The organism is Nocardia sp. NPDC060249 (genome assembly GCF_042728755.1).
Classification (GTDB): domain Bacteria; phylum Actinomycetota; class Actinomycetes; order Mycobacteriales; family Mycobacteriaceae; genus Nocardia.
The window spans coordinates 250958-480660 of record NZ_JBHXAQ010000001.1; the positions used below are offsets into that span (position 1 = coordinate 250958).

196 protein-coding genes, 2 tRNA genes and 1 pseudogene (1 of these 199 cut by a window edge) are annotated in these 229703 nt (G+C 67.2%); 109 read left to right on the forward strand and 90 right to left on the reverse strand.

Translation table 11 applies throughout. The features are described from left to right. Nucleotides 1-566 (forward strand): annotated as a pseudogene (locus ACFWFP_RS01165) (hypothetical protein); the annotation flags it as partial. A 128-nt stretch (nt 567-694) separates the two neighbouring features. Then, complete coding sequence (locus ACFWFP_RS01170; RefSeq protein WP_379292515.1) at nt 695-1726, forward strand: CobW family GTP-binding protein; 1032 nt, start codon at nt 695-697, stop codon at nt 1724-1726. 11 nt (nt 1727-1737) lie between these two features. Here ACFWFP_RS01170 and ACFWFP_RS01175 read toward each other — a convergent pair whose 3' ends face one another. Genes ACFWFP_RS01175 through glp form a run of 3 tightly spaced genes read right to left on the reverse strand, consistent with a single transcriptional unit; the run spans nt 1738 to nt 4461 of the window. Continuing rightward, on the reverse strand, nt 1738-2169 hold the full coding sequence (locus ACFWFP_RS01175) for a molybdenum cofactor biosynthesis protein MoaE (RefSeq protein ID WP_378633142.1): 432 nt from the start codon (nt 2167-2169) through the stop codon (nt 1738-1740). Then, nucleotides 2162-3259 (reverse strand): bifunctional molybdenum cofactor biosynthesis protein MoaC/MoaB, encoded by a 1098-nt coding sequence (moaCB, locus tag ACFWFP_RS01180; RefSeq protein WP_379292516.1) that lies wholly within the window; start codon nt 3257-3259, stop codon nt 2162-2164. Before moaCB ends, ACFWFP_RS01175 begins: the two co-directional genes overlap by 8 nt. After that, nucleotides 3256-4461: a gephyrin-like molybdotransferase Glp gene (gene glp / locus ACFWFP_RS01185; protein WP_379292517.1), complete on the reverse strand. Its 1206-nt coding sequence runs from the start codon at nt 4459-4461 to the stop codon at nt 3256-3258. The genes moaCB and glp overlap by 4 nt, the downstream gene beginning before the upstream one ends. Before the next feature lie 142 nt (nt 4462-4603). Between glp and moaA the strand changes: the two genes are divergently transcribed. From moaA to ACFWFP_RS01200, 3 genes are read left to right on the forward strand one after another with little or no spacing between them, the layout of a single operon-like run. Beyond that, nucleotides 4604-5662 (forward strand): GTP 3',8-cyclase MoaA, encoded by a 1059-nt coding sequence (moaA, locus tag ACFWFP_RS01190; protein WP_379292518.1) that lies wholly within the window; start codon nt 4604-4606, stop codon nt 5660-5662. Further along, complete coding sequence (locus ACFWFP_RS01195; protein ID WP_056812377.1) at nt 5655-5897, forward strand: MoaD/ThiS family protein; 243 nt, start codon at nt 5655-5657, stop codon at nt 5895-5897. Before moaA ends, ACFWFP_RS01195 begins: the two co-directional genes overlap by 8 nt. A gap of 2 nt (nt 5898-5899) precedes the next feature. Further along, a complete protein-coding gene (locus tag ACFWFP_RS01200; RefSeq protein WP_379292519.1) occupies nt 5900-6262 on the forward strand; it encodes an iron chaperone in 363 nt (120 codons plus the stop codon). 27 nt (nt 6263-6289) lie between these two features. Here the strand turns inward: ACFWFP_RS01200 and nadE are convergent, their stop codons facing one another. Beyond that, a complete protein-coding gene (gene nadE / locus ACFWFP_RS01205) occupies nt 6290-7114 on the reverse strand; it encodes an ammonia-dependent NAD(+) synthetase (RefSeq protein WP_379292520.1) in 825 nt (274 codons plus the stop codon). A 6-nt stretch (nt 7115-7120) separates the two neighbouring features. Then, complete coding sequence (locus tag ACFWFP_RS01210) at nt 7121-7768, reverse strand: TetR/AcrR family transcriptional regulator (protein WP_379292521.1); 648 nt, start codon at nt 7766-7768, stop codon at nt 7121-7123. A 96-nt stretch (nt 7769-7864) separates the two neighbouring features. On the opposite strand from ACFWFP_RS01210, the gene ACFWFP_RS01215 reads away from it, so the two are divergent. From ACFWFP_RS01215 to ACFWFP_RS01235, 5 genes are all read left to right on the forward strand, one after another. Continuing rightward, the gene (locus ACFWFP_RS01215; protein WP_379292522.1) at nt 7865-8434 is read left to right on the forward strand and encodes an NAD(P)H-dependent oxidoreductase; all 570 of its coding nucleotides are present in this window, start codon (nt 7865-7867) and stop codon (nt 8432-8434) included. A 387-nt stretch (nt 8435-8821) separates the two neighbouring features. After that, entirely contained in the window at nt 8822-9055 is a 234-nt protein-coding gene (nrdH, locus tag ACFWFP_RS01220; RefSeq protein ID WP_358184484.1) for a glutaredoxin-like protein NrdH, read from the forward strand. 30 nt (nt 9056-9085) lie between these two features. Next, nucleotides 9086-9559 (forward strand): class Ib ribonucleoside-diphosphate reductase assembly flavoprotein NrdI, encoded by a 474-nt coding sequence (gene nrdI / locus ACFWFP_RS01225; RefSeq protein WP_379292523.1) that lies wholly within the window; start codon nt 9086-9088, stop codon nt 9557-9559. An 11-nt stretch (nt 9560-9570) separates the two neighbouring features. Then, a complete protein-coding gene (gene nrdE, locus ACFWFP_RS01230) occupies nt 9571-11700 on the forward strand; it encodes a class 1b ribonucleoside-diphosphate reductase subunit alpha (protein WP_378991634.1) in 2130 nt (709 codons plus the stop codon). Nucleotides 11701-11734: 34 nt separating this feature from the next. Then, nucleotides 11735-12517 (forward strand): NUMOD3 domain-containing DNA-binding protein, encoded by a 783-nt coding sequence (locus tag ACFWFP_RS01235; RefSeq protein ID WP_379292524.1) that lies wholly within the window; start codon nt 11735-11737, stop codon nt 12515-12517. A gap of 66 nt (nt 12518-12583) precedes the next feature. Here ACFWFP_RS01235 and ACFWFP_RS01240 read toward each other — a convergent pair whose 3' ends face one another. Together ACFWFP_RS01240 and ACFWFP_RS01245 are read right to left on the reverse strand one after the other, a co-directional pair. Further along, nucleotides 12584-13015 (reverse strand): RDD family protein, encoded by a 432-nt coding sequence (locus ACFWFP_RS01240; RefSeq protein ID WP_379292525.1) that lies wholly within the window; start codon nt 13013-13015, stop codon nt 12584-12586. A 71-nt stretch (nt 13016-13086) separates the two neighbouring features. Beyond that, complete coding sequence (locus ACFWFP_RS01245) at nt 13087-14571, reverse strand: cellulase family glycosylhydrolase (RefSeq protein ID WP_379292526.1); 1485 nt, start codon at nt 14569-14571, stop codon at nt 13087-13089. Nucleotides 14572-14789: 218 nt separating this feature from the next. Between ACFWFP_RS01245 and pnuC the strand changes: the two genes are divergently transcribed. The 3 genes from pnuC to ACFWFP_RS01260 all read left to right on the forward strand — a co-directional run bounded on the left by pnuC (nt 14790) and on the right by ACFWFP_RS01260 (nt 17135). After that, entirely contained in the window at nt 14790-15434 is a 645-nt protein-coding gene (gene pnuC, locus ACFWFP_RS01250; RefSeq protein ID WP_379292527.1) for a nicotinamide riboside transporter PnuC, read from the forward strand. Next, nucleotides 15431-16495 (forward strand): AAA family ATPase, encoded by a 1065-nt coding sequence (locus tag ACFWFP_RS01255; protein ID WP_379292528.1) that lies wholly within the window; start codon nt 15431-15433, stop codon nt 16493-16495. The genes pnuC and ACFWFP_RS01255 overlap by 4 nt, the downstream gene beginning before the upstream one ends. Nucleotides 16496-16646: 151 nt before the next feature. Further along, nucleotides 16647-17135: a DUF3558 family protein gene (locus ACFWFP_RS01260; RefSeq protein WP_379292529.1), complete on the forward strand. Its 489-nt coding sequence runs from the start codon at nt 16647-16649 to the stop codon at nt 17133-17135. A gap of 15 nt (nt 17136-17150) precedes the next feature. Here ACFWFP_RS01260 and ACFWFP_RS01265 read toward each other — a convergent pair whose 3' ends face one another. Continuing rightward, nucleotides 17151-18143, reverse strand: a complete 993-nt coding sequence (locus ACFWFP_RS01265; protein ID WP_379292530.1) for an LLM class F420-dependent oxidoreductase — start codon at nt 18141-18143, stop codon at nt 17151-17153. Nucleotides 18144-18328: 185 nt separating this feature from the next. Between ACFWFP_RS01265 and ACFWFP_RS01270 the strand changes: the two genes are divergently transcribed. Continuing rightward, nucleotides 18329-18856, forward strand: a complete 528-nt coding sequence (locus tag ACFWFP_RS01270) for a hypothetical protein (protein WP_379292531.1) — start codon at nt 18329-18331, stop codon at nt 18854-18856. Here the strand turns inward: ACFWFP_RS01270 and ACFWFP_RS01275 are convergent. Then, nucleotides 18835-19521, reverse strand: a complete 687-nt coding sequence (locus ACFWFP_RS01275; RefSeq protein WP_379293715.1) for a DUF899 family protein — start codon at nt 19519-19521, stop codon at nt 18835-18837. The genes ACFWFP_RS01270 and ACFWFP_RS01275 overlap by 22 nt on opposite strands. 80 nt (nt 19522-19601) lie before the next feature. Between ACFWFP_RS01275 and ACFWFP_RS01280 the strand changes: the two genes are divergently transcribed. Both ACFWFP_RS01280 and mgtE read left to right on the forward strand, forming a co-directional pair. After that, nucleotides 19602-20177 (forward strand): TetR/AcrR family transcriptional regulator, encoded by a 576-nt coding sequence (locus ACFWFP_RS01280; protein ID WP_379292532.1) that lies wholly within the window; start codon nt 19602-19604, stop codon nt 20175-20177. Nucleotides 20178-20534: 357 nt separating this feature from the next. Then, nucleotides 20535-21983 carry a magnesium transporter gene (gene mgtE, locus ACFWFP_RS01285; RefSeq protein WP_379292533.1) on the forward strand — a complete coding sequence of 483 codons (1449 nt, stop codon included), beginning with the start codon at nt 20535-20537 and terminating at the stop codon, nt 21981-21983. Here mgtE and ACFWFP_RS01290 read toward each other — a convergent pair. From ACFWFP_RS01290 to ACFWFP_RS01300, 3 genes are all read right to left on the reverse strand, one after another. Then, nucleotides 21980-22960, reverse strand: coding sequence for a peptidase (locus ACFWFP_RS01290; protein ID WP_379292534.1), 981 nt, complete (start codon nt 22958-22960; stop codon nt 21980-21982). The genes mgtE and ACFWFP_RS01290 overlap by 4 nt on opposite strands. A gap of 137 nt (nt 22961-23097) precedes the next feature. Then, nucleotides 23098-24042, reverse strand: coding sequence for a hypothetical protein (locus ACFWFP_RS01295; protein ID WP_379292535.1), 945 nt, complete (start codon nt 24040-24042; stop codon nt 23098-23100). Between the two features lie 19 nt (nt 24043-24061). Further along, nucleotides 24062-25048: a hypothetical protein gene (locus ACFWFP_RS01300; RefSeq protein WP_379292537.1), complete on the reverse strand. Its 987-nt coding sequence runs from the start codon at nt 25046-25048 to the stop codon at nt 24062-24064. Nucleotides 25049-25439: 391 nt separating this feature from the next. On the opposite strand from ACFWFP_RS01300, the gene nrdF reads away from it, so the two are divergent. Together nrdF and ACFWFP_RS01310 are read left to right on the forward strand one after the other, a co-directional pair. After that, on the forward strand, nt 25440-26402 hold the full coding sequence (nrdF, locus tag ACFWFP_RS01305; protein WP_358105034.1) for a class 1b ribonucleoside-diphosphate reductase subunit beta: 963 nt from the start codon (nt 25440-25442) through the stop codon (nt 26400-26402). Between the two features lie 204 nt (nt 26403-26606). Continuing rightward, nucleotides 26607-27302: an alpha/beta hydrolase gene (locus ACFWFP_RS01310; RefSeq protein ID WP_379292538.1), complete on the forward strand. Its 696-nt coding sequence runs from the start codon at nt 26607-26609 to the stop codon at nt 27300-27302. An 18-nt stretch (nt 27303-27320) separates the two neighbouring features. Here the strand turns inward: ACFWFP_RS01310 and ACFWFP_RS01315 are convergent, their stop codons facing one another. Next, nucleotides 27321-28283, reverse strand: a complete 963-nt coding sequence (locus ACFWFP_RS01315) for a helix-turn-helix transcriptional regulator (protein ID WP_379292539.1) — start codon at nt 28281-28283, stop codon at nt 27321-27323. 63 nt (nt 28284-28346) lie between these two features. Between ACFWFP_RS01315 and ACFWFP_RS01320 the strand changes: the two genes are divergently transcribed. Then, nucleotides 28347-29504 carry an epoxide hydrolase family protein gene (locus ACFWFP_RS01320; RefSeq protein WP_379292540.1) on the forward strand — a complete coding sequence of 386 codons (1158 nt, stop codon included), beginning with the start codon at nt 28347-28349 and terminating at the stop codon, nt 29502-29504. Nucleotide 29505: 1 nt separating this feature from the next. Here the strand turns inward: ACFWFP_RS01320 and ACFWFP_RS01325 are convergent, their stop codons facing one another. The 3 genes from ACFWFP_RS01325 to ACFWFP_RS01335 form a co-directional block, all read right to left on the reverse strand. Continuing rightward, entirely contained in the window at nt 29506-29910 is a 405-nt protein-coding gene (locus ACFWFP_RS01325) for a hypothetical protein (RefSeq protein ID WP_379292541.1), read from the reverse strand. A 133-nt stretch (nt 29911-30043) separates the two neighbouring features. After that, nucleotides 30044-31597 (reverse strand): AMP-binding protein, encoded by a 1554-nt coding sequence (locus tag ACFWFP_RS01330; protein WP_379292542.1) that lies wholly within the window; start codon nt 31595-31597, stop codon nt 30044-30046. Beyond that, on the reverse strand, nt 31591-32883 hold the full coding sequence (locus ACFWFP_RS01335) for a lipase family protein (protein WP_379292543.1): 1293 nt from the start codon (nt 32881-32883) through the stop codon (nt 31591-31593). The genes ACFWFP_RS01330 and ACFWFP_RS01335 overlap by 7 nt, the downstream gene beginning before the upstream one ends. A 95-nt stretch (nt 32884-32978) precedes the next feature. On the opposite strand from ACFWFP_RS01335, the gene ACFWFP_RS01340 reads away from it, so the two are divergent. Continuing rightward, nucleotides 32979-33656: a TetR/AcrR family transcriptional regulator gene (locus tag ACFWFP_RS01340; RefSeq protein WP_379292544.1), complete on the forward strand. Its 678-nt coding sequence runs from the start codon at nt 32979-32981 to the stop codon at nt 33654-33656. 52 nt (nt 33657-33708) lie between these two features. On the opposite strand, the gene ACFWFP_RS01345 is transcribed toward ACFWFP_RS01340, so the two are convergent. The 9 genes from ACFWFP_RS01345 to ACFWFP_RS01385 all read right to left on the reverse strand — a co-directional run bounded on the left by ACFWFP_RS01345 (nt 33709) and on the right by ACFWFP_RS01385 (nt 55222). Continuing rightward, nucleotides 33709-35400, reverse strand: coding sequence for a PQQ-binding-like beta-propeller repeat protein (locus ACFWFP_RS01345; protein WP_379292545.1), 1692 nt, complete (start codon nt 35398-35400; stop codon nt 33709-33711). An 82-nt stretch (nt 35401-35482) separates the two neighbouring features. Beyond that, entirely contained in the window at nt 35483-36391 is a 909-nt protein-coding gene (locus ACFWFP_RS01350; protein ID WP_379292546.1) for a dioxygenase, read from the reverse strand. Nucleotides 36392-36477: 86 nt separating this feature from the next. Continuing rightward, a complete protein-coding gene (locus ACFWFP_RS01355; protein WP_379292547.1) occupies nt 36478-37572 on the reverse strand; it encodes an ABC transporter substrate-binding protein in 1095 nt (364 codons plus the stop codon). Between the two features lie 48 nt (nt 37573-37620). Beyond that, on the reverse strand, nt 37621-38409 hold the full coding sequence (locus ACFWFP_RS01360; RefSeq protein ID WP_379292548.1) for an ABC transporter permease: 789 nt from the start codon (nt 38407-38409) through the stop codon (nt 37621-37623). Then, entirely contained in the window at nt 38409-39227 is an 819-nt protein-coding gene (locus tag ACFWFP_RS01365) for an ABC transporter permease (protein ID WP_379292549.1), read from the reverse strand. Before ACFWFP_RS01365 ends, ACFWFP_RS01360 begins: the two co-directional genes overlap by 1 nt. Continuing rightward, nucleotides 39224-40234, reverse strand: coding sequence for an ATP-binding cassette domain-containing protein (locus ACFWFP_RS01370; protein ID WP_379292550.1), 1011 nt, complete (start codon nt 40232-40234; stop codon nt 39224-39226). The genes ACFWFP_RS01365 and ACFWFP_RS01370 overlap by 4 nt, the downstream gene beginning before the upstream one ends. Continuing rightward, the gene (locus ACFWFP_RS01375) at nt 40231-53664 is read right to left on the reverse strand and encodes an amino acid adenylation domain-containing protein (protein WP_379292551.1); all 13434 of its coding nucleotides are present in this window, start codon (nt 53662-53664) and stop codon (nt 40231-40233) included. The genes ACFWFP_RS01370 and ACFWFP_RS01375 overlap by 4 nt, the downstream gene beginning before the upstream one ends. A 144-nt stretch (nt 53665-53808) precedes the next feature. Continuing rightward, entirely contained in the window at nt 53809-54231 is a 423-nt protein-coding gene (locus tag ACFWFP_RS01380) for a hypothetical protein (RefSeq protein WP_379292552.1), read from the reverse strand. A gap of 187 nt (nt 54232-54418) precedes the next feature. Then, on the reverse strand, nt 54419-55222 hold the full coding sequence (locus tag ACFWFP_RS01385; RefSeq protein WP_379292553.1) for a VOC family protein: 804 nt from the start codon (nt 55220-55222) through the stop codon (nt 54419-54421). 297 nt (nt 55223-55519) lie between these two features. Here ACFWFP_RS01385 and ctaD point away from each other — a divergent pair, with 297 nt between their 5' ends. From ctaD to ACFWFP_RS01435, 10 genes are all read left to right on the forward strand, one after another. Next, entirely contained in the window at nt 55520-57262 is a 1743-nt protein-coding gene (ctaD, locus tag ACFWFP_RS01390; protein WP_378991529.1) for a cytochrome c oxidase subunit I, read from the forward strand. Between the two features lie 81 nt (nt 57263-57343). Further along, entirely contained in the window at nt 57344-58573 is a 1230-nt protein-coding gene (gene serB / locus ACFWFP_RS01395; protein WP_379293716.1) for a phosphoserine phosphatase SerB, read from the forward strand. A 79-nt stretch (nt 58574-58652) separates the two neighbouring features. Further along, a complete protein-coding gene (locus ACFWFP_RS01400) occupies nt 58653-59075 on the forward strand; it encodes a hypothetical protein (protein WP_379292554.1) in 423 nt (140 codons plus the stop codon). A 116-nt stretch (nt 59076-59191) separates the two neighbouring features. After that, nucleotides 59192-59974, forward strand: coding sequence for a peptidyl-tRNA hydrolase (locus ACFWFP_RS01405; RefSeq protein WP_379292555.1), 783 nt, complete (start codon nt 59192-59194; stop codon nt 59972-59974). A 140-nt stretch (nt 59975-60114) separates the two neighbouring features. After that, nucleotides 60115-60273 carry a hypothetical protein gene (locus ACFWFP_RS01410; protein ID WP_379292556.1) on the forward strand — a complete coding sequence of 53 codons (159 nt, stop codon included), beginning with the start codon at nt 60115-60117 and terminating at the stop codon, nt 60271-60273. Between the two features lie 18 nt (nt 60274-60291). After that, on the forward strand, nt 60292-61128 hold the full coding sequence (locus ACFWFP_RS01415) for an ABC transporter ATP-binding protein (protein ID WP_379292557.1): 837 nt from the start codon (nt 60292-60294) through the stop codon (nt 61126-61128). Between the two features lie 211 nt (nt 61129-61339). Then, a complete protein-coding gene (locus ACFWFP_RS01420) occupies nt 61340-62146 on the forward strand; it encodes an NUDIX hydrolase (protein ID WP_379292558.1) in 807 nt (268 codons plus the stop codon). Between the two features lie 9 nt (nt 62147-62155). Next, on the forward strand, nt 62156-62932 hold the full coding sequence (locus ACFWFP_RS01425) for an enoyl-CoA hydratase-related protein (protein WP_379292559.1): 777 nt from the start codon (nt 62156-62158) through the stop codon (nt 62930-62932). 216 nt (nt 62933-63148) lie between these two features. Beyond that, nucleotides 63149-64126 carry a class I SAM-dependent methyltransferase gene (locus ACFWFP_RS01430; RefSeq protein WP_379292560.1) on the forward strand — a complete coding sequence of 326 codons (978 nt, stop codon included), beginning with the start codon at nt 63149-63151 and terminating at the stop codon, nt 64124-64126. Next, the gene (locus ACFWFP_RS01435; RefSeq protein WP_379292561.1) at nt 64127-65365 is read left to right on the forward strand and encodes a class I SAM-dependent methyltransferase; all 1239 of its coding nucleotides are present in this window, start codon (nt 64127-64129) and stop codon (nt 65363-65365) included. A gap of 29 nt (nt 65366-65394) precedes the next feature. On the opposite strand, the gene ACFWFP_RS01440 is transcribed toward ACFWFP_RS01435, so the two are convergent. Both ACFWFP_RS01440 and ACFWFP_RS01445 read right to left on the reverse strand, forming a co-directional pair. After that, on the reverse strand, nt 65395-65934 hold the full coding sequence (locus ACFWFP_RS01440; protein WP_379292562.1) for a DUF1697 domain-containing protein: 540 nt from the start codon (nt 65932-65934) through the stop codon (nt 65395-65397). Between the two features lie 101 nt (nt 65935-66035). Further along, on the reverse strand, nt 66036-66782 hold the full coding sequence (locus tag ACFWFP_RS01445) for an acyltransferase (RefSeq protein ID WP_379292563.1): 747 nt from the start codon (nt 66780-66782) through the stop codon (nt 66036-66038). Between the two features lie 121 nt (nt 66783-66903). Here ACFWFP_RS01445 and ACFWFP_RS01450 point away from each other — a divergent pair, with 121 nt between their 5' ends. Next, the gene (locus ACFWFP_RS01450; protein WP_379292564.1) at nt 66904-68196 is read left to right on the forward strand and encodes a PQQ-binding-like beta-propeller repeat protein; all 1293 of its coding nucleotides are present in this window, start codon (nt 66904-66906) and stop codon (nt 68194-68196) included. Between the two features lie 48 nt (nt 68197-68244). On the opposite strand, the gene ACFWFP_RS01455 is transcribed toward ACFWFP_RS01450, so the two are convergent. Beyond that, nucleotides 68245-69249 (reverse strand): polysaccharide deacetylase family protein, encoded by a 1005-nt coding sequence (locus ACFWFP_RS01455; protein WP_379292566.1) that lies wholly within the window; start codon nt 69247-69249, stop codon nt 68245-68247. Between the two features lie 154 nt (nt 69250-69403). On the opposite strand from ACFWFP_RS01455, the gene ACFWFP_RS01460 reads away from it, so the two are divergent. Further along, nucleotides 69404-70702 (forward strand): putative glycoside hydrolase, encoded by a 1299-nt coding sequence (locus tag ACFWFP_RS01460; RefSeq protein WP_379292567.1) that lies wholly within the window; start codon nt 69404-69406, stop codon nt 70700-70702. A gap of 52 nt (nt 70703-70754) precedes the next feature. On the opposite strand, the gene ACFWFP_RS01465 is transcribed toward ACFWFP_RS01460, so the two are convergent. The 5 genes from ACFWFP_RS01465 to ACFWFP_RS01485 all read right to left on the reverse strand — a co-directional run bounded on the left by ACFWFP_RS01465 (nt 70755) and on the right by ACFWFP_RS01485 (nt 75318). Beyond that, nucleotides 70755-71117, reverse strand: a complete 363-nt coding sequence (locus tag ACFWFP_RS01465) for an STAS/SEC14 domain-containing protein (RefSeq protein ID WP_379292568.1) — start codon at nt 71115-71117, stop codon at nt 70755-70757. Nucleotides 71118-71235: 118 nt separating this feature from the next. Then, nucleotides 71236-71727, reverse strand: coding sequence for a GNAT family N-acetyltransferase (locus tag ACFWFP_RS01470; RefSeq protein WP_379292569.1), 492 nt, complete (start codon nt 71725-71727; stop codon nt 71236-71238). Nucleotides 71728-71738: 11 nt separating this feature from the next. After that, a complete protein-coding gene (locus tag ACFWFP_RS01475; RefSeq protein ID WP_379292571.1) occupies nt 71739-72992 on the reverse strand; it encodes a glycosyltransferase family 4 protein in 1254 nt (417 codons plus the stop codon). Next, a complete protein-coding gene (locus ACFWFP_RS01480; protein ID WP_379292572.1) occupies nt 72989-74533 on the reverse strand; it encodes a 1,4-alpha-glucan branching protein domain-containing protein in 1545 nt (514 codons plus the stop codon). The genes ACFWFP_RS01475 and ACFWFP_RS01480 overlap by 4 nt, the downstream gene beginning before the upstream one ends. Continuing rightward, a complete protein-coding gene (locus ACFWFP_RS01485; RefSeq protein ID WP_379292573.1) occupies nt 74530-75318 on the reverse strand; it encodes a class I SAM-dependent methyltransferase in 789 nt (262 codons plus the stop codon). The genes ACFWFP_RS01480 and ACFWFP_RS01485 overlap by 4 nt, the downstream gene beginning before the upstream one ends. Nucleotides 75319-75505: 187 nt before the next feature. Here ACFWFP_RS01485 and ACFWFP_RS01490 point away from each other — a divergent pair, with 187 nt between their 5' ends. From ACFWFP_RS01490 to ACFWFP_RS01510, 5 genes are all read left to right on the forward strand, one after another. Further along, nucleotides 75506-76291, forward strand: coding sequence for an electron transfer flavoprotein subunit beta/FixA family protein (locus ACFWFP_RS01490; protein ID WP_067449214.1), 786 nt, complete (start codon nt 75506-75508; stop codon nt 76289-76291). 37 nt (nt 76292-76328) lie between these two features. Beyond that, entirely contained in the window at nt 76329-77285 is a 957-nt protein-coding gene (locus ACFWFP_RS01495) for an electron transfer flavoprotein subunit alpha/FixB family protein (RefSeq protein ID WP_379292574.1), read from the forward strand. A gap of 101 nt (nt 77286-77386) precedes the next feature. Further along, nucleotides 77387-78037: a Uma2 family endonuclease gene (locus ACFWFP_RS01500; protein ID WP_379292575.1), complete on the forward strand. Its 651-nt coding sequence runs from the start codon at nt 77387-77389 to the stop codon at nt 78035-78037. Between the two features lie 113 nt (nt 78038-78150). After that, nucleotides 78151-79704, forward strand: coding sequence for a serine/threonine-protein kinase (locus ACFWFP_RS01505; protein ID WP_379292576.1), 1554 nt, complete (start codon nt 78151-78153; stop codon nt 79702-79704). A 136-nt stretch (nt 79705-79840) separates the two neighbouring features. After that, entirely contained in the window at nt 79841-80827 is a 987-nt protein-coding gene (locus ACFWFP_RS01510; protein WP_379292578.1) for an aminoglycoside phosphotransferase family protein, read from the forward strand. Between the two features lie 20 nt (nt 80828-80847). On the opposite strand, the gene ACFWFP_RS01515 is transcribed toward ACFWFP_RS01510, so the two are convergent. Then, the gene (locus ACFWFP_RS01515; RefSeq protein WP_379292579.1) at nt 80848-81702 is read right to left on the reverse strand and encodes a LysR family transcriptional regulator; all 855 of its coding nucleotides are present in this window, start codon (nt 81700-81702) and stop codon (nt 80848-80850) included. A gap of 145 nt (nt 81703-81847) precedes the next feature. On the opposite strand from ACFWFP_RS01515, the gene ACFWFP_RS01520 reads away from it, so the two are divergent. The 4 genes from ACFWFP_RS01520 (at nt 81848) to ACFWFP_RS01535 (ending at nt 91765) form a co-directional block, all read left to right on the forward strand. After that, nucleotides 81848-83206 carry an NAD(P)/FAD-dependent oxidoreductase gene (locus ACFWFP_RS01520; protein ID WP_379292580.1) on the forward strand — a complete coding sequence of 453 codons (1359 nt, stop codon included), beginning with the start codon at nt 81848-81850 and terminating at the stop codon, nt 83204-83206. A 248-nt stretch (nt 83207-83454) separates the two neighbouring features. Continuing rightward, a complete protein-coding gene (locus ACFWFP_RS01525) occupies nt 83455-84273 on the forward strand; it encodes a GNAT family N-acetyltransferase (protein WP_379292581.1) in 819 nt (272 codons plus the stop codon). Between the two features lie 46 nt (nt 84274-84319). Then, complete coding sequence (locus tag ACFWFP_RS01530) at nt 84320-85234, forward strand: lysophospholipid acyltransferase family protein (RefSeq protein ID WP_379292582.1); 915 nt, start codon at nt 84320-84322, stop codon at nt 85232-85234. 378 nt (nt 85235-85612) lie between these two features. Then, nucleotides 85613-91765: an amino acid adenylation domain-containing protein gene (locus tag ACFWFP_RS01535; protein ID WP_379292583.1), complete on the forward strand. Its 6153-nt coding sequence runs from the start codon at nt 85613-85615 to the stop codon at nt 91763-91765. A gap of 54 nt (nt 91766-91819) precedes the next feature. Here the strand turns inward: ACFWFP_RS01535 and ACFWFP_RS01540 are convergent, their stop codons facing one another. From ACFWFP_RS01540 to ACFWFP_RS01550, 3 genes are all read right to left on the reverse strand, one after another. Continuing rightward, nucleotides 91820-92671 (reverse strand): 3-hydroxybutyryl-CoA dehydrogenase, encoded by an 852-nt coding sequence (locus tag ACFWFP_RS01540; RefSeq protein WP_379292584.1) that lies wholly within the window; start codon nt 92669-92671, stop codon nt 91820-91822. Between the two features lie 144 nt (nt 92672-92815). Beyond that, a complete protein-coding gene (locus ACFWFP_RS01545) occupies nt 92816-93460 on the reverse strand; it encodes a Rid family hydrolase (protein ID WP_379292585.1) in 645 nt (214 codons plus the stop codon). Nucleotides 93461-93489: 29 nt separating this feature from the next. Beyond that, on the reverse strand, nt 93490-95055 hold the full coding sequence (locus ACFWFP_RS01550) for a flavin monoamine oxidase family protein (protein WP_379293717.1): 1566 nt from the start codon (nt 95053-95055) through the stop codon (nt 93490-93492). Nucleotides 95056-95294: 239 nt separating this feature from the next. Here ACFWFP_RS01550 and ACFWFP_RS01555 point away from each other — a divergent pair, with 239 nt between their 5' ends. Next, nucleotides 95295-96788 (forward strand): APC family permease, encoded by a 1494-nt coding sequence (locus ACFWFP_RS01555; RefSeq protein WP_379292586.1) that lies wholly within the window; start codon nt 95295-95297, stop codon nt 96786-96788. Beyond that, nucleotides 96785-97525 (forward strand): IclR family transcriptional regulator, encoded by a 741-nt coding sequence (locus ACFWFP_RS01560; protein WP_379292587.1) that lies wholly within the window; start codon nt 96785-96787, stop codon nt 97523-97525. Before ACFWFP_RS01555 ends, ACFWFP_RS01560 begins: the two co-directional genes overlap by 4 nt. A gap of 59 nt (nt 97526-97584) precedes the next feature. Here ACFWFP_RS01560 and ACFWFP_RS01565 read toward each other — a convergent pair whose 3' ends face one another. From ACFWFP_RS01565 to ACFWFP_RS01580, 4 genes are all read right to left on the reverse strand, one after another. Beyond that, complete coding sequence (locus tag ACFWFP_RS01565; RefSeq protein ID WP_379292588.1) at nt 97585-99078, reverse strand: APC family permease; 1494 nt, start codon at nt 99076-99078, stop codon at nt 97585-97587. After that, nucleotides 99078-100157, reverse strand: coding sequence for a Glu/Leu/Phe/Val dehydrogenase dimerization domain-containing protein (locus ACFWFP_RS01570; RefSeq protein WP_379292589.1), 1080 nt, complete (start codon nt 100155-100157; stop codon nt 99078-99080). Before ACFWFP_RS01570 ends, ACFWFP_RS01565 begins: the two co-directional genes overlap by 1 nt. 267 nt (nt 100158-100424) lie before the next feature. Beyond that, on the reverse strand, nt 100425-103898 hold the full coding sequence (locus tag ACFWFP_RS01575; RefSeq protein ID WP_379292590.1) for an indolepyruvate ferredoxin oxidoreductase family protein: 3474 nt from the start codon (nt 103896-103898) through the stop codon (nt 100425-100427). Nucleotides 103899-104096: 198 nt separating this feature from the next. Next, the gene (locus ACFWFP_RS01580) at nt 104097-104582 is read right to left on the reverse strand and encodes an Lrp/AsnC family transcriptional regulator (RefSeq protein WP_379292591.1); all 486 of its coding nucleotides are present in this window, start codon (nt 104580-104582) and stop codon (nt 104097-104099) included. A gap of 269 nt (nt 104583-104851) precedes the next feature. Here ACFWFP_RS01580 and ACFWFP_RS01585 point away from each other — a divergent pair, with 269 nt between their 5' ends. Further along, the gene (locus ACFWFP_RS01585; RefSeq protein ID WP_379292592.1) at nt 104852-105337 is read left to right on the forward strand and encodes an ester cyclase; all 486 of its coding nucleotides are present in this window, start codon (nt 104852-104854) and stop codon (nt 105335-105337) included. A 112-nt stretch (nt 105338-105449) separates the two neighbouring features. On the opposite strand, the gene ACFWFP_RS01590 is transcribed toward ACFWFP_RS01585, so the two are convergent. Then, on the reverse strand, nt 105450-106067 hold the full coding sequence (locus ACFWFP_RS01590) for a hypothetical protein (RefSeq protein ID WP_379293718.1): 618 nt from the start codon (nt 106065-106067) through the stop codon (nt 105450-105452). 66 nt (nt 106068-106133) lie between these two features. On the opposite strand from ACFWFP_RS01590, the gene ACFWFP_RS01595 reads away from it, so the two are divergent. The 6 genes from ACFWFP_RS01595 (at nt 106134) to ACFWFP_RS01620 (ending at nt 109727) form a co-directional block, all read left to right on the forward strand. Then, on the forward strand, nt 106134-106769 hold the full coding sequence (locus ACFWFP_RS01595) for an AAA family ATPase (RefSeq protein WP_379292593.1): 636 nt from the start codon (nt 106134-106136) through the stop codon (nt 106767-106769). Nucleotides 106770-107080: 311 nt separating this feature from the next. Next, entirely contained in the window at nt 107081-107221 is a 141-nt protein-coding gene (locus ACFWFP_RS01600; RefSeq protein ID WP_379292594.1) for a hypothetical protein, read from the forward strand. A 537-nt stretch (nt 107222-107758) separates the two neighbouring features. Further along, nucleotides 107759-107953: a hypothetical protein gene (locus ACFWFP_RS01605; RefSeq protein ID WP_379292595.1), complete on the forward strand. Its 195-nt coding sequence runs from the start codon at nt 107759-107761 to the stop codon at nt 107951-107953. A gap of 189 nt (nt 107954-108142) precedes the next feature. Next, nucleotides 108143-108733, forward strand: a complete 591-nt coding sequence (locus ACFWFP_RS01610) for a DUF1877 family protein (protein WP_379292596.1) — start codon at nt 108143-108145, stop codon at nt 108731-108733. Nucleotides 108734-108973: 240 nt separating this feature from the next. Next, on the forward strand, nt 108974-109165 hold the full coding sequence (locus tag ACFWFP_RS01615) for a hypothetical protein (RefSeq protein ID WP_379292597.1): 192 nt from the start codon (nt 108974-108976) through the stop codon (nt 109163-109165). 160 nt (nt 109166-109325) lie between these two features. Continuing rightward, the gene (locus tag ACFWFP_RS01620) at nt 109326-109727 is read left to right on the forward strand and encodes a hypothetical protein (RefSeq protein ID WP_379292599.1); all 402 of its coding nucleotides are present in this window, start codon (nt 109326-109328) and stop codon (nt 109725-109727) included. A gap of 678 nt (nt 109728-110405) precedes the next feature. Here the strand turns inward: ACFWFP_RS01620 and ACFWFP_RS01625 are convergent. Beyond that, nucleotides 110406-110723 carry an IS30 family transposase gene (locus ACFWFP_RS01625; RefSeq protein WP_379292600.1) on the reverse strand — a complete coding sequence of 106 codons (318 nt, stop codon included), beginning with the start codon at nt 110721-110723 and terminating at the stop codon, nt 110406-110408. Next, complete coding sequence (locus tag ACFWFP_RS01630; RefSeq protein ID WP_379293719.1) at nt 110695-111624, reverse strand: IS30 family transposase; 930 nt, start codon at nt 111622-111624, stop codon at nt 110695-110697. The genes ACFWFP_RS01625 and ACFWFP_RS01630 overlap by 29 nt, the downstream gene beginning before the upstream one ends. Before the next feature lie 212 nt (nt 111625-111836). Here ACFWFP_RS01630 and ACFWFP_RS01635 point away from each other — a divergent pair, with 212 nt between their 5' ends. Then, nucleotides 111837-112136 (forward strand): hypothetical protein, encoded by a 300-nt coding sequence (locus tag ACFWFP_RS01635; RefSeq protein ID WP_379292601.1) that lies wholly within the window; start codon nt 111837-111839, stop codon nt 112134-112136. A gap of 39 nt (nt 112137-112175) precedes the next feature. Here the strand turns inward: ACFWFP_RS01635 and ACFWFP_RS01640 are convergent, their stop codons facing one another. The 5 genes from ACFWFP_RS01640 to ACFWFP_RS01660 all read right to left on the reverse strand — a co-directional run bounded on the left by ACFWFP_RS01640 (nt 112176) and on the right by ACFWFP_RS01660 (nt 117158). After that, nucleotides 112176-113324, reverse strand: coding sequence for a lipase family protein (locus ACFWFP_RS01640; RefSeq protein ID WP_379292602.1), 1149 nt, complete (start codon nt 113322-113324; stop codon nt 112176-112178). Beyond that, complete coding sequence (locus ACFWFP_RS01645) at nt 113321-113935, reverse strand: SRPBCC family protein (protein ID WP_379292603.1); 615 nt, start codon at nt 113933-113935, stop codon at nt 113321-113323. Before ACFWFP_RS01645 ends, ACFWFP_RS01640 begins: the two co-directional genes overlap by 4 nt. Beyond that, nucleotides 113832-114467 carry a peroxiredoxin gene (locus tag ACFWFP_RS01650; RefSeq protein ID WP_379292604.1) on the reverse strand — a complete coding sequence of 212 codons (636 nt, stop codon included), beginning with the start codon at nt 114465-114467 and terminating at the stop codon, nt 113832-113834. The genes ACFWFP_RS01645 and ACFWFP_RS01650 overlap by 104 nt, the downstream gene beginning before the upstream one ends. Beyond that, nucleotides 114464-115663 carry a polysaccharide pyruvyl transferase family protein gene (locus ACFWFP_RS01655; protein ID WP_379292605.1) on the reverse strand — a complete coding sequence of 400 codons (1200 nt, stop codon included), beginning with the start codon at nt 115661-115663 and terminating at the stop codon, nt 114464-114466. The genes ACFWFP_RS01650 and ACFWFP_RS01655 overlap by 4 nt, the downstream gene beginning before the upstream one ends. 727 nt (nt 115664-116390) lie before the next feature. Further along, nucleotides 116391-117158 carry an iron-containing redox enzyme family protein gene (locus ACFWFP_RS01660; protein ID WP_379292606.1) on the reverse strand — a complete coding sequence of 256 codons (768 nt, stop codon included), beginning with the start codon at nt 117156-117158 and terminating at the stop codon, nt 116391-116393. A gap of 1367 nt (nt 117159-118525) precedes the next feature. Between ACFWFP_RS01660 and ACFWFP_RS01665 the strand changes: the two genes are divergently transcribed. After that, the gene (locus ACFWFP_RS01665) at nt 118526-118879 is read left to right on the forward strand and encodes a hypothetical protein (RefSeq protein WP_379292607.1); all 354 of its coding nucleotides are present in this window, start codon (nt 118526-118528) and stop codon (nt 118877-118879) included. Between the two features lie 124 nt (nt 118880-119003). On the opposite strand, the gene ACFWFP_RS01670 is transcribed toward ACFWFP_RS01665, so the two are convergent. Beyond that, entirely contained in the window at nt 119004-119339 is a 336-nt protein-coding gene (locus ACFWFP_RS01670) for a hypothetical protein (protein WP_379292608.1), read from the reverse strand. A gap of 862 nt (nt 119340-120201) precedes the next feature. Between ACFWFP_RS01670 and ACFWFP_RS01675 the strand changes: the two genes are divergently transcribed. The 4 genes from ACFWFP_RS01675 to ligA all read left to right on the forward strand — a co-directional run bounded on the left by ACFWFP_RS01675 (nt 120202) and on the right by ligA (nt 126029). Then, complete coding sequence (locus ACFWFP_RS01675) at nt 120202-121425, forward strand: cysteine desulfurase family protein (protein WP_379292609.1); 1224 nt, start codon at nt 120202-120204, stop codon at nt 121423-121425. Beyond that, entirely contained in the window at nt 121422-122537 is a 1116-nt protein-coding gene (mnmA, locus tag ACFWFP_RS01680; RefSeq protein WP_379292610.1) for a tRNA 2-thiouridine(34) synthase MnmA, read from the forward strand. Before ACFWFP_RS01675 ends, mnmA begins: the two co-directional genes overlap by 4 nt. A 202-nt stretch (nt 122538-122739) precedes the next feature. Next, the gene (locus ACFWFP_RS01685; protein ID WP_379293720.1) at nt 122740-123798 is read left to right on the forward strand and encodes a methionine synthase; all 1059 of its coding nucleotides are present in this window, start codon (nt 122740-122742) and stop codon (nt 123796-123798) included. Nucleotides 123799-123887: 89 nt separating this feature from the next. Beyond that, entirely contained in the window at nt 123888-126029 is a 2142-nt protein-coding gene (gene ligA, locus ACFWFP_RS01690) for an NAD-dependent DNA ligase LigA (RefSeq protein ID WP_379292611.1), read from the forward strand. 15 nt (nt 126030-126044) lie between these two features. On the opposite strand, the gene ACFWFP_RS01695 is transcribed toward ligA, so the two are convergent. Continuing rightward, entirely contained in the window at nt 126045-126356 is a 312-nt protein-coding gene (locus ACFWFP_RS01695; protein WP_379292612.1) for a hypothetical protein, read from the reverse strand. Nucleotides 126357-126642: 286 nt separating this feature from the next. Here ACFWFP_RS01695 and ACFWFP_RS01700 point away from each other — a divergent pair, with 286 nt between their 5' ends. The 3 genes from ACFWFP_RS01700 to ACFWFP_RS01710 all read left to right on the forward strand — a co-directional run bounded on the left by ACFWFP_RS01700 (nt 126643) and on the right by ACFWFP_RS01710 (nt 128772). Beyond that, entirely contained in the window at nt 126643-127821 is a 1179-nt protein-coding gene (locus ACFWFP_RS01700) for an ATP/GTP-binding protein (RefSeq protein WP_379292613.1), read from the forward strand. Nucleotides 127822-127841: 20 nt separating this feature from the next. Continuing rightward, complete coding sequence (locus ACFWFP_RS01705) at nt 127842-128186, forward strand: hypothetical protein (RefSeq protein ID WP_379292614.1); 345 nt, start codon at nt 127842-127844, stop codon at nt 128184-128186. A 70-nt stretch (nt 128187-128256) separates the two neighbouring features. Then, on the forward strand, nt 128257-128772 hold the full coding sequence (locus ACFWFP_RS01710; protein WP_379292615.1) for a GNAT family N-acetyltransferase: 516 nt from the start codon (nt 128257-128259) through the stop codon (nt 128770-128772). A gap of 5 nt (nt 128773-128777) precedes the next feature. Here the strand turns inward: ACFWFP_RS01710 and ACFWFP_RS01715 are convergent, their stop codons facing one another. After that, nucleotides 128778-129428, reverse strand: a complete 651-nt coding sequence (locus tag ACFWFP_RS01715; RefSeq protein WP_379292616.1) for an amino acid-binding protein — start codon at nt 129426-129428, stop codon at nt 128778-128780. 212 nt (nt 129429-129640) lie between these two features. Between ACFWFP_RS01715 and gatC the strand changes: the two genes are divergently transcribed. Further along, nucleotides 129641-129937 (forward strand): Asp-tRNA(Asn)/Glu-tRNA(Gln) amidotransferase subunit GatC, encoded by a 297-nt coding sequence (gene gatC, locus ACFWFP_RS01720; RefSeq protein ID WP_101466314.1) that lies wholly within the window; start codon nt 129641-129643, stop codon nt 129935-129937. Beyond that, nucleotides 129934-131421, forward strand: a complete 1488-nt coding sequence (gene gatA / locus ACFWFP_RS01725; protein ID WP_379292618.1) for an Asp-tRNA(Asn)/Glu-tRNA(Gln) amidotransferase subunit GatA — start codon at nt 129934-129936, stop codon at nt 131419-131421. Before gatC ends, gatA begins: the two co-directional genes overlap by 4 nt. A gap of 82 nt (nt 131422-131503) precedes the next feature. Here gatA and ACFWFP_RS01730 read toward each other — a convergent pair whose 3' ends face one another. Next, nucleotides 131504-131935, reverse strand: a complete 432-nt coding sequence (locus ACFWFP_RS01730; RefSeq protein WP_379292619.1) for an SRPBCC family protein — start codon at nt 131933-131935, stop codon at nt 131504-131506. Nucleotides 131936-131987: 52 nt separating this feature from the next. Beyond that, nucleotides 131988-132749: a hypothetical protein gene (locus ACFWFP_RS01735; RefSeq protein ID WP_379292620.1), complete on the reverse strand. Its 762-nt coding sequence runs from the start codon at nt 132747-132749 to the stop codon at nt 131988-131990. Between the two features lie 167 nt (nt 132750-132916). Here ACFWFP_RS01735 and ACFWFP_RS01740 point away from each other — a divergent pair, with 167 nt between their 5' ends. Both ACFWFP_RS01740 and ACFWFP_RS01745 read left to right on the forward strand, forming a co-directional pair. Beyond that, nucleotides 132917-134080 (forward strand): sensor histidine kinase, encoded by a 1164-nt coding sequence (locus ACFWFP_RS01740; RefSeq protein ID WP_379292621.1) that lies wholly within the window; start codon nt 132917-132919, stop codon nt 134078-134080. A gap of 9 nt (nt 134081-134089) precedes the next feature. Then, the gene (locus ACFWFP_RS01745) at nt 134090-134755 is read left to right on the forward strand and encodes a response regulator transcription factor (protein WP_358105204.1); all 666 of its coding nucleotides are present in this window, start codon (nt 134090-134092) and stop codon (nt 134753-134755) included. A 10-nt stretch (nt 134756-134765) separates the two neighbouring features. On the opposite strand, the gene ACFWFP_RS01750 is transcribed toward ACFWFP_RS01745, so the two are convergent. After that, on the reverse strand, nt 134766-135662 hold the full coding sequence (locus ACFWFP_RS01750) for a hypothetical protein (protein ID WP_379292622.1): 897 nt from the start codon (nt 135660-135662) through the stop codon (nt 134766-134768). A 154-nt stretch (nt 135663-135816) separates the two neighbouring features. Here ACFWFP_RS01750 and ACFWFP_RS01755 point away from each other — a divergent pair, with 154 nt between their 5' ends. Beyond that, nucleotides 135817-138528 carry a protein kinase gene (locus ACFWFP_RS01755; RefSeq protein ID WP_379292623.1) on the forward strand — a complete coding sequence of 904 codons (2712 nt, stop codon included), beginning with the start codon at nt 135817-135819 and terminating at the stop codon, nt 138526-138528. 85 nt (nt 138529-138613) lie between these two features. Here the strand turns inward: ACFWFP_RS01755 and ACFWFP_RS01760 are convergent, their stop codons facing one another. The 3 genes from ACFWFP_RS01760 to ACFWFP_RS01770 are packed head-to-tail and all read right to left on the reverse strand — an operon-like array spanning nt 138614 to nt 142176. Then, a complete protein-coding gene (locus tag ACFWFP_RS01760; RefSeq protein ID WP_379292625.1) occupies nt 138614-141106 on the reverse strand; it encodes an FtsX-like permease family protein in 2493 nt (830 codons plus the stop codon). Next, the gene (locus tag ACFWFP_RS01765) at nt 141103-141825 is read right to left on the reverse strand and encodes an ABC transporter ATP-binding protein (RefSeq protein WP_378633366.1); all 723 of its coding nucleotides are present in this window, start codon (nt 141823-141825) and stop codon (nt 141103-141105) included. Before ACFWFP_RS01765 ends, ACFWFP_RS01760 begins: the two co-directional genes overlap by 4 nt. Nucleotides 141826-141852: 27 nt before the next feature. Then, nucleotides 141853-142176 (reverse strand): hypothetical protein, encoded by a 324-nt coding sequence (locus tag ACFWFP_RS01770; RefSeq protein ID WP_379221237.1) that lies wholly within the window; start codon nt 142174-142176, stop codon nt 141853-141855. 156 nt (nt 142177-142332) lie between these two features. On the opposite strand from ACFWFP_RS01770, the gene ACFWFP_RS01775 reads away from it, so the two are divergent. Genes ACFWFP_RS01775 through ACFWFP_RS01785 form a run of 3 tightly spaced genes read left to right on the forward strand, consistent with a single transcriptional unit; the run spans nt 142333 to nt 147351 of the window. Then, nucleotides 142333-143649 carry a sensor histidine kinase gene (locus ACFWFP_RS01775; protein ID WP_379292626.1) on the forward strand — a complete coding sequence of 439 codons (1317 nt, stop codon included), beginning with the start codon at nt 142333-142335 and terminating at the stop codon, nt 143647-143649. Next, on the forward strand, nt 143646-144335 hold the full coding sequence (locus ACFWFP_RS01780; protein ID WP_358063879.1) for a response regulator transcription factor: 690 nt from the start codon (nt 143646-143648) through the stop codon (nt 144333-144335). The genes ACFWFP_RS01775 and ACFWFP_RS01780 overlap by 4 nt, the downstream gene beginning before the upstream one ends. 43 nt (nt 144336-144378) lie before the next feature. After that, the gene (locus ACFWFP_RS01785; protein ID WP_379292627.1) at nt 144379-147351 is read left to right on the forward strand and encodes a protein kinase; all 2973 of its coding nucleotides are present in this window, start codon (nt 144379-144381) and stop codon (nt 147349-147351) included. 54 nt (nt 147352-147405) lie between these two features. Here ACFWFP_RS01785 and ACFWFP_RS01790 read toward each other — a convergent pair whose 3' ends face one another. Continuing rightward, nucleotides 147406-147906, reverse strand: a complete 501-nt coding sequence (locus tag ACFWFP_RS01790; RefSeq protein ID WP_379292628.1) for an NADPH-dependent FMN reductase — start codon at nt 147904-147906, stop codon at nt 147406-147408. A gap of 23 nt (nt 147907-147929) precedes the next feature. Next, entirely contained in the window at nt 147930-150251 is a 2322-nt protein-coding gene (locus tag ACFWFP_RS01795) for an FdhF/YdeP family oxidoreductase (protein ID WP_379292629.1), read from the reverse strand. Between the two features lie 156 nt (nt 150252-150407). Between ACFWFP_RS01795 and ACFWFP_RS01800 the strand changes: the two genes are divergently transcribed. The 6 genes from ACFWFP_RS01800 (at nt 150408) to gatB (ending at nt 156447) form a co-directional block, all read left to right on the forward strand. Further along, entirely contained in the window at nt 150408-150578 is a 171-nt protein-coding gene (locus ACFWFP_RS01800; RefSeq protein WP_379292630.1) for a hypothetical protein, read from the forward strand. A 12-nt stretch (nt 150579-150590) separates the two neighbouring features. Then, nucleotides 150591-151400, forward strand: coding sequence for a formate dehydrogenase accessory sulfurtransferase FdhD (gene fdhD, locus ACFWFP_RS01805; RefSeq protein WP_379292631.1), 810 nt, complete (start codon nt 150591-150593; stop codon nt 151398-151400). A gap of 108 nt (nt 151401-151508) precedes the next feature. Further along, a complete protein-coding gene (locus ACFWFP_RS01810; RefSeq protein ID WP_379292632.1) occupies nt 151509-152393 on the forward strand; it encodes a hypothetical protein in 885 nt (294 codons plus the stop codon). A gap of 28 nt (nt 152394-152421) precedes the next feature. Further along, entirely contained in the window at nt 152422-153456 is a 1035-nt protein-coding gene (locus tag ACFWFP_RS01815) for an ATP-dependent 6-phosphofructokinase (RefSeq protein WP_379292633.1), read from the forward strand. Nucleotides 153457-153516: 60 nt separating this feature from the next. Beyond that, entirely contained in the window at nt 153517-154896 is a 1380-nt protein-coding gene (locus tag ACFWFP_RS01820; RefSeq protein ID WP_379292634.1) for an alpha/beta hydrolase family protein, read from the forward strand. 45 nt (nt 154897-154941) lie between these two features. Further along, nucleotides 154942-156447 (forward strand): Asp-tRNA(Asn)/Glu-tRNA(Gln) amidotransferase subunit GatB, encoded by a 1506-nt coding sequence (gene gatB, locus ACFWFP_RS01825; protein ID WP_379292635.1) that lies wholly within the window; start codon nt 154942-154944, stop codon nt 156445-156447. A 107-nt stretch (nt 156448-156554) separates the two neighbouring features. Here the strand turns inward: gatB and ACFWFP_RS01830 are convergent, their stop codons facing one another. Further along, nucleotides 156555-157676, reverse strand: coding sequence for a PQQ-dependent sugar dehydrogenase (locus ACFWFP_RS01830; protein WP_379292636.1), 1122 nt, complete (start codon nt 157674-157676; stop codon nt 156555-156557). A gap of 179 nt (nt 157677-157855) precedes the next feature. Here ACFWFP_RS01830 and ACFWFP_RS01835 point away from each other — a divergent pair, with 179 nt between their 5' ends. Beyond that, entirely contained in the window at nt 157856-158695 is an 840-nt protein-coding gene (locus tag ACFWFP_RS01835) for a DoxX family protein (RefSeq protein ID WP_379292637.1), read from the forward strand. An 85-nt stretch (nt 158696-158780) separates the two neighbouring features. On the opposite strand, the gene ACFWFP_RS01840 is transcribed toward ACFWFP_RS01835, so the two are convergent. Beyond that, entirely contained in the window at nt 158781-159275 is a 495-nt protein-coding gene (locus tag ACFWFP_RS01840; protein WP_379292638.1) for a MarR family winged helix-turn-helix transcriptional regulator, read from the reverse strand. 86 nt (nt 159276-159361) lie between these two features. Here ACFWFP_RS01840 and ACFWFP_RS01845 point away from each other — a divergent pair, with 86 nt between their 5' ends. Next, complete coding sequence (locus ACFWFP_RS01845; RefSeq protein WP_379292640.1) at nt 159362-160981, forward strand: DHA2 family efflux MFS transporter permease subunit; 1620 nt, start codon at nt 159362-159364, stop codon at nt 160979-160981. 57 nt (nt 160982-161038) lie between these two features. On the opposite strand, the gene ilvD is transcribed toward ACFWFP_RS01845, so the two are convergent. Then, nucleotides 161039-162880 carry a dihydroxy-acid dehydratase gene (gene ilvD, locus ACFWFP_RS01850; protein WP_379292641.1) on the reverse strand — a complete coding sequence of 614 codons (1842 nt, stop codon included), beginning with the start codon at nt 162878-162880 and terminating at the stop codon, nt 161039-161041. Nucleotides 162881-163185: 305 nt separating this feature from the next. Then, the gene (locus tag ACFWFP_RS01855) at nt 163186-163965 is read right to left on the reverse strand and encodes a PH domain-containing protein (protein ID WP_379292642.1); all 780 of its coding nucleotides are present in this window, start codon (nt 163963-163965) and stop codon (nt 163186-163188) included. A 314-nt stretch (nt 163966-164279) separates the two neighbouring features. Between ACFWFP_RS01855 and ACFWFP_RS01860 the strand changes: the two genes are divergently transcribed. From ACFWFP_RS01860 to ACFWFP_RS01890, 7 genes are all read left to right on the forward strand, one after another. Beyond that, nucleotides 164280-166208: an acetolactate synthase large subunit gene (locus ACFWFP_RS01860; RefSeq protein ID WP_379292643.1), complete on the forward strand. Its 1929-nt coding sequence runs from the start codon at nt 164280-164282 to the stop codon at nt 166206-166208. Further along, nucleotides 166205-166708, forward strand: coding sequence for an acetolactate synthase small subunit (ilvN, locus tag ACFWFP_RS01865; protein ID WP_019048314.1), 504 nt, complete (start codon nt 166205-166207; stop codon nt 166706-166708). Before ACFWFP_RS01860 ends, ilvN begins: the two co-directional genes overlap by 4 nt. A gap of 74 nt (nt 166709-166782) precedes the next feature. Continuing rightward, on the forward strand, nt 166783-167784 hold the full coding sequence (gene ilvC, locus ACFWFP_RS01870; RefSeq protein WP_379293721.1) for a ketol-acid reductoisomerase: 1002 nt from the start codon (nt 166783-166785) through the stop codon (nt 167782-167784). A gap of 155 nt (nt 167785-167939) precedes the next feature. Continuing rightward, complete coding sequence (locus ACFWFP_RS01875) at nt 167940-169028, forward strand: DUF4185 domain-containing protein (RefSeq protein WP_379292644.1); 1089 nt, start codon at nt 167940-167942, stop codon at nt 169026-169028. Nucleotides 169029-169168: 140 nt separating this feature from the next. Continuing rightward, nucleotides 169169-170527 (forward strand): DUF2252 domain-containing protein, encoded by a 1359-nt coding sequence (locus tag ACFWFP_RS01880; RefSeq protein WP_379292645.1) that lies wholly within the window; start codon nt 169169-169171, stop codon nt 170525-170527. A 39-nt stretch (nt 170528-170566) separates the two neighbouring features. Continuing rightward, complete coding sequence (locus ACFWFP_RS01885) at nt 170567-171454, forward strand: AAA family ATPase (protein ID WP_379292646.1); 888 nt, start codon at nt 170567-170569, stop codon at nt 171452-171454. Continuing rightward, a complete protein-coding gene (locus ACFWFP_RS01890) occupies nt 171451-172839 on the forward strand; it encodes a VWA domain-containing protein (RefSeq protein ID WP_379292647.1) in 1389 nt (462 codons plus the stop codon). The genes ACFWFP_RS01885 and ACFWFP_RS01890 overlap by 4 nt, the downstream gene beginning before the upstream one ends. 137 nt (nt 172840-172976) lie before the next feature. Here ACFWFP_RS01890 and ACFWFP_RS01895 read toward each other — a convergent pair whose 3' ends face one another. Next, nucleotides 172977-173438 carry a nitroreductase family deazaflavin-dependent oxidoreductase gene (locus tag ACFWFP_RS01895; RefSeq protein ID WP_379292648.1) on the reverse strand — a complete coding sequence of 154 codons (462 nt, stop codon included), beginning with the start codon at nt 173436-173438 and terminating at the stop codon, nt 172977-172979. A 29-nt stretch (nt 173439-173467) separates the two neighbouring features. Further along, the gene (locus ACFWFP_RS01900) at nt 173468-173923 is read right to left on the reverse strand and encodes a carboxymuconolactone decarboxylase family protein (RefSeq protein ID WP_379292649.1); all 456 of its coding nucleotides are present in this window, start codon (nt 173921-173923) and stop codon (nt 173468-173470) included. A 176-nt stretch (nt 173924-174099) separates the two neighbouring features. Between ACFWFP_RS01900 and ACFWFP_RS01905 the strand changes: the two genes are divergently transcribed. Next, entirely contained in the window at nt 174100-176589 is a 2490-nt protein-coding gene (locus ACFWFP_RS01905) for a tetratricopeptide repeat protein (RefSeq protein ID WP_379292650.1), read from the forward strand. On the opposite strand, the gene ACFWFP_RS01910 is transcribed toward ACFWFP_RS01905, so the two are convergent. Further along, the gene (locus ACFWFP_RS01910; RefSeq protein WP_379292651.1) at nt 176549-177076 is read right to left on the reverse strand and encodes a DinB family protein; all 528 of its coding nucleotides are present in this window, start codon (nt 177074-177076) and stop codon (nt 176549-176551) included. The two genes, ACFWFP_RS01905 and ACFWFP_RS01910, sit on opposite strands and share 41 nt — an antisense overlap. An 89-nt stretch (nt 177077-177165) precedes the next feature. Between ACFWFP_RS01910 and ACFWFP_RS01915 the strand changes: the two genes are divergently transcribed. After that, a complete protein-coding gene (locus ACFWFP_RS01915; RefSeq protein ID WP_379292652.1) occupies nt 177166-178134 on the forward strand; it encodes a helix-turn-helix transcriptional regulator in 969 nt (322 codons plus the stop codon). A gap of 16 nt (nt 178135-178150) precedes the next feature. Here ACFWFP_RS01915 and ACFWFP_RS01920 read toward each other — a convergent pair whose 3' ends face one another. Continuing rightward, nucleotides 178151-179425: a hypothetical protein gene (locus ACFWFP_RS01920; RefSeq protein ID WP_379292653.1), complete on the reverse strand. Its 1275-nt coding sequence runs from the start codon at nt 179423-179425 to the stop codon at nt 178151-178153. Beyond that, nucleotides 179422-179637, reverse strand: coding sequence for a hypothetical protein (locus ACFWFP_RS01925; protein WP_379292654.1), 216 nt, complete (start codon nt 179635-179637; stop codon nt 179422-179424). Before ACFWFP_RS01925 ends, ACFWFP_RS01920 begins: the two co-directional genes overlap by 4 nt. Nucleotides 179638-180571: 934 nt before the next feature. Here ACFWFP_RS01925 and ACFWFP_RS01930 point away from each other — a divergent pair. The 6 genes from ACFWFP_RS01930 (at nt 180572) to drmB (ending at nt 194310) form a co-directional block, all read left to right on the forward strand. Next, nucleotides 180572-181600 (forward strand): DNA cytosine methyltransferase, encoded by a 1029-nt coding sequence (locus tag ACFWFP_RS01930; RefSeq protein WP_379292655.1) that lies wholly within the window; start codon nt 180572-180574, stop codon nt 181598-181600. 45 nt (nt 181601-181645) lie between these two features. Next, the gene (locus ACFWFP_RS01935; protein ID WP_379292656.1) at nt 181646-182752 is read left to right on the forward strand and encodes a DNA cytosine methyltransferase; all 1107 of its coding nucleotides are present in this window, start codon (nt 181646-181648) and stop codon (nt 182750-182752) included. Nucleotides 182753-182977: 225 nt separating this feature from the next. Then, entirely contained in the window at nt 182978-187687 is a 4710-nt protein-coding gene (locus ACFWFP_RS01940; protein WP_379292657.1) for a DEAD/DEAH box helicase, read from the forward strand. A 7-nt stretch (nt 187688-187694) separates the two neighbouring features. Beyond that, nucleotides 187695-189428, forward strand: coding sequence for a UvrD-helicase domain-containing protein (locus tag ACFWFP_RS01945; protein WP_379292658.1), 1734 nt, complete (start codon nt 187695-187697; stop codon nt 189426-189428). Continuing rightward, nucleotides 189428-192556 (forward strand): helicase-related protein, encoded by a 3129-nt coding sequence (locus ACFWFP_RS01950; RefSeq protein ID WP_379292659.1) that lies wholly within the window; start codon nt 189428-189430, stop codon nt 192554-192556. Before ACFWFP_RS01945 ends, ACFWFP_RS01950 begins: the two co-directional genes overlap by 1 nt. A gap of 2 nt (nt 192557-192558) precedes the next feature. Then, a complete protein-coding gene (gene drmB, locus ACFWFP_RS01955; protein ID WP_379292660.1) occupies nt 192559-194310 on the forward strand; it encodes a DrmB family protein in 1752 nt (583 codons plus the stop codon). Nucleotides 194311-194508: 198 nt separating this feature from the next. Here the strand turns inward: drmB and ACFWFP_RS01960 are convergent, their stop codons facing one another. Genes ACFWFP_RS01960 through ACFWFP_RS01990 form a run of 7 tightly spaced genes read right to left on the reverse strand, consistent with a single transcriptional unit; the run spans nt 194509 to nt 201332 of the window. Next, nucleotides 194509-195051, reverse strand: coding sequence for a DUF3558 family protein (locus tag ACFWFP_RS01960; RefSeq protein ID WP_379292661.1), 543 nt, complete (start codon nt 195049-195051; stop codon nt 194509-194511). Continuing rightward, on the reverse strand, nt 195048-197522 hold the full coding sequence (locus tag ACFWFP_RS01965) for a WXG100 family type VII secretion target (RefSeq protein WP_379292662.1): 2475 nt from the start codon (nt 197520-197522) through the stop codon (nt 195048-195050). Before ACFWFP_RS01965 ends, ACFWFP_RS01960 begins: the two co-directional genes overlap by 4 nt. After that, nucleotides 197519-197827, reverse strand: a complete 309-nt coding sequence (locus ACFWFP_RS01970; RefSeq protein WP_379221320.1) for a hypothetical protein — start codon at nt 197825-197827, stop codon at nt 197519-197521. Before ACFWFP_RS01970 ends, ACFWFP_RS01965 begins: the two co-directional genes overlap by 4 nt. Nucleotides 197828-197871: 44 nt before the next feature. Next, complete coding sequence (locus tag ACFWFP_RS01975) at nt 197872-198501, reverse strand: DUF3558 family protein (RefSeq protein ID WP_379292663.1); 630 nt, start codon at nt 198499-198501, stop codon at nt 197872-197874. Next, a complete protein-coding gene (locus ACFWFP_RS01980) occupies nt 198498-198896 on the reverse strand; it encodes a hypothetical protein (protein ID WP_379292664.1) in 399 nt (132 codons plus the stop codon). The genes ACFWFP_RS01975 and ACFWFP_RS01980 overlap by 4 nt, the downstream gene beginning before the upstream one ends. Nucleotides 198897-198909: 13 nt before the next feature. Then, a complete protein-coding gene (locus ACFWFP_RS01985) occupies nt 198910-199680 on the reverse strand; it encodes an ESX secretion-associated protein EspG (RefSeq protein WP_379292665.1) in 771 nt (256 codons plus the stop codon). Continuing rightward, complete coding sequence (locus ACFWFP_RS01990; protein WP_379292666.1) at nt 199677-201332, reverse strand: hypothetical protein; 1656 nt, start codon at nt 201330-201332, stop codon at nt 199677-199679. The genes ACFWFP_RS01985 and ACFWFP_RS01990 overlap by 4 nt, the downstream gene beginning before the upstream one ends. 286 nt (nt 201333-201618) lie before the next feature. On the opposite strand from ACFWFP_RS01990, the gene ACFWFP_RS01995 reads away from it, so the two are divergent. Beyond that, nucleotides 201619-202068 (forward strand): hypothetical protein, encoded by a 450-nt coding sequence (locus ACFWFP_RS01995; RefSeq protein ID WP_379221329.1) that lies wholly within the window; start codon nt 201619-201621, stop codon nt 202066-202068. Nucleotides 202069-202128: 60 nt separating this feature from the next. On the opposite strand, the gene ACFWFP_RS02000 is transcribed toward ACFWFP_RS01995, so the two are convergent. The 3 genes from ACFWFP_RS02000 to ACFWFP_RS02010 form a co-directional block, all read right to left on the reverse strand. Then, entirely contained in the window at nt 202129-202557 is a 429-nt protein-coding gene (locus ACFWFP_RS02000; RefSeq protein WP_379292667.1) for a hypothetical protein, read from the reverse strand. Nucleotides 202558-202604: 47 nt separating this feature from the next. Next, nucleotides 202605-203123, reverse strand: coding sequence for a hemerythrin domain-containing protein (locus ACFWFP_RS02005; protein WP_379292668.1), 519 nt, complete (start codon nt 203121-203123; stop codon nt 202605-202607). A 74-nt stretch (nt 203124-203197) separates the two neighbouring features. Continuing rightward, complete coding sequence (locus ACFWFP_RS02010) at nt 203198-203842, reverse strand: hypothetical protein (RefSeq protein WP_379292669.1); 645 nt, start codon at nt 203840-203842, stop codon at nt 203198-203200. Nucleotides 203843-203918: 76 nt separating this feature from the next. Here ACFWFP_RS02010 and ACFWFP_RS02015 point away from each other — a divergent pair, with 76 nt between their 5' ends. Beyond that, a complete protein-coding gene (locus tag ACFWFP_RS02015) occupies nt 203919-204362 on the forward strand; it encodes an NUDIX domain-containing protein (protein WP_379292670.1) in 444 nt (147 codons plus the stop codon). Here the strand turns inward: ACFWFP_RS02015 and ACFWFP_RS02020 are convergent. Further along, a complete protein-coding gene (locus ACFWFP_RS02020; protein WP_379292671.1) occupies nt 204352-205647 on the reverse strand; it encodes a hypothetical protein in 1296 nt (431 codons plus the stop codon). The two genes, ACFWFP_RS02015 and ACFWFP_RS02020, sit on opposite strands and share 11 nt — an antisense overlap. Nucleotides 205648-205817: 170 nt before the next feature. Between ACFWFP_RS02020 and ACFWFP_RS02025 the strand changes: the two genes are divergently transcribed. Beyond that, the gene (locus ACFWFP_RS02025; protein ID WP_379292672.1) at nt 205818-206021 is read left to right on the forward strand and encodes a cold-shock protein; all 204 of its coding nucleotides are present in this window, start codon (nt 205818-205820) and stop codon (nt 206019-206021) included. Here the strand turns inward: ACFWFP_RS02025 and ACFWFP_RS02030 are convergent, their stop codons facing one another. Beyond that, nucleotides 206022-206291 (reverse strand): hypothetical protein, encoded by a 270-nt coding sequence (locus tag ACFWFP_RS02030; RefSeq protein ID WP_379292673.1) that lies wholly within the window; start codon nt 206289-206291, stop codon nt 206022-206024. An 89-nt stretch (nt 206292-206380) separates the two neighbouring features. Further along, nucleotides 206381-207163, reverse strand: a complete 783-nt coding sequence (locus ACFWFP_RS02035; RefSeq protein WP_379292674.1) for an MHYT domain-containing protein — start codon at nt 207161-207163, stop codon at nt 206381-206383. A 416-nt stretch (nt 207164-207579) separates the two neighbouring features. On the opposite strand from ACFWFP_RS02035, the gene ACFWFP_RS02040 reads away from it, so the two are divergent. After that, a complete protein-coding gene (locus ACFWFP_RS02040; RefSeq protein ID WP_056812000.1) occupies nt 207580-207783 on the forward strand; it encodes a cold-shock protein in 204 nt (67 codons plus the stop codon). A 72-nt stretch (nt 207784-207855) separates the two neighbouring features. On the opposite strand, the gene ACFWFP_RS02045 is transcribed toward ACFWFP_RS02040, so the two are convergent. After that, on the reverse strand, nt 207856-208659 hold the full coding sequence (locus ACFWFP_RS02045) for a DNA polymerase beta superfamily protein (protein WP_379292675.1): 804 nt from the start codon (nt 208657-208659) through the stop codon (nt 207856-207858). 135 nt (nt 208660-208794) lie between these two features. On the opposite strand from ACFWFP_RS02045, the gene serA reads away from it, so the two are divergent. The 3 genes from serA to ACFWFP_RS02060 all read left to right on the forward strand — a co-directional run bounded on the left by serA (nt 208795) and on the right by ACFWFP_RS02060 (nt 212308). Next, entirely contained in the window at nt 208795-210393 is a 1599-nt protein-coding gene (gene serA, locus ACFWFP_RS02050; RefSeq protein ID WP_379292676.1) for a phosphoglycerate dehydrogenase, read from the forward strand. Between the two features lie 117 nt (nt 210394-210510). Next, on the forward strand, nt 210511-211518 hold the full coding sequence (locus ACFWFP_RS02055) for a 3-isopropylmalate dehydrogenase (RefSeq protein ID WP_379292677.1): 1008 nt from the start codon (nt 210511-210513) through the stop codon (nt 211516-211518). Nucleotides 211519-211747: 229 nt separating this feature from the next. Continuing rightward, complete coding sequence (locus tag ACFWFP_RS02060; protein WP_379293722.1) at nt 211748-212308, forward strand: Uma2 family endonuclease; 561 nt, start codon at nt 211748-211750, stop codon at nt 212306-212308. Between the two features lie 155 nt (nt 212309-212463). On the opposite strand, the gene ACFWFP_RS02065 is transcribed toward ACFWFP_RS02060, so the two are convergent. Beyond that, nucleotides 212464-213639: an MFS transporter gene (locus ACFWFP_RS02065; RefSeq protein WP_379293723.1), complete on the reverse strand. Its 1176-nt coding sequence runs from the start codon at nt 213637-213639 to the stop codon at nt 212464-212466. A gap of 303 nt (nt 213640-213942) precedes the next feature. On the opposite strand from ACFWFP_RS02065, the gene ACFWFP_RS02070 reads away from it, so the two are divergent. The 4 genes from ACFWFP_RS02070 (at nt 213943) to ACFWFP_RS02085 (ending at nt 216576) form a co-directional block, all read left to right on the forward strand. Next, complete coding sequence (locus tag ACFWFP_RS02070; RefSeq protein WP_379292678.1) at nt 213943-214716, forward strand: fumarylacetoacetate hydrolase family protein; 774 nt, start codon at nt 213943-213945, stop codon at nt 214714-214716. Between the two features lie 20 nt (nt 214717-214736). Beyond that, nucleotides 214737-216212, forward strand: a complete 1476-nt coding sequence (gene gltX / locus ACFWFP_RS02075) for a glutamate--tRNA ligase (RefSeq protein WP_379292679.1) — start codon at nt 214737-214739, stop codon at nt 216210-216212. 192 nt (nt 216213-216404) lie between these two features. Next, nucleotides 216405-216476: transfer RNA gene (locus ACFWFP_RS02080), tRNA-Gln, on the forward strand. 27 nt (nt 216477-216503) lie between these two features. Beyond that, a tRNA-Glu gene (locus ACFWFP_RS02085) sits at nt 216504-216576 on the forward strand. A 51-nt stretch (nt 216577-216627) separates the two neighbouring features. Here ACFWFP_RS02085 and ACFWFP_RS02090 read toward each other — a convergent pair. Continuing rightward, nucleotides 216628-217329: an IclR family transcriptional regulator gene (locus tag ACFWFP_RS02090; protein WP_378560645.1), complete on the reverse strand. Its 702-nt coding sequence runs from the start codon at nt 217327-217329 to the stop codon at nt 216628-216630. A gap of 63 nt (nt 217330-217392) precedes the next feature. Between ACFWFP_RS02090 and leuC the strand changes: the two genes are divergently transcribed. The 3 genes from leuC to ACFWFP_RS02105 all read left to right on the forward strand — a co-directional run bounded on the left by leuC (nt 217393) and on the right by ACFWFP_RS02105 (nt 220268). Further along, on the forward strand, nt 217393-218817 hold the full coding sequence (gene leuC / locus ACFWFP_RS02095; RefSeq protein ID WP_379292680.1) for a 3-isopropylmalate dehydratase large subunit: 1425 nt from the start codon (nt 217393-217395) through the stop codon (nt 218815-218817). Nucleotides 218818-218852: 35 nt separating this feature from the next. Continuing rightward, complete coding sequence (leuD, locus tag ACFWFP_RS02100) at nt 218853-219461, forward strand: 3-isopropylmalate dehydratase small subunit (protein WP_379292681.1); 609 nt, start codon at nt 218853-218855, stop codon at nt 219459-219461. Nucleotides 219462-219617: 156 nt separating this feature from the next. Next, the gene (locus ACFWFP_RS02105; protein WP_379292682.1) at nt 219618-220268 is read left to right on the forward strand and encodes an HU family DNA-binding protein; all 651 of its coding nucleotides are present in this window, start codon (nt 219618-219620) and stop codon (nt 220266-220268) included. Between the two features lie 130 nt (nt 220269-220398). Here the strand turns inward: ACFWFP_RS02105 and ACFWFP_RS02110 are convergent, their stop codons facing one another. From ACFWFP_RS02110 to cofC, 3 genes are all read right to left on the reverse strand, one after another. After that, nucleotides 220399-221346 carry an NUDIX domain-containing protein gene (locus ACFWFP_RS02110; protein WP_379292683.1) on the reverse strand — a complete coding sequence of 316 codons (948 nt, stop codon included), beginning with the start codon at nt 221344-221346 and terminating at the stop codon, nt 220399-220401. Continuing rightward, on the reverse strand, nt 221343-223511 hold the full coding sequence (locus ACFWFP_RS02115) for an RNA degradosome polyphosphate kinase (RefSeq protein ID WP_379292684.1): 2169 nt from the start codon (nt 223509-223511) through the stop codon (nt 221343-221345). The genes ACFWFP_RS02110 and ACFWFP_RS02115 overlap by 4 nt, the downstream gene beginning before the upstream one ends. A gap of 72 nt (nt 223512-223583) precedes the next feature. Beyond that, nucleotides 223584-224255 carry a 2-phospho-L-lactate guanylyltransferase gene (cofC, locus tag ACFWFP_RS02120; RefSeq protein ID WP_379292685.1) on the reverse strand — a complete coding sequence of 224 codons (672 nt, stop codon included), beginning with the start codon at nt 224253-224255 and terminating at the stop codon, nt 223584-223586. 31 nt (nt 224256-224286) lie between these two features. Between cofC and ACFWFP_RS02125 the strand changes: the two genes are divergently transcribed. Beyond that, entirely contained in the window at nt 224287-225282 is a 996-nt protein-coding gene (locus tag ACFWFP_RS02125) for an NAD(P)H-dependent glycerol-3-phosphate dehydrogenase (RefSeq protein WP_379292687.1), read from the forward strand. Between the two features lie 44 nt (nt 225283-225326). Next, nucleotides 225327-226418, forward strand: coding sequence for a D-alanine--D-alanine ligase family protein (locus ACFWFP_RS02130; protein ID WP_379292688.1), 1092 nt, complete (start codon nt 225327-225329; stop codon nt 226416-226418). 66 nt (nt 226419-226484) lie between these two features. On the opposite strand, the gene ACFWFP_RS02135 is transcribed toward ACFWFP_RS02130, so the two are convergent. After that, nucleotides 226485-227234 (reverse strand): DUF3515 domain-containing protein, encoded by a 750-nt coding sequence (locus tag ACFWFP_RS02135; protein WP_379292689.1) that lies wholly within the window; start codon nt 227232-227234, stop codon nt 226485-226487. Nucleotides 227235-227353: 119 nt separating this feature from the next. Between ACFWFP_RS02135 and ACFWFP_RS02140 the strand changes: the two genes are divergently transcribed. From ACFWFP_RS02140 to ACFWFP_RS02150, 3 genes are read left to right on the forward strand one after another with little or no spacing between them, the layout of a single operon-like run. Beyond that, nucleotides 227354-228358 carry a thiamine-phosphate kinase gene (locus ACFWFP_RS02140; RefSeq protein WP_379293724.1) on the forward strand — a complete coding sequence of 335 codons (1005 nt, stop codon included), beginning with the start codon at nt 227354-227356 and terminating at the stop codon, nt 228356-228358. Nucleotides 228359-228369: 11 nt separating this feature from the next. Continuing rightward, nucleotides 228370-229053 carry a uracil-DNA glycosylase gene (locus tag ACFWFP_RS02145; protein ID WP_379292690.1) on the forward strand — a complete coding sequence of 228 codons (684 nt, stop codon included), beginning with the start codon at nt 228370-228372 and terminating at the stop codon, nt 229051-229053. A 49-nt stretch (nt 229054-229102) separates the two neighbouring features. Continuing rightward, nucleotides 229103-229354: a hypothetical protein gene (locus ACFWFP_RS02150; RefSeq protein ID WP_379292691.1), complete on the forward strand. Its 252-nt coding sequence runs from the start codon at nt 229103-229105 to the stop codon at nt 229352-229354. Nucleotides 229355-229562: 208 nt separating this feature from the next. Here the strand turns inward: ACFWFP_RS02150 and ACFWFP_RS02155 are convergent, their stop codons facing one another. Beyond that, on the reverse strand, nt 229563-229703 hold the 3' end of the coding sequence (locus ACFWFP_RS02155) for an enoyl-CoA hydratase/isomerase family protein (RefSeq protein ID WP_379292692.1). 648 nt of this gene lie beyond the right edge of the window; 141 of the gene's 789 nt are visible here — the last part of the coding sequence; its start codon lies beyond the right edge, outside the window — the gene reads right to left on this strand; the stop codon is at nt 229563-229565.

Consider the following 229703-nt stretch of genomic DNA (forward strand, 5'->3'; position numbering starts at 1 on the left):
CCGCACCTGCCCAGGCTCCCGCACCTGCCCAGGCTCCCGCACCTGCCCAGGCTCCCGCACCTGCCCAGGCTCCCGCACCTGCCCAGGCTCCCGCACCTGCCCAGGCTCCCGCATCCGCCCAGGCTCCCGCACCCGACCGGGCACCGGCTGATTCGCCCGCGCCTCCCAGCGGCGCGAGCGATCAGACGGCACCGTCCGAGGATCCGGCTCCCGCCGACGCGCCAATTTCTGCGGCGCCGATCCCCGCACGGGTCCCGATCGCGAATCCGGTTCCGGTAGCCCCTGTCCGCACCGCGTCACCCGGCGCCCCGGCCCGCACCGCGTCACCCGAGGCTCCCGCCGCACCGTCCACCACCACCCCGAAGAACCGCGGCACCAGCCCCAAAACCCAGTCGACGCCCAATGAATCCGAGCTCGACCTGAGCACGCTCGGCGGCCCGATCACCACCGTCATGACCCTGCTCATGCCCTTGGCTCAAGCGCTCGGTATGGACGAATCGACCATCCCCGGCCAGCTGATCAATCTCGTGTACACCCTGGTAGGCATGGTTTTCGGCCCGTCCTGACACCAGTTCGCCGCACATCGAACCGCCCACCTCCGATCGCGGAGGTGGGCGGTGTGCCGGAGAGCGTCGGCCAGACGGTGTCCGGCGTCGTGGACCGGTCGACTTCGCCGCGGTGAGGTGGTGGCAGCATGGGTGCGGTGATTCCTGTCGTGATCGTTGCTGGGTTTCTCGGTTCGGGGAAGACGACCCTGCTCAACTACCTGCTGCGCAACAATCGGGGAACCCGGATCGGGGTGGTGGTCAACGATTTCGGGGCGGTGAACATCGACGCGATGCTGGTGGCCGGGCAGGTCGACGCGATGGTGTCGCTAGGCAACGGGTGTGTGTGCTGCGCGGTGGACGTGTCCGAACTCGACGATCTGTTCGCGCAGCTGGCGCAACCGCGCAGCGCGGTGGATGTGATCGTGGTGGAGGCCAGCGGCCTGGCCGAGCCGCGCAACCTGATCCGGATGGTGATCGCCAACCCCAACCCGCGCATCGCCTACGGCGGTCTGGTCGAGGTGGTCGATGCCGAGCAGTTCACCGCCACCAGCGCGCAACATCCTGAGCTGATGACGCATCTGCGGATGGCGGATCTGGTGCTGGTGAACAAGGCCGATCGGGTCGAGGCCGAGGCGCTGGCCGGTTTGCGCGCACAGCTGAGCGATTGGGTCGGGCAGGTGCCGGTCTACGCGACGACGCACGGCCGCATCGATCCCGGCCTGCTGTTCGACGATCGGGCGCCCGAGCAGCCGAAGGTCGCCGAGCAGCTGAGCTTCGACACACTGCTCGACGACCATGACCACGACGACCCCGGCCATCGCCATCTCCACGACGACTACGTCTCGGTCGCGTTCACGAGTGAGACCGCGTTGAATCCGCGTGCGCTGGTGGCCTTTCTGGAAGATCCGCCGTCAGGCCTGTTCCGCGCCAAGGGATGTGTCGCGTTCGCGGTGGCGGGGGAGCGACGCAAGTTCGAAGTCCACCTGGTCGGCAGGCATGTGGTCCTCACCCCCGGCAGCTGGGCGCGCGGGGAGCGACGCGTCTCGAACCTGGTGCTGATCGGCGCCGGACTGGACGCGGAGGCGGCATCGAAACGCTTGCACGACACCGTCTTCGACGGCGAGACGCTGTTGGACGATCAGGAGATGCTCGGCGTGTGGCGGTACGCCACGCCGTAGCGTGTGGCCACTCAGCCGCAGGCGTTGACCCACTCGGACAGCCCGTCGGCGAACAGCTGCCGCTTCCAGATCGGTACCTCGTGCTTGATCCGGTCGACCAGCTCGGCGCAGACCGTGAACGCCTCGGCCCGATGCGGCGCGGCCACCGCCACCACAATCGCCAGCCCGCCGATCGTGAGCGACCCGATGCGATGCGTCGCCGCGACCGGAAGTCCGCTCGCCTGCGCCACTTCCGCGCAGATCGCGTGCAGGAAGCGCTCGGCCTGGGGATGCGCGGAGTACTCCAGCGAGGTCACCGCCTGCCCGCCGTCGTGGTTGCGCACCTTGCCGGTGAACACCACCACCGCGCCGAATTCCGGTCCGTCGACGGCCTTTTCGACGGCGAGGGGATCGAGGTCCTGATCGCTGATGGTGGCCAGCCGAACCGCACCGAAGTCACTCATGGTTGCCGCCTCCGGCTACTTGCGCGAGCAGATGATCCAACAGCGGTTCCAGCACCGCCATCCCGTCCTTCACCCCGCCGGGTGAACCGGGCAGGTTCACGACAACGGTCTGACCGGCCAGCCCGGCCACGCCGCGACTCAGCGCGGCGAGGGGGAACTTCGCGGTCCCCCGCTGCCGAATCGCCTCGGCGACACCGGGCAGCTCGCGGTCGAGCACGGCGCGGGTGGCCTCGGGGGTCGCGTCGGTGGGGGAGGCGCCGGTGCCACCGGTGGTGACGACGAGCGCGGGCGCCGCGTCCAGTGCGTCGGCCAGTCCGGCGGCGATCTCGGCATCGGCGTAGACCAGCGGCCCACGCACCGAAAAGCCTTGCGCGGTGAGCCAATCGACGAGGACCGGCCCGGTGGTGTCGGTGCGGGTGCCCGCTGCGGTCCCGGTGGACGCGACAACCACGACGGCGGTCCGCGAAAGGGTGTGGGCGTCAGCCGATTCCGCCGCGGCGTCGACTGCTGCCGCCGCACCCTGCCGAGAGTCGGCCGTCGGCAGCGCGGACTCGACATCGGCACCCGCGTCCACCTGTGCCAACCGGTCGAGCGCCGAGGTGCCGGTGACGGATCGTCCCTCGGGTCGCACCCAGTGCCCGTGCTTTCCACCCTCTTTGGTGACCAGCCGAACCCCGTTCATGACGGCGGCGGGATCCACCGCCTTCACCATGTCGTGCAGGGTCAGCCCGGCCACGGCGACAGCGGTCAGGGCCTCCATCTCGACCCCGGTGGGCCCCTTGGTCTTCGCCGTCGCTTCGACCGTGATGGTGGTCTCGGTGAACCCGAACTCCACCTTCACCGAGGACAACGCCAGCTGATGACACAGCGGAATCAGCTCGGAAGTCTTTTTCGCACCGGCGATTCCGGCCAGCCGTGCCGTGGACAGCACATCGGCCTTCGGTAGCCCCTCGGCCCGTACCAGGGCGACCACTTCCGCGGTCGTCTGCAATTCGCCTGCGGCGACAGCGATCCGGGTGGTGTCGGCTTTCGCGCTGACATCGACCATGCGCGCGCGACCCTCGCGGTCGACGTGGGACAACTCGCTCATAGCGACAAGATTCGCACAGCGACACCGGCGGCCAGCGAGGTGACCTCGGCGGGAACATCGATCAGGACATCGGCCCAGGCCATCCCCGCGATGAGATGTGACCCGGGGCCCGAGATCACCTCGACCCCGTCCGCGGTCAGCAGGCCGCGCAGGTATTGGCGGCGACCGGCGGGGGAGCGAAGCGGTGTCAGCAGGATGGTGTGTTCGCTCTCGAGTTCCGGCAAACCGGCCAGCGCCCGCACGGCGGGGCGCGCGAACACGGCGTAGGACACCATCGTGCTCACCGGATTGCCCGGGAAACTGAGCACCGGAACCTCGTCGACCACCGTGTAGCCCTGCGGTCCGCCCGGTTGCACCGCGACCGAGCCGAAGGTCCCGCCGAGCGGACCCAGGACATCCTTGACGACCTCGAAGTCACCCTTGGACACGCCGCCGGAGGTGAAGACCAGGTCGGCGACGGCGGTCGCGGCGTGCAGCACCGCGGTGAACACCGCGGGGTCGTCGGTGCTGTGCGCGACCTCGACCACCTCGACACCGTCGGCCCGCAACGCGGCGGCCAGCGCGATGCCGTTGGAGTTGTAGATCTGGCCCGGTGCCAGCGCGGTGCCCGCGGGCTGGAGTTCGTCGCCGGTGGTGATGCAGACAGCGCGTAATCGGCTCAGCGCGGGCACTGTGGGCAGGCCGACCGCGGCCAGCGCGGCGATATGCCGGGGCGCGAGCACCGTGCCTGCCCGTGCGACGAGCTCGCCGGTGCGCACATCGGTTCCGGCTTCGCGCACGAATTCGCCCCGTCCACGGCCACGTTCGACCACGATGCGGCCCGCACCCGCCTGCACATCCTCGACCGGCACCACACAGTCGGCGCCGGGGGGCAGCGGCGCGCCGGTCATCACCTTCACCGCCGAGCCGGCGGGCAGCGCGTCGGTGCCCGGCTTACCGGCCGCCACCACGCCGGCCACCGGCAGCGTGACCGGCGTGACGGCCACATCGGCCGCGCGTACCGCGTAGCCGTCCATCGCCGAATTACGGAACACCGGCAGATCGATCGGCGACACCACATCGGCCGACAGCGTGCGGCCGAGCGCCTCGGGTACCGGCACCTGTTCATCCGGGCGGTCGGCGAGGCGGGCCAGCAGCGCGGCGACGGTGTCGCGGTACTCGTCGACGCTGCGTGCCGACGCGGTAGCGGGCCGGGGAGTCATGCTGCCAGCTTAATCGCCGGCGCCGGGGCCGGTCGGGGTCGCGTGGCTCACGGTGCTGGGCGGCCTGCGGTGAGCTGACGAGTTCGCGAAGAATCGGCCCGGCGCACGGAATGTGACGGGCCTTACGGGTCATACTGTAGAGATGACGCTGGTCGAGATGGGGATACCCGCCGTGCGATCGGAGCGGCCGTCCCTGGACGGCAGGCCCGAGACGCCGTTCCTCGTCGACCGCTTCGGCCGGATCGCCCGCGACCTGCGCGTGTCCATCACCGAGAAGTGTTCGCTGCGCTGCACCTATTGCATGCCCGAAGAGGGTCTGCCGCCGATCCCGCGCCAGGAACTGCTCACCGCCGACGAGATCGTGCGGCTGGTGTCGCTGGCGGTGCGCGAGCTGGGTGTGCGAGAAGTGCGGTTCACCGGCGGCGAACCGCTGATGCGCCGTGAACTGGAACAGATCATCGCGGGCTGTCACGCGGCGGTGCCCGGCACCCCGTTGGCTATGACGACGAACGGCGTCGGCCTCGAACATCGCATCCACAAGCTCGCCGCGGCCGGTCTGACCAGGGTCAATGTCTCCCTCGACACCGTCGACCGGGAAGATTTCACCCGCCTCACCCGCCGCGACCGGCTCGAGTCGGTCCTCAACGGCATCCGGGCCGCGCGCGACGCCGGCATGGCGCCGGTGAAGGTCAACGCCGTGCTGATGCGCCAGAACCTGGCGGGCGCGGCCGACCTGCTCGCGTGGTGCCTGGCCGAACAGTGCGAACTGCGCTTCATCGAGGAGATGCCCCTCGACGCCGACCACGAGTGGGCCCGCGATCACATGGTGACCGCCGCCGACCTCCTCGGCGTTCTCGGCGAGCGCTTCACCCTGACCCCCACCGTCCGCGCCGACCCCTCGGCCCCCGCCGAGAAGTGGCTGGTCGACGGCGGACCGGCGACCGTCGGCATCATCGCCACGGTCACCCGCAAGTTCTGCGACAGCTGCGACCGCACCCGGCTCACGGCCGACGGCATGCTGCGCTCGTGCCTGTTCAGCGACCAGGAGTTCGATGTGCGCACCGCGCTGCGGGCAGGCGCCGACGACGACGAGGTCGCCGAGCTGTGGCGCGGTGCGATGTGGCAGAAATGGGCCGGTCACGGTATCGACGCCGTCGGTTTCGTCCCCCCGGAACGCACGATGGGAGCCATCGGTGGTTGAGGTCCGCTATTTCGCCGCCATCGCCGACGCGGTCGGCAAGAACACCGAATCCCTCGACCTCCCCGACGGCGCCACCGTCGCCGACCTGCGCGCCACCCTCGCCGCCACCTACGGCTCCGACATCGACAGCCTCGTCGGCGTCTGCGCGTTCCTCATCGGTGACGAGCTCACCCGCGACCCGTCGGCCATGCTCCGCGACCGAGTCGACGTTCTCCCGCCGTTCGCGGGCGGCTAGGCATGGTCCAGAGCAAGGCCCCCGACGTGGCGACCTACCTCGCCGAACTCCCCGAAGGGCGCCGCGAGGCCCTCACCAGGCTGCGTGAGCTGTGCCTGACCGAACTCACCGGCTTCACCGAGGTGATGTCCTACGGCATGCCCACCTACGAACGCGACGGCACCGGCGAAGTCTCCTTCGCGAGCCAGAAGCAGTACATCTCCTTCTACCTACTGCGCTCCGACGTCCGGGCGGCCTTCGCCGACCGTCTCGCCGTCCAGGACATGGGCAAAGGATGTTTGCGCTTCCGCAAAGAACCGGACTACGAGCTGGTTCGGGACCTGCTGCGCGCCACCGCGTCCGGTGAAGACGCTGTGATCTGTTGAGCTGGTGGGGCGCGGGTAGCGAGCGCCCTAACGCCACCAGGTGTCGAGCGGGGTCACCGGGACGGTGCGCTTGTGGCGGGTGTTGGTGAAGATCGACTCCACGCGGGCGGCCACCTCGGGGGTGACGTCCTTGCCTTCGAGATAGTCGTCGATCTCGGCATAGCGCAGGCCGAGCGCGTCCTCGTCGGCGAGGGCGGGGCGGTCGTCTTCGAGGTCGGCGGTGGGGACCTTGGACCAGATGCTCGAGGGGGCGCCGAGTTCTTGCAGGAGGGCCGCGCCCTGGCGCTTGGTGAGACCGGTGAGGGGAGTCAGGTCGACACCGCCGTCGCCGAACTTGGTGAAGAACCCGGTGACCGCTTCGGCCGCGTGATCGGTGCCGACCACCAGCAGGCTTTCCTGGCCCGCGAGGGCGTACTGGGCGACCATCCGCTCGCGCGCCTTGATGTTGCCGCGCACGAAGTCGCGCAGGCGCTCGTGATCGAGCGCGCCCGCCACCTCGACGCCCACCGCGTCGGCGCTGGGCCGGATGTTCACCACGACGGTGCGGTCGGGGTCGATGAAGTTCAGCGCGGTCTGCGCGTCGTGCTCGTCGGCCTGCACGCCGTAGGGCAGCCGCACCGCCAGGAACTTCGCCTCGACACCGTCGGCGCGCAGCTCTTCGACGGCCAGCTGGCACAGCCGACCGGCCAGCGCACTGTCCTGCCCGCCACTGATCCCGAGGGCGAATCCCTTGGCCGGGGTGGTGGCCAGGTAGTCCTTCAGGAAGTCGACGCGCCGCCGGACCTCCTGCTTCGCCTCGATCTCGGGCAGCACACCCAATTCGGCAATGATCTGTTCACGCAGTGTCCCCATGCGGTCTCACTCTACTTGGGGGACAGGCGAAACGACCCGGCGAACGAGCCATTCCCAGTTGTCGCCGATCTGATCGCGGGTATAACCGAGCACCTCGACCTGGTGGATGACCAGCGCCGCCGACAGCGTGGACAGCAGCGTGTCGGCGATCAGCGAAACCTCGCCGTCGACGCCGATCGCGCGAAGTTGCAGCATGACGTGCGCCTTGTGCAGGGCGTAGGGCCCGCCACCGAATCGCCCGTCCTTCTCCGCGGCCTGGTGCAGATCGCCCTCGACCTCGATATCGAGCAGCCGGGTCCGCCCGAAGGCGATCAGCCGCTCGACCGGGCCTGCCTCGGGACCGAGCGGCGCGGGCCCGAACATGAACGCGGCCTGGAATTTCTGCTCGGAGTGATCCAGCAGGGCCAGCATCAGCCCGGTCCGGTTGCCGAACCGGCGAAAGACCGTGCCCTTGCCGACACCCGCGCGCTTGGCGAGCGCGTCCATCGTGAGGTTGTCGACGCCGTGCTCGCGCACCAACTGCTGGGCCGCGTCGAGCAGCAGCGCGCGATTGCGCGCGGCGTCGGCGCGTTCGACGGGTTCCGCACTGCCGGGCAGCGGCCGCCCGATGCCCAGCAGGGGCGGCTCGCCGGCCTGGGGTGTGTCATAGCTCACGCCGCTCACACATCCTCCGCGGGAAGTAATCGGACCGGGGTCCGGTTGATGTCGGATGAAACTTGGATCATTCCACTGAGTACACCAGGAGTCGCAATGAGCGAGACCCGCATCCTTACTCTCGTCGGAAGCCTGCGCGCGGGCTCCATCAATCGCCGCCTGGCCGAGGCCGCCGCGCAGACCGCGCCCGCCGACGTCGACATCACCATCTACGAGGGTCTCGGCGAGATTCCGTTCTACAACGAAGACCTGGACGTACCCGGTGAGGTGCCCGCGCAGGCCGAGGCGCTGCGTGCCGCCGTCGCCGCGGCCGATGCCGTCCTGCTGGTCACCCCCGAGTACAACGGCACCCTGCCCGCCGTGCTGAAGAACGCCATCGACTGGGCCTCGCGTCCGTACGGCGCCGGTGCGGTCAAGGGCAAGCCGGTCGCCGTGGTGAGCGCGTCGATCAGCCCGAACGCCGCGGCGTGGGCGCACGGCGACACCGTCAAGTCCGTTGGGGTGGCGGGTGGCGTCGTCGTCGAGTCGGCGCACGCGCAGTTCGCGACCATCGGCGAGCGTTTCGCGCAGACCCATCCGGCCGAGGATGCCGAGGCGCTGACCCAGCTCGGCGCGACCGTGCACGAGTTGGTCGCCGCGGTGAACGGCACCTTGATCTCGGCGTAAGCTGATCTCTCGGCAGGGCGTCGCCTCCATCGCGGAGGCGACGCCCTTTCGGTGTCCACGGGGTTTGCTGAAGACTCGCCGGTAGATGAAATCGTGATCTGAACCACTGTTTTCCCTGCTGGTCGGCGGCCCGTCCTGGGACTTACCGCGTGGGAATTACATCCGTGCGACTCGCAACACCTTGTGTTGTTCCCATCTGTCGGACACTAGGTGTAGTGTCTGTCGTACTGGAAGACGGTGTGGAGCCACCACTGATCGGGCCCAAGGGAAGGGGTTGCGAGCAGGGCTTTCTTCGTCGGATCCAGGAGTTTGCGCAGCATCACCCGTTCGTGCATTGCATACGGATCACAGGCTGTGGATCAGGCATAGGAGAGAGGGACTTCCATCATGACCATCACCGTGTACACCAAGCCCGCTTGCGTGCAGTGCAACGCCACCTACAAGGCTCTCGACAAGGTCGGCGTGGACTACGACGTCATCGACATCTCGGAGAACGACGAGGCGCGTGACTTCGTCATGGCGCTGGGCTACCTGCAGGCGCCGGTCGTCGTCGCGGGTGACGATCACTGGTCGGGCTTCCGTCCCGACCGCATCAAGTCGCTCGCCGTCGCGGCTGCGTAGTTCGCGCCGGTTCGCCGGTAAGGAGGCGCCATGCCCGAGCAGATGACTCCGGGCGGGCTGGTCTACTTCTCCAGCGCTTCGGAGAACACTCATCGTTTCGTCGAGAAGCTCGGTCTCCCGGCAACTCGACTTCCGCTACACACCACCGCTGAATCGCCGCGGATCGACGAACCCTACGTGCTGATCACCCCCACCTACGGTGGTGGTCGGCACGTCATGGGTGGAGAGCGTCCCGACAAGGACCTCGTTCCACGGCAAGTCGCCAAGTTCCTCAACGACCCGCACAACCGCGCGCTGCTGCGCGGGGTGATCGCGGCCGGCAACACGAACTTCGGCGATACCTATTGCGTTGCAGGAGACATCATCTCGCAAAAATGCGGGGTGCCGTATCTGTATCGCTTCGAACTCATGGGAACCGCTGAGGACGTCGCGCGCGTCCGAGAGGGATTGGGATTGTTTTGGCAACAGCAACCACAGCACCGGCAGGCAAGTCAGCACGCCTAGAGCAGTCGGCGGTGCGCGGCGAGGCGGGCGAGGTGCTCGACTACCACGCCCTCAACGCGATGCTGAACCTGTACGGCCCCAACGGCGAGATCCAGTTCGACAAGGATCGCGAGGCCGCGCACCAGTACTTCCTGCAGCACGTGAACCAGAACACCGTCTTCTTCCACAACCTGGACGAGAAGCTGGACTACCTGGTCAAGGAGAACTACTACGAGACCGAGGTGCTCGACCAGTACGGTCGACCCTTCGTCAAGCAGCTGTTCCAGCAGGCCTACGCCAAGAAGTTCCGGTTCCCGACCTTCCTCGGCGCGTTCAAGTACTACACCTCGTACACGCTCAAGACTTTCGACGGCAAGCGCTACCTGGAGCGTTTCGAGGATCGCGTCTGCATGGTCGCGCTGACGCTGGCCGCGGGCGACGAGGTCCTGGCGAGCAACCTCGTCGACGAGATCATCGACGGCCGGTTCCAGCCCGCCACCCCCACCTTCCTCAACTCCGGCAAGAAGCAGCGCGGCGAGCCCGTGTCCTGCTTCCTGCTGCGCATCGAGGACAACATGGAGTCCATCGGGCGCTCCATCAACTCCGCGCTGCAGCTGTCCAAGCGCGGCGGTGGTGTCGCGTTGCTGCTCAGCAACATCCGTGAGCACGGCGCCCCGATCAAGAAGATCGAGAACCAGAGCTCGGGTGTCATCCCGATCATGAAGCTGCTGGAGGACTCCTTCTCCTACGCGAACCAGCTGGGTGCGCGTCAGGGCGCGGGCGCGGTGTACCTGCACGCCCACCACCCCGACATCTACCGCTTCCTCGACACCAAGCGCGAGAACGCGGACGAGAAGATCCGCATCAAGACGCTGTCGCTGGGTGTGGTGATCCCCGACATCACCTTCGAGCTGGCGAAGAAGAACGAGGACATGTACCTGTTCTCGCCCTATGACGTCGAGCGCATCTACGGTGTGCCGTTCGCCGATGTGAACGTCACCGAGAAGTACTACGAGATGGTCGACGACAAGCGCATCCGCAAGTCGAAGATCAAGGCGCGCGAGTTCTTCCAGACGATCGCCGAGCTGCAGTTCGAGTCGGGCTACCCCTACATCATGTTCGAGGACACGGTGAACCGGGCCAACCCGATCAAGGGCAAGATCACCCACTCGAACCTGTGCTCGGAGATCCTGCAGGTCTCCACCCCCTCGGAATTCAACGACGATCTGTCCTATTCCAAGGTGGGCAAGGACATCTCGTGCAACCTGGGTTCGCTCAATATCGCCAAGGCGATGGATTCACCCGACTTCGGTCAGACGATCGAGACCTCGATCCGCGCGCTCACCGCGGTCTCGGACCAGACGCACATCTTCTCGGTGCCCTCGATCGAGCAGGGCAACAACGAGTCCCACGCCATCGGCCTCGGTCAGATGAACCTGCACGGATACCTGGCGCGTGAGCGGGTCCACTACGGCTCCGAGGAAGGTGTGGACTTCACCAACATCTACTTCTACACCGTTGTGTACCACGCGATTCGGGCCTCGAACCTGATCGCCAAGGAGCGCGGCTCCGCGTTCGGTGGGTTCGCCGACTCCAAGTACGCCAGCGGCGAGTACTTCGACAAGTACACCGATCAGGCGTGGGAACCGAAGACCGACAAGGTGGCTCAGATGTTCGCCGACGCCGGCGTGCGCATCCCCACCCAGGACGACTGGCGTCTGCTCAAGGCCTCGGTGCAGGAATACGGCATCTACAACCAGAACCTGCAGGCCGTGCCGCCGACCGGTTCGATCTCCTACATCAACCACTCGACCAGCTCGATCCACCCGGTGGCGTCGAAGATCGAGATCCGCAAGGAAGGCAAGATCGGCCGCGTCTACTACCCGGCCCCCTACCTGGACAACGACAATCTCGAGTACTTCGCTGACGCATATGAAATCGGCTACGAAAAAATCATCGACACCTACGCCGCGGCCACGCAGCACGTGGACCAGGGCTTGTCATTGACCCTGTTCTTCAAAGACACTGCAACCACCCGCGACATCAACAAAGCCCAGATCTACGCCTGGCGCAAGGGAATCAAGACGCTCTACTACATCCGACTGCGTCAAATGGCCTTGCAGGGGACTGAAATCGAGAATTGCGTCAGCTGTATGCTGTAATTCCCTGATAGTGAACTCGGCGCGGGAGGTTTGAATGGGGAAGCCGACTCATGGCGTGATCTATGGAATTCGTCTCCGCGCCGAGTTCGACTATCGATATATAGGGCTGACAACACAGTCTGAGCATGTGCGGCTCCGCCAGCACTTCAAAGAAGCCGGTGCAGGTCGAAAGACACCCTTCTATGACTGGCTGCGCAAACAGGATCGCGATGATGTAGTGGCGGATGTGCTGGACTGGGTGTATGGCCTCAAGAATCTTGGTCGTGCTGAGATCGACTGGATTGCCTACCTTCGAAAAGAAGGCCAGCCATTACTCAATTTGGCTGATGGTGGACTCGGGCCGATCGGTGTGATCTGGACTGCGGAAATGCGAGAGGCTGCGCGGATCCGGTCGACTGGCCGCCCGGGGATCAGCCGGTTCGGTGAGGAGAATCCTTTTCACGGGCGCACGCACTCGGCTCCACAGCGGGCGAAGTGGTCGGCTGAGCGTCTAGGCACGTACCAAGGGGAAGCCAATCCCAATTTTGGGAAGTTCGGTGCTGCGCACCCGCGGTTCGGCCACGCGATGCCCGAGGAATCGCGTCGGCGTCTTTCGGAGATGAGAATCGGTGCGGGAAATCCGAACTATGGGCGGACAGCCAGCGCCGAGACTCGGGCGAAGATGTCTGCCGCTCAAAAGGGGCGGCCGAAGCCGTCCAGTCGGCGCAATGCACACACGCGTCATCACACGAACAAGGGCGTTTTCAAGCAATCCTGTGCGCACTGTGTCGACGATCAGGTGAATCAGAATGCTGGTAAACCTGAAGTCGAAGGCTGAAGCCGATAGCGAGTGATGGACGTTGCCGATGAACTGCTGTGCACAGCTGATCCGGCCCCGCGCGCATCAGTCGAGCAGGTCGAAGCAGGACCAGCCGCCTCGGAACCACTGGACGGTCAGCTGCCAGGTGGTCGGGTAGGTGCCATCGGCGTAGCGCAGGCGGAGCCCGTAGGAGCATTTGCCGATCGTGGTTCCGGTGAGGCGTTGCACGATCGTGCGGTGCAGGAAGGACACGCCGAGCCAGACGAGGATGCCGTACAGGACGGCTGTCGGGCCGGGCGCGAGGTACCAGGCGGTGGCGCCGATCGCGGCGTGCAGCGCCATATCGATGAGGAACGCGGGGATCACGCCGGTCTCGTCGCCGCTGGAAGTGCGTCCGGTGAGTGGGAATTCGTCTGTCGAGCGCTCCCGCGTTTCGGATGTGACGAACATCGGCTCGGCGTCACGTTCGTATCCGCGCTCCCGCGTCGCGTGCCGGGACGGTGCTGCGTTGCTCATGGAGGTCAGCGTGGTCGACACCGCTTAACAAGCACCCGGCGCCGACCTTGCCGACCTGATCACCGCCGGTGTCAGCCCGCGGATCCCGATGACAGCCAGGGGAATCCCGAGGCCGACCCGGTGCCACCGCCGGAGGGAAGATCCGCTCCCGCCGAGCCAGGGCGGTGGATGCGAACGGTGACCGGGTCGGTGCCGTCGGCTTCCACGGTGACGATGCGCGCGCCGGGCGCCGAGGTGACCCGGCCGCCGGTGACTTTCACCTCGTAGCTGTCCGGATGGAACAGGTCAGAGACGTAGATCTCGGTCGGCGCCGAGGCTTGGCGAGGACGGTACCGGTAGGCGAAATCGCCTGTGCCGGAATCGAAGACCATGCCGTCGGGCACGCCCGCCGTGGCTTGTGGATAGGTGCGGACCAGTTCGCGGCCGAGCTCGCCGCGGAAGGGATCACCGTCGCGGGCGCTGTAATGCCAGTAGTGCCAGCCGACGAACCGTTCGTCGGCCCGAGTGGTGGTGTTGCGCAACACCGTCGGATCGCCGTCGCCGAATTCGGTGACCATGGTGGGGATATCGGTGCGGTCGGCGAACGAGTCGATGTTCGACCAGGTCCGGTCCTGCTGCGGCGGGCACAAGGCGCGCAGCTCCTCGGGCAGGCCGAGATAGATCGCGAGCTGGCTCGGAATGCAGTAGTCATGCGGGGAGAAGACGATATTCGGGCTGGTGATCGGTGGATTCTTGCCCAGGTGGCTCGGCATGGTCTCGTTCCAGGTGACATTCGGCTCCCAGAACACCGGCACCGTGGCATTGCGCGCCCGCACCGCATCGGTCAGCTGTTGCAGTGCCCGTTGATATTTCACGTCGAACTCGGGACAGCCGTCGGGATAGCAGGTGAGAAACGCCGAGCCGGGCCACGGTTCGTTGAGCAACTCGATCCCGAGCACGCTCGCGCGCCCGTTCATCCGCTCGGCGAGCGCGCCCAGCGCCACTCCCAGCTGGTTCAGCACCCCGTAGGTGTTGTTCCACACCTCGTCCCACCCGGCATTCATGCTCGGCATCAGGTAGTACAGCGGGAATCCGGGATTCGGCTCCCCGTCCACGGGCCGAGCGTGGATCGCCCATTCGGGAAACCCGTTGCCGTTCCAGATCTTCGACAATCCGTCCTGGTGATTGTCGAGCAACGTGTAGATGCCGTGCGCGGCAAGAGTATCCACGACATTCTCGACCCGGTCGAGATAGGCGGTATCGACAACACCCGCTGTCGGCATCAGCCCGTCGAACGACACCCCGAGCCGGACCGTGGTGAACCCGTGCCGGGCCAGTGTCGCCGCCGATTCGCCGGTGAGAGTGAATCCGTCACCGGGTTGCAGGTAGGGCGCGTCCTTGTCGACGGTGTTCACCCCGTGCAGCAGCACAGTGCGTCCGTACCCGTCGATCAACGCGGACCCCTGCGCTCGCAGCGGTGTCAGCGGTATCGCGGGATCGGCGGTCACCGGGGCGCTGCTCACGGCCAGCCCGGCGGCGAGTGCGAGCGCTGTCATCCAGCGCACCGGTCGCCTCATCGTCTTCATCATCTACGTCCTCGATCCCCAGGTGGACGCTCGTTCAACTGAACGAATGTCCAAGTCTGTTGGCGAGAGAACATAGCCGGACCGCCACGGTGTGGTCAAGGCCACAATCGCGAAAGAGTATGAATCGCTTCGTGTTCGATGCCGAAGGCGTCTTGCCAAGGGGTGTGTCCTCAATTATGGTCTCTATGACTAATAGTGAGGTGGGGGACATGAACGTGCTGGATCTGGTTGCCGCGCTGCAGCAGCCGTTGTTCACGCTGCTCGGGACGGCGGTGAGCTGGACCGAGGTACTCGGATTCGGCAGCGGGGCGCTGTGCGTGTGGTTGGTCGCTCGCCAGCACATCGCGAACTGGCCGATCGGCATCGCCAACAATGTGTTCTTCATTCTGCTGTTCACCCAGGCCGGGCTTTTCGCCGATGCGGGGTTGCAGCTGGTGTTCATCGCGCTGGCCGGGTACGGATGGTGGACCTGGGTGCACGGGTCCTCGCGCGTGGCGCCGCTGCCGGTGCGCCGGACCACGCGGGTCGAATGGATCGTGCTCGCGGCGGGCGGTGTACTCGGCACCGCCGCGATCACCGTGCTGCTCGATACCGCCACCGAGTCCACCGTGCCGCTCTGGGATGCGCTGACCACCGCGCTGTCGCTGATGGCGACCTATGGGCAGTGCCGGAAACGGCTGGAGTCGTGGTGGTTGTGGATAGCGGCCGACATCGTCTACATCCCGCTCTACGCCTACAAGGGCCTGTTCTTGACGGCGCTGTTGTATCTCGGATTCCTCGCGTTGTGTGTGCGCGGGTTGATCGCGTGGCGGCGCGATGTGGTCGCGGCGCCGCCGGTGGCGGTCGCGGCGTGACGCGGTACGGGCACGGGCTGGTGCTGGGCAAGTTCTATCCGCCGCACGCCGGTCATCACCATCTGGTGCGCACCGCCGCCGCCCGCTGTGATCGCTTGACCGTGCTGGTCTGCGCCTCGTCGGTGGAGTCGATCCCGCTCGCCGACCGGGTGGCCTGGATGCGCGAAACGCATGCGGATCCAGGGGTTCGCGTCGTCGGCGCTGTGGACGATGTGCCGATGGACATCACCGATCCTGCGGTGTGGGATGCCCACATGGCGGTGTTCCTCGCTGCTGTCCCCGACCCCGTTGACGCGGTGTTCACCTCGGAGGCCTATGGCGAGGAACTGGGCCGGCGCTTCGGCGCCGACTCGATCTGCGTCGACCCGCGGCGACGGCGTCACCCGATCTCGGCGACCGAGGTCCGCCGAGATCCTGTCGCGCACTGGGACTTCCTTTCTCCGCCGGTTCGCGCCGCGATGACCAAGCGGGTGGTGGTGCTCGGCGCGGAGTCGACCGGAACGACCACCATGGCGCAGGCGCTCGCCGCGCACTACGGCGCGCGATGCGTCCCCGAGTACGGCCGCGAATACAGCGAACAGAAGCTGGCCGCTCTCGGTCCGGGTGGGCACTGGTCCGACGTCGAGTTCATCTCGCCGGAATTCCCGCTGATCGCCGCGCGGCAGCAAGCCGCCGAGGATCGCGCGGCCCGCGAAACGGGGCCCGTCCTGGTCTGCGATACCGACGCCTTCGCCACGACCATCTGGCACGAGCGCTATCTCGGCTGTGCCCATCCAGGCATCGTCGCCGAGCGTCGCCAGCACCTGTGGTTGCTCACCGACCATGCCGGCGTCGCGTTCGACGACGACGGTCTGCGTGACGGCGAGCACCTGCGGCCGTGGATGACGGGGCGTTTTCGCGACGAACTCACCCGCACCGGACGCCGATTCACGATGCTGACCGGTCCGCACGAGCAACGCCTTGCCACTGCTGTCGCCGCTGTCGACGAGTTGGTGGCCGACGGCTGGGCCATCGCGGATCCGCTGCCGGAGCGCGCCACCGGGGAACGGTCGTACCCCTAGTCGGCCGGCCGGGCGCGTGGCGTGGGTGTTCGTCACAGTGGCGGTGCGAGGGAGGTGTTGACCTGCCCAAGTCTTGTCGAACGATCGCTCGGCGAGGTCGCGCGCCTTGTTAACGTGGCCGCGTTGTGCGATGCACGGTGAGAGGGAACGGATGAAGCGCGCGCTCATGGTGGTAGCGACCGGGGGATTGGCGTTGGCGACGCTTGCCGGATGTTCTAGCGAGGAGCCCCGGACCACGGACACGAAGGCCCTGTTCGAGCCGTGCACCGGAGTCACCGCCGACGCGTTGCAGAAGGCGGGCGTCGACCCTGCCACCAAGGTGGCGGCAGGTGCCGCGTCCGCCGGTTGGCAGACCTGCGAATGGACGGGTGCCGCCGCTCACCTCAAGGTTTTCTCGACCTCACGAACTCTCGCGGAGTTCGAAAAGGATTCGGGCGCAGCCTCTTTCACCGAATACACAGTCGCGGGCCGCACAGGCCGTCGTCTCGGCGACACCCCCGCCTCCTGTGACCTTCTCTTCTCCGCCGCCCAAGGTGTCATCCGCATGGTCGTCGTGAACAACCCCACCCAGCAGACCGCCGATGCCTGCACCACCCTGCGCCACATGGGCGATTCGATAGTTCCGGCTTTCCCTGCCTGAGCGATCGGCTGGCGATCATGCCAAGGCTGGGATCACCTCGCGTTCGAAGAGTTCGATGCCGGAGGTGTCGTAGGCCGCTTCGGGGAAGTTGACGATGGTGTAGGCCAGGCCGAGATCCTTGACCTTCGTGAGGCGTTCGACGATCTGTTCCGGGGTGCCGACGGCCGCGCTGGTCGCGAACTGTTCGTGCACACGGGCCTTCGCCTCATCGGCGCCGAGGAAGGGGGTGAAACGGTCGACGATGGTCGAGAGTCGTTCCTGCACTTCGGTTTCGGTGGTACCCACGATGGCGTTGAAGTTCGAGCTGCGGGTGATGGCGGAGAAGTCGGTGCCGACGTCTTCGCAGTGCCGGCGCAGGATGTCGGACTTGCGGGCGAACTCGTCGGGGTCACCGCTGAAGTTGGTGTAATCGGCGTATCGGGCGGCGATGCGCAGGGTCTTCTTCTCGCCGCCACCGGCGATCCAGATCGGAATCCCGTTCTCCTGCAACGGCCGTGGGTGCACGATGGCGTCGTCGACCTGGTAGTACTTGCCGTTCAAGGTCGCTCGGCCGGTCTTCCACGCCTCGCGGAAGATCTGCACGCCTTCGTCGAGGCGGCCGAGGCGCTCACCGGCGGACGGGAAGCCGTAACCGTAAGCGCGCCACTCGTGTTCGTACCAGCCGCCGCCGATGCCCATCTCCACCCGGCCACCCGAGATGAGATCGACGGTGGCGGCCACCTTGGCGAGGTAGGCGGGGTTGCGGTAGCTCATGGCTGTACACATCTGACCCAGCCGCACGCGCGAGGTGGTGGCCGCGAACGCCGCCATCAACGTCCACGCCTCGTGGGTGGCCTCGTCGGTGGGAACGGGGGTGGTGTGGAAGTGGTCGTAGACCCAGATCGATTCCCAGTCCGAGCCCGCGTCGAACCGCTGGGCCAGTTCGCGCATCACCGACCACTGGTCGGCCGGTTCGATACCGACCAGATCTAGCCGCCAGCCCTGGGGAACGAAGATGCCGAAGCGCACAGGTTTTCTCCTGGAGTGAATGGAACTCGAGCGGCGCGCCACACGCCGCGGCTGTCGAGATCCACTGTTCCACTTCTGCGCGCTCAGGCAACTATTGTGCGCGCACCGCGCTGAACCCTGGACCGGCCGTTATGCACCGAAAATCGGTTGGCACGCGGGGAAAACCCGGGCATGCTGGCAGACGTATGAACAATATTTCTCCACCCCGACTCGGCGTCGACTTCGGCCGAGTGATCCAGGGGGCCGCGCTCACACCGGGCGCCGCGGACACCGTATTCCTCTCGGGCGGCGTCGACGAAGCGATGAGCACCCCGCCCAGTCCTGACGCCTTCGCAGTGCTCAACCGGCTGGTGAGCGCCTTCGACGGCAACGCCTGGGTGATCTCCAAATGCGGTCCGCGCATCGAACAACGCACCAGGCAATGGCTCGACCATCACGCCTTCGCCGCCCGCACCGGAATTCCCCGAGAACACTTGCGCTTCTGCAGAACTCGCGCGGGCAAGGCGCCGCACTGCGCCGAACTCGGCATCACGCACATGATCGACGACCGGCTCGATGTGCACGCGATCCTGCGCGAGCTGGTGCCCCGGCTGTATCTGTTCGGCGCGCAGACCGGGCCGATCCCGCCGTGGCTGACCCACACGCCCGACTGGCGTGCGGTCGAGCGCGCGGTCGGCGCGGATCTCGCAGGTCATGCGCTCGGATCGCCGTAGGACACGGCGATGTCCTTGCTGCTCGGCCAGCCGCTGTAGGCCGGTGATTGCGGCCAGCCCTCGGGGCTGTCCTGCCAGTCCTCCTGGCGGCCGTAGGGGAGCGCGTCGATGAGGCCGAAGGTGTAGGCGAGTTGTTCGGTGCCACGGCCGTCGGTGTGCCAGCTGCGGTAGACGGTGTCGCCGTCGCGCAGGAAGGTGTTCACGGCGAAACCCGCGCCGGGGCCCGCGCCCATGTCGGCGCCGAACGGACTGTCAGCAGTGGAATACCAGGTCATCGCGTTGCCGACGCGCTTCTTGTAGGCGAGTGCCTCGTCCATCGGCCCCTGCGTCACGATGACGAATCGCGCGTCGTAGCCGTCGAGGAAGTCCAGCCGTGCGTACTGCGCGGTGAGGCCGGTGCAGCCGGCGCACTGCCAGGTGTTCCCCGGCGTCCACATGTGGTGATAGGTGATCAGCTGCGAGCGTCCGTCGAAGACCTCGGCGAGCGAAACATCGCTGCCGTCTTCAGCTTTCAGCGTGTAGTCGGGCAAACGGACGGCGGGCATGCGCCGGCGCTGGGCGGCGACGGCGTCGAGTTCGCGGGTCGCGGCCTTCTCCCGGATCCGGAGCTGATCGAGTTCGGCCTGCCAGGTGTCTTGATCGACGATGGTGGGCAGTGCGGTCATGGTGAGCCACCCTTCGATGTGTACGGCGTGCACATTTGATATGTTCACACCGTACACTTCGTCGAAAGCGGGTTCAAGAGTTGGCCTACCACCACGGTGACCTCGCGGCGGCCTTGGTCGAGGCCGGGCTGGAACTCACCAGATCCGGCGGCCCCGACGCGCTGACCATCCGCGAAGTCACCCGCCGGGTCGGCGTCACGCCGAACGCCGCCTACCGGCACTTTCCCGACCGGCGAGCCCTGCTGCGCGCGGTCTCGGCCGCGATCGAGTCCAGGATGGCCGAGGGGATGGCGCGCGGCTCGGCGTCGCCGCGCGCGAGCCTGCGCGCGGTCGGCCTCGGCTATATCGGCTTCGCGTTGGTCGAGCCCGGCTGGTTCGCGGTCGCGTTCTTCGGCGCCGGTGACACCTCGCCGGAGTCGGTCGTGGACTCACCCGCCTATCTCGCCCTCACCGACGCGCTCGACATGATGGTGCACATCGGCGATCTCGACCCCTCGGCGCGCCCTGGCGCGACCTGGAGTTGCTGGTCCACCGTGCACGGATTCGCGGAACTGGCGTTGCGCGGGCCGTTGCGGCACCTCGATCGCGCCGAGCTGTGGCCGCTCGCCGAACAGGCCGTCGACACTGTCATCGCGGGGCTGCCCTCAATGGTGTGATCGAGGTCACTGTGACCAGCGGTACGCGAGCTGAAGGTGAAACGATCGGCCCTCGCATGTAATCTCATCAGTGGAAGGGTGTGCCCGAGTGGGTACTCCAAGCGATCCGCGGAGCGATCACCCGCGGCGACTGCGAGGAGGTGGGGTTGCAATGCGCAACGAACCTCCCAGTCGAAGGCCGCGCGGCGTCGCCCCTTCGTCCTCGTACTGCCGATCCTGACCTGCTCGGTCCGGTCTGTGCGTGCAGGCCTCGGTGGTGGACGCCCCGCGGTGTGAGCCACCGTCACTCGTTCCACTTCTCGCGCATCCTGTAGCTGTGCCGCAGGCGTGCGCGCTGTCACGCCAGAGGACTCGATCATGTCGAACGTCGATCTCGTCACCACCCGTCATGTACCGACCGAAACCGTTGTGCCCGAGGTGGTTTCACCACGTCGCGCAGCCGTGGAAGACCACGCTGTCACCGAGGCGCTCGCGATCCTGTCCGAATCGGTGCGCGATATCGTCGAGACCCACCGGGTCTGTGGCGGCCTGGACTGGCTCGACAACCGTCCGCCGCACGTCATCGCCGACGCGCTCGCTCGGATGGACGCCGTGCAGGCCGGTGTCGTGTTCCGGCTGCTCGACAAGGAGCGCGCGCTCAGCGTGTTCGAGGAGCTCGAGCCGGTCGACCAGCAGCAGATCCTGCAGGGCCTGCGCGAGAAGAGCTTTCGCGATCTCGTCGAGGCGATGGACCCCGACGACCGCGCCCGCATGCTGCACGAAGCGCCCGCCAAGGTCGCCAAGAAGGTCCTCGCCGGGCTGAGCCCGCGCGAGCGCCGGATGACCGCCACGCTGCTCGGCTACCCCGAGGGCTCGGTCGGGCTGTACATGACGCCGGAAGTCGTTGCGCTGCCGGACAATCTGACTGTCGCGCAGGCGCTGGGTTGTGTGCGCGCGAAGGGCGCCAACGCCGAAACGGTCTACACGCTGCCCGTGGTCGACCGCGGCCGCCGCCTCACCGGCATCGTCGAACTGCGCGAGCTGGTGCTGCACTCGCCGGACGCGATGGTGTCCGAACTCGTCGTCACCGAGCCGCCGTTCGTGCGGGCCACCGACGCCGCGGAGAAGGCCGCCCGGCTGATGAGTTCCACCAACCTCATCAACCTGGTGGTCGTCGACAGCGAGGACCGGGTGATCGGGCTGCTCACCATCGACGACGCGATGGAGGTGCTCGAGGCCGCCGACAGCGAAGACGTCGCCAAGCAGGCCGGTTCGGCGCCGTGGGAGGGCCACTACATGGCCGCCAAGGTGTTCCAGCTGGCGCGCTACCGGGCGCTGTGGCTGACGCTGCTGCTGTTCGCGGCCACGCTCACCGTGAGTGTCACCGACATGTTCGCATCGACCCTCGAACAGGCCGCGAGCCTGGCGCTGTTCATTCCGCTGCTGATCGGCGCGGGCGGCAACGCGGGCGCGCAAGCGGCGACGGCGTGCGTGCGCGCGCTGGCGGTCGGCGAGGTGCGCGTCTCGGATCTGTTCAAGGTGATCTGGCGTGAATGCCGGGTCGGGCTGGTGCTCGGCACCATGCTGGCCACCGCGGGCTTGCTGATCGGCACGGTGTTCGTCGGGCCGAAGATCGCCATCGTCGTGGCCATCACCCTGGTGGTCATCTGTGGCTGGGCGGCGACCATCGGCGGCACGATGCCGTTGCTGGCCAAGAAGTTCCGGATCGACCCCGCGGTCGTGTCGGCGCCGATGGTGACCACCCTGGTCGACGCGACCGGGCTGATCATCTACTTCACCACCGCGAAGCTGGTGCTGGGAATCTAGCGCTGTGGGAAGAGCGTGAGTGCCTGTGCCATGACGTCCTTGGCGACGGCGTCGGTGGCGGCGACCACCTCGACCACCGGAACGCGCCTGCCGAACGCGGTGGATTCAGCGGGCAGTTCCGGGCCGACGGCCGCGGTGTAGATCGGGATCGAGCTGTCGTAGACCGAGACCGAGCGATGCACGGTGCGGCCGTCGATGTGGTCTTCGGTGCTGTTGGCGGCCAGGTAGGCGGGCACGCGGTACTCGTAGCTCACGGTGATCTTCTCGCCGCGATAACTGAACAGGCACTGGGTGAGGCGCTGCTCGTCGTCGCGGACGGCGCCCGCGAGTTTCGCGCGTACCGTGCACGGGTCGGCGCCGAGCAACACCGTGGGCGCGGTGTCGGGGGAGGTGCCCTGCTTCGGCGACTGGCGCCAGCGGTCGATCATGCCGGGCATCACGTCACCGGCCACGACGCACGGGTTCTTGCCGGGAGTGGACAGACCGAGGTAGATGGCGGCTCCGGACGGGAACCAGGCCGTCGCCCCGCAGGCCCGGGGTTCACCGGCATCGCGGTCGGGGACCGTGCGCACGCTGGCGTCGCCGACCTGCGTGGTGACGCCTCTGCCGCTGGAGCCGAGGCTGCTCAGCAGGGTGGCGTGCCAGGTGAGAGTGGAATCCTCGGTGCCCGCCCCGCCGCCGAGGATGGCCCGGCACGAATCCAGGCCGATGGTCACGCTCTTGACCTCGCCGATCTTCGCGAGCGTTTCGCGCGGTAGCACCGCGCAGACATCGACCTGGCGCGTCGCCTGGGCCACTTCGTCGCGCTGACGCTCGTCTTGGGGGGCCTTCGACCAGAACTCGGGCGGCTGGGCGGGAATCACCGGTGCGGGCGGCGGTGGCAACTCCCCGTAATCGGGTGGTGTGCCCGCGTCGTCACTCCCGCATCCGGCGCACACGAGCAACGCGGCAGCGGCCAGCGCCATCCTGCGATACATCGGTACCCCTGTCCTCGACAGATACGGGCCCGGACCCGCGCCCGACCATCGAGTCTGCCCGCGACGGCAACACTCGCGCAAACATCACGCCGGGTCGTTCTCAGAACGTTGTCGTCATCGCACCAGCGTCCGAGGTGTCAGCGCACCAGCGGCAGGGTTTCGCGCATGACCTTCTCCGCGATCGCCGAGTGGGCCGTGACCGAGACCGTCGGCACGCGCCGACCGAGCAGCGCGTCGGTCGGTCCCGGTGCGAGGCCGGGACCGACGACGGCCGACAGCGACGCCATGTCGGCCTGGGCCGTGTCGAATCGGTACACCTGGCGCGCGCCCACGGTGAAGGCCGGGGTGTCGTCGATGATCGAGCGTTCCTCGTTGTAGTCGAAGGTGACGATCGCGTCGTGCCCATCGACGCTCACCTTGCACGTGGTGACGCCCTGATCGGCCACCGGCACCCGCACGCCGAGCAACGGCGCGACCACGCACGGATCGGCTCCGGTGATCACCGCCCGATCCGAATCCGGCGAGGATCCCTGGACCGGCTCCTTACGCCACGCTGTCAACGCGATCCGCACCAGCGTCCTCGCCGACGCGCACGCATCCTGCGGCGCTCGCACGCTGAACGACAGGTCGGCCCCCGCCACGAACCGCGCCCACGTCTGACAAGCCCCGCGCACCTGCGGATCGTCCGACGCGGCGGGCTCGTCGTTGAACAGCACCCGCACGTCGCCCATCGACTCCTCGTCCACCGGACCGTCCATGCTCGGCTCACCCTCGAACATCACCCCGGTACTCCAGGTCGCGTCGATGCCGGTGAGATGACCCGGCACGGCGATACTGACCCGGCACTGGTTCGGATGCACGTTCTCGACATCGCGCACGGTGCCGAGGGTGCCCAATGCTGCGCGGGGGAGCAGGGCGCACACGTCGATCGCCCTGACCTTGCGCAGAACCGCGACCTTATCCTGATCGGAAACCGCTGCGGTGGACCAGAATCCACCCTCGGGCATGGAGTCCGGTGCGGGTTCGCTCCCGCAGGCGACCATCGTCAGCACTGCGGTGACGAGCAGGATGAGCCGTCGCACGAGGTTCTCCTTGTCCGGTTCAGGTGGCGGGGAAGAGCTCGGTGGTCGAGCGGAGGACGGATTCGAGGGCCGCTCGGTCCGTGCCGAAGACCCGGATGGTGGGGACGGCGGGGCCCATCAGCTCGGATCCGGGTCCGGGCAGGCTGGGGCCGACTATCGCTGTGTACGAGGCATATTCGCTCGTGTCGTCGCTGGGGCCGTACCCGGTGTGGCCGTTGGCGGTGAAGATCGGCTTACCGCTGTCCGCATAGCCCCGCGCCTCGTAGCTGTAGTCCACATCGATGGCCGCACCTCGGAAAGTGAACTGGCAGGACCAGATTCGCAGATCGAGGACGGTGACCGCGACGTCCAGCACGGCGGCGACTTCGCACGGGTCTTTGCCGTGCAGCGCGGTTCGAGGGGTGTCCGGGGAGGTGCCCTGTGCCGGTTCGGCGGCGAGTCCGCCCATCGCGCGGGCCAGTGCCGACTGGGCGGCCGGGCACGGCTCGGTACCCAATGGCGTTCGCACGTGTATCGGGAGCGTGGCCGTATTGGCGAAAGCCGCGGTGGCGAGACAACTTCGGTCGAGCTGGCCTTCGACCTGGGGGCCGTTGTCGAGATCGCGCAGCAGGCCGACGGTGATGCCGTCGACCTCCTCGCGCTGGGACTGCCCCCAGCCGTACCCGTTCGGCGCGACACCGATCGCCCAGCTGACCGAGGTGCCCTTGCCGCTCTCGGCGGAGTCGAACGTCGCTTCGCACTTGTTCGGGCCGTCGTTCTCGACCGCGAGCAAGGTGCCGATCTTCGCCAGGTCGGTTCGGGGGATGAGCGCACACGGGTCGATCGCGCGCAGGCGTCGCAGCAGGTCGAGGCGCTGCTCGTCGGAGGCCGGCGCCGTCTTCCAGTACGCGGGCATCGCCGAAGCTGCCTCGATCGGGGTGACCGGCCTGTGTGTGGGCAGGTCCTCCTGACAGGCGGTGAGTCCGACCATGACAGCGGCGGCCACCGCGCAACGACGCAACAGCATCGACAATCCCCCTCGCGCGGGACGATGCCCGCCTCCCTCCGGCTCGCGGTCGAGCCTTGTCGAATGCCCAGTGTGCCGGATCGGCGCCCCGTATCCGCACCGGGCCCGGGAGTGCTGGGCGGTGGCCGCGCTCACCGCACGAAGCGGGCGTCGGCACACATGTGGCGAATCACTGGCGATGCGATGGTGATCAGTTCGCGATCGTGCCGCACAATGGGGGCCGCGTGTGTGGTGTGGGTATTCGGCCGGTCGGGTCGAGTTCCGCACGCCGCAACACAAGCTGTAGTGCTCCCCGAGGTTGTCACCCACTACGAGTAGTGTTCTGGGTAAGGGCCTCGTGCACGGCGGCGGGTGCGGGTCATCAGGTCTGGCGGAAAGGTGTGGAGGCGGAATGAAGCTCATCGATCGGGCGTCGGCCATCAATTGGAATCGGGTGCCCGATGAGAAGGATGCCGAGGTCTGGGATCGGCTGACCGGCAACTTCTGGTTGCCCGAGAAGGTCCCGGTGTCCAACGACATCCCGTCCTGGAACACCCTCACGCCCGACGAGAAGCAGCTCACCATGCGGGTCTTCACCGGCCTGACGCTGCTCGACACCATCCAGGGCACCGTCGGCGCGGTCTCGCTGATCCCTGACGCGCTCACCCCGCACGAGCAGGCGGTGTACACCAACATCGCGTTCATGGAGTCGGTGCACGCCAAGAGCTACAGCTCCATCTTCTCCACCCTGTGCTCCACCAAGGAGATCGACGAGGCGTTCCGCTGGTCGGAGGAGAACCGCAACCTGCAGCGCAAGGCCGAGATCGTCCTGTCGTACTACAACGGCGACGACCCGCTCAAGCGCAAGGTGGCCTCCACGCTGCTGGAGAGCTTCCTGTTCTACTCCGGCTTCTACCTGCCGATGCACTGGTCCTCGCGGGCCAAGCTCACCAACACCGCCGACATGATCCGTTTGATCATTCGCGACGAGGCCGTGCACGGGTACTACATCGGCTACAAGTACCAGAAGGGCCTCGAGCTGGTCTCCCAGGCCGAGCGCGACGAGCTCAAGAACTACACCTTCGAGCTGCTCTTCGAGCTCTACGACAACGAGGTCGACTACACCCAGGATCTCTACGACGAGGTCGGCCTCACCGAGGACGTCAAGAAGTTCCTGCGCTACAACGCCAACAAAGCGCTGATGAACCTCGGCTACGAGGGCCTGTTCCCGAAGGACGAGTGCGAGGTGAACCCGGCGATCCTGTCGGCCCTGTCGCCCAACGCCGACGAGAACCACGACTTCTTCTCGGGTTCGGGGTCCAGCTACGTCATCGGTAAGGCGATCAACACCGAAGACGAGGACTGGGAGTTCTGAGCCCACCCGCACTCTGACGACGGCGCACCTGTTCGGGTGCGCCGTCGTCGTCTGTGGCGCGGCCTCCGCGGAATATCCCGGGTCTTCGGTCGTGGTATTCGCCTCATCGTCCCAATATCGTGAGTGGTGCTCGTCGCGTCATTCGGCTCCGCGGTTTCGGGCAGATCCGGCCGGCGAGAACCCGACCGAGAGAGAGGCCTCGCAATGGCTGCCAAGCCGACAATCGTTCTGGTCCATGGATTCTGGGGTGGCGCCGCGCACTGGGCGAAGGTGATCGTGGAATTGAACCGACGCGGTTATCCGGGGCAGTACGCGGTCGAGAACCCGCTCACCTCGCTGGCCGACGATGCCGAGCGCACCAGGAAAATGGTGGCCCAGATCGACGGCCCGGTCCTGTTGGTCGGTCACTCCTACGGTGGCGCGGTGATCACCGAAGTCGGCAATCTGCCCACTGTGGCGGGCCTGGTCTACGTCGCGGCCTTCGCGCCCGACGCGGGGGAGAGCCCCGGGGCGATCAGCGAGCAGTTGCCGCCCGCCGCGTTCGCGAACATCGCGCCCGACTCGGATGGATACCTGTGGATCGCGCAGGACAAATTCCACGAAAGCTTCTGTCAGGACCTCACTTCCGAGGAAGCGCTGGTGATGGCCGTGACGCAGAAGGCGCCGCTCGGCTCGACGTTCGGTGACGCCGTGACCGCGCCTGCCTGGAAAGTGAAGCCCACCTGGTACCAGGTGTCCACCGAGGACCGGATGATCCACCCCGACAACGAGCGCCGGATGGCCGCGCGGATGAACCCGCGCAAGACCATCGAACTCGCGGCGAGCCACGCCTCGCTGGCCTCGCAGCCGGGGGCGATCGTGGATCTGATCGACGCGGCCGCGCAGGACCTCGCGGGCTGACCCGGCTTCGTCGCCGCGCTACTGCGGCGCCGCGTGGATCGCGCGGGAGTAGCGGGCGGCGATCTGTTGTAGGTGCTCGGTCAGTTCGGGGCCGTGTTCGATATCGAAATCGGTGTCGAGGGCGCCGAGGAGGAAGGTCAGGCCGCGCGGATTGTCGGCGCCGATCTCGAGGCGGCAGGTGTCGGCGTCGATCGGTTCGACGGTGCCGTAGGTGGCGGCCGAGCGCGCTTGTTCGGAGTCGGCGGGGACATGTAGCCGGACGGTGGCGCGGTAGGGCCAGAGTTGGGCGACACCTTTCGCCACGTGTTGCGCCGCGTTGCCACCGGGGATCTCGCGCGGCGAAAACCGCGGGCCCACCGGAATTCTGGGCTGCATCCTGTCCACGCGGAAGGTGCGCCAGTCGTCACGGTCGAGATCCCAGGCGACGAGGTACCAGCGGGGGCCCCAGGTGACGAGTTCGTGCGGTTCGGTCTCGCGACGGGATTCGCGCTCGCCGCTGCGATAGTCGAATCGCAGGCGTTGGCGGTCGCGGCACGCGGCCGCGATGGCGGACAACACCGCCGGATCGACATCGACGCGAGCCCGGCCGGGAATCTGGACGTTCGAGACCTGCATGGCGTGCACCCGGTGCCGCAATCGCGCGGGCAGCACCTGCTCGAGTTTGACCAGCGCGCTGAGTGCGGTCTCGCCGATGCCGCTCACCCCGCTGATCGACGCCGTGCGCAGGGCGATCGCCATCGCGACGGCTTCCTCGTCGTCGAGCTGCAACGGCGGCAGCTGCGCGCCCGCCTCGAGGTGGTAGCCGCCGTCGATGCCCTTCACCGCGCGGACCGGGTAGTCCAGCGCGCGCAGCTTGTCGACATCGCGGCGTACCGTCCTCGTGCTCACACCCAGGCGCGCGGCGAGCTCGTCGCCGGACCACTCGCGCCGGGTTTGCAGGAGCGAGAGCAGCCGAAGCAGCCGCGCCGAAGTTTCTTTCACGAATTCGACTCTGCCAGTTCTATAGGACAGAAGGTGTCCGCTTGTGGTCATAACGTTGTTCTCATGAGCAACGAGATCACCCCGTTCCACATCGACATCCCGCAGTCCGACCTGGACTACCTGCGGGCCCGGCTGACCGACGCGCGCTGGCCCGCCGAGCAGCCCGGCGCCGAATGGAGCCGCGGGGTGCCGGTCGCGTACCTGCGCGAGCTGGCCGACTACTGGCGCACCTCCTACGACTGGCGCGCGGCCGAGGCGGAACTGAACAGGTTCGCGCAGTTCACCACCGAGATCGACGGCCAGCGCATCCACTTCCTGCACGTACGCTCGGCGAACCCCGATGCCACGCCGCTGATCCTGACCCACGGCTGGCCGGGCTCGGTCGTCGAATTCCTCGATGTGATCGGTCCGCTCACCGACCCCGCGGCCCACGGCGGCGACCCGGCCGACGCCTTCCATCTGGTGATCCCGTCGCTGCCAGGCTTCGGCTTCTCCGGCCCGGTCGCCGAGGAGGGCTGGGATCCGGCTCGGATCGGCAAGGCATGGGTAGAACTGATGAGCAGGCTCGGTTACGAGAGCTACGGCGCGCAGGGCGGTGACTGGGGTGCGTTCGTCACGCCCGAGGTGGGACGCGCGGGCGGCGACAAGGTGATCGGCGTGCACGTCAACGCCGCGACCTTCGGATACATCCCGTTCGGTCCTGTCTCCGACGAGGACAAGGCGACGATGACCGCGTCCGAGCTCGCCCGGCTCGATCGCCTCGCCCTGTTCAAGAGCGAGGGCGACGGCTACTTCCGGATCCAGGCATCGCGCCCGCAGACGGTGGCATACGGCCTGCACGATTCGCCGATCGGCCAGCTCGCGTGGATCGTGGAGAAGTTCAAGGAGTGGACGTTCCCAGCCGCCGGCCTGCCCGAGGACGCCGTGGATCGGGACCGGCTCCTGACCAATGTGATGCTCTACTGGCTCACCGGCACCGCGGGTTCATCGGCCGCGCTGTACTACGAGGCCACCCACGTCCGCTCCTGGGAGACCACGCCGCTGACCACGCCCGTCGGCGTCGCGGTTTTCGCCGAGGACATCGCGATCCGGCGCTACGCCGACGCGGACACCGACATCGTGCACTGGTCGGAGTTCGACCGGGGCGGCCACTTCGCGGCGATGGAAGTGCCGGACCTGCTGGTCGGCGACATCCGCGCGTTCTTCCGCGGACTGCGCTGAGTCAGCGGTCCCACGGCGGCCGCAGTGACGGATCGTCGAAGGCTACGGCCGCCTGCTGGTAGAGCTCACCGATCCGGTGTTTCACCCGCGTGCGGTCGGCCTCGGAGATATCGGCCGAGTCCAGGCGTGCAGCCGCGTTGGCTACCGCGTGGAACACCAGGGTCGGCTTGCCGTCGATGATGTCGGCGACCGGGAACTTGTAGTCGGCCTCGGTCGCCGGGTTGCCGCCGGACTCGCGGTACAGGTAGATGCTCGCCATCTTGAGCGGGTCACCGCCGGCCCATTTCAGCGCGTCGTGTTCGGCCTCGGAACCGTTCCACCGGTGATCGCGCGGCGCCCACGGCAGGTCGAGTTCGGCGGCGTTGTCGGATGCGGGTGGGACTCGATCATCGGAATGCTGAGCCATGGTTCCTCCTCGAGCGCTGGGTGGCCGAGCGACGTCATGGAGCACTGCCGGCCATGATAGCAATGGTGCGACTACCAGCGCTTTCCCGAGAGAACGGGCGGCGCCGACCCCTCGTCGGCGCCGCACTGCCGGTTCAGCCGAGCGCGGCCAGACCGCGGCGGTCGATCTTGCCGGTGGGCGTGCGGGGTAGTTCGTCGACGAACAGCACGTCACGGGGAGCCTTGAAACGGGCGAGGTGGGTTTTCACGTAGTCGCGCACCGTCGCGGCGTCCAGCGCGTCCGCGGGCACCACGAACGCGGCGAGCCGCTGACCGAATTCCGCATCGGGGACACCGATCACGGCCGCTTCGGTGATCGACGGGTGCCGGTAGAGCAGGTCCTCGATCTCGCCGGGGAAGACGTTCTCACCACCGGAGACGATCATGTCGTCATCACGTCCGTCGATGAAAAGCCTGCCACCGGAATCGAAGTGGCCGAGGTCGCCGGTGCTCATCAAACCGCCGCGGAGCTGCTTGGACCCGCCACCGGAGTAGCCGTCGAAGGCGATGGTGTTGCCCACGTAGACGGTGCCGACCGCGCCGGGCGTGGTGACCCGGGTGCCGTCGGCGTCGTAGAGCGCGACGGTGATCCCGGCCGGGGGCTTGCCCACGGTGCCCGGTGCGGCGATCCAGTCCCGCGGGGTGGCGATGGTGGCAGTCCCGGTCTCGGTGCAGCCGTAGAAGTTGTAGATCACCGGGCCGAAGGTGTCGATCGCCCTGGTGCCCAACGACGACGGTAACGCCGCCCCGGCGGTGAACACGATCCGCAGGGAACTGGTGTCGGTGGTGGACAACGACTTCGGGTCCAGATCGAGGATGCGGCGCAGCATGGTCGGCACCAGCACGACCATGTCGGCGCGGTGCTCGGCGATCTGGGCGAGCGCGCGGGCGGCGTCGAACCGGCCGTGCAGCACGATCGTCGACCCCAGATTCAGGGCGAGGATGAACTGGGACAGCGCGGTGCCGTGGAACAGCGGCGCGCACAGCAGTACCGTCTGCTCGCGCCGCAGGGGCACCCGATCCACGAATTGCGCGGCGGCCAAAGGGGATTCGATGCGTCGTGGTGCGCCTTTGGGTGTGCCTGTGGTCCCGCCGGTGAGCAGGACGAAACCGCCCTGTTGTACGGGAGTGCCGATCGGTGGGGCGTTTGAGCGAATCATGTTGTCCAGCAGGACTATCCGTTCGGGGAGATCTTGAGCGATCGCGGACAGGGTCGGGTCGAGCACGAGAGCGCTGACGCCCTCTCGCTTCAGCACGTCACGCAATTGCGCCGCACCGAATCCGGTGTTGAGCAGCACCAGTCGAGCGCCGAGTTTCGCGGCGGCGGCCATGGATTCGACGAGCCGCGCTCCGTCGGGACAGAGCACGCCGACCGTGTCGCCTGCGTCGAGGCCGTCGGCGTGCCAGGTGGCGGCGAGTGCGTCGGTGCGTTGATCGAGCTCGCGGTAACTGATCCGCTCACCGTCGCAGACCAGCGCGATACGGTCGGGTGCGCGTCGTGCCGAGGAACGGATCCCACCGGCGATCGGGCCGAACGCGCGCATGGTGCGCGCGGTGCGCAGGATCTGTGCCGGACGACGTGGATCGATGATCCCGGCCCGTGCCAGGGCGCGGATCTGGCGTAGCGAGGTCGTGGCGGCGCTCAACATACTCGCGGCCCCGGGTCGGCGCCCGCGGCGACCGCGAGCAACCAGGCGACTGTGCCCAGTTCGGGGACGATTTCGGCGCTGATGTGCTCCGAGAACGGCACCCGGATCATCCGCATGTTCGCGCCGCGGGCGCAGTAGCCCGCGGCGATCTCGTCGATCGCCAGTTCGGCGGGCAGCAGTTGGTCGGTGGTCGAATGCCACATCAGCAGCGGCATATCGGGGGTGTTCTCGGGTCGGCCGAAACTCGCGGCGGCCAGAGCGGGTCGCGCGGCGGCCAGTGCGGCCTCCGGGTCGGTCAGGTACTGCGCCATCGGGCGGAGCAGGGTGCTCGCCACGGCGGTGTAGAGACAGCGTTCCCGCAGGTCATCGGCCACCCGGCGGCCTTCCGGAGTCAGGTACTGCTGCAGTTGGTCGTCGAATTCGGGGTATTCGCGGGCCAGACCGAGCACGGCGAGCCAGCCGGTGAAGTTGGCTTGCGGCTGCTGCCCCGAGATCGCGAACGGCGCGATCGCGACCTTGTCGCCGGGGATCCCGCCCTGCGCGCTGCCCCTGATATCGAGCTCGGGAGCGTAGTGGCGGCGTTGCTCGGCGGCCGAAGCGGAAGCGTTGCCGCCTCCGGAATAGCCCCACAAACCGACCGGTGCGGTGTCGAGCCCGAGGCCGCCGCGCTGGGCCGCGCGGATGCCGTCGAGCACCATCCGGCCCTCGCTGGGCGACATGATCGTGTTCTCTTTGCCGTCGAAATCGGTGACCACCACGGCCGCGCCCGCCGCGAGGAACTGGCCCATGATGGCCACCTCCTTCTGGATGCCCGCGCGCAGGGTGTACGACGGATTGCACTGTTGGCCGAGGCTGTCGATCGCCTCCTGATACGAAATCAGCGGGCGCGCACCGGGGCCCAGCCACGGGATGCCCGGCATCAGCACGGTGGTGGCGGTGGCGATCGGGTTGTCGTGCACGTCGGAGCTGCGCAACAGGAGCTGGGTGGTGTGCACCGGAGCCGGGATGCCGAGCACGTGCGTCTGCACCACCCGGCTGCGGATCACGTCGCCGTTGGCGTAGCCCGCGAGATCGGCCGGATCGGCGTACCAAGGGTCGTCCTGCGGTGTGGGGATCGGCACGACCGCCGGATACACCCGCGCCTCGTTCGGCAGTGGCGGCAGGTCGAAATTTTGGGCGCCCGCCGGACCCGCTGCCGTCAGCGCCGTCAGCGCGAGTAGCGGCAGGGCTCGGGTGCCGAGCCGTCGGAGCCGGGGCGAGCGGCGGGTGGCCGTGCTGCGCTGCATGGCATCTCCTTCGATAGGTGATGCTGATTACAGCACGATGGCTTGTTGAGAACAAGAGTCCTTGTTTATATTCGGCGATCTGTAGGCTGAGCTGCGTGACGTCGACCGACAAGAGCCAAGTCCGCTCCCGGCGCATCCAGGGCCTGGACGCCGATCAGCGCCGCGCGCGCAGGCGCGAACAGATCCTGGCCGCCGCCTTCGACCTGATCGCCGCCGACGGTTACGTCAACACCGCGATCGAGCAGATCTGCCAGACCGCCTTCGTCGGCAACAAGGCCTTCTACGAGCTCTTCGACAGCAAAGAAGACTGCTATCTGGCGCTGCTGCAGCAGCAGAGCGAACGCGCGCAGGACAGGGTCGCCGCCGCGCTGGCGGAATCCTCCGGCGCCCGCGACGACGTGGTCGCCGCCGTCATCGGCGCCTTCGCTCATTCGATGGTCGACGACCCCCGCGTGGCGAAGGTGACTTTCGGTGAGGCCAGCGGCATTTCGGCGAAGGTCGAACAGCAGCGCCGCGTCAACCGCCGCTGGGCCGCCCAGTTCCTCGAAACCGTGTGGCGCGAATACGGATTCGTGCCCCCCGGGGGAATCGGCGTCGACCTGCACGCCCTCGCCGTCTCCGCGATCGGCGGCCTGTTCGAAACCGTCGCCGACTGGCTCCACACCGACGCGGGCGCTACCGGCGACATCGACGTCCTGATCACCGATCTCACGGCCTTCATCGAGATCGTGCACCTGGGATTGGCCGCCGCGGGAGCTCGCTCACCGAGCTGAGGTGGTTCTCGCCACCATGAGTGGCGCTGGAGTACCTGCTAGCGAGGCGGCATCAGGGTGCGAATCCGACGATTTGCGGGGTTGATCGGCTGTCGCCGCAGCGGAGGAGGACGACACCAGGGGCCTGGCTCGCACCGAGTAGCGAGCAGGAGCTGAGGGCGTCGTCCGGGGTGTTCTCGGTGAGGTCACTGCGTTTCCATGTGCGTAGGCCTTCAGTCGAAATGACCAGTTCATCCGTGAGCAACAGCGCGTCGAATTTGTAGGACCAATAGGAGGGAAGTCCCACGACCGGGCGTGACCCGGCGGGTGCGCGGGTCTCCGACATGGTGACGGCATCACGGTCGGAACGCGTGACAATCGTGCCGGTGGACGGGTCGGCGGCGATGACCTCGGCGGGTTCGGTGACCGCGGCGGTGCGCAAGTTGTCGGGGGACTCGAAACGCAGGTGACCCGCGGTCTTGTCGTGCCAGTCGATCGAGACGACATCATCGACCACCGACAGCTTCGGTGTGCGATCGGAATCAGGGTTGGGAATTTTCCGCTCGGCGACAGTCGCGCCGGTAGCAAGGTCGAAGGCGGAGATCAGGGTCTGCGTCGTGCCGACCGCCGACATTCGGTAAATCGCGTGCGAAGTGACCGCGATCTTCGAATCCCTGATCCGGCACACGTTTTGGCCGGGGTGCGCCCACATCAGGCGCCCGCTGCGGGCCTCATATCGCGCCAAGGTGCAGTCGGTAACCCTGACCAGGAACGGTGCGGGCTCGTCGCCATACGTTGTACCGGCCGTCGGCCCATGTTCTGGGCGGCCGCGGCTGAATTCCGAGTCGGTCCACAGTCTTTCGCCGGTCGATGCGTCGAACGCGATCCAGCCGAGATTCTCCCAGTAGGTGGCGACGACATTTTCGGCCGGAACGGACACCATGCTGTCAGGGCTGTGCTGGACGCCGCGAGAGGTGACCTTCGGACGAAGGTAATGCCAGCGTGGATTGCCGGTGGCGCCGTCGTAGGCGGTGATGCCTTCCTTCGACCCGACGAAGAATCCGTTCCCGCCGACGACAACGCGACGGGAATCTTTCAGGTTGATCCGGAACTTCTCGGACCCCAGGCGATTCGGGACCGGTGAAACGGCGGTGGCAGCGGCGGTGCGGTGGTCGATGACTCGGTCATCGTCGCCGACACATTGGGCGACACCCGCTGCGGCGGCGCAAGCGAGTACGCCGATCGCGGCCAGGACGGCACCGGATCGCGTGGTCAATGCCCGTCGACTCGGGGGCGCGAGGGTCGTACCGAGGGCCAGAACTGAGCCGGCAATGACCAGGTACCACGCGGCGACTGCCATCGGGAGTCGCGGATATGCCGCATAGTCATCGAATACCTGATCGACGGTGGACAGGATGTCGAGGTTCGCGCAGATAATGACTTCGACGGCCAGAACGACGGACATGATCAGAACGGGTGGGTTCCCGAAGCCCGCGGCCCTCAGCGTCACCGACCACCTCAGGGCGACTGCCAGGAGGAGCAGCGCCGCCGCGCCGAAGGCGATCGAGAACACGCCCAGTGTGTCCGAGAGTGTTTCTTCCGAATCGATGGTGCCTGCGAAGGGATTATCCGCCGCGAAGTACAGGCTGTAGATGGCGACCGTGACGCCACCTGAGAGAACGGCTGCCCCGAGGATCGCCGCAGCGGTAGCCGGACGCGAATAGTCCGGTAGCCGTGGCAGAGATGTAGTGGTGCTGCTGTTCATCGACCCTCCCCAGCGATGGCGCGACGGAGTCGCGTCCTGAGGATAGCGGGTTCACGGCCACCGGCCAGTACACGCTGGCCTTTCAGCGGGGGGCTTGGCCGCCGGGTGGTGGGCCGCCCGGTGCGCCGCTGCCCGCGGGGGGCGAGCCCGGGAAACCGTTGTCGGACTGGATGTTCTGGGATTTGGCTGCTACGCCGATGGTGAGTGCGACGGACATGCCGGTGGCGGGGGTGCCGGTGACGGTGGCCAGTTCGGCGTCCCAGCCGTCGCCGAAGACGCCGTCGGAGGCGAGGGTTACCCCGGACAGGTTGCGGGTGCTGTTCGCGTAGCCGGAGTCGGCGTCGAAGACCGTGGTGCACGCGTCTTGGGGGAGGGCGATCTGGGAGGTGAGGCGGGCGTTGTCGCCTGCGACCGCGGTGCTCAGGGAGTCGTAGACCTCGAAGTGGATGTGTGGCCAGCGACCGGCGTAGCAGGCGGGGAAGATCGAGGTGAACCGGACGGTGCCGGCGTCGTCGGCCACTTGTACGCCGCGCAGGTAGTTCTGTTCGGTGGCGCCCTCGGTGTAGAGGGAGTACCGGCCCTCACGGTCGCAATGCCAGACGTATACCGCCATTCCGGTGCCTGCCGCGTTCTTCACGAGGTCGCGCAGATTCAGCGTGAGCGTCATCGGAACACCCTGGGCGGTGCCGGAATACGAGCCGAAGCTGGTGGTGATATCGGAGCGCACCACGCCGGATTCGATCAGGACATTGGGTCCGTTGGAACCGTCACCCGGGTAGGGTCCCGCCGTCTCCTGCGGTGCCGCGACCGGAGTCTGCGCGGACGTGGAGGTGGTGGTGTCGGCCGAGCTCGTGCTCGTGCCGGAGCTGTCGGTCGAGGCCGCGCACCCCGCCGCCGCTGCCGCGACCCCGGCGACGCCGAGAAAGCTCAGCGCTCGCCGCCGCGACATCACTCGGAGATCGTGCCCCAGTCCCAGATCGTGCTCGTCCATGCCTGCTCCTTCGCTGCCTTGTTGCCGACCACGCTAGGCAGCAGGGCTGCGCTGGAACTGCGAACACGCTGGGAGCTTGCTGGGAGTCAATCGGTGACGTAGCCGTTGAGGCTGTTGCGCAGGTCGGTGAGGACCGCGCGGGCGGCGGTGAGACCTGTTGTGTGCCAGATCTTGTCGTCGACCGCGAAGACCCGCTTGTCGGTCGCGGCGCCCAATTCCTCGAACTGGTCGGAGCGCAGGACCTGTTTGCCGTGTTTCTCGCCGTCCGGGCCGTCGAACATCACGTAGATGACGTCGCCTTCGGCTTTGGTGGCCAGGTCGGCTTCGGTGATGTCGAAGGACGGTCCGCGCTGAGCGGTCGGGCGCTGGACGCCGACATCGGACAGGACCTGGGCGGCGAAGGTTTCGGTGCCCTGGACCTGGGTGGTGTCGGCGGTGAAGCGCAGCACCGAAGCCTGGGACTGGGTGGCGTTCAGTGCGGGGCCGAGGTCGTGGGCCTCGGTGAGGTAGTTCTGCAGTGCGGTGTCGGCGGCGTCGTTGCGGTTCATGCCCGCGGAATAGGCGGCGAAGTCGGACTGCCAGCTGCCGCCCGCGCCGATCAGCACGGTGGGGGCGATCTTGCTCAGCGCCTCGTACCCGCCCGCGGCCGGTGCGACGTCGCCGAGGATCAGATCGGGTTTCAGCTCGGCGATCCGAGCCGGATCGGGCTGACCGATCGGGCCGATGCTGGGTACCTTCACGACGCCGTAACCCAGGTACATCGGCTGCGAGCGGTCGCCGTCGAGGGTCACAGCCCCCGCGACCCGCTCCCACAGACCGACCGCGCAGGCCGCGTCGAGCGCCGAGGTGGTGAGCACGACGATGCGTTGCGGGTCGGCGGGAACCTGCGAGGTCCCGGCGGTGTGGGTGACCGTTCGGGTGCCGCCGGAGCCCGCGTCGGGCGCGCTCGGCAACGGGCACGCGGTCGCGGTGTCGCGATCGGCCCCGACCACGCCCGCACCGGCGATGTTCGTGGTGGTGCGGATGATCGTGCTCGCGTCATCGTGCTTGTTCGCACACCCCGCGGTGAACACGGCGGCGCTCAGCAACGCGGCGGCCACGACGAAGCCGCGCGAGCGGACGCGCCCGCCCTGCTCTGCGGTGCGACGGAATCGGGTGCGGTTTCGGACGCTCGCCAGCATGCGCACGAGGGTACTGCGTAGCCGACGGCGCGAGTGCCGCGGGCCGAGCTACCGGCGGCTCGCGCGCCGGAAGCCGATGGCGGCGGGCACAGCGAACACCAGGACCGCGGCGCCGGACCAGGCGAGGGTGAGCAGCAGGGGCACGGCGACCGGACCGTGATCGGCCAGTCCGCGCATCGCGTCGACGGCCACCGACATCGGCTGGTAGCGCACCACCGGCTGAATCCAGGTCGGGAAGGCGACGAGCGGCACGAAACCGGTGCTGAAGAACATCATCAGTGAGGCGAGGATCGTGATGCCCTCGACCAGCGAGGCCTTCGCGCTGTAGACGGCCACGGCGGTGACCATGGTGGCGAAGGCGAGCCCGAACACCACGGGGATCGCCAAGAACACCAGGGCGGCCAGCGGACCGTGGTGGAAGCGGAAGCCGAGCAGGTAGCCGACGATCAGCACCGTCAGGGTGCCCAGCAGGATCCGGCAGCCCTCGGCGAGGATGCGGGACATCAGGCCCGACGCACGATGTACGGGCAGCACCCAGAATCGGGCCAGCAGGCCCGCGTCGCGTTCCCGGCCGAGCAGCACGCCGCTCGCGACGGCGCCCGACAGCGCGCCGACGAGGGCGACCATCGGGACCGAGCCGTAGAGCGCGTCGTCGCCGGTGAACTTCTCGATCTGACCGCCCACCACGATGTTGAGCATCACCAGCAGCAGACACGGGATGAGCAGGGTCTCGAGCAGCGTGACCGGGTTGCGTGCCCATCGCACCAGCAGCCGCTCGGTCTGGATCAGCGTGTGCCGCAGCAGCGACGTCGCCGAGGTCTCCGATTGGTCTGTCATCAGGCCCTCCTGGCACTGAGCCGGATGGCCACCGGCGCGCAGATCGCCACCATGGCGGCGAGCCAGAGCAGCGACGGGGTCACCAGTGACCAGGTCACCGTTCCGGCGTTGCCGGTGGTGTCACCGGCCAGCGCGCGCAACACGATCGCGAACTGGGAGACCGGTTGATTGCGGACGAACCACTGGATCCACTCCGGGAACTGGCTCGCCGGTGCGAGACCGGTCGAGAGCATGCCGAAGATCAACGGGGGCAGCAGCAGCGCCTGCGAGGTGGCTTCGGGGCTCTTGGACAGCGTGCCGATCACATCCGCGCCGAGGGTGAACGCGAGTCCGATGAGGATCGAGAACGCCAAGTAGCCGAGGGTGTGCGCGGCGTCGAGCCGGAATCGGAATCCGATCACATAGCCCGCGGCGATCCCCGCGGCCAGCGCGATCAGCAGCCGGAACAGGTTGGCCGACATCCGCGCCGCGACCGGAACCAGCGGGCGCAGCGGCATCGCGCCGAAGCGGCGGTTGAGGCCGGCGACTGAATCGGAGGCCGAGCGGAACGCCGCCGAGATGGCGGTGAACGCGGCGGCCTGCAGGATCACCAGCGGCATCATGTACTGGGCGTAGCTGCTGAAACCGTTGCCGGAGAACGTCATCACGGTTTTCAGCGGGATGTAGAAGCTGGCCGTGAAGGCCGCGGGCGCGAGTACCGAGGCGAGGAACTCGCCGGTTTTGATCGAGGGCACGATCAGCCGGGTGCTCAGGACCCACCACTGCTGCACCGTCACCGGTGTCGCGCGCGCGGAGGTGTTCCACGTGGCGGCGGTCATGCCGTGGCCTTCGATTCGTCCTCGGACGAAGCCAGGTGACCGGTGAGTTGCAGGAACACATCGTCGAGCGAGGGCCTGCGCAGGGCGATGTCGACGAGTTCGACCGAGGCGTTGTCGAGTCGCCGCAGGGCCTCGGCGAGGGTCTTGGCACCCTCGGGCGCGGGGATGGTGATGCGGTCTGTTTCGGGGGTGATCGCGGCCAGGTTCTCCGCGGGCAGCAGCGAGCCGAGCGCGGTGACGATGGTGGGCAGCCCTTCCAGATCCAGCGGCACGATCTCGCAGTAGCTGCCGCCGGTGCGATGTTTCAACTCGTCCGCGGTGCCCGAGGCGATCACCACACCGTGGTCGATCACGATGATCTGGTCGCTGAGCGCGTCGGCCTCCTCCAGATACTGGGTGGTGAGCAGGGTGGTGATCCCCGCGGTCTTGAAGCTGCGCACCAGGTCCCAGACACCCTGCCTGCTGCGGGGATCCAGGCCGGTGGTCGGCTCGTCGAGGAACACGACGTCGGGCCGCACCACCAGTCCACACGCGATGTCGATGCGGCGCCGCATGCCGCCCGAGTAGGTGCCGACGCGCCGATTCGCGGCCGTCTCCAGGTCGAATTCGCCGAGCAGTTCCCTGGCCCTGGCCTGCGCCTGCGGTTTGCGCAGCCCCATCAGCCTGCCGAACATGACGAGGTTCTCGTAGCCGCTGAGCATGTCGTCGAGCGCGGCGTACTGCCCGGTCAGCATGATGCGCTTGCGCACCGCGGCGGGGTCGGCGACGACATCGTGTCCGGCGACCACCGCGCGCCCGCTGTCGGGCGTGACCAGGGTGGACAGGACGTTCACCATCGTCGTCTTGCCCGCGCCGTTGGGGCCGAGGATGCCGAGCACCTCACCGGGGGCGGCCTCGAAATCGACACCGCGTAGGGCGTGCACGTCGCCGAAGGACTTCTCGATCCCTTCGACCACGACCCCACCGGTGCGCGGGTTGCTCTGCACGAGAGTGTGTTCGACGCTCATATCCGGTCTCCTGCTTCCAAGTGGTCATCGAGCAGTGGCGAGATGATCGACAGTGCGTAGGGATTGGTCATGTCGTCGTGGGTCACGTCGACGTCGTGGTCGGTGATGCTGCCGGTGACGTAGGGCCGCCACCCGTCGGGTCCCATCCATTCGGCGGGGTCGACGGTGGCGCGGAAATAGACGACGTCGCCGTGGTAGACCGGCCGCTGATATCCGGTCCGGGTGCCCGCGGAGGCGTTGTAGGAGCCCGCCATGCGCTCGATGGTGGCCGCGTCGATGAGTTCGACCCCGCCGAGCCGGGCGGTGATGAGCTCGGCCGCTTGTTCGGCGGTCGATTCGGCGGGCACGTCGTCGATGCCGAAGATGGCGCCGAAGGTGTTGATGAAGGCGCCCGGCGAGAGACGCTCGATGGTGTCGCCGTCGATATCGGCGGTGTCGGTGTCCAGGAGTGCCACGACGCCCACCTGCTCGCCCGCCGCCCTCAGTTCCACCGCCATGGCCTGGGCGATGAGTCCGCCGAAGGACCAGCCGAGCAGGTGGTAGGGGCCGCTCGGCTGCACCGCGCGGATTTCGCGCACGTAGCGCCGGGCGAACTCCTCGATGGAGCGCGCGGAGGGTTCGCGGCCGCTGAGGTCGGGTGCCTGGAGCCCGTAGATCGGGCGGCCCGGCCGAAGCTGTTCGGCCAATCCCAGGTAGCTCCACGACATTCCGGAGGAGGAGTGGACGCAGAACAGCGCGGGTCGATCGCCGTCAGGTCGGATCGGCAGCAGCACGTCGAGACCGAGTCCGGTCGGTCCCGGTTCCACGACCGTGGCCGTGCGCGCTGTCATGGCGGCGGCTTCGTCGGCCGAAGCGGACTGGGCGGCCGGGGTTTCGGCGAACCGTGCTGCCGCGTCGAGTGCCTCGACCCAGAGGCTGGCGAGTTCGGCGACCTCCGCACGATCCAGTAGCTGTGCCGCGTAACCGAAGTCGGCCCGCAGCCGGTTGCCGACGACCACGGCGTTGATCTCGATCGTCGCCATGATCGGCACCTCCGGATGTTCGGCCGCCTCGAGCTCGCCGAGCGCGTCGGTGGGTAGCCAGCCGAGACCTTCGAGGCCGGGTGGGGTGTCGACCGAGGTGTGCCCGCCCAGGTAGTTCACGCAGATCTGGCCGGGCAGCCGCGTCGGAAGTTGTTCGGCTGCTTCGGTGTTCAGGTAGCGCAGCAGGCCGAAGCCGATGCCCTTGTCGGGGACCGCGAGCAGGTCGTGCTTGACCCGGCAGATGGCCGCCCCCATGGCCGGGCCGCCCGCCAGCGCGTCGTCGATGTCGATGCCGGCCAGATCGAGGCGCACTGGGTACAGGTTCGTGAACCAGCCGATGGTCCGCGACAGGTCGGCGCCGGGCACGACTTCTTCCTGTCTGCCATGGCCTTCCAAGCGCAGCAGCGCCGAGGGCTCGTCCACGCCTCTGCGCGCACGCCAGCGCACCAGCGCCACGGCCAGGGTGGCGAACAGCGCGTCGGTGACACTGCCCTGGAACAGCCGGGGCAGGGTGGTGAGCAGCGCTGTGGTGGTGTCTTCGTCGACCTCGATGTCGAGGCGCCGGACGGTCTGCCCCTGATCCGTGCCCGGATCGAGCTGACGGGTGCCGAGCAGTGGGTCGGGGCCGTGCACCACCGCTTGCCAGTACGGGAGTTCGGCGCGACGCCGCTCGGAACGGGCCTGCTCGGTCATGGCGTGCGACCAGCGCCGCATCGACGTGCCGATATCGGGGAGGGCCGGGGTGGCGCCCGCCGATACCTGGGCCCAGGCGGCGATCAAGTCCTGCACCAGGATTCGCCACGACACGCTGTCGATCGCGAGATGGTGCGCGACGATGATCAGGCGCCCGGGTCCGGTGTGCGCACCGGCGTCGCCGACCGGATCCAGCCACACGAACTGCAGCACGACCCCGTCCGCCGGATTCAGCCGGTTCATCGCGGAGTCGAGCTCGGTCTGGGCGTATTCGCGCAGCTCGATCGGGTCGATGGCGGCGTCGAAGGCCGTGCGGTGCACCAGTGCGCCGACGTCGATGGAACCGGGGTCGGCCACGCGCACCCGCCAGCCGTCCTCGGCGGCCCACAAGCGGGCTCGCAGCATGTCGTGCCGGTCGATCACGGCCGCGAGGGTGGCGACGAGTTGCGCGCGTTCGATGCCGACGGGCAGTTCCAGGACCGCGGTCTGGGCGAACCGGTCGAAATCGCCGCCGCGTTCCACCATGTAGCGCACGATCGGCGTCAGCGGCAGGTCACCGGTGCCGCCGCCGGGCAGTTCGGCGAGCGCTTCCACTGTCTCGGCGGCATCGACGGCCGCGCCCAGCGCCGCCACCGTGCGGTGTTCGAAGACCTGCAACGGCGTGCAGTGCACGCCGCGCAGCTTCGCCTGGCTGACGAGCTGGATGGCGAGGATGCTGTCGCCGCCGAGGGCGAAGAACGAGTCGTCGATGCCGACCTGTGCGCGGCCGAGCAGTTCGGCGTAGACCTCGGCGAGGACCAGTTCGGTCGGTGTCTCCGGTGCGCGGTACGGGGTGTCGTCGGTGGCGAACACCGGCTCCGGCAGGGCTTTTCGGTCGAGTTTGCCGACCGCGTTGATGGGGATCTCGTCCAGCACCACGAACGCGGCGGGCACCATGTACGCGGGGAGCGTGCCGGCGGCGAGAGCGCGGATGTGCGCGATGTCGAGGTCGGCGCCGGGCATGCGCACCAGGTAGGCGGCGAGGGCGGTGGAACCGGTGGGACCGGGAACGCCCAGCGTCACCGCGATATCGACGCCGTCGATGGCGCCGAGCACCGCGTCGATCTCGCCGAGCTCGATGCGCTGACCGCGCACCTTGACCTGGAAGTCGGTGCGGCCGAGGTATTCCAGGGTCAATGCGGCAGGTGAACCCGCGGGTCCGTCCGCTCGAGCGGAGCCGGCGGTGCGAGACCACCGCACCGAGTCGCCTGTGCGATAGAGGCATTCGCCGGGGCGACCGAAGGGGTTGGCGATGAAACGGGCTGCCGTCAAGCTCGGTCGCGCGTGGTAGCACCGGGCGAGGGCGGTGCCGGCCAGGTACAGCTCACCCGCGACGCCGACGGGTACCGGGCGCAGGCGGTCGTCGAGGACGAGTGCGGACGCACCGCGAACCGGAGCGCCGATGGTCACCGGTTCCGCGGCGGACAGCGGCTCGGAACCTGTTGCCCAGATGGTGTATTCGGTGGGGCCGTACAGGTTGACCATCGTCGGCCCGCCGGCACCGCCGCACCAGCGCGCGACGAGATCGGGGCCGACCGCCTCACCCGCGACCGCGAGCACCCGCAGGCTCGACACGGCGGCGGGGTCGATGGTGGCCAGTGCCGACGGCGTGATCACCATGTGGGTGACCTGCTCGGCGGCGATCAGTTCCGCGAGGGGACCGCCGCCGAAGACCTCCGGCGGGGCGATCACCGAGGCGCCGCCGCAACCGAAGGCCATGAGCGCCTCGAAGACCGACGCGTCGAAGCTCGGCGAGGCGACCTGCATCACCCGGGCGTGTTCGTCGAGAGTGAGGTCGGTGCGCTGGGAGTCGACCAGGTCGGCCAGGCCGCGATGCGTGACGGTGACACCTTTCGGGGTGCCGGTCGAGCCGGAGGTGTAGATCATCCACGCCGGGTTCTCGACCCTGATCGGAACCGGTAGTTCCCCGGGGGTGAGGTCCGCGTCGTCGGTGGCGTCCAGGCGGTTGGCGAAGCCGGGGTCGTCCAGGATCAACCAGTGGGTGGCGCCGGAGAGCTTCGGCCGGTGTTCGGCGAGGGTGATCCCGACCTGGGCGCCGGAATCGGTGAGCATGTGGTCGATGCGGTCCGGCGGGTGCTTCGGGTCGACCGGCAGGAACGCCGCGCCCACCTTCGCCGCCGCCCAGATGCCGATGTGGAGCTCGGCACACCGCGGGAGGCCGAGGGCTACCACGGATTCCGTGTGCGCTCCGGCCTCGATCAGCAGCCTGGCCAACTGATTCGACCGGGCGTTGAGGGCACCGTAGGTGATCGTCGCGGTGTTGGCGACCAGGGCTGGTCGGCCGGGGCAGGTTGACGCGGTGGCGGTGAGCAGCTCGGCCAAGGTGGTCGTGCCCGCGGTGGCGGGGCCGCGGACCGGGATGAGTTCCGCGCGTTCGGATTCGGCGAGCACATCGATATCGGCGAGGCGGATATCGATGTCGGTGAGGACGGCGGCGAGCACCTGCCGCCATCGGGTCGCGAACGAGGTGACCGTGGCGGCGTCGAACAGGTCCGTCGCGTAGGTGAGGACGCCGTCGATGCCTGCCGGGCCGGTCTCGTCGAAACGTTCGCGCAGGTCGAGGGTGAGGTCGAAGGCCGAGGAGCGGCGGTCGAAGTCCTCGACCTCGACCCGGAGCCCGGGCAGTTCGAGCACCGGTTCGACGAAGTTCTGGAGTGAGAGCGACATCTGGAACAGCGGGTGATGGGCGGTCGACCGGGTGAGGTCGAGCGCCGCGACGAGCTGCTCGAACGGGACGTCGGCGTTGCCGAAGGCGTCGAGGTCGGTGGCGCGCACGGTGGCGAGCAACTGCCGGAAGCCGGTGCCGGGGTCGACGGGCGTGCGCAGGGCCAGGGTGTTGACGAACATGCCGACGAGATCGTCCAGCGCGGCCTCGCCGCGGCCCGCGACCGGCGTGCCGATGACGACATCGCCGGTACCGGCGAGTCGGGCCAGGAGCATCGCGAGGGCGGCGTGGACGACCATGAAGACGCTGACATCGTTCGCGGTGGCGAAGTCGATCAGCGCGCGGTGGGTCTGTTCGTCGACGGCGAAGTCGACATCGTCGCTGCGCATCGTCTGCACCGCCGGGCGGGGGCGGTCGGCGGGAAGCTCGAGCGCGTCCGGTGCGCCGTCGAGCGTCTCACGCCAATACCGGATCTGCTGTGCTGCCACAGAATCCGAGTCGGTCGCGCTGCCGAGAAGCTCGCGATGCCACAGCGCGAAGTCCGCGTAGTGCACCGTGAGCGGGGGCCGGCCGGGGGCGCCGCCCGATGCCCGCGCCGAGTACGCGGCGACCAGATCCGCCGCCAACGGGGCCATCGATGCGCCGTCAGCGCTGATGTGGTGCACGACGAGGACGACTACATGCACCGGGACAGGGTCTTCGGATCGTGGGGCGCCCTCGGCGCGCGACGAAAGGCCGGCGATCGGCGCGAGGGGGGCACTGACCGGCGCCGCATAGTCGAACGGCGTTGTCCCGGGAGCCGGATGGGCGTTGTGGGCTCCGGTCGTGGCTGGGCGACGGTGGAGGCGGAACAGGCTGACACGCAGTGGCGCGTGACGGGTGAGATCGAAGCCGGTGCCTGCCAGCTCGTTGATCTGATCCCGCAGTGGCGCACCGTCTTCGGTATCGATCAGCGGCATCGACGGAACCGCGGTGTCGATGCCGACGATGACCTGACGCGGGCCCTCGGCATCGGCGGGGTAGCGGGTGCGCAGGCTTTCGTGGCGTTCGACCACGTCGGCGAGTGCGCGGCGCATGGCCTCCACATCGAGGGTGCCGGTGAGGCGAAGGGCGATCGCGATGTTGTAGGCCGACGAGTCGGGGTCGAGCTGATTGAGCACCCACATGCGCTGCTGGGCCGGGGACAGGGGGATGCGGTCCGGGCGCAGGCGCGGGGCCAGCGCGGGCCGGCCGGGACTGCCCTCGGCGGCGGGGACGACCCGCGCCGACAGTTGGGCGACGCTCGGCGCGTCGAACAGATCACGCAGCGCGATGGTGGAGCCGAGCGCCGAATTGACCCGGGCGACGACCTTCGTCGCGCTCAGCGAGTTGCCGCCGAGTTCGAAGAAGGACTGGTCGACGCTCACCCGTTCGCTGCCGAGTACCTCGGCGAACACCGCGGCGACGGCCTGTTCGATCGGTGTGCGCGGCGCGAGATAGGACTGCTGGGTGGCCGAGAAGTCCGGTATCGGCAAGGCTTTGCGATCCAGTTTGCCGACCGGAGTGAGCGGGATATCGTCCAGGACAACGACATAGGCGGGCACCATGTACCCCGGCAGTTCCGCCGCGACCTGCGCGCGTAGCCGTTCGGTGTCGAGTTCGACCTCCGGCACGGCAAGCACGTAGGACACGAGCACGGTGGCCCCCGCCGGTCCTTCGCGACCGATCGTCACCGCGTAGTCGACCTCGTCGTCGCGCGAGAGCACGGCGTCGATCTCGCCCAGTTCGATCCGCAGGCCGCGGATCTTGACCTGGAAGTCGCTGCGGCCCAGATATTCCAGGGTGAGCGCGGCGTTCTCGTCCGTGACCCAGCGCACCATGTCGCCGGTTCGGTACATCCGTTCCCCGGCCACGCCGAACGGGTTGGCGACGAACCGGCCCGCGGTCATCTCGAACCGGTTGAAGTAGCCGCGCGCCAGTGCGGGCCCGGCCAGATACAGCTCACCGGCGATGCCGACGGGAACCGGACGCAACCAGCTGTCCAGCACCACCAGTGCCGCACCGCGAATCGGCCCGCCGATGGTGACGGGCTCGCCGGGGAGCAGTTCGGCGGGGCCGGTCGCCCAGATGCTGAACTCGGTGGGGCCGTACAGATTCACCATCCGCCTGCCCGCGGCCCACTTCTCGATGAGCTCGGGGGTGGCCGCCTCACCGGCCACCGCCAGCACCCGCAGCTCGGTGAGATCGGTGGGCTCCATCGTCGCCAGCGCCGACGGGGTGATCACCGCATGGGTGACCCCCTCCGCGCGCAGCAGCGCCTGGAGTTCGCCGCCGCCGTAGACCTCCGGCGGCGAGACGACCAGGCGTCCCCCCGCGGCGTGCGCGGTCAGCATCTCGAAGACCGAGGCGTCGAAGCTGGGGGAGGCGACCTGCAGTGCGCTGGCGGTCGGGTCGAGCGCCAGGGTTTCGCGCTGGGCGGCGACGAGATTCGCGATGCCGCGATGACTGAGCAGGACCGCCTTCGGTTTGCCGGTGGAACCGGAGGTGTAGATCAGATAGGCCGTGTGGTCGATGTCGAGCGGGCCGCCGCGCTCGGCGTCGGTGATCGGCGCGTCCGAGACCAGCATGGCGCGGCGCATGGTGTTCAGATCGTCGAGCAACAGCCAGTCGATGGACCCGGGCAGGTCTTCGCCGACGGCGGTCACGGTGACGCCGATCGGGGCCTTCGAATCGGAGAGCATGTGCTCGATCCGCTCCACCGGATAGCTCGGATCCAGCGGGACGAAGGCCGCCCCCGTCTTGGCCAGCGCCCAGACGGCGACCACCGATTCCAGCGACCGGGTGAGTGCGAGCACGACGAAGGTCTCGGGGCCGATCCCGCGACGGAGCAGGACCCGGGCGAACCGGTTCGACCAGGCGTCGAGGTCGCCGTAACTCATCCGCAGCTCGCCCGCGCTGACCGCGATCGCGGCGGGATCGATGCGCGCGCCCGCGGTGAGAATGTCGGGCAGCGTGCGCATCGGCAAGGGCGGTGGCCCGTGAACCGGTGCCAGCGTGGCCAATTCGTCGTCACTGCAGTTGCGCAATTGCGAGACCGGGGTGTGCGGATTGTCGGCGAGTTGGGCGAGCACCCGGACGAAACGGTCCAGCAGCGTCTGTGCCGCAGCGGGTTCGAGCTGATCGGCCATGAACTTCACGGTGATGCGCAGGGCGTCGCCCGCGCCGGCCTCGCCACGCAGCGGAATCACCATGAGGTTCAACGGGTACGGCGTCGCGTCGGTGCCCTCGACATCGAGCACCCGCATGCCCGCGATGTCGAGCGCCTGCGACAGTGCCTCGCGATCGATCGGGTAGGACTCGAAAACGGTGAGGGTGTCGAACAATTCGGCCAGTCCGACCACGCGGTGGATGGCGGCGAGGCCGACGTGCTGGTGGTCCATGAGCCGTGCCTGCTCGGCCTGCACACGGGCCAGCAGGTCGCAGACCTGCTCCGACGGATCCAGCGTCACCCGCACCGGGACGGTGTTGATGAACAGCCCGACCATCTCCTCGACCCCGGGCAGTTCCGGCGGCCGACCGGACACCGTGGCGCCGAACACCACATCGGTGCGTCCGGTGAGCATCGCCAGCAGCAGCGACCAACCCGCCTGGACCAGCGTGTTCACCGTCGCGCCCGCTGCTCTGGCAGCGGCTTCGAGTGCCGCGACCGTGGCGCTGGACAGGTCGTGCGAGAGCATCGCGGTCTCGGTCGACTCGATGCCGGCGAGGGTGGGGACGGCACGGGTCGGGGTGTCGATTCCGGCCATGGCCTGTTTCCACGCGGAGAGCGAGGCCTCCGCGTCCTGGTCTCCGAGCCAGGACAGGAAGTCGCGGTAGGACTGGGCGGGCGGCAGTATCGACGCGTCGCCCGCGGTGACGTACAGGGTGAGCAGTTCCCGGACCAGCAGCGGTGTCGACCAACCGTCCAGCACCAGATGGTGATTGGTCATGACGAGCCGGAACGTTTCCTCGCCGGTCCTGATCAGGGTGAAGCGCAGCAAGGGGGGCCGGGTCAGGTCGAAGCGGGTCAGCGCGTCGAGCTCGATCACACGAGCGAGCTCGCGCGCTCGCTGGGCTTCGTCGGTGATCGTGGTGAGATCTACTTCTTCCCAGCGGATCTCGGCGGCGGACAGGACGAGTTGACGTGGCCCGTCGTCGGTCTCCACGAAGGCGACGCGCAGGTTCTCGTGCCGATCCACGAGCGCCTGTGCGGCACCGCGCAGCCGGGTGGCGTCGACCGTGCCCGCGAGGGTGAGCAGCGATTGGACCGTGTAACCGTCGGCGGTGTCGGAGTCGTAGAGCGCGTGGAAGAGCAGGCCGTACTGCAGCGGCGAGAGCGGCCAGATGTCGATGAGCGTCGGGTAGGCGTGCTCCCAGCGCTCGATCTGCGGCTGATCGACTGTGACGAGCGCGAAATCCGAGGGAGTGCGGCCACCCGCGTCGCCGGTTGCGGCGTGGGTGACCAGTGCCCGCAGGGCCTGCGACCACAGCTGCGCCAATCCGCGCACGTCGGCCTCGTCGAGCAGCCTGCTCGCATAGGCCCAGGTGACCTCCAGTCCGGCATCGGTCAGCACCGCGTTGATGTCGACGACCGCGGCCAGTGGGGCTCGGTCGTCGTTGGTCGCGGCGAAGCGTCGCGGCACCCAGGGATCGGCGCCGGTCACCGCCCTGCCGAGGTAGTTGAAGCTCAGCTGGGGTGTGGGCGCATCCGTCAGCTCCGCGGCGGCCTCGCGGTTCAGGTAGCGGAGCAGGCCGAAGCCGACCCCGCGATCGGGGACCGACCGCAACTGCTCCTTGGCCGCCTTGATCGCCGAGCCCGCTGCCGGGCCACCGGCGAACGCTTCGCCGAGGTCGATCCCGGTCAGGTCGAGCGCGACGGGGTACACACTGGTGAACCAGCCGACCGTGCGCGCGACATCGGCGCCGGGCAGCAGGGATTCGTCGCGGCCGTGGCCCTCCAGCGTCACCAGGGCGCCGGTCCGATCACGCCACCGGCACACGGCCATGGCGAGGGCGGCCAGCAGCACATCGTCAGCGCCGCAATGGAACTGCTCGGGCACGCCGTGCAAGACGGCCTGTGCGACATCCGAAGGCACCGTCGTCTGCCACTGCGCCATCGTGGCGACCACATCGAGGGCCGGGTCGAAGGCGCAAGGGGCCGACACGGTCTGCGCCACCGAAGTGGCCTTCGCGCTGTCAGCGGTCCGACGGTCGGCCCGGGCGAATGGTGGGTCGGGCGTGGCCAGGATTCTTTGCCAGATCGGCAGTTCGTCCAGACGTGTCGTGGCGTTCTCGGGCTGGCTGTGCGCCCAGCGGCGGAAGGAGGTCCCGATCGGGTCGAGTGCGCCGCCGAAGGCCGCGGTAGCCAAGTCCGGCAGCAGGATTCGCCACGAGACGCCGTCGGTGACCAGGTGGTGCAGGACCAGCCAGCACAGGGGGGCGGCGTCGGCGCGTTCGATGAACACGAAGCGGGCAACGGCGCCCGCGGTGGGATCGAGCAGGTCCGCGGCGTTCTGCAAGGCGCGCTCGACCGCGTCCTCGGTGTCGGCTCGGGCGACGTCGATCAGATCCCCGGCGTCGACCGAACCACGCTCGGCGACAATCCAGTCCCAGCCGTCGGCGGTCGGTCGCAGCGAGGAGCGGAGCAGATCGTGGTGCTCGAGCAGGACCTGGAGCGCCGCCGCGAGCCTCGGACGGTCGAAATCGTCGGGGAGCCCGATCAGGACGGCCTGCCCGTAGCGTCCCCAGGTGTCCGGATGCTCGACCATCGCGTGCACGATCGGGGTGAGTTCTACCGCACCGACCCCGCCACCGGGCAGCTCGTCCACCACGTGCGCCGCGGTGTCGTCGGCGACAGCGGCCAGCGCGGCGACCGTCTTGCGTTCGAAGACATCGCGGGCGCTGAACGAGATACCGGCGGCCTTCGCCCGCGAGACCAGCTGGATCGACACGATGCTGTCGCCACCGAGAGCGAAGAAACTGTCGTCGACACCGACCGTGTCGAGTCCGAGCACCTCGGCGAACAGGGTTGCCATAGCTTCCTCGCGCGGGGTGGACGGCGCCCGGCTCACGACCGAGCGGGCACCGAAATCCGGTGCGGGCAATGCCTTTCGGTCCACCTTGCCGAGCGGCGTCAGTGGTACCCGGTCGAGCACCATCACGACGGTGGGCACCATATACGCCGGAAGTGTCTCGCCCACAGCGGCTTTCACGGCTTCGGGATGGACATCGGCACCCGGCTCGGCCGTCACATAGGCGACGAGCGCGGTGGCGCCGGTCGGCGACTCGACACCGAGGGTGATCGCGAAGTCGATCCCGGGCAGCCGCTGCAACGCGGCATCGATCTCGCCGAGCTCGATCCGGTAGCCGCGCACCTTCACCTGGAAGTCGCTGCGTCCCTGGTATTCCAGGGTGAGGCGCGCCCCGTCGTCGGACCAGCGCACCAGATCGCCGGTGCGATACATCCGCTCGCCCGGTGCGTGCGGATTCGCCACGAACCGGCTCGCGGTCAAGCCGCCGCGCCGATGATAACCACGCGCGACGCCGGGGCCCGCGAGGTACAGCTCACCCACCGTGCCCGCGGGTACCGGGCGCAGCCACGGGTCGAGCACCAGGCCGGAGACACCACCGACCAGGCTGCCGATCGTCACCGGAGCGCCGGGCACCAGCGGTTCGCTCAGTGTGGTGGTGATGGTCGTTTCGGTGGGCCCGTACCCGTTGATCAGCGAGCGACCGGCCCACTTCGCCACCAGCTCCGGCGGGCACGCGTCACCACCGACCACGATCGTGCGCAAGTCGGGCAGCGTCGCCGGATCGAGCGAACCGACGACCGCCGGGGTGACATTGAGATGGGTGACCCGGTGCGTGCGCAGCACCCGCGCCATGTCCTCACCCGCGTACGCCGACGGCGGCACCACCGCCAGGGTCGCGCCTGCGGCCGCGGTCACCACGATCTCCTCGACGGAGATATCGAAACTCGGCGAGACCGCGTGGGCGACAACAGAGTCCGGCTCGACCCCGAACCCGGCTCCCGAACTCGCCGCGAGGTTCGCCAGGCCGCGATGCGAGACCAGCACGCCCTTGGGCAGACCGGTCGACCCGGAGGTGTAGATGATGTAGGCGACCTGATCCGGCGCGATCGCGGCAGTACGGTCGGCGTCGGTGATCGGCGCGGGGTCATGGGTGGCGAGGTCCGCGGCGGTGGTCGCGTCGTCCAGCGAGAGCCAATCGACATTGCCGGGCAGGGACTTTCGTACCTCGTCGATCGTCAAGCCGATGACCACCCCGCTGTCGTCGATCATGTGCTCGATGCGATCGTCGGGGTAGGTCGGATCGATCGGCACGAACGGCGCACCGGTCTTGGCCACCGCGATGGTGGCGAGCACGGAATCCGATGAGCGCGGAATCGACAGCGCCACAGCGTGTTCAGGCCCGGCACCGGCGGCGATCAGCACCCGGGCCAGGCGATTGGTGTAGTCGTCGACCTCGCGGTAGCTCAGGGTGTCGTCGACGCCCCAGCGCAGCGCCACCGCGTCCGGGTCGATCGCGGCGCCCGCGGCGAGGATCTCGGGCAGCGTGCGCGTCGCGACCCCGGCCGGACCACGCGCGGGCACCGAGGCCGCCCGCTCGGCATCCGAGAGAACCGGCACCGCCGAGAGCGGGGCGTCCGGTCCGGCGACGAGGAAACGATGCAGGAACAGCAGGAATCGCTCGTGATGGCCCGCCAGCTCGGCGTCGCTGTACAGGTTCGCGTTGCCCTGCAGATCGATATGGGTGCTCTCGCCGCCGACGCCCGGGTACAGGTTGACGAACAGGTCGTCGATCAGGCCGGAGGTGAGCACATGGAGCCGCCCGACGACCGGACCGAGCGCGATCTTGGTATCGACCATCATGAGATTCACGGCCGGACCGAACGACGCCGCCTCGTCCATCGCCCAGCCGAGATCGCGGACGATGTCCTCCTGGCGGTACCGCTGGCGGCGCAACGCACCGGTCAGCTCGCTCTGCACGGCGAGAATCGCCGCCCCGACGGTGGTGGTGGGATCGAGGCGCATGCGCAGCGGCACGACGTTGGCGAGCATGCCGCCCGAACGGCGCAGGGTCGCCGAGGTCCGCGCGGAGACCGGCAGGCTCAGCACCACTTCCGGCGCCCCGGTCATCGCGGCGAGATAGGCGCCGAACGCCGCGACCACCGTCGGTGCGACACCCGAATTCACCGACGCCGCCACCGAATCCAGCAGGGAACCGGTCTCCGCGGGCAGCGCGCCCGATACCCGGCTGGGGTGCGCGTCGACCTCGGCGTCGCGGCCGGCGAGCGTCACCGGATCCGCCAGCGCGGCCAAGTGCTCGCGCCAGTACTCGCGGTCGGTCGTGAAACGGTCGGAGGTGCGGTAGGCCAGATCGGCGTCGACGATCTTCTGCAACGGCTCGGCCTTGGTCCGCGGCGGCTCACGACCCTCGAAGGCGGCGTTGTAGAGCTCGCCGACGCGCTGCACCAGAGCCAGCGCGCCCATCCCGTCCAGCACGATGTGGTGCATGCGCGCGTACCAGAACCAGCGATCCTCACCGACGCGCAGCATGGCGATGCGGACTAATCGGTCGTGCATCACATCCAGTGGTGCGGTGTACTCGGCGCGCATCCACGCGTGCGCGGCCGCGTCCGGGTCGGGGCGGTCGCGCAGATCGAGTTCGGCGACGTCGTCGTCGAGGCTCAGATCGACGATCTGATGGGGGTGGCCGTCGATATCGACCAGCCGTAGATAGCCGGTACCGAATTCACGGCCGGTCCGCTGGACCGCGTCGATCAGCAGCGCGAGGTCGATCGCGCCGGACAGTTCGACGTACTGGGCGATGGAGATGGGGGTATCGCCCGCGATGTGCTGGGCGAACCAGATGCCGCGCTGGGCGGCCGACAAGGGGAAAGGGCCTTCGGGTGCGACGGCATCCGACGCATGCGAAGAAGACTGGATCATGAGCGAACCTGCATTCTCATGTCTGGATCTGGGCGTTCACCTCTGGTTCCCGACCGCCGGGTAGCCACCTGGTAGGTAGTACTCGCCGTTGCGTACTGCGCTCTATGTTCATTCTGGACCTGTATCGAGCGCATCGGAATGGGTTCAGGAGACTGCGCGCAGTTCCGTGGCCCCCAGCGGCGCGTCGGAGCTGACCAGATAGCGCTGCAGAGTCGAGCGATCGTCGAGCACCAGCCAGTCGATGCCGTCGGCGAGGTCGGCCCGGCCCGCCCGGGTGGTGATCCCGAATCCGGCGTCGGGGGCGGTGGACGCGCCCTCGGTCGGCGACACCGGAATCGCACCGATCTTGCGGACCGCGGCCTCGGCGACGACCGATTCGATCCGGGGGGCCACGGCGAGGGCGATCCGCTCGCCCGCGGAGGCGCCGCGGGTGAGCAGCAGCCGGGCCAGGCGGTTCGCCCAACGATCCAGGTCGGCGTCGGCGAGATGACCGGCGGCGATCGGTGCGCCGGAGCGGCTGCGCATCGGGATGACGTTGTCGGCGGGTGCGGTGACCAGGGTGCTCATCGTGTTCCCCTCGAAGGTTCGGCGGGTGTCTGTGGGTACACCTCTAATCTCGTCTTCGGGAGGGGGATCCGACAGCAACCCCAGCGTTGATGCGCCGACTCCCAGGGGGTGCGTATACCACCCCTGGGTGGGCGAATCCCGGCGGTGGCGGCCTCGTGCACGCGCCACCCACCGCCGTGGGTTCGCCTCAGCGGGCGTTTCCGCCGATGCTGAAATGCGCGCCGGTGGGGTCGATCAGGCCGGCGAGGCGGCCGTAGGGGGTGTTCATCGGTTCGAAGGCGATGGTGCCGCCGAGGGCCACCGCCTGTTCGGCGGACTTGTCGACGTCGTCGGCGCCGAAATAGACCGTCCACGAGCCGGGTACGCCCTCGGTGAGATGCCCGTTGGCGTCGAGGACGCCGCCGCCCATCGGGGGAACGGCGTGGATGGTGGTGTAGCGGAAGTCCGCGGTATCGGCGATCGTCAGGGTGTCGCGCCAGCCGAAGACGTCGCGGTAGAAGACCAGGGACTCGTCGTAGGCGCGGGTCATCAGCTCGAACCAGGACGGCACACCGACGTGGTCGGTCCAGGTCCCGTCGGCGACGAGGCCGACCGCGTCGAAACCGGCGAAGGTGTCGGCCTGCCAGACACCCACACCGATTCCGCCGACATCGGCGAGCACCGCCATCGCACCGAGATCGGCGATCGCCATCGGCTCGACGATCACCGCGCCGCCCGCGGTGCTCGCCGCGGCGGTCGTCGCCAGGGCATCGGGGGAGTCCAGGTAGACGGTCCAGCGGTCGGGGTAGGGGTCGCCGGGGTCGTCGTGGCGGCCCATCGCGCCCGCCACCGCCCGCCCGTCCTTGCGCAAGGTGGTGTAGCCGCCGAATTCCTCACCGCCGCGTTCGGCGGTCCAGCCGAACAGTTCGCCGTAGAAGGCGATCGCGCGGTCGAGATCGGTCGTGTAGAGGTCGACCCAGGTGGGATCACCGGGTTTCGGGCTGAACGACATGACTTCTCCTCGGCTGAAGGGGTAGCGCGTCAGCGACGCCGGCATGTTCGTGCGTCGGCATCGATCATGACGCGCCGACCGCCGAAAAGTCATCGCCGACAACCGTTGCACCCACGCGACCTGCGGAGGAAGATCGGGATCGCGAACTACGGCGCGCCGAATACGACACAGAGTAGGACCCGCGCGGAATGCTGCGGCAGCACGGTTTACGATTCACTCCAACGCATGTCTGCTGCTGTCCGTCATCGAGGCGCGGCCGGCTCTGCGAGTGACGTACAGGCATCTTCAGGAGGATCAGTGACTGCGGTAGAGCCCAGGCCAGTCCCTCAGTTGGAAGCGACTCGACCGTATCCGGCCCGGACCGGTCCGAAGGGCTCGTTCCTCTACAAGGCGGTCACCACCACCGACCCCAAGGTGCTCGGCACCATGTACTTGGTGACGGCGATCAGCTTCTTCCTGGTCGGCGGACTCATGGCGCTGCTGATGCGCGCCGAGTTGGCCCGTCCGGGTCTGCAGTTCCTCTCGCCCGAGCAGTTCAACCAGCTGTTCACCATGCACGGCACCATCATGCTGCTGTTCTACGCGACGGCGATCGTGTTCGGCTTCGCCAACATCATCCTGCCGCTGCAGATCGGCGCCCCCGACGTCGCCTTCCCGCGACTGAACGCGTTCAGCTACTGGCTGTACCTGTTCGGTGGCTCCATGGCGACCGCGGGCTTCGTGACCCCCGGTGGCGCCGCGGACTTCGGCTGGACGGCGTACGTGCCGCTCACCGACATCCTGCACTCGCCCGGCGTCGGCACCGACCTGTGGATCCTGGGCCTGGCCGTGTCCGGTCTCGGCACCATCCTCGGTGGCGTCAACATGCTCACCACCGTGGTCTGCCTGCGCGCACCCGGTATGACCATGTTCCGCATGCCGATCTTCACCTGGAACATCGCGGTCACCTCGGTCCTGGTGCTGCTCGCGTTCCCGCTGCTCACCGCGGCGCTGTTCGGTCTGGCCTACGACCGCCACCTGGGCGGCCACATCTACGACCCGGCCACCGGCGGCATCCTGCTCTACCAGCACCTGTTCTGGTTCTTCGGCCACCCCGAGGTCTACATCATCGCGCTGCCGTTCTTCGGCATCGTGTCCGAGATCTTCCCGGTGTTCAGCCGTAAACCGATCTTCGGTTACACCACGCTGGTCTACGCGACGCTCGGTATCGCGGCGCTGTCGATCGCGGTGTGGGCGCACCACATGTACGCCACCGGCGCCGTGCTGCTGCCGTACTTCTCCTTCATGACCTTCCTCATCGCGGTCCCGACCGGTGTGAAGTTCTTCAACTGGATCGGCACCATGTGGCGCGGTCAGCTGACGTTCGAGACACCGATGCTGTGGTCGATCGGCTTCCTGGTGACCTTCCTCTTCGGTGGTCTGTCGGGCGTCATCCTGGCCTCGCCGCCGCTGGACTTCCACGTCACCGACTCGTACTTCGTCGTGGCGCACTTCCACTACGTGCTCTTCGGCACCATCGTGTTCGCGACCTTCGCCGGTATCTACTTCTGGTTCCCGAAGATCACCGGCCGCATGATGGACGAGCGTCTGGGCAAGTGGCACTTCTGGACCACCTTCGTCGGCTTCCACACCACCTTCCTGGTGCAGCACTGGCTGGGCGCCGAGGGCATGCCGCGTCGCTACGCCGACTACCTGCCGTCCGACGGTTTCACCACGCTGAACACGATCTCCACGATCGGTGCGTTCATCCTGGGCTCGTCGATGCTGCCGTTCATCTGGAACGTCTTCAAGAGCTACCGCTACGGCGAGGTCGTCACGGTCGACGACCCGTGGGGCTACGGCAACTCCCTCGAGTGGGCCACCACCTGCCCGCCGCCGCGCCACAACTTCTACGAGCTGCCGCGCATCCGGTCCGAGCGCCCCGCGTTCGAGCTGCACTACCCGCACATGGTCGAGCGGATGAAGGCCGAAGCGCACGTGGGCTGGGGCTCGGGTAAGCACAGCACGCACGTGTCCGAAGGCGCGCTCGCGAAGAAGTAAGACACCACCGAACGACAGGGTGTGCACCTGCTGACAGACCAGCAGGTGCACACTCTTTTTGTGGGTATTCGAACGGAGCAGATCGACTTGGCTGACACCACAGTTCTCGTGACCGTCACCGGCCCCGACCGACCGGGCGTCACCTCGGTGCTGCTGGCGACGTTGTCCCGGCACCAGGTGAGCCTGCTGGACGTGGAGCAGGTGGTGATCAGGGGCCGACTCACCCTCGGGGTGCTGGTGTCGTGCCCCAACGACCCCGAGGCGTTGCAGGACGAACTCGAAGAGGCGATGAACACCGTCGGCATGCAGGTCGACGTGTCCGTGGACGCGCAGATCGGCAAGCCGCCGATGTCCACCCACGCGGTGGTGGTGCTCGGCGCCCCGGTCACCGCGAAGGCATTCAGCGCGATCTCGCGTGAACTCGCCACCGGTGGCGCCAATATCGACTCCATCCGTGGCATCGCCGACTACCCGGTGACCGGGATGGAACTGATGGTCACCGCGACCGACACCAGCGACGAAGGCGACGCGCGGCTGCGCACCGCACTGGCCGAGGTGGCCGTCGCCGAACAGGTCGACATCGCGGTGGAACGGGCCGGGCTGGCCCGCCGGGCCAAGCGCCTCATCGTGTTCGACGTGGACTCCACGCTGATCACCGGCGAGGTGATCGAGATGCTGGCCGCGCACGCCGGCGTCGAGGACCAGGTCCGCGAGGTCACCGAGGCCGCGATGCGCGGCGAGCTCGACTTCGCCGAATCGCTGCGGCAGCGCGTGGCCACCCTCGAAGGCCTCGACGAGTCGGTGATCGAGGAGGTTGCCGAGCGGATCGAACTCACCCCGGGCGCGCGCACCACGATTCGTACCCTGCGCAGGCTCGGCTTCCGTTGCGGTGTGGTCTCCGGTGGATTCCGGCAGGTGATCGAGCCGCTCGCACACGAGCTGGAACTCGATTTCGTGCAGGCCAACACCCTGGAGATCGTCGACGGCAAGCTCACCGGGCGCGTCGTCGGCGAAATCGTCGACCGGGCGTTCAAGGCGACCGCGCTACGCAAGTTCGCGGCCGAGGCGGGGGTGCCGATGGAGCAGACCGTCGCGGTCGGTGACGGCGCCAACGACATCGACATGCTCAACGCGGCCGGGCTCGGTGTGGCGTTCAACGCCAAGCCCGCGCTGCGCGAGGTGGCCGACACGGCGCTGTCGCACCCCTACCTGGACGCGGTGCTGTTCATTCTCGGCGTCACCCGCGACGAGGTGGAAGCGGCCGACGCGCGCGACGGCGGTGTGCGGCGGGTTCCGCTGCTCGGCCGGTAGCGTCACGCGGCATCGCGACCTCACCGACGTAGAGTGACGGCACAGGCACGTCGTCACCGCTCGTCACCGGGAGGTTGTTGTGCGCAGGTCTTTTCTCGTCCTGGTCGCCCTGGCGGGTCTCGGCGCAGTGACCGCCGGATGCGGCGACAAGACCGAAACCTATGACGTCACCCTCGAGCCGACCGCCGTTCCGCAGTCCGCGGCCGAGCCGCTGTTGATCGAACAGACCGCCAACGGCAGCACGGTCGTGGCCACGGTGGGTCAGCGCCTGCTGGTGCGCCTGCCGCAGAATCCCGCGTCGACCGGCGAGTGGGGCATGGTCAACGCCGAGAAGGGCATCCTGATGGCCGACGGTGGGCCGACCAGCGAGGGCAACGCCACGGTGTGGCCGTTCCGGGCGATCGAGCGTGGTGTCACCTCGCTGCAGTTCACGTACGGGCCGGCCAGCGAACCGTCTATCGGCCCGGAGCCGACCTTCATGGTGGATGTCCGGGTGAACTGAGCCGGGTCGGCGCGAGACCGCGTTCGCCGTCGGTGAGGCGGGAGAACCCGGGATGGCCACGCGCCGCACTATTAGGCTGGCGGGCGGACTGGTGTCGATCGAATGGGTGTTGTGGCATGGGTAGTGGGTTGGAAACCGAGGAGCAGGCCGCGGCCCCGGCCCGCGACGAGGCGGCCGAATTCGCCGCTCGGCACGCGGAATTGGCCCAGGGCTACGGCGGCGGCGGTGACCCCGGCGACCCGGCGATGGTGCAGGCGATGCAGATGGTGTTGCACATCCCCAAGGCTGACCCGCCCGCCCGCAGCGCACTGCTGGAAGCGGCCGCCGCCGCGGCGGTCGCGGTGTGCCTGGACCCGCGGTCGGGGCCGGGCGGGGAGTGGGAGCCGCGCTACCTCGCGTGGAAGCGGTCGCGGATCAGGAAGGTCGCCCGGCGGGCGCGCGGTGCGCAGTGGGTGGCAGCGGGAGACGTCGACGGGGTGACGGTCGAGGTCGACGGCGCGCAGGCCCGTGCGTTCGTCCCCGGCCCGGTCGGGGAGATCGATCCGCGTCTGCGCAAACTCCAGATCGGCGGCACCGATCTCGACCACGACGAGCCGGGCCCGGCGGATCCGGCATCGCCGGTGCTGTGGGTGAACGCGGCGCTGGAGATGTCGGTGGGCAAGGCGGCCGCGCAGGTCGGGCACGCGAGCATGCTGCTCGCGGGTGCGCTGCCGGTGGACGCGGCGGCCGCGTGGGCGGGCCGCGAGTTCCGCTGCGCGGTGCGCGACGCCGGCGCACAGCAGTGGGCGGGCTTGGTGGCCGAGGTGGCGGCGGGTCGTGCGGTCGCCGTGCGCGACGCCGGTTTCACCGAGGTGGCGCCCGGTTCGATGACGGTGATCGCGGTGCCGCCACGGGAGTGATCGCCTCGACACGCGCGTCCCGAATCCGGCAGTTGGATGGCGGTTTTCGCGACTCGCCGCGACAACGCGGTGTGGCGGCGGCGGCTCGCGGGTATACGTAACCGACAGCCGAGCACGTCGAGGTACAGGGAGGTTCCGCGATGATGACGACGATTGTGGTGATCCTGATCGTCTGGGTCGCGCTGTCGGTGCCGGTCTCCTTCGTCGCCGCGCGGATGTTGCGCGGCGATGGTCGCAGCACGGGTGACCCGTCGGCGACCAGGATCGACGAATCTCGCACGGGCCGGTCGCTGCGCTGAGAGCCCGCGTGGGCCAAGATGGAGCGCGTGTCGCAACCCGATCCCGATTTGCTCATCGACTTCTCCGACGTGACCATCCGTCGCTCGGGCCGAACCCTGGTCGGCCCGGTCTCCTGGCAAGTAGAGCTCGACGAACGCTGGGTGGTGCTCGGCCCGAACGGCGCGGGCAAGACCTCGCTGCTGAGAATGGCCGCCGCCGAACTCCATCCGACCTCCGGTAACGCGAATCTGCTGGGGGAGACGCTCGGTCGCGTCGACGTCACCGAATTGCGGCCACGGATCGGATTGTCCTCGGCGGCGGTGGCCAGCCGCATCCCGGTGGACGAGAGGGTCAGTGACCTGGTGGTCTCGGCCGGCTACGCGGTGCTCGGCCGCTGGCGTGAACGCTACGAGGACATCGATACCGAACGTGCCGTCGACATGCTGGAAACCCTCGGCGCCGAACACCTTTCCGACCGCACCTACGGCACCCTGTCCGAAGGTGAACGCAAGCGGGTGCTCATCGCGCGCGCCCTGATGACCGATCCGGAACTGCTGCTGCTCGACGAACCGGCCGCGGGCCTCGACCTGGGCGGGCGTGAGGAACTCGTCGAGCGTCTCGGCGATCTCGCCGCCGACCCCGACGCGCCCGCGATGGTGCTGGTGACCCATCACGTCGAGGAGATCCCGCCCGGCTTCACCCACGCGCTGCTCCTCAAGGAGGGTGAGGTGGTCGGCCAAGGTCTGCTGGGCGATGTCCTCACCGCCGCGAATCTGAGCAACGCCTTCAGCCAGTCCATCGCGCTCGACCGGGTCGACGGGCGATGGTTCGCGCGGCGGGCTCGTCGTTCGGGCGGGCATCGGCGCCGCAACTGAGCGCGGCCTCGTCGCACTGACCCGCGGGCACAGATTTCGCGTACCGGCGGCCGGGCCGACCCGGTGGGCGTCCGATCGCCGGGAATCCCGGCTCACGGTCGACCAAGCGGGCGTTAGGGTGCTGGAAGGGCCGCGCTCGAAGGAGGGCGGCCGGTCCGGTCGGCAGATCGGTGGTCGCCGGGCACGCGGTTCGGTGGTGGAGAGGAACGATATGAGTGAGTCCGGGGTCCTGGTGCGGGACGCGTCGACCGTGATGCTGGTGCGTGACGGCGAAGCGGGTATCGAGGTGTTCCTGCAGCGCCGGGTCAAGGGGATGGCGTTCGCGGCCGGGGTGACGGTGTTCCCCGGCGGTGGCGTCGACGCCGCCGACGGGACGGCCGATATCGCCTGGACAGGCCCCGAGCCCGCCTGGTGGGCCGAGCGTTTCGCCACCGACGAACAGACCGCGCAGGCGCTCGTCGCCGCTGCCGTGCGGGAAACGTTCGAGGAATGCGGCGTGCTGCTGGCCGGACCCACCGCCGATTCCGTCGTCGACGACTCGGCGCGCTATCGCGAGGCTCGCGGCAAGCTCGAGCGCCGCGAATTGTCGCTCGCCGATTTCCTCGCGGCCGAGGGCTTGGTGCTGCGCGCCGACCTGCTCCGTCCGTGGTCGAACTGGATCACGCCGGAGGCCGAACCCCGGCGCTACGACACCCGCTTCTTCGTCGCGGTGCTCCCGCAGGGCCAGATCGCCGACGGCGCCACCTCCGAGGCGTCCCACGTGGCCTGGCGGACGCCGCAGGACGCCCTGGCGAGCTGGCGGGCAGGCGAACACGTGCTGATGCCACCGACGTGGTCGCAGCTCGACGCACTGTGCGGATTCGCCGACACCGCCGCCGCGCTGGCCGCCGACCGTGTCGTGCGGCCGATCATGCCGAAGTACTCGCCGGGGGCGGGCGGCCGTCCGCTGTCGGACTTCCCCGACAACGAACGGTATTTCGACGAGCTGCCGCAATTGGGTGCGCTCGGCGGCCGGTAGGTTGCTCCCATGGCCGAATTCGTGACCCTCGAGCTGCCCGCCGAGCCGACCACCCGTGGCGTCGCGCTGTTGCGCATCGATCGTCCGCCGCTGAACCTCGTCGACGCCCAGCTGGCCCGTGAGGTGGCAGCCGCGGCGGCCACGGTGGCCGAGCACCCCGCGGTCGCCGCGCTGATCGTCTACGGCGACGAGCGGGTGTTCAGCGCCGGCGACGAGATGGCGGAGCTGGCCGAACTCGACGCCGGACAGGCCGCTGCCATGGCCGCCGATCTGCAGGCCGCGCTCGGCTGTCTCACCCGGGTGCCGCAGCCCACGGTCGCCGCGATCACCGGCTACTGCCTCGGCGCCGGCCTCGAACTGGCCCTCGGCGCCGACCACCGGATCGTCGGCGACAATGTGAAACTCGGTCTGCCGCAGATCAAAGCCGGCCTGATTCCCCTCTCGGGCATCCGCAGGCTCTCGCTGCTCATCGGCGCGAGCCGGGCCAAGGATCTCGTCTACACCGGTCGTTTCGTCGGCGCCGAGGAAGCCGAGAAGCTCGGCCTGGTCGACGAGGTCGTCGCGCCCGACGATGTCCTCACCGCGGCCCGCGCGTGGGCCGCCCAGTTCGTCACCGCCGCACCCCGCGCCCTCGCCGCGGCCAAGGCGGTTTTCGAGTCCGGACCGCACGGTCACGCCACCGCTGTCACCGAATGGTCGGCCCTGTTCGACACCCACGACGCCCGCACCGGCACCCGTACCTTCGCCGCGGAAGGACCGAACGCCGCGACCTTCACAGGTCGCTAGCAACACCGCCGGAACCTGGGTTAACTTCGTGCGGGCCGGTGTTGCGAGAACCCGGGTAACCTCCCAGCCATCCCGCGCTGGGGCGGTGCGAACCGGCTGTCCGGTCCGACGGCGGCTCGCGCTCGCGGGAGCCCGGCGGCCGGTCGTGGGTGCAGGAAAGAGCAGTCTCTTGTCCCAGCAGCGGCGTGCCCGGGCGCACATATTAGGCTGGCCTGCATGACGGTCCATCCCGACGACCCGGCGCCGAACCCCCACGCCACCGCGGCCCAGGTCGAAGCAGCGCGCAAAGACACCAAACTCGCCCAGGTCCTGTACCACGACTGGGAAGCGGAGACCTACGACGACAAGTGGTCGATCTCCTATGACGAACGCTGTATCGCGTATGCGCGCGGCCGGTTCGACCTCGCCGTGGGCCCCGCCCCGCTGCCGTACGAGCGTGCGCTCGAGCTGGGCTGTGGCACCGGATTCTTCCTGCTCAACCTGATGCAGGGTGGCGTCGCCAAGTCCGGTTCGGTCACCGACCTCTCGCCCGGCATGGTGAAGGTCGCGCTGCGCAACGCCGAGCACCTCGGCCTCGATGTCGACGGTCGCGTCGCCGATGCCGAGACCATCCCGTACGACGACGACACCTTCGATCTGGTCTGTGGCCACGCCGTGCTGCACCACATCCCCGACGTGGAACTGGCGCTCAAGGAGTGCCTGCGCGTGCTCAAGCCGGGCGGGCGCTTCGTGTTCGCCGGTGAGCCCACCACCATCGGCAACATTTACGCCCGTCGCCTCGGCCAGGCCACCTGGAAGGTGACCACCGAGATCACCAAGCTGCCGTTCCTGTCGGAGTGGCGCCGTCCGCAGACCGAGCTGGACGAGTCCTCCCGCGCCGCCGCGCTCGAGGCCGTCGTCGACCTGCACACCTTCGACCCGAGCGATCTCGAGAAGATGGCGAAGTCGGCCGGTGCCGTCGATGTGAAGGCCACCACCGAGGAACTCGCCGCCGCCCTGTGGGGCTGGCCGGTGCGCACCTTCGAAGCCGCCGTCCCCGACGAGAAGCTGACCATGCCGTACCGCCTGGCGCAGTACCGCGCGTGGCTGGGCCTGAGCTGGCTGGACGAGAACGTGCTGCGCAAGGTCGTGCCGCGCGAGTTCTTCTACAACGCGATGATCACCGGCGTGAAGCCGGGCGCGGCGCAGAAGTAGGTGGGCTATCGCTTCGGCCGCGACGATGTCGCCTATCTCGGCAGCGCGGCAGGCCGTGCCGCGCTCGCCGAGGTCGACCGGCTGGAGCTGACGACCGCGACGCACCTGCGCGATATCGAGCAGGTGCGTCGTTCACACGGTGCGCTCGCGCCCGCCCTGATCGAGACGGTGCGGCTGCGCCGTAAGGCCGTGGGGAAGCTGCCCGCGGCGGGGGAATGGTTGTTCACCGACGACGCGCTGCAACAGGCCACGCCCGCGCTCGTCGCCCGGCATCGGGCGACCCGCCTGGCCGGTCGCGCGGTGCACGACGTGACCTGTTCGATCGGCGCGGAACTGGCCGAGCTGGCGGCGGCCTGTCCGGCGGTGCTCGGTAGCGATCTCGACGATGTCCGTTTGGCCATGGCCGCCCACAATCTCGGGGTGGGGCCGGTGTCGGCGGTGGGTCGAGGCCCGGCGGCCGGTTCGGATACCGCCCCAGCGGCTGACAGCCGAAACATCGTGTTGGCCAGGGCCGACGCGCTCGTGCCGACCACGCGCGACACCGTGATCATCGCTGATCCGGCTCGTCGAGCCGACGGCCGCCGCACCTATGATCCCGCGAAACTCCAACCTCCCCTTCCGGATCTGCTCGCCGCCTACGCGGGCCGCGATATCGCCGTGAAGTCCGCTCCCGGCCTGGATTTCGACCGCCTCGGGTGGGACGGCGAGGTGGAGATCGTCTCCCTCGACGGCGCCGTCCGTGAAGCCTGCCTCTGGTCGCCCGGCCTCACCGAGCCCGGTGTCACCCGCCGCGCCACCGTCCTGAACTCCCACGGCGGCGCGACCACGCTCACCGACGCCGCCCCCGACGACATTCCCGACCGCGCCCCCGGCGAGTGGATCATCGACCCCGACGGCGCCGTCGTCCGCGCGGGCCTGGTCCGTCACCTCGCCGCGGAACACGGCCTCTGGCAACTGGACCCACAGATCGCCTACCTCACCGGCGACACGGTCCCCACCGGCATGCGCGGCTTTCGGATCGAAGGCCGATTCGAACTCCGTGAGAAGACCCTGCGCCAGGAGCTGTCCCGCCGGGACTGCGGCGCGCTGGAAATCCTCATCCGCGGCGTCGACATCGACCCCGACGCCCTCCGCAAGAAGCTCAAACAGCGGGGCTCGACGCCCTACACCCTGGTGATCACCCGCATCGGCCGCGCCGGCGTCGTCTTCCTCTGCCGAGCGGTCGCGCCCACCCGCTGACCGCTGGGCGCCCGCACGCGGTCACCGGTTCAGGCGTCCATCTTCTTCACCACGCGCTGCACCGTGAGCCAGGTGCGGGTGGTGATGTCCTTGCCGTAGGTCTTCTCCAGGCGGGCCATGAAGTCGGGGGTCTTGCCGGTGCTGTTGTCGATGACGGTGAGGAAGGCGCGGGCCTTGCGGTCGTAGCCGATGACCCGGGTGAGGGGGTCGTCGTCGAAGGCTGTGGTGTCGGCTTCGCGCATCGTCGCTTTGAAGAAGGTGACGGTGAGGTAGGAGCCGCGTTCGTGGGGGAGTCCTTCGAACGGATCGCGGTCGAGCAGCGCGCGCAGTTCGGGACGGCTCCGGATGATGGTGCCGCCGGGGATGCCGAGTTCGGCGTTGAGTGCCTGCTGGATGCGCTCTTCCAGGTCGGCGGGGTCGTCGGCGGTGCGGAATACGACGTTGCCGCTGGTGAGGACCGACGCGACCTTCTCGAAGCCGAGCCCCTCGAACACTCCGCGCAGCTTCTCGTTGCGCATGTTCGGGTTGGTCGGCATGATCCCCCGCAGCAGCGCCGCATAGCTCTCCACGCCGCTGACGGTACCGACCCGCACCGACAGAAACCATCGCATCCGGCGGCCGCGTCGGCCCGATTCGGCCGGTTCGCGTGAACCGGCCGAATCGCACAGGGTCAGGACTGAGCGGCGGCGTTCTTCTTCCGCTCGATGTCGGCCAGCGCGGCCATGTACGCCTCGCGCTCTTCGGCACTGGCGTCCCACGCCACCTTGCGGTTCTTCACGACCTTGGCGGGAGCGCCGACCGCGATGCTGTAGTCGGGGACATCCCCACGCACCACCGCGTGCGCGCCCAGCACACAACCGCGCCCGACCCGGGTGTCGCGCAGGACGGTCACCTTCGCCGCGATCCACGTGTCGGGACCGATGCGCACGGGACTCTTCACGATGCCCTGATCCTTGATGGGCATGTTGATGTCGTCCATGCGGTGGTCGAAGTCGCAGATGTAGCACCAGTCGGCGACCAGGGTCGACTCACCGATCTCGATGTCGAGGTAGGTGTTGACGACGTTGTCCTTGCCGAACACCACCTTGTCGCCGATGCGCAGCGAGCCCTCGTGGCAGCGCAGGGCGTTGCCGTCGCCGATGTGCACCCAGCGGCCGATCTCCATGCGCGCGAGTTCCGGGGTCGCGTGGATCTCCACATTGCGGCCGAGGAACACCATTCCGCGCAGCACGATATGCGGGTTGGCCAGGCGGAACTTGGCCAGCCGGTAGTACCGCACCAGGTACCAGGGGGTGTAGGCGCGGTTGGCGAGCACCCACCGCAGCGACTCCCTGGTCAGAAATCGGGCCTGCTGCGGATCGCGGCGGCGTGATCCACGCCAGCGCGCGCTCAGCGGCGCACCCCACATGCTCGTCACGAACTACTCTCCCGTCATGATCCACCGGGCCTGCCCCGGGGATTCGGTCCTCGGGTACACAGAGTACTTTCGCAGGGCACACTTACCGTGCCATACCCCGATTACCCAGGGAGATCAGCAGGTGCGAACTCGGACTCGCGTCGTTGCCTCGCTCGCTGCCGCCGGTGTGGTGGCGCTGGCCGGGTGCGGCACAGATGTGGACGACATCACGGTCGGCGCCGGAAAAGGCTGGCCCGCAACGCATCACGACGGCAGCAACGCGAGCAACAGCCCGGTGACGGGGGCGAACTCGATGTCGCTGAGCTGGTCTCGTCCGGTGGGCGGCCCGATCGCCCAGCCGTTGACGATCGGCGCCGACGGCCAGATGTTCGTCACCACGAGCACCGGCAACTGTGCGATCTTCTCCTTCCAGATGCTCACCGGCCGCAAACGCTTCTGCAACCCGCTCGGACCGTCGACGATCGAAGCGCCGACCGTGCTCGACGGGGTCAGCAATGTCTACGTCGGTGACGACGGCGCGGTGAATTCGTTCAACTACCTCGGTCAGCCGCGGTGGCGCACCCCGGTGGCCGGCGTGCCGGTGGCGATCCAGTTCACCGGCGACGGCAACGTGCTGACGGTGACGCAGTCCGGCCAGGTCGACGTGCTGAGCCGGCAGACCGGCGGTCGTGTGGTGCCGACCCTGCAGTTGCTCGGCGAACCCGATTTCCTGAAGTACCCCGGTCTCACCCGTCCCGCCTCCGGCGACGGGCTCGACGACTGCCGGTCGGGTGGTCCCCGCTGCGCCGTCGCCAACACCACCGCCGTCGATCCGTCGACCGGTCGCTTCTTCGTCACCGTGTGGGAGCCGGGCAAGCAGGCCGCCGCCCTGCGCGCGATGCGTTACGCCGACGGCGCCGTGACCCAGGAGTGGAGCGCCGAAGTCCTCACCGGCGGCAGCGCGACCAGCCCCGCCCTCTCCGCCGACGGCGACACCGTCTACATCGGCGACAACAGCAAGCGCCTCATCGCCCTGAACACCGCCGACGGCGCCACCCGCTGGATCCAGCCACTGCCGTGGGCGCCCCGGGGCGGCATCTCCGTGGCCGGAGACCTGATCATCCCGGCGGGCGACGACGGCTACCTGACCGCGCTGCGCGCCACCGACGACAAGGCCGAGATCGTCTGGGAACGCAAGGATCTCGCCCTGCGCGGCACTTCGGCGCAAACCGCGGGCGATATCGGCTACACCGTCGCTGCCATCGGCGCGGGCCTGAGCCTGATCACCTTCGACACCACCACCGGCAACACCGTCGACTCCGACCCCCTGCCGGCCGCGACCGGCACCACCACGGGCACCTCCATCGGTCCGGAAGGTGAAGTCGTCGTCGCCACGCGCCTCGGCGAGATCTTCGCCTTCACACCGGACGCCTGAGTACGCGCCGGCGTTTTCCGCCGCGCACGGCCGAGGGCCCGCACCGCATCAGTACGGGTTGGCTCGATCCAGCCAGCGCGCGTCGAGTTCCGTCGCGCGCTGCCGGGTGAAGGAGATGCGCGCCGGATCGCCGTCGGCGGTGTAGCGCTGGTCCGGGTTCGCGGCGAGCCAGTCCAGCCAGTAGCCCGAATCGAACGGGACCGTACCCCGGCCCGATCGGATGCGCGGCACCCCGCCGGGGTCGACCGCGGCGTAGGGGGCGGGGGCGGGGTTGGAGCCCACCAGCATCACGGCGTCGAAGCGGTACGGCGTGCCGTCCCAGCTGCCTGCCGTGGCCAGCGCGTGATCGCGAGGATGGATGCCGAGTGGTAGCGCCATGGTGCGCACGGCGACACCGGGCGCGGCCGTGGTCACCGCGCGCACGTTCTGCACCAGTTCGCGTTGCACACCATCGGCGTCCAGGCTCGCGAGGTTGGCGTGATCGGCTGTATGCGCCCCTATTTCGTGGCCGTTCGACACCAGCCACGGCAACGCGCGCGGGTCTGCGCCGAAGGGCTCGTTGTTCACGTAGAAGGTGGCCACCGGCCGGAAGTCGGGGTAGCGGGCGCCGAACTCGGCCAGAATGCCCGCGGCAGTGTCCGGGGCCACCGCGCCGGTGTCGGTGAAGGCGAGTTGGCTGCCGGTGGAATCGTCGAAGGTGAGAACCACCGGGTGGGTTCCGGCGGGCAGGTCGATGTCACCGGAGATGTATTGCGCGGCGGTCACCGGGCGATAGCCCTCGCGGTACAGCCGTTCCAATTCGTCCCGGAATTCCGCCGGGGTCTGGTCGTATTCGCCTGCCGGGTTCGCGGTGATCTGGTGATACATCAGGACCGGGACGAATCCCAGTTCGTTGGCGGCGATTTCGGCCGGATTCGGCGGTGCCGGTTTCGCTGTTGTCGCTGGCACGGCAGCTGGTCGACGCGCCGAAGCGGCGTCGTTGTCCACCGTGGCACAGGCCGCGAGGGCTGTCGCGAACGCGAGCAGCAACATTGTGTTCGAACCGCGCGTCATCAATGCGATATTACGCCGCGGCGACGGATTACAGTCGATCTATCGATACCGAGTACGTCATGTCGGAAATACGAAATAGTTGGCGTGTCAATGGTTTTGGAAGGCGGTGTTGACGTTGGGATTGCAGCTCCGATCGGCCGATCGACGGCGATGGATGGCCCCCGTTATCGGTATTGCCCTCGCGTCGTCGGTCGTCTCCCTGGTAGCCGGATTCGCGCTGAGCAGATCCGCTGAATCGTCGGTCGCCGACACCGTGGCGCCGACGCTGCGGATGACACCGACCGATCCGGTGAGTTCCTATCGCGCGCCGGTCGTGGTGCGCGGCACCGCCGTCGACGCGGCTCGTGTCTCCATCGGTCCCGATTCGGTGGTCCCCGCCGCGGACGGAACATTCGAACTCTCGGTGCGATGGGCCCCCGCCTTCGAAGTCGTCGCGACGGACGCTGACGGCAATCAGACCAGCAGCACCGCGGTCACGTCGAGCACGCTGCCGCGGATGCGCGCGGTGCACGTCACCGCCCTCGCCTGGTCGCACGAGGGGCTGCGCGAAGCTGTCCTCGATCTGGCCCGTGAGGGCCGTATCGACACCGTGCAGCTCGACATCAAAGATGAGGACGGCGTGATCGGCTACGCCTCCCAGGTGCCGCTCGCCGTCGAATCCGGTGCCGCCGAGGCCATCTACGATGCCCGGGCGGCCCTGCGGCAATTGCACGACATGGGCCTGCAGGTGGTCGGCCGCATCGTCGCCTTCCGCGATCCGGCGCTCGCGGGCTGGGCCTGGCACAACGGTCGGCCGGACTGGGTTGTCCAGAATCCTTCCGGACAACCCTATTCCAGCCACTACGGCCCGATCGCCTTCACCAATTTCGCCAACCCCGAGGTCCGTCGATACAACATCGCTCTCGCGGTGGAGGCGGCGGAACTCGGCTTCGACGGCATCATGTACGACTACGTCCGCCGCCCCGACGGCAGCCTGAACAGCATGCGTTTCGCGGGTCTCACCGACACCCCCGCCGCCGCGGTCGCGGGCTTCCTCGCCGAGAGTCGCTACCCCGTGCACGTCGCGGGCGCACACCTGAGCGCCGCGGTGTACGGCATCGCTTCCACCCGCCCGGACGAGATCGCCCAGGACATCCCGCTCATTGCCCGCAGCGTCGACTTCGTCGCGCCGATGATCTACCCGTCGCACTGGGGCCCCGGCGAATACGGCGTCGCCAACCCCAACGCGCAGCCCTACGACATCATCTTCCGCTCACTACAAGACTTCAAGGCGGCCACGGCGGGCACGGGTGCGAAAGTGGCCCCGTGGCTACAGGACTTCAGCCTCGGCGTGACCTACGGTGACGCCGAACTCCGCGCCCAGGTCGACGCCACCCGAGACGCGGGCATCGACAGCTTCTTCCTGTGGAACGCCGCCACCCGCTACCACGGCGGCGGCCTTTACCCGGCCTGATCCGGAGCGGGTTGCCGCCGGCCGGGCCCGCACCCGGCCGACGCCGCGGCGATCACTGCACCCAGGCGAGCGCATCACTCTCGTCGGCCAGCGCGAACACCCGCACCTGCGCCGGAATCAGAAACCCGAACAGATGCACAGCCTCGCCCAACATCCGATGATCGGTGACCAGCGCGATCCGCCCCCACGCATCCCGCGGCACCTTCACCAACTCCAGATCCTTCGCCATCGCCCCCAGCGAGTACCCGTCGAATTCCTCGCCCAGCACATACACCAGATTGACCGGCTCCTCCCGCTCGACAGCATCCCGGATCGCCGGATCCAGCACCGTCGCATAGTCGTCAGCGGTCACCGTCCCACTGGCTCGGAACCCGATGGTCGCCACGGGCAGATCAGCAATCGGCTGCAAAGGCATCGGCTCTCCTCGACTCGAAGACACAGACCCAGACCCCGCGACCCTAGACCCGCCCCACCACCCCCACCTCACCCATCACGGATGAACCGCCCAGAACCTCCTCTGAGCGGCCGCTGAACTACTCGGCCAACCGCTTCTCGAACCAATGGTCGGCGAGAGGGTCGTCGCCATATGGAGGGATCGGGCTGTAGCCGTGTTTCGCGTACAGGGCGCGGGCCTCCACGAGATCGTTGCGCGTGGTGAGCCGGATCCCGCGGGCGTGTACCTTGTGGGCGGCTGCTTCGGCCGAGCGAAGTAATGCGGCGGCTCCGCCCGCCCCGCGGGCATCGGCGTGGACGAACATGCGCGTCAGTTCCACCGTGTCCGCGTCGAGGCGGCGCACTCCGATACAGCCGACGGCTTCACCGCGTCGGCGAGCGATCAGCAGCAGCCCGGTGGGCGGGGCCAGATCGTCACTGTCGTGTCCGTCGGCAAGGTATCGGTCGATCTGGGTGTCATCGGTCGGACGCCGGTAATAGCGACTGATCATCTCGGCCAGGTAGAGCCGGAGGAGTGCGGCGGCCTCCGGCGTGCGCGGTTCGGCGGGCTCCACGGCCCATCGGACGCTCATCGGGATAAGCCTTACTTCGGATCGCGTTCCGGCAGTGGTCTTTCCACGATGTCCGGGCGGCCGAGGGAGGTGCGGACTCGGCGTTTGGCGGCGGTGTAGACCTGGGCGGTTTCGGCGGCTACTACGTCCCAGGCGAAGTCGGCGGTGAGGCGTTCGCGGGCGGTGTGGGCGCGGGCCTGGGCGGTGGACGGGTCGTCGAGGACGGCGCGGGTGGCGTCGACCAGGCCGTCGATGTCGGCGGGGGCGAAGGAGGCGCCGGTGACGCCGTCGATCACCGCTTCGCCCAAACCGCCTGCGGTGGAGGCGATCAGGGGGACGCCGGCGGCGGCGGCCTCGAGGGCGACGATGCCGAAGGGTTCGTAGCGGCTCGGCAGGACGATGGCGTCGGCGCCGTGTAGCCAGCCGAGGAGTTCGTCGTGGCCGAGGCTGCCGACGAAGTGGACGGCGCGGGCCACGCGGTGCACGCGGGCGCGTTCACGCAGCCACTCGAACTGGGTTCCGACACCGGCGACGGTGAGCGTGGTGCCGGGGTGGGCGCGGCGGATGCGGGGAAGGGCGGCGATCGCGTCCTGCACGCCCTTCTCGTACTCGAGGCGGCCGACATAGAGCAGGCGCGGCGGGCCGGAGCGTGGCGCGCGGGAACGGAAGGTCCACGAGCCGACGTCGATTCCGTTGCGGATCACCGTGATCGGCGCGAGTTCGGGTCCGTAGAGCCGCTCGACTTCGTCCTGCATGGAGGTCGAGCAGGTGATGAGCTGATCGGACTCGTTGGTCAGCCACCACTCCACCGAGTGGACCTGCTTGTTGACCCGGCCCGACACCCAGCCGCTGTGACGCCCGGCCTCGGTGGCGTGGATCGTCGAGACGAGCGGCACGTCGTAGTACTCGGCGAGCGCGATGGACGGATGCGCGACGAGCCAGTCGTGCGCGTGCACCACATCGGGCGTCCAGCCCTCACCGACGCCGGGCTTGCCGAGCGCCACTCCGGCACGCACCATCGCGTGCCCCATGGCCAGTGTCCAGGCGAGCATGTCCTCGCCGAAGTCGAAGCACGGCGGGTCCTCGGCCACCGCGACGACGAGCACGCCGTCGGCGATGTAGGAGTGGGTGGGGTGGGTGACCGAGTCGGTCCCCGTGGGCCTGCGGGCCAGGACGACGACCTCGTGACCGGCCGCGGCCAGCTCGACGGCCAGGTGATGCACATGCCGGCCGAGCCCACCGACCACGACCGGCGGGTACTCCCACGACACCATCAAAATCTTCATGCGGATCCTTCAGCGGCGGCCGACGGGACGGCGGTCGGCAACCGCCGCGCGTCCAGACCTGGGAAGAATCCGTCGGCCATCGCCCATCCTGCCGCGAGACGGGTCGCTTTGGCGAACTGACCGGCGCCGATCGCCTCGGCGAGCTCCCGGACGGCGTGCGCGTGTTCGTGGGCCCGATCGCGGGCGTACCCGGCGGCGGAGTCCTTGCTGACCATGAACGCCCAGTCGCTGGAGACGGTGAGAATCGCCTCGCGCAGCAACTGATCGGCGACCGGGTCGCGCAGGGATCCGTCGCGGCGCACCTTGTCGAGGGTGTCCAGAGCCAGGCGAACGATGTCGGCGTTGAGCTCGACGAGGTCGGCGACCTGGTCGCCCGCCCAGACCCGCCAGTCCTTGCCCGAACCCCACGAGGAGTCGTTGAGCTGCACGGGTTCGCCGACGAAGCCGTTCTCGCGGGCGTCGGCGAGGGTGCCCACGGTCACGCCCGCTTCGGGCAGTGCGCGCAGGACCTGCTCCAGCCACTGCGGCCCCTCGTGCCACCAGTGCCCGAACAGTTCGGTGTCGAACGCGGCCACCACGAGGGCGGGCCTGCCGATCCGCGCGGACTCCTCGATCAGCCGGGCGCGGACGGTCTCGACGAAGTCGGCGACGTCGCGGGTGACGGCCTCGGCCGCCAGTTCGGGATCGTAAGGGGCCTTGTCAGGACCGTCGACGGTCTTGCCGGTGACACGCGAGGGTTTGAGGCCGGTCGCGTGGTCGTAGTGGTGGAAGTCACGGTAGGCGCTCTGGCCGGGGTAACCCTGTTTCGGCGACCAGACCCGGTAGCTCACGGCCAGGTCGCGCCCGAAGGCGACGACCTCCGATTCGCGGACCGGCCTGCCGAGCGAGGTGTCGCCGCGCAGCGAGGGACCGTCGACCATGAAGTGGGTGATGCCCGCGGCGTCGTAGCCCCGTTCCATGCCGGGTGTGTAGCCGCATTCGGGTGCCCAGATGCCCGTCGGTGTGGTGCCCCAGCGCAGGCGCGCGTCGGCCAGGCCCTCGGTGAGCTGGAACTGGCGCAGGCGCGGATCGAGCAGCGGCTGGAACGGGTGGGCCAGGGGTCCGCCGAGCAGTTCGATCGCGTCGGCGTCGATCAGCGACCGCCAGACCGGCGAACCGCCGTGCTGCCAGTTCTGCTCGAAATCGGCCAGCGCCGTCGCGGCCAGCCGATGTTCGTGGCGGCCCAGCGCCACATTCCCCGACATCGACGCCTCGTCGGCGCGCAACTGCCAGTTGCCCAGCCAGTGATGCATGCCCGCGAGGCAGTGTGGATCATCGAGCTGCGCGGCGAGCACCGGCGTGATGCCGAGGCTCAGCAGATGCGAACGCCCTTCGGTGGCAAGATTTTTCAGCACCCGGACCAGCGGCAGATACGACGCGGCCCAGGACTGGTAGAGCCATTCCTCGCCGACCGGCCAGCGCCCGTGATGGGCGAGCCAGGGCAGGTGGGAGTGCAGGACCAGCGTGAACTGGCCCGGCACGGCGGAGCGGGAATCGGTCAACGTGGTGCCTTTTCGGCGATCGCGACCAGGTCGAGGCTGGCGTCGATATCGCCCGCGCGCAGGTCGAAATCGTCGATGGTGACGGCGGCGACGTCGGCGGTGAGGTCGGCGGGCCACGGCTCACCGGCCAGCGCGCGCTCGATCTGGGCGTCGATGAACGACCCACCGTGCTTGGCGTCGAGCGCTTTCAGGCTCGCGCCGTGGTGCACGCCCAGCATCTCGGAGACGGTGAACCCGGCGTCGACGAGCAGTTCGGTGAGCTCGGCGGCGTTGAGTTCGCGGGTGTGGAACGGGTTGAGGGGGGTGTCGCGACCGGGGGAGAAGGTGATCCGATTCGGGGTGCTGATCAGCAGCATGCCGCCGGGTCGCAGCACCCGCAGGCACTCGCGCAGGAACTGCCCCTGATCCCAGAGGTGTTCGATGACTTGGAAATTCACCACGACGTCGACGGATTCGTCGTCCAGCGGCAGCGCGGCGAGGTTGCCCTGGATCATCTGCACGCGCGGGTAGCGCGCGCGTACGTGCGCGACGGCACTCTCGTCGTAGTCCAGACCGGTGACGCGCTGCGCGACGCCGGCGATCATGTCGGCGCCGTAGCCCTCGCCCGAGCCCGCCTCGAGCACGATCTTGCCGGTGCAGCGGTCGAGCAGGCGGGCGTAGGCGATCTCGTGCCTGCGGAACCAGTAGTTCTCCTCGGCGATGCCGGGCACCGTCCGCTCGCCGGTCAACGGCAGTGGTTCATGTGTGGCGGCCACAGGTGCGGCAGGGATCACAGCCTCGCTCATTGGACCGAGGTTACTGGTACCGCCGGTTCACGCAGGAGTCAGGGACCTCTTGCGCGGGTAGGTTACCCACGAGTAACTTAGCGTAGGGTAGTGTTCCGATCTGAGCTAGATATCTCACACGGACGTACGGCTGAGCTCGTGCGGCCCCACCACACACGTGTCCCCAGAAGGAGGTCGACGAAGACCGATGCCGAACATCGTCGTACTCATCAAGCAGGTCCCCGACACCTGGTCCGAGCGCAAGCTGACCGATGGTGACTACACCCTCGACCGCGAGGCCGCCGACGCGGTGCTCGACGAGATCAACGAGCGCGCCGTCGAGGAAGCGCTGCTGATCAAGGAGGCGCAGGGCGGTGAGGTCACCGTGCTGGCCGCCGGTCCCGACCGCGCCAACGAGGCCATCCGCAAGGCGCTGTCCATGGGCGCCGACAAGGCCATCCACATCAACGACCCGGCGATCCACGGCTCCGACGCCGTGCAGACCGCCTACGTGCTGGCCGCCGCGCTCGGCCAGGTCGAGGGTGTCGAGCTGGTCATCGCCGGCAACGAGGCCACCGACGGCCGCGCCGGTGCCGTGCCCGCGATCATCGCGGAGTACATCGGCATCCCGCAGCTGACGCACCTGCGCAAGCTCACCGTCGACGGCGACAAGATCACCGGCGAGCGGGAGACCGACGAGGGTGTCTTCAAGCTGGAGGCGTCCCTGCCCGCGATCGTCTCGGTCACCGAGAAGATCAACGAGCCTCGCTTCCCCTCCTTCAAGGGCATCATGGCCGCGAAGAAGAAGGAAGTTCTGGTCTTCACCCTGGCCGATCTGGGTGTCGACCCGGAGACCGTCGGTGTCGCCAACGCGGGCACCCAGGTCACCGGTGCCACCCCGAAGCCGGCTCGCACCGCGGGCGAGAAGATCGCGGACGAGGGCGAGGGCGGCAACCAGATCGCGTCCTACCTCATCGGTCAGAAGATCATCTGATCCGGCGCCGTCCGAGACTTCTAAGGAGAAAGAACTAATGGCTGAAGTACTTGTGCTCATCGAGCACGCCGACGGTGCCGTGAAGAAGGTCAGCACCGAACTGCTCACCGCCGCCCGCGCGCTGGGCGAGCCCGCCGCCGTCGTGACCGGTCCCGCCGGTACCGCCGACAAGCTGGCCGCCGCGCTGGCCGCCGGTGGCGCCGAGAAGATCTATGTCGCCGAGTCCGACGACATCGAGGGCTTCCTGGTCACCCCGAAGGTCGACGTCCTGGCTGGCCTGGTCGACTCCGCCGCGCCCGCCGCCGTGCTGGTCGCTGCCTCCGCCGAGGGCAAGGAGGTGTCGGGCCGCCTTGCCGCGCGCATCGGCTCCGGTCTGCTCGTCGACGTCATCGGCGTCAACGCCGACGGTTCGGCCACGCACTCCATCTTCGGTGGCGCGTTCACCGTCGAGGCCAAGGCCACCGGCGACGTGCCGGTGATCTCGGTGCGCCCCGGCGCCATCGAGGCCGCTCCGCAGGCCGGCGCGGGCGAGCAGGTCGTCGTCGAGGTTCCGGCGCAGGAAGACGGCGTCGTGAAGGTCATCTCGCGTGACCCGATCGTCGGTGGCGACCGCCCCGATCTCGCCGAGGCGAGCATCGTTGTCTCCGGTGGCCGCGGTGTCGGTTCCGCCGAGAACTTCTCGGTTGTCGAGGCGCTGGCCGACTCGCTGGGTGCCGCTGTCGGCGCCTCGCGTGCCGCCGTCGACTCGGGCTACTACCCGGGCCAGTTCCAGGTGGGTCAGACCGGCAAGACTGTCTCCCCGCAGCTCTACATCGCACTCGGCATCTCCGGCGCCATCCAGCACCGCGCCGGCATGCAGACCTCGAAGACCATCGTCGCTGTCAACAAGGACGAGGAAGCACCCATCTTCGAGATCGCCGACTACGGCATCGTGGGCGACCTGTTCAACGTCTCCCCGCAGCTGACCGAGGCCGTGAAGTCCCACAAGGGCTGATCGCCACCGGTCGATCGACCTCGGCCCGCGAAACCCGTTCCTGCGCCAGCGCAGCCCGGTTTCGCGGGCCGTTGCCGTTTGCGGTGGACTAGCATGTGCGTATGTCCCAGCCCGATGTCGAGCGTGCTGACCTGCCGGAATACATGACTTGGGAGGAGTTGGAGCGGCTTCCCGAGGAACTCGCCGATCAGATCGAACTGTGGGAAGGGCGAGTTGTCTGGGTGCGCCGGGGGCCAGGTGAGCATCAGACCGCGATGCGTCGCCTGACAAATGAGATCGAACGATGCGCTCGTGATGAGATGTCGGCGCACCCGCAATGGTGTTGGCGGGCAAATCTCGAGACCAACGTCTTCTTCGGCAGTACCGGGAAGTCCGACTTCGTCACCCCGGACTTTGTCGTGCACCGTTGCCTTCCGGTCGGCGCCGACATTCGTGCCGCCGACACCGTTCTGGTCGGCGAAGTGCTGTCACCGTCGAACACCCCTTCCGAAATGGAGGCGAAGAAGGCCCGATACGCGGGTGCCGGAATCCCGTCGTATTGGGAAGTCGATCTGACGCCGGACCTGACCGGCATCGGAGCCCTCCGCGTCTACATCCTCGAGGTCGGTCACGCCGAACTCCCACCCGGCGTACGCCCGCTCCGCAACGCGAACTATCTCTTGGCAGGCCAATGGACCCCCGATTCCTGCGCGGGCATTTCCTTCCCGTACCCCTTCTCGCTCGAGATCCCGTGGACCGCACTGGCCTTCTGAGCGATCGGCTTCGGAACATCGAGCGGTGACTGTCCCCAAGTCCGCCACTGTCGCGAATGCGAAGGGCGCAGGTACTTCGGTGGAGCTCGCCGACGGCGGGTAGCGTGCGAGTTGTGCTGGAATCGGGGGCGGGCTTCGCTGGATATCGCTTGGAGCGGGTGCTCGGGCAAGGGGGGATGGGGACGGTCTATCTGGCCGAGCATCCTCGGTTGCCGCGCAGTGTCGCGCTGAAAGTACTGAATCGGGAGTTCTCGGCCGATCAGGAACTGCAGCGACGGTTCGAGCGGGAGGCCGATGTTGTCGCGCAGCTGGATCATCCGAGCATCGTGGGCGTGTACGACCGTGGCAGCGATGACGGGTATCTGTGGATCGCGATGCAGTTCATTCGCGGAACCGATGCCGCCACCTGGGATTCGCGTGCGCACGAGCCCGGGGTCACCGCGCGCCTGATCGGGGAGACGGCGTCGGCACTCGACTACGCCAACCGGCACGGGGTGCTGCATCGTGACGTCAAGCCGGGCAACATCCTGATCGCCGACTCCGAACACGGGCGCGAGATCCGCGCGGTCCTCACCGATTTCGGGATCGCCCGGGTGGCCACCGCCAACACCCAGCTCACCGCGACGGGCACCTTCACCGCCACCCTCGCCTACGCCTCGCCCGAGCAGCTCTCCGGCGAGATCGTCGACCACCGCAGCGACCAGTACTCGCTGGCCTGCACCCTGTTCGCGATGTACGCCGGCCACCCGCCCTACACCGCCACCAACCCCGGCCAGGTGGTCGCGGGTCATCTGTCGCATCCGGTGCCGCGACTCACCACGGTCAGAACCGATCTACCGCCCGCGGTGGACAGTGTCATCGCGCGTGCGATGGCCAAGCGACGTGACGAGAGATTCGGAAGCGCGAAGGAATTCACCGACGCGGTCCGCGATGTGCTCGAGGGCAGGCACGTTGCCGAGCCGACCGTGTTTCAGCAGTGGGCAGATCCTGGCCGGCAGCGGCCCGGATCTGGCGAACACGCGCAGCAACCGTGGGCTGATCCCGCGCGACAGTGGCATGGTTCCGGCGGGTATGCGCAGCAGCCATGGATTGATTCCGGGCAACGGGCGCACGGGTCCGGCGGGCATGTGCCGCAGCCGGTGTGGGGGCAGTCGGACTACGGTGCGTCGATGGTCGACCCGCGAATGCGGCCGGGCATGGTTGAGAATCCGTGGCACCAGGGCTCAGCGCGAGGTGACGAGCCGCCGAAAGGCACGGCGATGTTTGTCGGCTTCGCGTTGTTGCTCGTCAGTCTCACGGTCCTCGTGTTCTTGATCTGGGGTATCTCCGTAACGCTCGACAAAATGGGCGAGGGGAGGAACGCCGGCGACGATGCGCGTATCGCCATTCCGATTTTGAGTGCTGTCGTCCTCTACACCGGCACTGCGGGGATTCTGATGCTGCGCGCACGCACTGCCGGCCGTGTCATGTCGATGATTGCAGCGGTGCCCATCGCGATCTTCTCGCTCGTCGCGATTGTCGGGTCTGCGATGGACTCGTACTACGTCACGACCGCGATCGCAGGCGCGCTGTTCGTCCTCACAGCGGCTCTGGTCGCCTGCGCGGCGTCCCCGTCGACCGGTCGGTGGATTCGCTACCACAAGGCGTTGCGCACGAATCGCTGGTGATTGCTGTTGGGTGGTGTTGTGCCACTGTGATCAGTGGTCCTGATCCATTGGCGACAGTGATTCTGCATTGCTCGACGGCAAGGCAACTGGTGGTCGCGCAGCGCGATAACGGGGTGGTGGTCGGTAGGGTGGGTTGATGTCGTCGGGGTGTGTGCCGGTGGTGTTGCCACCGGAGGTGGAGGAGACGGTTCGCGCGGTGTTCGGTGCGGCCGGGGCGCGGTGGATCGAGGCATTGCCCGGGGTGGTGGCGGGGTTGGCCGCTCGGTGGGGGCTGACGGAGTTCTCCGCGCCGTTCGGCGGCGGAACGCACGCCTATGTGGCCGCCGCCCGGCGCGTGGGCGGGGCATGGGTGGTGTTGAAGGTGCCGATGGTCGACGGGGAGAACGTCGCCGAGGCCACCGCGCTACACAGCTATGACGGCGACGGTGCGGTGCGGCTGCTCGATTTCGACCCGGCCAGCGGTGCGTTGCTGCTCGAATGGGCCCGTCCTGGCACGGAATTGCTCACCCAGCCGGGGTTCCCGAGCCTGGAGGGTCGACCGGAGAACGCCGACAAGGTGGCCTTCGCCTGCGGGCTGTATCGCCGCCTGCGGCGACCGCCGGCCACGGTTGCCGCCGGTTTCCCGGAACTGCCCGTGGCCACCGACATCGTGACCGGTCTCCAGGAACGGCTGGCCGATCCGGAACCCGCACTGGCCGAACACCTCTCACCGCTGCTGCGGGAGCGGGCGGCGCGCCGGTGTGCCGAGTTGAGCGAGCCCGCCGGCGAACTGCTGATCGTCAACCGGGACACTCACCTGGGCAATATCGTTGCCGCCGAACGTGAACCGTGGCTCCTGATCGATCCGAAACCCTGCCTCGGCGAGGCCGCTTTCGACGCGGGCTTCCTGATCATGATCCAGGTGCAGACCACGCCGACCCCCGAGCACGCGCGCGCCGTCGTCGTCACGACCGCGCGCCATCTCGATGTCCCAATCGATCGCGCGGGTGCCTGGGCCTTCGTGCGTGCGATCGAGGAGATCGTCTGGTCGGTCGAGGACGGCGACGACGACACCCTGCCACTGCACCTCGCGGTCGCGACGGCGCTCGCGGGCGATCCGTGGCGATCCGGCGACCCGACCTGAGCGGCCGGGACGACCACGGCTCACGGTCGGTGCAGGGCATCGAGCAGGGTCTGCACGATCGGATTCTCGCGGGCGTCCTCGCGCAGGACCGCTGAGACCGGGATGCGGAGGCGGTGGTCGGTGAGGTCGAGGGTGAGCAGGCCCTTGGTGGGGCCCTCGTAGAGGATCGTCCAGGACTCGGGGCGGTTGAGCAGTTCCATCGTGGCGGTGTGATCGGGCGGGATCGGCGGGCCGAAGGTGGGGCCGGTCGGGAGGTCGGAGAAGGCGGAGCGGATCAGTGTGTGCAACAACACCTGCTCCTGCTCGGGCGGGAGCAGCAGGGGATAGGGGCTCAGATCGGCGAGGGTGACCGCGCCGCGTTCGGCCAGCGGATGATTGCTCGAGATGGCGATCACCAGGTCCTCGACCCACAGCTGTTCCACCGCGAGACCCGGCTGTTCGACGCTGCCGCGGATCAGCGCCAGATCGCAGTCGCCGTCGGCCACCGCCGTGATCCGCTGACGGAACGGTTTGATCACGTATTCGATCTCGGCGTCGGGGTGTGCGGCCCGCGCGGTGGCGATCGCGGACAGCGACGGCGCGGCGAAAGACATGTTCGCGGCGAGGCGGATGCGCGGTCCGGTGGTGCGCACGGCGGCGCGGATCGCCGATTCCAGGCTCAGCATCTGCTTGGCCAGTGGCAGCAGGCGCGAGGTCGCGTCGGTCGGGACGACGGCGCGGGTAGTGCGCTCGAACAGTTGCGCGCCGAGGTCACGTTCCAGTCTCGCGATCTGATGGCTGATCGCGGATTGGGAGATGAAGCAGCGGTTGGCCGCGCGGCTGAAACTGAGCTCCTCGCAGACGGCCACGAAGTAGGCCAACTGTCGAAGTTCCACCAGGTACCTCCCATTGATGAGTTATGCAGATAAGAGTCATCTCTATTATGCGCCCAGGCAGTGGAAACATCTTCGTTCCGCATCGCGTTTACTCATAGGAAAGGACTTATTACCGATCTGGAACGCGATCTTGGAGCGAGTGATCATGGAACACACAGATGTCGTCATCGTCGGCTCGGGCTTCGGAGGCCTGGCCGCAGCCAAGCAACTGGCCAAGTCACGAGTCGGTGTCGTGCTGATCTCGAGCACGCCCGAACACCTGTTCCAGCCGCTGCTGTATCAGGTGGCGACCGGCGTGCTCGCGCCCGAGGAGATCGCGCCGCCGATCAAGAACGTACTGCGCCGCCACCCCGAGATCGACGTCCGCCTCGGCAAGGTCACCGGCATCGACGCCGAGAACGCGGTCCTCACCTACGAGACCGCCGACGGTCCCCGCCAGATCGCCTACGCCTCGCTGATCGCCGCCACCGGAGCCAGCCAGAGCTACTTCGGTCGCGACGACTTCGCCGAGAAGACCTATTCGCTCAAGACCATCGACGACGCCCAGCGCCTGCGCGACCAGATCGCCCACGTCTTCGCCCTGGCCGAGGGCGCCGACGAGGTGACCAGGCACCGCCTGCTCAGCTTCGTGGTGGTCGGTGCGGGCGCGACCGGTGTCGAGGTGGCGGGCCAGATCAAGGAACTCGCGAAAAGGCACTTCCACCAGCAGGTTTCGGTGACCCTGGTCGAGGGCGCGGGCGAGGTGCTGCCGCCCTTCGGCGGCGGGCTCTCGGAATACGCGAAGCGCTCGCTCACCGACAGCGGCGTCGAGGTGCTGCTCGGCACCTTCGTCACCGACATCGACGAGGGCAAGGTGACAGTCAAGGACAAGGAGGGCATGGAGCGCCGGATCGCCGCCGAGACGGTGGTGTGGTCGGCGGGCGTGCAGGTCGGCGGCTTCGCGACCCTGCTCGCCGAGGCCACCGGCGCCGAGACCGACCGCGCGGGCCGCATCCTGATCAACCCCGACCTGACCGTCGGCGGTCACGCCGACATCTACGCCATCGGCGACATGACCTCGCTCAACGGCTACCCCGGCCAGTCGCCGGTCGCCATGCAGGAGGGCCGCCACGCCGCCGACATCATCCGTCGCAAGAAGGACGCGGGCACGCCCTTCGTCTACTGGGACAAGGGCAGCATGGCCGTGATCAGCCGGTTCAGCGCGGTGGTGAAGCTCAATGAGCGCGTGACGTTCAAGGGCACCATCGCCTGGGCGATGTGGTTGGCCGTGCACCTGATGTACCTGGTCGGCTTCCGCAACCGCTTCGCCGCGGTGGCGGGGTGGCTGGTCGCGTTCATCGGGACGGCGCGCCCCGGCTTCGACGAAGCAGAGCGCGCGGAGGCCGAGCGCGCGAAGGTCGAGCCGGCGAAGGCTGAACCGGCGAAGACCGAGCACGCGACGGTCGAGTCGGCGGACGCCGGCGTCACCGCCGCGGCGATCGCCAAGGAGCGGGTGCGCGTCTGACCCATCCCGCGACGGCCCGCCGAGGAATCGGCGGGCCGTTCGTCGTTGCGCAACGCTCGCAATACCCGATCGCGAAGCGGGTTCAGCGCCGAAATCGGTCGTGTTCGGCTAGAAACCCGCAGGTGGGCGAACGATGGGCAGCGGGTCGGTAAACGCCTGGTGTGACGCCCATCTCGTTCACCGAACGGGCATCGGCACGACACTGGAGCGTCGCTCCGATGCCAGCTCGAACTGGCTTCATCAGCAGTATGACAATTTCGTCCGTGTTGACCGCCCCGGCGCCGGACTCCGGGGTGGGGAAATCTCGGTACTCCTTGGTCGTCGCGTCCGACGCCGAGCACCGGGAAGCCGCACAGCGACTGCGCTACCAGGTGTTCGCCTCCGAACCCGGTTTCCAGATGCCCGAGAACGCCACCGGCCTCGACGCCGACAAGTTCGACCTGCACTGCGACCACCTGCTGGTTCGGGACGAGTTCTCCGAACAGTTCGTCGGCTGCTACCGGATGCTGCCGCCGGACAAGGTCGACGCGGCGGGCGGCTACTACACCGCCACCGAGTTCGATCTGACCCAGCTCGATCCCACGGGCCACCGGATCGTCGAGATGGGCCGGGCCTGTGTGGTGCCCGATCACCGCAACGGCTCGGTGCTCACCCTCATGTGGGCGGGCATCCTGCACTACATCCAGCTCACCGGCTACGACTGGGTGATGGGCTGTGTGTCGGTGCCGATGCAGGATTCGCCCACTGATCCGGCCGGGGTGAACGTGCGCGGCGTGCGCGATCAGCTGCTGGGCCGCCATGCCTGCGATCCCGAGCGCCGGGTGCACCCGTACAACCCGGTCGTCGTCGACGGACTCTCGCTCGATCAGATGACGCCGCCGAGCCGTCCCAAGATGCCGCCGCTGCTGCGCGGTTACCTGCGCCTGGGCGCCGAGATCTGCGGCGAACCCGCCCACGACCCCGATTTCGCCGTCGCCGACTTCGTCGCGCTGCTCGGCATGGAAACCATCAACACCCGGTATCTGGAGCGGCTGCAGAGCGCGGCCGCCAATTTCGACGGGAAGTAAAACCATGGTGTTCGACGCGCCGCCCGCAACGCACTCTCATTCGTGGATGCCGTCGAGCCCCTGTGGGTCCGGCTGCATCGAGCCGATCGACGAGGTCGGCACCGCCAGGATGTTCGCTCGCCTGGCCGGCATCGCCGGACTGGTGCTCAGTTTCCCGGTACTGACCATGGCCACCCCGAAGTCGCGGCGTGAGCAGGTGCAGCGCCGCTACGCCAGGGCGGCACTGGGTTGTCTCGGGATGCGGTTGCGCATCATCGACAACCGCTCGCCCGAACAGGGCGCCTCGGCGGAGGGCTTCGCCGACACGGGCACCGCGGTGATGATCGTGGCCGGGCACATCGGCTGGGCGGATGTGGTGACGCTGGCCGCGGTGCAGCCGGTCAGCTTCGTCGCCCGTGCCGACATGGTCGAATGGCCGCTGCTGGGCAAACTCGCCAAGCTCACTCGCGTCATCCCGATCGAGCGTGCGCGACTGCGCGAACTGCCCGGCGTGGTCGGGCAGGTGGCGGATCGGCTGTCCTCCGGTAACCGGATCGTGGTCTTCCCCGAGGGCACCACGTGGTGTGGGCGGGCCTACGGTTCGATGCGGCCCGCGATGTTCCAGGCCGCCGTCGACACCGCCACCCCGGTGCAGCCGGTGCGGCTGCGGTACCTGGACAGCGACGGAATGCCGTGCACCGTACCGGGTTTCGTCGGCACCGACACTTTCGCCGATTCGGCGAAGCGAGTGCTGCGCAGTAAGGGCATGATCGCCGAGATCGTGCTCGAGCCGCTCGAAAACCCCGGACCAGATCGGCGGGATCTGGCCCGGCGCTGCGAGGCGGCGGTGCGTGGCACCGACCGTTCCCGCCACGGCGTGGCCGACACCCAGTGGATCGAAGCGGGCAATACCCGCGTGCAGGACCCCTCGATGGGAGAGCAGGAGCAGGTTCGCCGACCGGCGAGGGCTACTGCCTGGTAACCGCTTCCGGCGGGAATCATCGACAACCGGAGGCCGCGTTCGCGGTCTCCGGTTTTGTCGTCCGTGCCGGAGGAATCGTCACGGATGTGCAGGTCGTCGACCGGGCGCCAAATCGCGGGAATGTGAAACGCTCCTGTCCGCTCGGAGATGTTTCGCCCTGCGTATGACCTGCGTATGAGCTGTGTAACAAACTGGCCAGTCGGCTATACCCATACGTGGGTACGTTGAAACGAACAAATTGCCACGGCGCCGAAATTGATGAGATATTTGCGGTACCGTCACGCAGGATTTTTCCGATACCCCGTGTAGCCGAGAGTCCAGGCGACGTTCGAGATGTGCGATCGCAAGGGTGATCCATGGTGAAGGGAAGCCTTTCCGGTGACTGAGCAAGCTTCTGGCGTACGCCGTCGCGCCGCGCGCCGCATCCGTCGCGCGCCCGTGACGTCGACGCTGCCGCGCCTCCTGCTGGCCGCAGTCGAGCGTGCCCCCGAGGCGCCCGCGCTGCGATTCGACGGACAGACCCTCACCTACACCGAACTGGACCAGTGGTCATCGCGCCTGGCCAGGGTGCTGATCGCTCGCGGCCTCGGCCCCGGTGACCGGTTCGTCCTCGCGCTGACCCGTTCGATCGAGTCCGTGGTCGCGGTCTGGGCCGCCGCCAAGTCCGGTGCCACCTTCGTGCCCGTCGACCCCCGCTACCCGGCCGAACGAGTCGCCCATATGCTCGCCGACTCCGGTGCCGCGTTCGGCCTGGCCAAGGCCGCGGACGCGGCCCGCCTCGACGCGGGGATCCAGTGGCTGTCACTGGATTCCGACGAGTTCGGCGTCGAATGCGCCGCGATGTCGGACGAACCCGTGAGCGCGAGTGAACGCGTCCGCAGGCTGTCCCCGGACGACCTCGCCTACATCATCTACACCTCCGGCTCGACCGGCGTGCCCAAGGGCGTCGCGGTCACCCACACCGGCCTGGCCGGCCTGTGCGCCGAACAGGTCCGCCGCTTCGGTATCACCGCCGGCTCGCGCACGCTGCACTTCGCCTCGCCCAGCTTCGACGCCAGCATGTTGGAGATGCTGCTGGCGATCGGCGCGAGCGCGACGATGATCATCGCGCCGCCCGATGTCTACGGTGGCGACGAACTGACCGAACTGCTGCGCGCCGAACGCGTGACCCATGCCTTCATCACGCCCGCGGCCCTGGCCGGGCTCGACCCGGCGGCGCTGCCGGAACTGGCCGCGCTCGCCGTGGGCGGCGAGGCCTATCCGCCCGAGTTGATCGCGCGGTGGGCGCCGGGGCGCGCGTTCTTCAATGTGTACGGCCCGACCGAGACCACCATCGTTTGCGCGATGAGCGATCGGCTGACCGCCGACGACGTGATCACCATGGGCGACACGATCCCCGGGATGACGGCGCTGGTGCTCGACGCCCGGCTGCGCCCGGTTCCGGATCGGGTACCCGGCGAGCTCTACCTCACGGGCGAAGGTCTGGCCCGCGGCTATCACGACCGCGCCGGGCTCACCGCGAGCCGATTCGTCGCCGACCCGCTCGGTCGCGGCAGGCTCTACCGCACCGGTGACCTGGTGCAGTGGGTTCCGGTGCCCGGCGGCGTCGGCCTGAAGTTCCTCGGGCGCACCGACGCCCAGGTGAAACTGCGTGGCTTCCGCATCGAACTCGGCGAGATCGACGCGCTGTTCGCCGCCGACGACACGGTGCGTTTCTCCGCCACGCTGATCCGGACGCTGCCCAGCGGGGAGAGCGCGCTCGTCTCCTATCTCGTCGCGGCCGCGGGTGCCACGATCGACACGGCGGCGCTCACCCGGCTGGCGGAGCGGCACCTGCCCCAGCACGCGGTGCCCGCCGCGATCGTGGTGCTCGACGAGGTGCCGTTGACGCCGGTCGGCAAGCTCGATCACCGGGCACTGCCCGCGCCGGAACTCACCGCCCGCGAGTTCGAGGAGCCGCGCGGCGGCACCGAACGCACGGTGGCCGCGGTCTTCGCCGAACTGCTCGGCGCCGACCCGATCGGGCGCGGCGACGACTTCTTCGCCCTCGGAGGCAATTCGCTGCTCGCCACCCAGCTGGCGGGCCGTCTCGGTGCCGCGGTCGGTATGCGAGTACCGGCCCGCACCGTGTTCGAACACGGCACGGTGGCCGAGCTGGCCGCCGCCCTCGACGCGCTGGTCGGTGCGGCGTCGGCCCGGGTACCGCTGACCCGGCGCGAACGCGGTGCGCACGTACCGCTGTCGCTCGCCCAGCAGCGCATGTGGTTCATGGCGCGACTGGATCCCGACTCCAGCGCCTACAACATCCCGGTCGCGCTGCGCCTGTCCGGTCCGCTCGACCCCGCCGCGCTCACCGCCGCACTCGACGATGTGCTCGAACGGCACGAGGTGCTGCGCACGGTGTACCCCGAGTACGAGGGCGCGGGTTTCCAGCAGGTGCTGCCCGTGGCGCAGGCCGGCCTCGACATGACGGTCGACCCGGTCACCGAAGCGGATCTGCCGGGCGAACTGGCCAGGCTGACGTCCGGCGGATTCGATGTGTGCCGCCGAGTTCCCGTGCGCGCGGCCATCTTCCGGCTTTCCGCGACCGACCACGTGCTGGCGGTGGTCGTGCACCACATCGCCACCGACGGCTTCTCGCTCGGCCCGCTGACTCGCGACCTGATGACCGCCTATGCCGCCCGCACCGCCGGCGCGGCGCCGGGCTGGGCGCCGTTGCCCGTGCAGTACGCGGACTACACGCTCTGGCAGCAGGAAATGCTCGGCGCGGCCGACGATTCCAGCTCGTTGCTGGCCGAGCAGCTCGGGTTCTGGCGTAGTGCGCTCGCCGGTGCCCCGGCCCTGCTCGAGCTGCCCACCGACCGGCCGCGCCCACCGGTCGCGGGGACCCGCGGTGCCGCACAGGACTTCGCGGTGCCCGCCGAGGTGCATGCCGCGCTGGAAACCCTGGCGCGCGAACACAATGCCTCGCTGTTCATGGTCGTGCGGGCCGCGCTGTCGGTGTTGCTGGCGCGGGTCGCCGGTTCCGAGGATGTCACTGTCGGCGCGCCGGTCGCGGGCCGTGGCGAGCCCGAGCTCGACGACCTCGTCGGCATGTTCGTCAACACCATCGTGTTGCGCACCCGCATCGACGCCGCCGAATCCTTCGCGGCCCTGCTCGATCGGGTTCGCGATATCGATCTGGCCGCCTTCGCCCACGCCGATGTGCCGTTCGAACGCCTTGTCGCCGAACTGGATCCGCCGCGCACCCAGGCGCACCACCCGCTGTATCAGGTGGCGCTGTCGTTCCAGAACTTCGGCGCCACGCGCCTGGAACTGCCCGAGTTGACGGTGTCGGCGGTAGATCTGGGCGAGGAAGCGGCACCGGTGGACCTGCAGCTCACCGTTGTTCCGCTCGAGGACAAGGACGGACCTGCCGGTCTGCGCTGCTCCTGGCGCTACGCCACCGATCTGTTCGACGCCTCGACCATGGCGACGCTCGGTGCCCGCCTGGCCGGGCTGCTGGCCGCGGCCGTCGCCGCGCCGTACCGGCCGGTCGGCGACCTGCCGGTGCTGACGGAAGCCGAGCTGACCGAGCCCTCCGGCGAGCTCCGCCTCGTCGCGGACTCGACGTTGCTCGACGAATTCCAGGCCCGCGCCCAGCATCGCCCGGACGCACCCGCGGTCACCTTCGACGGGGTCACGGTGACCTACGGCGAGCTGGCCGGCCGCGTCAACCGGCTGGCCCGGCTGCTCGTCGCCGACGGCGCCGGCCCCGGAAGCACGGTGGGCGTGGCCATTCGGCCGTCGATCGAACTCGTCGTCGCCATGTACGCGGTCTTCGCGGCCGGTGGCGCCTACGTGCCGCTCGATCCCGATTCGCCCGCCGAACGCCGCGCCGACATCCTCGCCGCCGCGCAGCCGGTCTGTCTGCTGACCACCACCGGCGACGCGATCGCGGCCGACGGATTGCCGGTCGTCGTGGTGGACCGGGTCGAGCTGTCGCACTTCTCCGACGCCTGGCTGACCGAGGCCGACCGCCTTCGCCCGCTGCACACCCTCGACCTGGCGTATGTGATCTTCACGTCCGGCTCGACGGGCAAGCCCAAGGGCGTCGGCGTGCCGCATTCGGCGATCGTCAACCAGGCCGCGTTCATGGTCGGCGAATACGGGGTGGGCGAGTCCGACACTGTCCTGCAGTCGATTCCGTTCACCTTCGACGCTTCGATGATCGGTTTCGCTGCCCCGTTGCGCGCCGGCGCGCACATGATCGTGGCCGCCACGCAGGGGCTCACCGATCCGGCCTACCTCGCCGAACTCATTGCCCGCCACCGTGTTACCGGTACGACCATCGTGCCCTCGGTCTTGCAGATGCTGCTGGATTCCGCGCCCACCGGCGCCCTGCGTTCGCTGCGCGCGGTGTGGGTCGGCGGTGAGGCACTGCCGAACGCCACCATCGAACGCTTCACCACCGTCACCGCGGGGCGTCTGCACAATCTGTACGGCCCCACCGAGGCCACCGTGTCGATCACCGGCGCCGATGTGACCGACGTGGGCGACGGCATCGTGCCGATCGGGTTGCCGCACTGGAACTCTCGCGCCTACGTGCTCGACGCGCGGCTGCGGCCGGTGCCGCTCGGCACGCCCGGCGAGCTGTACCTGGCCGGTGCGCAACTGGCCCGCGGCTACCTCGGCAGCCCCGGCAAGACGATGGAGCGATTCGTCGCCGACCCGTACGGTCCCGTCGGCGAGCGGATGTACCGCACCGGTGATCTGGTGCGCAGGCTTCCCTCGGGTGACCTGACCTACCTGGGCCGCACCGATGTTCAGCTCAAACTGCACGGTCTGCGCATCGAACCCGGTGAGATCGAGGCGGCGCTGCGCACGCATCCGGCGGTCGCGGGTGCCGCGGTCGCGGTGCATCGCGAACAGCTGGTCGGCTACGTGACACCCCTGGACGGTGCGGTCGACACCTCCGAGGTGTTGGCCACCATCCGAACCCTGTTGCCCCCGTACATGATTCCGCACCGGCTGCTGGTGCTCGACGAGTTTCCGCTCGGCGCCACCGGCAAGCTCGACCGCAAGGCGCTGCCCGCGCCCGCCGTGGAGATCCGCGAGTACCAGGCGCCGGCCACCGCCGACGAGCAGATCGTCGCCTCGGCGATCGCCGGAGCGCTCGACCTCGAGCGGGTCGGCCGCGACGACGACTTCTTCGTCCTCGGTGGCACCTCGCTCGCGGCGATCCGGGTGCGCGCCACCCTCGCCGAGCAACTGGGCATCGAGGTGCCGCTGCGCCTGCTGTTCAGCTATCCGCTGGTCAGTGACCTGGCGCTGGCGTTGCGCGACGAGTCGTCGGCCTCGGCCGCCGGTCCCGACCCGGCCGTCGACGCGATCCTCGACCCGTCGATCGACCTCACCGGCTGCGCGCCCCAACGGGCCGGCGCCCCGGCCACGCTGCTGCTCACCGGCGCCACCGGGTTCCTCGGCAGCTTCCTGCTGCGCGAACTCCTCGAACAGACCTCCGCGACCGTCCACTGCCTGGTCCGCGCCACCGACGACGCGAGCGCCGTGCATCGCGTCGTCTCCACCGCCGCGAAGTACCGCATCGACCTGACGCCCTACGTCGACCGAATCGTCGGCGTCCCCGGCGATCTCGCGCAGCCGAACCTCGGCATGGACCCCCTGCGCTTCGCCGAACTCGCCGCCAGAGCCGACGCGATCTATCACAACGGCGCGCTGGTGAACCACCTCGAACCGTATGCGCGGATGCGCGCGGCCAATGTCTGCGGCACCACCGAGGTGCTGCGCCTGGCCACCACCACCAGGGTCAAGCCGATCCACTATGTGTCGACCCTGTCGGTCCTGGCGGGGGTCGCGCAGGACAACGGGGTGCCCGCCGGTCTGCCCGGCTACGCGATGACCAAGTGGGTCGCCGAGCAGCTCGTGCACGCCGCGATCGAGCGTGGCGTTCCCATCGCCGTCTACCGTCCCGGCTTGATCACCGGCGACTCCCGCACGGGCGTCGCCCCCGCCGAGGACGCCTGGTGGACGATGTTGCGGTCCATGCTGGTGCTCGGGGTGGCGGTCGATGTGCGGGCGATCGCCATCGAGATGGCCCCGGTCGACCATGTCGCGGCGGGGATCGTCCGCCGGTCCCGCCAGGCGGCGGCCATCGGCAATATCTTCCGGGCCGCGGGCGCGCAGGTGCCGCTCCAGGTCGTCTACGAGGAAATCCGCAGCCGCGGTTACCGTTTCGACTTCATCGACCCGATGGAATTCGGTCTGCAGCTGTCCACTGCCGCCGAACGCCCGGACGCCGACCCCATCCTGGCTCGCGCTTCCGCGCTGAGTGGCAACTACGCGGCCGCCCTCGCCAAGGCGAACCCGGTGGCGGTGCTGAGTGAGGTGGAATCGTCCCCGGTCGAGCCTTTCCGCGGCCTGCCGATCGAGTTCCCTGCGGTCGACGCCGCGGTCATCGCCCGCTACTTCGATCACTACATCGACATCGGCTTCTTCCCGGCGCCCGGAGCGGAGAATCTCACGCCCGCGTGAGCGCGGGCTCGCCGAGCTTCCCGCAGGAGCGCCTGGCTCCTGCGGGACCCGGCATCACTTCGCGTAGTCGTAGAATCCGCGCCCGGACTTGCGGCCCAGCCGGCCCGCGTCCACCATCCGGCGCAGCAGCGCGGGCGGGGCGAGGTGCGGCTCGGCGAACTCCGCGTACAGCGACTCCGACGCCGCGAGAGCGATGTCGAGGCCGACGGTGTCGAGCAGCGTCAGCGGGCCCATCGGGTAGCCGCAGCCGCCCTTCATCGCCGCGTCGATGTCCTCGGCGGTGGCGTAGCCCGACTCGAGCATCCGGATCGCCGAACACAGGTAGGGGATGAGCAGCGCGTTGACGATGAACCCGGAGCGGTCACCGGCCTGCACGGCCATCTTGCCGAGGGTGTTCTTCACGTAGTCGGTGACGGCCACGGCCGCTTCCGGCGCGGTCACCAGGGTCGAGATGATCTCGACCAGCGGCATCACCGGCACCGGGTTGAAGAAGTGCACGCCGACGACCCGCTCGGGCCGCTCGGTCGCCCCGGCCACCTTGATCACGGGGATCGAGGAGGTGTTGGTGGCGAGGATGCCCTCGGGCTTGACGATCTTGTCCAGCTTGCCGAAGATCTCGTACTTGAGCGCCTCGATCTCCGGCGCGGCCTCGATCACCAGGTCACGATCGGCGAACTCGTCCATGTCCAGGGTGACGCGCACCCGCGCGAGCACCGCGTCGGCCTCGTCCTGGGTGATCTTGCCCTTGGTCACGCCACGGGCGATCGACGTGGCGATCCGGTTCTGGGCCGCCTCGGCGAACTCCGGCTTCGTCTCGAGCACGAGCACCGAGCTGCCCGCCTTGGCGCACACCTCCGCGATGCCCGCACCCATCGTGCCGCCACCGATTACACCGATCAACTCCATTGCCGTACTCCCAACATCGCATTGCCCTGCTTGTCCCGGGGATTATTTCACCCGGGCTGGCACTCAGTGCCACAGGCTGCCGGAACGTGAGCTATCGCACCGGCTGGACGCGACTCTGACCAGGGAATTCGTCAGCGATCCGACTCACTTACCCGCCGGGTACACGGCGTCGACTTCGACCTCGACCAACCATCCCGCCACCGGCAGGCTCGCCACTTCCAGGGCGAAGCGGCTCGGTCGTGCCGCGTTGCGGACCAGGGGTGCGGCCGGGGCGGCGCTGCCGAGGGGGACCAGCTCGGTGTCGCCGGTGGCGAGGTTCGTATTGGCGAAGAACTGCCGGTAGGCGCGGTTCCAGCCGACGTAGTCGGCACGGTCGGTACCGGGAGCGTTGTCGAGGAACACGCGCATGGTGATCACGTCGTCCAGGGTCAGGCCCTGAGCTTCGAGGTTCTCCCGGATTCTGGCCAGCACCGACATGCCCTGTGCCTCGGTGACAGTGACACCGGGGGGCAGCTTCGCGTCCGCGAACTGCTGGGTGTCGATGAAGGATTCGGGGCTGCCGGTGGGGGCGGCCTTGTTGGTGGCGGTGGGGCCGAGCCCGCTGGTCTTGTAGACGGTAGCGTCGGCGGCGATCGTCACGCCTTGGGCGATCATCGGATTCGCTTGTCCCACTTCGAGAACCGAGGTACTCGGCGCAGCGGTCGGCTTCGACTCGGCCGGGTCGGCCGAGCAGGAGGCGAGGGTCAGCGCGGCGAGGGCCGTCACGGCCAGGGTGATCGTCGTCTTCATGGTCGATACTCCTTGTCGGGGTGAGAGATTCAGGCGGCGACGCGAGCGTGCAGGGCGGTCACCACGTCGCGGGCGGAGGTGAAGGCGCCGTGCTGCCAGGCGATCGCGTTGGACAGGTGGTCCCCGGCGAAGTAGATGCGCTCGACGGGGGCAAGGAGTTTCGTGTACTCGGGGGTGGCCGCACCGCCGTGGGAACTGCTGCCCGACCATCCGACCCACGCGCCCTCGGAGTACTCGGTCCGCCGCCAGCTGCCGGAGAACGACGAGGCGATGCCGGCGCGGTACTTGTCGCCGTGAATCGCCGCGCCCTCGTCGACGGCCTTCGCCAGACGTTGCCGGTGGGTGAGTGATTCGAAGGCCTGATGACGTTTGCCGGTGTTGTAGTAGCCGACCACCACGCCACGGTCACCGTTGTAGTGGTCGTAGGGGAACATGATCTGCGCGATGTCCTTGTCGGTATTGCTCGCGCCGCCGTAGATCCGGTCGTCGAGCTCCCACCAGCGGCGCGAGTACTCGATGCCGAGCTTGCCCGAGGACACCGGGATCGCCGCTTTCAGCGCGGTGAGCACGTCGGCGGGCAGGTTGTTGGCCAGCCGGCCGACGAGATGGGGCGGCAGCGTGCAGATGCAGTAGTCGGCGTCGAGGGACTGGCGCGCGCCGTCCTGGGTGTATTCGATCCGTACACCCTCGGGGGTGTTCTTCATCGCCGACACCTCGGCGCCGAAATGGATGCGCTGCGTGCCGATCTCGCGCTGGAAGGCGGCGTAGATGCGGTCCATGCCACCGACCGGGGTCATCATCATCATGGCCTGGTCGTAGCCGAATTCGAAGCTGAAATTGCGGCCGAGACCGCTGCGGATCGTGTCGGACATCGGAAACGGCTTCGGCTGTTCGCCGAAGTTCAGACCCGCGCCCGGTTCGGAGGTGTAGCCGCGCCGGGTCGATCCGAGATAGCGGCCGTCACTGGAGAGGTCGCCGAAATCGCGCAGGAACGACGACAGCGCTTCCTTGTCGGCGCCGGAGAGCACATCGTCGAGTGCGCCCCGCGACGCGGCCTTGTGCAGCAGCTCGGACATGTAGCCGTACATATCGGCCTTGGCGGCGCGGTACTGCACCGACTGCCCGGAGATCGAGGTGCTGCTCTGGTAGTTCACCAAGGTGGAGGCGTTCTGGTTGCCGAAGGGCTGGATCTCGACACCGAGTTCGCGACAGTAGTCGAGGGTGATGTGGCCCTGCGGTATTCGCGTGGCGCCCAGATTGAAGTAATGCCCTTCGGCGAAGGTACAGCTCTGGGTTTCGCCGTTGAGATCGGTTTCGGTGGTGCCGTTGCGCACCGACCACACGCGTCCGCCCGGACGCTTCCTGGCTTCGAGCACGGTCACGTCGTATCCGGCCTTGCCCAGTTCGTAGGCCGCGCACAACCCCGCGGGGCCGCCGCCGAGGATCGCCACCTTCGCGCCACCGTCGCCCTTGCCGATGAGGTCGCCCATGGCGGGCGAGCGGAACGACACCTGCGCCGTGGCGGGCGCGAGGCCGAGGGTCGACATCGCGCCGTAGGCGAGGCCGGCCCCGCCGGTGATGCCGAGACTCTGCATGAATGATCTTCTGGTGACTGCCATGGGTAGCTCCGTCCGCCGCGATATCCGTTCTGCGACAGCGTCCGTCGACGGTGGGTCGGTGCCGCTACGTCGCGGAAAACGTTCACCGATCGGCGAGTGAGATCCGTCGCGGTCGCTTTCTCGCTCGGTGACCATCGCCTCGACTCGCGCCCGCAATACCGCCGAAACCAGGCCTGGATATCCTCGCCCGCACCGACAACGCTGGGAGGTGTGGGATGACGGCACTGGCCGACGCGGTCGCGCGCTCGTTCGCGGCCGGGGAGCCCGCGCGCCCCGCGGTGTCGCCGTTGCGGGCGCTGGGGCGCAGGCAACTGCCGGGTGTGGCGTTGCTCGGCCAGTCGATCGCGACCACCGCGCCCGCCGCGTCGATGGTGCTGTTGCCGGTCACGATGCTCACCCACAACGCCCTGCTGCCCGGCCTGGTGACGATCATCATCGCGACGCTGGTCATCACGCTCATCGCGTACTGCGTCGCACAGTTCACCCGGCGCCTGTCCGCGGCGGGTGGGCTCTACACGTTCGTCAGCCACGGCGCCGGACCGCGCGCGGCGCTGACCTGTGGCGTCGGAATGCTCGTGAAGTACCTGGGCAGTGCGTCGCTGACGATGTATCACGGGTCGCAGACCGCTCTCGCCTTGGCGGCGCAGCTGGGAATCACGCTGCGCGGCTGGCAGATCGGGGCCGTCTGTCTCGGCTTCGCGGTGCTGATCGGCGCGGTGCTGGTGCGTGGTGTGCGGTTCGCCGCGATCGCGATCCTGGCGGTCGAGGCGTGTTCGCTGGCCTTCATCATCGGCCTCATGCTGGTGTCGGGGCCTGTTGTCGCGATCACCCCGGCCGCACCGAATGTTCCCGCGGTGCTGGCCATCGCGATGTCGGCGCTGTTCGCGCTCGCGGGCTTCGAGAGCGCCACGTTCTTCGCACCGGAGACGCGGCGTCCGCTGGTCACCGTGACCCGAACGGTGCTGCTCACCCCGGTGCTGTGCGGGGCGCTGTTCATCTTCGCGTCGTGGGCGGCCTGGTCCGGGCATGCGGGGGCGGTGGTGAACGCGTATCTGCACGGGACGGCGAGTGGGTCGAGTCTGCTCGTGGTGATCCTGCTCGACGCGGGGCTGACGTGCTCCTGGCTCGGGTCGTCGATGGCTTCGTCGAACGCTGCGTCGCGACTGATGTATTCGATGAGTGTGGAGGGTGTGCTGCCGCGGCTGCTGAGCCGGGTCGGTCCGCGGTTGCGGACCCCGCACGTGGCGTTGGTGCTGATCATCGGCATCGTCGCCACGGTCGGTTCGGGTTTCGTCGCGCTCGACGGTGTGCCCGCCGCGGCCAAGACCGTGATGCGCACGGCACTCGCGCTGTCCTACATCCTGGTCGCGGTGGGTGCGGTGCTGTTCCTCGGCCGTATCCGCGAGCGCGGCCGCGCCGACCTCGTCGCCGGGTGGGTCGGCAGTGGGGTGCTCGCGGCGGTGCTGGGCTGTCTGACGGTGTCGGATGTGAGCGACGGTGTGGTGCTCGCGCCCGCGACGGTGCTCGCCGTGCTGCTGGCCGGCGCTGTCTGGTATCGCTATCTCCGGGACAGTTGTCCCGAAAGTCTCACGGCCATCGGTGTTTTCGACAGTCCTGAATCCGTGGACGTGCTGCCCGGCGCCGGGGTGTTCGCCGTCAACGCCCGCGGCGCGATGGCCCTGGTCGGGGCGGACCGCGCCGAACAGTGACAACGACGACCCGCCGCGACGGCCCGACCGGGCATGAGCCGAGGGCTGTCCAGAAGGCCCTCGCGCTGCTCGAGGCCGTGGCGCGACTGGGTTCGGGCGCCACCGCGAAGGACATCGCCGCGCAGACCGGCATCGCCCCCGCGACCGCGTACCGCCTCCTGAATCTCCTCGTCGCCGACGGTTACCTGGTGCGGATCGAGGACCTGTCCGGTTTCGCCCTCGGCCGCCGTACCCGTGAGCTCGCCGGGGCCGCCGCCCCCGAGCCCGTCTCCGGCAATCACCGGATTCTCGGCGAACTGCGTGCCCAGCTGCGTTTCGGCATCCATCTCGCCTCCTTCGCCGACGGCCGGATCAGGATGATCGACAAGGACCCCGACCACGAGCTCAGTGGTGAGAAGGTGCTGCTCACCAGCCCGCACGCCTGCGCTATCGGCAAGATCCTGTTGGCGCGGCACCCCGAATCCGTGGTCGAGGCAACGTGGCGCAAGGTCACCACCTCCACCATCACCGACGGCGCCGATCTGGCCGCCGAGCTGCGCCGAGTCGCCGTGGACGCCGTCGCCGTCGAGGTGAACGAATGCCGCCTCGGCCGCAGCGCTGTCGCCGTCCCGATCCGCACCGCCGACGGCACTGTCACCGGTGCCCTGGCTGCGATCGGCAAGACCGGCCGCCTGCCCGTGCACGATCGCGACCTCGTCGACTTGCTCACGTCGGCGGCCGGTCAGCTGACGCTCTGACCGCAGACCCGAGGCCCGGCGATCCCACCGAACCGCCGGGCCTCGGGTCTGCAGCGGGTCTATCGGACCGGTGTCAGCTCCGGTTCCGCGGAATCCGGTTGCCCGCGACCGAGGACCGAGTGCCTGCGACCGTAGGCGAAGTACACGATGACACCGAGTGCCATCCAGATCGCGAAGCGCAGCCAGGTCTCGATCGAGAGGTTGACCATCAGCCACACGCAGGCCAGGGCGCCGAGGACGGGTACCACCGGGACGAACGGGACGCGGAATCCGCGCGGCAGATCCGGGCGGGTGCGGCGCAGCACCAGCACCCCGATCGACACCAGGACGAAGGCGACCAGCGTGCCGATATTGACCATCTCCTCCAGCGTGCCGAACTCGACGAAACCGGCCAGCAGCGCGCACACCACACCGACGAGCACGGTCAGCCGAACCGGCGTGCCCTTCTTGCCGGTCTGCGCAAGACCACGGGGCAGCAGACCGTCGCGAGCCATGGCGAACAGCACCCGGGTCTGGCCGAGGAACATCACCATCACCACGGTCGACAGCCCGGCCAGCGCGCCGATGGCGATGATGTTCTTCACCCAGGTCGCGCCGTGGATGGCGAAGGCGGTGGCCAAGGTGGCGTTGCCGTCGGCGAGTTCGGTGTAGGACACCATGCCGGTGAGAACCAGCGAGACCGCGATGTAGAGCACCGTCACGATCGCCAGCGACGCCAGGATGCCGCGCGGGACGTCGCGCTGCGGATTGCGCGTCTCCTCGGCGGTGGTGGCGACCACGTCGAAGCCGATGAAGGCGAAGAACACCAGACTGGCCGCGGCGAGCAGCCCGTACCAGCCGTAGCTGGTACCGCCGGAGCCGGTGAGGAAGGCGAACAGCGACTGGTGCATCCCCTCGGCCTTCTCCGACGGTTGCGCCGGCGGGATGTAGGGGGTCAGGTTCGACGGCTTGAAATAGGTCGCGCCGACAACCAGCACCAGCGCGATCACGCCCAGCTTGATCGCGACGGCGATGGCCGACACCCGCGACGACAACTTGGTGCCGGTGGCCAGCAGCACGCCGACCACCGCGATGATCACCACCGCGCCCCAGTCGAACTTCACCGTGCCCAGGTGCAGCACCGGCGCCGATGAGCCGAGCACTTCGCCGAGGTATTGCGACCAGCCCTTGGCGACCACCGACACCGCGAGCGCGAACTCCAGGATCAGATCCCAGCCGATGATCCAGGCGATCACCTCACCGAAGGTGGCGTAGGCGAAGGTGTACGCGCTGCCCGCCACCGGCACAGTCGAGGCGAACTCCGCGTAGCACAGGGCGGTGAGCCCGCACGCGATCGCGGCGAAGACGAAGGCCAGCGAGACCGCGGGCCCCGCCACGGTGCCCGCGGTGCGCGCGGTGAGGGTGAAGATGCCCGCGCCGATCACCACCGCGACACCGAAGATCGTCAGGTCCTTCGCCGTCAGATCCTTGCGGAGCTTGGCCTCCGGATCGTCGGTGTCACGGATCGACTGTTCGACCGATTTGGTGCGGAACAGGCTGCTCTTGTTCATCATCAGAGCGACCTCGGAATGGCATCGAGACGGCGCTCGGCGAATCGGTTGGCGGCGGCGCCGGTTCCGATCCCCTCGGTGATGGCGGCGGCGATGATCTCGCGGCAGCGCGGGTAGATGTCGGCGACCTCGGCTTCGACCTCGGTCGGCGTGGCGGCGCGCAGTTCACCGGCCACCTGGATGAGGCCACCGGCATTGGCGACGAAGTCGGGCACCCAGGTGATGCCGCGGCCGGTGAGCGCCTGCTCGACCTCGGGTGTCGCGAGTTGGTTGTTGGCCGCGCCGCAGATCAGCTTCGCCTCGATCGTCGCGGCGCTCGCCGCGGTGAGGGTGGCGCCCATCGCGCACGGGGCGTACACGTCGACCGGCGCGGTGGACACTGCCGACAGCAGCCGGACGGCGGGCAGTTCGTCGGTGACGCGCCGCAGCGCCGCCTCGTTCACATCGGTGACGCAGACCTCGGCGCCGTCGGCGAGCAGCAGGGCGGCGAGTTCGCGGCCGACCTTGCCGACGCCCTCGACGCCGACTGTTCGACCGGCCAGGGTCGGTGCGCCCCAGGTGAATTCGGCGCCTGCCCGCATCGCGTGGAACACGCCGAGCGCGGTCAGCCGGGCACTGTCACCGCTGCCGCCCGCGCCGACACTGCGGCCGGTGACATGGCGGGTGTGCCGGCCGATGACGTCCAGGTCGTCGGTGTCGGTGCCCACGTCACCGGCGGTGATGTAGCGGCCGCCGAGGGTTTCGACGAAACGCGCGTAGGCGGCGAGCAGGTCGGTACTCTTCAGCGTGGCCGGATCGCCGATGATCACCGCTTTACCGCCGCCGAGGTCGACGCCCGCCGCAGCGGCCTTGTAGGTCATGCCCCACGACAGCCGCAGCACGTCCTGGAGCGCGGCGGATTCGTCGGCGTACGGGTAGAAGCGGGTACCGCCGAGGGCCGGGCCGAGTGCGGTCGAGTGGATGGCGATGATCGCCTTCAGCCCGGACCTGTCGTCCTCGCAGAACACGACCTGCTCGTGGGCGCGGGCACTGAGCTCGTGCGATCGGCCGAAGACTCCTGCCTCGGTGTGCGCAACGGTCACTGTCGATTTCCTTTCCGGTTCCGCGCACCAGGGTTGTGCCCTGGGCCGCGGGGTTGTGGTGCCGCGGGTCCGCGGCAGTTTCAGTTGTGCCGCTGGTGCGGCGACGTAGTGGTGGCGCGGCGCTACGGCGTGGCGCTGTGCTCAGCCACTTGTCGCGCGGTACCCGCCGCAATCGCGTCGGAGTGGCTGGGTTCGCGTGGCGATGGGGACGTGGTCGAGCCGACGAAGAGATGGTTGGTGCCGTGGGTTCGGTGGCAACGTCGCCGGTCAGGAGTCGATGCCGAGCTCGCGCAGCTGGGCGCGGTAGAGCTCGACATTGGCGAGCTTGATGTCTTCGTAGCCGCGCACCACGTCGGTCAGTGCGGCTGCCGCAGTAGCTGTTTCGTAGTTTTCGGTAGTCAGGGCGTCTGCCAGTCGTCGCACCGTGGCGGTGTAGTGGGCCAGCAGTTCGCGTTCGACCTTGCGGACGTGGGCGTAGCCGAAGGGGTCGAGCTTGGTGCCGCGCAGGAACTTGCCCTTGGCCAGAACCTTCAGCGCCACATGCGACTTCGGCCTGAGCCCGATCTTCTTGTCCCGGCCCAGCGCGCGCAGCATCGGGGGATGCAGCTTGTAGGTGAGCTTCTCGCCACCGGGCACCTGGGCCCGCACGTCAGCGAGGAAGTCCGGGTCCACGAGTAGCCGGGCCACCTCGTACTCGTCCTTGTAGGCCGTGAACTTGAACAGCCCGCGCGCGACCGCCTCACTGAACTCGGTACGCTCGGTGACGGAACGCTCTGCCGCCCACACGGATTCGACCGTCTCGAGGTAGCGGCGCGCCACCTTCTCGTTCTGGTAGCCGATCAGCTGAGCCGCTCGTAGTTCTACGACTCGGCGCACCTCGCCCTCGAAGCTGGTGTGCGCCAGCAACTCTGCCGGAGCAACCAGGGCACGTCGGGCGTTCTTCGTCTCGACCGCGGCGGCGAACGCCGCCGGATCGGCGACGGCGACCCGCCCCCATCGGAACGCCGCGATGGTGGCGTTCACCGCGACACCGTTGATCCCGATGGCCTCCTCGATCGCCGCGACCGGCAGGCGCAGCCCGCCGTTCTGCACGGCCGCGCCCACGATCAGGAAGTTGGCCGCCGCCGTGTTCCCGAACAGGGTCAGCGCCGCCGCGAGCGCGTCGAAGTGATGGATCGAATTCGTCGCCGTGGCAAGCCGATCCAGCAGCGTGTCCGTCGCGGGGTAGGCCACCGACTTGTCGAAGACCATGTCGCCGGTCGGGGTCTGGCTCGTCGACGCCACGGCCACGGTGCTCGCCGCGTCGCCGTACTGGAGGTAACGGGGATCGGTCGCGGTCAGCAGGTCGACGGCGAGCAGGCAGTCCGCGCTGCCGGGGGTGAGCCGGTTGGCCGGCTCCAATTCCGCGGTGGAGAAACGCAGGTGCGACAGCACCGGACCGGCCTTCTGGCTCAGGCCGATCTGGTCCAGGCTCTCCACCGCGTACCCGGCCCGCAGGGCGGCGGTGGCCAGCACCTGGTTCACCGTCACGATGCCGGTGCCGCCGATTCCGGCGATCAGCACGTTCTGCGTGCGGGTCGGCGCGTCCACGCCCGGGTCGGCCACGGCCGGCGGCTCGACGGTCTTGCGGGGCTCGGTTTTTCCCTTGTCCGGGACCACCTCCACCGTCACGAACGAGGGGCAGTCGCCGTCCAGGCAGCTGTAGTCGGTGTTGCACGAGGTCTGATCGATGCGGGTCTTGCGCCCGAACTCGGTCTCGACCGGCTGCACCGACAGACAATTCGACTTCGTGCCGCAATCACCGCAGCCCTCGCACACGGCCTCATTGATCACCACCCGGGTGTTGCGGACCGGTAGTGTCCCGCGCTTGCGCTGCCTGCGGGCGTCGGCGGCGCAGTGCTGGTCATAGATCAGCACGGTGACGCCCTCGATCTCACGCAGCAGTTTCTGCGCCTCGTCGAGCCGGTCGCGATGCAGGAGCACCGTGCCCTTGGCCAGTGCCCGCTTGCTGTGGCGCTTCGGCTCATCGGCGCAGATGACGATCTTGCGGACACCCTCGGTGGTGAGTTTGTGGGTGAGCTGGGCGACGGTGAGCCCGCCCTCCACGTCCTGGGCGCCCGTCATCGCGACGACCTCGTTCCAGAGCAGCTTGTAGGTGATGTTCACCCCGGCCGCCACACAGGCCTGGATCGCCAGCTGCCCGGAGTGGAAGAAGGTGCCGTCGCCGATGTTCTGGAACAGATGCTGCAGATCGGTGAACGGCGCCTGCCCGATCCACTGGCTACCCTCACCGCCCATCTGGGTCAGCCCGGTGACCGCGCTGTCGGTGCGCCCGGACATGGTGACCAGCGTGTGGCAGCCGATGCCGCCGCCGCCGATCGAGCCGTCGGGCAGGGCGGTGGAGCGGTTGTGCGGGCAGCCACTGCAGAAGTAGGGGGTGCGCTTGGCGGAGAGAACCTCCAGCGGAAGTGCCGGGGGAGCAGCCCTTTTCAGCTCCACCCGCCCGCGCAGCACCCGGCGCAGCGGCGCCAGCAGCCGTCCGGCGGTGAGTTCGCCGTCGACCGGCATCAGTCGCGCGCCGCGCTCGTCCTGCTTGCCGAGCACGCGCGGCGCGTCCGGGGTGCCGTAGAGGATCTCGCGGACCTGCGTTTCGATGAACGCGGTCTTGTCCTCGACGACGATCAGCTGCTCGAGCCCGCGGGCGAACTCGGTGAGCGCGGCCGTGCCCAGCGGATACGGCATGCCGATGCGCAGCAACCGGATTCCGGCCCGGTGCATGGTCGCCTCGTCGACCCCCAGGTCCAGCAGGGCCTGCCGGACCGCGTCGAAAGTGGTGCCGGTGGCCGCGATTCCCATCCTCGCCTCGGGCGGGTCCACCTCGATGACGTCGAGAGCGTTGGCCGCGCCGTACGCGTGCACCGTCGCCCAGCGCGGCCCGTACAGATCCGCCTCGGCGAGCACGCTGTCGGTGGGCGCCGCCATCGGCCGCTGCCGGTAGACGAAAGGCGTTCCCTCCCACTGCACTTCGGGCACCGTCACGGCGAGGTCGGCTACCCCCGCGTCGACCGTCCACGCCCCGTCGGCCACATCGGCGACGATCTTCAGCGCCACCACACAACCCGAGGCCCGCGACATCGCGATGCCCTGCATGCCGAGGGTGATGATCTCCTCGGCATTGCGCGGGAACAGTACCGGCACACCCATGGCGGCCAGCGAGCGTTCGCTCACCGCGGGCACAGTCGACGATTTCGAGGCCGGGTCGTCGCCCACCAGCAGCAGCACGCCGCCACGCGGATTCACACCGTACATATTGGCGTGCCGGATGGCGTCGGTCGCGCGGTCCACGCCGGGCCCCTTGCCGTACCAGACGCCGACCACGCCGTCGTGGGTCGGGCGCCCGGCGGGCAGCTCGGCCTGGCTGCCCCAGACCGAGGTGGCGGCCAGTTCCTCGTTGAACCCGGGGACGAAGGTGATGTCGTGCTCGGTGAGCACCTCCGGCATGCCGAGCAGCATCTTGTCCACCCCGCCCAGCGGGCTGCCCTGGTAGCCGGAGACGAACGTCGCGACGCGGCGACCGGCGCGGATATCGCGCACGTGCTGTTCCACCAGCAGCCGGGCGATGGCCTGGACCCCGGTCAGCAGCACAGGGCCCGCGCCGGAGCGGTAGCGATCGGCGAGGTCGTAGGGTGCGGCGGCCTGCTCGGCCGACGGTCCGGCAGTCGCACAGACGACGGTGGTCATGAACGCCTCACCACACTTTCCACAACCCAGATCGTGAGCTGCGCAACGAAGGAACTTGCTATCGGTGCTGCGAAATGTGCCGTGGAGGGGCGATCGGTGTCAACAGTCAGTGGAATAGTTGATCAATCTGCTCAAAAGTGATCTGTACCACTGGGTCGGATGTGTCAATCTGCTCGAGCACGAGAGACCTGGGTCACATCACGGCTGATTCGGCCGATTCGTCAGATGGTCGACGAGCGGCAGGCTCCGATACCCGATCGGCGTGGCCAGGGCGAGCATGGTCTCGGTGTGGGTCACGCCGTCGATGGCGTGCACCCGCTGGATGATCTCCAGGAGATCCTGCTGCGACTGCGCGGCGATGCGAACCAGCAGATCGGCGCGACCGGTGGTGGCGTGCACCTCGAGAACATGCGGGAACCCGCGCAGCGTCTCGATGATCGGATCCATCTTGTTCTGATCGAGCTCGATGCCGAGGAACGCGTGCACCGCGAACCCGATCGCCTGCACATCGATATCGGGCGGATAACCCCGCACGGCACCCGACGCCTCGAGCCGCTTCATCCGCGCCTGCACGGTATTGCGGGCCACCCCGAGCCGCTGCGCCAGCTCGAGAATCGGCGCCCGCGGGTCACGGGCCAGTTCGGCCAGCAACGCGGCATCGAGTGCGTCGAACTTGATGGTCATGGGCGCATTCTGACACGCACCGAACGTCATCGGATTCTTCGTGTCGTCTGCGGGAGGTATCGATGCGGACGAGGCAGCCCCGGGCACTCGTCGGCTTTCTCGCTGTCGCCCCTTACCTTGCCGACCAAAAGAGCGCACAATTATTGCGTAGACCGGCTTCAAAGTTGGCGCCCGGCGGCTAGCTGATGCTTGCCCATCCGAGGCGGGCATCCTCCGCAATGGCAGCGTCACACCATGCTGAACGCCGGGCGCGGCGAAGGCTGCCTGTAGTGACTACGAGCCCTCCGCCGGTTCGGCGTAACTACCAGTTAGGAAACGCCATGTCAGACCAGAACAAGGCTTCAGCCAAGCGCATTTTCGACGCGTGGAACTCGCGAGACCTCGATGTATTCGACGAGATAATCGCCGACGACTGCATCAACCACGATCCGCAGAACCCGTTCGCCGAGGTCCATGGCCCCGACGGCATCAAACGGCTCGTGCAGATGTATTTCGCCGCTTTCTCGGATCAACGGTTCCTGATCAACGAACAGATCGCCGAAGGCGACTTCGTCACCACCCGATGGACGGGATCGGGAACCAACGACGGCGAGTTGATGGGCATGCCCGCCACCGGCAAATCGTCAGTCGTTCAGGGAATCACCATCAACCGCTTCCAGGACGGCAAGATCATCGAAAGCTGGGCATCCTGGGACACACTCGGAATGATGCAGCAACTCGGCGTCGTCCCGTCTGCGCACTCGGCGGCAAACTGACTCGTGATGCGCTCGCCGGACTTGCGTCCGAACGCGATCCTGTCGAGGTCGACGATGAGACGACCGTGCAGTCATCGACCATAGTCGGCGATTCGGGTCGATCGCCGACGCGTCAGAGAGGTGGGAGCTCATCGACCAGGGCGTCGAGCAGGTCCATGTCATGACGATCCGGACGTGGGATCGCCACCGCGTCGAGGTCGAGTGCCGACGGAAAGCCGTCGACGACGCGGCCGCGATCAAGCCGTTCCACGGCTGCGTACCATTCGGCCAGCGGTTCCGATAGCCGGGCATGGAGGTCGAAATGACGGCGACGTCGGGTCTGGTCGCCTATGCGTTGTGCCGCCAATTGCCGCGCATCGGGAATCGACAACAGCACGACGTCCGGAAAGCCGAGGCGGTTCTGTGCGAAGGCTCCACGGACAGCGGCGAGTTCGTGTTCGAACCGTGCGAACGGCGCTGCGCCGACAGCCGCCAGACACCAGCTGTAGTGCAGCTTCAGCGGGTCGCTGTCACAGACCGCGGCGCCGGTGGAGTCTTCCAGCTTCAGCGCCTGAGCCCACCTCTGCGAGTTCACGCTCACCCAGTACGCTGCCTGCTCGGATCCGTCCGGTTCGCTACCTGTGGGAGCGTATTCGGCGACGAATTGCAGCCCGGTAGCCCGGCACCACGTCGTTTTCCCGGCAGCGCTCGGCCCTTCTACAGCAACGATCACCGCAAAGACCCTACTCATCACATCCACGAACGCTGCACCGTTCGTTCACAGCCCCGACCACCGGGCGTGGATAAGGTTGTAGCCATGCTGCTTTGGATCAACGGTCCCTTCGGCGGGGGCAAAACACAGACCGCCTTCGAGCTGCACCGCAGGATTCCCGGCAGCGTTGTGTGTGACCCGGAAATGGTGGGATACGGGCTGCACCGAATGATGCCGCGCAGGCTCCGGGCCGACTTCCAGGACTTTCCGAGCTGGCGGCAAGGCGTGTTCGAGGTACTGGACCATGTACTTCGCGCGCACGAGGGAGTGGTACTCGCTCCGATGACTGTCGCCGACCCCCGATACTTCGATGAGACAGTCGGACGGCTACGCGAATTGGGCCACGACGTACATCATTTCGCGTTGCTGGCCCGCCGCGAAACAGTTCTGGATCGTCTGCGCGATCGCGGACTCGGCTTCGCTCCCATCCTGCGAGCAGTCGGCCAGGGCGATCTGTTGCTGCGTGCAGAACAGTTCGCGGTGGACAGGCTCGACTTCTGTCTCGAGCAGCTGAGCAAGCCCGAGTTCGCCGACCATATCTGGACCGACACGACCCCGGTGGCAGCGGTTGCCGGCCGAATCGCGGACACGGTCGGCTTGAAACTGTTGCCCGACACCGACAGCCGGGTACGAGGCAGGCTCCGCCGGATGGCCGTCACTGTCCGCAGTGCTCGTTTCTGAGTCGCCAGGTCGTCGAGAACAGTGCCACCTGATCACTCTGGTGAACAGCTCGCCGTGATCGAACCACCATATTTGCGCGCCCCCGACGGCCTACGATCGGCAGCGTGCCTGAGGCGATCGACTACAACGACCCTGGGCTGCTGACAAGCCTGCACGGCATCAATCCAGCGGCGATAGGGTCAATCCCAACTGGTGTCGTGGACGTCTGTCGTCTTTGGCAGCAGAACGGACCTGGCTCTCCGAGAACCGCTCTGGCGACAAGTCGAGTGTCTGGGCATCGCTGGGTTGGATGACCAGGCCGGGCGCAGCGCATGACCGCGGCATACAACGGCGAGACCGGCTCGGACTATGACTTACTTCTCGACTCGATCGCCGTCACGTCCACAGGCGACGATCTTGCCGCCGTCGCCGAACTCTATGCACACGCGAACTTCGGGTGCCGTCCGAACTGATCCGATGAAGGACTGTGTCGACCTCCAAGATGGAAGTGCAGGACGTTTGATCACGTAATGACGAAGCCATCCTCGAGGCACGCGGCGCCTACAAGGGCCGCAAACCTGCGCTGGGCGCCGAGCAGACCGCTCAACTGCGTTGCCGTGCCGCCGCCAGCGAACCGAAAATTTTCGCTGGCCAACGACTTCGGTATCAGCCGCGAAACCGTCTACGCCTACCTACGTACCGCACCGTAGCCCGCCTTCTGCGCTGCCTGGGTACTGCGGACAGTTGGCCAGAAGGTCCACTGACTTGCCGCGGAGCGCACAGCGGGCCACCCGGATCCGTGATGAAGTGGGCAGGTGATGAAGCCGAGTCTCCCACATTCTTCCGACGGCCCGGAGCGGTCGGTCAAGCCTTTGGCTGATTGCCGTGATGTGTACGAGTTCCTCGACCACAATGTTCGGCCACGGCCGACGATGTGGGCTCGCGGCGGGTCACTGCAGGAACTCGAGATTCTGCTACACGGCTACGGTGTCGCGGTTCAAGTACATTCCGTGCCAGAGGAGTTCGCGTTCGGCTCCAGCCGGAACTTCGCACGTTGGCTGCAGAAGGAGTACGGGTGGGGTTTGGCCCTGGGTTGGGCTACGGCAATCGAAGACCACCTGGATGAGGGCGAGACCGCGATGGATGCCTTCTTCCGCCTGCTCGACGAGTACCGAGCCATCGTCGGCGCACAGCAGTCGAGATAATTCCGAAGCCCTGTTCTTGGGTGTGTCAAAGCCGTCTCGTTGGTGAACAGAGTGGTCCCGTGGACCGCGTAGACTTCTTTCCGCTGAGTCTCTGTGAACCCGACCTTCGCCAGCACACGGCGAGAAGCGGTGTTCCAGTCCCGGACCGTGGCCCACGGGCCTGCTCGAGCTGAGTCCTATGGTCTGGGGATGGCCCTCGATGCTCGATACCAGGCAGTTCCTTACGACCCGCTGCTCGAACGCGCGATGCGTGATCGCGAGGCCGCCGAGAACGCCATCCAGTTCTTCAGCAGCTTGGCGACCAGTGATGGCGCCGATTCGCAGTACTGGGATGACCCGATCTGGGTGGAGCTTGCCCCGGTCGCTCGCCAGATGGTGAGGGAGCGGCCCGGCATTCTTGACCGGACGTTCTCCACGCGGGCGTGGGACGCGGTGTACTGGTTGCTTGCGCCAAACCGCCGGAAGCAGGAAGGACGCCATCCAGCCGGATTGGCGGAGATCGCAGTGTTCGGGGCGGAGTTCCTCGCTTCGGGTGCGACTGCGGGGCAAGGGAGTCCGCTTCGGTTTGTTCGCCCGACTACTGCGCGGGCCATAGCTGACTATGTGGAGAACAGTCTGGAGACTGCTGCACATCTGTTCGACGCTGAAGCGATGGAAGCATCCGGTGTCTATAAGGGACCGTGGGATCGCGAATACCTTCTCGATCGGCTGGCCCAGTATGCCGAGTTGTATCGAGTTGCCGCCGACCTGGACGAATGCGTACTGGTAACACTTGACTGAACCAGTGTTCGGTCAAGCGATGGGTGTGCCGCGATCGACTCGCGACGGAATGCCTTCTGATGCCTCGACCCGCGCGGGGCTCTGAGGTCGTGACGAAAGATCAACGGCGCGACGTGATCCGAAAGCCTGCATCGGTGGAACGTTCGCAATTGCCGATGAGCGTGCATCGCACCATGATCGACGTCATCTGGGAGGAGCGACCAGGCCGGTTGACTCCGATCCCGGAAGCACGCCGAAGAAATGGATGACTCCCCGCTGGCGGCGGTCGCGCGGACCGTGTGGTGGGTCGAGTCGGTGTTCGTCGCCGATGTCGAGTACCGCGAGCTCAGCGGCGACGGTTTGCTGCGACATCCAGTTTTCGGGGGGTCCGGACCGACAAGACACCCGACGAGATCGGCGTGCCCAGCTAACTGCCGATTCCGAACGGGTTGACGAACATCCGCGCCTGCGGGATCAACGCGGACACCGTCGCCCTGACCGGGCGAGACCAAGGTTCGTTTTTCGAACGGTCCCGGTCCCTCAACCGACGCCGAGCACACTGAGCAACCGCTCCATCAAGCGGTCGATGGCCGGACTACGGCAAGATCGGCGAGTGGAGAAAGCCGACGGTGCTGCACGCAACTCGCCAGTGAAGGACCTGATCGACCAAACCGATCGTGAGTTCTTTGCGTTGTTCGCCAAGAGGCCGGGGATGTACATCGGTTACACCGATCTGCGTGGAGTCGTCACCTACATCGAGGGCTACGACATGGCCTCCCGCCGAAATGGCCGACGGTGCCTCGACGGGTGGCGCGAATGGCTGATGGATCACCACCACAGGGTCGGTTCGAACCTGGTCTGGTGGGCGCAGGTCAAGCAGATCGCGCTGCCCGACTGGGACTTCACGACGCCACTCAGTACGGATCAGGAAGAACACGTCCTCGCGGTCCTGTTCGAACTGCTTGACGTCTTCCTTGGTCTCAACCGGTCAGCGCATCGTTGGCCGTCAGAATAGCGGGCGAGTACCTCCACGCCTGAGCGCACTACGCGGCATGTGCGTGCACTGGCTGGCCGAGCCCGTGGCGGCTCCAGAACGCCCGCGTCGCGGCTTTTCCGTATGGTTGGCCTCTGATCGGCTTCCGATCTAGGTTCGGCACATGGACACCGTGGTCGAGTCTGCTCCCTACACGAAGGACTGCATCACGTGTGGAACACTTGCCGACGCCACCGTGGTCGAGGTTCTTGCGGGCGGGAGACATGAGTGGGACCTTCACGGAACCTGCCCGAGCTGTGGAAATGAGTGGTACGAGTGTGATTTCGGGCCGCCGCCATCGAGTGTTCGCGCGGCGATCCTGGCGGCCAACGGCCCCAGCGTGCTCGACCTAGCGGCCGGGAGCGCCACGCCAGCCGCGGTGATGCGCGTGCTGCGCCAGGTCCGGTCGCTCTCGCTGCCGCAAGCGCGGGCCATGGCCGATAACCTTCTGCGCATTGGACTTCGAGGGACTCTGGTGGAGATGGAGTCTCTCGCACACCCGCTTCGTGCGGCTGGTGCTGTCGTCAGGATTCGGTCGAGCAGCGCAGATGACCGTTGAGACCACGCCTTATCGATTACTCGGAACGCATCCCAGGAGCCCCATTCTCGGCGTGAGGGTGCGTTCACCGACCAAGGTTGCAGACGTGCTCGTCGATGACGTCAGAATTCAGCGATATCAACAGGTCTCAGCCGCGTCGGCACTACCGGCCCACCAGGCGCAGCTGTGCGTGTTTGCGCGGCCGCGAACCTCTCGGCGGGTGTGGCCCAGTCGAGCACCCGCCGGGGCCGGTGGTTGAGTTTCTCGGCGATCTCGTCGAGGTCGTGCTGGGTCAACGCAGACAGGTCGGCATTTTTGTGAAGGTACTGACGCAAAAGACGGTTCGTGTTCTCGTTGGTGCCGCGCTGCCAAGGATGATGAGGATCGCAGAAGTACACCGGCATCGCCAGCTCATCTGTGATCACGGCGTGAGCGGCCATTTCTCTGCCTCGATCCCAGGTCAGCGACCTGCGCATGTGTCCAGGTAGCCTGCCCATGCACCCGACCAAGCGCCCTAGCGACCGCATCAGCTTTGTACCCCTCGGGCAGCGCAACAACCAGTGTGTAACGCGTGGTCCGATCCACCAGTGTCGCCACCGCCGAGGGACGTATCCCGAACACCAAATCCCCCTCCCAATGCCCAGCCGACTCGCGCGTATCCGCTTCGACGGGACGGTCATGAATGGAGACCATGTTCCGGATCCGGCCGCGCCCTTGCGAGCCGGCTTTGCGGAATGGCCGACGAAACGGGCGGTCACTGCGCAAGCAATGAAACATATTGCGGTCGAACACTTTCCGCGACGTCGTATACAGGTCTCCGTAGATTGTTTCGTGCGAGACCCGCGGCACCGCATCGCTGTGATGGCAGTGTCGCAGCCACCCCGCGATCTGCTGCGGCGACCAATCCTCGCCCAGCTTCGCAGCGACCATCTCTCGCAGCACCGGATTAGTGGCGAGCTTGCTGGGCTTCGGTCGCAACGCGCGTTCATAGGCGGCCGCATCGGCGACCGCGGCCCGGTACACCTCTCGACCGCCGTTGCGGGTGATCTCCCGCGACACCGTTGATGATGACCTCCCGATCTGATCGGCGATCGTTCGGGCCGAGCGGCCTGCGGCGATACCACGTGAGATCTCCTCACGCTCACCAAGAGACAGATGACCCGCACGCCGACACCGAGACACCGGGCGGATCCCGCCACTCACACGCAGAAACCGTGAGACCTGCGGATGGCTGCTACCTACTACACCGGCGATCACCCCGAGTGATTCCCCGCCGCGCCAACCGTCCCAAATCCGTTCTCGCTGTTCAACACTGAACTCACTACCAGCCACACGCACCATCGCCTCCACAACCGGACATCATTCACCAGCGGTGATGCATTGACCGCTTGAGACCAAGGTCGTTTTCCGAACACCCGCCATCGGCACCTGCTCAAGGAACTGTTTGCTCACCGGCGATGTCGAGCCTCAGTCGTCGTCGTGGCCTCGGTTCGGTTGGGAGAGGTTTGGATGAGTTGTCAGGACCTGTGTAGGTGCGCCGAGACTGTGGCGTCGTGTCGTTCGATTTATCGGTGTCGATAAATCGATCGATTGCAGTGACTTCCGACGACACCGGCCTGACGCCGCTGACCCTCGACCACGCCGAACAACCCTATCGGCACCAAGCCAAGCACCACCAGCAGATGCCGCAACCGAGCACAGAAAACCGTCGCTACCAGCGGATTGCATCAAATCTTTTGTTTTCCGTGCCGTCCCCTGTCCTCGAAGAGATGCTCGGCTTTGTCCGCCTCGGTGACACCTGTCGTCGTCACTCCATGGATTGTCCGCCGCAGCATCCTGAGCAGCCGTATTGAGTCCAGAGGTTGCCGCCGGGTTCAGCTAACATAGTGCAGCTATCTGGTGACCGCTTCTGCGAACCGGATCGCATCGATCGTGGCAGCCACGACTGTGCCACCGTGGTCACTGCCCGGATAGACACGGAGTGCAGGAAACGTGCCATTAACTCGGAGCTGGGTTATGAAGGCCAACGTCAGAGGTAACGGAACAGTCTTGTCGATAGCGCCCTGCCCAATGAAGACCGGTCGATCGTATGGAGCCATCGGCGCATCGAACACTTCGTGCGCTCTTTCGGCAAAATCTCCCTCGCTGAGCGAACGCATCAGAAGCTCGCCAACTCCGATTTCTTCTACCCGCTCAGCCATTGCTCGGAAACACAGCGTCTCGGCATCATCGACGAGCCTGCGTCCAAGCGGAGTCAGATAACTGTCCAGATCCCAATCTGGTCGGGCCTGTTTGAGTCCACGCATCGCGTAGGCGGTGTAGACAGTCAGGTTGGGCATGCCCAGATTCGGTACCGAAGGTCCCGCGGCAGCCAACAGCGAAACGACTTGCGCAGCGGGCGCAGTTGCGATTACACCGCGATAGTCGAGCTCTGGAGCGTATTTGGTTGCCATCGTGGCGGTCCACAATGCACCACCACCTCCCTGTGACTGGCCTACCGCGAGCCAACTGGTTGACAGGGAACTGTCGATGGTCCGAGCTGCGCGCACGATATCGATCGCGGCGTGTGCTTCGGCTGCGCCGTCGAGGAAGGCGTGGACCCCTGGCGTCCCCAAGCCGATGTAGTCGGTGGCTACAACTGCGTATCCGTGGTTCAACCAGGCGTTCAAGTATGTGAAGTCGCGATCTCTATCAGTTGGGCCGGCGGTCGAAGGCGCACAATCGTCTCCGAGGCCGACCGTGCCATGCAACCAAGAGACAACCGGCCATCCGTGTGGCGGCGCCGCTCCCCGCGGTGTGAAGACCGCACCACTGGATTGAGCTGCCCGGCCGGTTGAGTCTTGGGTCCAGTAGGTGAGGCGAAGCCCGCGGTCGGAGCCGTTCAATTGCAGGTCGTCTGCCAAAGGACTGGTCGCGACCACAGTTCCTGGCAAGGCTCGGTCGTCGGCGTGGGCAGGCGTGGCGACGAAGGTTAGGCCGGCCACCGCCAGCGCGGCGGCAAGGAACCGCCGGCGACAGCGCGGCCGAGCTAGCTGGTTCACGCTCGGTCCCCGAGCTGGATGGGGCGCGACTGAGCCTCGATGGATTGCTTGATCCGTCGCACGGTCTCGTTCATGCCGCCGCTAACGGTTTCGTCGAATTCCTCGATACCTCCCAGGACATTGTTGACCAGCCATACCGACGCTCTCGGGGTGTGGCTACTGGCATCTCGACGCAAGGTGACAAGAGTTCCGGACGGTGATCGGTCGAGTTGGTAGGTCCACACGGCCCGGTTGCTGTCAGTACGGAAGCTCAGCTGAGATCCGACCTCGACCACGAGGATCGTTGAAGTGGTCGGCCAGAACGTGCGGCCCTTTCGGTTGATGTTGAGGGTGCGTGTCCCGGCCTTCAGCCGACCGAGAGGAAGCATGATCCTGCACTGCGGGCTCCACTGCCGCATACGGCGGAGATTGGATATCGCGTCCCAAACAGCGAGGGGATCAGCATCTACTTCGACCGAGGCAGACAGAGCTCGGCGAGCAGTAGTCGAAGTCATCGGGTGCTCCGGATCAATCGTTGTGCGTCGAGGTGCTACGCGGCGGCTGTTCGTCAGCTCTCGCACCACCTCGGATGGGCGGATTTTCCGCAGCCCAGGACAGGACCTGGTCTGCATGCTCGGCAGGAGGGAAGACCGGGTAGAAGATGTGATCGATCCGGCCGTCTGTGATCACCAGGGTCAGCCTCCGATAGAGGCGCTTTTGCTCGACCTCGAAGGTGGGGAGGTTGAGGGACTCGGCCAGGAGGAGATCTGGATCCGCCAGCATCGAAAACGGCAGGTGCAAGCGCGCCACGGCCTCGCGTTGGTAGTCCGTGGTTTGGCTGGAAAGCCCGAATACACGGGTGATTCCGTGCGCGAGCAGTTCCTGGTGGCGGTCACGGAACGAGCAAGCTTGTGCGGTGCATCCAGCGGCCCCCGGGATGGTGCGCCACCCCTCGGGAAGAACGATGTCATCGCGCCCGGTCAACGGATAGACGTAGATGATGGTGCGACCCGACCCGAGCTTATCGATCCCGACTGGCTCGCCGGTTGTCGCGATCAGGCTGATCGGGGGGAGTGCCCCTCGAGGAATTCTGGACGCTGCCCCGTCATCCTCCGGAGCGGGTAGTGGAGTGAGTTGGTCTGCGATGTCGGGTTCCGTACTCACGAGAGCATCTCTGCGACGAGATCGTAGTTGCGTTGGTCAGCCTGGCGAAGTTCCCGCACACCTTCAGATATCAGGGTTCGCCGTTGTTCGATATCGCTGAGGACCGTCTTGTGTGCGGCGATCATCTTCTCGACCCGCTGTGGGTCGTCGTAGCGAATGAATGCATCGGACGCCCCGAACTGGTCGGCGATGAACCGTGTCCTCGTGTCGTGTCCAAGGGCGATGAACGGCACCGAGTGCGCGAGGGGCAGCACGAGAGCGTGGTAGCGAGAGGTTGTGACGGTGTCGAACCAGAACATCGTCGCCGACATCTGATGTGGTGTCAGATCCGCTCCGTCGACTATCGGGGTGCGGTCGGGAACGGCGAGTTCGCTTCGCAACTGCTCGACGATGCGTCGATCGGCGGGATCCATCACTACCAGGGGGACGACGGTTTCCCTGTCAGCGAGGAGATGCCGAATGTAGCGGGCCCAGTCGGAGAGGAGCTGAGCAGTCTTCTCGCGCCCTCCGTCTGCCCAGGTGGCCTTGATCGGCCAGCGCAGATACTCCTCACGTCGACCTATGAGCGAGATCTTGGCCGGCCACATATGGAAATCGACAGGTGCGACGGCATGAACGCGAGCCGAGCCGAATCCGAACCGTGCTGCCATGGCCTCGCACAACTCGGGGGAGGGTGGGCTCATCGACAGCGCACAGTCAGCTGTCACCTCGATCGGGCGGGTCACACCGAGTTGCTTCAACGCCGCTGCGGCTCCGTCGATCCGAACAGTGAGGAGATCGAGCCCGTCCAACGCGGAGGCGACTCGCGCATGTCGTTGAGGTGCGAGGGTTCCCGAGTCCAGAGCGAGACCCACCGCCAGGACTTTTTGACGGGCAGCTTCCTCCATGGCATGGGTAAATATTTCTACCATCAGGGGACTGAACTCGTCGGTCAGCATGTTGCCCTCGGCAAGGATCATCAAGTCCGAATCAGCGATAAGTTTCGCTGCCCGCCGCTTGTGAAAGGCCGGATTTACATACGCTCGCTCATCGGCGATGGTGAGATAATCGAGATTCTTCGGATGGGATGTCGAAGCGGTGATGTGAGCGTCGGGAACACGTGCTTTGATGTTCTCGATCATCGACACCAGTCGTGCCTCGGCACCTATGTTCTTCCATCCGTGATATCCGTAAATGAAGATACGCGGTTTCGTCATTTTTCTTTTATCTTTCTACTCCGGGTGTGGCCTGCCCGAGGTTGCGCGATCGAGGCAGACCACACCCGTGTGGAGGTCTGACGATCAGCATCCAGGCGCTCATCGTCTACTGCTGTGTAATTCGATACTCAGACGGCGTATGAGCGATGAGGTGTACCGATAGCCTCGTACGATTCCGCTCGTGACATACCGAGTAATCCGCACCCGATCTGTGCCGCATTACGGTAGTCACCGACCACGACGTGGTAGGTTGCCGAACGACCTGGAACGGAGACTGTCTCACCGGTATCCGAGGCTCCGACTGCTACATAAAGTGGCACCAATTTCTCGTGCGCATACGATATGTATCGACGATAGCCGGTCGATTCGCTGACCCACAGAGCCCCCAGGCTGAGCATCGCAAGTGCATATCTTGCGCTTGCTACACCAGGAGAGGCCGCTAGGCGACCAACGTGAGAATCTACACCGAATCGCTCGAATTGCCGCCCGTCTAAAACGGACTCGATATCCGGAAACCTCGTCGATCGCGCGGTAGCGACCAGGTCTTCACCGACCGTCAGAATCCCGACCAGGATTGCCGTCCGATCGATGCGGTCCTCTAGTGCTCTGTCGAACTGCAGACTGCTCCTGCTGCGGAATACTCGATCACGGAAATCCGCCGCAACAGTTAGGTCCGCACCCGAACACGGCGTCATCCGTACTGCGTGTTCGAGCACTGCCAGGCGGGTCATGCGGGGACTGCCGTAGTCGCCTCCCACGCCTCGAAGGCTTGGTCCATCAGCAGATGCGTCAGCGACAAAGTGGTCGACGCAACCCGCAGAACACCCTCGGCTTGCTCGGGGGTGTGGACGGACTTTCGGATAGCTTCGCGCACCTCATCTGCGTGTTTGGTGTCGATCTCGGCGTGCGCGACGAAAAAGGACATGTCACGGTCGGTGAGTCCCAGCGATTCTCGCGCCACTGCCATGAGCGGTGCGATGTGCTCGTAGACCGCTTCTGCCCAGTAGGAGTATCCGAGTCGGGCGATCGGCCCCTCACGCAGCGCAACCCCGTACAGGTAGCCGATCAACGCATCAGTAGCCGGCAGTGGACGGTCGTCAACCGTCTGTCCCTTCTCGAGAAGGCCGACGGCCCGTAGATCATGCAGCACCATACGCTCGTGCCCTAGCTCCTCGCGTGCATGCTCGAGAACGAACTTCAGCAGGCTCAACTGCGCAGGCGTAGCACGGAAAGCGGCCACAGCCTGATTGGTCGCATTGTGGCTGGTGTAGTGATAGATCTGAACCATCAGCAATCGGTAAAGCTCACGATCAAAACCATGCGCTTCAACGTGCGTCCAGAGTTTTCCCTTTCGGGAGTTTCCCCACATACGAGAAATTGTGTAATCCAAATCCGCAAACAACGCGTCCGCGACACCCTCAACAAAGCCTACACGAGATTCACCCCCGCCCTCCACAGCCAAAACATCATCAATGAATTCGAGTCCGTGACCCATAGTCTTCCCCTTTGACATCATCAGCACATGAAACAACTCGTGACATCACAAATAGACGTCACGCACATCAGAGAACAATTTCCAGCATCTGGCCACATGCCTCGGGAATACAAGCAGAAACCCCGGATGACAGGCAAGAAAATCAGGCTGATCTCGCTTTTGGCGCCAGAAGCGAGCGAGCCTGGTCACAGACCAGAAGAAACACCCTCACCCGGGTGTTGAATTACCCACCACCGCCACGCATCAGTGCGAAACGCACTACCGCGTCACGCACTTTATCGATAGAGATCACCTCAGAATCAGGTGCTACGAATACGCGACGCCGACCACTGAGCCGACGGCCTTCATCTACGTCCACACTCGGACGGTAGATGCCCCTATCATTCCCCACGACTTAAACCCCACATCGTTCAAACCAACTTGCTGGACGATCGCATCGCCCGCAGATGATTTAACCACTTCTTTCGATCTATGTCGATTCAAAACCTTGAAATCATCGCTACCAGCTTAAATCATGATGATTTTAATTGGAACCTTTTGCATCGCTTGACAATGGCACAAGGTGTCCGTACAGATGCCGCTCGGCTACGACCGCGGTCTTGAGAGGCGAGCGGCGCTCGACAGGTCCGGACCGCAGTCGGACGAGCGAATCAGCAGCACGGTCTTGCGCCTGCGAAGTCGAGATCACATGACTGTCCGCGGTACTGGCGATGTGCTGATCCGCACTGGAAACCACCGACCACCCGAGCTGGCTCTTTGGTGAGCCCGACTGGGAGATCCGCCGACAGTGGTACACAGCCGGGGCGTACAGCGAGGTGGGGAGATGCTTGAGTGCACCGGGCAGAACCACGGTGCGGACGGTGACCGCGAAAAGTAAAGAGGCTGACGGCGGATTCACCACGAGACGACTGCGGACACTGCCCGGTTCGGGGCCAACCCCATCGGAGCACGCCCGTGAGCTGCTCAGAGACATGCCTTTTGGCTAATCTTCTGGTGTGACTGCGACCACCCATAGTCAAGTGAGCGCCTCGGTTCTGGGACGCCTAGCCCTGTTGCGGGGGCCACACTGACTCGGTAGCCAGTACTTCGGTGAGAAGGATCGAACCGCCGCAGTGTGGATGCCTGCGATCGAGCGGATGAAGTTCTTCAAGGCCGATCCGGGAGAAGCATCCGAGAACAACGTGCAGGTTCAACAACTCCGCACCACCTCTCTCGATTTACACGGGAGAGGTCTACCGGGCAGCCGGAGGAACTCAGGCCACCGACCGCGGGGTGTCGTCTGCTGGTCCGGTCAACAGTTCGGTCGATGAACCGGGCCGCCGCTCCTCAGGGCGGACGAAGGTCGTCTGCGGCACACGACCGAGACCGTGATCGTCGGCGCGGTCCCCGGAAACGGCGCCAACACCGCCACCTTCGGCGGCCTGGTCCTGGCCGGGTGCACCCTCGACGGGCGCTTGCGCTGTATCGGCGGGGCCAGGGCCGGTTTCACCGCGGCGTCGCGGCGCAGTATCCGCGCCGCGCTCGACAAGGTCCGTCGTGAGACCAGCCCGCTCGACGGCTCCCCGCCGACGGCGGTCGCGCGGACCGCGTGCTGGGTCGAGCCGGTCTTCGTCGCCGACATCGAGTACCGCGAGATCAGCGGCGACGGTCTGCTGCGCCATCCCAGCTTCCGGTGGATCCGGACCGGCAAGACACCCGGCGAGATCGGCATACCCAGCTGACTGCCGATGTCGAACGGGATGACGAACATCCGCGCCTGCAGGATCAAGGCGGACACCCTCGCCCCTGCCCGTTCAGCAGTTCACCCGAGGGCCCCTCGCCTGAACACAGTGCATAGGTGACGGGCTACTGGCCATTGTCGCGTGTCCTAAGGCTTCGGGCTTCTCGCCAGGCAAGGTCCACGTGTGCTGGGCGTTGGTGTCCGCAATCGAGCTTGGTGCCTGATCGATCGCGGACAGTGCTGCCGTAGAGGGCTGCTGGCCAGACCACGAAGCCCTCGTCCAGCCACGACACGAGGAAGTGCCCGTTGTCCTTGCCGATCACGTCTTCGGAATAGTCGGCATCTGCGAAATCAAAGGTGAGTTCATCGCCTGGATTCGTCCAGTAGTCCTCGCCGTGCGGTTCGAGCCAAACCACGAGTGTCTTGTCGGAGTGAGGGTTGGACAACATGAGTTTGGGCACTGCAAAAGCCTAGGTCACGCTACGGCCAGGGCCATGTGGCCACCGGTCGCCATACCGCCACCCTTACCGCAGATCCCGTTCAGCAACTCGCCGTGCTGGCATTCCGGCCGGGACCGGCGGTGATGCCGCGTTGCGAGCGGCGACGCGAGAAAATCACCCGATGGAGTCCTACCAATGTGCCTTCTGCGAAACCACTGTCGACAGGGCGGATGCCGAGTTCCGTTCGCTTATGGTGTCTGCATCCCACTCACACCAGGAGTTGTTTGCCCACAGAGGATGCTTCGTCACCGCAATTGTGCCCACGTTTCCATTGGGTGAGGCGCTGGAGGGCCCGACCTAGCAGGCCAACCGAGAGCAGGGTCACGCGGCCGCCGGTCGCGATACAACCAACCTCGCCACAGACATCGCGGCGGGCACTGATCTCGACGAAGAGTTCCGACTGCAGCAAGAACCGCTGAAACTGTGGGTGATGCCGCCACCTGATTCCCGAAGAATCAGCCCTGGCAGGCGCCGCAGCGTGTTGGGGTGGTCCAGGTGGCGCCCGGGTGTCGGATCCGGACGGATCACCCGTAGCGCAGCGAGTGGAGTCAGATGTGGTGGCAGGTTGTTGTCGTTGATTTCGCGCGGATCATCCGGTCTGAGGTGACACCTAGCAGGGGCCACGCCGAGGTGGAATGGCGGTTACGGCGCGGGGACTCTGTGCCTGCTCTGGCCTGGTCGTAGCCCCTGGTGGACCGCATCGGGGGAATATTCGACACCGTCACTCTGGTTGTGGATCGTGGGTAAATCGTAGAAAAATCGTGGAAAGCAGGGGTGGACCCCGAAGATGACCAGGTCAGCGGTGGTATAGGCTTTGTCGGTCATGAAGTCGGCTTATTCGGGTCCGGTCAACGGTGCGCCCAAGACGGTCTACCTCGATCACGCGGCGACCACTCCGATGTTGCCTGCCGCTGTCGAGGCGATGACGGCTGCCCTCGGGGCGGTCGGCAATGCGTCCTCGCTGCACGGGTCTGGGCGGGCGGCGCGGCGGTCGCTGGAGGAGGCGCGCGAGTCGATCGCCGCCGACCTGGGTGCTCGGCCATCGGAAGTGATCTTCACTTCCGGGGGGACCGAGAGCGACAATCTGGCTGTCAAGGGGATCTTCTGGGGGCGTCGGGCAGCTGATCCGCGGCGCACCAGGATCGTCACCAGCGCGGTCGAGCATCACGCGGTGCTCGATGCCGTCGAGTGGCTGGAGAAGCACGAGGGCGCGCAGGTCAGCTGGCTGCCGGTCGACGCGGAGGGCGTCGTGTCGCCGCAGGTGTTGCGCGAGGCGCTCGTCGCGCATGGCGACGAGGTGGCGCTGGTCAGTGTGATGTGGGCCAACAACGAGGTCGGGACGATCGAGCCGATCGCTGAATTGGCCGCTGTCGCACAGGAATTCGACATTCCCATGCACAGCGATGCCATTCAGGCGGTGACCCAGATTCCGGTCGACTTCGCCGCGAGTGGGTTGGCCGCGCTGAGCGTGGCCGGACACAAGGTCGGCGGGCCGCACGGGATCGGCGTGCTGCTGCTGGGCCGGAACGTGCCGTGTGTGCCGCTGGTGCACGGCGGCGGACACGAACGCGACCTGCGCTCGGGGACCTCCGATGTGGCCGCGGCGATCGGGATGGCCGCCGCGCTGCGCGATGCCGTCACCGACCTGCCCGCGCGCGCTCAGCGGTTGCGGGCGCTGCGCGACGAGTTGGTCGACGGCGTGCGGGCCGCGGTGCCGGATGCCGTGCTCAACGGGCCCGCGCAACGACTGCCCGGCAATGCTCACTTCACGTTCCCCGGCTGCGAGGGTGACTCGCTGCTGATGCTGCTCGACGCCGCCGGTGTCGAATGCTCCACCGGTTCGGCCTGCAACGCGGGCGTCGCCTCGCCCAGCCACGTGCTGATCGCGATGGGTGTGCAACCGTGGCAGGCGCGCAGTTCGCTGCGCTTCACGCTCGGTCACACGTCGACCGAGGCCGATGTCGAAACACTGTTGACCGTGCTGCCGCAGGTCATCGATCGGGCCAGGGCCGCGGGCCTGGCCGGCGCTAGAGGAGGTGCCAGATGAGAGTTCTCGCCGCGATGAGTGGTGGTGTCGATTCCGCGGTGGCCGCGGCGCGGGCCGTGGACGCCGGTCACGAGGTGGTCGGGGTGCATCTGGCGCTGTCGGCGAACCCGGGCACGCTGCGTACCGGGTCGCGTGGCTGTTGCTCCAAGGAGGACGCCGGTGACGCGCGTCGCGCCGCCGATGTGCTCGGAATCCCGTTCTACGTCTGGGATTTCGCCGATCGCTTCAAGGAAGACGTGATCGACGATTTCGTCGCCGCCTACGCCGCGGGGGAGACCCCGAACCCGTGTTTGCGCTGCAACGAGAAGATCAAGTTCTCCGCCTTGGCCGATCGCGCCCAGGCGCTCGGCTTCGACGCGGTCGTGACCGGGCACTACGCACGCCTCGACGAGGGCGTGCTGCGTCGTGCCGTCGACGCCGACAAGGACCAGTCCTATGTGCTGGCGGTGCTCACCGCCGAGCAGCTCGCGCGGGCGATGTTCCCGGTCGGCGACACCCCGAAGCCGCGGATCCGCGAGGAAGCCGCCGAGCGCGGGCTGGCGGTGGCCAACAAGCCCGACAGCCACGACATCTGCTTCATCCCCTCCGGCGATACCCGCGCGTTCCTCGGCGCCAAGATCGGCATCCGGCCCGGCGCGCTGGTCGATTCCGACGGCACGGTGCTCGGCAGTCACGAGGGTGTGCACGGATTCACCGTCGGCCAGCGCAAGGGCCTGGGCCTGAGCCACACCGCCGCCGACGGCAAGCCGCGCTATGTGACCGGGATCGATCCCGATTCGGGCACCGTCAAGGTCGGCTCGGTCGAGGATCTGCAGGTCGACGTCATCACCGCCGACCGCGCGATCTGGACCTCCGGCGTGCGCCCCACCTCATCGGTCGAATGCGTCGTGCAGGTTCGTGCGCACGGTGGGACCGCGCCCGCCGTCGTCGAGCCCGAGGGCGACGGCTTCGTCGCCAGGCTGCGTGAGCCGCTCACCGGCGTCGCGAAGGGCCAGGCCATCGTGCTGTATCTGCCCGATGCCGCCGGTGGCGACACCGTGATCGGCAGCGGCACCATCAACGGCACCGACCGCGCGGGCATCGAGTCCGATTCGTCGGCGGCCTCGGCCTGATCGCGTCGTGGCGGGTGCGCCGGTATTCGCCGCACCCGGCAGGATGACGGGGTGACGACCGCGCCGGGTGGCGCGGCGCACGGTCTGTGGTGGTCGACCCGATCCGGTGTCGACCGCCGACCCATCCGACACGAAAGGTGTTGAGCGCGTGACGTTGTGGCGTGGTAGTGAGCAGTCCGACGACCCGGCCGCGGCGGAACCGGTGGACTTGCTCGCCGGGGCGTTCGCCACCGGCCTGGGTTCCTGGCCCGGCACCGATCCACTCGAAGCGGCGACCACCATCATCGGTGAGCTGCCGGAACTGCCCCACCTCGTCGAACTTCCCGGTCGCGGGATCGGCGCCGACATGATCGGGCGCGTTTCCGCGCTCCTGGTCGACCTGCGGTTCGACGCGACCACCCGCGGCTACCGGCTCGCCGACCGACCGGGTTCGGTCTCACGCAAGGCCCGCGATTTCGTGCGGGTAGATCTCGACGCGATCGAGGAAGCGTGGGAGACAGCGGGTCTCGTCGGTTCCGGTCGGGTGATCAAGATCCAGTCGGTCGGTCCGCTCACCCTCGCCGCCGAAGTCGAACTGCCGGGCGGGCATCGCATCCTCACCGATCGCGGCGCGCTGCGCGACCTCACGGACTCCCTCGCCGAGGGCCTGGCCCTGCACGCCGCCGAGATCGGGAAACGGCTCGGGGCGAGAGTGGTTGTGCAACTGGATGAACCGCGGTTGACGACAGTTCTCGACGGATCGCTGACCGGCCCGAGCGTCCTCAACACCGTCCGCGCGCTGCCCGGTCCGGAGGCAATCCACTTTCTCGATGTCGTGATCAACGCCCAGCCGGGCCCGGTCATCCTGCACACCTGCGCATCCCGGCCTGCCCTGCCCACCCTGCGCCGCACCGCCGCCGCCGCGCTGTCCTTCGACGCGTCGACGATCACCACCGCCGACTTCGACGACATCGGCGAAGCCGTGGACTCCGGCAAGAAGCTGGCTCTCGGACTCATCCCCACCGCACCGCCCACGAGCCCGCTCACCTGGCGCGCCGCCGCCGAGCCCGCGGTGCGTCTCGTGGACGACCTCGGCTTCCCCCGTGCGGCCCTCACCCAAACCCTGGTCACCCCGACCTGCGGTCTGGCGGGCGCTCCGCTCGCGTGGTCGCGCACGGCGCTCGCGCTGGCCGCCGACGTTGCCCGCGCTTTCGCCGAGGACCCGGAGTCGCTCACTGTCGAGCGTCCGGAACAGTCGCGGTCGGGCCGCGATCATCGGTGAGGTAGTTCCCGCCGCGCTGCCCGAGAACTCGCTCCCGCACGGCTGCGACGTGCGCGGATGTGTCGGTGGGCTCGACTAACCTTGGGTGGGTGAGTGACAGCGACAGCGCGGTTTCCGTGAGTGCCGAAGCGGCGACGCCCGAGCAGCGGGTGCAGTGGCAGCAGTTGGCCGACGAGGTGCGTGGGCATCAGTTCCGCTATTACTTGCGGGACGCGCCCATCATCACCGACGGTGAGTTCGACGCCTTGCTGCGCGCGTTGCAGGATCTCGAAGACGCGCACCCGGATCTGCGGACTCCCGATTCGCCCACGCAGCTGGTCGGCGGTGGATTCGCGACCGAGTTCACCGCGGTCGATCATCTCGAGCGGATGCTGTCGCTGGACAATGTGTTCGACTATGACGAGCTGCGCACCTGGGCGAGCAGGGTGGAAGCCGAAACCGGGTCCGCGCTGCACTATCTGTGCGAAGTCAAGATCGATGGTGTCGCGTTGAACCTCGTGTACGAGAACGGCAGGTTGGTGCGCGGCGCGACTCGCGGCGACGGGCGCACCGGCGAAGACGTCACCCTCAACGCGCGCACCATCGAAGACATCCCGGCCGAGCTCACCCCGACCGAGGAATTCCCGATCCCGGCGCTTCTCGAAGTGCGCGGCGAGGTGTATTTCCGGCTCGAGGATTTCGAGACGCTGAACGCCCAGATCGTCGCCGAAGGCAAACCGCCGTACGCGAATCCGCGCAATACCGCGGCCGGCTCGCTGCGCCAGAAGAATCCCGCGATCACCGCGCAACGTCGGCTGCGGATGATCTGCCACGGTTTCGGCCGTATCGAGGGTTACCGCCCGGCCTCCCAGCACGAGGCATACCAGGCACTGGCTGCCTGGGGCCTGCCGGTTTCGGCCCACACCCGCCTGGTCGAGGGCATCGACGCGGTCATCGAGCGGGTCGCCTACTGGGGCGAACATCGCCACGACATCGAGCACGAGATCGACGGTCAGGTGATCAAGGTCGACGAGACGGCCCTGCAACGCCGCCTCGGCTCCACCTCACGCGCCCCACGCTGGGCCATCGCCTACAAGTACCCGCCCGAAGAGGCCACTACCACGCTGCTGACCATCGAGGTAAACGTCGGCCGCACCGGTCGGGTCACCCCGTTCGCGGTGATGGCGCCGGTCTCGATCGCCGGCTCGACCGTGTCGATGGCCACCCTGCACAATGCCTCCGAAGTGAAGCGCAAAGGCGTGCTGATCGGCGATACCGTCACCATCCGCAAGGCCGGTGATGTGATTCCCGAGGTCCTCGGGCCCGTCGTCGACGCCCGTACCGGTACCGAACGCGAATTCGTCATGCCGACGCACTGCCCCGTGTGCGCCACCGAACTCGCCCCCGCCAAAGAGGGTGACGCCGACATCCGCTGCCCCAACCAGCAGCACTGCCCGGCCCAGCTGCGCGAACGCGTCTTCCACCTGGCCGGTCGCGGCGCCTTCGATATCGAAGCCCTCGGCTACGAAGCCGCCAATGCCCTGCTCACCTCGGGCGCGATCATCGACGAAGGCGACCTGTTCGCCCTCGACGCGCAGGATCTGCTCGGCGTGCCGCTGTTCACCAAACAGGACGGCGCCCTCTCGGCCAATGGTGCCCGCCTGCTCGACAATCTGGAGGCGGCCAAGGACACTCCGCTGTGGCGGGTGCTCGTCGCGTTGTCGATCCGCCACGTCGGACCGACCGCTGCCCGCGCGTTGGCCGCCGAGTTCGCCGGCCTCGAGCGCATCGAATCCGCGACAGGAGAAGAACTTTCAGCCACCGACGGTGTCGGCCCCACCATCGCCGCGGCGGTTCTGGAATGGTTCACCGTCGACTGGCATCGCGCGATCGTGGACAAGTGGCGAGCGGCCGGGGTGCGGATGGCAGACGAGCGCGACGAATCCATCGAACGCAACCTCGAGGGCCTGTCGATCGTCGTCACCGGTTCCCTGCAGACCTTCACCCGCGACGGCGCGAAGGAGGCGATCCTGGTTCGCGGCGGCAAGGCGGCGGGCTCGGTGTCGAAGAAGACCGCGTTCGTGGTGATCGGCGAGGCGCCCGGTTCGAAAGCGGCCAAGGCGGAAGAACTCGGCGTCCAGATCCTCGACGAAGACGGCTTCCAACGGCTGCTGGCGGGTGGTCCCGACGCGGTCAGGATCGCACCGGACGAGAATCCGGTCGCGGCGGACCAGCCCGGCCCGGCGACGTGAACAGCCGGGTTCGCGTCAGTTCGGGGTGACGGTGACCGTGTTGCCGATCTGGGTCTTCATGTCGAACGACGCGCACTGCCCGTTGCTGAGCTCCTCGGTGCGCAGCGGCCGCTTCTTGATGTTGGTCTGGATCTCTACCGTCACATCGGTGCTCGACATCGAGCACACCTTCGACACCGGAGCGTCGGTGTAGGACACCGACCCCGCACCCTGACACGAGTTGGTCGAGTTCCCCAGAAACACCCGTGCGGTTCCCGTCGGGCACGGGTCGGCCAGCGCGCTGGGCGCACTCACCAGCGCCGCGGGCACGAGCGCTCCCGCGGTCACGGCGCCAACGACAACTCCGCGAACAATCACCCGAACCGCCATGACGCGCACCCATCCTCATCGCCGACCGCTGAACCCGCGACGAACCAGTCGCGGTGTCCAGCACCTTAGTGCGTCCGCACCGAACACGCCCGGGATAGGTGCTGCCGTTCGTCGTAGCAGGGCGGGACTTCGCTGCCCTCGGCCTGACGAGATCGCGGCGAGCCCGATCAGGCTGGCGCGTCCCCGTGTCCCTTAGTCTTGCCAAGAATCTCGGAGAGGCGGACCCTTGCTGCGCAATTTTCAGGTGACCAATCACGGATCGCTGGCCCAGGCTCAGCAATTGCGCCTGACCAAGGGGGCCGGCGGGCCGTTGGCGGTGCCGGTGACCGCGGTGCACGGGGTGGCGGCCGCCGGGAAGACGAGCGTGATCGACGCGATCGGGCAGATGCGGGACGCGGTCCTGAATTCGGTGAGCGGATGGGACCCCTACGCGGGCCCGGTGCGGCGACCGCATCTCGGTTTCGCCGATCAGCCGACAGAATTCGTCGCCGGATTCGTCGCCGAGGGCGTGCCTTATACCTACGGGTTCCAGCTCGACAACGCCGACGTCGTCGCCGAGTGGCTCTACACCCATCCGCGCTCGCGCAAGCGGATCGTGTTCGAACGCCGTGGTGACGAGGTGAAGATCGGGCCGATGTTCGAGGCGGCTCGATACGGGGTGACGGCATTGGTGCCGTTGCTGCGGCCGAACGCGCTGCTGTTGAGCTTGGCGGGGCAGCTGTACGCCGAGGCGCTCGTGCCCGCGTATCGGTGGTTCGCGGCGAATCTGGCTGTGCAGCAGGGTGATGTCGACACCGACGCGCTCGCGCACGACCTCGGCAGCCACATTTCCCGTTCGCCCGACAACGCGGCGCGTCTGCTGATGCTGCTGCGCACCGCCGATCTCGGGATCGAGGATCTGCTCGTCGCCGAACACGATCCGATGTACGCGGATTACCTGCGTGATCTGGACGCCGAAATCGGCGCGCTGGCAGGCCATCTCGACCACCCCGAGCAGATTCTCGTGGAACGCGAGCTGAGCACCCTGCGCGCGGCGCGTGACGCGCTGTACCGGCGCATGGTCGACCGTCGCGGCGCGGGGCTGAGCCTGGTGCACGAGGGCATCGACGTCCCGTTCGAACTGGGCGACGAATCCACCGCCACCCGGTCGCTGCTGCGCGTACTGCCCGCGATGCTGGAGGCCCTCGACGCAGGCCAGGTGCTCGCGGTCGACGACCTCGGCGTCGGCCTGCCGGTCGAGGAGACCGACCGTCTCGTGCAGCTGTTCCAGAACCCTGAGACCAATTCCCGTGGCGCACAACTGATCTACACGACCGCCGATCGGGCGCTGATCGACCGCGGCAACGGGCGCTCGCAGCGCACCCGCACGGCGGTGTGGCAGGTGCGCCGTTCGCTGGGGGTCAGTGCGCTCACGCCGCTGTGAGCGGGGCATAGCATGGGCGCATGCTCGAAGTGGTGATGGCGGTAGCGCTGGTGACGATGCTGGTGGTGACGATCGCGGCCCTCGTCTCCGGACGGACCGGCCGGGGGCGGGCGAACCTCGAACACGGGTCGCTCTACGTCACCGGGGTGAGCCCGCTGCCCGCGATGACCGGTGAGCACTACGTGACGATCACCGGCACCGTCACCGGCCCGTCGATCACCGGCAAGGTCGTCTACCGCCGCTTCGCCTGGGACGCCGCGCACTGGCCCGCACCCGGCGACCACCTCGCCGTGGCCTACCCACCGCACAACCCCGACGACTGGCACGCCGAACACCCCGGCTTGCGCCCCTACCTCGGCTCTTGAGCGACCTCACCGACCTCGCCCGGCACGGGTGAGTCGAGGCTCACAAGCGTCCGGATGGGACCATTCGGGGATGCACGGTACTGATGACCAGACCACCGGACTTCTGATCCGCCCCGCCCACCCCGACGAATACGACGCGGTCGCCGCGCTGACTGTCGAGGTGTACGTGGGCGACGGCTACGTTCCCGACGGAGACGATTACGTGCGGGAACTCGCCGACGTCGCGCATCGGGCCGCCGAGGCCGAGGTCCTCGTGGCCGTGCACGACGGCGAGGTCGTCGGCTCGCTCACCGTGGCGAAGCCCGGCACGCGCTACGCGGAGATCGCGCAGCCCGGTGAACTCGAGTTCCGGATGCTGGCGGTCTCGAAACGGGCACGTGGACTCGGAGCCGGCACCGCGCTGGTTCGCGCCGTCGTCGACGAGGCGAGATCAGGCGGTTTCGACGCGGTCGCGCTCACTACGATGTTCTCGATGGTCGACGCCCATCGAATCTACGAGCGCCTCGGCTTCGTCGGTGTGCCCGAACGTGATTGGGCCACCCGCGACGGACTGCAACTGTTCGTGATGCGGCTCGCGCTGCGCTGACCCGGTCAGTTCAGCACGGTGGCGACGATGCCGGCGAGGTAGCCGAGCCGCGCCACTTCCGACGGGCGGAAGTCGGGCCCGCCGGGGCGGCCGAGCAGCAGTGCCCTGCCGGTGTTGCCCAGCGGTGCGGCGGCGAGCTTGGTATCCATGTCGCGCCAGATCTCGGGCACCCATTCGGCCTCACCGTCGAGCCACATCGGCTTGTCGATGGGCATCCACGGAGCCGAACCCGCTTGTGTCTCAGGGGCACTCGGGCTGCCGACGATGCGGTAGGCGCCTGCTGGGCCGAGGCCGATGATCGTGGACCAGCCGACGCGCAACACGCGCGGGCAGCCGTCGACGAGCACCTGGAGCCGGTCGTCGCGAGCACTGGCGACCTGGTCGATCAGTTCGAGCTCGCGGTGGGTGTCGAGCACGCCGGAGTACGGGCGGATGGAATCCACGCTCACATCCCGCACCGATTCCGCGGCGGTGATGAGGGTGTCGGGCAGTGCGCCCGTGGGGACTTCGACGACGAGATCGTCGATCGCGAAACCGGCGCCGCGTTCCACGACATCGAGCGAGAGAATGTCCGCGCCGACCCCGCCGAGGGCGAGTGCGAGGGAGCCGAGGCTTCCCGGTCGATCCGGAAGTTGCACGCGGAGCAGGTATGACACGTGCGTTCCTTTCCATGCCGGCCGGGGTTGTTCGAGACGAATACCCGGTGAAGCAATACTTACACCCCTGAACGCGGGTTCTCGACCCGAAGTATGACCCCATCGGCGCGACATGCGCGAACTTTCGTGCGAGGCGGGTGCGTCCGAGGGGTGGTGGGGGGCCCATTAGGCTGTACCGATACTGCCCAACCGAAGCCGAAAGGGGTCCCGCGGTGCCCGCAATCTCCCGCGACGAGGTCGCTCACCTCGCCCGGCTGTCCCGGCTGGCGTTGACCGACGCCGAACTCGACCAGTTCGCCGGTCAGCTGGATTCGATCCTCAGCCACGTGCAGACCATCACCGAGGTCGCCGCCGACGTCCCCGCCACCGCGTCGCCGAACCCGACGACCAATGTGACCAGGCCCGACGTGGTCACGCCCGGCCTCACCCCCGAGCAGGCGCTGGACCAGGCGCCCGCCGTGGAAGAACAGCGTTTCCTGGTCCCGCAGATCCTGGGAGAGGGCGAATGAGCGAGTTGACGCAACTGTCGGCTGCCGAGCTGGCGAGCAAGATCCACGGCGGCGAGGTGACCTCCACCGAGGTCACCCAGGCGCACCTGGATCGCATCGGCAAGGTCGACGGTGAGCTCAACGCCTTCCTGCACGTGGCGGGCGAGGAAGCCCTCGCCGCGGCCGCCGTGGTCGACGCCGCGCTCGCGGCGGGCGAGACGCCCGCTTCGTCGCTGGCGGGAGTTCCGTTGGCGCTCAAGGACGTTTTCACCACCACCGACATGCCGACCACCTGTGCCTCGAAGATCCTCGAGGGCTGGATGTCGCCGTACGACGCCACGGTCACCGCGCGGCTGCGCGCCGCGGGCATCCCGATTCTCGGCAAGACCAACATGGACGAGTTCGCGATGGGCTCCTCCACCGAGAACTCCGCCTACGGTCCGACCCGCAACCCCTGGGACACCACCCGCATCCCCGGTGGTTCCGGTGGCGGTTCGGCGGCGGCGCTGGCCTCGTTCCAGGCGCCGCTGGCGATCGGTACCGACACCGGCGGCTCGATTCGTCAGCCCGCCGCGGTCACCGCGACGGTCGGTGTGAAGCCCACCTACGGCACCGTCTCGCGCTACGGCCTGATCGCGTGCGCGTCGTCGCTGGATCAGGGTGGTCCGTGTGGTCGCACCGTGCTCGACACCGCGCTGCTGCACGAGGTGATCGCCGGGCACGACCCGCGCGACTCCACCTCCCGCGATGTCGCGGTGGCGCCGGTGGTGGCCGCCGCCAAGCAGGGCGCCAACGGTGATCTGACCGGCGTGCGCGTCGGCGTGGTGCGCGAATTGCACTCCGACAGTTACCAATCCGGCGTCCTCGCCTCGTTCGACGCCGCCGTGGCGGTGCTGAAGGAGCTGGGCGCCGAGGTGGTCGAGGTGTCGTGCCCGAGCTTCGAGTACGCGCTGTCCTCGTACTACCTGGTGATGCCGTCGGAGGTGTCGTCGAACCTGGCGCGCTTCGACGCCATGCGCTACGGCCTGCGCGTCGGTGACGACGGCAGCCACAGCGCCGACCAGGTGATGTCGCTGACCCGCGAGGCCGGTTTCGGTCCGGAGGTCAAGCGCCGCATCATGATCGGCACCTACGCGCTGTCGGCGGGCTACTACGACGCCTACTACGGCCAGGCGCTCAAGGTCCGCACGATGATCGCACGCGACTTCGACGCCGCTTACGAGCAGGTCGACGTGCTCGTCTCGCCGACCAGCCCGTTCACCCCGTGGAAGCTGGGCGAGAAGGTCGACGACCCGCTGGCCATGTACCTGTCGGACCTGTGCACCCTGCCGACCAACCTGGCGGGTCACCCCGGCATGTCGGTGCCGTCGGGTCTGTCGGCCGACGACAACCTGCCGGTGGGTCTGCAGATCATGGCGCCCGCACTGGCCGACGACCGCCTGTACCGGGTGGGCGCGGCCTACGAGGTGGCGCGTGGCGCGCTGCCGACCCCGAGCGTGGTCTGAGAAGTTCTGCGAGCGGGGCGTGCCGGTTTGACACAACCTGGTGCGCCCCGCTCGTGGTGGTGGGCCCGCCGGTCGTGGGCGTCTACGCCACCGCGCGGCGGCCGACGCCCGCCGTCATCGCGGTGAAGCCGGCCCGCAGATGCTTGCCGAGCGCCACCGTCACCACGGGACTCAACCAGCCGGCCAGGGTGAACCGGGACTCGTAGCGGCACCGGTCGGGGCCGAGGGGGACGACGGTGTGCGAGCGCAGGCTGTGCAGTGCGCCCAGCGGCACCGGCTTCATCGCGTAGCTGAACTCGACGCCCGGGGTGTGGGTGCGGATCCATTCCCGCTGCGGACGGCGGTTGCTGCCCAGCTGGACCTGCATATCGATGGCCGAGCCCGGTTCCAGCGTGCTCGACGCCTCGTAGCAGAAGGTGTTCCACTCGCCGTAGCGCTCGAAATCCGTGAGCACCTCCCACACCTTCGCGGCGGGGGCGTCGATCTCGATCGTTTCGTCGATGACTAGAGACATGTGTGAAAACTAGGACATGTTCTAGTTTTCGGCAACCGCATGAGGCGACCGATCACACGAAGCGCCGGCGGAACTTGCGCAGCGCGTCGATGATCACAGCCGAGGCCGCTGTCACCGCGAACAAACCGAGAACGGTGCGTGCGAGCGGCCAGAGGTTGGGGCGGTCCGACGGGTCGGTCTGGGCGAAGACGTTCTCGACCACCGGTGCGCCGTACTCCTGACGCCGCGAGTTCACGTCCACGGCGGTGAACGCGATATCGGCCATCACGCCACAGCGAGCACGGGAGAACTCGTCGTCGCGCAGCTGACAGGAGGCGTGGATGCGCCGGTTCAGCGCCGCGTCCACCGAGCGGCGGGCCCACCCGCCGAGGGGCTCGTCGACCCGCTCGGCGTAGCGCAGCACGTCGTAGCCCAGGTCGTGCGCTTTGCACGCCGACTCGAACTCGGCGGGCAGCGTCACCGGCGAGGAGCAGCCGCCGTTCGGGTTCACCAGCAGGCCGTCCAGCTCGACGGGGTCGTAACCGAACTTGTAGCCGAAATCGCGGGGGATGAGCGAGGTGACGTCCGGGCCGTCGTCGATGAGCGCGCGCACCGCGGCGGCGGCCGCGACGTTCTCGGTGCCGGTCGGGGTGGTGCCGCCCATGGCGCCCGGAGCCGACATGACCACGGCGGCGGCCATCGCCAGCCCGGCCGTGCACAGCGCGACACCGCTACGACGGCGGTGCTGCGCGGGATCGGGGGACGGCGCGGAGGCGGCGGAATCTGCGGTACGGGCTCGAGCAGCAGCGGGTACCGGGCGAAGCGGGGTGTTCATGGCCTCCGACGGTAAGGAGCGGGTCACGTCGCGGACATCCCGCTACGGACTGGTTTATCGGGGCGCGCGGGTGGCATACCCGGCGCTGGGGTCACACCAGGGTAGGGGGTCGTATTCGGTCCGTGGGTATGAGGTCCGCTGACCGGACGGTTCGTAGGCTCACTGTCATGACCGCACCACTGCGCCCCGCCGCGCGAGGAATACCCGCGCGCACCTGGTTCGACTTCGCAACGGTGCTGGTCGCGCTGATTTTGTACAGCATCGCGTGGCCGACGTTGTTCGTCACCCACGAGGTCTCGCCGGTCACCGCGCCGCTGCTGTCGGCACTCGCGGCCTTCCCGATCCTGTTCGTGCGGGTCAACCCGGCGCTGGGGTGGGCGATCTCCGCGGGGGCCGCGCTGCTGTTCTCGGTCGGCCTGCAGCCGGCCGCGGACAACGATCTGCCCTTCCAGGTCGTGCACATCATCGTGCTGTTCGTGCTGCTGTTCGCGGTGGCATTGCGGGCTTCGGTGCCGATCGTGGTCGTCGCCTGGGCGGCCACCTCGATGCTGTTCGCCACGACGATGCCCGGCTCGGAGACCGGTCCGCTGTGGGGCTGGGCGATGGGGTTCGGCGCGCTGGCCCTGTTCGGCTATCTCGTGCGGATCCTGCTGGCCTCGCGGCGCAAGCTCGAGCGGCAGGAAGAGGTGACCGAACTCGAGCGCGCGCGCCGGGCGATTCTCGAGGAGAAGGCGCGCATCGCCCGTGACCTGCACGATGTGGTCGCCCATCACATGTCCATGGTGGTGGTGCAGGCGCAGACCGCGCCGTACCGGATCGCCGACCTCGACTCCGCCTCACGCGCCGAGTTCGAGTCGATCGGCGCCACCGCCCGCACCGCGCTCAACGAGATCCGCGGGCTGCTCGGGGTGTTGCGCAGTGACGGCCAGTTGCCCGAACACGCGCCGCAGCCGCGCGCCTCGGACGTGCCGGCCCTGTGCGCGTCGGCCCTGCGCGCGGGTCTGCCGGTCGACTGGACGGTGACCGGGGATCTGGAATCGGTGCCGGAGACGACCGGGCTGGTCGTCTATCGGGTGGTGCAGGAGTCGATGGCCAACTGCGCGCGGCACGCGCCGGGCGCCACGGTGCACGTGGCGGTGGCGGTGGATCCCGGCGAGGTGAGCGTGACCGTGCACAACGCGGCGACGGCCACGGTGTCCCAACCCGGTGCGGGCGGTGGTCACGGCATCGACGGCATGCGCACCCGCGTTGTCGCGGTCGGCGGTGAGCTCTCCGCGGCGCCCACGCTCAGCGGCGGATTCGAGGTCTCGGTGAAACTGCCCACCCACTAAGGTGACTGGGTGGCTATTACCGTGTTGATCGCCGACGACCAGGCGATGGTGCGCCAGGGTTTCGGCGCCCTGCTGGGTGCGCAGACCGATATCAGCGTCGTCGGCGACGCACCCGACGGCAAGGTGGCGGTGGCCGAGGCCAAGCGGCTGCGTCCCGACGTGGTGCTGATGGATGTGCGGATGCCGGAGATGAACGGTCTCGACGCCGCCCGCGCGATCCTCACCGCGAATCTCGATCCCCCGGTGCGGGTGCTCATGCTCACCACCTTCGACATCGACGACTACGTCTACGAGGCGCTGAGCATCGGGGCGAGCGGGTTCCTGCTCAAGGACGCGCCCGCCGAGGAACTGGTGCGTGCGGTGCGGGTGGTCGCCGATGGTGAGGCGCTGCTCGCGCCGACGATCACCCGCAGGCTCATCGCCGACGTCACCCGCAGGCGCAACACCGTACGCGCCGCCCCGGCGCCCGCACTCGGCACCCTGACCCCGCGCGAACGCGAGGTACTCGAACTGGTGGCCAAGGGGTTGTCGAACACCGAGATCGCCGCGGCCCTGTTCGTGGCCGAGCAGACCGTGAAAACCCATGTCTCCAAGGTCTTCTCGAAGCTCGGGCTGCGTGATCGCGCCCAGGCGGTGGTCCTGGCGTATGAATCCGGCCTGGTCGTTCCCGGCTGAGCCGGTGCGCTCAGCGCGGGCAGACGCCGCCGCGCAGGTTGGGCAGGTGCCGGGCCAGCAGCAACGCCATCCGGTCGAGCAGCGCGGTGGTGTCGTCGAACGAACCCGAATCGGCTTGCGCGGCAAGGGCTACCGCGAGCTGACCGCTGCCGACCGGCACCAGTCCGAACTGGCGCACGGTGTAGATCCCGGTGACATCGTCGGGACCCCAGCCACCCTTGAACTCGGTGTCGTCGAGCAGGCCGAGTCCCCACCCCTGATCTTCGGTGATCTCACCCATCAGCGAGGTGACGACCTCGGCCTGCGGCAGGCACGGCAGCCGCGACGCGAACCGCACCTGGTTGGCCAGCGACCATTCGGTGCCGCCGAAGGAGGTGCCGTCGAGTTCGGTGCGGGTGCCCGACTTGCCGGTGGCCGCGTCGCTCGCCTCGTCGAGGATCTGCTGCACGGCGTCGGCGGCTTCCGGTGCGTCACCGAGGGATTCCCACAGACCTTCGGCGGCGTCGTTGTCCGACACCGTGATCGCGGCCTCCACCATCTCGAAGATCGACTGGTCGGAGTCGTGGCGCAACGCCGCGACCGCGAGCGGGATCTTGATCGTGGACCAGGCGATGCCCGTGGTCCAGTCGCCGTAGATCGTCATCCGGCCGCCGCCGACCGGCATCAACGCCATGCCGACCTGGCCCGGCAGCTTCGACTGCAGGAGAGTGAACTCCGCGGCCAGCGAATCGGGCAGCCCGATCGACAGCCCGGGATGCCAGGCGTCTTCGCTGTTGACGGTGACCGTGGGCGCGCTCACCGCCGTCGGGGTGCCCGGCGTGGCACACGAGGTGGACAGTGCGGCAGTCGCCAGCACCCCACAGAGCAGCAACCTGCGACAGGCAGCCGCCGTTCCGGTCGACTTCACCACCGAATCCTCCCCACCACCCCTCGCGCGTGCTCCGGCGGTGCAAACTTCTCGTCGAGCGCGTCCGGTCACTCCCGGACGACTGTTAGCAAGTTTCACCGATTTTCGGCGAGAATTCGAATGAGCGTGGTCACACGGTCGGAAGGGGGTCGTAGTGCACGACATCGGTGAGGTGTTCGCGGGGTTCACCATCGAGGCGATGCTGGGTCAGGGCGGCATGGGCACGGTGTATCTGGCCCGGCATCCGCGCCTGGACCGGCTGACCGCCCTCAAGCTGCTCAACCGGGATCTGTTCGCCGACGAGCGCGTGCGCGCGCGGTTCGAACGGGAGGCCGATCTCGCCGCCGGGCTCGACCATCCCGGCATCGTCACCGTCTTCGACCGGGGTACCGAGGGCGAACAACTCTGGATCAGCATGCAGTACGTCGACGGGATCGACGCCGCGACGGTCGACCCGATGGCGCTGCCGCCCGAGCGGGCCGTGCAGATCATCGAAGGGGTCGCCGACGCACTGGACTACGCGCACGGCAGGGGAGTGCTGCACCGCGATGTGAAGCCCGCCAATATCCTGCTGGCCCGCTCCACCGGCGGCCAGGGCGAGCGGGTCTTCCTCACCGACTTCGGCATCGCCCGCCTGCGCGCCGACTCCACCCACCTCACCCAGCAGGGAATGTTCACCGCGACACTGGCTTACGCCTCGCCCGAACAGATGACCGGCGCCGAACTCGACCACCGCTCCGACCAGTACTCGCTGGCCTGTTCGCTGTACTGGTTGTTCACCGGACTGGCGCCCTTCGACTCCGCCGACCCGAACGAGATCATCCGCGGCACCCTCTACGCCCCGCCGCCACCGCTGGCACTGCGCCGCGCGGGTCTGCCGCCGATCATGGACGCCGTTCTCGCCGCCGCGATGGCGAAACATCCTGCGGCACGGTTCGATTCGTGTACGGCGTTCGCCAAGGCGGCCCGCCAGGCGCTGACCTCCAAGACCCCACCGGTCTTGCCGCGCCCCCCTGCCAACCCGGCGCCGGGCTACTACCCGCCCGCCCCACAGCCAGGACCCGCCGCGCCCTTCGCCCCGCCCGGCATGGCGCCCCCCGGGTACCAAGGCCCACCCGTCCAGCCTGCGCCACAACCACAGTGGCAGCCGCCCTCGCGGCCGTTCGGCGCCGTCCCACCGGTTGCCCCGCGACCGGCCGCACCCAGCGGCGCGGTGCCGCCCGCCGAAATTCCTCCGGTCGCCCAGCGCCCCGCTGCGGGTCCCGTTGTCGCACAGCCGAATATGGGCCTACCCGCATCCGGCGCGCCCGGTGCGGTGCCCATGTCGGCCGCTGCCCCGCCGGTTGTGGTGTCAGCCGCCGCGCCGCAGCGCCCCGTACCGGAGGCCGCTGAACCCGCGGCGCCGTCCCTCGGTGATGCCGAAATATCTTCCAGCCCAGTGTCTCTCGACAAGTCACCATCTTCCGCAGCGCGATCGGATGGCGCCGCGGCGTCCAGCGGTGAGGATTCCGGCGAGGTATCGGCCACTGCGGCAACCGATGTCGTGTCGATGCGCGACACGGGAGAGCTGGACGCGGCGAACGCGGCGGCCCTGACCGAGGTGACGTCGATCGCTGGAGCCTCGAACGCGGCCCCAGCCGGGCCTGTGATGCAGGAGGGGGCCGCAGGGCAGCCCGGCCGGCCGAGACAGCCTGGCAGCGCAGGACAGGGCAACGCGGGTCAGCCGGGCTATGCTGGGCAGTCGAGCGGTGCAGGACAGTCGGGCAATGCTGGTCAGCTGAGTAGTGCGGGACAGCCAGGCAGCCCAGGGCAGCAGGACGCTGTGGGTCGGCTGGGTAGTGCGGGGCAGCCAGGCAGCCCAGGGCAGCAGGACGCTGTGGCTCGGCTGGGTAGTGCGGGGCAGCCAGGCAGCCCAGGGCAGCAGGACGCTGTGGCTCGGCTGGGTAGTGCGGGGCAGCCAAGCACCCCGGGGCAACAAGGCGCCGTGGGGCAGTTGGGTGGTGCGGGTCAGTCGGGCAATGCCGGTCAGCTGGGCGGTGCGGGGCAGCCGGGCGGCGTGGGGGCTCAGGGAGACGCGGGGCAGCCGGGTGGTTCGGTTGTGCCGGGTGGTGCGGGGCAGCACGGGGCGGTGCGGCCGGGGCAGCGGGGGCCGTGGATGGTGCCGCATCGGGGGTATTGGCCGGTGCCTCGGCGGGTGTCGGGAATGCAGCGGTTCGGGTGGGTCGTGTTGGCGGCGCTGGTTCTGGTGCTGGTCGCGTTGGTTGTCGCGTTGGTCGTGGTGGTGTTGCCGGGGGACGACGACGATCTCGACGCGCAAGACGGCGCGAGCGGGCCGTCGAATTCGGTGGCGGAGATCGAGGATTCGTTCGCGGAGAGCCGACGGGTCTTTCCGACCTTGGTTCCGCAGGGGGAGATGAGCGACGGCGTGGGGTATCGCGGCGCGCGGTGTGTGGGGGTGCGCGATGTCAGCGAGCTGGCGTGGAAAGAACCCGCGCTGCAGTGGACGCCGATCACGACCGGATGGCAGTGCGAACGCTTCGACAATCAGGTGGGTGCGGTGAGCTACCTGGTGCTCGAGTACACGAACGCGAACCAGGCGCGGTCGGTGCTGGAGGCGCTGCCCGCGACCGTTCGCTACGCGGGGAACAAGGACGAGGTGCCGTTCTCGTTGCAGCGATGGGTGGTTCCGGACCCGGCGAGCGTCCGCATCCAGACCGCACACCAGGTGCTGAGCTTCCCCGGCGACTCCGCCCGCGCGAATTACCTTGTGGTGGTGAGTCGCCGGGGCAGCAGCGGCACCGGCGGAGCCACTCGGCCCTCCGCGCAGGACGAGGTCATCGCGTGGTGGGACGAAGTGCCGCTCTGACCGATGACCCGGCGGTCGACCTGCGACACCGAGATGACGGTGTCGCCGCCGCGGTGCCAAATGCCGGGCACCGCGGCGGCCGACCTCAGTCCACGGCCAGCGCGGCCACGATCGGCATCCGCGCCGCGCGCAGAGCGGGCGGGATCGAGCCCAGCAGGGCCAGACCGAGCGCGACCGCACCGTAGACCGCGATCACCGGGCTCGGCCGGTAGACGATGTCGATCGTCATCGCATGCCCGATCGCCACCGTGGCCAGATACTGCACCGCGACGCCGACGACGAGACCGATTGCCGCGCCGATGAATCCGATACCCGCGGCTTCGGCCAGCACCGAGCGCAGGAGGAACTTGCGGTTGGTGCCCATGGCGCGCAGCACCCCCAGCTCCCTGCGCCGCTCCAGCACCGACAGCATCAGGGTGTTCAGCAACGCCACCGTCGCCACCAGGACGACGATCCACAGGATCATGTTGCTCATCGCCGCGCCCTGCTGGACGCTCGAGGAGATCGCGTCGACCATGTCGGCGCCGGTGTCGACATGGATTTCCCGCGGAACCATCGCGCGGACCGCGGCCTGCACCGCGTCGGGGTCGGCGCCGGGCGAGTACTGGATCGACAGGATCGTCTCGCCGGGCCGCTGATACCACTCCCGCATCTGGTCGAGATTCATCATCACCACGCCGGAGACGGCGGTGAAGTACGGAATCACCTGCAGCACAGCCGTTTTGCGCTCACCGGAGGGGGTGGGCATGGTGATCTCGTCCCCGACGGCGAGCGAGAGCGAACGCGCCACGTCGCGGGTGATGACAACACCTTCGCGCCGTTCCATCCGGTCGATCACCGCCCGATCGACCGCGCCGAGACGGGTGTCGGAGGTACTCGGCGGATAGCCCTGCAACATCACCCGACCGCTACCGATGGTCGCGAAGGCCATCTGGGCGGGGCTCACCCGTTCCACGCCCGGTACGTTCGCGACCCGTGCGGCCAGCCCGTCGGGCAGGACGGGCCCGGTCGGGAACTGTTCGACAGGGCTCGGACTCACGTAAAGATCGGTGTCGCCGAGACTTTGGAAGGAATCGGTCGCCGACTTCACCATGTTGCCCGACGCCCCGCCGAGCGCGACCACCGCCGCGACCCCGATCATCACCGTCATCGCGGTGGCCCACACGCGGCGCGGCGCGCGTTCCAGCGTGGTCGCTCCGAGCGCGCCCGGCGCGCCGAACCAGCGGGCGATCGCCGCGGATCCGCGCACGATCGGCCCGGTGGCGGCGAAACACAGGAACACCGTCGCGGTGAACGAGGTGGTGATCGCGGCCAGCGACAGGCGCCCGAGGTCGAGGAACGCAATGACCACCGCCGCCGCACCGAGGAGCACACCCGCGGCCAGGGCGACCCAGCGCAGCGCCGAGTTGGTCGCCGCGGCATCGCTGGCCTCCACCGGCGCCAACGCCTCGACCGGGGCGACCTTGTACACCTGCCGGGCCGCGATCGACGCCGCCAGCACCGTCGCCACCACACACGCGGCGATCGCGACGGGGATCGCGTAGCCGGGCACCTGGAATTCGGTTCGGGCCTCGACCGATTGCACGATCGCGGCGGGCAGCCGGTCGATCGCGAACCGTCCCATCAGCGCGCCGATCCCCGCACCGATCGCCCCGCCGATCAGCCCGAGCATCGCGGCCTCGACGAGCAGATCACGCACCATCGGGGCACGCTTGCCGCCGATGGCCCGCAACAGCGACAGCGTCGGCCTGCGTTGCGCCACCGCCATACTCATCGCGTTGTAGATCAGGAAGGCCGACACGATCAGCGCCGCCGCCGACGACATCAGCGTGGAATACCGCATGATCTGGATCGCGCCCCCCGCCTGCGCGGTACGCAGACTCGGCTCGGCCACCACGGCGCGACCGTCCACCGCCTCGGTGAGGGCAGTGCGCAGCGCGGCCACATCGGTGCCGGGCCTAACCACGATCTGCACCGAATCGAGCTTGCCGACCCGGTCGGTGAGGAATTGGATCAGCGGCAGCGGACCCGCCACCACATGGCCGCTGTTGAGCCGGTCGGTCGCCTCGGAGTCGAGAACGGCGGCCACCTTCGCCGTGCCTGCCCCGATCGGCACCGGGTCGCCCTCGCGCAGGCCCATGGCCGCGCCGACCAGCACGCCACGCTCGGTGCCGAGCAGCTTGGTGGTGTACTGCGACATCGGCCCGGCCAGATCGCTGCCGAGCGCGCCGATCGTCTGATCGGCGCCGATCAGCAGCGCCCGGTCAGGGCCGGCGCCCAGCGTGCCGCGCAGCATCGGCACCGCGGTCGCCACCCCGGGCGTGGCGGTGATCCGGGGCAGCAGTGACTGTTCGAAGCCCGCGTCGGTGATGCCGGTGATCTCGAGCTCGGCTGTGCCCGCCAGACCCTTGGTGAGCTTGTCGACCGACCCGGTGACCGACCCGGAGATGCTCAGCACCGCGACGATCAGCGCGGCCGATACCCCCATCACCGCCCCCGACATCAGGGTGCGACCGGGATGGCGGAGCAGTTCACCGAAGTTGAACAGCCGCAATCGATCGATGGCGGCGGCGATCATGCGTCGACCCGCGAAGCGACGCGCTCGTCCGCGCCGATCTGACCGTCGCGCAGGGTGATCACCCGGTCGCAGTAGTCGACCGAGCTCATGTCGTGGGTCACCATCACCACCGAATTGCCCTGCGCGGTGATGTCGCCCAGCAGTGCGAGGATCGCGGCACCGGTCTTGGAATCGAGGTTTCCGGTCGGTTCGTCGGCCAGGATCAGCGGCGGATCCATGATCAGCGCCCTGGCCACCGCCACGCGCTGCATCTGCCCACCGGAGAGCTCCGCGGGCCGGTGCTGTGCGCGATCGCCCAGACCGACGAGGTCGAGCAGTTCCAGCGCGCGCGGCTTGGCCTTGCGTAAGCCGGTGCCGTCCAACAGCTTCGGCACGGCGACGTTCTCCCATGCCGACAGCGTGGGCAGCAGATTGAAGAACTGGAAGATGAAGCCGACCTGTTCGAGCCGGAACGCGGCCTGCTGGTCTTCGTCGAGATCGCCGATCTCGGTGCCGCGGAACCGAATCGAGCCCTCATCGGGGCGATCGAGTGCCCCCAGCAGGTGCAGCAGGGTGCTCTTGCCGGAACCCGACGGCCCGATGATCGAGGTGAACTGGCCTGCTTCGATGCGCATGCTCACCTCGTCGAGCGCGCGGACCTCCTGATCGCCGACGCGATACTGCTTGACCACCCGGGTCAACTCCAGCATCGGCTGCTGTGGCGATTCGATGTCGGGCATATCTTGTCCCCCAGGGAGTTTCGGGTTTCAGCGTGCGAGTGCGCGGTCGCGGGTAGTCTGCCCGATCGCCGGGCGTGCGTCGAGAAGCCCGCGCAGGGCCGGTTGTTCGGCGGCCAGCTCGAGATAGGCCTCCATCGGAGTGCGGCCATCGATCTCGGCCAGTTCGAGTTTGACGCGCAGATGATTGTCCCAGCGGTTGGCCAGCGCCTGCAGCAGGCCGTCGACTCCGCCGAAGAGCGTGTCGAGTTCGGCGATGCCGGCGAACAGGGCCGGGTCGTTCGGGTCGATCGCTGCCCTGGCGAGCACGGTGTGCACGATCTCGGTGCGGTGGTGTAGATCGGTCCAGGTCATGGGCTTCACCTTCCGTGAGCGGGTGAATCGAACGTTACGGGCGGCGACAGGGTGAATCGTCGTGCCAAGGACCCGACTTCTTCTCCTACTCAGGTAGGAGATCGGTACCGTTCGCGGGACGATGCTCACCCGCTACGCGGCGACTAGCCTTACATCATGGATGTGAGCCACGCCATCCCCGCGAAGGCGCCGGGCAAAGCGAGCCCGCGGCGGCGGTTCGCGGCCAGGGCCGCGGTGGCACGGTTGCTCACCACGGTGCGCGAGCGCATCGAATCGTTGCCCTACGACTATCCGCCCGCGGTGATCATGGCCGCTGACCTCGCGCTACTGGTGGTCACCGGTGCGGCGGTGATCCAACGGCATGCGTACTTCCCGACCGTGCTGCCGCTGGTGGCGATGGCCACCGCGTTCCTGCCGATCCCGCTGTTCGCGATCTTCCGGGTGAATCCGCACCCCGTGCTGCTGAAGGGGAGCGCCCTGGCTTCCTGCGCCCTGTTCCTGTTGCAGCCGGTCAACGCCGACTTCGCGCCGTTCGTGCTGGTGATCGTCGCCGGTGAGGTGGCCGCGGTCGCTTCGCGCGGGTGGACGATCGGATTCACCCTGCTCGCGATCCTCGAACTGGTCGCGTTCGACGTGGCCGGGCACGTGCACTGGGGTGAGCAGCCGCTGGCCGGACTGCCGATGTATGTCATCGGCATCCTGCTCGGCATGTTCGTCGGGGTGATGCTGCAATATCAGCGGCGATTCCTGTATCAAGAGCGCGAGAATCAGGCGATCCGCTCCGGTCAGGCCGCCGACGAGGAACGGCGCCGGATCGCCCGCGAAGTCCACGATGTGATCGCCCATTCGCTCTCGATCACTCTGCTGCACCTGACCGCCGCCCGCCGTGCCCTCCAAACCGACGAGGACGTCACCGAGGCGGTGGAGGCGCTCGTCGAGGCCGAACGCCTCGGCCGCCAGGCGATGGCCGACATCCGGCGCACCGTGGGCATGCTCGACGCGGGCCCGGCGCAACTGGCTCCCGAGCCGGGCGCCGCCGATATCGACGAGCTCGTCGGTGACTTCCGCCGGGCCGGGCTCACCGTCGACTACGCGCGCACCGGCGACCTGACCTCCGTCTCCGGCGCCATCGGCCACGCGCTCTACCGGATCGGTCAGGAATCGCTGGCCAACGTCATCAAGCACGCGCCGGGCACCCCCGCCACGGTGCGCTTCGATGTCTCGGCCGAGGCGGCGACGCTGGTCGTGTCGAATCCGCTGCCGCCGCTGTGGCCCGCGTGGCGCCGCGATACCGGGATGGGACTGCGCGGCATGCGCAAACGCACCGAACTGCTCGGTGGCAAGATCACCGCGGGCGACGGCGACGACGGCTGGACCGTGCGGGTCGGCTTCCCGCTGCGATCGGGCCCGTGCGCCACCCTGTCGACCATGTTGCCGGGCAAGCTCTGGAACAAACCCCAGGAGGACACGTGACGACCGCTTCGCCGATCGAGCAGCTGGTGACAGTGCTCGTGGTCGACGACCAGGAGCTCGTGCGCGGCGGATTGCGTCGCATCCTGCGGCGTCGCGACGGTTTCACCATCAACGAGTGCGCCGACGGCGACGAGGTCGCGGCCGCCGTCGCCGCGCAACGACCCGATGTGGTGCTGATGGATCTGCGGATGAAGCGGGTCGGCGGCATAGATGCGACCCGGTTGCTGCGCGCCCGCCCCGACGCTCCGCCGGTGCTGGTGCTCACCACCTTCGACGACGATCAGCTCCTCTCCGGCGCGCTGCGCGCGGGCGCCGCGGGCTTCCTGCTCAAGGATTCGCCCGCGGAGGATCTGATCCGCGCGGTCCGCACCGTGGCGGGCGGCGGCGCGTGGCTCGATCCCTCGGTGACGGGACGGGTGCTCACGGCGTATCGAACAGTGAAACCGGTCGGTACCCGAACCGATCGCCGGCTCGGCGAACTCACCGCTCGCGAGTACGAAGTGCTCGAATTGATCGGCTCGGGCCGGGTCAACAGCGAGATCGCCGCCGAACTCGGTATCTCGGAAGTAACCGTGAAAAGCCACGTCGGACACATATTCGGCAAGCTCGACCTGCGCGATCGAGCCGCCGCGATCGTGTTCGCGTTTGACCACGGCGTAGTGACACCGGGAGAATCTTCCTACTGAGAAGCAGGTCCACGGGCCTGCCAGAAGTGGGAGGCGGACGCTGGTGCAGGCACCTGGGTCACGGACGGGGAGCAGATTCGGCCCGTACGAGTTGCGGTCGATGCTGGGCAAAGGCGGGATGGGCGAGGTCTACGAGGCCTACGACACCGGCAAGGACCGAGTGGTCGCTCTGAAGTTGCTGGCCGAGGAGCTCGCGCAGGACCCGGCCTACCAGGTCCGATTCCGCCGCGAATCCCAAGCCGCGGCCAAGCTGGCCGAACCGCACGTCATCCCGATCCACGACTGGGGCGTGATCGACGGGGTCCTGTTCATCGATATGCGCCTGGTGCCCGGCTCCGATCTGCGGACCGTGCTGCGCGGGGGCGGGCCGATGAACCCGGAACGCGCGGTCGCCGTCGTCGAGCAGATCGCCGCCGCGCTGGACGCCGCGCACGCGGGTGGGCTGGTGCATCGCGATGTGAAGCCCGCCAACATCCTGGTCACGCCCGCCGACTTCGCCTACCTCGCCGACTTCGGCATCGCCCACACCGAGGGCGACAGCGCGGTGACCCAGGCCGGGATGGCGGTGGGCTCCTACATCTACATGGCGCCGGAACGTTTCGATGTGGGCCCGATCTCACACCGCGCCGACGTGTACTCGCTGGCCTGTGTCCTGCACGAATGCCTCACCGGCGCTTCGCCGTTCCCCGCGGCCAGCATGAGCGTGCTGGTCCGCGCGCACCTGTCCGAGGCCCCACCGCGGCCGAGCGAGTTACTGCACGGGATACCCGGTGCCCTCGACGACGTCATCGCGACCGGCATGGCCAAGGACCCGGCCGACCGCTATGCGTCGGCCGGTGCGCTGGCTGTCGCCGCTCGCCGAGCGTTGGCTTCGGCCGTGCGGGAAGTCGCCGCGCCCGCGCCCTCGGGTGCTTTCGCGTCGTACGACGGTGCCCGCCGAGTCCCCGGCGGCCATGATGTGACGCCAGATTCTCCGTGCGGCCCCACGCTCCGCAGTGCTGCCGGCGCGCCCTCGGGTGCCCCGGGTTCGGCTCCCGGGCGCGGTTTCGCCGCTGCCGCCGGTTTCGCTGCCGGTGTGGGGCGCGGGGCCACCGGGGTGCCGGTCGGTGGCGCCGAGCGTGGCGGGCCCGCGGGGTCCGCGACCGGTCCAGCGCGTGCGGTGCCCATCGGTGCCGCCAGTGGTGCCCGCAAGGGAGCCCCCGACTCGGAGGAGCCCGCCGACGTCGAGCAGATACCGACGCCGACGGGGGAGTTCCGGGTGATCGGCGCGGTGACCGCGACCGGTGGTGTGGAGACCTCGCGCAGCCAGTCGACCGCGACCGGCGCCCAGCCGACCTTGATCATCCGCCCGCCCGAGGCGCGCGCCGGGGCATCGGATACCACCGGTTTCCGCCGTGTTCCCGCCGAGGGCACCGGCGAGATCTCGATTCCCGCGGTGATCCAACCGACCGGCCCCGCCGAAATCCGGCCCGCCGACACCTACTTCGCCCCCCTCCCGTCGGGCGATGAGCCGGAGGCTCCCGAGCCGCCCCCGGCCTACACCCCCGACCAGGGCCTCCCGCGGATGCGCCCCTTCCCCGACGCACACCTCTACGACGGTGCGCAGCCGGGTGAAACGTCGGCTCCCCTCCTGCAGCCGCAGCGTCCCGCTTCGGCCACCCCCTACCCGGCGCCCACCGGCCCGCACCGGATCCCGCAGCAGGACCCGCACCGAGGCGCCCCCACCCAGCGGTACTCCGGCGAACATCCCCTCCCGGCCGCGTTCACCCCGCCGACGGAGCAGTACCTTCCGCCCGCATCGAACCCCAACCCCCGATTCCCCACCCCCGCACCGGAATTCGACGCTCCCCGCCCGAATTCGCCCGCCCCCCTCGCGGCTCCGACTCAGCGGTTCGGTGCGGACCAGAACACCCCCGAGGACCGGTTCGCGAGTCCCGCAAGCCGTTTCGGCGGCCCGCCGGATGACGGATTCGACGGCCCTCGTGGTCAGGGCCGAGGCGACGCGTTCGGGCCGCCGACCGAGCAATACAAACCCGCCGCCTTCGCGCCGCCGACGCAGAAGTTCGGCGGCGATCTCGATGATCCGCGCGACCGATTCGGTAGTCCCGCCGATCGTTTCGACGAGGATGCCGACGACCGGTTCGGTGCCACGCCCGGGCAGTACGCTCCGCCGACCGAGCAGTACGACCCCGCCGAGATGCAGCGGTCGGCACCGACTCAGCACTACGGCGCCGACGAACCCGATCCGCAGCGCTCACAGCCGACACATCAGTACCGTGGCGGTGCGGCGCCTTTCGCTGCTCATCAGGCCCCGCCGGAGTTCGAGGACCCGGCCCGGGCGGCCGCGACCCGGCAGTACGTGGGTCAGGAGAACGCGTACTCCGACTACGACGAGCCGCCCAGCGCCTACGGTGATCACGCCTACGGTGATCACGCCTACCGCGATCCGGCCTACGATCCCGGTTACGGACCCGACCCCGCGTACGGTCCCGATCCCGCGTACGGTCCGGATCCGGCCTGGGCGCACCAGGATTCGGAGCGCAGGCGATCGGTTCTGCTGCCGGTGCTGGCCGGCGTCTTCGCCGTCCTGGTACTCGCGGTCGGTGGCGCGATCGGCTGGCGCATGATGTCGGCCGCCGAACCCACCGAGACCGCCACGGCCGCACCGATTTCGCAGGCGCCGGGCAGTTCCGGCCAACCCGCGGGCACGACCCCGCGCGCGACCACGGCCGCTCCCACCACCTCGGCGGGACCGGTCTCCCTGCCCGCGGGGGCGCAGCCCTGTGAATCCGGTTCCGCCACCGGCTCTTACAGCAAGGTCGCCGTCGGCAGCGCGGTCACCAGCTGCGGGTTCGCCGAAGCGGTCCGGGAGGCCTACGCCGGTGGCGGCTCGGGAGCTCGCCCGGTGGTGGCGACCAGCCCGGTGACCGGCCGCACTTACACGATGACGTGCGCACCGGAAGGCAAACTCGTCACCTGCACCGGCGGTGAGAACGCCGTGGTCTACGTCTACTGACCCGAAAACGACCGCGGCCCCCCATAACCCGGGGCCGCGGTCGCGTGCGGAACCTCAGCTCGCCGACGCGACCGCGACCACCGTGTCGCCGAGCCTGGCCACGGTGTCCGGGTCACTCCACGGCCCGGTGATCGACACGCCGTCGGCCACCACCTCGGCGCCCGCCTTGCGCAACCGGTCCGCCAAGTCCTGGTTGATCACCTCGCCGGGCCCCACCGTGATCACCGCGACCGGCTTGCCCCCGACGGCAGGCGCCGATTCCGGGTTGGCCAGCCACGCGATCACACTCGCCGCCAGCGGCGCCACGGTCTCGCCCTCGGCGGCGAACAGCAGCACACCGTCGGCTTCCAGCGTGGAGCGGCGCAACTGGTCGGCGATCCGCGGCCGCCCGTCCTCGGTGTCGATCGCGGCACTGTAGGCGGGCAGGGTGTCGAGCTCGGCCAGGCTCACCACGTCGACAGTGTTGCGGATCGCGACCTGCTGGGTCTCGGTCGCCAACTGCTGTGCCGGGGAGTTCTCGCCGGGTTCGGCGATGAGTGCGAGCAGATATGACATCGGTTACCAGCTCCTCGGAGAATTCAATTCGACGGTGCGACAGTCACTTTCACGCTCTTCATCATCGGCTGATCGCTCTCGGTGCTGTAATCGCCGATCGCGCACAGCACATTCATTTCCGGCATGTACCCGGCGGCGCAACCCGGCGGAATGTCGTAGGTGACGACCTTGTACCGGTGGAGCGTCCGCGTCGACCCGTCACGGGCGGTACTGGTGATGTCGACCTCGTCGAACTCGGTCAGGCCGCGCTCGCGCATATCGCGCGAGTTCATGAAGATCAGCGTGCGCAGGTTCTTCACCCCGCGATAGCGATCGTTGCTGGTGTAGATGGTGGTGTTCCACTGGTCATGTGAGCGCTGCGTCGCCAGGGTGAGGACCCCGGCCGGGTTGGTCGTGTCGGGCAGCGTGGCGGCGGAGAATTCCGCCTTGCCCGACGGGGTGAGGAAGATCAGCTCCCGTGCGGGCTGACGGATCCGGAACCCGAGCCCCAGCCGCACACGCCGGTTGTAGTCCTCGAAACCGTCCAGGACTTTCGCCATGGTGTCGCGGATGCGGTCATAGTCCTCGACGTAGTACTCCCACGGCGTCTTCGTCTCGGGCAGTGCGGCGGTGGCGATACCGGCCAGAATCGCGGGCTCGGACAGCAGATGTGGCGAGGCGGGCTTCTTCATCCCTTGGGACAGGTGCACCACGGCCATGCCGTTCTCCATCGACACCACCTGCGGGCCGCTGCGCTGCTCGTCGTGTTCGGTGCGCGCGAGGCAGGGCAGAATCAGTGCGCGCTTGCCGTGCACGACGTGGCTGCGGTTGAGCTTGGTGGAGACCATGACGGTGAAGTCGGCCTTCCGGAACGCCTCGAAGGTGTATTCGCTGTCGGGCGCGGCCTGGACGAGGTTGCCGCCCATGCTCATGAAGAACTTCAGCGCGCCCTTGTGCATCGCCTCGATCGCGGAGACGACGTCGTAGCCGTTGGCGCGCGGCACGTCGATCCCACACACCTCGGCCAGCCGGTCGAGGAACGCGGCGGACGGATTGTTGTCGATGCCGCACGTCCGGTTGCCCTGCACATTGCTGTGCCCGCGCACCGGGGACGGGCCCGCGCCTTCGCGACCCAGGTTGCCCCGCAGGAGCAGTAGGTTGACGATCTCGCGGATCGTCTCCACGCCGTGCTCGTGCTGGGTGACGCCGAGACACCAGCTGATGATGCTGCGGTCGGAGTCGCAGTAGACGCGGGCGGCCTTGCGGACCTCGGCCTCGGTCAGGCCCGACTCGGTCCGGATATCGGCCCAGCTGGTCGCCTCCACCTCGCGCACGTATTCGTCGAAGCCGACGGTGTAGCGCTCGATGAACTCGTGGTCGAGCGCCTTCTCGTCGGTCGTGGACTCTTCGAGAACGGCCTTGGCCATGCCGCGGATCAGCGCGAAGTCGCCGCCGATGCGTACCTGCAGGTTGAGGGTGCCGGTCTTGGTCGGGTGGAAGGCGGCCATCGCGAGGAAGTCGTGCGGGATGATCGTGTTGCGTGAACCCGCTTCGATCAGCGGATTCACGTGCACCACCTGGGCGCCGCGCTTGTAGGCCTCGGCGAGCGAGGTCAGCATGCGCGGCGCGTTGGAGGCGACATTGAGGCCCATGACGAACAGCGCGTCGGCCTTGTCCCAGTCCTCGAGGTCGCAGGTGCCCTTGCCCGTGCCGAGCGAGGCCTGCAGGGCCCGGCCACTGGCTTCGTGGCACATGTTGGAACAGTCGGGCAGATTGTTGGTGCCGTACTCGCGCACCATCAACTGGTAGAGGAACGTGGCCTCGTTGGCGAGTCGGCCCGAGGTGTAGAACGCGGCCTCGTTCGGGTCGGACAGCTCGCGCAGCGCCTTGCCCACCGTCTCGAACGCGTCGGCCCAGCTGATCGGCACATAGTGGTCGGTCTCGGGGTCGTAGACCATCGGCTCGGTGAGCCTGCCCTGGTCTTCGAGATCGAAGGAACTCCAGGTGGCCAGCTCGGTCACGGTGTGCTGAGCGAAGAACTCGGGGGTGCACCGCTTGTGTGTCATCTCCCAGGTGACGTGCTTGATGCCGTTCTCGCACACATCGAGGACCAAGCCGTCGGTCGCGTCGGGCCACGCGCAGCCCGGACAGTCGAAGCCGCGTTCCTGATGGTTCATCTTCAGGATGGCCTTGGTGCCGATGAACGGCTCGTGCTCCTTGCCGACCATGAACTTCCCGACCGCGATCGCCGCACCCCAGCCCGCCGCGGGATGGCGATAGGGCTTGGCTTTCGGCACGGCCGCCCGGTCGGCTGCTGCGCTCGGGCCCCGATCGGGATCCCAGATGGTGTGCGGACCGTCAGCCATGTCAAATCTTCCCTTCGCGGTGAATGCGGGTCGAGAAAGATGTGCCCTGTCAGTGCCTCGGTTGGATTCTCTACCGCCGAGATCACGGAAGGGCGTAGGCAAGGCGCGTTGCCCACCTGCGAGACGCCGGTATGCGAGACGTTGCATACTGTCGGCATGGCTGACGACAACGAGTGGTACTACTGCATCAAGCACCACCGGGCCGAACAGGGCAAGGCCTGCTGGTACGGCGATCGGATGGGTCCCTACCCGGACCAGGCCACCGCCGAGAAGGCGCTCGAGATCGCGAAGGCGCGCAACAAAGCGGCCGACGACCAGGACGACTGACCCGATACCTGGATGAGCAGAGTCACCGCACGGCGCAAGACGACCCGCCTGTCCCCGGCCGGGCGGATCCAGCGACCCGACACGCTCGCCGTCGAGGAGCCGCTCGAGATCCGGGTCGACGGCCGATCGCTCACTGTCACCATGCGTACCCCCGGCGACGACATCGACCTCGTCCACGGTTTCCTGTTCGGCGAGGACATCATCGGCTCGGCCGACGACATCGTCACCGCGCGCTACTGCGCGGGTACCGACAGCGACGGTCGCAACACCTACAACGTCCTGGATCTGCGCCTGCGCAATCCGGTGCCGCTGCACACCCGCAATTTCCTCACCACCGGCGCCTGCGGCCTCTGCGGTAAGACCGCGCTGGACGAAGTGCGCACCCACAGCCGCTTCCCGATCCCGCACGAATCGGTGTCGATCAGCATCGACACCCTGACCGACCTGTCGAAACAGCTGCGCGCCGGGCAGAAGGTGTTCGACGCCACCGGTGGCTTGCACGCGGCGGGCCTGTTCACCACCGACGGCACGTTGCTCGCCCTGCGTGAGGACATCGGCAGGCACAACGCCGTGGACAAGGTGATCGGCTGGGCCGTGCGCGAGAACCGGGTGCCCGCGCACGATCTGGTGCTGGTGGTGAGCAGTCGCGCGTCGTTCGAACTGGCGCAGAAGGCGGTGATGGCCGGGATCCCGATCCTGGCCGCGGTGTCGGCGCCGAGCTCGCTCGCCGTCGACCTGGCCGCCGAGTCCGACCTCACCCTCGTCGGCTTCCTGCGTGCCGAAACGATGAACATCTATACGGGCGAACACCGTCTGACCTGAGGTTCGGTGCTCGAAGTGGGCGATCGGCATATGTCGCAGTACGGTAACGGTACGGGTCGCCAGCACCGAACGCCCCGGGGGAGTTTACAAACGAAAATGCTTCACATAATGAATAATGAACGACGCCATCATGTCCGGGTGGCGCTGTCCGCGTTGCTGGGCGTGGTCGTGCTCGCTACCGCGGGTTGCGGTACCGAGCCGAAGGCCGCCCGGCCCAGCGTGACCACCACGGTTCCCGTCGCCGATCCCGGTGTCGACAACGGAACGTTCTCGATCGCGGTACCCGGCAGCCTGGCCGCCGATTTCACCGAGCTCCAGCAGGGTTTCCGCGGTAGCGCGGGGCTGGCGATCATGCCGGTGGGCGGCAAGAAGATGGTCACCTTCGGCAACTGGTCCTCCGGTCCGGCCTGGTCGACGATCAAGGTGCCGCTCGCCATCGCGGCCCTGCGCAACAGCGCCGCCTACTCGTCGTACGCCTCCGCGGCGATCACCGCGTCGGACAACGGCGCCGCCGACACCCTGTGGGCCTCGCTCGGCGGCGGTGCCGACGCCGCCAAGGCGGTGGAAGGCGTGCTGCGCGAAGGCGGCGACACCCGCACCACCGTGCCGGCGACGCGCACCCGCGCCGACGCGTCGGTCTACGGCCAGGCCGAATGGACGCTGGCCGACCAGGTGCGCTTCGCCTCGCAGCTGCCGTGCATCCCGCAGAGCGAGCGCGTGGTCGGGCTGATGCAGCAGATCATCGCCAGCCACCACTGGGGTCTCGGCGCGTTCGGCAGTGCCGAGTTCAAGGGCGGGTGGGGGCCCGACCCGGCCGGAAAGTACCTGGTCCGCCAGTTCGGTCTGATCGACTCGCCCACCGGCCGGATCGCGATCGCCTTCGCCGCACAACCGGATTCGGGCGGTTTCAGCGACGGTATGGCCATGCTCGACAAGATGGCGACGCTCATCTCGGGGCACCTGAGCGAGCTGGCCGGAGGTCACTGCCCCTGATCGAGGCCGGTGCGGCAAGATGAATGCCATGCGCATCGGAGTCTTGACCGGAGGCGGAGATTGTCCAGGTCTGAACGCGGTGATCCGGGCTGTGGTCCGCACCGCGAACGGACGCTACGGCGATGCCATCGTCGGTTTCGAGGACGGGTGGCGCGGCCTACTCGAGGATCGAAAGATCCGCATTCACAACGACGATCGCACCGACCGCCTGCTCACCAAGGGCGGCACGATGCTCGGCACCGCGCGCACCAACCCCGAGGTGCTGCGCGCCGGCCTGCCCAGGATCCAGCAGACCCTCGACGACAACGGCATCGAAGCGCTGATCCCCATCGGCGGCGAAGGCACCCTCACCGCCGCGAGCTGGCTCGCCGACGAGGGCGTGCCGGTGGTCGGCGTGCCCAAGACCATCGACAACGACATCGACTGCACCGACGTCACCTTCGGCCACGACACCGCGCTCTCGATCGCCACCGAGGCCATCGATCGCCTGCACACCACCGCCGAATCCCACCAGCGGGTGATGCTGGTCGAGGTGATGGGCCGCCACGCCGGCTGGATCGCGCTGAACTCCGGGATCGCCGCGGGCGCCCACCTGACCCTGGTGCCCGAGGAACCGTTCGACGTGTCCCGGGTGTGCGCGATGATCAAGGCCCGCTTCCAGCGCGGTGACAAGAGCTTCATCTGCGTGGTCGCCGAGGGCGCGCATCCCGCGCCGGAATCCGGATTCGCGCTGCGCGAGGGCGGGATCGACGAGTTCGGCCACGAGCGGTTCACCGGCGTCGCCCAGCAGCTGGGGTCGGAGATCGAACGCCGCATCGGCAAGGAGGTCCGCACCACGGTGCTCGGTCATATCCAGCGCGGTGGCAGTCCCACGCCCTACGACCGGATTCTCGCGACGCGGTTCGGCGTGCACGCGGCCGAGGCGGTGCACGCGGGACATTTCGGTCAGATGGTGGCACTGCACGGCACCACGATCGGGCTGGTTCCGCTGTCGGAGGCGACCAAACAGCTCAAACGCGTTCCGCCGGAACGGCTCAGTGAGGCATCGGCGTTCTTCGGCTGATAGCGGCGCGAAGGATTCCGGTTCTCGACCGTTGCCGGTGCGCGTCGGTACCGTGGGTTCATGCGCACCGGTCGAGTGATCGTTTCGGTTCTGTTCGTCGTCGCCGCGCTGGTGACGGGGTGTTCGGCGTCCTCGGACCAGGTGGCGGCCCCCACGGTGCGGGGCAGCTGGCACGGTGACATCGAGGTGCCGGGGCAGCCGATCGCGATCGGGGTGAGTTTCGCCGAGGACGGGTCGGCCACCATCGACATCCCGGTTCAGGGTGTGAGTGACGCGCCACTGAAAGATGTTCGCACCGAACCGGACCGGGTGGAGTTCGCCATCCCCGGCACGCCGGGTGACCCCGGGTTTCGCGGCAAGCTCGACGGTGACCGGCTCACCGGTGACTGGGTGCAGTCCGGGGAGAAGGCTCCGGTCACGCTGCAGCGCGGCAAGATCGAGAGCCTGCCTCGCCCGCAGGACCCGAAACCGCCGTACCCGTACCGCAGCGAGGATGTCACCTATCGCAACGGCGACATCACCCTCGCGGGCACGCTCACCGAACCCGAAGGCAGCGGCCCGTTTCCGGCGATGCTACTGATCACGGGGAGTGGACCGCAGGACCGCGACGAAGAGCTGATGGGCCACCGCCCGTTTCAGCTGCTCGCCGACACCTTCACTCGCGCGGGCTATGCCGTGCTGCGCGCCGACGACCGTGGGGTCGGCGGCACCAGCGGCATTCTCGACGACGCCACCTACCCCGAACTCGCCGCCGACGCGGCCGCGGGCCTCGCGTTCCTGCGCACCCGCCCCGAGATCGATCCCGCCCGGGTGGGTCTGTTCGGGCACAGCGAAGGCGGCTACCTCGCGCCGATGGTCGCCGCGCTGCCCGGCAGCGACATCGCCTTCGCGGTCCTGATGGCGGGTCCGTCGGTACCCGGCGCCGAGGTGCTGATCGAGCAGAACAAGGTGATCATGGCCGGAACGGGTACACCGCAGGACCAGATCGACCAGCAGGTCGCCTACGTCACGGAGTGGTCGAGGTTGCTGCGCGCGGGCGATCTCGAGGGCGCCGAGGCCTTCACCCAGCGGCACAACGACTCCCTGCCGGTGGCCGAACGCGCACCCCAGGAGGTCGTCGACGGGTTCAACACTCCGTACATGACCTCGTTCATCACCCACGACCCGAAACCGACGCTGCAGGCGCTGCGTGTGCCGGTGCTGGCGTTCTTCGGCGACAAGGACCAGCAGGTCCTCGCCACCCAGAACGAAGGCCCGATGCGCGAGAACCTCGCCGACGCGCCCGACGCGACTGTGCACACCTTCCCCGGTCTCAACCACCTGATGCAGCCCACCGCCACCGGCAAACCCAGCGAATACGCCACCATCGAGACGACCATCGACCCGGCGGTACTCACCTACGTCACCGGCTGGCTCGCCCAGCGCGTCCCGCCCCGCTAGGACCACCGGCCGAGTGCGTCAGCGGGCTTACCTAGACTGCTCGTTATGAGTGCACCCACGGTCGAGTTGATGGATTACGCCGATGTCATCTCCCGGTACGAGCCGGTGCTCGGCATGGAGGTCCACGTCGAGTTGTCCACGGCGACCAAGATGTTCTGCGGTTGCCCCACCGAGTTCGGCGCCGAACCCAATACCCAGGTGTGCCCGGTGTGCCTCGGCCTGCCCGGCTCGCTGCCCGTGGTGAACGAGAAGGCCATCGAATCGGCCATCCGGATCGGTCTCGCGCTGAACTGTTCGATCACCCCGTGGGGCCGGTTCGCGCGCAAGAACTACTTCTACCCCGATCAGCCGAAGAACTACCAGATCAGCCAGTACGACGAGCCGATCGCCACCGAGGGCTACCTCGACGTGACCCTCGACGACGGGGCCGTCTTCCGCGTGGAGATCGAGCGCGCGCACATGGAGGAGGACACCGGCAAGTCCCTGCACGTCGGCGGCGCGACCGGACGCATCCACGGTGCCAGTCACTCGCTGCTCGACTTCAACCGCGCGGGCGTGCCGCTGATCGAGATCGTCACCAAGACCATCACCGGTGCCGGTGAGCGCGCCCCCGAGGTGGCTCGCGCGTATGTCACCGCGCTGCGCGAGGTGCTGCGTTCGCTCGATGTCTCCGATGTGAAGATGGAGCAGGGTTCGCTGCGCTGCGACGCCAACGTGTCCCTGATGCCGATCGGCGCCAAGGAATTCGGCACCCGCACCGAGACCAAGAACGTGAACTCGCTCAAGAGCGTCGAGGTCGCGGTGCGCTACGAGATGCGCCGCCAGGCCGCCGTGCTCACCGCGGGCGGCGAGATCATCCAGGAGACCCGCCACTTCCAGGAAGCCGACGGGTCCACCGCCGCCGGTCGCCGCAAGGAAACCGCCGAGGACTACCGCTACTTCCCCGAGCCCGACCTCGAGCCCGTCGCCCCGGCCGCCGAGTGGGTCGAGGAACTGCGCGCCACCATCCCCGAATACCCGTGGCTGGTGCGCGCCCGGATCCAGGCCGACTGGGGCCTGTCCGACGAGGTGATGCGCGACCTCGTCAACGCGGGCGCCCTCGACCTCATCATCGCCACCGTCGACGCGGGCGCACCCGCCAACGAGGCGCGCTCCTGGTGGGTGGCCTACCTGACCGAGAAGGCCAAGGAACGCGACATCGCCCTCGCCGACCTGCCCATCACCCCCGCCCAGGTCGCCGCGGTGATCGCGCTGGTGGAAACCAAGACCGTCAACAACAAGGTCGCCAAGCAGGTCGTCGACTTCGTCCTCGCCGGTGAGGGCGAGCCCGCCGCCATCGTCGAAGCCAAGGGCCTCGGCATGGTCAGCGACGACTCGGCCCTGCAGGCCGAGGTCGAGAAGGCCCTCGCCGCCAACCCCGATATCGCCGAGAAGATCCGCTCCGGCAAGGTGGCTGCCGCGGGCAAGATCGTCGGCGACGTCATGAAGGCCACCCGCGGCCAAGCCGACGCCGCCCGCGTCCGCGACCTGGTCATCGCCGCGTGTAGCTAGCCCGCGCCTCCAGGCCGGACCCAGGCGCCACTTCACTTCCGTCGGTGACCGGCGGAAGTGAAGTGGACCGGTTCGCCCGTACCCGGGTACGGGCGATAGCCGTGCTTCTAGTCGGGGCCGCCGGCTCCACCCTGCGGGGGTGGGATGCGGACGACGCGGTCGTCGAATTCGCCTGGCTCGCCGTTGGTTTTGTTGGTGGTGGTGACCCAGATGCTGCCGTCGGCGCTGGCGGTGGCGCCGAGGAGCTTGCCGTACTTGTCCTGCGCGATCAGGGTGGGGGCGGTGGTGACGGCGAACGTGTTGGGGTCCGCGGCGACGGCGGCCAGTGCCTTGCCCTCGCTGAGCGCGATGCCGACGCCGTCACCGGTGGCCGTGCAGCCGCCGACGCCGGGACGGTCGGGCCAGGTCCAGGAGACGGTGAGGGTGCCGTCGGGGCTCAGGTGCTGGAGGCGGTCCTCGGCGGCGGTGCGGTCGGTGACCCACATGCCTTCCTTGCCGTCGCGGCAGATGTCGCCGGCCGAGCCGATGCCCGACGCCACCACCTGCGGGGTGTTCGCGCCCGCCGACGGCGATTCCAGGCGCAGCAGTTTGCCGCCGAGCGAGCCGGGATCGGCTGCGGCGCCGGGGTTTCCGGCATCGCCGGTGAGAATCATCAGCTGCGTCGGCGTCGCCCATTCCAAGGCGCCGCGATTTCCGTCGGCGCCCTTGGGGATTCCGGTGAGGATCGGCTTGGCGGCCCCGCCCTTGGACAGCCGCACGACCCGATTGTCGCTGCCGGTGGTGATGTAGGCGTACATCAGCCCGTCCTCACCGAAGGTGGGGGAGAGCACGATATCGGAGATGCCGCCGTCGGCCGACCCGTCGACGGGCACGCTGGCGATCTCCACCGGCGTCTCCTGCGGTGTGCTCGCGTCGACCGGCTTCACCTGCAGGATCCGCCCGGTCTTTCGTTCCGCGACGAAGGCGCCCTCGCCCACCGCGATCAGCCCGGCCCCCGATTCCATGCAGGTGGCGATGACATTGGGATCGGGATCGATGCACGGTCCGGTCGGTCGCGGCGGCTGCGAGGGATCGTCCTGGGGCTTCTTCGGTTCCGCGCCCGACCCACTCAGTTGCGGTTCGGTGGTGAACGGACTCGACGCCGACTCGTCGAAACGGGCGCACCCGGCTAGCAAAACGGTGCCGAGTGCCACCCCGACTGCCACGCGGCCCGCGATTCCCGAACTCATGGTTCAGACGTTACCGGCACCAGCGCGGGCCCGGCGCGCCTGTCACTGCGAACCCCATTGCCGGCGGCGCCCTGCGCCCGGGGCGGGCGCGGTTCGTGACGACCGGCGGTCGAGCGGGCCTGACACGCCCGTTGTGGTGAAGGGCGGCGCACCGGCACACCGCGTCATAAGCTGGGTCGGTGACCGACAAGTCGAATGACACTCCGAAGGCCGAAGGTTCGGCAGCGGCCGGGCAGGGCGCGTCGGCGGCGGGTCGCCCGGTGACCAGCCCGTTCGATTCGCCGACGACGCAGATGCGCAAGCCCGATCCGAAGGACATCCCACGCACCGACGAGGATCTCGGTCTCGACCCCGACGAGGTTCCCGGTGCGAGCACCGCGCCGACCGGTCGCGGCGGCGATGACTACGGGTACGCGACGATTCCGCCCGCGTCCGCGGCCTCGGCGGACACCGTCCGCTTGCAGCGCCGCAATCGCGAGGCCCGCCGCGGCACCCTCGACCTCGGCCTGTTCGTGCTGCGCCTGGTGGTCGGCTACACCTTCATCTATCACGGTCTGCAGAAGCTGACCGGCTGGTTCCACGGACCCGGCCTCGACGGCACCAAGACCATGATGGAAAGCGGCGGCTGGGACTACCCGTCGCTGTCGACCGCGCTGGTGATCGCCGGTGAACTCGGCGGCGGCATCCTCCTGGTGATCGGCCTGGCCACCCCGCTCGCCGCGGGCGCCGTCCTGGCCACGATCCTGAACGCCTGGATGTGGAAGCAGGGCATGGTCCCCGGCTTCCAGTACAACGCGGGCACCCCCACCGGCGTCGAGCTCGACTCCATCCTGGCCGGTGCCGCCCTGGCGATCATCCTCACCGGCCCCGGCCGCTGGTCCTTCGACCGCACCCGAGGCTGGGCCACTCGCCCTTCCTACGGCTCTTTCGGCGTGGTCGTACTGGCCATCGCCGCCGCCGTCCTCACCTTCTGGTTCCTCCACGGCGGCAACCCGCTGGAGGGCGTCGGCCCCTTCTGATCCGCCTCTGCGCGTCTTTCGGCCAGACCCAGGCGTGGTGCGTCGATGACGCGGCGGCGGTGGCTCGGTCGGCCTGCCGATGTGCTTACGACATCAGTGGTCGCGATGGTGCGGGTTCGGCCAGGTGGGCGGTCATGGTGGCGTGCACGTCGGCCAGGAACGACTCGAATCGGCGCAGCTCCTCGGGGGTGTATTCGCCCATCACCGACTGCTCCATCTTCGTGCCGAGTGGGCCGAAGAAATCGTTGGCGAGGGTGTGGATGCGGGGTGTGCTGCGCAGTGTGATGACGCGACGGTCGTCGTGTTCTCGGCTGCGCACGATATGACCGGCCAGTTCCAGCCGGTTCAACAGCGCGGTGGTGGCGCTGTTGGACAACGAGATCCGTTCGCTGAGCCGTGCCGGTGACAGGGTGCTGCCGCGTTCCTCGGCGGTGAGGATCTCGATCAGCGCCTCGGCATCGGTCGAGTGCAAGCCGAGCCAGGTCGCGAACCGGCGGGCGAGTTCCCGGTAACTCGCGCCGTAGGCCCGCAGGCCTTCCTGGATTCGTTCGTACTGGGCGCGAGCGTCCGACTGGCTCATAGGTTCCTTTCGCATCGTTTGACATCCTATTGCCCCCAATATACTTTGACCATGGAAATATTCCACCATGGAAATAGGAGTGTGCGATGAGTCAAGAGTCGTCCCTTCGCCGATGGCTCGGCTTGATCGCCATTGCCCTCGGCGTGGCGCTGATCGTGGTCGACACCACGATCGTGAACGTGATCATCCCGTCGATCATCGAAGACCTGGACACGGGTTCCACCGAGGCGCAATGGATTCAGGAGTCCTACGCGATCGTCTTCGCGGCCCTGCTGCTGGTGGTCGGCCGGGTAGCGGACATGGTCGGGGCGCGCCGGGTGTTCGTCGCCGGTGTCGTGGTGTTCGGCGCGACCAGCATCCTGGCCGGGCTCGCGCCGGACGGCGGACTGCTGGTCATCGCCCGATTCCTGCAGGGCGCGGGCGCGGCGATGATCCTGCCGACCTCACTGGCTCTGCTCAACGCCACCTTCACCGGCAAAGCCCGTGGGCAGGCCTTCGCGGTATGGGGTTCCACGATCGGAGCGGCCGCCGCGCTCGGTCCGCTGCTCGGTGGCTGGCTGGCCGAACACGTGTCGTGGCGCTGGGCGTTCGGCATCAATGTGCCCCTGGCCGTGCTGATCGTGGTGGGCGTGCTGGCGTGCATCGCGCCGTCGCCGAAGGTCGCGGGCCGACTCGATGTGCTCGGCTCGATCCTGTCGGTGCTCGGTCTCGGGCTGCTCGCGTTCGGGCTCGTCGAGGGTCGCACCTATGGGTGGATCACCACCGTGCACCCGCTGGGAATCGCCGGATTCACCTGGGGCAGTGGGCCTTCGCCGGTTCTGGTCGCGCTGGTGCTGAGCGTGCTGGCGCTGGGCGGTTTCGTCGTCAGGCAGGTGCTGCTGCGCCGCGGCGGCAACGCCGACAAGGCACTGATGGATCTGAGCCTGTTCTCGCTGGCCTCGTTCCGCAACGGCAATATCGCGACCTTGATCATCGGTTTGGGCGAGTTCGGCATCGTCGCCGTGCTGCCGCTGTGGTTGCAGTTCACCCTGGGCTACAGCGCCCTGCAGTCCGGTCTCGCGCTGGTGCCGATCGCCATCGGCAGCTTCATCGCCAGCGGCGCCAGCTTCGGACTCGCGGGCAAGGCCTCGCCGTTGAACATGGTCCGGCTCGGTCTGGGACTCGAGGTGGTGGGTCTGGTCGCGCTCGGCCTCTTCGCCGCCACCGACAGTTCGTGGTGGTCGATCTCGCTTGTCCTGTGCGTGTACGGCATCGGCGTCGGTTTCGCCACGGCCCAGGTGACCAACGTCGTGCTGGCCGATATTCCCGAAGCCGACAACGGCCAGGCCTCCGGCATCCAGAGCGCCTTCCGCCAGCTGGGTTCCGCTCTGGGCATCGCCCTGCTCACGACCGTCTTCTTCACCACGCTCAGCGCGAACGTCGACAAGGATCTGACGGCCACGGGCATGCCCACGGCCCAGTCCCAGCAGTACGCCCACGCCATCACCGGCAGCGCGGGCGCGGCGATCGAAGGGTTCGCCGCCCAACCGGATACACAGGAAGTAGCCACCGCGGGCCGATCCGCCATGACCACCGGCATCAACCTCGGCGCCTACCTGGCCGCGGGCTTCGTCCTGCTCGGCCTCGTGGCCACAGCCCTGATTCCCTCCCGAACCGGCCGCGACGACGAGTCGACGACATCGACAACCCAACCCGCGCTGGTCTGATGAAACGCGAACGGCGTCCCTCGAATTCGAGGGACGCCGTTCGTCTTTCGATGATTCTTACGGCACCTTGCGGACGGCGCCCTTGTCGGCCGAGGTCGCCAGCGCCGCGTAAGCGCGCAGGGCGGTGGTGACCGTGCGTTCGCGGTTGAGCGGCTGCCACGGGCGCTCCGAGGCTTCCATCTTCGCGCGGCGTTCGACCAGGACCTCGTCGGTGACAAGGACTTCCAGCGCGCGGGTGTGCACATCGATGCGGATGCGGTCGCCGTTCTCGACCAGGCCGATGACGCCACCCGAGGCGGCCTCGGGGGAGACGTGGCCGATCGACAGACCCGAGGTGCCGCCGGAGAAGCGGCCGTCGGTGATCAGCGCGCACACCTTGCCCAGGCCGAGGCCCTTGAGGAACGAGGTCGGGTGCAGCATCTCCTGCATGCCCGGACCACCGGCGGGACCTTCGTAGCGGACGACGACCACGTCACCGGGCTGGATCTTCTTGCCCAGGATCATCGACACCGCCTCCTCCTGCGATTCGACCACCACGGCCGGGCCTTCGAAGGTGAACAGGTCTTCGTCGATGCCCGCGGTCTTGAGGATCGCGCCGTCGGGGGCGATGTTGCCGCGCAGCACGCACAGCCCGCCCTCGACGGTGTAGGCGTTCTCGACGTCGCGGATGCAACCACCGGCGGCGTCGGTGTCGAGCGAGGACCAGCGGTTGCTGGTGGAGAACGGTTCGACCGTGCGCACGCCACCGGGGGCGGCGTGGAAGAGCTCGATGGCTTCCTCGGACGCCTTGCCCGAGCGCACATCCCAGGTGTCGAGGTACTCCTCGAACGAGGCGGTGTGCACGGTGGTGACGTCGGTTTCCAGCAGGCCACCGCGACGCAGCTCACCGAGGATGGCGGGGATGCCGCCGGCGCGGTGCACGTCTTCCATGTGGTAATCCGAGTTCGGCGACACCTTCGACAGGCACGGCACCCGGCGGCTGATCTCGTCGATGCTCTGCAGATCGAAGTCGATCTCGCCTTCCTGCGCGGCGGCGAGGGTGTGCAGCACGGTGTTGGTCGAGCCGCCCATGGCGACGTCGAGAGCCATCGCGTTGCGGAAAGCCTTGACGTTGGCCACGTTCCGGGGCAGCACCGAGGCGTCGTCGTCCTGGTACCAGCGCTTGGCGATGTCGACGATCACCGTGCCTGCCCGCTCGAACAGCGCACGACGCGCGGAGTGGGTGGCGAGGGTGGAACCGTTGCCCGGCAGCGCGAGGCCCAGCGCCTCGGTCAGGCAGTTCATCGAGTTCGCGGTGAACATGCCCGAACACGAACCGCAGGTCGGGCAGGCGGACCGCTCGACCTCGTCCAGGCCTTCGTCGGACACCTCCTGGCTCGCGCTCGCGGAGATCGCGCTGACCAGATCGAGCGGCGCGTGCGCGACACCGTCGGCGATCACGGCCTTGCCCGCTTCCATCGGCCCACCGGAGACGAACACGGCCGGGATGTTCAGGCGCATCGCAGCATTGAGCATGCCGGGAGTGATCTTGTCGCAGTTGGAGATACACACCAGCGCGTCGGCGGTGTGGGCGTTGGCCATGTACTCCACGGAGTCGGCGATGATCTCGCGCGAGGGCAGCGAGTAGAGCATGCCGCCGTGGCCCATGGCGATACCGTCGTCGACGGCGATGGTGTGGAACTCGCGCGGCACCCCACCGGCGGCGCGGACGGCCTCGGCGACGATGTCGCCCATGTTCTTGAGGTGCACGTGACCCGGAACGAACTGCGTGTACGAGTTCGCGATCGCGATGATCGGCTTGCCGAAGTCGGAATCGGTCATGCCGGTCGCGCGCCAGAGTGAGCGCGCGCCCGCAGCATTGCGGCCGATGGTGGTGGTGCGTGAGCGAAGCGGTGGCATGGAAGTCCTCGTGATGTCGCTGGGTGCGTGGCGAGCGTGCGCGCAGGGGGCTGACCTGCGTGGCACGGGCGCGATCGCGGTGCGTCCGGCAGCCCATCACGTTACTCCGGCGGGCGATGGTCGCATCGCGCCGGTGGTGGCGTGCTGGGGAGCGGGAACCGGGGCTCGAGGCGGGAGTGTCGCTCCGTGAGGTGTCGCCGCGGTGGTGCCGTCGGCGCGGGGTGCCCGGTCGCCGTCAGCTTACCGGTACAAGGATCGCGCCGACGTACTGATTCCCGACGTGCTCATTCCCACAGTGCCCGCGGTTACTGCTCGGCCTTCGGCTCTGCTCCCGGTTCGGCCTTCGCATCCGACGCTTCGGCTTCGGGCTCGGTCTTCGCGTCGGCTTCCGCCTTCGCCGCGGCCCGCTCGGCGGCGAGACGCTCGGCTTCGGCCGCTTCGGCGGCGGCGAACACATCAGGCAGGCGCCCGCCGGACGCTTCGATCAGCTCACGCAACCGGTCGTAACCGACGGCAGGCAGCTTCACCTCGGATTCGTCGTCGAGCCGGGCGCGCACCGAGCCGCGCTTGGGAATGCTGATCCCCTTGACCTGCGCCCAGTCGAGGTGCTTCGTGCTGGTCATCGAGCTCAGATCCAGGCCGGACTCGGACACTGTCGTGTGCGTGCGCGCCACCCACCACACCGCGATCACCGGGGCAAGCAGCAGCGGCCACAGGACGGCCGGCCACCCGACGAACGGGAAGAACACACAGAACGCCAGCACCAGCACGCCGATATAGGCCAGGCGGGGAACGCCGATCACGTGCACACCCGGCGTCGGCGTGTTCGTCCGGCGCGGCACCAGCAGCCAGACGACCACCGCGACGGGCACGATCAATCCGATCCGCACCCCCAGCGACCAGTCCTGCACGGTGCCGACGACGACGAAGACCAGGTAGGCCAGCACCACCGCGCCGATCGCCGCGAGCCGCCCCGGACCGGCCGAGCGCAGGCCGCCGGGTCGCGACGGGCGACCCGTATCGGTTCCCTCGTCGGTGGTGTGGGACGATTTAGCCGGTGGCACGGACTGATGCGGTGATGACACCCTCCTATCCTCGCATCTTGGTACACGGACCCACGCAACCACTCGAGTCCCACAGAATGGGACCGGAGCGGAAAGCCTGTTTGACTCGACGCACTACGCGCGCCTAACGTCGTATGCGTGATTCGAAACGAGCTCGTAATCGGCCGGCGCGTCCAGCGCTGAGCCTGACACCCAGTCAATACGTCAGCTCGCGTTTGCGACGCGCCACCCTCGAACAGCCATGCGCTGGGCGGGGGCTTTTTTGTGTTCGGGCGAATGCCAGCGGCCCTGTCGGGTCAGTCCGAGTCAGAACGAGACAGTGAGGAACGAAGACGGTGAGTGCACCAACCGCACGACCCGGGCCATCGGCCCGCAGGTCAGCGCCTTCAGCTACCCCCGGTAGCGCGGCGACCAACCCCACCCGCCGCCAGGTCGCGCCCGAGCGCGTGACCGGCGCCCAGTCGGTGGTTCGGTCCCTCGAAGAGCTCGACGTCGACACGGTATTCGGCATTCCCGGCGGCGCGGTCCTTCCTGTCTACGACCCGCTGTTCGACTCGAAGAAGGTCCGCCACGTCCTGGTCCGGCACGAGCAGGGCGCCGGTCACGCGGCGACCGGTTACGCGCAGGCCTCGGGCAAGGTCGGTGTGTGTATGGCCACATCCGGTCCCGGCGCCACCAACCTGGTGACCCCGCTGGCCGACGCCCAGATGGACTCGGTCCCGATCGTGGCGATCACCGGTCAGGTGCCGTCGAGCCTGGTGGGCACCGACGCGTTCCAGGAAGCCGATATCTCGGGCATCACGATGCCGATCACCAAGCACAACTTCCTGGTCAAGGACGCCGCCGAGATTCCGCGCACCCTGGCCGAGGCGTTCTACCTCGCCGCCTCGGGTCGCCCCGGCGCGGTCCTGGTCGACATCACCAAGGACGCCCTGCAGGCCCAGACCACGTTCTCGTGGCCGCCGGAGATGCGTCTGCCCGGCTACCGTCCGGTCACCAAGCCGCACGGCAAGCAGGTGCGCGAGGCCGCCAGGATGATCCTGGAGTCCAAGCAGCCGGTGCTCTACGTCGGTGGCGGTGTCATCAAGTCCGACGCCTCGCCCGAACTGCTCGAGCTGGCCGAACTCACCGGCATCCCGGTGGTCACCACCCTGATGGCGCGGGGAGCGTTCCCCGACAGCCACACCCTGAACATGGGCATGCCCGGCATGCACGGCACCGTCGGTGCTGTCGCCGCGCTGCAGAAGTCGGACCTGCTGATCACCCTCGGCGCCCGTTTCGACGACCGCGTCACCGGGCAGCTGGACTCCTTCGCCCCCGACGCGAAGGTCATCCACGCCGACATCGACCCGGCCGAGATCGGCAAGAACCGCCACGCCGACGTCCCGATCGTGGGCGACGCGCGTGAGGTGATCATCGAGCTGATCGAGACCCTCAAGGCCGATCCGCAGTCCGGCGCCGCACCGCTGCTGAGCCTCACCGAGTGGTGGGCCTACCTCAGCGGCATCCGCGAGAACTACCCGCTGGGCTGGAAGACCCCCAGCGACGGCTCGGTCTCGCCGGAGTACGTCATCGAGACGCTCGGTCGTCTCGCGGGCCCCGAGGCCATCTACTGCGCCGGCGTCGGCCAGCACCAGATGTGGGCCGCGCAGTTCATCAAGTACGAGAACCCGCGCACCTGGCTCAACTCGGGCGGTCTCGGCACCATGGGTTACTCGGTTCCCGCCGCGATGGGCGCCAAGATGGGCGCGCCGGACAAGGAAGTCTGGGCGGTCGACGGTGACGGCTGCTTCCAGATGACCAACCAGGAACTGGCCACCTGCGCCATCGAAGGCGTGCCGATCAAGGTCGCCCTGATCAACAACGGCAACCTGGGCATGGTCCGCCAGTGGCAGACCCTGTTCTACGAACAGCGCTACTCCAACACCGATCTGGGCACGCACTCGCTGCGCATCCCCGATTTCGTGAAGCTGGCCGAGGCGCTGGGTTGCGTCGGCATCCGGGTGGAGAAGGAGTCCGAGGTCGAGGACGCGATCCGGCAGGCACAGGCCATCACCGACCGCCCGGTCGTCATCGACTTCATCGTCGGCAAGGACGCCCAGGTGTGGCCGATGGTCGCCTCGGGCACCAGCAACGACGAGATCATGTTCGCCCGCGGCATCCGTCCGCTCTTCGACGAGGACGAGTCGGTCTCCGAACCGGCCGTCATCCACGAGGCGATGGAACGCGAGCAGGCCACATCCGAGAAGGGCGCCGACGAATGAGCACGACCCATACGCTGAGCGTCCTGGTGGAGGACAAGCCCGGCGTGCTGGCGCGAGTCGCGAGCCTGTTCTCGCGCCGCGGCTTCAATATCGAATCCCTGGCCGTCGGTGGCACCGAGATCCCCGAGATCTCGCGCATGACGATCGTCGTGACCGTCGACGATCTGCCGCTCGAGCAGGTCACCAAGCAGCTCAACAAGCTGATCAACGTCATCAAGATCGTGGAGCAGGACGCCGACGCCTCGGTGGCCCGCGAGCTGATCCTGGTGAAGGTGCGGGCCGACGCGTCGGTGCGCACCCAGGTGATCGAGGCCGTGCAGTTGTTCCGCGCCAAGGTGATCGATGTCTCGCCCGACGCGCTGACCATCGAAGCGACCGGCACCCGTTCCAAGCTCGACGCGCTGCTGCGCATGGTCGAGCCGTACGGGATCCGCGAGATCGTGCAGTCCGGTGTCGTGGCCGTCGGCCGCGGACCCAAGTCGATCACCGCCACCCGCTGAATCGCCCCCAGCAACCCCCGCGATAACTTTTCCTAACCGCATTCGAGAAGGGACCAACCAAAGTGGCAGTCGAGATGTTCTACGACGACGACGCTGACCTGTCGATCATCCAGGGCCGCAAGGTCGCCGTGATCGGTTACGGCAGCCAGGGCCACGCGCACTCGCTGAGCCTGCGCGACTCCGGCGTCGACGTCCGCGTCGGCCTGGCCGAGGGTTCGAAGTCTCGCCCGAAGGCCGAAGAGGCCGGTCTGACCGTCGGCACCCCCGCCGAGGTCTCCGCCTGGGCCGACGTGATCATGGTGCTCGCCCCCGACACCGCGCAGGCGTCGATCTTCACCAACGACATCGAGCCCAACCTGAAGGACGGCGACGCGCTGTTCTTCGGCCACGGCCTCAACATCCACTTCGGTCTCGTCAAGGCTCCGGCCGGCGTCACCGTCGCGATGGTCGCCCCGAAGGGCCCCGGCCACCTGGTGCGTCGTCAGTTCGTCGACGGCAAGGGCGTTCCGGCTCTGATCGCTGTCGATCAGGACCCGACCGGCGAGGGCCAGGCCCTGGCGCTGTCCTACGCCAAGGGCATCGGCGGCACCCGCGCCGGCGTCATCAAGACCACCTTCAAGGAAGAGACCGAGACCGACCTCTTCGGTGAGCAGGCCGTGCTCTGCGGCGGCACCGAGGAACTGGTCAAGATCGGTTTCGAGGTCATGGTCGAGGCGGGCTACGCCCCCGAGATGGCCTACTTCGAGGTCCTGCACGAGCTCAAGCTGATCGTCGACCTGATGTACGAGGGCGGCATCGCCCGCATGAACTACTCGGTCTCCGACACCGCCGAGTTCGGTGGCTACCTGTCGGGCCCGCGTGTCATCGACGCCGGCACCAAGGAGCGCATGAAGGCGATCCTGACCGACATCCAGGACGGCACCTTCGTCAAGCGCCTCGTCGCCAACGTCGACGGCGGCAACAAGGAGCTCGAGGGCCTGCGCAAGCAGAACGCCGAGCACCCCATCGAGGTCACCGGCGCCAAGCTGCGCGGCCTGATGAGCTGGGTCGACCGCCCGATCACCGAAACCGCGTAATTTCCTGATCCCCGAAGGGCCCGTTCGCCACGTGCGAGCGGGCCCTTCGGCGTTCTGACGTAACCTGGTGGCGTGACGGAAGCGATACCGGCCCAACGATTTCGGCTCGAGCCGACCGGGGTAGGTGTGTCATTCGCGTCACGGATCTGAACCCTGTGCCCTCGGCTGACCTCGGTGGCGGCGATCTCGCGATTCCGTTCGAGCTGCCCAACGGCGATGTCGGCTTCATCTGGGGCGACTCGTTCTCCGGCGACGGCCCGTACGGCCCACCGATGGACGGCATCGGGAACTGGCGTTCCCCCATCATCACTCGCACGTCTCAACGCGACCCCGCCGAGCCGATCGTCATGGCCACCGCGCCGGGCACCGACGGCCGCCAGTTGTGGGACTACCAGCACGACAACGCCGAATACTCCACCGTCCTGCCGTGCGACGCGATGACCGTCGACGGCCGGATCTACCTGTGGGTCATGTACACCCAGGGCTTGGGCAACGAGAAGTGGTGCGAGGTATGGACATCCGACGACAGCGGCGTCACCTGGGCGCGCAGCGGTTCCAAGTTCTGGTGCGGCGCGTTCGCCGGCAAGCGGGTCATGGTTTCCTGGGCCAAGGACCCGAACAGCGACTGGGTGCACATCATCTCCACCGGCGGCCTGGCCAGGAACAAGGACATGCTGCTGTGGCGCTCGACGGTCGAAGGCCTGTCCGATCCCCATGCCTGGCAGGGCTGGGGCTGGAACGGCGGCAACTGGGCCTGGAACCGTGAGCCCACGCCGATCCTGCCCGGCTGGCGATTCGGCGAGATCTGCCTGCGCTATGTCGAGAACAGGGCGGTGATCTCCGGATTCGACGCGGGCGACTACTCGATCTTCGTCAAGGTCGGCGACCGCATCGACAACACGAACTGGATCACGACCCACACACACCGGCCGATTACCGGGATGCCGCGCGGTGTCGACACGGTCCCGCGCCTGTACGGCGGCTACATACACCCCTACAGCAGGCTCGAGGACGGCAAGTTCACCCTCATCGTCTCCGAGTGGGCGCAGAACGGGAATCCCTATCGGGCGACCCAATTCACCTGCACCGGGATTCGCCGGAAGGTGCTGTTCCCGGTGCCCCACCCCGCACCGGCGCCGACCCCGGAGCCCCAGCCGACTCCGCCACCGGACCCGCATCGGACCTGGTGGCAGGAGCTCGTCCGCCGAGTCGACGAGTGGCGCAGACGGTGGTCTGGTCCCTAGCGCCACCCCCTGCCTGCGATCGATAGCGGGCGACTTGCTCGATGGGCCACCCATAATTCGCTGGGCAGTGGCGCACTCTGTCACCGCATGGTTATCCGCTGGTCCTTGCCGTGATGTCTCGGTAGCGCGAGACTTGCTCGATGACGACGGTTGAGGATTTCGATCAGCAGGCGGCGGAGGTCGGCAAGGCGGCGCGCAAGCGCGTTTCGCGATCCGAGCTGGGGGAGTGGAAGCCGGCGCCGGGGCGCGAGGACCCGGTGGCGATTCTGCTGAAGCAGAACGCGCAGCGGGTGCCGAGTCTGGTGCCGATCCGGATGGCGCGAATGGCGGTGTCGCCGTTCACCTTTCTGCGTGGTGCCGCGGCGGTCATGGCCTACGACCTGGGATCTGGTCCCGATACCGGGCTCACCGCGCAGCTGTGCGGCGACGCGCACCTGTCGAATTTCGGGCTCTTCGGCACTCCTGAACGCAATCTCGTGTTCGATGTGAACGACTTCGACGAGACGCTGCCCGGCCCGTTCGAGTGGGACGTCAAACGCCTGGTCGCCAGTGTCGCGGTCGCGGCGCTCGGCAACGGCTGTTCCGATGAGGACGCGGCAACGGCGGCGGAGGCGACCGCCCGCGGCTATCGCATGGGCATCGAGACGATGACAGAGCAGGACAGTCTGGAGATCTGGTACGAACGGGTCGACGCCGATCAGGTCCTCGAGCTGGTCCAGAAGAAAAAGGGCCGCAAGCTGGCCGAGAAGACGATCGCCTCGGCCAAGAAGCGCACCAGCCTGCAGGCACTGGACAAACTCACCGAACCCGATGCCGACGGTATTCCGCGGATCAAGAATCAGCCGCCGCTGCTGGTACCCATCACCTCCCCTGACGCCGCGACCGTGAAGTCGGTGTTCACCGAATACCGGCGCACGCTGCCCGACCACATGCGCGTGCTGCTCAACCGCTACACCTTCGTCGAGGCCGCCGTGAAGGTGGTCGGGGTCGGTAGCGTCGGCACCCGGTGCTTCATCGCGCTGCTGATGGACAAGGAGTCCGGCGCTCCGCTGTTCCTGCAGTTGAAGGAGGCAGGCACCTCGGTGCTGGCGCCGTATCAGAAGGCGAGCCGGTACAAGCATCAGGGACATCGCGTCGTCGCCGGTCAGCGCTTGATGCAGGCGGCGAGCGACATCTTCCTCGGCTGGGCCACCGGCCCCGGGGGCTTGCACTACTACTGGCGTCAGTTCCGCGATATGAAGGGCTCCGCCGACATCGAGAATCTGGCCCACCGGCAACTGTCGAACTACGGCGCCCTCTGCGGCGGCGTGCTGGCCCGTGCTCACTGCCGCTCCGGCGATCCGTTGGCCATCGACGCCTATATCGGCGGCAGCGAGAAGTTCGACACCGCACTGAGCGATTTCGCGATGTCGTATGCGGATCAGAGCCTGGCCGACTACCGACTGCTGCGGGCCGCGATCAAGGACGGCCGGGTGGAGGTGGCCGACAACCCGTACTGATCGGCCGTCACCGCGCCACACTCGATACACTACTTACCGATGAGTAACTTCTTTTCCTCGGTGGCCCAGGTGACCGACCGGCTGACAACGGCCGGTTACCTGCCGTCCCTCGATATCGCGACCGCGGTCTTCCTCGCCGACCGCCTCGGCAAACCGCTGCTGATCGAGGGTCCCGCGGGCGTCGGCAAGACCGAGCTGGCCAAGGCCGTCGCCGCCGCGGTGCGGGCCGAGCTCATCCGCCTGCAGTGCTACGAGGGCGTCGACGAAGCGCGTGCCCTCTACGAGTGGAACCACGCCAAACAGCTGCTGCGCATCACCGCCACGTCCGGCGAAGACTGGGACAGCACCCGCGACCACGTCTTCACCGAGGAATTCCTGCTCGCCCGGCCGCTGCTGGCGGCCATCCGCAACCCCGACCCCACGGTCCTGCTCATCGATGAGCTCGACAAGGCCGATGTGGAACTCGAGGGCCTGCTGCTGGAAGTCCTCGGTGATTTCCAGGTGAGCATCCCCGAGCTCGGGACGGTCACCGCCGTGCGCAAGCCCTTCGTCATCCTCACCTCCAACGCGCACCGTGATCTGTCCGAAGCGCTGAAGCGCCGCTGCCTGTACCTCCATATCGACTATCCGGCAGCGGAGTTGGAGAAGGCGATCGTCGCGCTCAAAGTCCCCGAACTGGATGCCGCACTGGCCGAACCGGTGGTGGCGACGGTGAGCGCGCTCCGGCAGCTCTCCCTGCGCAAGGCGCCCTCGATCGCCGAAACTGTCGACTGGGCCAAGACTTTGGTGGCGTTGGGTACGCGCACACTCACCGGCGGCGTGGTTCGCTCGACACTCGGTGTCCTGCTGAAGTACCAGTCCGACCACCGCGTGGCCATCGAGCGGCTGGGTCTCGACGCGCCCGAAGACGGCAGCGTGGGGCGATGACACCCATCGCCCCAGCGGCGGGCGTCTCGGCTCCGACGAGCGCACGGCTCGTAGATTTCGTCACCCTGTTGCGCGAGCACAACATTCACGCCGGCCCCAGTGAAACCATCGATGCCGCGGCCGCGGTCGTGGCCCTCGGCACCACCGATCCCGGTGTCCTGCGCTCCGGCCTGGCCGCCTGCCTGCTCCGCCGCAACGGTCAACGCGGAGTCTTCGACCAACTCTTCGACCTGTATTTCCTCGGTGTCTCGCTGCCACCGGCCCGCCCGAGCGAGAATGCCGATGACCTGCGCGAACGGCTGATCGCCACCCTCGTCCAGGGCGAGGACACCGCCGAACTGGCCCGTGAAGCGCTCAACACCTTCGGCGCCTACGGCGGTGCGGGCGAGAGCGCGGGCAGGGTCACCCAGGCCTCCGGTGCGGGGTGGTCGTCGTACCTGACGATGAAATCTCTACGCCCGGATGAGATCTCCGAGCAGGTCGCCCGAACGATGGGCGGCACAGGCCAGTTCGATACGGCCGTGCGCACCATCGAGGCCCGCCGCCGCGTCGACAGGTTCCGCACCGACGTGCAAACCGAAGCGCGCCTGCGTTCGGCCGAACTGCGCGGCACCGACTACATCGCCCGGCGCGGCGTCGAGAACTCCGCCGACCGAACGGATTTCCTCGGCGCCCGCGAACAGGACCTCGCCGAGATGCGCCGTCTCGTGCACCCGCTGGCCCGCAAACTCGCCAGCCGGCTGGCGGTGCGCCGCAAGAAGGCGGTGCGCGGTCAGATCGATCTGCGCCGCACCCTGCGTCGTTCGATGGCCACCGGTGGCGTCCCGGTCGATCCGGTGCTGCGTGCCCGCAAGCGCGGCAGGCCCGACCTTGTAGTGCTGGCCGATGTTTCGGGCTCGGTGAGTGGTTTCGCCGAGTTCACGCTGCAATTGGTGCAGGCGCTGCAGGACCAGTTCAGCAAGGTCCGCAGCTTCGGTTTCGTCGACACCTGCGCCGAGATCACCCACCATTTCACCCCTGGTGAGCCGCCGGCGCCGGGCTTCGCCCGCGACATCGTGCGCGACGGTGGCGTCGCCCGGTTCGGCTCCAGCAATTACGGCGAGGTCCTGCAGGGTTTCGTCGACCACTACCTCGACGCCGTCGGCCCCCGCACGTGTGTCCTGATCCTCGGCGACGCTCGCACCAACCGCACGGACCCGAATCTGGCCGCGCTGCAAGCGATCACAGAGCGAGCGAAAGCTGTCTACTGGCTCAACCCGGAACCGTCGCGCTCCTGGTCGACCGGTGATTCGGCCGCCGAGGACTACACCGACATCGTCACCATGCACGAATGCCGCAACGTCGCCCAGCTCGCCGAGGTGATCGGCCGACTGCTGCCGGCCTGATTCAGCGGTAGTTCGTGGTGCCCGCCGAGTCGCGGGAACTGCGGCCGAGGACCCGTCGACGGTCCCGTGCCCTGCCGACCGGTCCGCGACTCCTCGGCAGGGCACTCGGGCTTTCGTCGCGCAACCGGCACGCGCACTCACACAGCGGCCGCCAGTCGCACCACCGCGTACTCCCGGCCCGCTTTGGCCTGGTACTTGTCGTAGCGGGGCTGGGCGGCGGCGATGTGGTCCCAGGCCGACGCCCGCTCGGCGCCGTCGAGTACCCGGGGCGTCACGGCGACCGGGTCGCGGTCGGGCAGCTGGACGGTCGCCTGATCGGGATGGCCCATCAGGTTGAGGAACCAGTCGGGGTGCCCGTCCTTGCCGCCCGAGGCGACCAGCAGCCAGGAGTCGTCGTCGCCGGGGAACCAGCTGATCGGGGTATCGCGTGGTTGGCCACTGCGGCGGCCGACCGTGTGCAGGATCAGCACATCCATCCCCATGAAGGTGCCTTTGCCGCGCCGGATCTTGCGGTTCATGCGCGCGTTCATCCTGTGCTGCATCCACCGGGAGAACCCGCCGTGGGCATTGCTCTTGCTCGCTTGCTGATTCGCGGACATCGTCACTGTTCCTTTCGAGGGGAGGGGGCTCAGCCCCAGGCGCCGGCGATCTGACGGGTGGTGGCATTGAGCCGGTTGAACATGTTGGTGACGCCGATCATCAGCACGATCGAGGCGAGCTGCTTCTCGTCGAAGTAGCTGGCGGCGCTGTCCCAGATTTCGTCGGTGACCGCGTCGGCACGGTCGGCCAGCCGGGTGGCGGCCTCGGCGAGTTCGAGGGCGGCGCGCTCCTCCTCGGAGAAGAAGGGGGTTTCGCGCCAGGCGACCACGGTGGCGAGGCGGTCTTCGCTGACGCCTGCTTTGCGCGCGGTGGTGGTGCCGCCGTGCACGCAGGCGCTGCAGCCGTTGATCTGGCTGACCCGCAGGTGCACCAGTTCCAGGAGCTCGCTGTCCACGCCACCGGTCTCCACGGCCCTGAGCACCTGCTGGATGGGGCCCATCGCGTCGGTGAGGACCATGGCGGGGTTCTTCATCCGAGCCTGCATGTCGTTCTCCTTGTTCGGTGTTTCTCCGCTGCTTGCGGTGTGACTCGATAACAGCCCGTCCGGCGCTGGAACAGAATGGCTGTGGGACACTGTGGGACAGCTGAAAACGGCCCTGACCACCGGCTTGTCGGTCGTGAGATTTCTGGTCCAGGCCGGGACAACGGGAGTGGAAAACGGTGGTTGTGCAACAGCGGACGGCACGGGCGTATCCGCAGGACGAGCTGGCGTCGCGCCTGCGCCTGATCCAGGAACTGTCCGGCCGCGGCGTGCGCGCCCTGGCGCGCGACACCGGCCTGAGCTCGTCCTCGCTCTCGCGCTACCTCAGCGGCCAGACGGTTCCGCCGTGGCCGGCGGTCATCGAGCTGTGTCGCCTGGTCAAACGCGACCCGCGCCCGCTGCGCCCCCTGTGGGAGCGCGCCAACAACCCACTGCCCGCCCCGCCGAAGACCAGCCGCCAGCCCGCCCCGCCGAGCCCACCGGCCGGCGCCTCACCGCCGCCACGCAACGACCTGCCCCGCGACGTGCCCGACTTCACCGGCCGTGAACAGGCGCTGGCCGAGGTGATCGCCGCCGTTGGTTCCGATCGCGTGGTCGCGATCGATGGCATGGCAGGGGTCGGGAAGACCTCCCTGGCCGTGCACGCCGCGCATCGGCTCACCGCCGATTACCCCGACGCCCAGCTCTATCTCGACCTCCACGGTTTCACCGACGGACGTCAGCCGCTCGACCCCGATGCGGCCCTCCGTGCGCTGCTGGCCGCGCTCCAGGTCCCTTCGGAGCGGGTGCCGCAGGACGGGGGAGTCGAATTGCGGGCGGCCTGTTGGCGTTCGGAGCTGGCGCGGCTGCGCGCGGTCGTCGTGCTCGACAATGTCGCCGATGCCGCGCAGGTCAGCCTCCTGTTGCCGGGTGCGGGCGAGTCGGTGGCCATCATCACCAGCCGTAACCGGTTGCTCGAGCTCGACGAGGTCCCGCCGGTGACCCTCGACGTGCTCACTCCCGAGGAGAGCGCCGAACTGCTGGTGCGGGCCAGCGGTGACGCCCGCGTCGGACGGCTCGCCGCGGAACCCGAGCAGGCCGCCGAAGTGCTGCGCCTGTGCGGCAACCTCCCGCTGGCGTTGCGCCTCGCGGCCGCTCGGCTTCGTCATCGCCCGGGCTGGTCGGTCGGCATCCTGGTGGAGCGGATGTCGGAGGGGGCCAGTGAATTCGACACCGCCTTCGGCATGTCGGTTCGTCAGCTCAACCGGGACCAGCGTCGCCTGTTCCGCCTACTCGGCCTGATCCCCGGCTCCACGTTCACCGATTACGTCGCCGCCGCCGTGGCCGACGTCTCGCTGCGAAGCGCCCGCGCCATGCTCGAGGATCTCCTCGACGCGCACCTCGTCCAGCAACCGGCCGACGGCCGCTACCGCCTCCACGACCTGGTCCGACAGCACGCCCGCACCGCCACCTTCGAGCACGACACCCCCGCCGATCGCGAGCGCGCCCTGCACCGCATCCTCGACTACTACGTGCACACCGCGGCCGCCGCCGACGCCGCCATGCCGTTCCTGTCGCCGACCCGTGCGGTCTCGGCGGGCGCACCGCCCGCCGAACTGCCGGTCTTCCCCGGTCGTGATGCCGCGTTCTTCTGGTTCGTCTCCGAGTACACCAACCTGATGGCCGTGTTCTACGCCGCCGTCGAAGTCGGCGCCGACACCCACGTCTGCGAATTGCCGCGCTTCATGCGCGCGTTCTTCGCTCGCCGGTGCGGCACCACGCATCTCAACGCGCTCTTCGAGCAATCCCTCACCGCCGCACAGAATCTCGGCGACCCGCGCCAACTCGCCGAGGCCCACAGCGACCTGGGTTTCGCCCGCTACAACGCGGGCCGCATGACCGAGGCTGCCGCGGCCTACGCGGCCGCCGCACCCCTGATCGCCGCGGCGGGAGACCCGCTACCCCGAGCGGAACTGACGATGCGGTGCGCCCAATTGCGCTGGGACGAAGGCAGTATCGAAGAACCGCTGGAGCTGTTCCGCCGAGCCCGCGACCTCTACACCACCGGCGGATGCCCGACGAGCGCCGCCGATGCCATCGCCGGCGAAGCCTGGGCAGTGCTCCAACTCGGGCACCGCGAACAAGCCGCCCAACTGGCCCGCGACGCCCTCGCGGTCCCCGCCGCCACCCCGTCGCTCCAGGCTCGGATCACGCTCGGCGTAGCGATCGCGGCCGACGAACCCGCGGCAGCCCTCGACCACCTCGATCAGGCCCTCACCCTCGCCCGCGAGGACGGCCACAAACACAACGAAGCCTGGTGCCTGAACTGCCGGGGTATCGCCCTGCGCGACATGGGACGCTACGACGAAGCCCTCGTGAGCCATCGTGAGGCCTTCGCCCTCCTGGACGCCGTCTTCGAAGACCACTGGAAGATCCACTTCCTCAACGGTTACGCCGAAACCTGCCGCCTCGCAGGTCTTCCCGACGATGCTCTCGACCTCTACCGCCAAACCCTGGCCCTGGCACCGAGACTGGGCCATCGCTTCGAGGAGGCAACAGCCCACCAGGGCATCGCCGACGTTCTCGACGCGACGGACCCGGCTGCCGCCACCGAACACCGTTCGGCAGCCGAGTCCCTGTTCGCCGAGATCACCCCATCGACTTCGCTCCATCCAGCGATTCACGAATGATGTCGGCGTGCCCGGAGTGCTGGGCGGTCTCGGTCATGATGTGCATCAGCGTGCGGCGCGCCGTCCAGCGTCCGCCGGGCTCGAACCACGGAGCCTCCGGCAGGGGCTGACTCACGTTCAGATCCGGGAGGGTGCGCACGAGCTCGTCGGTGCGTGCGGCCACCTGCTCGTACTCGGCCAGGATGCCCTCGAGCGTGTCGCTGGGCAGCATCCGGAAGGCGTCGCCCCACTGCGCGATCTGTTCCTCGGTCATCGAGGCGAAATCAGGGGCTTCCGCGGGCCCGTGGAGGATGAAACCCGCCCAATTCGCCTCCACCGCGGCCACATGCTTGATCAATCCGCCCAAACACAGCTCGCTGGCGGTGGTGCGCAGACCCGCCTGCTCGTCGGTGAGGTCGCGAACGGTGAAGCGCAGGAAGTGCCGGTGCTTGGCGAGCATCTCGAGGATGTCGGTGCGCTCGGTGTCGATCTGGGTGCTCGTGGTCATGTCCGGATCCTTTGCTTGTCGGTGTTGTGAAACCCAAGGTAGAACCTATTGCGGCCAGTTTCTGACCGCAATTGCGAGATACTGGGAATATGGCCGATACGAGCGCACGCACCCTCCGACTGCTGTCGCTGCTGCAGACCCACCGATCGTGGTCCGGCACGGAACTCGCGCAACGTCTCCGCGTTTCGGCCCGAACCCTGCGCCGCGACATCGACCGCCTTCGCGAACTCGGCTACCCGGTCGACGCCCGCCCCGGTGTCGACGGGGGCTACCAGCTGGCGGCGGGTGCGGCCATGCCGCCCCTGGTCCTCGACGACGACGAAGCCGTCGCCATCACTGTCTGCCTGCAAGCCGGCTCCCAGGGCGCGGGCGACGGCCTGGCCGAACCGTCCCTCCGGGCACTCGGCAAATTGGTCACCGTTTTGCCCACCCGCCTACGCCGCCGCGTCGACGCCTTACGTGCCATGACCGAATCCACCGCCTGGACCGCCGTCCCCCTCTCCGACGTGGACCCCGCGGTCCTCACCGACCTGGCCCTCACCTGCCGCCGAGAAGAACGCCTGACCTTCACCTACACCGCCGCGGACGGCCGCACCAGCACCCGGGAAGTGGAACCTCACCGCCTCGTCTCCCTGGGCCGCCGCTGGTACCTGGTCGCCTATGACCTCACCCGCCACGACTGGCGCACCTTCCGCGTCGACCGCCTCACCGCCTCCGCGACCACCGACACCCGCTTCCGCCCCCGCACCCTCCCCGCCCCCGACGCCGCCACTTTCGTCCACAACGCCATCGGCGCCCGTCGATCCGGCTACACCGTCACCGCCGAAATCGAAGCCCCCGCCACCGACGTCCACACCCGCGTAGGCCGCTGGTGCACCATCACCGCCCTCCCCGCCGACCGCACCCACATAGAGATGACCGTCGACAGCCTCGACTGGCCGATCCTGCTGCTGGGCAAGGTAGAAGCGGATTTCCGGGTCCTCGGCCCACCGGAACTGGTTACGCAGCTGCGAGAGTGGGGGAGCCGCTTCATGGACACCACCGTCCAGGGTGGGTAGTCGACCCGGTCGCGAATTACCCGTTGCGGTAGCGCCCCTTCTGCCGCCGCTGATAGAACAGCAGATCCACCTCCACCGGCTCGACCAGCGCCGTGATCTCGGCCAACCGCGAGTCGTACCTGAGCTCGGTGATGCACCGATGCAGATAAGCCCGCCGCTCCGGCCCCAATTGTGCCCAGATCGACCCGAATCGCGACTGTCCCCGCTCCCCGGAAACCGCGACGAGGTCGAGTAGCGCGGGCCAGCAACCGGTTTCGGTCGCCCGCGCGGGCAACTCCGCCACCGCACCCTCCGACAGCAAAGCCAGCGCGTACCCCACAGCGCTCCTGACCTCGTCATCCATCCGCGACATCAACGTGAACAACCCACGCCAGCTCTCCGCATCGCCCCGCCCATCCATCGGCGCCACCAGATCCACCCCGACATCCGGATCGCTGAACACCGGATTGCCGACCAGCGTCCACAGCCCCAGCGGCGTGAGATATCCAGCCAGCGTGAGGAATTCGGGCACCGCCCCGAGCGCGAGCGCGTTGCGCACCAATCGCGCGACATCGGCGGGCTGCGCACTCCCGAACAGAATGTCGCCCACCCGGCGGATCACATCGGGCGCGCACCGCGAGAACACCGACAGCGCGGCATGCTGCAGGTCAGGAGAACCTGTCAACACCATCTGCGTCATCCTCGGCACCCGTCGATGGGGTCCATCGAGCAGCTGGCGAACCACCGCACTGAGCACATCGACGTCATAGGAGAAGGCGGCCGAGAAGATCAGCCCCGCGTCATCGCGCACCCCGGCCTCGACCGCCGCGATCAATTCCGGTGTGGCACAGGACAAGAACGGACCAGCCGTCACATAGTCCTGCCGCCGCAGCAACTCGTTCACGATGTCGACGATCGGCCCCGGCGCCATCTGATCGGCCAGCTGCTCGATGGCTCGCGGATCGAGATAGGGCGCGCAATCGGCCGCGTACCCCGCCTCGAGCATCGTCAACGTCTCCGCCGCCTTACCCGGATGATCCAACCCCACCGACCCCGCCGCCCGCCCCGTCATCATCGGCGGAACCAGCTTCTGCACCAACGGAATCGAGATCGTCAACGGAATGAACGGCACCAGCGCACTGATCCGCCGAAATGTCTCCGTGTGCTGATCGAACAACACCCCCGAGATCTGCTGATGCAACGCATGCAGCCGATCGGCCCCCAGATACCGCAGGTGATCCAATCGCTGCGGATGAACATGCAATGTCCGAGCCAGCAGAATCAACTGCGCCCGCGTAGTCAGGTCCGTCATCTGCCGCCGAACATGATCTTCTTCGTCACCCGGCGCAACGGCCGCGGCAACGCAGAGACCATCGAATCGATGGACTTGTCCAACGCGGCCGCCTCGAACGCACTCGCGGCCCTCATCAACTCGAACAGATCCCGAGCCTCATCCGCCGGCAACTGCTCCAGCGCGGGCAGTGTCTCCGGCAAGCCACCTTCACGGTCACTTCTGACAGTCATGCGGCTCCTGGGTAACGCGATCCTCTACTCCGAGGGTCCCCCTTCCCGCCGCCACGCGCCAGAACTTCGCCGAATCACTGTGCATGGCAACGAAAACCCCAGCCCAGGTACATGTGAACAGACGTACCACTTTCGGCAACGCGCGGCTGCCCGTCCCGCTGGGAGTGGGAGAGCGGAGGGAGTGCAGGGGTACCCCGGTACCGCGAGGTACGGATGCACCCGTGACGCGAAGTCCGCCGGTCGGTCGTCGCTACGGTCGTTTGGTGATGCACGCCCGCCGGGCATTACTCGGCAAGGGCCGGGACTGGGTTGCTGCACAGAGTCAGGAACACCCAGGGAAGCCCTGGTATCCACGCCACCAACCACGGTGGAGCCGTCCGAGTCCGCCTTTACCGGCCGACCCTGTGTCATCGGAATAGATGCATCGGCCCCTCTGACGGGCGACGACTGCGCGGGTAAGGCGCATCACCCGCACAACTCGCCCGGGCGCACAGCGGCAAGGGGGGAGGTTGGCGGAGACGCCAGAATCATCGGTAGGCTTCCTGCCTACGGCGGTGAGTCTGCTGGTACCAGATTCTCGCCCAGGGCCTCGGCGGTGTTCGTAGCACCACCGGGGCCTGACTTGTGCGGCGACCGTACCATAGCCGTCGGCTATCCAAGAAACGTCGTCAAATCCTCAGACCACCGATCCTGGTCTGACACAGCCTTTTTCCACCCTTTCGGCGGCGGCCACGTCACACCCCACTCCGCCAACTTCGCCTGCGTGAACCCACCCTTCGGCGTCTGGTTGGCCATCAGCTCATCCGGAGACACGTACCGCGTCGGCACCCAATCGGTCACGGCGTCACAGTATGCGCAGAGGCGCGGGCGTTGCCGGTCTTCGGACGCTATTCTTGATCGAATTGCAGTCACTGCGGCAGCGATGGGGGCAGCGATGGGGGCCGAACTGGGTAGCGGAATGGGCAACCTATTCCGAACAGGACGCCTTACCTCGATCGAGTTGTGCGCCGGCGCAGGCGGACTCGCGCTCGGGTTGGAACAAGCCGGCTTCGATTCAGTGCTTCTGCTGGACAACCGCGACGTGGCTTGCGCGACGCTGCGAGCAAACCGCCCCGACTGGAACGTCCTGCACAAAGACCTGCTCCGATTCGAGCCGAGACTCGACCTAGCGGGACACCGTGAAATCGACGTTCTCGCCGCAGGGTTGCCGCGTGTGAAATCGGCAGCGACCGCATCACGGCCAAGGGGAAGTAGCTGGGAACTGGAGCTGTTCGAGACGACCGCACGATTGACGGTGGAACTACGCCCGCGCGCCTTGCTGATCGAGAATGTTCCTGACCTGCTCAAACGGGACGAATACGCATCGAGTCGCGCCCGGGTTACCAAGCATCTCGAGGACGCAGGCTACGAGTACTGTTGGTTGCTTGTCGATGCGTGCGATTTCGGCGTTCCGCAGCACCGCGAGTACGCGGTCCTGGTTGCCCTGCGCGACGGTGGCATCGATACCTTTACCGCGAATCTGCATCCGGTCCCGCCTGCGCCAGGTCTGACAGTCGGAGCAGTTCTGCGCGGATCGATGGGCGCACGTGGGTGGCCGCAGGCCGCGGAGTGGGCCGCCAAGGCCGATGGGATCTCGCCGACGATCGTTGGAGGGTCGTGGGATCGGGGTGGCGGTGACTTGGGCCCACAGGGTTCGGTCCGCGCATGGGCGAAGTTCGGGGTCAATGGGCGTGCGCTCGCCGACGACGTGCCATCGGCAGACTTCGACTGGGATCCAACTAAGGGCGTCGGCCACATGCTCAAACTCACCGTCGACCAGGTCGCCGCACTGCAGGGGTTCCCGCCGTCCTGGACGTTCGAGGGTCGAAAGACTGCCAGGTATCGGCAGGTGGGCAACGCAACACCGCCGCCGTTCGCGCATGCGCTGGGAGTCGCATTGAGGACAACCCTGTCAGCCGGCTAACTGCTGGTATCACGAGGTGCCTCGCGCCGGCTAAGATCTCGTGTCATGCCCACCGACCGCGAGCCGACGCTGCCACGCCGAGCGGACATGGTCGACCTTTTCGCCGGGCCAGGGGGACTCGATGTCGCCGCGCGATGGCTGGGTTTGGACGTCTACGGGTTCGAGTGGGACCGCAATGCGTGTGCGACCAGGGCAGCCGCGGGCTTGAACGAGCGCCCACACGATGTCCGTGACTTCGGCCCGGCGGACGTGCCGGGTGCGTGGATTCTGACGGGCGGACCACCGTGCCAGACCTTCACCGTCGCGGGTGCCGGGGCGGGCCGAAAGGCGTTGGACGAAGTATTGAGCTTCGTCGACCGGATGGGTGCGGCCGACAACATATCCGAGGATCTCGACGGTCTCGAAGACGAGCGAACGGGCCTCGTCCTTGAGCCTCTGCGATGGGCTCTCGAAGCACACGGTCGTGGGAATCCCTACAAAGTTATTGTGCTGGAACAGGTTCCGGCGGTCCTGCCGATCTGGAATCAGATGGGCAAGGTCCTCGAGGGAATCGGCTATCAAGTCACCGCAGACGTTCTTCGCACCGAACAGTTCGGAGTTCCGCAGACGCGCAGACGTGCCATTCTGATCGCGCGGCTCAGAGGCGAACCCGACCTCCCGAATGCCACCCATCGTCCTTACCGCAAGGGAGTGGGCCGAGCGCTGGGCGCGGAGACTCTTCTTCCGTGGGAGACGATGGGGGATGCTCTGAGTCGCGGCTACGACTTTCAGGTCATCTCCAATTACGGCACCGGTGGTGACCCGAAGTTGCGTGGACGCCGTAGTTCGCTGGAACCCTCGGCGACAATCACGGGGAAGGTCTCGAGAAACCAGATCGTCGACAGCACCGGATTTCCCTGCCCTCGATTCAGCCCGGCCGAGGCCGGTCGCCTGCAGACCTTCCCGCTGGACTACCCGTGGTCGGGTGGTGATATCGCGCAGCAGATCGGCAACGCGATCCCGCCGGTGTTGGCACTGCATGTGCTCTCGGCGGCGTTGGGGAGTCAGGTGAGCCACGAGGACGCCGCGAAGGTCGTCGATCGCCCCTGGCTCGACACCCGTGACTCCGCCCCGCTCGATCACCTGCAGCGGATGGGCTTGCTCTTCAGCTGAGGTGTAGCGAACTGCGGTCGCTCACCGATAGCTCCACCGGCCGGGTAACAAACTTTCGCACTCGCTTCCAACTGGTCGTACCGAGCCGATACTGTTACCCACAACGTGGGGGAGTGAAACCTCCTATCGTCGACCAGGTGGTTCGTGCGCAGGTGGGAGTTCGATGATTGATCTGATTGATGGGCAGTACAAGGTGTTTGAGTTCCCCGACACTCGGACGGCCCGATGAACACCGCGCGGTGGTCCCGTCCGGACCCGAGCCTGGTCAACCTGGTCAACAAGTACCACTCCACTTGCATCGAGGTGTATCGGAAGGACCCGGACCGGATCGCCGAGGACGCCGGTAAGGAACGCGGCATCGCGGAAGGCGGCTATGGGCGCAAGCAGATCCAGGAGCTGGTTCAGAACGCAGCCGACGCGCTTCCTGAGGCGGGAGGCCGGATCGAGGTTGTTCTCACCGACGACACGTTGTACGTAGCCAACGAGGGACACCCGTTCGTCGATACAGGTGTGCGCGCACTGCTTTACACCCATCTATCAAACAAGACGGGCGGGGAGATCGGTCGCTTCGGGCTCGGCTTCAAGTCGATCAGTGGGATCTCTGACGAACCCCAGATCTTCAGCCAGTCAATCTCCTTCGAGTTCAGTCGCGCTGAGTCGGCGAGGCAGCTGACGGTCGAGACAGGGCGACACTTCGATCCTGCAGAGGTTCCTTCGCTACGCCTCGCCTGGGTGCTCGACCCGACGATCGAATTCGCGAGCGACTCGACTCTCAAGGAGCTTTCGCTCTGGGCAGCCACCATTGTGAAGGTTCCACTCAAGGACGGTGCGGCCATTCAGCTCTCCGAGGAGATCTCGGAGTTCGACCCTTCGTTCAACCTCTTTGCGCCTAGCGTCAAACAACTTCGCCTCCGCGATGAGCTCGGCGCTGCTGATCGGACGATCTCGACGAGACGAACTGGAAAGCGGGTGGTTCTGGCTACAGACGAAGGCGAGCAGACCTGGTTGGTCGTCTCAAAGCTCCATCACCCTTCGCCCGAGGCTCTTGAGTCTGCCGGTTACGCGGCACGCCGGGATGCTGTCCCTGTTTCCTGGGCGGTCCCCGCGACTGGTGCCACCGGTGTGGGTCGCCTGTTCGCGTACTTTCCGGTCAAATCAGAAGTCACGCTGAGTGGGCGGCTCAACGCCCCGTGGAAACTCTCCGACGATCGCATCAACGTGATCGAATGCCGGTTCAACTACGAGATACTGACCCAGGTCGTGCCCGAACTTGTCGACGCCGCGCGGCTCGAACTCGTACAGGACGGCGCCTACGGTCGATACATCGACGTCCTTCCCGCACGTGGTAAGGAGAGTCGGAGTTGGGCGGATACCGTCCTGAACGAGCCTGTGATACAACGCCTTCGGGAAACGCGGTCGATCCCCACCCTCGACGGCGAGCTACGTTCTCCCACATCGGTCCAGATGATCCCAGAACCTGCCATGGATTGGGTCAGATCTTGGATGACCGTGACTACCCAACGGGACGTCTGGGTCCATCCCGACTGCCTGACCAGAGAGCGCCGCGCAAAAGTCAGGCGCTTGATGGAGGAGAACCCGCGCGCCGAGGGCAGAGTCCTGGATTGGCTCCACGCAGCGGTCGCTGACAAGACCGCTAGAAGCTCATCTACCGTAATCGAAATCGCGGCTCAGATGCCTACTCGAGTGGATGCGAAGTTTCGCGAAAATGTCACTAGCGACGTACGGGACTCTCGGATTGTCCTCCTTGAGAACGGAGAGCTCCAGCAGCCGCTGCCGGGACGATGCTTCATCCGGTCCGACGCTGCCCAAAGGGGGTCAGCGTTTATCGACAAAGACGTCACGGCGCGGCCGTCAACCGTAGCGGCGTTGGAATCGCTTGGGATTGCCGCGTTCGATGACGGCGGTGAGATGCTCCAGCTCCTCACAGATCTCAGGACGAAGGCCGATGTCAATTTCGATGCCCTGTGGACCGCGATGCGTGGTTCCGGCGGTGACGCAGTCGCGGAGGGGTTCGAACGGATCCTCGAGGGACAGGCACACCGGCTGGTCAAGGTACGAAATGGGAAGGGCGCCTGGGTCTATCCTGAGAATATGTATATCCCGGAGGATCTCCTGGAAGATCGGAAGAGCGACGCCAAGTTTCTAGTGGATCGGTCGTATCACGCATCCGACACTGAAATCCTGGGATTTCTCGGCGTTTACACTGCTCCGAAGCGGAGGTCGCTGGACGATGCCGTGCGAAACGAGGAATGGTTCACGACGTATTGGAAGCTTGCGACCGACCTCATCGCAAAGGAGATGTGCCTCGGCCCCCGCCAGCGGGAAGATCTTCGGATTACCTCGGATCGTTCCGTTCTGGGGCCGCTACAATGTCTGCCTTCCCTCTCGGAAACCAACCGCACCGCATTGACATGTGAGGTTCTGCGGACCCTCGAGGACCCGCTGATCCGTGTGGGCCATCCCTCGGTGAACAAGTATGGTCGTTTCATCGCGCCGGAACTTTGGTGGGTGCGTAAGGAAGGGCTCCTTCCCACTGTTCTCGGCCCGGTCCCCGTCGATCAGACGTTCGCACCGACCGTTGAGGAGGCCTACCCTGAGGTCAAGGGCCTGCTCCCTGTTCTATCGGGTGTCGAGATCGGTGACGACGTCGTCGAACGCCTTCAACTGCTCACTGATCTCGAGAGCCTCACGAGTGAGCGCTTCGAGTGGATCGTCGGCAAGCATGTAGAGCGAAAAGACAAATCGATGGTCGGCCGTGCATATGCATGGTGGGCATATCTGAAACCCGATTCCGCACCAGAACTTCTGTGGTGCTCCGCCCCGGAGGGGTGGGTTCAAGTGCCCGCCGGCGAGATTGCCGTGGCCGCCACAGCGGAGAACCTCCGTGAATTTTCAACGTTCGGAATTCCGTGTCTTCAGGTAGACACGCCTGAGGATGCGGCGATCCTCCGGGCAAACTGGGGGTGCCTTGACCACGACCTGCCCGTCACCTATTCGTACGAGTCGAGTGCGGAGACTTCCGGCCTCACTGAACTCTTCGACGTCTTCCGCGAAGACGACCTTGACATCGATCCGGATGACCTCGTCGTGCAGAAGTGCTTGTCCCTGAACAAGGTTGCCGCCATCGCAGGCCGTCCCGAAGTTCGCATCGATGTCGCGTGGGGGCGCGATGGCGATACCCTCCTCGTCACCGGTACGAACGACCGCGAGATCCTGAAACAGTCGCTCTCGAGTCTTGAGCTCGATGATTCCGACGAGGCAGTCGACGCCCGGTTGATGAACCTCGCGGAACGCAAAAACAACAAGAAGCTTTTGAGGGTCCGCAATGCGCCGAACGACGCGGAGCGCCTTCTTGAGTTCGTAGGGGAAGAGCGACTGCGGGCTCTGATCCCTGCGGATGCGCTGAACTACCTCGAGCGAAATGGCGAAGCGCCACCACATGGTGTCGCATTAGCGCAGTTGTGTATCGGCATGCTAGGGACTAAAGCCCTTGAGCGTGCGTGCCGGGTCGATCCGTCTGGCTTGCCCATCAGCCCGCCTGCCCGGTGGTCCGGCTCTCACGCCACCCGAAACTGGGTGCGGGAACGCGGTTTCAGTGAGGAGTGGGCTGGCAAGAAGGCGCCGCAGCGAAATAAGCCAACGGAGTACATCGATGGTCCAGCCGTCCTGAAGAAGCTGCACGATTACCAGGAGACGGTTTCCGAGCGGCTCCGCGCATTGATTCGTGGGACGGATGGCAGCCCTCGTCGCGGAATCATCTCCCTGCCCACTGGTGCAGGTAAGACCCGCGTGGCTGTTCAGACGGTGATCGAGGCCGTTGCTGCCAAAGACTTCGGCCCCGACGGCGAGGTGCGCGGGCCCATCCTGTGGATCGCTGACGGGGAAGAACTGTGCGAGCAGGCGATCGACACGTGGTCCTTCCTCTGGCGTGCGAAGGGACGTCACGACACTCAACTCATCCTCAGTCGGTTCTGGTCGAATTACTCGGTCGAGGAGGAGCTCGGCGGAGTGCAGGTTGTTGTCGCGTCATGGCAGAAGCTGGTGTCCAATGCATTGGGCAACAATGAATTTGACTGGCTTGCGGACACTCCCCTCGTCATCATTGATGAAGCGCACGGAGCGACGACACCCTCTTACACAAAGATTCTCAATTGGACGGGACGGGGACTCTACGAGCGCACGTTGCCGCTCGTTGGACTGACCGCCACACCATTTCGCGGGCGAGACGACAGCGCTGAAACACAGCGACTGCTCAACCGATTCGACAACAACCTGCTCGACGCTGGTGTCTTCGGGGACGAAGTTCCGCAGCGCCGACTTCAGCGCGACCAAGTACTCGCACGTGCGCAGCTTAAAATTCTGCACGGCGTCAACATCGACCTGAGTGTCGCTGAGCTCGAGGATTTCAGAGAGAAGTACTGGCTGCCCAAAGGTGCTGAACGTAGACTCGGCCAGAATGAGGAGCGCACGCAGAAGATCGTTAATTCAATAATCGACCTGCCGGAGGAATGGTCGATTGTCGTTTTCGCCGCGTCTGTTGAGAATGCGCAGACTCTTGCAACGCTCCTGACGTTGCGCGGTCGCCCGGCAGCGTCAATCGATAACGACACCAGCCCCGACGATCGAAGGGTTACGATCGATCGGTTCAAGAGTGGTGATCTCAAGGTCTTGACGAATTACAACGTTCTGTCCCAGGGCTTCGACGCTCCTAAGACACGTGCTGTCTACATCACCCGCCCCACTTCGAGTAAGGCAAGGTATCTTCAGATGGTCGGTCGAGGAATGCGTGGCCCGAAGAACGGCGGCAGCCAGGATGTGCTCGTCGTCAACGTTCTCGACAATATCGTCGAGTTCGGTGACAGCATCGCCTACGAGTCGTTTGAACGCAATGTGATCAACTCCGAAGAGGGCTGATGCAGGGGTGGAGTTCGATGAGTTCCAGCAGCGAGTTATCTATGGGGACGTCGATGCTCGCCGCATCGTCGTTGCCGGACCCGGTGCCGGAAAGACCGCGACAAGCGTAAAGCTGATTAATAGGCTCGACTCGGAGATTAATCCCGACTCGGACGATCAGATCATCTTCGTTTCGTTCTCCCGGGCGGCTGTTCGGGCGGCCTTCGATGCATTTGCGTCCGTTGATGACGACTACCGGAGCGAAGTCGCAGCTATGACTCTCGATTCGCTTGCATGGCAGATCACGGATAATGAATTTGACGAGTCCGGTTCGGCAGCACCGAACTTCGATGGAAGAATCAGGGCCGCAACTCACCAACTACGGGATCGCTACGCTGGCGAACTCGATCATGTTGTACACCTCATCGTCGACGAAGCGCAGGACCTCTCCGCAGTCCGACGCGAACTGTTGCTGACGATCATCGACGCGCTTCCAATCGCTTCGGGTGTTACCATATTCGGCGACCCTCTGCAGTCGATCTACGATTTTCTCGACGATGAGGAAACAGTCGGCTGCGAACAATCGGCGTGGGATCTGCTTTGTGAGGCACTCGCGGAGCGGTCGATCACCGAGATCTGCTACCTTGAGAACAACTACCGAGCACAACGGAAGTCTGCGCGCGACGTTGTGCGCACTGAACGTCTCCTTCGAGGGGCGAACTCGGCGACGAGAACCGCGCTACTTGACGAACTGGTTTCTGACCTAACTCATGTAGACCTGGACGAGTTGGCACTCAAGGCAAGCGTGTGGAGCGGTTCGACCGCTGTACTCGCTCGTGCCAACGCCGATGTTATCTGGCTCTTCGACAGACTTGGGCGCGCCGGACTTCCCTGCACCTGGCTGAGTCCTGGACGGAAACGCAGGGTCGCGCCCTGGGTAGCTGAATTGTGGGAGTTCACGTCAGGAATGCCGTTTACCCGAGACATATTCAATGAGTTTGTCTCACTGCATCGCTCGTTAACCGAGGATGCATTCCGCGACCTCGTGCACGCAACCGATGCCGGTCCGTACATCGATTGGCGGTCGTTCGCGCGCAGGCTCTCCGGTGGCACAGACCCGATCGAGCCCTGGTTCAACGGTGAGGAGGCGGGCACGGTCAAGGTGTCTACGATTCACCAATCGAAGGGCCTCGAGTTCGACAACGTTGCGGTCGCGGGTTCATCGGCCATGCTCAGGCCTTCGAAAGGCACACCGGAGAACGAATTGCTGCTCGTCGCCCTGTCCCGGGGACGACAGAAGGTGGTCGTTCTGAATCACCAATCCCCGTTCACTCGCAGACTGCCATGCGGTGGGTTCCTTTATCAGCCACACCCGCGGACGCAAAAGGCCACGGCTGTTGCGATCGAGCCCCACCATCTACAGTCGGAACGACCTGTCGGGGGTGAGGAAGGTCAAAGAGCGTTGCGCAGCAGGGGACAATCCAAACCACTCACTTTCGAACGGTTGTCGACCGGCGGTGCGGAGTGGCCCGCATACCGCTGCCTCATCGACGGCCATGCTGTCGGCTCGACGACCGAAGACTTCGGACGCAGACTCGCACACGCTATCGGCAAGTCCGGCCACACGACCGGCTGGCCTGACCTCGGCTCGGTACTTCTCGAGGGCACCGAAACCTGCTGGAACACGACCGAGGGCACATCGTTCTGGATCAAGCCACGGCCGTTGGGGTTCGCCACGGTCGTGTGGAAGAAGGAAGGCTGATGGCCGAAGACCTCGCTCCCTGGTATGAGGCCCGCGACAGCCTCGTAGAGTCTCTCGAAGAGGAATTGATGGGCCCGCGGGAGCCGGAGCCGCTACACGAACCACCACTCAATCGCATCATCGTCGGCGTGCTCTATCCCCGAGTCGAGAATTTGTCGGACATCTACAAGCCCGGCCTGTCAGAGGACACGGATGGAGAAGCAGGGAGCATCGCCGACGACACTGCAACCGAAGTTGCTGTTTCGCTCTCTCACGCACACAAGCCCTCATCGGTCGGGCTCACATTCACTGTCGATTCTGTGCAGACGCCACAAATCACGATCTGCGCGTCTGCACGGAAGTACACGGAATCCGAGGACATTTGGTATCCGCACGAGGTAGCGACAGATACGGATATCGTGGTCGACAGCACGATGGCGGGTCGGATCGATGAGCCAGTCGCAGATGGCGAGATGCTGCGGATCATCGGTGTGGTTCGCGCCCCGACCACTGCGGAGCACGTGCGGATCTCGGTGTCCCTCGTGAACGGTCACACCCGCACTGACACGTCAGGGGCGATTGATGGATTGTCGTGGTTTCGGCCGACAATCACTGTTTCCACGCCACATGGTGGATTCGTCGACCGCAGTATCGACCCCTCGCGCGTGAGTGCTGATGCCGACGATCGCTCATCACGATTTCTCTACCGCGACGAACCGGTCTTGGCTATTGGGCATGGCTGTGCGGCAAGTTGGGACGAGCACATGCCCAGTCCTGACTCGATCCGGACGACGTTCATTCCGAGCCAGGAAGTTCATCTCGCTCGCCCGGCAGGCGGCGACGAGCAGGACGACTTCGGCCGGTACGACCTCCGGATGGATCAGCTCTCCGATACCTCCGACCGCACGCAACTCCACGCGATGGCAGATGCCTACGAGCGATGGATATCGACCCGACGCAACGATGCCGAAAGCATCGACACGCCCGCACATCGGTCCGTGGCGCTCGAACACATGGACAGGGCCGCGGAGTGCGCCGGACGTATCCGGGCAGGCGTTAAGGCGCTTGACGATCCTGAAGTCGACCGGGCGTTTCGACTGATGAACCGTGCAATGCTGGACCAGCGCCATGCACAGGACCGCTCGCGAGGTGAGCTGCCAAAAACCCAACGATGGCGTCCATTCCAGCTGGCGTACATCCTGATGAATATTCCCGCTCTCTCCGATCCGAGCCACCCCGACCGCGATGTCGCCGATCTACTCTGGTTTCCCACCGGCGGTGGCAAGACCGAGGCGTACCTCGGCTGCATCGGTTTTACCGTCTTACTCCGGCGGCTTCGGCGGGAAGACAACGGCGGCGTATCCGCGATTATGCGGTACACACTACGACTCCTGACTCGGCAGCAGTTCGAACGTGCAGCTGGTCTCATCTGCGCTCTGGAACTCGTGCGCCGCACCGAAATTCCCAATGCTCCGCCGATCTCGCTGGGCCTCTGGGTGGGTAATGCGGCCACACCGGCCGACACAAAAGAAGCGCGAGGGATTCTCCGCAAGATCGCTGACGGCGAGCACGTCCAGGGCTCTACGCCCATGCAGCTCGTCAGATGCCCATGGTGCGGTGTCCAGTTGACTCACAAGCATTACGACGCATCCGGTGAGTCAATGATCATCGCGTGCCGTGAATCCGGCTGCAATTTCCGAGATGGTCTTCCACTGTACGTTCTCGATTCCGACGTCTACGCGAATCGTCCGTCATTGATCATCAGCACCGTCGACAAGTTTGCCCTAATGACGTGGAAGAGTGAGGTGGGTCTGCTCCTCGGCACCAATGGCCCTGCGGACTCCCGTCCGGACCTCATCGTGCAGGACGAACTGCACCTGATCTCTGGACCACTCGGCACGATCGTAGGTCTCAACGAAGCGGCGATCGATATGGCATGCACCGGGGAAGGCCGACCCAAGGTCCTTGCATCCACCGCGACAGTCCGTCGTGCCGCACAGCAGGTTCGTGCGGTATTCGACCGGGACACAGCACAATTCCCTCCGCCTGGGCTCACGCCGTCGGACAACTACTTCGCTGTGAATGCATCCGCGCAGGAGAAGGGTACGCGGCGCTACGTCGGAGTGATGGCCCCCGGAACAAGCCAGTCCACCTTGCTTGTCCGTATCTACTCAGTTCTGCTCCAGGCGGTCGGTGACCTTGACTCGCCCGACGAAGTACGTGACAGCTACTGGACCCTACTCGGCTACTTCAACGCCCTACGAGTACTCGGATCGGCATATCTACAGGTGCTCGACGACGTTCCTGACCGAATGGAAGTCCTCGCTGCTAGACGACAACGATCCGTCCGGGAGATCTCTCAGGAGCCTGTTGAGCTCACATCGCGCGTCGACCAGATGGAGATCCCCAATTCGATGGCGCGGCTTGAGACCAGCTACCCGGACCCCCACAGCCCGGACGTGGCTCTTGCCACCAACATGATCTCGGTCGGCCTCGACATCGACCGACTAGGTCTCATGGTGGTTGCTGGTCAGCCCCAAAGCGCCTCCGAGTACATCCAGTCCACAAGCCGCGTTGGCCGTCGCAACCCCGGCCTAGTGATCACGGCATTGAATAGTCAGAGATCTCGGGACAGTTCACACTACGCGTCCTTCATCCCGTTCCACCGTGCTTTGTATCGTGAAGTCGAATCGACGACAGCGACGCCGTTTGCCCCTCGAGCTCGCGATCGTGCAGGCCACGGCGTGCTTGTCGCATCGACTCGCTTGATGGTTCCGGAACTGAGTACCGATGAATCAGCGGAGAATGTCGCCGACTACTTGAGCCAAATCGAGGCAGTCATTGACCGTTTGGTCGATCGGGCAGACCGGATTGCCCCTGCCGAGGCCGGCCCATTCGGCGAACAACTGCGTGAGTTGCTAGCACGCTGGAAGAACGACGCCGGTCTCGATGCAGTCAAGCGCTATGGGTCGATGCGGCCCCCCAAGGCAACTACGCGATTGGGTGACAAGCCACTGATCAATCCGGCCGAGGATGTCGGCGCCGGAAGCTTTCCAGTCCGCGGCGCTCCGTGGCCCACCATGACCAGCATGCGTGATGTCGATGCAGAGACCGGCCTATACGTCAAATATCTGAAGCGGAAGGACTGACGGTGCCGCCCGTTACGAAAAAACTCAAGCAGGGCAACACGCCACCGGTCAAGACGACCGTGCGGAGATCGCAGCTGATCACTACTTTCGGAGTCGGCTCAGTTATTCCGGTGGAGTCCGAGAGCTTCATGATCGCGGGGCTCGACCTGTGGAACACCAAGGAGTCCGATCGAATTCACGAACCGCGGCTCAGTCGCTCATTGGGTGCCACCAGCCTTTTCGCACCACCAGCGTCCGCCGGCATGGTGCCGATGGTCCGATTCCCTGAATGGGTACACTGCCCGAAATGTACACGCCTCGATCGCTTCTGGCGTATCGCTGACAAGGACGGCAAGGGCGACTACATCAACCGGTGCCGTCACTGCATCACTCCGCGACTCGTCCCCTCTCGATTCGTGGCGTGCTGCATCAACGGTCACATCGAGGACTTCCCCTACGATTCCTGGGTCCACCGCGGAGCAGTACGCGAATCCGCGGAGAAACACTCACTCTCGTTGAGAACGGACTCACGGAACTCGACCCTCGCCGGGGTGACAGTCACCTGCACGTGTGGAGTCTCTCGAACTCTCGAAGGAGCGCTGGGCCGAGGATCGCTCACCAAGCGCTGCAGCGGTTCGTCCCCCTGGCTGGGGCGCGACGATGATGCATGCTCGGAATCACTCGTGGGCCTCCAACGAGGCGCGTCCAACGTGTGGTTCGCAGATGTCCGATCTGCGCTCACCCTCGATCACGCTGTCAGCCCAGCCGAGGAACTGCTCGAGCGGAGCCGCTCCACCCTCGAGAATTTGACAGGCGCCGACCTCGACGCGGTGCTCGAGATACTCGCCCGAACGAACGGCGTTGACTTCGACGAACTTAAAGAGGCCGTTCGTAGACAATCGGAAGAGGAGCCCAACGGCCGCGAAGCATTTCTACAGCTTCGGCGCGACGAATACGGTGCACTGGGACGCGAGCACGCCGAGGAAGACGGATTCGAAACCTTCGTATGTGAGCCCCAGGTCGTCGAAGCCGATGCCGAAGCGGGCCGTATTCTCGACGTCGTCTCGAAGGTGTCGAAGCTGCGTGAAGTCCGCGCTTTGAAAGGCTTCTCCCGCGTGAGCGTCGCTACCGGAGAATCGAAGTCACCACGCGCAAAGCTCTCAACAGAGCGGGTCGGATGGCTACCGGCCATCGAAGTGCTCGGGGAAGGAATCTTCCTCCGCCTCGACGAGGAGGCGGTCGCCCAATGGGAGCAGTCCGCATTTGCCCTCACGCGCGTATCACTGCTGAACAAATCGCTTAAATCTGCCGCTCCTGAGTGGGTGGAAGCAGTGCAACCAGTATCGCCCCGCGAGCTACTGACCCATTCTCTGTCGCATGCGGTACTGAATGAGCTTGCGATCGACACCGGCTACCCCGCGTCGTCGATTCGTGAGCGCTTGTACACCGAGCCCGGCCAAGCCGGAATCTTGCTCTACACGGCGACCGCCGATTCAGCGGGTAGCCTAGGTGGCCTATGTGCGCGGGGAACAGTCGATAACATGCGCGGTGTCCTCGAAGCCGCGACTGAACGTTCCCAGTGGTGTGCAGCAGATCCCGTCTGCCTGGAATCCCTGGCTACCGGCGCCGGAGCGAGGAACCTTGCGGCGTGCCATTCGTGTCTCTTGGTTCCCGAGGTGTCCTGCGAACTGATGAATGGCTACCTCGACAGGGCGACGCTTGTAGGCACAGTTTCTGATCCGAACGGTGGATTCCTAACCACGGGATACATGTGAGCCGTCGCGCGCCCGATCTGACCGGTCAGTGGTCCGGTCGCGGTGGTGGTTCAGGTTCGCCGGTGGCGGCGTCGAGTCCGGGCCGCGCGGTCGCGTGCACGCCGGGTTTGGGGAACCCGACCGTCAGATCACCATGCGAGGTCCAATCTAGCCGTCACAGGTTCGGCTGACCGGACTCGCTCTGGTTATCGCATCGGTTCAGCCCTCGAGCGCAACCAAGAACTTCTCAGCCAAATTAACGCCATTCTCGCACGTCTCATCGCTGAAACGGCCATCGAGGAGAACTGAGTATTGGTCCACCTGAACCAATATTTTGCACGTTCCCGGGAACTGCTTGTTGTTGGCGATGGTCGACGTTCTGGTGTCGATTGTTCGGTCTGTGAAGTTGTAATTGCCGGAAATCTTGCTTTGTCGGAAGTGATCTACCGTCGTATTCGTCGTCTGCAAATAGAATGCCGCAGAGGATGGGGGACCGCCAATTAGGCAGCCGCTATAACGCACACCAGGGTCGGTGGGGGTTGCTGGGTTTGACCTCTTGGCCATTTGAATCCGTAAACCCTCGGCGGTCAGTAGCTCGGGAGGCAATCGGTCGCAAGGATCATAGGGGAGGTCGGCTGTGCTCAGTTGCATCGGGGGTGTGGTTGAAGATCTCACCACTGGGTCGTCGCCTATTGTGCAGCCAGCGCTGCAGAAGAGCAGGATGATTGGGGCTAATGATCGCCCGATTCTCGTTGGTCTCATTTCCCTGCTTTCCCGCTGTCGCCGATATATGCGGTATTTCCGGCCAGGAACTGCTTCAGGCGGTCAGGGTTTCCGGCAAATCCGGTATCAAGGTCGTTGTACGCTCCACTGTAGTCTCGCCGGTACTGATCTGTGATGACCGTTGGGAGTTGGCTACCGCCAGCTGAATTGGCGGTGTCGAGTTGAGTTCGGAAGTTCTCCCATGCCCTGCCTTGGAGTGTTTCCACATTGGGAAATTGTACGGGTTGAGGATCGGGCTCGGGGTTCCATTTCTCGACGACGGATTCCATTCCCTTGTCCCGCATCTCGCCGACGATCCCGTGGACAATCGCCCCGCCCGGAAGTCGTTCGACAGCTTGGTCTGTTCCGCCGCTGATGAGCGTCGTCGCAAACTCTGCTGCCTTTTGCTTGGTTTCGTATATTTCGTTCGCGTGGGTGAATTTATCGGAGGCCTCCGACACATCCAGGTTCGTCGCTGCGTTGTAAAGGGCATTGTCGATTCTGGCATCGAGGCCACCAATCATCGCTGCGGTATCGAGCGGCGTGGTGTCTTGCCCGTTCGCGATCTGGTTGATCACGGCTAGATCGAAGGTTTGTCGTGCGGTCTCGAGGTACAACTGGCCGTCAGGTGAGTGGGCGCCGAGGAACAAGAGGCGTTCGGCATCTTCGTTGGATACGGATGCAATCCCGTTCGTAATACCCGAAGTTTCGTGGTGTCCAGCGATCGAGTCGAGATTTGGTGCAAGAGTCTTGCTCAGGCCAGTGGCTAACTCGGGGTTCTTGATGAAGTTTTCCGCATTCGATTCGAATACCGACTTGCCATCCTTTGCGACGAGCATGCCACTCTCGTCCCGGGGCGCGAAGACCTCGGGGAGTTCGAGGTAGGCGTCGCGGGCGAGGTCGCCCATACGGCCTGGCTCGTGAGTTTGCTCGCCGACCCAGCTGTACAGCCCGGACGCGGCACTGCCCTCGTCTTCCCATTCGTGTGAGAACACACTTGAAGTAAATTTTGAGGGGTCGTAATTTCCCGAAGGCTGGTATTCGGCGCCGCCTGCACCGAATGACAGGTCGGCTGGCAGCGGCTCGCCGGTGTGTGAGTTCTTGCCAGTCAGAAGTTGGTACGCAGCTTCGGGATTCGATGTTCCGAGGTCCATGTACTTCTGCGCCGTCGCGTCGAGCGTGTCCTTGTCAGGCTCGCGGAAGAATCCTTCGGTGTCGATAGATCCGTCCGGCATTGCTTGGTTCCACCACTGGTTGGTCCACTGGTTGACGTGGGCATCCTTGCCGTCGACGTAGGCGGCGAGGTCGGCGCCCTGGCGGCCGAGTTCGGTGCCGAGGGTGGTGCCGGGCTGGATGCCGGAGTCGGCGTGTGACATGAGGTCGGCGAGCCCGACCTTGTCTTTGAGCCGGTTCTGGAAGTCGTAGGGGCCCTGGGGTGCGATCTTGCCCCAGTCGCCGTCGCCGAGGCGTCCGGAGACGACGTTGCGGATTCCGGCGGGCAGTTGGTTGTAATCGCCGGCGCCGATGAGTTTGCCGTTGTCGAAGCCGGTGCCGATCCGCTCGTTGGAAACCATCATCAAGCCGCTCGCGAGCGTGGTTTGTGCGGCTGCGGCGGCGGGTGCGGTGGACAGTCCCGGTTGGTTCTGGGTGTCGAGATAGGTTCCGAGGGACAGCAATCCGTCTTTGCCGAGGTCTTGGTACAGCGACTTGTAGTAGTCGCGCAGCTCAGCCGGGACCGCGATTTCCTTGCCGTTGGCGAGCGCTTCCTTGTCTGCGTCAGACAGGGCGTTGTCCGGCATGTTGGCGAGGATCTCGTTGATCGTTGCGGTGTCGTTGGTGCGCAACGCTTCTGCGAGAGCCTTGCCGTCATCGGTCCCGCTCTTGCCGTACTTGCTGGGGTCTTGTGGGCCGAGGCCGTATTCGCCGTTGGCCTTCTGGATCATGTCGACGAGTTCTTGACCGGCGGCCTGGGCGAGTTTGATGTCTTCGGCGACGAATTGGCCGATCAGGCCCTTGATCCGGGTGGTGCCCTCGACAGCGTAGGTGGCGAGTTGTTCTTCCGACATGGGGATAGTCATGCCGGGAACAGGGCCGGGGACTTCCTTTTTGCCTGCGGGGACGGTGACGGTACCGTCGTCGGCGACGTTCAGACCTTGGTAGAGGTAGTCGTCGGCGGCTTTGACGGCGGCGTTTCGGAAGCCGTCCATCGCGGATCCGTGGGTGCGGTAAGCAGTGGCGATGTCTTCGAGTTCGGTCGCGAGCTTGTTGCCTGCTAGACGTTCGCCAAGGGCTCGCTCATTGGCGGCTCGCGCCGCGTCGCCTTTCCAATCATCTTGGGTCGCGTCCACTTTGGTATGGACGTCGGACATGTGCTTCTTGAAATCGGCGACGAGGGTGTCGATGCCGCGGGCTACCGCGCTGGTGGTCGCTTCGGGATGGAAACCGCGGAGGGCGGCGAGGCCGATGGTCATGAGTACACGCCTCCGGTGGTGGTTTTGAGCAGGTCGGCGAAGGCTTGATCGGCTTCTTCGTAGTTCACCGAGCAGCGGATCGCGGCGTCGCCCATGGCGTTGATGCGGGTGGCGACGGAGGTGAGGGCTGTTTTTACCTGGTCAATGGCTGCCGCTGAGACCGCCGCGGTGGCGGTACCCGGCAGGTCGTCTACGCCGCAGCGGAAGGGTTCGCGCGTGTCGGTGGCCTGGAGTGCTGCGCCGATGCGGTTGAGTTCCGTGCCGAGGCCGACAAGGATTTCCTTGTTGACGGTGAGATCTGTCATCGTTGGTCCCCCGGTGGGTGGGCTGCAGTGTGTGTTGGGTTGGGTTACTTGGACTTCGGTAGGACTGCTTCGATTGTTCGTGCGGCTTCCTCGATGTGGTCGCAACCCATCCAGAGGGTGAGCGCGGCGGCACTTTCGACAGTGACGTCGATTGTGCCGTCCGGACCAGCCATCGCGATGCTGCATCTCTCGCGCGAGGTGCGACCGCGCAACCGGTAGCTGATTGCCTGGCGCCCGTTGATCAGCGTGGTCTGCTTGTCTACGAAGTCGTCACGTTTCCAGTAGTCGGCAAGCTGAATGTTGCTGGACCGGACTGCCAGTGTCGCGACCGAAAGTGTGTTGGTTCGGATGGTTTCCATGCGTTTGAATTCACATCCGATGAACGCGTAGTTGTCTGCGATGAAGTCAGCTCGTGTACGTGTGTCGACAGCAAACCCCAGTGACGCGGCTGGTTCGTCTCCGATCGTGAAGCAGGGGTCGTAGCTCACGGTTGAGCCTGATCTCGCTGGCTGGGATGGAGCTGGAGGAACCGTTACCGCTTTCGCGGGCAGTTGCGAGTTCGATACGGCGGTGGAGGTAGGGCTGGTCAAGTCGCCCGTGCCGTCTGGAGTGCATCCTGTGAGCGCGGCGCAGCCAATGATGGCGATGGTGGTTGCGGTCGTTCGTAGCGTCATGAGTGGTTGTCGACTCCGTCAGCGGCAAGGTTGATGCGTTTCTGATTCAAGGCATCTATTTCCGGGACCAGGTTTGCAGCCCGGAGGTAGCCCTCCTGGATGTCGTATATCCCACCGATGATCTGGTCGAGAACGGTGGCCCCGTCAGTGGCTTTCTTGGAAAAGCCGTTCTGGAGTTCTAGCGCGGACTGCAGGCCCCCGAAGCCCTTGAAGTTCGCGGCGTCGCCGACCTGCTTGCGAACTGTGGTCAGCGTGTTCAGAAGAAGGTCGTACTGGCCGACCATCTCGAGCACGGCCTCACGTTCAAAACTGAACTGCCCATTGCGCGCCCCCTCCAGGAAGGCCGAGATCTCAGCCTGTCCGTAGTCGAGGTTGACTGGTACTTCGGAGGTCATCGGTGGCTCTCTTTCACCGTGTCGGCACGCGGTCGAAACCGGCACGGGTGTGGAGTTCGGCGGCGAGGCTTGGGAGGTCGGTCGGTACGACGAACGTATCGTCCTGGTCGACCTGGATCAGGTAGCGGCCCGATGCGAATTGACCGGGGACTACGTCGATCCAGTTCAAATACTGTGTTGGCGAGGGATATTCGGCACGGAGGCCGCGTTCGATGATCAGTTGGCCTTCGGCGCTACGGGGTTTGCGCATCAGTGTTCGGATGCGTTCGTCAACGGGCAGGCGGCCGTCGGAGCCGCGATTCCAGTTCGTGGGAGGTTCGAGGCCCCGCACACGAGGCGTGTAACCGAGCATTCGACCCGCTCCGCCCGCTTCAGTTGGGGGAAGGGTGGCCGCGAGGTGGACAGGCACCGCGTGCGGTCGCACGGTCGATATCTGAATCGGGCCGGAGGCCTCGGCAGTGGAGCAGCGTTGGAAAACCACGACGCCGATCCGGCCGGAGACCACGCCGTGTGAGTGGACTTCTTGGCCATCGGAGAGGGTGCCGAAGCACCGAATTCGAGTTTCCGGATTGGCCAGCGCGGTGAAGGCCACGCGCAGCGGGGAGTCTTCGTCGCGCAGGAAACCCTCAGCGAGAACGGCTTTCATGTGCCGATCCCCATCCTCGGTGGTCGGGGTTTGGCGGATTCGTATCGGGTCGGGGTAGTCGAACTCGTCGTGGCCGGGAAATTGTCGCCACAGCCAGGCAAACTGGTTGGAGTCGAGGGTCCAGTTCGATGTGGTCACGGTCGTTCACGCTCCGTTGGTGCGGCGGGCGGCGGGGGAGTAGATGCTCCCCACCCGTAGGCGGACAGCAGCGACGCCACGTCGGGAGTGAGTCCGGCCGGTTGTTGTTCGGCTGGCGGACCGGCAGCCGGAGTCGGTTCGGGCTGATCGACCTGGATGGGCACGGCGCTTTCGAGAACGGACTCCGGGATGCTTGTGGAAGGTGGCACTTCAGCTGGAGTGCGCGAATTATCTACGGGAGCAGCACTATTCGAGGCAGGGGTAGTCGGCGCCGCGGATACCGCGGCCTGTCTTGCGGGCGGAGCGTCGGAGTGTTCCACGGGCAGGGCCGATGGTGCGTCCGCGCCGACCGCCGCAGGACGGCTGTTGATGCCCTCGGTCCAGTCGTCGTGGACGCGACGGAGGTAGTCCGGGCTCTGGTGCTCGTCGTCGTTGCCGCCTCTGCGCTGCCCGGCGCCGGGCGCCATCGGCCCCATCGGACCGTGAGCGCTTGCCCGGCCACCACCGGCTCCCGCGGATCCTGCGACCGAGGTGGACGGCGGCTGGGCGTTCACTCCTGGCAGCGGAGCGCCGAGGTTGGGTGTGGACGGCACACCGGCGCCCGGCAAACTCGCGCCCGGCAGGCCCGAGCTTGGCGAACCCGTGCCCGGTGTGCCCGACATCGGCGATCCGGCTGCGCCGAGAGGGCCGGACTGTGTTCCGGCCGCGGTTGTTTGCGGCGACGATTCCGAAGGTGATCCGCTCGAGTCCTCGGTTTGCTCGGTCGTGTCCTCGTCGGTGCCGGATGGGTCGGTCGAATCATCCTGGGCACCATCGACATTCGACGGTTCCTCGGTCGCGGTGTCGTCGTCGGCGCCAGCGGGCGCCGTCTCGCCGTTGGTGGCCGGAGAGGGGGAGGACGGCGAACCTTCACCCTGGGTGCCACCATTGCCGCCCGCCGCGGATTGATCGCCCCCGGCCAACGCATCTTGCACCACCGGATAAGACGGAACTCCCGAACCGTTCGGAGGGTATGACGGTGTGTAGATCTGCTCCATCGCCGCGCGGGTTGCGGCGAGTGCCTGGTCTTGCTCGGCCCGCTGGTCGGTCGCAGTTGTCGGGTTGACCAGGCCCGGAATAATCGACGACATCGGGTCGTCGGGGTTCAGGGTTGTGACCAGGGTTCTAGGGGCCTGTACCGCGGCCCGAACGGCCTCGGCTGCGCAGGCCAATCCCTCGACTCGGGTCCCAACTGCCCCGAAGACCTGTCCGACGACGTCGATGACTGTCGCCACTCGCTGCGATGCGGCCCGCGCCGCGTCACCGCTGGAACCGGACCACTCGCCATTACCGAGCAGGCGGGCCAAGTCCTTCGCGTTCGACTGGGCTGCTGTTGTCAGCTCGGTTGACGCTTTCTGCCACACCGTGCCGAGGGTTTGCAGGCCGGCGACGTCCATGCCGCCGGCTCCGTGCACCGCGTCGTAGATTTGTTGATGCGACATCGTCTGGAACTGCTCGAGAGTCTTGGCGTAATCCGGGTCGGTGCTCGTGCCTTGGCCGGACAGCGCGGCTTCGATCGCCTGCGAACGCGACCGGACCCCACCCAGCTTGCCCAGCTCGGCAGCCGCTACCGACACCCCTGCCTGCAGGATCACTTCAATCGGCGAAGTCACCGCACCCCCTCGTCGTTGTCCCGGGGAGCTTACCGAAGGGCTCTCGCCGGTCGGATCGCTCTGCCGGAAGCGCAAGCCTGACCAGGGCAAACCTGCCGCCGCCAGACCGCTGTCATTCCGTCCTGAAACGCCTCTCGATCTCTTTGACGCGAGCCGGTGCGATTCGGTTCCATGGTTCGGAGAATCGCGCCAAGGTGCGATGGCGGAGTCGATCGTTGCGACTATGGTCGAGCGGCGATACTACGACGAGATCGAGCTCTACGCCGCCTAGCTTTGGAGCGACAAATTGGCCACGGATCTTTCGTTCTTCCGCTCGGAGACTGCTCAGCGGTTGCGCGCGCAGGGTGGTGAGCTGGCCCGCATCGAGGAAGCCGCACGTGCATTACTTACCGTGCTGGCCGGTCGCGGAATCGAGCTGTCCTCTGGTCAGCTGAAGGTGGTCGCCGACACTGCTGACCTCGATCAGCTTCGGGGATGGTTGGTACGGGCGGTGACCGCGACCCATGCGGACGAGCTGTTCGCGGGGCAGGCGTACTTCGAAGGCTACGAAGAGGGATTGCGGCAGGGACAGCTCATGGGAGCATCTCGCTCGGTTCTTGCTGTTGCGACGGCCCGCGGAATCGAACTTTCCGCCGCACAGAGTACGACTTTGAACAAGACCGGCGATCTCGATCAGCTCCACGCATGGCTCGTGAAAGCCATGACCGCGGCCGTTGCGGACGAAATCTTCGACTGACCGACGGCACAGCAAGTGATTGCCTTGCTCGCTGATTGGTTGCATCGGTTGGACAAACTGTCATGACACCTTAATGACGACTTTGCCTGCGGCGTGGCCGTTTTCGACGGTGTCGAGGGCGGCTGGGGAGTCCGAGAGCGGGGGGATCGAGGTGATCACGGGTGTAAGGGCGCCGTCGAGACCAGCCGGGCGGAGCGGTCGAGCGTCGGTGGTTGCGCGGGCTTCGGTAAGTAGGTAGGTGTCGCCCAGGGCGTTGATGGTGAGGCTCAGGGCGAAGCCGATCCAGCCGAGGATGGGGGAGAAGTCGGTCGCGAGGTAGGAGATCCAGATCATGAGCCACAGGGTGACGCTGGCGAGGTGGGCCAGGACCAGGGTGGGTGGGCGTTGGGTGGGATTTCTCGGGGAGCTGAGTGGGGAGCCGCCACCGTGGAGGAGCCAGCCGACGAGGATGTTCAGCAGGCCCAGGACCAGCGCAATGTAGGCGGTCATGGGTCAAACGGTACGCGGCCTCCCGCTCGAAGCGAGCAACTTTCGGTCTACGAGAACATCAGGCGGAGAGGACCGGGGACCGTGGACAGTGCCCTGCGGCGGGGTTCACCCTCGATGTCCCGCAGGAGCCACGAGTAATAGGGCCGAAGACCGCGGAGTCCGATGCGGCGGCGCATTTCTCGGTCCAGTAGCGACCATTCTCGATCGTTGATCAGTGGCAGTGTTTCTTGTTCTTCGTGCTGTAGGTGGTTGTGCAACAGTTCGGACAGTGCCACGAGCGTCGGTCGCGCGGCCTCGGGTCCTGAAGTGTCGAAGGTCCGGTTCACTTGGGCGAGGAGTGGATCGATTCGGTCGTGTTCGGCGGCCATCGCGTCGACCAGCTGCGCGTTCACGCCGCGGCGGCGCAGGCTCGGCCAGAGTACGACGTCCTCGGCGGTGTGGTGGACGGAGAGTTGGGTGCGAAATTGCGTCCAGCGTTCGCGATCCGGGGCGGCAGCGAGTGCTCGGAGATCGCGTCGGAACGCGTCGTGTGCTGCGTACATCATGGCCAAGTCGCGTTGAGTCATGGATCAATTACATCGGCGTATGACGAGACCGGACATCGTTCATTCACCCAGGTCCATGCGTGAGCGTCTCAGGATCAGTTCGTCTGGCGGACTTTGATGGCGTCTCGGGAGATGTAGACGTCGTATTCGCCGGGGGTGGCTATGGTGGCGTTGCCGTAGGCGGAGCGGACGAAGGGGTTGGTGTACCAGCGGTTTTCGTTCATGTCTTCGAAGAAGTCGCGGTCGCCGCCGTTGAGGAAGATGTGGTCTTGGGCGGGGGATTTGCCGTCGAGGCGTTGGCCGAACAGGCGGCTGAGCTTGTAGCCGGAGTGGAAGCCAAGGGCGTTGACCCAGGGTTCGAGTTCGACGATGTTGGACTGGAGGGCCCACAGGTCGCCCTCGATGCGGTGGGTTGTCGGTTGGCCCGGGGTGCCGTCTTCGTCGAACTGGGTGAGTACCAAATCGAGTTGGTGTTCTTGGCCGGCAACGGGTTTGGCGACCACGTGGGCGGCTTTGATCTCGCCGGTGAGGCCGAGATAGGTCTGGAGGAGGGTGGCGATCCAGAGTAGGACGACCGTGACCAGGAGGAGGGCGGTGCCGGGGACCGCGCGGCCGAGAACGGCCATGGGTCCGCGGTGGCGGGCGGCGGCCAGTGCGGCCATGACCAGGAGGGCGACGGCGAGGACGATCAGCGCGAGGAGACCGACCTGGGCGAACCCGAAGGACACCGGGAAACTCATGATGTGGGTATACCCCGAAAACGTCTGCTACAGCGGCTGTCTCGAAGTTCCAGGGTGAGCAATTCGATCAGGAGGGGTGACAGTGGAGAAGTACCGGGTGCTCGTGGGGGTTCATCTGGTGTTGGTCGACGGGCAGGGACGGGTGCTGTTGGGGCGCAGGCTGAATACGGGGTTCGGCGACGGGTTGTTCCATGTGCCCGCGGGGCATCTGGAGGCGGGGGAGTCGGCGGTGGCCGGGTTGATCAGGGAGGCACGTGAGGAGGTGGGGATCGAGATCGCCGCGCGGGATGTGGAATTCGCGCATGTGTTGCACAGCGATGAGCGGGTGCAGATGTTCTTCACCGTGCGGCGATGGACTGGGCCGGTCACCAACTGTGAACCTGAAAAGTGCTCGGAACTGGGGTGGTTCGAGCCCGCGCGGTTGCCCGACGAGATCGTTGGCTACTGCCGGGTCGGGATCGGCAAGGTGATGGCGGGGCAACCGTTTTCGGAATGCGGGTGGGAACCGGCTAGGGGCTGACGAACTTCGGTGGCGCGGACCGGTGGCGCATCAGGCCCAGGACCGCGATCGCGCAGCCGAGGGCGACGGCGATCGCGACCAAGCCCGGGCCCATGCCGCGATCCACGTTGGTAGTGCGGTACCAGGACGACGAATAGGCGAGATGGCCGAAATCGGTGTCGCTCAGAGCGACTCCGATCGAGGGCACGAACAGGATCGCCAGGCCGACAGTCCCGGATGTGGCGCTCTGTGGAACCGAAGTGCCGAGGCAGTAGCCGGCGATCGCGCCGAGGGCAAGGCAGCCGACGGCAGCGGTGAGGGTGGCGTGCGGGGCGAAGACATCGGTGGCGAGGACGAAGCAGGCCAGCAAGAGCACGCTCGCCGCGGCCACCACCGGGCGTGGTGTGCGCATGCCGAGCAGCAGGCCGGCGGCGGTGGCCGCGAGGGTGGCGAGGTCGATCCAGCCGGAGCGCGGCAGTGTGGTGACGAGGCTGCCCGCGACGGAGAAACTGCTCATCAGCAGGACCAGAATGCCCTCGCGGTCCGGCAGGATCAGCGCGGCGGCGACCGCGGCCGCGATGGCGACGATCGAGGCGACGACCAGATAGGGGGTGCTGGTCTTGTGGGACGCCACGGCGAGCGCGGTGACGATGGTCGTCGTGAAGGCGACGACGGCGGCGAACACGGGAGCCAAGGGGATGGCGGTTTCGATGGTGGAGCGGGCCGGGGCCGCCGTGGTGAACGCGAAGTAGGCGAGGGCGAGCACGGTGGCCCCGATGAACCACAGGGGCAGCGCGCCGCCGAGCGCCCCGCTGAAACCGTCGGCCTCCGGGTCGGTGGGCGACTGGGTCAGGTCGCCGATGATGGTGCCACCGAGCGCGCCGAACAGGTAGACGGTGCGCAGCAGCGGTTCGTTCCAGACCGCCACCGCGAGCGCGCCGACGACAACACCAGCGAGCAGTGCGTCGATGAAGTTCAACGTGGGCAAGGACAGGCTGTCGAGGTGACCGTCGGAGCTGTCCGGAATGAAGGCCAGATGGTTCACCAGGATGCCGAGCAGGGCGAGCAACGCGGTCCAGCGGGCCGTTCGCACGCTGCCGATGGCCACGGTGACGGCGGCGGTGATCACCGCCATGAACGCCGCACCGGTCATCGCCCGCGGAATGTTGAACACCAGCAGATCGACGTGCAGCGACGCCGCCAAGGACGCGAAACTGATCGGCAACATGATCGCGAGCGCCGCCACCGAGGTGGCGACGAAGATCGTGACGGTTTCGGCCGCGCAGCGAACGGTCGAAGGCTGCACCGAATCCCCGTTCTCGCGGCTGACCCGGTCCGGTCGGACCGTGTCCGGAGCATAACCACTTCGGCACCGGGCGATCGGCTCCTCGAACCGGCGGCCGTTCGTGTCGCGGGCTCCGGCATGCGACGATTGACGAATCAGGTTGGCAGGCACAGGAGTCGGAAGGTCGGTTGATGCCGAGCGGGATCGTGACCTGGTTCGACAGCGGCAAGGGATTCGGATTCATCACTCCCGATGCCGGCGGACCCGACGTGTTCGTCGAATACACCGCGCTGGCCGGTTCGGGGTTCCGTACGCTGCGCGACGGTCAGCGCGTGGAATACACCGTCACCGAGACCCGGCGCGGACCCGAAGCGCACGACGTACAGGCCGGGTGATCAGAAGGTGGCCACCGCGTAGGCGGCGAATCCTGTTGCCGCCAGTGAGACGACCGCGCTCAGGATCAGCAGCTGATTGGTGAGGCGGTGCAACCGGTCGTGCCGGGCACGGTGGGTGAAGAAGGAACTCGTGGGGTTGCCGTCGCCGACGAAGCAGGAGCGGGAGTCGTGCAACGCGCGATTCGCGCGGGTTTCGGCGACGGTGGCGGCGAACAGGCTCAGTGCGCCGAGGACCGCGCAGGAAATGGTGACGACAATGACGAACGGCATCGTGGAACTCCCCCCGTGAAATCGGCATAGCCGCAGCTCGTGCCGGTGTTTTGTACCTCCTTCATTGTCGCACCGGGGTCTGACAGATTTCAGTTCTGGCCGCTGGGCCAGAACCGGCTCGCCCGCTGACCGTGGACGGGGCGAGTGAGGTTGGGGTCCTCGGCTTCGGTGATGCCGACCTGCATCAGCAGGATCATGGTCACCATGCTGATGCCGATGATCAGCGGTGTGAGCAGCTGGGCCGCGGTGGCGCCGCTGGCATGGGCCACATGGGCGCTGGTGTGCGCGCTCATCGAGAACATGCCGGTGTAGTGCATGCCGGTGACGGCCACGCCCATCAGCAGGGCGGCGCCCATGGTGGCGACGATGCCGTGGATGTGCAGGGCGAACCACAGTGCCGCGATCGAGGCGACCACCGCGATGGCGAGCGACGCGGCGACCACCACGGGTTCGTAGATGATCTCGGCGTCGGTTTTCATCGCGTACATGCCCGCGTAGTGCATGGCCCCGACGCCGAGCCCGGTGATCGTGCCACCGACCGGTAACGCGGCGCTGTCCCAGCTGCGGCGCACCACGATGGACAATCCGAGCCACACCACACCGATGGCGACAGCGGCGCTGAACAAGGTGACGGGAACGTTGTAGCGGATGGTCACGCCGCGTACCGAGAATCCGAGCATCGCGATGAAATGCATGACCCAGATACCGGTGCCACCGAGTGCGATCGCCGCCGCCGTGAGCCAACCGCCGTGCGTGCCAGACGCGCGCGAGCGAACCATGCAACGTAGCGCCAGCATCGACCCGACGACCGACATGACATAGGCCAGCAGGGGGGTCACCCAGCCGTAAGTGAAATGGTTGATGTCCAGCACCGTCTACTCCTAGCGTGATTTCTCGGCGAGGCGTGCGATCCTCACGATCTCGGAAAATACGCTGGTAGAGAATTTGCCGTACGGGGTTTCTCGAAAATGTCTAGGGTTGCTGACGATGACATGTCGCTAATGCGTAGAGTTCTCGATGGTGAAGCGTTCCAATCGGTTCCGCGCGCGCTCCCAGCTAATCCGGCATCCGGGGAGCAACTGTCTCGGCATACGCTGAGCATCCACCCGAAAGCGGGCCCCGTCACGTCCGCGCCGACGTCGGCCGGCAGGATCTGGGGGTTGCCTTCCTCACAGTTCGCACACTTTGCACTGTGGGATGTGGCCGAATTCGTCGGATCATGGCATGGTGGACACCGAGACCAGGGCCGGACTATTAGGACCTAGCTCATCTACAGAAGGTTTTTGAAATGGCACAGGGTGTTGTTAAGTGGTTCAACGGCGAAAAGGGCTTCGGCTTCATCGCCCAAGACGGAGGCGGCCCGGACGTCTTCGTTCACTACTCCGCGATCGGCGGCTCCGGCTTCAAGTCCCTCGAAGAGGGCCAGCGCGTGGAGTTCGAGGTCGGTCAGGGTCAGAAGGGCCCCCAGGCTCAGGACGTTCGCGCCATCTGATTCTGCGCTGACCAGCGTACGAATGTGAAGCTCCGCACCAGTTGGTGCGGAGTTTCTGCTATCCGGGGGTGGTCACCGCAGCGCTTCGGCGCGGAAGAATTCGCCGGTGACGGCCATCGACGCGGTGAGATCACGTGGCCCGCGCGAGTCGAATTCCGTGGCGGCCCTGTCGAATTCGGCATTGATGAAAGCCGTGATCAGCGCGGGCGGGGCGGCGGAACCCATCTCTCGCGTCTTCGACTTGAGGTCGGTGAGTTCGGTGATCGCCGCCACGAGGTCGACCGGCAGCTCGCACTCGGCGAGCAGCGTCGGCAGATGCATCGGCGCCACCGCGGCGCCGGGATGCTCACGCAACCAGCGCAGCGCCATCGCGGGCCGCAGCGCGTAGAACACCTTCTTCAAGCCGCCGTTGCGCTCGAACAGCGCCCACTGGCGCGCGCCGAGGTGCAGGTAGTGCCGGGCGATCCGGTCGCGATCGGCCACCTCTCCGGCCACCTCGCGCAGCCGGGTGCGAAACGCCTCGTCGCCGCGGTAGACGATCGGCGACATCAGCCATTCGACGAGTACCGCGTTGCCCGCCACCAGCAGGCGCAGCGCCTTCGCCAGATCCCAGCCGTTCACGTCGAGCAGCCCGATCAGCGGTGTTTCGATCACATCGCGGGTGCGCCACGGAGACAGGTAGGTGTCCAAGCCCGCCACGTAGACGAAACGGCAGTCGTAATCGGAGTCCGGCGAGGGGAAACCCCAAGCACGGCTGCCACTTTCGATCGCGAGACGGATGGACACGTTGTGCTCGGCAGCCACCCGATCGAGCTCTGCGTCGACGGCGGCCACCACGGCCGGGTCCATCGATTCGGGGACAGTGCGCAAGGACATGGGGTGATCGTAGAGCGATCGGTGCCCAGGGTTCACCCAGTTTTCGGGCAGGGGGGTAAGGGCAGCCGAAGTCCGGGCGACTATCCTGGTCGGCGGTAACTGCCGACCCCCTTTCTTCCCCAGGAGTACCCCACAGTGAGCCAAGCAGGCCGTCCTGTAGTTCTGATCGCCGACAAGCTCGCCCAGTCGACCGTCGACGCACTCGGTGACGGTGTCGAGGTTCGCTGGGTCGACGGACCCGACCGCCCGGCGCTGCTCGCCGCGGTCCCCGAGGCCGACGCGCTGCTCGTGCGCTCCGCCACCACCGTCGATGCCGAAGTGCTCGACGCGGGCAAGAAGCTGCAGATCGTCGCCCGGGCCGGCGTCGGCCTCGACAACGTCGACGTGCCCGCCGCCACCGAGCGTGGCGTGATGGTCGTCAACGCGCCGACCTCCAACATCCACACCGCCGCCGAGCACGCCGTCACGCTGCTGCTCTCGGCCGCCCGGCAGATCCCGGCCGCCGACGCGACCCTGCGGGACAAGACCTGGGCGCGCAGCAAGTTCAACGGTGTCGAGATCTTCGGCAAGACCGTCGGCGTGATCGGCCTCGGCCGCATCGGGCAGTTGTTCGCGCAGCGTCTGGCCGCTTTCGAGACCAAGATCGTCGCGTACGACCCCTACACCTCGCCCGCTCGCGCCGCCCAGCTCGGCATCGAGCTGCTGAGCCTGGAGGAGGTGCTCGAGCGCGCCGACTTCATCTCCATCCACCTGCCGAAGACGCCCGAGACCAAGGGCATGCTCAACGCCGAGACCCTGGCCAAGACCAAGCCGGGCGTCATCATCGTCAACGCCGCGCGTGGTGGGCTGATCGACGAGCAGGCGCTCGCCGACGCCATCAACTCCGGCCACGTGCGTGCCGCGGGCCTGGACGTGTTCGAGACCGAGCCGTGCACCGACTCGCCGCTGTTCGACCTCCCGCAGGTCGTCGTGACGCCGCACCTCGGCGCCTCCACCTCGGAAGCCCAGGACCGCGCGGGCACCGACGTCGCCAAGTCGGTGCTGCTGTCGCTGGCCGGTGAGTTCGTGCCGGGCGCGGTGAACGTCACCGGTGGCGCCGTGAACGACGAGGTCGCCCCCTGGCTCGACGTCGTCCGCAAGCAGGGCGCGCTGCTGGGCGCCATCGCCAGCGAGCTGCCCGTCAGTGTCGAGGTGCAGGTTCGCGGCGAGCTGTCCGCACAGGACGTCGCCGTGCTGGAGCTGTCCGCGCTGCGCGGTGTGTTCTCGGCGCTGGTCGAGGACCAGGTCACCTTCGTCAACGCCCCGGCGCTGGCCAAGGACCGTGGCATCACCGCCACCGTCACCACCGCCTCGGAGAGCCCGACCCACCGCAGCGTCGTCGACCTGCGCGCCGTGTTCGGCGACGGTTCGACCCTGAATGTGGCAGGCACCCTGACCGAGCCCAACCTGGTCGAGAAGATCGTCAACATCAACGGCCGCAACTACGACATGCGCGCCGAGGGCCTGAACCTGGCCGTGCTGAACTACAGCGACAAGCCGGGCGCGCTGGGCAAGATCGGCACCCTGCTGGGCGAGGCCGAGATCGACATCCTGGCCGCGCAGCTGAGCCAGGACGTGGACGCCGAAGGCGCCACCGTGGTGTTGCGCGTCAACGCCGAGGTGCCGACCCAGGTGCAGACCGCGATCGCCGAGGCCGTCGGTGCCTCGAAGATCGTCCTGGTCGACCTGGCCTGAGTTGTTCGTCCCGGTACAGCCGGGACATCGGCAGCTGCGCGCCGTCACCTCACGGTGGCGGCGCGCACCTGTATCCCGGCGCGGCACGGTCCGCCCGACTTCGAACGGAGCTAGTTCATGAAACTCGCAGTAATCGCCGGTGACGGCATCGGTCCCGAGGTCATCGCCGAGGCGCTCAAGGTGCTCGACGTGGTGGTGCCCGGTGTGGACAAGACCGAATACGACCTGGGCGCCGCGCGCTACCACCGCACCGGGGAGATCCTGCCGGAGTCGGTGCTGCCCGAGCTCAAGCAGCACGACGCGATTCTGCTCGGCGCGATCGGCGATCCGTCGGTGCCCAGCGGCGTGCTCGAGCGCGGACTGCTGCTCAAGACCCGTTTCGCGCTGGATCACCACGTGAACCTGCGTCCGTCGAAGCTGCACGCGGGCGTCACCAGCCCCCTGTCCGGCAACCCGGATATCGACTTCGTGGTCGTGCGTGAGGGCACCGAGGGCCCGTACACCGGTACCGGCGGCGCGATCCGCGTGGGTACTCCGCACGAGGTGGCGACCGAGGTCTCCAACAACACCCGCTTCGGCATCGAGCGTGTGGTGCGCTACGCCTTCGCCACCGCGCAGGCCCGTCGCAAGCACCTCACCCTGGTGCACAAGAACAATGTGCTCGCCTTCGCAGGCTCGCTGTGGCAGCGCACCGTCGACGAGGTCGCCGTCGAATTCCCCGAGGTGACCACGGCGTACCAGCACATCGACGCCGCCACCATCCACATGGTGACCGACCCGGGCCGCTTCGACGTGATCGTCACCGACAACCTGTTCGGCGACATCATCACCGACCTCGCCGCCGCCGTCAGCGGTGGCATCGGTCTGGCCGCGTCGGGCAATATCGACGCCTCGGGTGTGAACCCGTCGATGTTCGAGCCGGTCCACGGCAGTGCCCCCGATATCGCGGGTCAGTCCAAGGCCGATCCGACCGCCGCCATCCTCTCGGTCTCGTTGCTGCTCAACCACCTCGGCAACACCGAGGGCGCGGCGCGCATCGAATCCGCCGTCGCCAAGGACCTGGCCTCGCGCACCGGCACCGCCTCCACCGTGGAGGTCGGCGACCGCATCGCGGCCACCGTCTGATCCCACCAGAACCGCCAGTGGCCTTCGTTGCCAGGTCACCGGGCCCGCCTGTGCCCGTTCGTGTCGACGGGTACCCGATAATCGGGTACCCGTCCGACTAGACTTGTCCGCACCGGCGTGTGTCGAACGGGTAACTGGACGGACCCAGAGAAGCTCGGGGCACCGGACCTGGAGGCGAGATGTGACTGTTGACCGCGCTGCCACTGGAAGCGGCTTCGGCCCCTACACTGTGCTCGACCTGCACGGCCTGTCGGAGGACGGCAAAGGGTTCGAACTCGAGGACGGGTGGTTGGTCGAGGTGGCTGCGGGGGCTCGGCACAACTGGATCGCGCACCGGCTGGCTCAAACAGTGCGAGGCGCACTGCCCAACGACTCACTGGTGGTTTTCGACGGCGGTGAGTGGGAGATCAGCACCCCTTCAGGTGTACGGAAGCCTGACGTTCTCGTCGTTCCTCGTGACGTCGCACGATCGGTGATTGTGGACGAGGTGCCCAAAATGCTTCCAGGACTCGACGTCTTGCTCGTTGTCGAGGTGGTCTCGCCGGGCAGCGGGAGCGAACGCACCGATCGGGTGCGAAAAGTCGGTGAGTATGCGGCGCTCGGAATTCCCGAATATTGGATTGTGGAGCATCGGCCCAGCATTCGAGTCATCCGGCTGCTGCTCGATGCGGGCGCAGGCACCTATCGTGCCGATCCGGCGGTCGGATCCGGCTCGATGTTCGACGCAGTGTTGCAGGGGGACAGCGATGTTCGATTGTCCTTCGATCCCGAACAGCTGATCGAGTTCTGACTGCTCGGCAACAAGGCTCGCTCCGGCTGAATGCCGGTGCGAGCCTTTGTCATTGACGGGTGCTGATCGAATTGTGTTCGGCGAGTGGGGGATACCGGTGTTCGCACCTGCTGGAACGTGATTCACGGGGCATGATGAACCAGCGGGTCGGACAGCTACTTTCGCGAGTCGCGGGGTACCAAGGGAACGGCCGCCACTGCGGCGACCGCGGCCAACGCGTACACCACGGGGAAGCCGGTCGCGGTGATCACAGCACCGAAAAGCGGTGGGACGGCGGCTATCGCGAGGTTCTGGCCGGTGTTCTGGATACCGAGGCCTCGGCCGCTCCAGAACGGGCCGGCGATCTCGGCCACGGCTGTGAACGCCAAGCCGTTGTCGGACACCGAGATCACCGAAGCCGCCACCATCAACGGGACGGCGGCCCACCACCAGTCGGTCCAGGCGGTGACGGTGAGAGCGGCCATGGCGAGGGCGGCGGCGACGGCCACTCGGCGCAGGGGGCCCAGGCGGGAACCGACTCGGTCCGACCAGGCGCCCGCGCCGATTCTGCCTGCGGCGCCGAGGAATTGGGTGGCGGTCATCAAGGCGCCCGCGGCGGCCAGTGACCAACCCAGGTCGACATGCAACCACAGCAGACCGAAGGTCCACAGCGTGGCCTGGGGGACCACCAGCAGGATCGAGACACCGTGGATACGCCACAGGGTGGAGTCGCCGCGATAGGGGTTGGCGCGGTCGGCGGCCTTCGCGGCCGGTCGCGGTGGGTCGATGATGCCGACCAGGCAGCCGATCGCTGCGACACCGGCCATCAGCGCGGGCACCAGCAGCGCGGCGGGAATGCCGTGGTGCGCGGCCACCCACGGGATGGTGAGTGCGCCGATGCCGACGCCCAGTGGCTGCGCGGTCTGGCGGATGCCCATGGCGAGGCCGCGCCGGTCCGGTGGGAACCAGCCGACGATCACCCGGCCGCTGGCGCCGTTGGAGCTGGCCGCGCCGATACCGCCCACGAACAGCAGCGCACCGAACGCGACCGGGTTGTCCACCACAGCCGCGGCGACGCCCGCCACGAACATCAGCAGGGTTCCCGCCACCAGCACGATGCGTTCGCCGATCCGGTCGACCACATATCCCCAGGCGATCAGCGTGCAGACCAGACCTACGGTCGGTAATGCCACCAAGGCCCCGGCGGACGCGAGCGAATCGCCACGAGCGGTGAGCGCGGGCAACAGGAACGGGGTGCCGTGGATGAAGATCGAACTCGAGGTCTGCGCGAAGACGCCGAGGGCGAGCATCAACCAGCGCCTGCCGTCACCGATCCGCGTCACTGGGGCCATCGGCCGCACGTCTGTCACGATTCTCACCTCGCCGGATTGCACGATTGCATCTCAATATATGAGATTGGTGTCTCATTTTTTGAACTACGAGGTTCACGCTACACCGATGACCCGTGGAATCTCGCCATCGGCGAGGTGTCTGACAGGTCACATCGGCACACGCGCGAATCCCGCACGCGGGCAGCGGCTTCGAATCACAGCGATGTGAGCTTGCCCGCACTTCGCCCGAGCGGCTATCGAGCGGCCGATGTCGCATCACGGGCGCGTTCGGGCAGGTAGCCCCGTCTCGATAGACTCCCCGGCATGCGCTTAGGTCGAGTTGCCAGTCCCGATGGAGTTGCTTTCGTCAGCATCGAGGGCGACGGAAGCGATGCCGTCGCCAAGGAGATCGCCGAACACCCGTTCGGCTCGCCGACGTTCACCGGACGGAGCTGGCCGCTGGCCGATATCCGCCTGCTGGCGCCGATCCTGGCGAGCAAAGTGATCTGCATCGGCAAGAACTACGCCGCCCACGCGGCCGAAATGGGCGGTGCGGCGCCGGTGGACCCGGTGATCTTCATCAAGCCGAACACCTCGATCATCGGCCCGAACGCCTCGATCATCCTGCCGCCCAGCTCTTCTCAGGTCGACTACGAGGGCGAACTGGCCGTGGTGATCGGCCGCCCGTGCAAGGACGTGGTCGCGGCCAAGGCGTCCGAGGTGATCCTGGGCTACACCATCGCCAACGACGTCACCGCTCGTGATCAGCAGCGCCACGACGGCCAGTGGACCAGGGCCAAGGGCTACGACACGTTCTGCCCGCTCGGCCCGTGGATCGAAACCGCGCTGGACCCAAGCGATCTGGAGATCGTCACCGAGGTCGACGGCGAGGTCCGCCAGCGCAGCCGCACGTCGCTGTTCCTGCACGATATTCCGAAGATCATCGAATGGATCAGCTCGGTGATGACCCTGCTGCCCGGTGACGTGATCCTCACCGGCACACCGGAAGGCGTCGGTCCGCTGCAGGCCGGGCAGAACGTGTCGGTCACCGTCGAGGGCATCGGCACCCTCACCAATCCTGTTGCCACCAAGCGCTGAGACGAGCGGAGAAGAGAGTCATGACTGAAGTACGAGTCCGTTTCTGCCCGTCGCCGACCGGCACGCCGCACGTCGGCCTGGTGCGCACGGCGCTGTTCAACTGGGCGTTCGCGCGCCACCACGGCGGCAAATTCGTGTTCCGCATCGAAGACACCGACGCCGCACGCGATTCCGAGGATTCCTACCGCGCGCTGCTCGACGCGCTGCGCTGGCTGGGGCTGATCTGGGACGAGGGCCCCGAGGTCGGTGGGCCCTACGAGCCCTACCGGCAGTCGCTGCGCCGCGATCAGCATCTGGATGTGGTGCGCCGGTTGCTCGAGGCCGGTGAGGCCTATGAGGCGTTCTCGACACCGGAGGAAGTCGAGGCCCGCCATCGCGCCGCCGGCCGCGACCCCAAACTCGGTTACGACAATTTCGATCGCGATCTCAGCACCGAGCAGATCGCGGCGTACAAGGCCGAGGGCCGCCCCGCCGTGGTTCGTTTGCGGATGCCCGCCGAAGATCTCGGATGGAATGATCTCGTTCGCGGCGAAACCACCTTCAAAGCCGGGACCGTCCCCGATTTCGCCCTCACCCGTGGCAACGGCGACCCGCTCTACACATTGGTGAATCCGGTCGACGACGCGATGATGCGGATCACCCATGTGTTGCGGGGTGAGGATCTGCTCTCCTCGACACCGCGTCAGCTCGCGTTGTATGCCGCGCTGCAGCGTATCGGGGTTGCCGAGTTCACGCCCGAGTTCGGTCACTTGCCGTTCGTGATGGGTCAGGGCAACAAGAAACTGTCCAAGCGCGACCCGGAATCGAATCTGTTTCTGCACCGGGACCGCGGATTCATCCCCGAGGGTTTGCTGAATTACCTCGCCCTGCTCGGCTGGAGCATCGGCGAGGACCGCGATGTGTTCTCCATGCTGGAAATGGTCGCGGCTTTCGATATTTCCTCGGTGAATTCGAATCCGGCTCGCTTCGATCAGAAGAAGGCCGACGCCATCAATGCCGAGCAGATTCGCCTTCTCGAGCCCGGCGATTTCGGTCACCGTCTGCGGGAGTTCCTCACCGCGAAGGGGCACATCGGCGCCGAAGTCGACGAGAAGACCTTCCTGGTCGCCGCCGAACTCGTGCAGACCCGCATCGTGGTGCTCGGGGACGCGTGGGACCTGCTGAAGTTCCTGTTCGTCGCCCCCGCGGAGTTCGCGATCGACCAGGCGGCGGGCACCAAGAATCTCGGCGCCGAGGCCGACCCCGTGCTCGACGCCGCGATCGCCGCTGTGGAGCCGCTGGGCGAGTGGACCACCCCGGCACTGGAGGAGGCCCTGAAAAAGGCGCTGATCGACGATCTGGGGCTCAAGCCGCGTAAGGCGTTCGCGCCGGTGCGGGTCGCGGTGACGGGCTCGCACATCAGCCCGCCGCTCTACGAGTCGATGGAATTGCTGGGTCGCGAGGCTTCGCTCGATCGACTGCGTGCGGCCCGTGGTTGGGCGCCTGCCGCGCAGTAGCTGCGGGGAGCGGGTGTGGTCCCGGTGCCGCATCCGCTCCAACAGGGTCGAAAACGGCCGAAAAGCAGCTTCTGACCAGGCGATTTGTAGTTTACCCCCTAGTGTTTGGTAATCTTCTCATCGCCGCGGAACACGGCCTCGCAACACCGACAACCACTCGGTGGAGATTGCAAGGTCGGGCGTTTCGGTCTTTGGGGTATGGTGTAATTGGCAACACAGCTGTTTCTGGTACAGCCATTCTAGGTTCGAGTCCTGGTACCCCAGCAAGGTTTCACTCTGTGAGATCGTCCTGGCCCCGTCGTCTAGCGGCCTAGGACGCCGCCCTCTCAAGGCGGTAGCGCGGGTTCGAATCCCGTCGGGGCTACAAAGCAAAGTAAGGCCCCCGGTCGAATCCGACCGGGGGCCTTCTTCGTTTCTACAATCGCTTGTGCAGTGCCTCGGCGGCCGCGACCAGATCGGCGGCCCAGCGCGCGCCCGGCCGGCGGCCCATCCGATCGATCGGCCCCGAGACCGACACGGCGGCCACGATCACCCCGCCCGCATCGCGCACCGGCGCCGACACACTCGCCACGCCCTGCGCGCGCTCGGCGGCACTCTGCGCCCAGCCGCGCTTGCGGACCTCGGCCAGTGCCCGGTCGCCGAACACCGCGTCGGCCAGGACCGTGCGCTGCAACTCGGGATCGGCCCAGGCGAGCAACACCTTCGCCGCCGACCCCGCGGTGAGCGGTAGTCGCGAACCGACCGGCACCGTGTCACGCAGGCCGACGGGCGGCTCCAGCGCGGCGACGCAGACGCGGGCGTGACCGTCGCGGCAGTAGAGCTGGACGCTCTCGCCGGTGATCTCGCGCAGGCGGGGCAGAATGACACCGGCGGCCTCCACCAGTGGATCGGCCGCCCCCGCCGACAACTCGGTGAGCGCGGGCCCCGGCCGCCACAATCCGTTGCCGTCACGGGCCAGCAGCCGGTGCGTCTCCAGCCCGACCGCCAGCCGGTGCGCGGTGGCGCGTGGCAGGCCGGTGCGGGTGCACAGGTCATTGAGACCGCAGGGCTCGTCGGCGACGGCGTAGAGCACCGCCACGGCTTTGTCGAGAACACCGATACCGCTATGCTGTCTCATAGAACGATACTAACGTCTCAAATGCTGAGATACCAAGTATGCCCGTCGAAAGGTGATCAAGCAATGGCCGAGCGCGCTCGCACACTGGCCGAGAAGGTGTGGGAACAGCACGTCGTCGTCACTGGCGAAGGCGAAGGTTCCTCCCGTGAACCCGACCTGATCTACATCGATCTGCACCTCGTGCACGAGGTGACCAGTCCGCAGGCCTTCGACGGGCTACGCGCGGCGGGCCGTCCGGTGCGCAGAACCGATCTCACCATCGCCACCGAGGACCACAACGTCCCCACCACCGACATCGACAAGCCGATCGCCGATCCGATCTCGCGCACCCAGGTGGAGACGCTGCGCCGCAATTGCGCCGAATTCGGCGTGCGCCTGCACTCGATGGGCGACGCGGAGCAGGGCATCGTGCACGTGGTCGGTCCGCAGCTGGGTCTCACCCAGCCCGGCATGACCGTCGTCTGCGGTGACAGCCACACCTCCACCCACGGTGCGTTCGGCGCGCTGGCGATGGGCATCGGCACCAGCGAGGTCGAGCACGTGCTGGCCACCCAGACGTTGTCGCTGCGCCCGTTCAAGACGATGGCCATCACCGTCGACGGTGAATTGGCGCCCGGCGTCACGAGCAAGGACCTGATCCTGGCCGTGATCGCCGAGATCGGCACCGGCGGTGGCCAGGGCTATGTGCTGGAGTACCGCGGCGAGGCGATCCGCAAGCTGTCGATGGAAGCGCGGATGACGATCTGCAACATGTCCATCGAAGCGGGCGCACGCGCCGGCATGATCGGCCCCGACGAGGTGACCTACGAATTCCTGAAGGGCCGCCCGCACGCGCCGCAGGGAGCCGACTGGGATGCCGCAGTGGCCTCCTGGGACGCGCTGGTCACCGACGAAGGCGCCCAGTTCGACGCCGAGGTCCACATCGACGCGAACGCCCTCACCCCGTTCGTCACCTGGGGCACCAACCCCGGCCAGGGCCTGCCGCTGGGCGCGAATGTGCCCGACCCGGCGCAGATCGCCGACCAGAACGAGCGCGAATCCGCTGAGAAGGCCTTGCGCTACATGGACCTGACGCCGGGAATGCCGCTGCGTGAGGTGAGCGTGGACACCGTATTCGTCGGCTCCTGCACCAACGGCCGGATCGAGGATTTGCGCGAGGTGGCCGATGTTTTGAAGGGACGCCAGGTCGCCGAGGGTGTGCGAATGCTGGTTGTGCCGGGCTCGATGCGGGTGCGCGCGCAGGCGGAAAAAGAAGGACTCGGCGAGATTTTCACCGCCGCGGGCGCGGAATGGCGTCAGGCGGGCTGCTCGATGTGCCTGGGTATGAATCCCGATCAGCTCGAACCGGGCCAGCGCTGCGCGTCTACCTCGAACCGCAATTTCGAGGGCAGGCAGGGCAAGGGCGGCCGTACGCACCTGGTCTCGCCGCTGGTCGCGGCCGCTACGGCGGTCCGTGGAACCCTGTCCTCGCCTGCCGATCTGGCCTGAGTCACCGATCACCTACAGATCGAAAGGGAATCGTTATGGAAGCCTTCACCGTTCACAAAGGCATCGGCGTACCGCTGCGCCGGTCCAATGTCGACACCGATCAGATCATCCCCGCCGTTTACCTGAAGCGCGTGACCCGAACGGGTTTCGAGGACGGCTTGTTCGCCGGTTGGCGCACCGATCCGCAGTTCATTCTCAACACCGAGCCGTACAACCGGGGCAGCGTGCTGGTGGCGGGCCCGGATTTCGGCACCGGTTCTTCGCGTGAGCACGCCGTGTGGGCACTGTCGGACTACGGCTTTCGGGTGGTCATCTCGTCGCGTTTCGCGGACATCTTCCGTGGAAATGCGGGCAAGGGCGGGCTGTTGGCCGCACAGATGTCACAGAACGATGTCGAAATGCTCTGGAAGCTGATCGAGGAACAGCCGGGCATCGAATTGGTTGTCGATCTGTCCTCGCGCACCGTCACAGCGGGAACCGTCGTGTTGCCGTTCGATATTGACGACTACACCCGGTGGCGTCTGCTGGAGGGTTTGGACGACGTCGGCCTCACGCTGCGCCGCGCCGACGAGATCAGCGAGTTCGAAAAGGGAAGGCCGTCATGGAAACCCGTGACGCTGCCGGAGCCTATTTCACGGGCGTAATCACGTGGGGCGCTTAGGGGCGCATCCCGGGCGGTGGTAGCTGGACGTGTGCTAAACCACATGAATTTTGGCGTGGCACATAGACTCTTGCTCAAACTGGGTTTACCGTGGTACCTAGTCGGTCCGACGACGGGCCATTAGTCTGCGGAGGATTCAATGAACAAGGCGGAACTGATCGACGTTCTGACCGAAAAGTTGGGTACGGACAGGCGGACGGCTACCGCGGCTGTCGAGAATGTTGTCGACACCATCGTCCGTGCCGTGCACAAGGGTCAGAGCGTCACCATCACCGGATTCGGTGTGTTCGAACAGCGCAAGCGTGCTCCCCGGGTTGCCCGTAACCCGCGTACCGGTGAAACCGTGAAGGTGAAGGCCACTTCGGTGCCAGCCTTCCGGCCGGGCGCGCAGTTCAAGGCGGTCATCGCGGGTAAGCAGAAGCTGGCCTCGTCCGGGCCTGCCGTCAAGCGGGGCGTGAATGCCCCGGTGGCGGCGAAGAAGGCGGCAGCCAAGAAGACCGCGGCGAAGAAGACCGCGGCCAAGAAGGCCACGCCGTCCAAGGGTCCGGCCAAGACCACGGCCCGCAAGGCCGCCACCAAGGCACCTGCCGCCAAGAAGACCACCGCGGCAAAGAAAGTGGCGGCGGCCAAGAAGGCGCCCGCCAAGAAGGTGACGGCGGCCAAGAAGGCTCCTGCCAAGAAGGTGACGGCGGCCAAGACCACGGCCGCGAAGAAGACCACCGCTGCGAAGAAGGCTCCTGCCGCCAAGAAGACTGCTGCTAAGAAGACTGCCGCCCGTCGTGCTCGTTGATCCTGCCGCAGCGGGATCAGGTCGGGGAATGTGTACGTAAGCCGCATCACGCATCACCCACCACTGGACCGAGAACGGCCCCGGGAATCCCGGGGCCGTTTCGGCTGTTTCGGAGCCGGTCGGGGGTGACTCACGCAGTGACGATTGCCGTCGACAACGAACGGTCCATATGGTCCGCCGCGACCAATCGGTCCGCGACGAACGACAATGCCCAGACGCTGCCCTTGCGATTGCGCGCCGAGGGCAGCGTGAGCCCGCCCTGCTCGGCCAGCCACTGGGTGAGATCGGGAATCACCCCGCCCTGACTACACACGACCGGCACCCCTCGATCTGTTACCAACGACAGAAATCGTTGCCGCGCCGCGCTTTTCGCTGAATCGTAACCTTTCTCGGAAAACATTGGCTCGCAATTGATTTCGGCGTTGAGCTGTTCTGCCAACGGGGTCACGGTTTGGATACAGCGCAGCGGATCGGCGGAATAGATCTCGGATGCGCCGAACGCCAACAGATTCGGCGTCAATCCCTTCGCCTGCTGTTCCCCGGCGGCCTCGAGTGGCCGTAACTCGTCGGGCCCGTCGCGGCGGTTGCGCTTGCCGGCCTTGGCGTGGCGTACCAGCAGCACGGTGTTGGTGCGGGCGGGCAGCCGGGCGAAGATCCGCACGATCTGGCGATCCATCGGATACGACAGCTGGTCCATCACCCGCGCCAGCGGGAACCACCGCATCTGGTCGACTTCGTTGTTGACGGCGAAGTCGCCGTCGGCGGCCTCGGCGGCCCAGTAGTCGACCCGCTTGAGCTGACGGTGGCCCGGGATCGGATAGGTCACATGGCCGAGATAGCGCCCCAGCGTGGCCGCGAGGCCGGTTTCCTCACTTACCTCGCGCACGGCCGCGACCACCGGGGTCTCGCCGGGATCGAGCTTGCCCTTCGGCAGCGACCAGTCGCCGTATTTCGGCCGGTGGATCACGCCGATCTCCGGGCCGAGCGCCCCCGCACGCCACAGAACCGCGCCCGCGGCATGGATATTGGGCCGTACGCGCGGGTCGCGCAACGACGCGTGCTTGCTCTGTGCGCTCACGGCTGATCGGGGCGACGCCGGCGCATGAGGAACGCCTGGTGATCACGCACCTGGTCGGCCTCGACATCGGTCGGACTGGCCTGCCAGGTTCCGTCCGGCAGCAGGATCCAGCAGCGGGTCGCCGGATCGAGCGCGGAATCGAACACCTGCGCGAGCTGATCGACGAGTTTGGGATCCTTCACCTGCACCATCACTTCGACGCGGCGGTCGAGATTGCGGTGCATCATGTCGGCGCTGCCGATCCAGGTCTGCTGCTGCGCGCCGAACTCCATGACCCGGGAGTGTTCGAGGAACCGGCCGAGGATCGAACGCACCTCGATGTTCTCGCTCAGACCGGGCACACCCGCGCGCAGGCCGCAGATGCCGCGCACCACGATCTGCACCGGCACGCCCGCCTGGGAGGCGCGGTAGAGCGCGTCGATGATCTGCTCGTCGACGATCGCGTTGGCCTTGATCCGGATCCGGGCGGCCGAGCCCTGGCCGGCCAGTTCGATCTCGCGATCGATCCGCTCGATGATGCCCGCGCGCACGCCCAGCGGCGCGACCATCAGGTTGCGGTAGTCCTCCTTGCGGGAGTAGCCGGTCAGCGAATTGAACAGGTCGGTGAGATCGGCGCCGATCTCCGGTGCGGCGGTGAACAACCCGACGTCTTCGTACAGTCGCGCGGTCTTCGGGTTGTAGTTGCCGGTGCCGATGTGGCAGTAGCGCCGGATCGTCGAACCCTCCCGACGCACCACCAGGCAGGTCTTGCAGTGGGTCTTGAGGCCGACCAGGCCGTAGACCACGTGCACGCCCGCCTGTTCCAGCTCGCGCGCCCATTTGATGTTGGCCTGCTCGTCGAAGCGGGCCTTGATCTCGACCAGCGCGACAACCTGCTTGCCCGCTTCGGCGGCCTCGATCAGTGAATTGATGATGGGGGAGTCACCGGAGGTGCGATAGAGCGTCTGCTTGATCGCCAGCACCTGCGGGTCGGCCGCGGCCTGTTCGATGAAGCGCTGCACGCTGGTGGAGAAGGAGTCGTAGGGGTGGTGCACCAGCACGTCGGCCTCGCGCAGGGCGGCGAAGACATTGCGCGGGGTCTCGCGCTCACCGAACGCCGCGGGGGTGGCCGGGACATACGGCGCGTCTTTGAGTTCGGGGCGGTCGACACCGTAGACCTGCCACAGGCAGGACAGGTCGAGCAGGCCCGGAACCTGGATGACATCGGCGGGGTCGACCTCCAGCTCACGTAACAGCAGCTCCAGCATGTGCTCGGTCATGTCGTCGGAGACCTCGAGGCGCACCGGCTTGCCGAAGCGGCGGCGGGCGAGTTCGCGCTCCATCGCCTGCAGCAGGTCTTCGTCGCGGTCTTCGTCGACCTCGAAATCGGCGTTGCGGGTGATCCGGAACGAATGCGTCTCCACCACGGTCAGACCGGGGAACAGCAGGTCGAGGTGGGCGGCGATGAGGTCTTCCATCGGCAGGAACGCCGCGATCGCCGACGGCGCGCCGGTGCGGCGCACGCGCACGAAACGGTCGACGTTGTCGGGCACCTTCACGCGGGCGAAGTGCTCACCGCCGGTGCCGGTATCGCGAACGGTCACGGCGAGGTTCAGGCTCAGGCCGGAGATGTAGGGGAACGGGTGCGCCGGGTCGACGGCCAGGGGTGTGAGGACCGGGAACACCTGGTCGGTGAAGTAGCTCGACAGGCGCCGGCGCTCATCGTCGTCGAGGTCGCTCCAGCCGATGATGTCGATGCCCTCGACGGCCAGCGCCGGATTCACTTCGTCGATGAAGACCTTCGCGTGCCGCTCGGCGAGCTCCTGGGCGCGGGCGGTGATCATCTCCAGCTGTTCCGACGGTGAGCGACCATCGGCCGAGCGCACCGACAGACCGGTCTCGGCACGGCGTTTCAGGCCGGCCACGCGCACCATGTAGAACTCGTCGAGGTTCGACGCGAAGATCGCGAGGAACTTGGCCCGCTCCAGCAACGGCAACGAGGCGTCCTCAGCCAGGGCCAGGACACGGGCATTGAAGTCGAGCCAGCTCAACTCGCGGTTGAGGTAGCGATCTCTGGGCAACCGCTGCGCGTTCGCGCCACCGCCCGAGGCGAGGGCGGCCGCAGGTGGCGGGGAAATCGGGGGCAGCTGCTTGATGGTTTCCGTATCGCTCACGAGATCAATCATCCCTCGAGAAACGGGCGTCGCGCATCACGACATCGCACGAATCGTCCCGACCGGTCCGATTGTGGCGATCAGCTAGCACACGGTGCGAACGGGATCACCTCTGTGCGATGAGAATCCGAATTCACGCAGGGTCGAGGTGGTGAATTCGCCGACGCCGAGCGTGCGGACGAGGTCGAGATCCTCGGGGGTGTCGACATCGCAGCGCAGGCCCGGCCAGTGCCCGAGCAGTGGCACGGCGCCGTCGTCGCGGTGTGCGCGCGCGGAATCGGCGCCGAAGCGGGGCGACAGCGGCGCGGTGCGGTCGCGGATCAGCAATGCCGCGGTGCCGGTACCCGTGTGATCGATCACCACCGATCGCGCGCTGACGGCGACGGCGAGCACGTCGGCCAGCTCGGACGGGCGAAGGGCGGGCAGGTCGGCTTGCAGCGCGAGCAACGCGGTGGGGCCGTGGCGATCGCGCACGTCGGCGGCGCCCGCGGCGAGCGCGGTGTTGAGCGGGTCGGCGCCGGCCGGTGGCTCATCGATCACGCGCGCGCCGAGCTCGCGCGCGCGGGCGGCGACCAGCGGATCGGGAGTGACCACGGTCAGCGACAACAGCTCGGGCACCGCGGTCGCGGCAACGGCGGTGTCGGTGAACATGGCCAGGACGAGCTGGGCCCGCTGCTCGGTGCTCAGCACGTGCGCCAGCCTGCTCTTGGCCCGGCCGATGTGTTTGACCGCCATCACGGCGTGCACGGTGTGCATAGTTCCGATCCTTGCATGGCATATTGGGCTGATGACGAGGGCGGCGGTTATGGGTGCGGGGTCGTGGGGTACGGCGTTCGCGAAGGTGTTGGCCGAGGCGGGGACCGAGGTGACGATCTGGGCCAGGCGGCCCGAGGTGGCGCAGGCGCTCGATACCGAGCACCGCAATCCGTTCTACCTGCCCGGCGTGCAGTTGCCGCCGGTGCGGGGGACCGATGATCATCGGGTCGCGCTGGACGGTGCGGATCTGGTGGTGCTGGCGGTGCCGTCACAGTCGCTGCGGGCGAATCTGGATCTGTGGAAGGGCGATATCGGGTCCGAGGCCACGCTGTTGAGTCTGGCCAAGGGGATCGAGACCGGCACGCTGCTGCGGATGAGTCAGGTGGTCGCGGAGGTCACCGGGGCCGAGCCGGGGCGTATCGCGGTGCTGTCGGGTCCGAATCTGGCGCACGAGATCGTCGAACGTCAGCCGGCGGCCACGGTGATCGCCTGCACCGACACCGAGCGGGCCGAGGCCGCGCAGCGCGCCTGTGCCACCGGGTACTTCCGGCCGTACACCAACACCGATGTGATCGGCTGCGAGATCGGCGGTGCGTGTAAGAACGTCATCGCGCTCGCCTGCGGCATCGCGTCGGGAATGGGATTGGGCGACAACACGGCGGCCAGCCTGATCACGCGCGGGCTCGCCGAGGTGATCCGGCTCGGGGTGGCGCTCGGCGCGCAACCGGTGACGCTGGCCGGGCTGGCGGGTGTCGGCGATCTGGTGGCTACCTGTACCTCGCCGCTGTCACGCAACCGGTCCTTCGGGTACGCGCTCGGCGCCGGTGGCACGATGAGCGCCGCGCAGGAAGCGACCAATGGGCAGGTGGCCGAAGGTGTGAAGTCGTGCACATCGGTGCGGGCACTGGCCGCCGAGCACGGGGTGGAGATGCCGCTCACCGACGCGGTGCACAAGGTGTGTCATGAGGGGCTATCGGTGAGCGAGGCCGTCGGCAGCCTGCTCGGCAGGCGGATCAAGCCCGAATAAGGGCGATGGCGCCATAGCGGCGAGAACCTACTACGGTGACGTTCATGACGGAACGGATCAGGGTAGCTGTGGTGTTCGGCGGGCGCAGCAGCGAGCACGCCGTCTCGTGCGTGTCGGCGAGCAGTGTGCTGCGCAACCTCGATCCCACCCGCTACGAGGTGGTGCCGATCGGCATCACCCCGACCGGCGGCTGGGTACTGGCCGACGGGATCGGCGAGCTGGCGCTGAGCCATGGTGTGCAACCGCAGGTCGACGCGTCGGGAACCGCCCTCACTCTCGCCGCCGACCCCGGCCGCTCCGGTGCGCTGGTCGCCCTCGACTCGAGCGACGTTCTCGGCAATGTCGATGTCGTGTTCCCGATCCTGCACGGACCCTTCGGTGAGGACGGCACGCTGCAGGGCATGCTCGAACTGGCCGGGATTCCCTACGTCGGCGCGGGCGTGCTGGCCAGCGCGGCGGGCATGGACAAAGAGTTCACCAAGAAATTGCTGGCCGCCGAATCATTGCCCGTCGGCGTGCAGGTTGTGCTGCGCCCGGGCACCGAGACCCTGTCCGAGTCCGACCGGGCCCGGATCGGCCTGCCCGCCTTCGTGAAGCCCGCGCGTGGGGGCTCCTCGATCGGCATCACCAAGATCACCGATTGGGCCGATCTCGCCGCGGCCATCGCCGCCGCCCGTGCGCACGACCCCAAGGTGATCATCGAAGCGGGCATCATCGGACGTGAAGTCGAATGTGGCGTACTGGAATTCGCCGACGGTGAGGTGCGCGGCAGTGTGGTCTCCGAGATCCGGATGCCCGATGCCGACGCGGCCGCGCCCGAGTTCTACGACTTCGCCACCAAGTACCTCGACGACGTGTGCGAATTCGATGTGCCCGCCAAGCTCGACGACGATGTCGCCGACGAGATCCGGGAGCTGTCGGTGCGCGCGTTCCGCGCGCTGGACTGCCAGGGGCTGGCGCGGGTCGACTTCTTCGTCACCGAGAACGGTCCGGTGATCAACGAGATCAACACGATGCCCGGCTTCACGCCGATCTCGCAGTACCCGCGGATGTGGGAAGCCACCGGCATCGACTACCCGACGCTGGTGTCGACGCTGATCGAGACGGCGGTCGCGCGCGGAACCGGGCTGCGGTAGTGCTGTTCGGCCGCAGGGCTTTCGGCGGTTGCGCGCGCGAAAGCCCCACGGCGCCAGGCCATTAGCTCAGAGATCGCCCGGAGTCGGTTCGCGGGCAGGCAGATTCGCGTCGATGACGTCGGACACCGTCTGGACCGCGCTGGTGCCGGAGCCGTCGGGGACGGTCAGGGCGATGTAGGTCTCGCGGTCGACGGCGAACCAGGTGCCGGTCTTGCCGGCCTCGTCGCGGACCTGGAACCACTTCACGCCATCGATCACCGTCAGTGGGGACGCGCGGTTGAATTCGAGGGGGCGGTCGAGGCCGCAGCGCAGCGTGATCGGGTCGCCGCCGTCGGGGAGCTGCCAGGCGCGGGTGGCCGGCGGGGCGGGCTCGACGAGGGTCGCCTTGGTGTAGTCGCCGAGATCGGCGGGCAGGGCGGGGAGCAGTGTCTGACAGGCCGGGCCGTCGGCGGCGGGGGCCGGGACCGGACCGAGGGCGAGGGGTTCGCGTTCGACGGGGGCGCGCAGGGCGATGAAGGCGGCGACCAGGACGGCGACGATCAACACGACGGGCAGGGCGACCGCGGTGGCGATCAGCGCGGGGGAGTGGTGCGACTCGAGGTCGGCATCGTCGGAGTCCTCGAAATCCGAATCCTGCGCGTCGCTGTCCGTGTCGGCGTCGAGCCCCGTCTCGGCGGCGGGGTCTGCGTTCGCGCCTTCGCCCGACGTCGGCTTGTCGTCCGCTGCCGGCTTGTCGGCCGACGACTTCGCGTCGGCAGTGGCGGTGTCGTCGGGGGTGGTCGCCTCGTCGCGATCCTCCGGTGTCGAGTCCGCCATAACTGTGTGGTCCTTCCGTTCGCAGGTTCGCCTGCACCGTCGGTGGTGCCCGATCGCCTCCGAAAGGGTACCGTCGGGGCGATTTCGTCGGTCAGCAGCACAGTGGGAAGGGGTCGGTCATCAGCGAGGACAGCCGTCCGCGGACGGTGCGTGAGCTGGGCGAATTCGCCTTGATCGACCGGATCAACGCGGGTCGGGAGCAGGCCGCGCACGTGCTGCTCGGCCCCGGCGACGACGCCGCGCTGGTCGCGGCGCCCGACGGGCGGTTCGTGGTGAGCACCGACATGCTCGTCGAAGGCAGGCACTTCCGCCTCGACTGGTCCTCGCCCGTCGACATCGGCCGCAAGGCCATCGCCCAGAACGCCGCCGATGTGGTGGCGATGGGCGCGCGGCCGACGGCGTTCGTGGTCGCGCTCGGCTGCCCGGCCGACACCCCCGTGCCGGTGGTCGAAGGAATCGCCGACGGGATGTGGATCGAGGCGAGCCGCGCCGGGGGTTCCATCGCGGGCGGCGACCTGGTGCGCAGCGAACAGCTGATCGTCTCGGTGACCGCGTTCGGCGACCTCGGCGGACAGCCCGCGATCACCCGCTCGGGCGCGGTGGCCGGTGACATCGTCGCGGTGGCGGGCGAACTCGGCTGGTCCGGCGCCGGGCTGGCCGTCCTGACCGGCGACGCGGACCTCGCCGACCCCGGGTTCACCTATGCCCTTGCGACACATCGTGTTCCGCAGCCGCCGTACGCGGCGGTGATCGACGCGTTCGGTACGCACACCCCGACCGCTCTCACTGATGTCTCCGACGGGCTGCTCGCCGACCTCGGGCACCTCGCCGCCGCCTCGAACGTCGCGATCGACGTGCACAGCGCGGCATTGACCGACCCGGAACTGGCGGCCCTCGCGACATTGCTCGATGCCGATGCCGCGCAATGGATTCTGGCCGGCGGCGAAGACCACGCCTTCGCCGGAACCTGGTCCGCGGATGTCGGGCTACCCGCGGGCTGGCGGCCGATCGGCGTAGTAACCGCAGGCAGTGGGGTCACGGTCGACGGTGTGGCACCCACCGGCGGCACCGGCTGGGAATCGTTCCGTGGGGCGGACGCCACACCCACCGGCGACGAACGATAGGTTGTGCGGTCATGGGTGCCAAACCACTGTCGGAGATCATCGATCCGGGCTGGGCCCGGGCACTGGAGCCGGTCACCGACCGCATCAGCGAAATGGGCGAGTTCCTTCGGGAAGAGAATGCCGCGGGTCGCGGCTATCTTCCCGAAGGGGAGAACGTGCTGCGCGCGTTCCAGCGCCCGTTCGACGCGGTGCGTGTGCTGATCGTCGGCCAGGATCCGTACCCGACACCGGGCCACGCGATGGGGCTGAGTTTCTCTGTCACGCCGCAGGTTTCGCCGGTCCCGCGCAGCTTGTCCAACATCTTCGCCGAGTACAGCAAGGACCTCGGCTTCGATACGCCGACCTGTGGTGATCTGAGCCCCTGGTCGGATCAGGGTGTGCTGCTGCTGAACCGGGTACTCACCGTCACCCCCGGCGCGCCCGCCTCGCACCGAGGCAAAGGCTGGGAAGCGGTCACCGAGCAGGCGATCCGCGCGCTGGTCGCGCGTGACGAGCCGCTCGTGGCCGTGCTGTGGGGCAACGACGCCCGCTCACTGAAGCCCACGCTGGTCGCCGCCGAGGTGCCCTATGTCGAATCGGCGCACCCCTCACCGCTTTCCGCCTCGCGCGGGTTCTTCGGTTCACGACCGTTCTCCCGGGTCAACGAACTGCTCGACGAACTCGGCGCCGACCCCGTCGACTGGCGGCTGCCCTGACCCGGGGCGTCGCCCGCACCAGAAGAGAATGATGAAGGAGCACAACCAGATGCACATCTCCACCGTTCGCGCTGCCCTCGCGACGGCCGCCGTCGCCGCCGCCATCACCGCGGGCGCGGGCTCGGCCACCGCCGCGGGCCTGCCGCTCGAGCCCTACAACGAGCAGGCCGCACCGGTGGCCACCACCCAGGTCGGCGAGGAATGGACCTCCACCGGCACCTCGACCATCTCCTCGGGCGTGAACGCCAAGGTGACCTGCCTGCTGCAGAACACGTTCAGCGCCCTCGGCGCTGCGTGCTGAGTTATCGGCGGCTGGCGCCGCGGGGTTTTCGGCCCTGAGGGCCTCGCATCCGAAGGGCGATACTGCGCCTTCGGCGTTCCGTCTCGCCCTTCGGATGCGAGGCGGCCGAAAACCCGTGGTGGCCTGAGTCCCGGCGTGGCGTTGGTCGCGCCGGGTGGGTCGGTTCAGTCGCGGGAGCTGGTGACTTCTACGTCGGAGTTGGTGGCTTCTAGGTAAGGCCGACGTAGTTCGGCTTGCGCTTGCCCACGAAGGCGTCTACGCCTTCGCGGCCGGTGTTGCTGTTCGCGGCGGCCGAGATGCTGTCGCGTTCGGCGTCCAGCTGCTGGTCCAGAATCGCTGTAGGCGACTG

What these genes read in the sequence shown, in the direction of transcription:
- ACFWFP_RS01170 (WP_379292515.1), top strand. Translation starts at nt 695, where the DNA reads ATGGGTGCGGTGATTCCTGTCGTGATCGTTGCTGGGTTTCTCGGTTCG.
- ACFWFP_RS01175 (WP_378633142.1), bottom strand. Translation starts at nt 2,169, where the DNA reads ATGAGTGACTTCGGTGCGGTTCGGCTGGCCACCATCAGCGATCAGGAC.
- moaCB (WP_379292516.1), bottom strand. Translation starts at nt 3,259, where the DNA reads ATGAGCGAGTTGTCCCACGTCGACCGCGAGGGTCGCGCGCGCATGGTC.
- glp (WP_379292517.1), bottom strand. Translation starts at nt 4,461, where the DNA reads ATGACTCCCCGGCCCGCTACCGCGTCGGCACGCAGCGTCGACGAGTAC.
- moaA (WP_379292518.1), top strand. Translation starts at nt 4,604, where the DNA reads ATGACGCTGGTCGAGATGGGGATACCCGCCGTGCGATCGGAGCGGCCG.
- ACFWFP_RS01200 (WP_379292519.1), top strand. Translation starts at nt 5,900, where the DNA reads ATGGTCCAGAGCAAGGCCCCCGACGTGGCGACCTACCTCGCCGAACTC.
- nadE (WP_379292520.1), bottom strand. Translation starts at nt 7,114, where the DNA reads ATGGGGACACTGCGTGAACAGATCATTGCCGAATTGGGTGTGCTGCCC.
- ACFWFP_RS01215 (WP_379292522.1), top strand. Translation starts at nt 7,865, where the DNA reads ATGAGCGAGACCCGCATCCTTACTCTCGTCGGAAGCCTGCGCGCGGGC.
- nrdH (WP_358184484.1), top strand. Translation starts at nt 8,822, where the DNA reads ATGACCATCACCGTGTACACCAAGCCCGCTTGCGTGCAGTGCAACGCC.
- nrdI (WP_379292523.1), top strand. Translation starts at nt 9,086, where the DNA reads ATGCCCGAGCAGATGACTCCGGGCGGGCTGGTCTACTTCTCCAGCGCT.
- ACFWFP_RS01235 (WP_379292524.1), top strand. Translation starts at nt 11,735, where the DNA reads ATGGGGAAGCCGACTCATGGCGTGATCTATGGAATTCGTCTCCGCGCC.
- ACFWFP_RS01240 (WP_379292525.1), bottom strand. Translation starts at nt 13,015, where the DNA reads ATGAGCAACGCAGCACCGTCCCGGCACGCGACGCGGGAGCGCGGATAC.
- ACFWFP_RS01245 (WP_379292526.1), bottom strand. Translation starts at nt 14,571, where the DNA reads ATGAGGCGACCGGTGCGCTGGATGACAGCGCTCGCACTCGCCGCCGGG.
- pnuC (WP_379292527.1), top strand. Translation starts at nt 14,790, where the DNA reads ATGAACGTGCTGGATCTGGTTGCCGCGCTGCAGCAGCCGTTGTTCACG.
- ACFWFP_RS01260 (WP_379292529.1), top strand. Translation starts at nt 16,647, where the DNA reads ATGAAGCGCGCGCTCATGGTGGTAGCGACCGGGGGATTGGCGTTGGCG.
- ACFWFP_RS01270 (WP_379292531.1), top strand. Translation starts at nt 18,329, where the DNA reads ATGAACAATATTTCTCCACCCCGACTCGGCGTCGACTTCGGCCGAGTG.
- ACFWFP_RS01275 (WP_379293715.1), bottom strand. Translation starts at nt 19,521, where the DNA reads ATGACCGCACTGCCCACCATCGTCGATCAAGACACCTGGCAGGCCGAA.
- mgtE (WP_379292533.1), top strand. Translation starts at nt 20,535, where the DNA reads ATGTCGAACGTCGATCTCGTCACCACCCGTCATGTACCGACCGAAACC.
- ACFWFP_RS01290 (WP_379292534.1), bottom strand. Translation starts at nt 22,960, where the DNA reads ATGTATCGCAGGATGGCGCTGGCCGCTGCCGCGTTGCTCGTGTGCGCC.
- ACFWFP_RS01300 (WP_379292537.1), bottom strand. Translation starts at nt 25,048, where the DNA reads ATGCTGTTGCGTCGTTGCGCGGTGGCCGCCGCTGTCATGGTCGGACTC.
- nrdF (WP_358105034.1), top strand. Translation starts at nt 25,440, where the DNA reads ATGAAGCTCATCGATCGGGCGTCGGCCATCAATTGGAATCGGGTGCCC.
- ACFWFP_RS01310 (WP_379292538.1), top strand. Translation starts at nt 26,607, where the DNA reads ATGGCTGCCAAGCCGACAATCGTTCTGGTCCATGGATTCTGGGGTGGC.
- ACFWFP_RS01320 (WP_379292540.1), top strand. Translation starts at nt 28,347, where the DNA reads ATGAGCAACGAGATCACCCCGTTCCACATCGACATCCCGCAGTCCGAC.
- ACFWFP_RS01325 (WP_379292541.1), bottom strand. Translation starts at nt 29,910, where the DNA reads ATGGCTCAGCATTCCGATGATCGAGTCCCACCCGCATCCGACAACGCC.
- ACFWFP_RS01330 (WP_379292542.1), bottom strand. Translation starts at nt 31,597, where the DNA reads ATGTTGAGCGCCGCCACGACCTCGCTACGCCAGATCCGCGCCCTGGCA.
- ACFWFP_RS01335 (WP_379292543.1), bottom strand. Translation starts at nt 32,883, where the DNA reads ATGCAGCGCAGCACGGCCACCCGCCGCTCGCCCCGGCTCCGACGGCTC.
- ACFWFP_RS01345 (WP_379292545.1), bottom strand. Translation starts at nt 35,400, where the DNA reads ATGAACAGCAGCACCACTACATCTCTGCCACGGCTACCGGACTATTCG.
- ACFWFP_RS01350 (WP_379292546.1), bottom strand. Translation starts at nt 36,391, where the DNA reads ATGGACGAGCACGATCTGGGACTGGGGCACGATCTCCGAGTGATGTCG.
- ACFWFP_RS01355 (WP_379292547.1), bottom strand. Translation starts at nt 37,572, where the DNA reads ATGCTGGCGAGCGTCCGAAACCGCACCCGATTCCGTCGCACCGCAGAG.
- ACFWFP_RS01360 (WP_379292548.1), bottom strand. Translation starts at nt 38,409, where the DNA reads ATGACAGACCAATCGGAGACCTCGGCGACGTCGCTGCTGCGGCACACG.
- ACFWFP_RS01365 (WP_379292549.1), bottom strand. Translation starts at nt 39,227, where the DNA reads ATGACCGCCGCCACGTGGAACACCTCCGCGCGCGCGACACCGGTGACG.
- ACFWFP_RS01370 (WP_379292550.1), bottom strand. Translation starts at nt 40,234, where the DNA reads ATGAGCGTCGAACACACTCTCGTGCAGAGCAACCCGCGCACCGGTGGG.
- ACFWFP_RS01375 (WP_379292551.1), bottom strand. Translation starts at nt 53,664, where the DNA reads ATGATCCAGTCTTCTTCGCATGCGTCGGATGCCGTCGCACCCGAAGGC.
- ACFWFP_RS01380 (WP_379292552.1), bottom strand. Translation starts at nt 54,231, where the DNA reads ATGAGCACCCTGGTCACCGCACCCGCCGACAACGTCATCCCGATGCGC.
- ACFWFP_RS01385 (WP_379292553.1), bottom strand. Translation starts at nt 55,222, where the DNA reads ATGTCGTTCAGCCCGAAACCCGGTGATCCCACCTGGGTCGACCTCTAC.
- ACFWFP_RS01405 (WP_379292555.1), top strand. Translation starts at nt 59,192, where the DNA reads ATGGGTAGTGGGTTGGAAACCGAGGAGCAGGCCGCGGCCCCGGCCCGC.
- ACFWFP_RS01410 (WP_379292556.1), top strand. Translation starts at nt 60,115, where the DNA reads ATGATGACGACGATTGTGGTGATCCTGATCGTCTGGGTCGCGCTGTCG.
- ACFWFP_RS01415 (WP_379292557.1), top strand. Translation starts at nt 60,292, where the DNA reads ATGGAGCGCGTGTCGCAACCCGATCCCGATTTGCTCATCGACTTCTCC.
- ACFWFP_RS01420 (WP_379292558.1), top strand. Translation starts at nt 61,340, where the DNA reads ATGAGTGAGTCCGGGGTCCTGGTGCGGGACGCGTCGACCGTGATGCTG.
- ACFWFP_RS01425 (WP_379292559.1), top strand. Translation starts at nt 62,156, where the DNA reads ATGGCCGAATTCGTGACCCTCGAGCTGCCCGCCGAGCCGACCACCCGT.
- ACFWFP_RS01430 (WP_379292560.1), top strand. Translation starts at nt 63,149, where the DNA reads ATGACGGTCCATCCCGACGACCCGGCGCCGAACCCCCACGCCACCGCG.
- ACFWFP_RS01455 (WP_379292566.1), bottom strand. Translation starts at nt 69,249, where the DNA reads ATGACGCGCGGTTCGAACACAATGTTGCTGCTCGCGTTCGCGACAGCC.
- ACFWFP_RS01460 (WP_379292567.1), top strand. Translation starts at nt 69,404, where the DNA reads ATGGCCCCCGTTATCGGTATTGCCCTCGCGTCGTCGGTCGTCTCCCTG.
- ACFWFP_RS01465 (WP_379292568.1), bottom strand. Translation starts at nt 71,117, where the DNA reads ATGCCTTTGCAGCCGATTGCTGATCTGCCCGTGGCGACCATCGGGTTC.
- ACFWFP_RS01470 (WP_379292569.1), bottom strand. Translation starts at nt 71,727, where the DNA reads ATGAGCGTCCGATGGGCCGTGGAGCCCGCCGAACCGCGCACGCCGGAG.
- ACFWFP_RS01475 (WP_379292571.1), bottom strand. Translation starts at nt 72,992, where the DNA reads ATGAAGATTTTGATGGTGTCGTGGGAGTACCCGCCGGTCGTGGTCGGT.
- ACFWFP_RS01485 (WP_379292573.1), bottom strand. Translation starts at nt 75,318, where the DNA reads ATGAGCGAGGCTGTGATCCCTGCCGCACCTGTGGCCGCCACACATGAA.
- ACFWFP_RS01490 (WP_067449214.1), top strand. Translation starts at nt 75,506, where the DNA reads ATGCCGAACATCGTCGTACTCATCAAGCAGGTCCCCGACACCTGGTCC.
- ACFWFP_RS01495 (WP_379292574.1), top strand. Translation starts at nt 76,329, where the DNA reads ATGGCTGAAGTACTTGTGCTCATCGAGCACGCCGACGGTGCCGTGAAG.
- ACFWFP_RS01500 (WP_379292575.1), top strand. Translation starts at nt 77,387, where the DNA reads ATGTCCCAGCCCGATGTCGAGCGTGCTGACCTGCCGGAATACATGACT.
- ACFWFP_RS01510 (WP_379292578.1), top strand. Translation starts at nt 79,841, where the DNA reads ATGTCGTCGGGGTGTGTGCCGGTGGTGTTGCCACCGGAGGTGGAGGAG.
- ACFWFP_RS01520 (WP_379292580.1), top strand. Translation starts at nt 81,848, where the DNA reads ATGGAACACACAGATGTCGTCATCGTCGGCTCGGGCTTCGGAGGCCTG.
- ACFWFP_RS01525 (WP_379292581.1), top strand. Translation starts at nt 83,455, where the DNA reads ATGACAATTTCGTCCGTGTTGACCGCCCCGGCGCCGGACTCCGGGGTG.
- ACFWFP_RS01530 (WP_379292582.1), top strand. Translation starts at nt 84,320, where the DNA reads ATGCCGTCGAGCCCCTGTGGGTCCGGCTGCATCGAGCCGATCGACGAG.
- ACFWFP_RS01540 (WP_379292584.1), bottom strand. Translation starts at nt 92,671, where the DNA reads ATGGAGTTGATCGGTGTAATCGGTGGCGGCACGATGGGTGCGGGCATC.
- ACFWFP_RS01545 (WP_379292585.1), bottom strand. Translation starts at nt 93,460, where the DNA reads ATGAAGACGACGATCACCCTGGCCGTGACGGCCCTCGCCGCGCTGACC.
- ACFWFP_RS01550 (WP_379293717.1), bottom strand. Translation starts at nt 95,055, where the DNA reads ATGCAGAGTCTCGGCATCACCGGCGGGGCCGGCCTCGCCTACGGCGCG.
- ACFWFP_RS01555 (WP_379292586.1), top strand. Translation starts at nt 95,295, where the DNA reads ATGACGGCACTGGCCGACGCGGTCGCGCGCTCGTTCGCGGCCGGGGAG.
- ACFWFP_RS01565 (WP_379292588.1), bottom strand. Translation starts at nt 99,078, where the DNA reads ATGATGAACAAGAGCAGCCTGTTCCGCACCAAATCGGTCGAACAGTCG.
- ACFWFP_RS01575 (WP_379292590.1), bottom strand. Translation starts at nt 103,898, where the DNA reads ATGACCACCGTCGTCTGTGCGACTGCCGGACCGTCGGCCGAGCAGGCC.
- ACFWFP_RS01580 (WP_379292591.1), bottom strand. Translation starts at nt 104,582, where the DNA reads ATGACCATCAAGTTCGACGCACTCGATGCCGCGTTGCTGGCCGAACTG.
- ACFWFP_RS01590 (WP_379293718.1), bottom strand. Translation starts at nt 106,067, where the DNA reads ATGAGTAGGGTCTTTGCGGTGATCGTTGCTGTAGAAGGGCCGAGCGCT.
- ACFWFP_RS01595 (WP_379292593.1), top strand. Translation starts at nt 106,134, where the DNA reads ATGCTGCTTTGGATCAACGGTCCCTTCGGCGGGGGCAAAACACAGACC.
- ACFWFP_RS01600 (WP_379292594.1), top strand. Translation starts at nt 107,081, where the DNA reads ATGACCGCGGCATACAACGGCGAGACCGGCTCGGACTATGACTTACTT.
- ACFWFP_RS01610 (WP_379292596.1), top strand. Translation starts at nt 108,143, where the DNA reads ATGGCCCTCGATGCTCGATACCAGGCAGTTCCTTACGACCCGCTGCTC.
- ACFWFP_RS01615 (WP_379292597.1), top strand. Translation starts at nt 108,974, where the DNA reads ATGGATGACTCCCCGCTGGCGGCGGTCGCGCGGACCGTGTGGTGGGTC.
- ACFWFP_RS01625 (WP_379292600.1), bottom strand. Translation starts at nt 110,723, where the DNA reads ATGGCCGCTCACGCCGTGATCACAGATGAGCTGGCGATGCCGGTGTAC.
- ACFWFP_RS01630 (WP_379293719.1), bottom strand. Translation starts at nt 111,624, where the DNA reads ATGGTGCGTGTGGCTGGTAGTGAGTTCAGTGTTGAACAGCGAGAACGG.
- ACFWFP_RS01645 (WP_379292603.1), bottom strand. Translation starts at nt 113,935, where the DNA reads ATGCAGACCAGGTCCTGTCCTGGGCTGCGGAAAATCCGCCCATCCGAG.
- ACFWFP_RS01655 (WP_379292605.1), bottom strand. Translation starts at nt 115,663, where the DNA reads ATGACGAAACCGCGTATCTTCATTTACGGATATCACGGATGGAAGAAC.
- ACFWFP_RS01660 (WP_379292606.1), bottom strand. Translation starts at nt 117,158, where the DNA reads ATGGGTCACGGACTCGAATTCATTGATGATGTTTTGGCTGTGGAGGGC.
- ACFWFP_RS01675 (WP_379292609.1), top strand. Translation starts at nt 120,202, where the DNA reads ATGAAGTCGGCTTATTCGGGTCCGGTCAACGGTGCGCCCAAGACGGTC.
- mnmA (WP_379292610.1), top strand. Translation starts at nt 121,422, where the DNA reads ATGAGAGTTCTCGCCGCGATGAGTGGTGGTGTCGATTCCGCGGTGGCC.
- ACFWFP_RS01705 (WP_379292614.1), top strand. Translation starts at nt 127,842, where the DNA reads ATGCTCGAAGTGGTGATGGCGGTAGCGCTGGTGACGATGCTGGTGGTG.
- ACFWFP_RS01710 (WP_379292615.1), top strand. Translation starts at nt 128,257, where the DNA reads ATGCACGGTACTGATGACCAGACCACCGGACTTCTGATCCGCCCCGCC.
- gatA (WP_379292618.1), top strand. Translation starts at nt 129,934, where the DNA reads ATGAGCGAGTTGACGCAACTGTCGGCTGCCGAGCTGGCGAGCAAGATC.
- ACFWFP_RS01730 (WP_379292619.1), bottom strand. Translation starts at nt 131,935, where the DNA reads ATGTCTCTAGTCATCGACGAAACGATCGAGATCGACGCCCCCGCCGCG.
- ACFWFP_RS01735 (WP_379292620.1), bottom strand. Translation starts at nt 132,749, where the DNA reads ATGAACACCCCGCTTCGCCCGGTACCCGCTGCTGCTCGAGCCCGTACC.
- ACFWFP_RS01740 (WP_379292621.1), top strand. Translation starts at nt 132,917, where the DNA reads ATGACCGCACCACTGCGCCCCGCCGCGCGAGGAATACCCGCGCGCACC.
- ACFWFP_RS01760 (WP_379292625.1), bottom strand. Translation starts at nt 141,106, where the DNA reads ATGATCGCCGCCGCCATCGATCGATTGCGGCTGTTCAACTTCGGTGAA.
- ACFWFP_RS01765 (WP_378633366.1), bottom strand. Translation starts at nt 141,825, where the DNA reads ATGCCCGACATCGAATCGCCACAGCAGCCGATGCTGGAGTTGACCCGG.
- ACFWFP_RS01770 (WP_379221237.1), bottom strand. Translation starts at nt 142,176, where the DNA reads ATGACCTGGACCGATCTACACCACCGCACCGAGATCGTGCACACCGTG.
- ACFWFP_RS01775 (WP_379292626.1), top strand. Translation starts at nt 142,333, where the DNA reads ATGGATGTGAGCCACGCCATCCCCGCGAAGGCGCCGGGCAAAGCGAGC.
- ACFWFP_RS01790 (WP_379292628.1), bottom strand. Translation starts at nt 147,906, where the DNA reads ATGTCATATCTGCTCGCACTCATCGCCGAACCCGGCGAGAACTCCCCG.
- ACFWFP_RS01795 (WP_379292629.1), bottom strand. Translation starts at nt 150,251, where the DNA reads ATGGCTGACGGTCCGCACACCATCTGGGATCCCGATCGGGGCCCGAGC.
- ACFWFP_RS01800 (WP_379292630.1), top strand. Translation starts at nt 150,408, where the DNA reads ATGGCTGACGACAACGAGTGGTACTACTGCATCAAGCACCACCGGGCC.
- fdhD (WP_379292631.1), top strand. Translation starts at nt 150,591, where the DNA reads ATGAGCAGAGTCACCGCACGGCGCAAGACGACCCGCCTGTCCCCGGCC.
- ACFWFP_RS01810 (WP_379292632.1), top strand. Translation starts at nt 151,509, where the DNA reads ATGAATAATGAACGACGCCATCATGTCCGGGTGGCGCTGTCCGCGTTG.
- ACFWFP_RS01815 (WP_379292633.1), top strand. Translation starts at nt 152,422, where the DNA reads ATGCGCATCGGAGTCTTGACCGGAGGCGGAGATTGTCCAGGTCTGAAC.
- ACFWFP_RS01820 (WP_379292634.1), top strand. Translation starts at nt 153,517, where the DNA reads ATGCGCACCGGTCGAGTGATCGTTTCGGTTCTGTTCGTCGTCGCCGCG.
- gatB (WP_379292635.1), top strand. Translation starts at nt 154,942, where the DNA reads ATGAGTGCACCCACGGTCGAGTTGATGGATTACGCCGATGTCATCTCC.
- ACFWFP_RS01830 (WP_379292636.1), bottom strand. Translation starts at nt 157,676, where the DNA reads ATGAGTTCGGGAATCGCGGGCCGCGTGGCAGTCGGGGTGGCACTCGGC.
- ACFWFP_RS01840 (WP_379292638.1), bottom strand. Translation starts at nt 159,275, where the DNA reads ATGAGCCAGTCGGACGCTCGCGCCCAGTACGAACGAATCCAGGAAGGC.
- ACFWFP_RS01845 (WP_379292640.1), top strand. Translation starts at nt 159,362, where the DNA reads ATGAGTCAAGAGTCGTCCCTTCGCCGATGGCTCGGCTTGATCGCCATT.
- ilvD (WP_379292641.1), bottom strand. Translation starts at nt 162,880, where the DNA reads ATGCCACCGCTTCGCTCACGCACCACCACCATCGGCCGCAATGCTGCG.
- ilvN (WP_019048314.1), top strand. Translation starts at nt 166,205, where the DNA reads ATGAGCACGACCCATACGCTGAGCGTCCTGGTGGAGGACAAGCCCGGC.
- ilvC (WP_379293721.1), top strand. Translation starts at nt 166,783, where the DNA reads ATGTTCTACGACGACGACGCTGACCTGTCGATCATCCAGGGCCGCAAG.
- ACFWFP_RS01880 (WP_379292645.1), top strand. Translation starts at nt 169,169, where the DNA reads ATGACGACGGTTGAGGATTTCGATCAGCAGGCGGCGGAGGTCGGCAAG.
- ACFWFP_RS01885 (WP_379292646.1), top strand. Translation starts at nt 170,567, where the DNA reads ATGAGTAACTTCTTTTCCTCGGTGGCCCAGGTGACCGACCGGCTGACA.
- ACFWFP_RS01890 (WP_379292647.1), top strand. Translation starts at nt 171,451, where the DNA reads ATGACACCCATCGCCCCAGCGGCGGGCGTCTCGGCTCCGACGAGCGCA.
- ACFWFP_RS01895 (WP_379292648.1), bottom strand. Translation starts at nt 173,438, where the DNA reads ATGTCCGCGAATCAGCAAGCGAGCAAGAGCAATGCCCACGGCGGGTTC.
- ACFWFP_RS01900 (WP_379292649.1), bottom strand. Translation starts at nt 173,923, where the DNA reads ATGCAGGCTCGGATGAAGAACCCCGCCATGGTCCTCACCGACGCGATG.
- ACFWFP_RS01910 (WP_379292651.1), bottom strand. Translation starts at nt 177,076, where the DNA reads ATGACCACGAGCACCCAGATCGACACCGAGCGCACCGACATCCTCGAG.
- ACFWFP_RS01915 (WP_379292652.1), top strand. Translation starts at nt 177,166, where the DNA reads ATGGCCGATACGAGCGCACGCACCCTCCGACTGCTGTCGCTGCTGCAG.
- ACFWFP_RS01920 (WP_379292653.1), bottom strand. Translation starts at nt 179,425, where the DNA reads ATGACGGACCTGACTACGCGGGCGCAGTTGATTCTGCTGGCTCGGACA.
- ACFWFP_RS01925 (WP_379292654.1), bottom strand. Translation starts at nt 179,637, where the DNA reads ATGACTGTCAGAAGTGACCGTGAAGGTGGCTTGCCGGAGACACTGCCC.
- ACFWFP_RS01930 (WP_379292655.1), top strand. Translation starts at nt 180,572, where the DNA reads ATGGGGGCCGAACTGGGTAGCGGAATGGGCAACCTATTCCGAACAGGA.
- ACFWFP_RS01935 (WP_379292656.1), top strand. Translation starts at nt 181,646, where the DNA reads ATGCCCACCGACCGCGAGCCGACGCTGCCACGCCGAGCGGACATGGTC.
- ACFWFP_RS01940 (WP_379292657.1), top strand. Translation starts at nt 182,978, where the DNA reads ATGAACACCGCGCGGTGGTCCCGTCCGGACCCGAGCCTGGTCAACCTG.
- ACFWFP_RS01950 (WP_379292659.1), top strand. Translation starts at nt 189,428, where the DNA reads ATGGCCGAAGACCTCGCTCCCTGGTATGAGGCCCGCGACAGCCTCGTA.
- ACFWFP_RS01960 (WP_379292661.1), bottom strand. Translation starts at nt 195,051, where the DNA reads ATGAGACCAACGAGAATCGGGCGATCATTAGCCCCAATCATCCTGCTC.
- ACFWFP_RS01965 (WP_379292662.1), bottom strand. Translation starts at nt 197,522, where the DNA reads ATGACCATCGGCCTCGCCGCCCTCCGCGGTTTCCATCCCGAAGCGACC.
- ACFWFP_RS01970 (WP_379221320.1), bottom strand. Translation starts at nt 197,827, where the DNA reads ATGACAGATCTCACCGTCAACAAGGAAATCCTTGTCGGCCTCGGCACG.
- ACFWFP_RS01975 (WP_379292663.1), bottom strand. Translation starts at nt 198,501, where the DNA reads ATGACGCTACGAACGACCGCAACCACCATCGCCATCATTGGCTGCGCC.
- ACFWFP_RS01980 (WP_379292664.1), bottom strand. Translation starts at nt 198,896, where the DNA reads ATGACCTCCGAAGTACCAGTCAACCTCGACTACGGACAGGCTGAGATC.
- ACFWFP_RS02000 (WP_379292667.1), bottom strand. Translation starts at nt 202,557, where the DNA reads ATGACCGCCTACATTGCGCTGGTCCTGGGCCTGCTGAACATCCTCGTC.
- ACFWFP_RS02005 (WP_379292668.1), bottom strand. Translation starts at nt 203,123, where the DNA reads ATGACTCAACGCGACTTGGCCATGATGTACGCAGCACACGACGCGTTC.
- ACFWFP_RS02010 (WP_379292669.1), bottom strand. Translation starts at nt 203,842, where the DNA reads ATGAGTTTCCCGGTGTCCTTCGGGTTCGCCCAGGTCGGTCTCCTCGCG.
- ACFWFP_RS02025 (WP_379292672.1), top strand. Translation starts at nt 205,818, where the DNA reads ATGCCGAGCGGGATCGTGACCTGGTTCGACAGCGGCAAGGGATTCGGA.
- ACFWFP_RS02030 (WP_379292673.1), bottom strand. Translation starts at nt 206,291, where the DNA reads ATGCCGTTCGTCATTGTCGTCACCATTTCCTGCGCGGTCCTCGGCGCA.
- ACFWFP_RS02040 (WP_056812000.1), top strand. Translation starts at nt 207,580, where the DNA reads ATGGCACAGGGTGTTGTTAAGTGGTTCAACGGCGAAAAGGGCTTCGGC.
- ACFWFP_RS02045 (WP_379292675.1), bottom strand. Translation starts at nt 208,659, where the DNA reads ATGTCCTTGCGCACTGTCCCCGAATCGATGGACCCGGCCGTGGTGGCC.
- ACFWFP_RS02055 (WP_379292677.1), top strand. Translation starts at nt 210,511, where the DNA reads ATGAAACTCGCAGTAATCGCCGGTGACGGCATCGGTCCCGAGGTCATC.
- ACFWFP_RS02065 (WP_379293723.1), bottom strand. Translation starts at nt 213,639, where the DNA reads ATGGCCCCAGTGACGCGGATCGGTGACGGCAGGCGCTGGTTGATGCTC.
- ACFWFP_RS02070 (WP_379292678.1), top strand. Translation starts at nt 213,943, where the DNA reads ATGCGCTTAGGTCGAGTTGCCAGTCCCGATGGAGTTGCTTTCGTCAGC.
- gltX (WP_379292679.1), top strand. Translation starts at nt 214,737, where the DNA reads ATGACTGAAGTACGAGTCCGTTTCTGCCCGTCGCCGACCGGCACGCCG.
- ACFWFP_RS02090 (WP_378560645.1), bottom strand. Translation starts at nt 217,329, where the DNA reads ATGAGACAGCATAGCGGTATCGGTGTTCTCGACAAAGCCGTGGCGGTG.
- leuC (WP_379292680.1), top strand. Translation starts at nt 217,393, where the DNA reads ATGGCCGAGCGCGCTCGCACACTGGCCGAGAAGGTGTGGGAACAGCAC.
- leuD (WP_379292681.1), top strand. Translation starts at nt 218,853, where the DNA reads ATGGAAGCCTTCACCGTTCACAAAGGCATCGGCGTACCGCTGCGCCGG.
- ACFWFP_RS02105 (WP_379292682.1), top strand. Translation starts at nt 219,618, where the DNA reads ATGAACAAGGCGGAACTGATCGACGTTCTGACCGAAAAGTTGGGTACG.
- ACFWFP_RS02115 (WP_379292684.1), bottom strand. Translation starts at nt 223,511, where the DNA reads ATGATTGATCTCGTGAGCGATACGGAAACCATCAAGCAGCTGCCCCCG.
- cofC (WP_379292685.1), bottom strand. Translation starts at nt 224,255, where the DNA reads ATGCACACCGTGCACGCCGTGATGGCGGTCAAACACATCGGCCGGGCC.
- ACFWFP_RS02125 (WP_379292687.1), top strand. Translation starts at nt 224,287, where the DNA reads ATGACGAGGGCGGCGGTTATGGGTGCGGGGTCGTGGGGTACGGCGTTC.
- ACFWFP_RS02130 (WP_379292688.1), top strand. Translation starts at nt 225,327, where the DNA reads ATGACGGAACGGATCAGGGTAGCTGTGGTGTTCGGCGGGCGCAGCAGC.
- ACFWFP_RS02135 (WP_379292689.1), bottom strand. Translation starts at nt 227,234, where the DNA reads ATGGCGGACTCGACACCGGAGGATCGCGACGAGGCGACCACCCCCGAC.
- ACFWFP_RS02145 (WP_379292690.1), top strand. Translation starts at nt 228,370, where the DNA reads ATGGGTGCCAAACCACTGTCGGAGATCATCGATCCGGGCTGGGCCCGG.
- ACFWFP_RS02150 (WP_379292691.1), top strand. Translation starts at nt 229,103, where the DNA reads ATGCACATCTCCACCGTTCGCGCTGCCCTCGCGACGGCCGCCGTCGCC.